The following is a 196,165-nucleotide window of genomic DNA, read 5'->3' on the forward strand; positions in this document are numbered from 1 at the left end:
TCTGGATATTAGTTACAGCATTGCTGGTGGGGAGTTTCTCCTCACCAGCAGTACATGCTATGCCTATGTCAGACGCCGTTAGTACTTCGTCATCTCAGGATATGTCACAGCATGACTGTTGTGATGAGTCCGACATGTCGATGGAACAGTCGAACTGCGATAGCGAAAGCTCATTTTGCCAGCAGTGCGAACAACATTGTGCCGGTCAACTGGCGCTGATAAATCCATTCAAACAACTTTCGCCAGCAGCATCCACGCACGCTGCCGACCCTCTTTACTCAAATCTTCCGGTTATTACTGAAACGCTGATACGTCCACCGAAAAACGCAGTTTAAGCTCAGTTTTTACGTCTTAAACCGTTGTTTTCGAGGAAATACCATGCGTTATTGGATAGCTATATTTGTCCTGATCCCATTTTTAACTTTGGCTCAGGAACAGAATCACAATCATTCAGAAGATCAAAACCCGTTCGAGCAGAGCACCGAATACGTGTGCCCAATGCACAGTCAGGTCGTTCGTGATGAGCCGGGAACCTGCCCAATTTGCGGTATGGATCTGGTTAAGAAAGAGCCTAAACAGGACCACTCTGAGCATGAAGCAGAGAATGAAGACGAGAATGAGGCCAAAAGTGAAAAAAGCTTCACCGTGCCAGAGTCCAGTCAGCAGGCCATTCGGGTAACCACCGCAAAAGCAGTTCGTAAAGACTTACAGCCGCAACTCATGGCGCAGGCTCAGGTGCGCTGGCAGGAATCTGCGCAGCGGCATATTCACAGCCGCGCAGAAGGCTGGGTAGAAGAACTACACGCCGATGTCGAAGGTCAGTGGGTAGAAAAAGGCGACAAACTCTACAGCCTGTACGCACCAGACTTGGTCGTGGCACAGGACGACTATCTGCAACTGCTTGATTCACTCTCGGATATCCGCAACGGTGATAGCCAGCAAAGCTTTAAACGCCGCGGCCAGCAACGTCTGCGTCTGTTAGGTATGAGTGAAGCGCAGATTAAAGCGCTGGAGCAAGGTGGCGAAACCGAATATGTGGTGGACTATTACGCGCCTGAGTCTGGCTATATTACCAGTCTGGATATTCAGGAAGGCATGTATGTGTCTCCCGGGCTTAAATTACTGACTCTGACGCAGGACAATCAGCTGTGGTTTTTTGCCGATGTTCCGGCGCGTTACAGTAAACAGTTAAAAACCGGACAAATGGCACATATATCTTCTGAACATTTTCCCAGCGGCCACTGGATGAACACCATTGACTACATTTATCCACAAGTCGATCCGGAAACCCAGACCATCAAAGTACGCATTCCGGTTAACGACTCCATTGACCGGCTACGCGAAGGTTTATGGGCAACCGCGCATATTGAGCTGGAGCCAGTAAAAGACGCAGTGGTTGTGCCGGTTGCCAGTTTAATTGTTACGGGCATGAATAATCGTGTGGTGGTTAAATCCGGTGAGCGCGAATTTGAAGTGCGTGAAGTAACTACCGGGCTGAGGGTTGGTAATGAAATTGCCATTGAAGAAGGTTTGCAGGAAGGTGAGTCAGTGGTTACTTCGGGTCAATTCCTTCTAGACTCAGAGGCCAGCTTGCAAGGGCTTGGACTGGATAGCAGCGACGAAGCTCCTGCACCACAACATAACCACTAGGAGGTTTTATGTTAGCTCGTATTATTGAAGCCTCCATACGTAATTCGTGGATGGTGTTATTGCTGTTCTTAGGCTTGGCATTCTGGGCTTGGCAGTCGCTGCAGCAAACCAAACTGGACGCAATACCGGATTTATCGGAAGTTCAGGTTATCGTCAAAACCAATTACCCGGGACAAGCGCCGGCGGTAGTGGAAGAGCAGGTGACCTACCCGCTTTCCAGCGTGATGTTGTCGGTGCCCAAAGCCACCTCAGTGCGTGGGTTCTCCTTCTTTGGCGACTCGTACGTTTACGTTATTTTTGAAGACGGCACTGACCCTTACTGGGCCCGCAGCCGGGTGAACGAATACCTTGATCAGGCACAAAACCAGCTTCCGGAGCAAGTTCGGCCGGAGTTAGGGCCCGACGCGTCCGGCATTGGCTGGGTGTATCAATACGCTTTAGTAGACGAAACCAACCAGCGTAACCTGGGTGAGTTAACCCGCCTGCAAAACTGGTTTTTAAAACAGGAACTGCAAAGTGTGCAGGGCGTAGCAGAAATTGCCACCGTCGGCGGTATGGTTGAAACCTACCAGGTGGTGCTGCAGCCGGAAGCCTTGCATCGTTATAACCTTACTCTGAACCAAGTAAAGCAAAGCATTCAGCAGGCCAATAATGAAGTAGGTGGCTCTGTGGTTGAAATGGGCGAAGCCGAATACATGGTACGTGGCTTAGGGTATTTAAAAAGTGTCGAAGACATTCGCAAAATTCCCTTGCCGCTCACATCAGAGCAGCAGGGTACTGTGCTGTTGGAAGAAGTGGCTGATATTCGCATTGGGCCGCAGGTGCGCCGCGGTATTACCGAGCTGAATGGTGACGGCGAAGTCGTGGGTGGTATTGTGGTGATGCGTCATGGCGAAAATGCCCTACAAACCATTGCCGCAGTAAAAGATAAACTGGAGGAGCTAAAACAGGGTCTGCCCGACGGCGTCAAAGTGGTGCCGACCTATGACCGCTCAAACCTGATCCAGGCATCGACAGATAACCTCACCACCAAGCTGATAGAAGAAATGTTCTTTGTTGCTGTGGTGTGCATTTTGTTTCTCTGGCATGCGCGCTCGGCAGTGGTGGCCATTATCAGTTTGCCGCTGTCGGTGTTGTTCGCGGTGTGGATAATGAACATGCTGGGTATCAGTGCCAACATTATGAGCCTGGGGGGAATCGCCATTGCGATTGGTGCGTTGGTGGATGCTGCCATTGTCATGATCGAAAACGCCCACAAGCATCTGCAGAACTATCAGGAACGGCATCAGATAGTAGCTAAAGGCGCCGCGCGGCTGAAAATTGTGAATGAAGCCTGTCGCGAAGTGGGGCCTTCACTGTTCTTCTCGCTACTGGTCATTACCGTCAGCTTTGTTCCGGTATTTGTGCTGCAAGGCCAGCAGGGGCGTCTGTTTGAGCCTTTAGCCTATACCAAAACTCTGGCCATGGCCGCTGCCGCAATTATTGCCGTGACACTTATTCCCGTGCTGATTGCGTTACTGGTTCGTGGGAAAATACCTGCTGAAGAAAAGAACTGGTTGTCGCGTGGGTTAATTGCGCTTTACCGGCCACTGCTGGCTTTCACACTTAAGTTCCCTAAAACCATTATCGTGCTGGCTCTTTTGGTTACGGCTTCTGCCTGGCACCCGTATAAAGAACTCAATTACGAGCTGATGCCGCCGCTACATGAGGGTGACCTCATGTACATGCCCACCACTCTGCCGGGTATCAGTGTTGAAAGTGCCGGTGAGTTGCTACAGCAAACCGATAAGCTCATTGCAGAGCAGCCCGAAGTTGAGCGTGTGTTCGGTAAAGTCGGTCGTGCTGACACCGCCACCGATCCGGCACCAATGACGATGATAGAAACCAGCATTACTCTCAAGCCTGAAAGTGAATGGCGTGAAGGAATCACGGTGGACGACATCATTGCTGAGCTGGATGACCGGGTGCAAATACCTGGCGTGACCAACGCCTGGGTTCAGCCTATTCGTACCCGCATTGAAATGCTGGCCACCGGCGTTAAAACCCCGTTGGCTATTAAAGTCAGCGGTAGTGACTTTCGTGAAATAGAAAAGTTGGCGACCCGTATTGAAAATACTCTTTCTCAAGAGGAGGCGACAGGTTCGGTCATTGCAGAGCGCTCTGGTGGCGGTCGTTATATCGAGATAGAGCCTAAACTGCGTGAAGCTGCCCGTTACGGCATTAGCCAAAGCGACATTCACGATCATATTCAGTACGCGATTGGTGGTGCGAATATTGCGACATCGGTACAGGGAAATGAGCGTTTTCCTATCAACTTGCGCTATCCGCGAGAGCAACGCGACCATATCGAGAAGCTGAAAACTCTGCCGGTTAAATCGGCCTCCGGAAAATGGCTGACGTTATCCGATGTGGCTGACATTAGGGTGACTCAGGGCCCAGCTATGCTGAAAAGTGAGGACGCCCGCTTAAGCAGCTGGATCTTTATTGAACCGGCTAAAGGCATCACGGTTAGCGACTACATTAATCAAGTCGGCGATGCTATGGCTAAAATGGAAATACCGGTAGGTTACAACTGGAGCTGGACCGGGCAATACAAAGCCATGCAACAGGTGGAAAGTGATTTAAAAGAGATCATTCCTCTGACGTTGCTGGTTATTCTGTTGTTGCTTTACATGACCTTCCGTTCGCTACCGCAGGCATTACTGGTGATAGGTACCTTACCTCTGGCATTAACCGGTAGCTTATGGCTGATTTATCTGTTGGATTACAATCTGTCACTGGCCGTTATTGTCGGCATGATAGCTCTTGCCGGTGTCGCCGCGGAATTCGGCGTGGTGATGTTGTTGTATTTAAACAATGCCTGGAAAGCCGTGGCGTACGACAAAAATCAGCTAAAAGCAGCAGTAGAAGAAGGCGCGTTGCTGCGGGTACGACCCAAAGCCATGACCGTGCTGACCATTATTGTCGGCCTACTACCGATAATGCTGGGCGGCGGTGTTGGTAACGAAGTCATGCAGCGCATCGCCGCTCCTATGGTGGGTGGTATGGTACTGGCACCACTAATTTCCATGCTAGTGATCCCCGCCGTGTTTTATCTAGCGCGGAAGTAATTACTTATGGGTCTGAATTTATAGGTCAGGTGGTGTGGTGGATAAAGAGTGCGCCAGACGGCTGTAGTGAACCATTGAGGAGGTGTGCAGCGCCATGGATGGCGCTGCCCAAGCCCTACAGGGATGTATTCACGGGCGTCCTCCACAATGGTTCACTACAGCCTCCAGCGCTCGTCATCCGGCACACCACCTGACGTGAACGTTAGGCAAACCGCTGCCAGATAGCGTTAGCAGCGGGGCCTAACGTCCTGTTTGCAGAGCGCACCAAATGAATTTCGAGGCGCACTTGCTGAACGAATCCGGGAATGCTAATTTCAACCAGCTTGCCCTGCTCAAGGGCGTCCAGGGCAATGTGTTTGGGAATAATGCCCCAGCCAAAACCGGCCATTAGCAATTCAAACTGAGTGTTAACCTCATTTACCCTTATGCGCTGCTGGCTGGGCAGACGCAGTACTGCATCCAGATTAATGCCTATCTCCAGGTTTTGCGGCACCAGCATAGGCAGCTCTAATAAATCCTGGCGGCTTTGCGGCATACGACCAAACTCTTTCATTAGCGCAGTTGAAATCACAACCGTTAATTCAAACGGTGCTACCGGCAGGGTTTCAAAGTCGCCATATTGACGAAATAAAGGCAGCCAGGGGCACAAAGCTAAGTCGGCACTGCCGTTATCTATACGCTTCAGCGCCCGCATTTGTGACTCGCCGTCTACGTGCAGTTCGGTAGTCGGGTATTGTTGTTGAATGTGCTGGATGCTGGGCACCCAAAGCTTACTGTCGCAGGTATGGTCATAGCATAGTGTCAGCAGGGGTTCGGCCCCATGTTTCAACTGTGTTGCCAGCGACTGGAGACGCTGTTGCTGGCGCACCACTTCTTCTGCCTGACGTAAAAAGTGTTGCCCCTGCTCGGTCAGTTCCAGTCGATAGCCATCGCGGTTAAATAGAGCGAAACCCGCGTTCTCTTCCAGTTTTTTTAACGCCATGCTAACCGCGGACTGTGTGCGGTTGAGTTGCTCGGCTGTTTTTTGCAGACTACCGAGGTTAGCTACCGTGATCATCATTTTTAGGTGAGATAAATTCATTAAATTTTTCTGATTATCTTTTTAATTTTAATTCAATATAACTGTAACTATACTTACGGTAAACTTATTCCAATTAAATTTCCCTGAAAATATCGGAACCAAATTCATGCGCTGGCTGAAACCTCTTTCTATCGCTCTGGCCGCTGTTGTTGTAGCGGCGTGCAGTGAACAAGCAGAAGTTAATGATACTCAACAGGCGCGTCCCGCGCGGCTTATGCAGGTGGCTGAAGCCGACGGGCCGCGGCTACGTGAATTTCCTGCTGTGGTAGAGGCGGCCAAAGTGGCTCAACTGACGTTCCGTGTCGCCGGAGAAATTACTGAGTTACCAGCCCGCCCGGGTACCGAAGTCAAGCAGGGCGATCTCATCGCGCAGTTGGATCCAACCGACTACCAACTGGCTGTCGATCAGGCGAAAGCACAATATGAACTGGCATCATCTCAATACGATAGAAACAAAGTTTTGGTTAATGAAGGTGTCATGTCGGAAGGGCAGTTTGACCAAATAGAGTCAGAATTAGCCGTTGCTAAGTCAAACTACGAAACCGCAAAAGCGAACCTACGCTATACCAGGCTCACAGCACCTTTTGACGGCGTTGTAGCTAACCTGGCCGTGGAAGCTTATGAGAATGTGCAGGCTAAACAGCCCATTGTGACGTTACAAATCAGCAACGCTATTGATATCAGTATTAATGTACCGGAAAAACTCTTTGCCAAGGTTAAAAAGCAAATCGATTATCAGCCTGAAGTGCGCTTTGATGCCGCACCGGAATTTACTTATCCGGCTCATTTAAAAGAGTGGGACTCGCAGTCTGATGGCGCGACGAATGCTTATGAAGTCGTATTCACTTTACCTAAACCTCAAGATATCAACGTGCTGCCAGGCATGACCGCAACGGTTATTGTCGATATTAATGAAGTGCTGCGCTCCTCTCAAATTGGCATGGTGGTTCCGGCTAAAGCGGTGTTTAGTGAAACAAACGACGCTTCCTATGTCTGGGTTGTTAACGACGATATGCGCGTGCAAAAACGTAAAGTGAATGTCGGACCAATGACCAACGATGGCCTTACGGTACTCGACGGGCTGCAGGAGGGGGAAACCATAGTCATAGCAGGCGTTCATCAGCTGAAAGATAATCAGCAAGTTCGTGAATGGCAACGTGAACGGGGTCTGTAATGAATATAGCTCAATACAGTATGGAGCGAAAAACCACGAGCTGGATGTTATTCCTCATCCTGTTAATTGGTGGTCTGGTTGCCCTGACTCAGCTTGGTCGTCTGGAAGATCCCAAATTCACAATTAAGCAAGCTATGGTCATTACGCCATACCCGGGGGCATCAGCTCAGCAGGTAGAAGAAGAGGTGACCTACAAGCTGGAAAATGCCATTCAGGAACTAAGTTACGTCGACCACGTAAAGTCAATTTCCAAGCCCGGGTTGTCGCAAATAACGGTTGAGATGAAAAGCATCTACCGCGAAGAGCACTTGCACCAAATATGGGACGAATTGCGGCGTAAAATTAACGACACCAAAGGCCAGCTCCCTCCGGGCACCAGCGAACCCATTATTCGCGATGACTTTGCCGATGTGTATGGCGTTATGATGGCTATTACCGGGCCGGATTATTCCTATAAAGATATTGAGCATTATGCTGACTTTTTGCGTCGTGAACTGGTTTTGGTTGATGGTGTAGGCAAAGTGACTCTTGCAGGAGAGCAGCAAGAGCAGGTTGTGGTGGAAGTATCACGCTCACGTCTGGCCAATTTTGGTATCCCTCCCAGCCGTATTGCCGGGCTGTTGCAAACTCAGAATGCCGTAGCAAACGCCGGACGGGTAACCGTTGATCAGGAAGCATTGCGCATTGCCACCAGCGGTGAATTTGCCGATGTTGAAGATATGGAAAAGCTGGTTATCAGTAACCCCGGAGCCGCTGAAAGAATCTATCTACGCGATGTAGCAACTATTTATCGGGAAACCAAGGACATTCCGGATCACGTGGTGCGTTATAACGGGCAGGCCTCTTTGTGGCTGGCGCTTTCTTTTGCTGACAACGTGAACGTTGTGGAAGTGGGCGAGCGCCTGCAAAAACGAATGAATGAGCTGGAGTACGCTAAGCCTCTGGGAATGTCGGTCGACCGCATTTACGACCAGCCGCATCAGGTCGAGAACTCAGTTAATGATTTTCTGCTGAATCTGGTAGAGGCGGTGGCCATTGTTATTATTGCGTTGCTGCTGACTATGGGCTTCCGCAGTGGCTTGCTTATAGGCACGGTTTTATTACTCACCGTGCTGGGCACCTTTATTTTCATGCGCATTGGCGATATTAACCTACAGCGGGTATCGCTGGGTGCGTTGATTATTGCGCTGGGGATGTTGGTAGATAACGCGATAGTCATTGCCGACGGTATTATGGTCGGTATGCGACGGGGTATGAGTAAAGTGGATGCCGCGGTTAGTGTGGTTAAGCAGAATCAGTGGCCGCTACTGGGTGCTACCGTTATCGGTATTATTGCTTTTGCGCCTATTGGCCTGTCGGCTGACGCCACCGGTGAATTTGCCGGAAGTTTATTCTGGGTGCTACTCATCTCCTTGCTGCTGAGCTGGGTGACTGCGTTGACGCTTATACCGTTTCTGGCCGATCGCCTATATTCCGCGAAGGACATTGGCAGTGGTGATGATCAGGACGATGTCTTCTCTCACCCTGTATACCGGGGTTATAAGAAGACGTTGGCAGTTTGTTTGCGGCACCGAATTATCAGCATGGTAGTGATGCTGGCAATGCTGGTTGCGGCTGTGGTTGGATTCGGCCAGGTGAAACAGGCATTTTTCCCGCCATCAACAACGCCATTATTTTATGTTGACCTCTGGTATCCACAAGGCACCGATATTCGTCATACCGAACAAGATTCTAAGCGGCTGGAAGACTACCTGCTGGAGAAAAGCGAAGTCACGTCGGTAGCTACGACCATAGGCCAGGGAGCACCGCGGTTTACCCTGACCTATCTGGTGGAGAAAAGTTACGAAAGTTATGCGCAGTTACTGGTGCGGGTAGAAGACAAAGACGTTATGGACACTTTAATGAGCGATATTCGCCAGCGAATTCGCGAAGAGCATCCGGACGTTGAGGACAAACTGATACGGGTTGAAATTGGTCCGGCTACTCCGGCCAAAATTGAAGCGCGTTTTTCCGGTCCGGATATTGATACTCTGCGTGAGCTGAGTAAAAAGGCGCAGAACATTCTTGCCGAAGACTCCGGTGCGGTAAACATTCGCTCTGACTGGCGTACGCCGACCAAATTGTTGCGCCCGGAATATGACGAGGCGGCAGGCCGGCGTGCCGGAATTACGAAAGAAGATGTGAATAACCTGCTACTGGCCAACTTTGTGGGTCGACAGATTGGCATTTACCGTGATGGCACTGATTTATTACCGATAGTGCAGCGTGCACCGGCAGCAGAGCGGGTCGATTTGGATAATTGGCAGGAGCTGCAAATTTACAGTCCGGCGTTCGACCGTTTTGTGCCCCTGGCTCAAGTTGCGCGTTCAATTGACGTGGTTTGGGAAGATCCCTTAATACTTCGTCGTGACCGTAAGCGAACACTCACTGTTATGGCCGATCACGATTTACTGGGTGAGGAAACGGCCGCACAAGTATTTGAGCGTGTCCGGCCTAAGCTTGAGGCTATCGACTTGCCGTTAGGCTACGAATTAACCTGGGGCGGCGAGCATGAAGCCGCCGGTAAAGCCGAAAAAGCTTTGTTTGGTGCCTTGCCCTTAGGTTTTCTGGTGATGTTTATTATCACCGTGCTGCTGTTTAACAGTATTCGTCAGGCTGCAGTGCTGTGGACGACAGTGCCACTTTCCATTATTGGAGTCACTGTTGGACTCTTGCTACTGGATAAACCTTTCGGCTTTATGGCCTTGCTCGGCTTCCTCAGCCTCTCCGGCATGCTGATTAAAAACGGTGTGGTGTTGCTGGAACAGGTTAATGCTGAGCTGGACGCTGGTAAAGAGGCGGCTCAGGCGTTAAGCGATGCCGCCGTCAGCCGTGTTCGTCCGGTAGGAATGGCGGCAGCCACTACCATTTTGGGCATGATACCGCTACTGTTTGACGCCTTCTTTGCCAGCATGGCAACGGTCATTATGTTTGGTCTTGGTTTTGCCACCTTGCTGACCTTGTTTGTTGTGCCTGTCATGTACGCCATAGTACAACGAGTACCGCGCCCGTAACCCGGGCGCATTCACCCCGTTTATACCCTGAATTATCTGTTTTATAGCCCCGTGTCATGGGAATTTAACAGTAAAATCCGTATAATGCGCCGCACTAGTGAACCGTCTAGAATTCATGCAAGCAAATGAGAGGTACTATAAGTGCTTAAAGAATATCGTCAGCACGTAGAAGAGCGCGCCGCAGAAGGCATCCCTCCGAAGCCATTAAATGCCGAGCAAGTAGCCGATTTAGTGGAATTACTGAAAAATCCCCCAGCAGGCGAGGAAGGCTTCCTGGTTGAGCTGCTGGCCGAGCGTGTACCGCCGGGTGTGGATGAAGCAGCCTATGTTAAAGCAGGCTTTTTAAGCGCCGTTGTTAAGGGCGAAATTGAAAGTCCGGTTGTGAGTAAAGAATACGCAGTGAAACTGCTGGGCAATATGCACGGCGGTTACAACATCGTCACTTTAGTAGAATTGCTGGACGACTCTCAGCTGGCTGAACTGGCGGCAAAAGAACTGAAAGAAACTATCTTAATGTTCGACGCTTTCCACGACGTGGAAGAGAAAATGAAAGCCGGTAATGCGCTGGCGAAAGAAGTGGTTGAATCCTGGGCCAACGCTGAATGGTTCACCAACAGCGACGAGCTGGCTAAGTCAATTAAAGCAACTGTCTTTAAAGTGACTGGCGAAACCAATACCGATGACCTGTCTCCGGCACCGGATGCCTGGTCTCGTCCGGACATTCCTTTGCATGCTAAAGCCATGTACAAAATGCCACGCGAAGGCATTACTGATGCAGGCAAGCAAATTGAAGAATTGAAAGAAAAAGGTCACCCGGTTGCCTTCGTTGGTGACGTAGTGGGTACCGGTTCTTCGCGTAAATCTGCGACCAACTCAGTACTGTGGAACATTGGCGAAGACATGCCGGGCACACCAAATAAACGTGCTGGCGGTATCTGTATTGGCTCTAAAGTCGCGCCTATTTTCTTCAATACCATGAAAGACGCAGGTGCGTTGGTATTTGAAGTCGACGTAGAAAAAATGAATATGGGCGATGTCATCACTATCTACCCATACGAAGGCAAAATCGAGAACGAAGCCGGCGACGTTATCGCTGAATACGATTATGCGTCTCGCGTAATTTTAGATGAAGTCCGTGCCGGTGGTCGTATTAACCTGATTATTGGCCGTGGCCTGACAGAAAAAGCACGTGAATCTCTGGGCATGGGTCCATCAGAATTGTTCCGTAAGCCAGAGCAACCAGCAGACAGCGGCAAAGGTTTCTCGCTGGCGCAGAAGCTGGTCGGTAAAGCGTGTGGTATGGAAGGTGTTCGTCCGGGCGCATACTGCGAACCGAAGATGACCACCGTGGGTTCTCAGGACACTACCGGTCCTATGACTCGTGACGAGCTAAAAGACCTGGCATGCCTTGGCTTTAACTCAGACTTAGTTATGCAGTCGTTCTGCCATACCGCCGCTTATCCTAAGCCGGTTGACGTTGAAACTCAGCATACATTGCCTGACTTCATCATGAACCGTGGCGGCGTAAGCTTGCGTCCGGGCGACGGTATCATCCACAGCTGGTTGAACCGCATGTTGTTACCAGACACCGTTGGTACTGGTGGTGACTCACATACGCGTTTCCCGCTGGGTATTTCATTCCCGGCAGGCTCTGGTCTGGTTGCTTTTGCTGCAGCTACCGGTGTTATGCCATTGGATATGCCAGAATCTGTACTGGTGCGTTTCAAAGGCGAAATGCAGCCGGGCATCACTCTGCGTGACTTGGTTCATGCCATTCCTGCGTTTGCTATCAAAGAAGGTCATCTGACCGTTGATAAGCGCGGTAAGAAAAACATCTTCTCGGGTCGTATCTTAGAAATCGAAGGTCTTGATCACTTAACCGTAGAGCAGGCATTTGAATTGTCTGACGCTTCTGCCGAGCGTTCAGCGGCCGGTTGTACCATCGACCTGTCAGAAGAGTCAGTTGCCGAGTACCTGCGTTCTAACATCACCATGCTGCGTTGGATGATCAACGAAGGCTATGGCGATACACGTACGCTGGAACGTCGTGCCCGTAAGATGGAAGACTGGTTAGAGAATCCACAGCTGACCCGTGCGGACAAAGACGCTGACTACTCGACGGTTATCGAAATTGATCTGAACGACATTAAAGAGCCAATCGTTTGTTGTCCGAACGACCCGGACGATGCGAAGTTTCTGAGCGAAGTTTCAGGCAACAACGTTGATGAAGTCTTCATTGGTTCGTGCATGACCAACATTGGTCACTTCCGCGCGGCGGGTAAATTGTTAGAGAAAAACTCTGACCCATTAAATACCCGTTTGTGGATTGCACCACCAACCAAAATGGACAAAGCCCAGCTGGAAGTCGAAGGCTACTACGACATTTACGAGCGTAACGGTGTTCGTACTGAAATGCCGGGTTGTTCGCTGTGTATGGGGAACCAGGCACGGGTAGAACCAGGCGCAACGGTATTGTCTACGTCAACGCGTAACTTCCCGAACCGTTTGGGTGATGGCGCTAACGTTTATCTGACCTCTGCAGAGCTTGCAGCTGTCGGTGCTATCGTTGGTCGCCTGCCAACTCCGGAAGAATATCTGGAGTACGCACAGGACATCAACTCAATGGCTGGCGAAGTTTACAAATACCTGAACTTCGATCAGATGGATGCTTTCCGCGACGCAGAAAAAGCGGCCAAGGAAAACATCATCCCAACCATCAACGTGGCTTAATGATGGGGAATGGGAACATAATGACCGGTAACAGGAAGACGCCTGCAAGTACGTCCCTGTAAGGCTTGGCTGGCGCCATCCATGGCGCCAGACACTTCCTGTTACCGGTCATAATGTGTTTTCATTCCCAAATAAGTTTACCTAGAACCGCTTCGGCGGTTTTTTTGTGCCTAATTTTCGGGTCGTTTCTTAATGGGCTATAGTTAGATTGGTTGTTCAGGCAGGAGCTAATTATGCAGATAAAAACTATCAGTCACATTAAGCAAAACACACCATCACTAAATGTCGAAGAAGTTATCGCCACATTTAAGCTAATGAACCTAGCTGAGCGGGATATCCGAAACCAGAACTTGCTGTCTGTTAGTGAAGCAAAAGAAAGATTAGGGCGTGAGGTTGGAACAAAGAAGTTTGAGCCTTAAAAGTAGGCTGGTTTAGGCAGTGAATAATGAGTGCGCCGATGGTTATAAGGGCTTTCAGGAGGTGTGCAGCGCTATGGATGGTTTTGAATACGGTAGAAATAAACAAATAGAACTCCCGCTATCAGGAAGTGTCTGGCGCCATGGATGGCGCCAGCCAAGCCTTACAGGGACGTACTGGCAGGCGTCTTCCTGATAGCGGGGGTTTTGTTCTATTTCTGCTCGGCAATCCAGTCGTTGATGTGCTGCTCGAGTACTTTCAGTGGCACGCTGCCGTTTTCCAGTACTGCATCATGGAATTCACGAATATCGAACTTATTACCCAGCTGTTGCTCGGCTTCTGCACGCAAACGCTTAATGGTCAGTTCGCCCAGCTTGTATGAAAGTGCCTGTGCAGGCCAGGTAATGTAACGGTCAATTTCGGTTTTCACATTGTGCAGCGATAACGCAGTGTTATTCGCCATAAACTCCATTGCCCGTTCACGGCTCCAGCCTTTAGCATGCATGCCGGTATCAACTACCAGACGCGCCGCTCGCCACATTTCGTAGCTTAAACGACCAAAGTTGCTGTAAGGGTCTTCATAAAAACCGGCTTCCAGACCTAAGTATTCAGAATACAAACCCCAGCCTTCACCAAAAGCTGAAATATAAGTCTGCTGGCGGTATTCCGGTAAGTCTTTCAGCTCGTTGGCTATAGCGCTTTGTAAATGGTGTCCTGGTACTGCTTCGTGCAGAGTTAAAGCTTCCATCTGGTAAAGCGGACGGCGATCCAGTGCGTAGGTATTTACCCAGTAGAAACCTGCGCGATCATCCCGGCTTGAACCTGAATAACGGCCTGTTGTGTATTTGGGGGCAATCTCAGCCGGTACCGGGGCAATACCATAAGGCTGACGAGGCAAAGTTTTGAACAGCTTTGGAAGTTCGCCGTCCATTTTCTTTGCTATCCAGGCGGCATATTCCAATAACTCTTCAGCAGTTTCCGGGTAAAACTGGTCATCTGTACGTAAAAAGTCGACAAACTCGTCAAAGTTACCGTCAAAACCGGTTTCCTCAATAACTTCCAGCATCTCGCCGCGAATACGCGCAACTTCCTGCAAACCAATTTCATGGATTTCGTCAGCGCTCATATCAAGCGTGGTGTAATGTTTAATTCTGTTCTGGTAGAAAGCATCGCCGTTTGGTAGCTCGCTGGCACCAACACTCTCACGAGAGTTTGGCAGATACTCAGTGACCATAAAGTTAAAGTAGTCGTCATACGCGGGCATGACTTGCTGATCAATAGCGGTTAACGCATCTTCTTTTAGCTGCTTCCACTGCTGGTCATCAATAAAACCCGGTTGATCAGAAAACGGTGAGAAATACACGCTTTGGTCGGCATCTTGTACAATGTAGGCCAGTATGCTTTCTTCAAAGCCAGCCATAGCAGCGGCCGGTTGCGTATAACCTTCCTCTATCGCTTTACGTAACCAATGCGTTTGTTGTTCCATATAACGTGGAATTGAACGCAGCTTCGCAATGTAATTCTGATAGTCCTCAGCTGAAGAAAACGAGGTATACGATGGCATAAAAGCCAAAGAACTGTGGAAGCTTCCTTCTGCTGTTAATGGCATATAGTGTGCTTTAAAACGATACTCATCCACTTTGTTTTTTAACGTATAATGGATCATCGAGTGATTAATTTGGTCATCTTGGCTAAGCGCGTTAAGGTTAACGGCGTTAAGCTGTTCGAGCCACTTTGAGCGTTGTTGGTAGCGTTTTTCTAACGCTTCCGGTGACATATCGGTCAGCTCAGTATCGCTGGACTTATTCAGTTCTTCCCAGATAGTGTCAGCCAGTTGATGAAACTCAGCAGCAGCACTTTGTTGTTGTGTGCTGCTACGCTGGGTTTGGTTATCAGCTGTGGTGGTGCAGGCAGTAACGCCCAGCAAACCAAAAATAAGTATCAGATTACGCATGATTTTTCCTTGCGGTGTCATAACGAATACAGGCATTCTATAATGCCTCTTGCGCTAATTAATGTAAAAGCGAATAGAACGAACCCACAAAAATAACAGTTAAACGGGAGAATAGGGTGGATAAAGCTCAGTCAGGAGTCTACGCGGAACCTAATCTGCATGGTCTGACGTTGTTTTGTCACGTCATGAGCGACGACGTTGAAAGTTTACGTCGCAAGTTAGCTCGTTTTCCAGCTATTTTACGCGATCTTGACGCCCGTTTCTCTGAAGGCATGTTAACAGGCTTTGTTGGCATAGGGGCAGACTACTGGGATATTCTCTATCCGCATAAGCGACCGCTACACTTGCAGGCTTTTCCAGAGCTTAGCGATGGAGACCGTGAAGCGCCAAGACACCCCTATGATCTTGTTATACAAATTCGCTGTGACCGTTTCGACGCTAACTATCTGGCGGGACGCACACTAATGGAATGGTTCGGTTACGACATTGAAGTGGCTGAGCAAATCCGTTCCTTCCGCTATCTGGACGGCCGCGACTTAACCGGCTTTATTGATGCGCCGGATAACCCGCGGGGTATGCGTAAGCGCACAGTCGCTTTAGTTGATGCACAGGACGACGCCGATTTTGTCGACGGCAGCTACTTATTCGTGCAGAAGTTTCGGCATGATTTGCGCCGTTGGGACTATTTAGGCTCGGAAAAGCAGGAACAGTTAATGGGGCGTGAGAAAGTATCCGGTGAACGTTTATCAGAAGCCAAAATAGAAGGTGTCACTCACGCTGCGAAAAGTCGCTTAATTGATAGTAGCGAACAGCCTATTCCACTATTGCGGCAAAATATGCCCTGGGGCGACTTGCGTGAACAGGGGCTTCTGGCCATGTATTTTAGCCATTCGCCTAAAATGGTTGTTCAGTGGTTAAAGAACCGTTATTACGCCGATGAACAAGGGGCTTACGACCCTTTACTTGATTACTCACAAGCTGTATCAAGCTCCGGTTTTTTTGTTCCTTCAATGCGTTTTATGGAAGCGAACAAAGAAGTTGCCGAAGACATAGCTGACTATGAAGAGGGCAATACCGCCTGATTCGCAAACAGCTCGCGCACTTTTCGCAGAGTGAATTCAATATCAGCAACTTTAAGCGGAGCGATAAAAATGGTGTCGTCGCCGGCAATAGTACCAAGTACGCCCTCTTTTTTTCCGACGGAATCCAGTAACCGGGCAATTAACTGAGCGGCCCCCGGACTTGTGCGAATAATGACCATTACATCATTATGCTGAATATCCAGTACAAGCTGGCTTAATGGTGCCCGGGTGGAAGGCACTGCTAAATCAGGCGGTAAACAGTAGACCATTTCCTGCTTTGCATTGCGGGTACGAACCGCTCCTTGCTTACTCAGCATGCGCGACACTTTCGACTGACTAATGTTATCAAAGCCCTCGGCTTTCAAGGCGTTAACAATTTCTCCCTGAGAGCCGTAACGCTCTTCGCGGAGCAAAGTTTTAAAAGCTTCGAGTAACGTGTCCTGCACCATGTGAGTGTCAAATTCCTATGCTGTTTACGTGCTATAATTATGGACAGTGTACTGCATAAAGATGCGCTATTCGAGTGCTGAATATGTATCGGGCAAAGTTGTATTTTTACTGATATAGGAGTACAGTTTTGCCCCAAATTCTGCATTTTTAAGCAGTTTAAATTGACCAACAAAAACGGAGTCTGAGATGAAAGTAGCCGTATTAGGTGCGGCCGGTGGTATCGGCCAGGCATTGTCATTACTTCTGAAAACCCAATTACCAGCAGGTTCAGAGTTATCGTTGTATGACGTTGCGCCAGTAGTTCCAGGTGTGGCGGTTGACTTAAGTCATATCCCTACCGACGTGAAAGTAACAGGCTTCGGTAAAGACGACCTGGCATCAGCATTAGTTGGCAGCGACATCGTATTAATTCCTGCCGGCGTACCACGCAAGCCGGGCATGGATCGCTCTGACCTGTTCAACATGAACGCAGGCATCGTTAAAAACTTAGTGCAAGGCGTTGCAGACAACTGCCCTAACGCTTGTGTTGGTATCATTACTAACCCAGTAAACACCACCGTTCCAATCGCTGCTGAAGTACTGAAGCAAGCTGGTTGCTACGACAAGCGTAAGCTGTTCGGTGTTACCACACTTGACGTTATTCGTTCAGAAGCCTTTGTAGGTGAGTTGCGTGGTCTGAACCCAGAAAACGTAGAAGTTCCGGTAATTGGCGGGCACAGCGGTACCACTATTCTGCCATTGCTGTCTCAGGTTGAAGGCGTTGAGTTTACAGAGCAAGAAATCAAAGACTTAACTCACCGTATCCAGAATGCCGGTACTGAAGTTGTCGAAGCTAAAGCTGGCGGCGGCTCAGCAACCCTTTCTATGGGACAGGCAGCAGCACGTTTTGCATTGTCACTGCTGAAAGGTTTACAAGGTCAGGACACTATTGAATGCACCTACGTAGAAGGCCCGGGCGACAACGCTAAGTTCTTCGCGCAACCAGTACGCTTAGGCAAAAATGGCGCAGAAGAAATCCTGTCTTACGGCAAACTAAGTGCATTCGAACAAAAATGCATGGACGAAATGCTCGACGGCCTGAAAGGCGACATACAAACTGGCATCGACTTCGCCAGCTAAGCTGAAACATTGGGGGCGGGCCAGCATTGGCTGGCCATTGCAGGTTATCTTCCGAAAGACGCCTGCAAGTACGTCCCTGTAAGGCTTGGGCAGCGCCATCCTTGGCGCTGCACACTTTCTCCAGATAACTCACAATGGCGTATCGCCAATACTGACCTTCCCCAATATTTTTCCAGCTAGACGTACGCTCAAATGTTCCAATTGATACACAGTGTTAGCTTTTTAATTATCAGGCTAGAAGATGGTTAAAAGGGGCAGGCTGTTGGATTGCGAGCGTTACGAGTGTTGAAGGTTTCTATGGCGGAGTGTAGAAGGCCATGGATGGCGATGCTAAATGGAAATGCCTAAAGCGGGAAGGGTTCTGTTTCGGAGGTGTGTAGCGCCATGGATGGCGCTACCCAAGCCCTACAGGAATGTATTCACGGGCGTCCTCCGAAACAGAACCCGATCCCCCCAAGGCATTTCCTTCCTCTAAGCTACCCTGTCGACTGCCAGGTGGGTTAGGGTGAGCAGGGCTTGTTTGTAGTCGGAGTCGGGGAGTTCACTTAGGGATTCACGCGCTTGTTCGGCGGCTTCTAAGGCTTTGTCGCGGGTGTACTGCAAGGCTCCCGTTCGTTCCATAGCGGTTAGCACGGTTTGTAAGTGCTCACGCCCGTCGCCTTGTTCAATGGCTTCACGAATCAGCTTTTGCTCTACTTCGTTGCCGTGCCACATAGCGTATAACAACGGCAGCGTTGGCTTACCTTCCGCTAAGTCATCACCGGCGTTCTTGCCCATAGATTCGCTGTCCGCAGTGTAATCCATTAAATCATCTACCAGCTGAAAAGCAGTGCCCAGGTAACGACCGTAGTCGGCCAGTTGCTGGGTTACTTTTTCGTCTTGTGCGGTTAAGACACCGGCTAACTCTGTAGCTGCTTCAAACAACTTGGCGGTTTTGCCGTAAATAACATTAAAGTAGCTGGCTTCTGAGGTATCCGGGTCGTTACAGTTCATTAACTGTAAGACTTCGCCTTCAGAAATGATGTTGGTGGCGTCCGCTAGAATACGCAGAATCCGCAGGGAGTCTAAATCGACCATTAACTGGAAGGCGCGGGTATAAAGGAAGTCACCAACGAGTACGCTGGCTTCATTACCGAACACTGCGTTGGCGGTTTTGCGTCCGCGGCGCAGTTCCGATTCATCAACGACGTCGTCGTGAAGCAGAGTCGCGGTATGAATAAACTCGATAATCGTAGCAAGTTTGCGGTGATCGTTACCTTCATAACCCAGAGCCCGACAAGCTAATATGGCGAGCAGCGGCCGTAAGCGTTTACCGCCACTGTTGACAATATAAAGGCCTAATTGGTTAATTAAGGCAACATCCGATTGAAGTTGTTCACCTATTAATGCATTAACACCAAGCATGTCGTCTTTGGCTAATGCGTTAATGGACTGCATATCCATCATAGATATCTGTTTATTTACAAAATTTAACGGAAAAGAGATGGTACACTATTTATAGCGGAGCGGAAACTCAATCCGCGGTAAGCGGCGCTGCTTTTAAGTTCAAATTAAGGGTTGCGATCGCCGGCGGGATTACGTACAATTCGCGCCCTGATTTGAATTTGGATGCCCAATAGGGTTGTGGAGAATAATATGTACGCAGTATTCCAAAGTGGCGGTAAGCAGCACCGTGTGTCTGAAGGCCAAATCGTCCGCCTGGAAAAACTGGAAGCAGCTACCGGTGATGTAGTTGAATTCGACCAGGTTTTGATGGTTTCAGACGGCAGCGATGTAAACATCGGTGCTCCGTTCGTATCCGGTGGTAAAGTGAAAGCGGAAGTGATTGATCACGGTCGTGGCGATAAAATTAAAATCGTTAAGTTCCGTCGTCGTAAGCATTCTCGCCGTCAACAAGGCCATCGTCAGTGGTTCACGGAAGTGAAAATCACTGGTATCAACAGCTAATTAAGGGGTAACGACATGGCACATAAAAAGGCTGGTGGTTCTACTAAAAACGGTCGCGACTCAGAGAGTAAACGTCTCGGTGTTAAGCGCTTTGGTGGTGAGTCTGTATTAGCAGGCAACATCCTGGTTCGTCAACGTGGTACTAAGTTCCATGCTGGAAGTAACGTTGGCATTGGTAAAGACCACACATTGTTTGCGACCTCAGAAGGCAAAGTGTCTTTTGAAGTGAAGGGCAGCAAAAACCGTAAATTTGTGAGTGTTATTACTGACTAATAACGCGAACATAAACTGAAAAGTTTCGGTTCTGAAAGCCCTGCCTTACGGCGGGGCTTTTTCATATGTGCTAGAATTTTGCACAGTATTCGACAAGTGATAAGTAGCAGATTGCGATGAAATTCGTTGATGAAGTAGAAATCCGCGTAGACGCGGGTGACGGTGGTAATGGTTGTATCAGTTTCCGTCGCGAGAAATACATTCCCAAAGGCGGCCCTGACGGCGGCGATGGTGGCGACGGCGGTGACGTCTATCTGCAGGCAGATGAAAACCTGAATACCCTTATCGACTATCGTTTTGAACGTTTTCATAAAGCTGAGCGCGGTAAAAACGGTATGGGTAAAAACTGTACGGGTAGACGCGGCAACGATATTGTACTGTCAGTTCCTCCGGGCACCCGGGCTACTGATATCGATACCGGCGAAGTTCTTGGTGATTTGACGAAACACGGTCAGCGTTTAATGGTAGCCAAAGGTGGTTTCCATGGTCTGGGTAATACGCGGTTTAAAAGCAGTATAAACCGTGCGCCACGACAAAAAACCGATGGTACTCCTGGCGAGGTACGTCCGCTAAAGCTTGAACTGATGTTGCTGGCTGATGTTGGTTTGCTGGGTATGCCTAATGCCGGTAAATCGACTTTTATCCGTTCGGTTTCCGCAGCACGACCTAAAGTGGCTGACTATCCGTTTACTACTCTGATACCAAACCTGGGTGTTGTGAGTCCGGCGCCGCATCAAAGTTTTGTTATCGCCGATATTCCGGGTCTTATCGAAGGCGCGGCTGAAGGTGCAGGGCTGGGTATACAATTCCTGAAACATTTAGAGCGTTGCCGTTTATTGCTGCACTTGGTAGATTTAGCTCCGTTTGATGAAACCGACCCTGCCGAGCAGGCACGTATTATTATCAACGAGCTGGAAAAATACAGCCCGAAACTGGCAGAAAAGCCACGCTGGCTGGTCATCAATAAAGTCGACTTGCTGCTGGACGAAGAGGTCCAGGAAAAAGTAGATGAGCTGGTTAAATCTCTTAACTGGGACGGTCCAGTGTTCCAAATTGCAGCTCTGGAAGGGCGTGGCAGTGATGCGCTTTGTCGTGAGGTAATGTCTTATCTTGAAACATTGCCAGCACCTGACACTGAGCAGCATGAAGAAGCCGATCCGGTCGAGTTTATGTGGGACACATACCACGAAGAAGTTCTTGAAGAAGAGATGGATGATGAAGATGACGACGATGATGATGATGATCACGACGTCGAAGTCATTTATCAGAAGTAGGCTGACATTCATGTCAGGTGAGATATTGTTTCCTGGCGTAAACGTCAGGCTACGGATTAAGGGTATCGCCGAATGAAAATATCACTCGTGGTTGCTATGGCCGATAATCGTGTTATCGGAAAAGATAACAAAATGCCATGGCACCTTCCGGACGAGTTGCAATATTTCAAAAAAATTACTTTAGGTAAGCCAATTGTTATGGGACGGCGAACTTTCGAGTCAATAGGTCGTCCTTTGCCTGGGCGTAAGAATATCGTTCTAAGTCGTCGAACGGATCGTTCGGAAAATCAGGACAGTCAGGTGATTTGGGTTTCTGGGGTGCAACAGGCAATAGCCGCTGCTGGTCCAGTTGATGAACTAATGGTGATTGGCGGAGGAAAAATTTATGAGAAATTTTTACCCCTCGCAGACCGACTATATGTTACTAAAATAGAATTAAATGTTGAGGGTGATACTTACTTTCCCGATTACCATCAAGTCGCCGACTGGCAAGAGGTAGAGCGGCAAAACTTTGCCGCTGATGAGCGCAACTCCCATAACTTTAGTACTCTTATTTTCGACAGAGTAAGTTAATAAGAAGTTATAAATTCAGTAACTTACATGTATTTTAAGCCATTGCAGCAAGCTTGAGTTCGTAGTATCATATTGATGAATTTTTGAACAATCTTGTGATGGGGTTTTAGATGAAAGCAATTGTATTAGGCACCATGATGGCTGCCGTTGCGGCAACAGGCGTAACTTTTTCAAAGAGCGCAGAGGCAAATGAATTAGCCTTAAGCTTATGCACATACGTACAAGGTGATGACACCATGCGTATGCGTAAAAAATTACGTGATGCTCGTGTACGCGTACGCGATATTTACAGTGGTATTCAGTGTAATGGTCAGAGCTTATTGCAATTTGCCATGTCGAATGGTTCACAAGACATTGGTGAGTTCATTGTTGGTCGTTTGTCAGTAGACGAACTGAAAGCTTCTGGCGACTACGAGTGGGCACAGTCTAACGGTCATGGCAGTAGTGCAATTGCAGTAGCAATTAAAGATCGCGCTGGCCTGTAATTAGCACCGAGAAAGTTATCTTCTAAAAGCCTGCAATTTTTGCGGGCTTTTTTACATCTTCTAACAAATCAATCAGTGACTTACCTTGTAATTCTCCCCTGTTCTCTACGACAATAGATCCGTTGCATATATAAACGGAATCGCTATGAAACGATGGATGGCATTATCGCTACTGTTACTGGGTCTGGTGCCGCTTAGCGGTCAGGCACAGACAAAATCAAATGAAGCTTCGAGCTGTTATTTACCCGGCGTGCAAGAGAAACTGCACTGTGGCACAGTTTCAGTTCCTGAAAACTACGAACAGCCCGACGGTAAGCATATTGGTATTTACTACGCTATTCTTCCGGCCGTTCAGGAAGGTTCGCAAGCCGATCCTATGCTGATTCTGGCCGGAGGACCGGGTCAGGCCGCGACCGAGTTAACTCCAATGATAGCGCGTATGTTCGAATCGGTGCGTCAAAAACGCGATATCCTTCTAATTGATCAGCGCGGTACGGGAAAAAGTCATCCGCTTGAATGCGACATTGAACGTCCGGATGAATTGATACGTGCTGACGATGAGCAGGATCTTAAAGCCCTGAGTCAAGAATGTCAGGAACAGTATCCCGGTACAGACACAACGCAATATCATACCGTTAACGCCGTAAAAGACTTTGAACGGGTACGTGAGCATTTAGGTATAGAGCAACTGAACCTTTATGGCGGTTCTTACGGAACGCGTGTCGGGCTAACCTATTTGCGTGAAGCGCCTACTTCAGTTCGCACGGCTACCCTCGATGCTGTCGCCCCGCCTCAGGTCATTATTGGGCCGTTCGGTCAGCACGGAGCCAATGCGTTTGATGAAATGCTCAGGGATTGTTCCGAACAAAGCCCATGTCACGAGAAGTTTCCTAACCTCGAGCAAGAATATTATGAGGTTATGAATGAGCTGGAAACCGGGAATATACTGCTGGAAACGCGGGATCCTCTGTCGTTTGAGCCGCTGGAAATAAAACTGACTCCCGGGCGTTTTAGTTCAATTATCCGTGTTGCCTTATATCACCCCAATACTCGTCAGTTATTGCCCTATGCCATTCATTCTGCAGCTGCAGGAAACTACCACGCCATACTGGGTTTGATGGGCGGTACTATGTCGCAGAACAGTATTTACCTCGGACTTATGCTGTCGGTTGTGTGTGGCGAAGATTTACCCCGGGCTACTCCGGAGCTTTTTGCGCAGGACGGTAACAATCAGTTTATTGGTAGCCGAACAGGTGATGCCTTTGTTGATATGTGTGCGGGCTGGCAGTCATCAAGTGTCCCTGCTTACTGGTCCGATCCTGTTGTCAGTGATAAACCGGTACTGCTGTTATCGGGTGAACTGGACCCGGTTACTCCTCCGGAATGGGGCGAAATGGCTCATAGAACCTTACCTAACAGCAAACACCTGGTAGCCCCTAACGCGGGACACACTATTGCCAGCCATACCTGTGCTAATACACTTATTGCAGACTTTATCGAGCAAGGTTCTATCGAGAATATTGAAGGTAGCTGCCTGGAAGAGCAAAGGCTTAAGCCATTTGTGCTGAACCAAAATGCAGCGGGGCTATAAATAATGATAAACGTAGATGCACTGACAAAAACATTCAAAAATGTGCAAGCGCTGGACTCACTCTCTTTTCAGGCAAAAGACGGCCAAATCACTGGTCTTCTTGGACCAAACGGAGCCGGGAAGACCACTTGTCTGCGGATTATTTACGGGCTATTGCAGGCTGATACGGGCAAGGCTGAGATTGAAGGTGTTGATGCCAACCAAAACCCTATTGGTGCACGCCGTAACCTCGGCATATTTCCTGATAAGTTCGGCTTATACGAACGTTTAACCGTGCGCGAGCAAGTGGCTTATTTCGCCGGGTTACACGGGCTAAAAGGCACGGAGCAAAAGCAGGCGGTTGAGAAGGTGATAGAAAAGCTGGATATTAAAGAGCTTGCAGACCGCCGCACGGCAGGGTTCTCACAAGGCCAGCGGATGAAAGTTGCGCTGGCTCAGGCTTTAGTACACAGTCCAAAGCACTTGATTCTTGATGAGCCCAGCCGCGGTCTGGACGTTATGAGTACCCGAATTTTAAGAGATGTGCTGCGCGAACAACGCGCTCAGGGTACCTGTATCTTGTTTTCCAGCCACGTTATGCAGGAAGTTGCTGCGCTATGTGACCGAGTGGTGGTTATGGCAAAGGGCAAAGTTGCAGCTGAAGGAACACCACAGGAACTTTGCGACATGACCGGCGAGCAACAACTGGAAGATGCCTTCGTTAAAATTATCGGTACGGACGAGGGGATAGCAGCTTAATGAGTGCATTAACTTCTGTGTGGAAAAAAGAGTTTCGTGACGCAATTCGCGACAAACGCTCTGTGTTAGCGGCAATGTCCTATGCGTTTTTCGGCCCCATGCTAATGGCCGTCGCCTTCTTTTTTCTGATAACACAACTGACCGATCCAGCGGACGTTGAAATTACCATTGAAGGCAAAGAAAACGCCCCTCAACTCGTTGAATTTCTGAGCGAACGTGGTGTTGTTGCCAAAGAAGGGGACTGGGCGAAAACCGAAACGCCGATAATATTAACCTTACCGGAAAACTGGCAGGAGAACGTGAGTAAAGCCGAACCGGTAGAGGTAACATTGCGTGCCGACTGGTCGGCACAAAAGCAGCAAACCGAGATTAAACGTGTTGAGCAAGCAGTGCAGGCTTACTCAAGTCAAATAGCGGCTTACCGGTTGACATTACGGGGTGTTGATCCTCGTGTCATGCAACCGGTGCAACTGCAAAAACAGGACCTGGCAACCCGGGGTTCAAAAGCGGCCTTGATTATGGGCAGTGTGCTGGTGTTTATTATTTTGTCCGTGTTCTGGTCTGGCATGAATGTCGCTATCGATATTAGTGCTGGTGAACGCGAGCGTAACTCACTGGAATTTTTGTTGAGTCAACCGCTAAGCACCTGGGACATTGTTACCGGTAAAGCACTAACCGCAACAACCTTCTCATTGTTTGGCGCAATACTGTCACTGGTACTCATACCCATTATATTTGCCTACGTTCCGTTACACGAAATTGGCATGAATGTGAACTTCAGTGTAGGTATGATGGTACTGATGTTTGTTTTGCTGGTACCGCTGGCTTTGCTTGCGACCGCGCTGCAATTGTTCGTGTCCTTCCGCGCTAAAAACTTTAAAGAAGCACAAACCTACATCAGCTTCTTGCTGATCATTCCAATGGCAGCGTCTTTTGGTGTGGAATTCGCACGACTTAAAAATCCGATTCTCTACTACTTGCCGTTAACCGGACAGCATCAGGCATTCTTGTCGCTGATACGTGGTGAGAACGTGAATGTCATGGGAACCGTAATAAGCGCAGTAGCCACCCTGGCAGCCGCATTGCTTCTAATGAAATACATAGCCCGAATGCTCAAAAGCGAAAAAATCGTCTTCGGCCTGTAGGGACAGGCCATTCGCTTGTTTCGCTTGAGCATTGAATACTTCTGTGGCGGAGACGCTACGAGCTCATCCATGAGGGCTTGACGAAGGCCATCCATGGCCTTCGACACTCCGCCACAGAAGTACTCAACACTCAGAACGCTTACAAGCGAATAACCTGTCCTCTCCGAGCTTATTCTGCTCGTAGGCCAATATGATGGGGTGAGGTGGCTGATAATAGAGAGCGCGCCCGACGGTTAGAGTGGGCTGCTATGGAGGTGTGCAGCGCCATGGATGGCGCTGCCCAAGCCCTACAGGGATGTATTCATGGGCGTCCTCCATAGTAGCCCCTATAACCTCAGCGCTCTCTATCTGCCACCTCACCTTCAGTCGCGCAGGAGGCCGTAGTGGTAGTAGAGCCATTGGCCCAGACGGCGGAAGCGTGGTAGTGGGAAGGGTTTTAATTGAGACTGGTAGTAAGGCAGCTCGGGCAGGGGCTGTTCCATGGCGACTTCTGCCAGTCGCTGGCCTGCTAAGGCGGTAAAGCTGACACCGGCACCGCAGTAGCCCATGCTGGCGTAAATATTATCTTTCACTTTGCCTATTCGCGGGTAATCGTCCAGTGAAACACTGACCCAGCCGCTCCAGAAGTGCTCCCACTTGTTAATGTCCCGTAGCTGCGGAAAGGATTGATGCAAGGCTCGCAGCAGGCGCTTAGCATAAACCGGGTCAGCGGCATTTTTCCCCTGAATGGCACCACGCCCACCAAACAACAAGCGGTTATCGGGCAGTAAGCGGAAGTAGTACTTCAGAATGCGCGTATCCATGATGGCGTATTGAGGTGACAGCTTAATGCTCGCAATTTGCTCTTTACTCAGAGGTGGGGTGGTAATAATGCTCGAAAGCACAGCTAGAGAGCGACTGGCAAGCTCCGGCAGTAACTGCCCTGAGGTATAGCCATTAGAACAAACCAACAGCTTACGGGCGCGTACAGCGCCTTTGACGGTTTGCAGGTATACGCCTTTGCCGCCAAGCGACGCAGCCTGAGTTACCGGGCAATGTTCAACTAATTGCGCACCAGCAGCCGCGGCCCGTCGAGCCGTGGCGGCAGCTAATAACATAGGGTTTAGAGCAAAGCAGTCGGTGAAGCGTAATGCTGCATGGGCCTGCGGGCTGGAAACAAGATTGCTCAATTGCTGTTGAGTCAGCCACTCCACCGGTTGGTTAAACTGCCTGAGCTGTTCATACTGTTGCTTTAATGGCTCAACAGCGCCGGGTTTGTGCGCTATTTTCAAGTAACCGCCATTTTGGCGCTGGCACTGCTCCGGGCAATAACGCAAAGTTTCTTCAATGAGTTGAAGTGCCTTGTGATGTTCGCCTGCAATGCCTCGTGCAACCTCTGAACCCAGACGCTCAGCCCAGGCTGACAAGCCCAGTCGGCCGGTACTTTTCATCACAAAACCAGCATTACGCGACGAACAACCCCAGGCCAGTTGGTTGGCTTCAAACACCGCAACAGAGTGCCCGTTTTCAGCCAGAACCCGAGCCGCATTTAAGCCCGTGTAACCCGCCCCAATAATCGCAAACTCCACTTCCTCTGGCGCATGAACACACTCCGGAAAATCGGCCTGCGTATGCTGCTGCCAATAACTAGGCTCAGGAGCATCATGAGGCCCCGGAGGCGCATTAACCAAAGGATCATACATAATCACCCACCTATAAAAACGGAGAGGGAAGACAGCGAGCGCTGAGGTTACAAGGACTATTGTGGAGGACGCCCGTGAATACATCCGTGTAGGGCTTGGGCAGCGCCATCCATGGCGCTGCACACCTCCACAATAGCCCTATGTAACCGTTGGCGCGCTCACTATCTCCCGCTTCATATAAAAAACCAACTTAAGCCGCTATGAGGGAAGCAAAAGGGGCAGATTGTTCACTTGTGAGCGTTACGAGTGTTGAAGGCCTCTGTGGTGGAGTGTCGAAGGCCATGGATGGCCTTCGTCAAGCCCTCATGGATGAGCTCGTCGCGTCTCCGCCACAGAGGCCTTCAATGCTCAAGCGAAACAAGTGAGCAGTCTGCCCCCAAGCCCATGCAACCTCAGCGCTCTTTCACCGCCGCCTTACGTATCGAATTTCAGCAGCATTTCGCCGGCGTTGCAGTAGCAGGTGCCGTCGCATACTGGGCAATAGTAGCCGTCTTCTACTGAGGCTTTGTACCAGCGCTTTTCATGTTGCTTAATCATTTCACCGCCGCAGCGGGTGAAATATTCATAGGCGCTGTTATTGGGGCTTTGCATCCAAATATGCGCTAAACCACCACGGCAGCCCAGCTCTTTGGCGGCTTCAATACTACGGAACAACAGTTCTTTGCCTATGCCTAATCCGCGTGCCTTTTCTGATACCGCTGCGCACTTAAAGTAGCACAGCTTCTCGGCAGGAATGGGCCAGGCGTCTGGGGTGCAAAAATCATCAATTGGCCATTGTCCGGGCGCCAGGGTAATGCGCACGCCCAACGGAGTCTCGCCGCGCAGAGCTATCCAGTTCAACTGCACGTTACCCGCGGTTCCACCAGCTAAATATTGTTGAAAGCTCTCTTCGTTCAGGTAGTTGTCACCATGAACTTCGTTGGCCAGATCAATAACGGCCGCCATATCGGCAGCCGTTATTTCACGATAAATGATATCGCTCATTAGTAGCGGTACTCGTCTGTCTTAAACGGACCTTCCACATCAACGTGAATGTAGTTTGCCTGATCCGCTGTCAGTTTAGTGATAACACCGCCAAAGCCCTGCACCATATAACGCGCAACTTCTTCATCTAGTTGCTTAGGCAGAACTTCTACACGCAGGTATTCTTCCTGTTGTTTAATTTCCATGTCGGCAAATTTCTGCTCGAACAAGTGAATTTGAGCAAGTACCTGGTTAGCAAATGAACCATCCATAATACGGCTAGGGTGACCTGTTGCGTTACCTAAGTTCACCAAACGGCCTTCAGCCAGCAGTATCAGGTAGTCGTTGTCGTCGTCTGAACGGTAAATTTTATGAACCTGCGGCTTAATTTCTTCCCAGCGCCAGTTTTTACGCATAAAGGCCGTATCAATTTCGTTGTCAAAGTGGCCAATGTTGCAAACCAGAGCAGTAGGTTTAAGCGCGGCCAGCATGTAGCGATCACACACGTCCATATTACCGGTTGTGGTAACAATCAGATCGGTGTTTTCGAGCAAGCCTTTGTTGATGTTATCGCCAGTACCGTTGTTTTTGCCTTCAAGGTAAGGAGAAACCACTTCAAAGCCGTCCATGCAGGCCTGCATGGCACAAATGGGGTCAATTTCACTGATCTTAACAATCATGCCTTCCTGACGCAGGCTCGCGGCAGAACCTTTACCCACATCACCATAACCAACGACCAGAGCTTTCTTACCTGACAATAAGTGGTCGGTAGAGCGTTTAATTGCGTCGTTTAGTGAATGACGGCAGCCGTACTTGTTGTCATTTTTTGACTTAGTGACGGCATCGTTCACGTTAATAGCAGGAACTTTCAGAGTGCCTTTTTCCAGCATATCCAGCAAACGGTGAACACCGGTGGTGGTTTCTTCAGTAATGCCGTGAACTTTTTCCAGCATCTGCGGGAATTCATCGTGGATCATCAGGGTTAAATCGCCGCCGTCATCCAGAATCATGTTGGCATCCCACAACTCGCCGTCTTTATGGCAAGTCTGCTTCAAGCACCATTCGTATTCTTCTTCGGTTTCACCTTTCCAGGCAAATACCGGTACACCGGCAGCAGCCATAGCCGCAGCAGCATGGTCCTGAGTGGAGAAAATGTTGCATGACGACCAGCGCACTTCGGCACCCAGTTCAAGCAATGTTTCAATCAACACCGCTGTTTGAATGGTCATGTGGATACAACCAATAATACGGGCACCAGCCAACGGCTTGCTGTCAGCGTATTTACGGCGGATAGTCATCAACGCCGGCATTTCAGATTCAGCAATCGCAATTTCCTTGCGGCCCCATTCGGCTAAGCTAATATCTGCTACTTTATAGTCTTGCGAATTTTCTGCACTCATAGCGACTCTCTTTTTCAGTGATTTCTGTCAGTGAATTTTTCAGTAAATTCAAGCCGTTTGAGCGTTCATAACACGCTCAATTAATTGCTGTTGTAGGTCTTTACTCAGTCGGGCGCCAAACTTTGTGACCAGTTCAGCAGACGCATGACTGGCTAAACGACCAGCGTCTTCCAGCGACATATTACGCGTTAAGCCATAAAGCATAGCACCTGCAAACATATCACCAGCGCCATTGGTATCAATGGCTTCAACCGGTACGCCCGGAATATGCACCTGGCGTTCGCGGTTGGCAATTACAGCACCGTCTTTACCTAAGGTAATAGCAACCGTGTCGGCCTGCTCTAGTAATACGGATAAAGCCGCCTGAGGATCGTCCTTACCTGTTAATAATTCTGCTTCTTCACGGTTACAGAACATTAAATCGACACCACCGTCCAGAATTTCATCAATTCCGCTGCGGAAAAACTTCACCATGGCAGGGTCAGAGCAGGTCATAACCAGCTTTGTATTGTTTTCCCGGGCTACCTTTTTCGCATGCTGAATCGCGCCACGCGCAATTTCTGAGGTAATTAAATAACCCTCAATATAAAGGTAGTCTGCTGCAGCAATGGCATGGTCATCAATTTCAACGGTAGATAAATCGGCCGTTATGCCCAAGTGAGTACGCATGGTGCGTTCGGCGTCAGGAGTCACCATAACCAGACAGCGACCAGTCGTGCCCGGGTTCTTCTGTTGGTGAAGGCTGGTTTCTATGCCTATTTGTTCTAAATCCTGACGGTAAAACATGCCGGCTTCGTCGTCAGCAACTTTACAGCAGTAGTAGGCTTTGCCGCCGAATTGAGCGAAAGCCACCAACGAGTTAGCTGCTGATCCACCGCCGCTTTGCTTTTTTAACTCGCCCAGTTGGCTAAGTTCTGCAATCAGAGTGTTTTGAGCATCTTCATCAATCAGCTCCATCATGCCTTTTTTTAAATCGTGCTTCTGCAGGAAGTCCTCAGAGACTTCAAACTCCTGATCCACCAGCGCATTGCCAATGCCGACTACATCAATGGTTTTCATAATATTAAACGGTTGCTTATTAGGGCGCGTAGTATACCCGATGAGTCACTCAGGGTCGATAAATGAACAAGGCAAAAAGTGCAATAACCAGACAAGCAATGAAAAAACCTTGCCACTGCCTTTGCCAGCGCGGGGCTCTCGATATTAACAACTCGGCAGCGCGGCCTTCAAAACGTTGTCTCGCAATACGAATTCCCTGTACTTGTATAGGTCCGCCCAAACTGACCCGGTGGCAATAGCTGAAGCTTTGCAGCCAACTGAGTAAAATAGTGGAGAACAAAGGATTACGTTTTAACGGTTGCAGCTTGAACTTATTACGCTGAAATAGCGCCATAAACCGTGCTGACAAGGCCAGTAAAAATGAGGGTAAGAAATGCGTTATAGTGTGAAGCCAGTGTGTTGCCAGGCCAAAATATCGGTACCGTGCCTGTGCAACCGGCCAAACCTGAGTCAGCTCAGAAAGCGTTCGTACCCCAAGTGCCGCCAGTGGTCCACCAACAAACCAAAAGAGCAAAGGCGTAAAGCGATGTTCCAGAATACTGGTCGCGCGCAGTTCGATGCTGGTTTTGGCAATGCCGTGTTCACTCAGTAAATCGCAGTCGCGCCAGGTTATGCGGCTTAGCCAGGCGCGGGCGGCGTTTTTACGGCCACGTTGCAGATGGCTGTCGGCCAGTTTAACGGCATGACTGACGGGTTGCTGACGCAGGCTAACCAGTAATATTAGCCAGCCAATAGCCAAAGAAACCTCAGCACCGGCAAATACAATGGCCGCTGGCAGTAATACCAGCAGTGACATAGTTAACCAGGCCAAAAACCCGGCAAGGCGTTGCTGACCGACCGGGCGCTTGGGCTTGTTAACCTTGCCGCTCATGTAGGCGGCCATTAGCCGCAAAACGGCAAAGGGGTGCCACTGCTCTGGCCATGGAAACCAGCGCTCTGCCAGCAAAGCCAGCAGAGCCAGAGCAACAGGTGATAATAAAATGTCGGTTAAAATTTCCGTATTCATGCAGCTATACTGCCACGGAGCAAGTTAAGCGGCAATCGGCTGGTTATTCTTATCTTTATTCGTTGGTACCGCGGCGCGAACATGTTCAGACTGGCGAATTTTACCGTGAATGTAGTCGTGCAGTTCGGCAACGCGATAACCGGGCTTCGCTTTAAAGCGCAGGAAAGGTAGTCCGGCAGCGGCCAAGGTGTTTTTCAGGAATAAGTTACGTTTTTGCTGGTTCATTGACGACTGACCTGGCTCCAGCTCTATAGCCGCTTTAACCTGCATGGTGTGAATGTCACACAATACGTAGTCAAGAATGCGTTGGCTGGCTTTGTTGTGGGCATCTTTGCGTGCGGTAGAGGATAAACCTGAGCGCACGGTAACAATGTCGCTTAAACGAACTTTGGTGAATATGCGGAAGCTGTCGCCGACGGACTTTTCCAATAGTGTCAAAAACTGATCTTCCTGCGCGGTGCACAAGGAAACGTCTTTTAGCTTATAAGGGTAGGGTACATAGTTTTCAGACATTCGGCTGGCAATAATAGCCACCGCAATTAACACTACAACAAACAACAACAGGATAATTTCCATTTTTCACACCTCATCAGAAAATTGACGCTCTGTGAGGTGTGAAGCAAAAGCTGTGCCAGCTATGGCTGCTTATGGAATTTATTTAATCAGTTATGCCGAGTAACCGCCGGGAACGCCTTTGGTCGTGACACTCACCGCGTCGTGTGCGTGCAGTGACTCATAGTGATTAACCCGCAACCAGAAATCGCGGAAGTTTGGCATCTGGTTTAACTGGTGTTGTAAGCGACGCGATGCGTCCTCACAGAACATCAGGTTCTGTCCATTTAACCGTGCAAACTCTTGCTCGTCTTCACGTTTAACGGCGGCTTGTACTGGTGTTTTAAGAGCCCCTTCAATGGCATCAATGAGTTCCACAATGGGAAAGTCATTAACACTGTCACTTAAGGCAACTTTAACCTCAGCAACAGAACGCTGGCTGTGTGGTGTCGCAACAATACCTTCGGTGGAACCTAGCCACTCGTGCATGATGCTGGCATCAACCTGTTCCTGACCGGCAAATTTCTCGCTAAAAGCATCCTGAATTAACTGGCGCGCTAAAGCCGCAGAGCAAGGGCAAGTCGATGAGTAAGGGACATCGACAGACAACTCCAGCTTTAACTGACCCGCATCGTAGCGGCCGGTTAAACTGACTGGGTAAGCTTTCCAGCCCTGCTTCTTGCTAATCAGTGATTTGCGGCGCAGGTGATAGTCAAAATCAAATTTAATGAAGGCCTGATCACTGATGTCTTTATGACTTTCAATAAAGTCATTCAGCAGTTGCTTTAAAGTATCGTGACTGAGCTCACCTTCGGTCGACATTTTGTCCAGCAACAAATACAAGCGAGACATGTGGATACCCTTGGTTTTCGGGTTTTTCAGGTTGACAAAAGCTTCCACTTTAGCCGCTACCGGGCGTTCTGGTACGCCGGCTGCTGCTACCATCAATGGAACTTCAATATTGCTCATGCCAACCCAATCGAGAGCTCCCTCTGTCTGGGCCTGCGTTTGGTTGGCTACGTCGGGCATAACTGTTGGCATTCGTTGTGAACTCCAAGTGTCGTGAATATTGTCCGGCCTATTTGATCTTGATCAATGAGGCTCAGTCTAAAAGTGGGCATTATATCGCAGAATTTCACCAGGTGACACCGATTGCCCTAATCGATTCTGTCTGCACAGTGGTTGACTCAAAACAGGAATACGCCGAGGATAGGGTTTTGGATTGATGGAGCATAAAAAGATGGCAGAAAAATCGGCGATAGACACCGAGCTATTACAACAGTACGTCGATACCTTAGGTGTTGAAGGCGTGAATTCAACGCTGACGACTTTTGACGGTATTATTCAAAGCTATGCGCAATTATTGCATCAAGCTGCTAAAGGTCGTAACGAAGACGAGCTGCGCAAACAGGCACATAAAGTGAAAGGAGCTTGCGGTTCAGTCGGTTTAACTGCGTTATCTGAGATAATGGAAAAGGTTGAGAAAGAAGACTGGGAATGGCCGGTAGCTGAACGTTTATTAATTGAATGGGCCGATGCGGTCATTCCGCACCGACGCCAAATTGATGCCTGGTTAGCTGAGCATCACTGAGCTTGCTGATCAACCTCGCCGATAAAGCGATAGCCTTCACCATGGATGGTGGTTATTAAGTTCGGTGTTTCCGGGTGAGACTCGAAATGCCGACGAATGCGGCGAATGGCAACGTCAACAGTACGGTCATTCGGACGGAGCTCGCGATCCAGCATACGTTTAACCAGAGTTTCACGGTCAAGGATGCGACCCGGGTTAGATAAAAATAACTCCAACGCACGATACTCACTTTTCGGCAAACGGAACATTTGGTTTTCCGGTGAGTACAGGCAGCGACTGTCACTGTTCAAGCGCCAGCCGTGGAACTGGAATTCAACACTGTTATTTTCAACCGGACTGCCTGAGCGCGATGCTTCAATACGGCGGCACAGGTTGCGTACGCGAATTGTCAGCTCTTTCGGGTTATAAGGTTTGATAAGATAGTCGTCAGCCCCTAACTCCAGTGCTAAAAGGCGATCATCTTCGCTGTCACGACCGGTTAAGAAAATTAACCCAATGTTGTCGCTTTCGCGTAATGATTCGGCAAGTTCCAGACCATTCTTACCTGGCAGGTTGACGTCCATAATTACGACATCAACACGTTCCTGACGCATGATGTTTTCCATTTGCAGGCCATCAGCAGCATCAAAAACTTCGTAGCCTTCTTGTTGGAATAGACGTGTGAGGGTCTGGCGAGTAACAACTTCGTCTTCAACAATCAGTATTCTGGCATTCATAAGCGTTGATTTTCCCGGAAAGTTCGTCGCTGTGCGTACGGTGTTGAACTTATATTTATAAAAGTTATGACGTTACATTATGACTTTTGTTTGAGATTTTTCAAGCATTGCTGACCAAAGTGACAGGAAAACGGACAATAAACTCTACACCGTTCTTTTCCTCACTAAAGAAGTGAATGTTCCCACCCAGTACCTGAGTCACCAAATTATAGACCAAATGCAGACCCAGCCCACTGCCTCCGGAGCCTCGTTTGGTGGTTACAAAAGGGTCAAATATTTTGCGATTAATATCACTGGGAACACCTTTACCATTATCGGTATAGACCATTTCCAGCTTGTCATCACCTATCATAGTAAAACTGATGTTCACTCGGCCGCTGCTATAACCCTCAAAAGCATGGATCATAGAATTGACAATAAGGTTAATCAGAACCTGATTTAACGGCCCGGCTTTAGCGCGTACAGTCAGCCCCTCAGGGCATGAAATACGGATAGGGAATTTCTCCGGGTCGAGACGTCTGGGTTTCACTGAAATAAGAACATCGTTCATGAACGACGGAATATGAATATCCCGGTCAATTTCTGATGACTGATCAACCGCTACCTGCTTGAAGCTGGTCACCAGATCCGCGGCCCGTCCCAAATTACGGTAAATAATTTGCAGGTTTTCATCGCAATCACTTAAAAAGCGTTCGAACTCTGAGGTTGAAATTCGTTTCTCGTCGAACTTCTCCTGCATTATCGTTAATTTGTCCTGCAGCAAAGTGGAAGCGGTAACTGACAAGCCTATTGGTGTATTAACTTCGTGGGCAATACCGGCAACCATGTCCCCCAGCGACGCCATTTTTTCCGACTCAACCAATTGCCCCTGATACTGGTGTAATTGCTCCAGAGTTTTAAGCAGCTCGCTGTTGGATTCTTTTAGTGCCTGAGTGCGCTGGGTAACCTGACGTTCCAGCTCGGTATTTAACTGACTGGCTTCTTCTTCAGCCCTGCGCTGGCGGCTAATGTGTTGCTGCACGCGATCAAGCATGGTGTTAAATGCGTGCGCCATCATATCAAATTCAACCAGCTTTGACGGCGCCAGGCGCAACGAATAGTTTTTATCCCGGGCAACCTGAGAAATCACATCAACGACGCTGTCTAGTGGTGTGACAATGGTTTTTCGCAAACGCAGGGTTATTAGCCAGCACAGTAACAGTGTTAGTACAAAAACCACGCTGGCAATGGCAATTGAGCGCCACATGAATAAACGGGCCTGTTCCAGTGAACCACGCAAATAAACATAGCCAATGACTTCATCGTCCAGTACCACCGGCTGAGAAACTTCAATGTAATTGTCGTTAGTTTGCGGTGTTGTCAGTTTATCCAGTTTAGCGAACCGCGCCGGAATAGGAGCCAGACCCTTTTTATTATAACTTGAGAAAAAGGTCAGTTCGTTACTGGTTTCATCCATTTTGTAGACATGAACATGCTGAATAAACGAGGTGTTTTCTAATGAACTCAGGCGTTGCTTTTCGTTCGCGTTATCATTAAAAACTAAGCTGCTGGCGGCGTTGCCGGCCACAATGCGGGAATATGATAAGGCTTGGTCATGTAATGACTCCTGATACTGTGCAACCTGGCTCACAATATTAACCGTAAAACCAATAAGAAGCGCGAAGCTGGTGACCAACAACACGATATAAATTAGTATGCGCTTCAGTGAAATGGTATGCATTCAGTCTACGGCTCAGTCTCTGAAAAAATTATATGTTTACTAATGTTAGCAAAGCGTTAACAAAAAAGGCATCAGTTAAACAAAAAAACGGGTTATTTATCGACAAGTTGCATGGTAAACACGATAACGGCCATCATCGGCTATAACACTGCAGTTGCCAAACACCGATTCAATTACCTCTGGCCAGGGCAGAAAACGGTTAGCAACGACTCTAAAAACACCTTGCTTATTAAGGTGTTGCCGGGCATTGCTAATAAACTCACGGGCAATTTCATAGTCAGTTCTCTGTCCAGTGTGGAACGGAGGATTACTGACAATGAAATCAAACTGTCCGGCATTGTCCGGTATGCCATCGGCTAAACGCAACTCGGTTTTTACTGGTTCTTTGGCCAATGTTATCTCACTGGCGGCAATAGCAATGGGACTCACATCACAGGCCATAAGTTCAGTGGCCACCGAAGCTAGCTGTTTAGCGATAACTCCCGCACCGCAGGCAAAATCCAGGCCCCGGCCTTTTGGTAAATCTTTTATATGTTGCAGTAACAGTAAGGTTGCCGGGTCAATATGTTCGCGGCTGAATACGCCCGGCAAGGTAACAAAGGATTCCTGTTGCTGGTTTAATTCAAAAGTAATGGTTTTGGCGTAATCTTCAATCGAGGCGCTTTGATGAACATGCTCATTGCGTTCACTGGCAAAAAGCAGGCAATGGTTTGCCGATGCTAGTTTCTGTGGCGGCTGTAACCAGTCAGGCAAATGTTTCATTAAAGGTTGAATACCAGAACGTTTTTCACCGGCAAACCATACCGGAGTGCCGGTTGGCAACGACGCTAACTGTTCCAGTAAGTACTGATTCAGTTCTTTTTCCTTTGCTACCAGAAATAAAACACCGTCGTAATTGTTAAGGTTCGGTGGCTGAATTTGGCAAAAAACCGGGTTCCCGGCAGTTTCCCAATAGGCAGCGTGACCAGCGTGAAAGCTCCAGGCCGAGGCATTAGGTAAGGCAGCTAACTCGCCACCACCCGGGTGAATAACCAATAATGAGCCATGAGCCCAGGGTTGCGTGGACTGGCGTCCAAGCATGGATAAAATTGCAGCTGACATAGTGATACTTAACGGCTTAGACTAAGCTGTCTACTCGTAGTTGTTTGTCCTGAAGTAAGAACATTGTACCATTTCGGTGTTCTTTTATGCGCAGACTTTTCTCTTTAAAGATAAACAAAATACCGGGGAAGACTTCTCTGCTGACCATAGTGCGCAAAACCGGATGGTTTTCGAAAGCTTCCAATATTGAATCTATGCTGGTTCGGGTATTAATAATTCTTGCTCTGAGCTTGCGTAACTCAATTTTTAGCTTTTTCTGATACTCCAGCTTTTTCACGCCATCTTCCAGTTTGTCACAACGGTTCAACCCTTGCTGCACTACTTTTACCCGAGCCAGGGTTTTTGTCAGTAGCGCCCGCATGCTGTTTAAGTGCTCAAGCGACTGAGGGTCAATGGGCGGAAGCGACCAGTAAATACGGGTTTTAGTGCCGGCTGGGGCACCCAACTGCCCACAATAGACGTGATCACAGGTTTCAATAGTGCCACCAATGAGTTTGCCGCGGGCATTACGGCCTTCACCACCAATAGCCAGCGGACCCTTCGTTATGACATGGCAATGGGTTAACTGTTTGTCCGTATTCACTCCGGTTTGAGCTTCAAAGTAGGAATACTGAGCATAGGCACACCAGATGGAACCACCTGCAACCAGCTTGGTGGAAACATCCGGTATCCATTCATCGGCATCTTCGTCGTGCTCGGCATTGTCACCTGAATGAATCAGGTGGCCGATACAACCTTTACGGACAGTGATATTGCCGTCGGCGTGCAGCTCGGCAGAATCGACATAGCCTCCAACCGTAATGTCGCCGGTGCAAGTTACCTTCATTCCTTCACTGACATTGCCGGTGACAATCACGCTGCCTTTAAACTTAACGTGACCAGTTGATACATCGACGTTGTTTAGCTGCATAACATCATCAACCTGCACGCTATTTTCGTTAAAGCTTGGCATGCCGGTCCGGTCTGAAACAATTAAATTGGCATCGGTATCGCTAACGCGAGTGCCTTCACCGGGTTTAAAGTCGCGGTCCTCACCGTCCCGGGCTTCCAGTTCCTGGCCAAAAACAGTAAAGCCGACACGACCTTTGCTCGGAGGTATTTTCTGCAACAGCGGATGGTCAGGATCAACCGTGACTTCAGCGCCTAAATCGCGCATGTCTGCCGTACCGTCTTCACGCAGCTGAGGGCGTAACACGCGCTTGCGGGCATCGTCTGTCAGCGGTTTAAACTTGGCATTACTGCCATTGATAGGGTATTTGCCTTTTGCCACGGTAACTGACAGCTCAGCACCTGGCGGAGCTTCATTTGTGTGCTCAACTAAGGCGTCAATAGCCTTGCGCTGAATGCCGGAGGTAATTTTCTTTTCCTTCAGCTTGGCAATGATGATTTCCTGCGTCAGGGGTTTGCCGCCATAACCGACAATACCGCTGGCAGTGACTTTCATATCATCGTCGCTTACTTGTAAATTTAAATCGGCGTCAAAAATCTCGGCAATAGCGACTTGAAAGGGAATGCTGCTGTTAGAGTCTTTACTGTAATGCTGGGCGTACTTTGTTGCTGTTTGTAGCAGCATTTGTGGATCAAGTAATTTTGCAGCCGAAAACTTAGAAGCCTGCCACGCTTGCTGGAGTTTATCTGCTTTGACCTCTGAGGGAGGGGTGCCGGCATCAATGCTGATGTACACATCTCTTTCAGAAACCCGGAAACTGACCGGACTGGACATAGGGCGCCTGTACTCTAACTGTTGTTATAATTTTTATCGGGCTATTTTAACGAATGTTTACCCTTTTTTGTATTAATTTTAATCGTCCGGGGCAACTTCATTACAGTAGCTTGCTATTTTTTCGTTCACCGCGGCCAATTCAACGTTAACTTGTGTAATCGCTTCAGTGCGCTGTTCGTCAGTCTTCTGCTGCCAGTCTTTGAAAAGTTGTGCAGCCAGAAGGCTCAATTCAGTCGCGCCAATAGTAGCACTTAAACTTTTTAACGTATGTAATTGTAAGCGTGCTGCCTCAACATCTTCCAACAAGTCCTCTGTATTTAGCAAAGTAGTGAACTGTTCCAAATAACAGTTCAGCACTTCCCGGTACAGGTTGTGCTGATTATCACAATGGCGCAGACCGCGGTTAAAATCAATCTGTGCTGAATTACTGCTCATAAGGTTTGTTCTCGTAAACCTCGGTAAAAGAGTCAACGCTTTCGGTCGCATCTGACATGTCGTCTTTATCAAATTGTGCGACATTGAATAAGGCTTCGCCTTCATTAGCTACCGGAATATTACTGCAGCCTATAATAATGCCGCGTACCGGAGATTCAACCGCATCGCCTTCGCCACCATGCGGGTTAACGCTTAAGGCTAATACTTGTTGTTTCTGAATGGTTTGTCCCAGCTCAACTTTAGGAATAATAAGGCCATCCCGTTCTGCACGAACCCAGGTGGAACGACGGGCAATGACAGGTGTAATGCGGCGACCACGACGGCGGCCTTTCATCATTTTCAAATGCTTCATCACGTTTTCTACACCAATAACGCCGGCACTTATCGAGGCCTCATCAAAGCGCAGTCCTTCACCTGCCTCGTATAAAATGAGAGGAATACCGAGCTCATTGGCTAAAGCCCGTAACGAACCGTCGCGCTCTTTAGAATGCAGAATAACCGGCGTACTGAAAACTTTCGCCATGGCCAGGGCTTTTTCGTTTTCAACGTCTACCCGAATTTGCGGAAGATTACTGCGGTGAATAGCACCTGTGTGTAAGTCCACAATATGGGTCGATTTTTTGACCAACTCTTCACTGAACAAATACGCCATGCGACTTCCCAGAGCCCCACGCTCTGAGCCAGGAAAACAGCGGTTTAAGTCGCGCCGGTCAGGCAAATAACGCGACTGCTGAATAAAGCCAAATAAGTTAACAATAGGCACCACAACTAAAGTGCCGCTGAGCGTGCGGGCGTCGGTGGTGTTAATTAAACGCCGGCAAATTTCAATGCCGTTCAGCTCATCACCATGAATGGCCGCGCAAACCAGCAATACCGGTCCGGGCTTGGTGCCATGAAACACATCTATGCGTAAGTCCAGCGGTGCGTCGTTGTATAAACGCAACGCGGGCAGAGTAATATGCTGATGCGACCCCGGTTCTACCAATTGCCCGGCCAGTTCAAAACCGTTCATTTTATCCTTGTCCTTTGGTGCGGGTTTTATGCGCTTTGGCGTTCTTCTCAAGGAAGGTAATAATTTGTGACGCAACGTCTTTCTCGGTTGCCTGTTCAATACCTTCAAGCCCGGGTGAAGAGTTCACTTCCATAACTAATGGGCCATGATTAGATCGTAAGATATCTACACCCGCTACGTTAAGTCCCATGGTCTTAGCCGCTTTAACTGCCGTGGCACGCTCAGCCGGAGTCAGTTTAACTAAAGACGCGCTGCCACCGCGGTGCAGGTTTGAACGAAATTCGCCGGCTTTGGCCTGGCGCTTCATTGCCGCAATAACTTTATCACCAATAACCAGACAACGAATATCCGCGCCACCGGCTTCTTTAATGTATTCCTGCACCATAAAGTTGGAATGCAGACCCATAAAGGCTTCAATAACACTTTCAGCGGCCTGACGGGTTTCGGCTAACACCACACCAATGCCCTGAGTACCTTCCAGCAACTTAATAACCAGCGGTGCGCCGCCAACCATATCAATCAGGTCAGGAATGTCCTGCGGCTGACTGGCGAAACCGGTCGTAGGCAGGCCGATGCCTTTTCGCGACAGCAATTGCAGTGAGCGCAACTTGTCGCGGCTACGGGAAATGGCAACCGACTCATTTAACGGATAGCTGCCTACCATTTCAAACTGGCGCAAAACAGCGGTGCCATAAAAGGTCACTGACGCACCAATACGCGGAATAACGCAGTCGTAGTGAGGCAGTTCCTTGCCGTGCTTATGAATGGATGACTCCCGCGCATTAATGTTCATGTAACATCTTAGCGGGTTAAGCACGTCAACTTCGTGTCCACGCTCTTCAGCGGCTTCCACTAAACGGCGGGTGGAATAAAGTGAGGCGTTACGCGATAAAATCGCAATTCTCATTGCTCTTCTCCTAATAAGTGAGAGGCTTGTGGATCTACGATAAAGTTTCCGCGCATGGCTTGTCGACCCAATAACATACGGAACTTCATAGTGTCTCTGTTAGTTAATGTCAGTTCGACCGCCTGGTCAAACTTACCCAGTTGTAACCGGGTTCGGATCACATAACGGATTTCGGTATGACCGCCTGAGTCGGTCACTTCGCGTTTATCAAATACCGGTGCTTCGCAAACTTGTTCGCGCAAAGAGTCTTGTTCCGGGTGCATAAAAATACGCAACCACTCCTGACCTTCGCGCTCAAAAGGTTCAAGTTTGAACGCATGCAGACAGGAGGTTTTCGCGCCAGTATCGACTTTAATATGAATTAGATTAATATTGAGTTCAGGAAGTGCTCCCCACTCTTGCCAGCCAATTGTTGTCATTGTGCTACCTTGTGTTAAATCTTGAATGCTTAATACAGTATTTTTGGTAAAACGCAATTTTTATTGATCGATAGCCATAATTTTTACGTTCATTTTGAAAACTGCTAGGTTTAATAAGATACTTAGTAATAAGACTCAACTTAAGGATAGCTCATGTCTGTTTGTCCATCTTGCGATTGTCGAAAACCTTTGGGGTTTGGCATTAAAATGGCCTTTCAGCCAATTGTTGATATCTCTGACAAAAGTGTATTTGCACACGAGGCTCTGGTGCGTGGAGAAAACGGCGAGGGCGCAGGGCGAATACTGGGGCAAGTGACTGAAGACAACAAGTACACTTTTGATCAAACCTGTCGGGTTAAGGCCATAGAGACAGCTTCTCGTATTCAATTACCGGGCAGTTTGAGCATTAATTTTATGCCTAACGCCATATATGAACCGGAAACTTGTCTGGCAACCACCTTATCGACAGCCCGCAAAACCGGGTTTGACCGGGATAAAATTATTTTTGAGGTGACTGAGCAGGAACAGGTTGTGAGTCAGGAATTTCTGGTGGAAGTGTTTGAAGCATATCGTAAAGAGGGCTTTAGAACCGCCATCGATGACTTTGGTGCCGGTTACGCGGGGTTGAATTTATTAGCTGACTTCCAGCCGGATATCCTGAAAATTGATATGAAGCTTATTCGTGATATTAACCAGAATAAGGTGAAGCAAACTCTGGTTCGGTCCATTCAGCAAATTGGGGAAGAGCTGGGTATCCAGCTTATAGCCGAGGGCATTGAAACCGAAGACGAGTACAAATACCTGCGCGACAGTGGTATTACCCTCATGCAAGGCTATTTCTTTCAGAAACCCATGCTGGAAGCCTTCCAGGATATTAATTTCCCGTAATCACGTAACGTCTGCACCGCGGCTGGTCTGTAATTTCTGCAAATGCGCTTTAAAATCGTAAATGTCGCGGTCCAGTGCATTGGCACTTACGTACAGGTCATAACCAAGCAATTCCCGCATTTGTTCCATACGTTTACCAAACACACCAATTAGCCCCTTGTAAACCGTGCCATTGGGGCTGATGTAGCTGTCCGGAATATCAAAGTAAGGCGTATAGTCCTCGCGGTCAGGGGCCTGATGCCTCAACGCCATAGTCAGCAACTGGCGCTGTTCGAACAGCAGAGCAGAAGCAAGCCGGGGGGAAATATCATCCAGCACTTCTTCAACCTGATACAGCCGGAACCCCAGAAAGGGTGCGTCTTCAAGTTCCAGCACCCGGTTCACGCGGGGAACATCGTAACGGATAATATTCTCCCAGCGAATCTGCCATTGTCCACGGCGGTGCAAATAACGAATGCCTTCTTCGGTGATCACCAGTGAAACCGGAGGCTCTATCACTTTACCAACGCCTAACAGCAAGAATATGCCGGACGTTGCGCCAAGCACCACAGTAATACCAACTGGAATATCGTCCCGCACCAGATGAAGGAAAACCAGTAGCGCAAACAGCAATACCGCCAACCCACAAAAGGTTAATGCATTGCGCTTAGCCTGAGGACTGACATTAAATTGCATAGTTTCTCCTGTGTACAGCGGGTGATGCCGCGGGTTACATAAACATCCGTTGCAATATCTGCCGGGTGAAATCCTTCTTAAGATAAAACCCCCGCGGGCGCACTTCAATTATAGTACCTTCCGGTCCAATGGCCTCGGTTAGCGCAGACCCGTCTGCGGCTTTGGGGCGAATTTGCATGGCTTCACCCTGACGCGCGGTAATGCTCTCAACCTGTCCCAAAGCAATACGATCCATGTGTTCTTCCCAGTCATTGCGCAGCAAGGCTTCTTCCTGTTCGCTGGGTATCCACAAAAACGCACTGCCCACCACTCGTTCCGGCAAAGGCACCTCGCGGCGACCATCAATAGGCAGCCACAACACTTGTTGTAATTTATTTCGTACGTTAGATGTGGCCCATTGGACTCCCTGAATATTCACTAAAGGAGCGGTACAGACAAAAGTGGTTTCCAGCGGTTCACCTTCGGGCGTTACCGGCAGCGTTTTCAGTTCAACACCCAGCTCAGGGAAGTCCTGCGTGGGCTTAGAGCCCGCAGTGGCGCCCAGTTGCAGCTCCAGTAGTTGTCCTACCCAACCTTTATCGCGGCGCAAATCTTTGGGTACCTGTAATCCGGTTTCAGCGGCCAGATCAGCAAATGTACGGCCGGCTAAAGCCGCCGCGCGCTGAAACAATTCATCAATGGACTGAGGGCGTTGTGGCTTGTCGGTCATGACTTAAATCTTCGTAAATAGTGAATCAGCATTTGCCCGCAACCGGGCTTTATGGAAGAATCCACTGTAACAGAGAATAATTGAGGATGCTCGCGTGATAGATGCAGAAGGGTTCCGGGCAAACGTAGGAATCGTCATCTGTAACGGGCATGGGCAGGTATTTTGGGCTCGTCGAATTAACCAGCAAAGCTGGCAGTTTCCGCAAGGAGGAATTCACGAAGGCGAGACCCCTGAGCAGGCAATGTACCGCGAACTCTACGAAGAGGTCGGGTTAAAGCCAGAGCAGGTTGAAATTCTGTACACCAGCCGTCAATGGTTGCGTTATCGCTTGCCAAAGCGCTTAATTCGACGTGAACAACGGCCCATGTGTGTTGGACAAAAGCAAAAGTGGTTTTTGTTACGGCTAAAATGTCGTGAAGAAGACGTAGATGTATTACATTCAGGCCACCCTGAATTTGATGGCTGGCGCTGGGTCAGTTATTGGTACCCGGTACGGCAGGTCGTATCCTTCAAGCGCGATGTTTACCGTCGGGTGATGAAAGAGTTTGCCACGCAGGCGATGCCATTTCGAGCTTCGGGAGGGCGTCAGCACAGGCGCAAACGTTAAATATGATGTTGGTTACACTGCAAAGGATAGTCCAGGGCGTCAATAAAGCGCCTGATTTCAACATGGCTTTAAGTACCATGGTGGGTCAGGTGCGCGAAGCCTTAGAAACCGACAGTTGCAGTGTATTTTTGGCCGACAACGACCAGCGTCAATTTGTTATGGCGGCCAGTGACGGCTTGCGTGCCGAAGACGGAAAACCCGTCCGGGTTGACTTTGGCGAAGGTATTATCAGTTTAGCGGCACAACGAGAAGAGCCGCTAAACATTGCCGATGCCAGTATGCATCCCGCCAACAAAAAGCTCAGCGACACCAACGAGAATATTTATAAGGGCTTATTAGCCGCGCCTATTATCCACCGGCGCAAAGTGCTGGGTATAGTGGTGGTGCATCAAAGTGTGGCGCGCAGCTTTAGTCGTGAAGAAGAAGCTTTTATTGTGACTCTGGCAGCGCAGTTGGCGGCAGTTATAGCGCATGCCGATGCCAAAGGTTTGCTGGTTAGTGAACACTCCCCCTGGATACACAGCTTAAGGGGCTTGCCCGGTTCGCCGGGTGTGGCCGTGGGTGAGGCTTATGTGTCGCGACCAGAAGCGCGTATAGATGAAGTTACTCCACGGCGTTCCGACAAACCCATCCATGAAATTCGCAAGTTCCGTCAGGCGGTTGCACGTACCCGAGCCGACTTAAAAGAACTGTCCAGGCGCATGGCGGGTCAGGTTCCTGATGACACCCTGGCAATATTCGATGTGTATCAGGGCATGCTGGATGCGGCCAGTATGGGCGATGCCGTCGAGAATATGATTAAAGAAGGCTGGCGTGCGCAAACCGCATTAAAATATGTGGTCGAGCAGTTCGTTGCTCAGTTTGAGGCGTTAGAAGACTCTTACCTGCAAGAACGCGCCACCGATGTGCGCGACATAGGTCAGCGGGTGCTGTTGCACTTACAAAACCGTCAGCGCAAACGCAAGCCCTTGCCGGACAACTTCATTTTGATAGCGGACGAAGTCACTGCTTCAATGTTGGCCGAGCTGCCGCGTGAGCAAATTGCCGGTATTATTTCGTTAAACGGTTCCAGTAACTCGCATGCGGCCATTATGGCGCGTAGCATGAACATTCCTGCGGTACTGGGTGTCGACGACATTGAACTGCACTTCTTTTCAGACCGGCAGTTGGCTGTGGATGGTTATACCGGTGAAATTTATGTTGACCCGCCAGCGCAAGTATTAACTCAGTTTCATCAGTTAGCTGAAGAAGAACAAGAGCTGCGTGATATTGTTACTGAGCACAGTCATTTGCCGGCAGAAACGCAGGACGGTCAGCGCATCAGTCTGCATCTTAACCTCGGGTTGGACGTCACTCACGACTACCTGAAAACGTTGAACATAGATGGCGTGGGGCTGTATCGCTCAGAAATACCTTTCATGATGCGCGATCAACTGCCCACCGAAGATGAACAGACCGAAATGTATCAGGAGGTGCTGGAACAGTTTCCTGATCAGCCTGTGGTTATGCGTACGCTGGATGTGGGCGGCGATAAGCCGCTACCGTATTTTCCGTTAAAAGAAGACAACCCCTTTCTGGGCTGGCGCGGTATTCGGTTAACTCTGGACCACCCGGAAATCTTCTTAATTCAAATTCGCGCCATGTTGCGGGCCAGTATTGGTAAAAGCAACTTGCGTATTTTACTGCCCATGATAACCAGCACCAGCGAAGTTGACGAAGCGTCGCGGCTTATCAAACAAGCGTATTTTGAGGTAGCCGAAGAGCAGGGTTGTGAAGTGGGCGTTAACCTGTTTCAGCCGCAGCTGGGTGTGATGATAGAAGTACCGGCGGCCATTTATCAGTTGCCGGCTATGGCCAGTAAAGTCGATTTTTTCTCTGTTGGTAGTAACGACCTCACGCAGTATTTGCTGGCGGTGGACAGGAATAACCGCCGCGTTGCCAGCTTGTATGACGCCTATCATCCGGCTGTATTAGCCAGCCTCGATGAAATTGCCCGGCGCTGCGAAGAAATTGGTAAGCCCGTTAGTGTTTGTGGCGAGTTAGCCGGTGACCCGGGCGGTGCTTTATTACTGGTTGCCATGGGGTATCGGCAGCTCAGTATGAACAGTTACAACGTTGACCGGGTGCGCTGGATACTGCGTAATGTGCGCTCCAGTACGCTAAACGTAATGCTGGCAAAAGCATTGCAGGCACGTAACCCCGATCAAATTCGCAAAATGATTGCTGAGAAGATGGAAAGCATCGGACTCGGTGGTTTTGTCAGAGCAGGGAAATAAGCATGTTACTCACCACCTGGATTTGGTGTATTGGCGGCGGAGCAGTGGCGGGGCTATTAGCCGGCTTGCTGGGTATTGGCGGTGGTCTGGTTATTGTGCCGCTGCTCATTTATTTACTGCCTATTATTGGCGTGCCGCCGGAATTGGTTGTCCCCAGCGCTATCGCCACCAGTCTGGCAACCATTTGTATGACAACAGCCAGTGCCTCGCGCGCGCACGCAAAACACGGTTTGATGGAAAAGTTCTGGCTCATTCGGGTGTTGCCGGGCTTATCCGTTGGCGCAATGACGGGCGCGTTTTTGGTGACTGTCGTTGACCCTGACTGGTTAAAAATCATTTTCTCCGTGGTGTTAATAGCGCTCGCTTTTCGCATGGTGTTGCCGCAGAAAACCGGCGAGCCATTAACGTCGGTGTCCAAACGGTTGGTTGCGCTGGGCAGTTATATTATCGGAACCATATCGGGCTTAGTGGGTATTGGCGGCGGGGCGCTGACGGTACCATTTTTAAGTCGCATGCGGTTGCCGGTGCGTCAGGCTATTGCAATTTCCTCGCTCGGCAGCTTTGTTATTGGTTGCAGCTCGGTGGTAATGTTTATTTTGAATGGCTGGTTGTCGGGTATGGAAACCGGTGCTTTAGGTTTAATTCATGTGCCGGCCTGGGTGGGGATTTCCGTTGCGTCGGTGTTATTCGCTCCACTGGGTGCTAAACTGGCGCACAAATTACCAGTCAAACAGTTACAGCGCGTTTTTGCCGCGTTTCTAATTCTGGTCGCCATACAACTTATTTTTAATTAAAGATACAGCAGGAGTACAAGCAGTGCCGTCTAATGACTATTGGCAATTTCCCGCCATCGACCCTGTTATTTTTCATATTTGGGGACCTTTGGACATTCGCTGGTATGGCCTTGCCTATATAGCAGCTTTTGCCTTCGCTTATTTTTGGGGCATGCGTCAGACCAAAACGGACCCCAACTGGAGCAAAGAAGAGTTCAGCGACCTGATGTTCTGGGGTTTTATTGGCGTTATTGTCGGCGGTCGCGTTGGCTACACCTTGTTTTATCATTTTGACCGCTTTTTGGATAACCCGTTGTACCTGTTCTACATTCACGAAGGCGGTATGTCATTCCACGGTGGCTTGCTGGGTGTTATTGCGGCTATGTATCTGTATGCCCGCAAAAAACAGCGTTCTTTTTTGCAGGTAGGCGACTTTGTTGCTCCGTTAGTGCCTATGGGGTTATTTTTCGGACGCATTGGTAACTTCATTAACGGCGAGCTTTGGGGCCGTGCGGCAGAAGTGCCGTGGGCTATGTACTTTCCCAGCGGTGGGCCGGTACCACGGCATCCATCGCAGTTATACGAAGCCTTGCTTGAAGGCTTATTGCTGTTTGCTGTTATTCTCTGGTTCCAGCGCAAACCCCGTGGCGTTGGTGCGGTAAGTGGGCTGTTCCTGTTAGGTTACGGCGTGGCTCGTTTCATAGTAGAGTTCTTCCGCGAACCCGATGCGCACTTAGGCCTGCTGTCTTTAGGCATGTCCATGGGCCAATGGCTGACCCTGCCAATGATCATTCTGGGGATTATTCTGATGGTGCGTGCAAAGCCCCGCACTTAAAACTGGACTTGGGCGAAACGGCTGTTGGGTCGCATGTTTCGCTTGAGCGTTAAGGGGCACTATGCCAGAGACGCTGCAAGTTCATCCATGAACGCTTGACGAAGGCATAGCGCCCCTCAACACTCGTAACGCTTACATGCGCCCCAGCAGCCTTTTATCAGGCCCAGCTCTGTTCTTATTTATACCGCAAATGGGTATTTAATGGGCTCGTGGCATTCGTAGCCGCTGACGGTGAAATCATCTTTGCTGACCCAGGTTTCAATATCTTCAAGAGATTTAATGTCTGGGTTAATGTGCAGCTGAGGCGACGGAAAAGGTTCGCGCTTCAGCTGAACATCGCGCATAAGATCCAACTGATTTTCATAAATGTGAGCGTTCACTATCTTATGGTAGGCCTTGCCGGGCTTGTGCCCAGTAATTTGTGCCACCAAGGCTAAAAGAACAAAACACTGAATCTGGTTGAAGTTGAGCCCCAGCGGTACGTCGCAGCTGCGTTGGTAAGAAGTCAGGTAAAGCGTGTCGCCTAACAGCGAAAAGTTGTGTGTGTGCATGCACGGGCGTAAACAGCCTAGCTCAAATTCACCGGGGTTATAGAAGGTCACTATCTCACCGCGGTCATCAATGCCCTCGGATAGGTTATCAATCACTTTTTTCAACTGATCTAAGTGGCTGCCGTCTGGCTTTTGCCATGAGCGACCCTGCACACCGTACACCCGGCCCATGTCGTCTTCGCCTTTGCGGTTTCGGTTATTCAGCCAGGCCTGGTTTTCATTGGCGTTGGCGTCCCAGGTTTTGCAGCCAATATCGCGGAACTGAGCGGCGCTGTCATAGCCACGCAAATAGCCCAAAAGTTCAGCAATAGCTGACTTGTAATAGCTTTTTCTGGTGGTAATTAGCGGGAATTGGTTGTTAGCAACATCGTACTCTAAGTCGGCGTTTATAACCGTTAGGCAGTTAATGCCTGTACGTTCATTCTTAACCCAAACACCTTCGTCGACAATACGTTGGCACAGTTGTAAATATTGTTTCATTTTTTATGCAGAATCATCTTGTGCGTAATGTTTTATATCGTACCTGATGCAATGGCATCAGGCTACTGCCTGCGCTAGAATAAAAGCATTAAACAATGGCCGGGAGCCTTGAACTATGACCTTAAAAGTCACTCTGTGCGATGATTCCAAAATGGCGCGTAAACAGCTACTACGCACGCTGCCAGATGACTGGGATGCTGAGGTTCACCAGGCGGAGCATGGGGAGCAGGCGCTGACGTGCGTGCGCGAAGGCCGCGCCGAAGTACTGTTTCTGGACTTAAACATGCCGGTAAAAGACGGCTATGAAACCTTGCAGGCTATAAAAGAAGAGCAATTAGAAACCCTGGTTATTGTGGTGTCCGGTGACATTCAGCCGGAGGCGCAAAAGCGCGTGCAGGCTCTGGGGGCTATGGCCTTTGTTAAAAAGCCGATGAAGCCAGAGGACATACAAACCCTGTTGCAGCAGTTTGGCCTGTACCAACCGGCTGCGGGTCAGCTTAAACTGGCCGATGAAACACCGCAAGCTCCGGCGAATCCATTGGATGTTTACCGGGAAGTATCGAACGTTGCCATGGGGCAAGCCGGTGATCACTTAGCCCGGGTGCTGGATACTTTTATTGAACTGCCTGTACCTAATGTGAATTTTATTGCCCCTTCCGAACTGCACATGGCAATAGAGTCTATCGACACAAATAAGCAGGTCGCGGCGGTAAGTCAGGGCTTTTCCGGAAGCGGCATTCTGGGCGAAGCATTAACACTGTTTAATGAGGCATCTATTGACGATATTGGCAAGCTGTTGGGGGCAAAGTTTGGTGAGAGCGGCTCAATAAAACAACAGCGAATTGAGTCATTAATGGACGTCGCTTCCATTTTGTCCTCGGCGTGTTTAAACGGTTTGGGTCAGCAACTGCATGTGGAGTTCGCGGCTTCGCAGCCGGTGCTGTTAGGTGAGCAGCAGTCGATGCGGGAATTGATTAAACACGGCGAACATCGCTGGCAGAAAATTCTGGCAATAGAAATTGGTTATCAGTTACCGGAACACAAACTGGCTTTCGACTTACTGCTGTTATTCCCTGCCGACGCGGTGAAAATTCTTGACCAGCAGTTGGCTCATTGGCTTCAGGGGGACGACGAATGATAGACGATATGGACGAGCTGCACAGCAAGCTGAGCATTCTGGGCGCGATTGATGTCGGTATTGTGGTTATTGATAACGACAACAACATTCAGATGTGGAACGAGTTTATGCAGAACCACAGCGGCCTGCGTCCGAGTGAAGTACGCGATAAAAATTTATTTCGCTGCTGCCCGGGTATCGAAGAAGCCTGGTTTCAGCGTAAAATTGACCGGGTGCGGCAGTTAAATTCGCGGGTGTTTATTACCTGGCAGCAGCGTCCTTATGTGTTTCGTTTTCGTCACAGCAGGCCAATAAGCGGCCAAAGCGAGTGGATGTATCAAAACGTCACCCTAATTCCGCTTAAGAACCCACGCGGCGAAGTGCACCAGGTGGGCATTATTATTTACGATGTGAGTGAACAGCCTAGTCATGAGTGAAGAAGTACCCGATCAACGTTTTGGCGGTGTCAGCCGTGTATACGGACATGCGTCGTTAACGCATTTTCAGCAGTTACATATTGTGGTCGCCGGACTTGGCGGTGTGGGTTCCTGGGCTGTGGAAGCTCTGGCGCGTACAGGTATTGGTAAACTAACGCTCATAGATCTGGACGATGTGTGTGTCACTAACATTAACCGGCAGCTACCAGCTACCGATGACACCATAGGTCAGCTTAAAAGCGAAGTACTGGCGCAGCGGGTGAAAAGCATTAATCCCAACTGCGAAGTGCGGGTAATTGACGACTATTTGCTGCCGGAAAACTTTGAAGAATACTTAACCGGTGCCGATGCCGTGCTCGATGCCATAGACAGCGTTAATACTAAGTCAGCACTGGTGGCCTGGTGCAAGCGTTGCAAGCTGCGCTTAGTGGTGTGCGGCGGAGCGGGTGGGCAGATAGACCCTGGCATGATCCGGGTAGCTGATTTAGCCAAAGCCAAACAAGACCCGCTGTTGGCCAAGGTGCGCTCACAACTGCGCCGCGACTACGGCTTTTCCAAGAACCCCAAACGTAAATGGGGCGTCGACTGTGTCTATTCCGAAGAGCAACTGCGCTATCCAATAATTTCCGGTGAGAAAGAAGGCGAAGTCACGCTGCAAAAACCGGGCTCCGGCACCATGCGCATGGACTGCAGCTCCGGCTTCGGCGCCGCCATGGTAGTCACCTGTAGCTTTGCCATGCAAGCCACTGCTACGTTATTGAAGCGGTTGACATCCCAAAAATAACCTTTTGCGTGATATAGGTTGCAAAAATAGGTTTTTTTGCCTATTTTGAGTGTAATATCACTCAATTTTAAGTGTGTGCCGTACATTATTATAACTATGTCCGAAGGCGGGTTAGCAAGTATTCCACGAAAGTTGAAACTCTGGGAGCTGTTATGAGCAAGAATAATCGGCTTGATGTCGAAGAGCGAGAAGCTCTTATTGAACGTATTGCACTACAGTTATTACAGGGTGAAATAAGCCAGGGACAAGCGTTGCAGGAGTTCAGAAAAAAAATTACTGCAATGAATCAAAGCGACTATGCCGAGCTCACGAAAACTTCCCGAAAGACCGTTTCGGAAGTGGAAAATGACTTGGGTAATTATTCTAGTGATGTCATTAATAGACTGTTTAAGCCTTTTGGACTAAAAGTGGGCCTGGTTCCGGCATCCGCTCGGTTAAAGCGCCGTACATTGAAGGTATCGTGAGCGCGCCCGACGGTTATGGGAGCTACTGCGGAGGTGTGCAGCGCCAAGGATGGCGCTGCCCAAGCCCTACAGGGATGTATTCACGGGCGTCCTTCGCAGTAGTTACTATAACCTCAGCGCTCTCTCACGCCTCAATAACCCGCAGCTTCAAGGTTTTGGCTACCTGATACAGGCCGTTGCTGCGCGAGGGGCTGAGCGCGTTGTCGAGGCCTTCGGCGCGGTAAAAGGCGTCAATATCGAAAGTTGAAATCTCAGTAACAGAACAACCATCCAGCCGTTGTTGCAAAAGCGCCAGTAAGCCGCGCACAATGCGTGACTCAGAATCAAAACGAATCACTACTGCCTCCACATCAGAGGTATCCAGCCACAGCCACACCTTTGCCTCGCAGCCACCCACCAGATGATCGTCATCACGACATTCCGCCGGGTATTCTGGTAGACTTTTAGCTTGTTGAACTAAGTGACGAAAAAGCTGTTCCCAGCTGGCCATGTAAACTCTCCCTTACGGCAATAGAGTTTTATTCTCCCATAACTTGTGAGATCGACGCCAGTCTAGGATAATGGCAACATAATAAATACCAACATTCAGAACATTCCAGAAAAAGGAAGACAACATGAAGATACTTGTCGCGGTTAAGCGCGTCATTGACTACAACGTCAAGGTGCGTGTTAAACCAGATCAGTCCGATGTCGATTTGGCAAACGTCAAAATGGCACTTAACCCATTCTGTGAAATTGCGGTAGAAGAAGCCGTACGCCTTAAAGAAGCGGGCACCGCAGACGAAGTGGTTGTTGTTTCTATTGGCCCTAAAGCCGTGCAGGAACAACTTCGCACCGCCTTAGCATTAGGTGCTGACCGTGCCATTCAGGTTGAAACCGACGACATGCCGGACTCGTTATCTGCTGCCAAAATCTTAAAAGGCGTCGTAGAGAAAGAAGGCCCGGACATGGTTATTCTGGGTAAACAGTCTATCGACTCAGACAACAATCAGACCGGCCAGATGCTGGGGGCCCTAACCGGTATGCCCCAAGGTACTTTCGCGTCTAAAGTGGAAGTGGGCGATGGTTTTGTTAACGTCACTCGTGAAATCGACGGCGGCTTGCAAACTATCAAGTTGAGCCTGCCTGCGGTTGTTACTACCGACTTGCGTCTTAACGAGCCGCGTTACGCGTCGTTGCCAAACATTATGAAAGCCAAGCGTAAGCCGCTGGAAACCACAACGCCGGACGAACTGGGTGTGGAAGTTAAGCGCACTATTAAGCTGCTGAAAGTTGAAACGCCTGCTGAACGTAGTGCCGGTGTGAAAGTAGCTGACGTAGATGAGCTGGTCGACAAACTGAAAAACGAGGCGAAAGTATTATGAGCATCTTAGTGGTAGCAGAACACGACAATAACGCGGTTGACCCTTCAACGCTGAAAACGTTAGCCGCTGCACAGAAAATCGGTGGCGACATCGAGGTACTGGTTGCCGGTAAAGGGTGCTCAACCGTTGCTGAAAACGTAGCAAAAGCCGACGGCGTGAAAAAAGTCATGCTGGCAGACAATGAAGCTTACGAGCATCAGTTAGCTGAAAACATCAGTGAACTGGTTGCCGATTTAGGCAAAAACTACAGCCACATTCTGGCTCCGGCCACAACTACCGGCAAAAACTTTATGCCGCGCGTTGCTGCATTATTAGACGTAGCACAGGTGTCTGACATTATCTCGGTAGAAAGCGACGACACCTTTAAGCGTCCTATCTATGCGGGTAACGCCATTGCCACCGTGCAGTCAGAAGACAAAATCAAAGTTATTACCGTACGTGCAACAGCCTTTGACGCTGTCGCAGAAGAAGGTGGTAGCGGTGAAGTCGAAAACATCGATGCGGTATTTAATAACGACAAATCGGAATTTGTTGAAGAGCAACTGGCAGAATCTGAGCGTCCTGACCTGACCTCAGCAGAAATCGTTATTTCTGGTGGTCGTGGTATGCAAAATGGCGAAAACTTCCACCTGCTGGAAGACGTTGCTGACAAGCTGGGCGCTGCCGTAGGTGCATCACGTGCTGCAGTAGACGCTGGTTTTGTGCCTAACGACATGCAGGTTGGTCAAACCGGTAAAATTGTTGCGCCGCAGCTTTATATTGCGGTAGGTATTAGTGGTGCTATCCAGCACTTAGCCGGTATGAAGGACTCTAAAGTCATTGTTGCTATCAACAAAGACGAAGAAGCACCTATCTTCCAGGTCGCAGACTACGGGTTAGTTGCCGATTTATTCGACGTACTACCGGAATTAAACAGCAAAATTTAACTTCTATTTAGCTGTTAAAAATCGCTGCTGACGCGCAGTTTTAGCCGTCAGTAGCGACATTTCCCCGCACTTTTTCTAACAACTTGTTATATTTTCGTGTTCATATACTTGCATATTTTTAACTCATCGGACATGATTCAGACATAACCGCCAAACAAGTTAAAAAGATTAGGTGGCTCACAATGAAAAGAAGAACAACTATGCTAAAAAAACTTCCTCTGGCTACGGCCATTGCACTGAGCTTTGCAGCATCAGGCCAGGCAGCTGACTTTGAAGTCGGCGATTATGAAATTAAATTCGATTCTATTCTGTCTTACGGCGCTTCGTGGCGTATGGAAGATCAGGCTAATCATCTTATCCATCCTGGCAATATGGCTGGAGGCACAGCAGGTTCGAGTGTCGGAGACGATGGCAACCTGAACTTCGATAAAGGTGACTTAGTGTCATCGGTATTCAAAGGCGTACATGATTTAAGCATTGATGGTGGCAACCATGGTGCCTTTATCCGTTTTAATTATTGGTACGATCACGTTGTTTCAGAAGAGAATATGGCCCATGGTCATGCGGGTAACAACTATTACCCGGACACTAAACTGAACGACGACATTTTTGATGACTACTCTCAGGGCAAAGGCGTCGAGTTACTGGATGCTTTTGTTTATGCTAACTTCGACTTAGGCGGTATGCCAACTAACGTTCGTTTGGGGCGTCAGGTATTGAGCTGGGGCGAAAGTACATTCGTTTTCAATGGTATTAATGACATTAACCCGTTAGACGTGAACGCATCGCGTCGCCCGGGCGCTGAAGTTAAAGAGGCTTTGCTGCCAGTTGGTATGTTCAGCACCAGCATTGGTTTAACCAATACACTGAACTTAGAAGCTTTTTACCAATACGAGTGGGATAACACCAAGCTTGATGGGTGCGGTACCTTTTTCTCAAGCGTTGATATTATCGGTGGCCCAGGCTGCGGTAAGGTTACGCTTAACCCGCAATTAGTTCCGGGTGACCCTGACAGTTACCTAAGTGACTTTGAATCGGTACAAGCAGGCGCTTATATCGGTAGTAACCCAGTTTTAGAAGCCTCTGACAGTGGTCAGTGGGGTGCTAACCTGCGTTATTATTCAATGGATTTAGACACTGAATTTGGTGTTTATTACCTGAACCTGCATAACAACACGCCTATTATTTCGGCTTATAACTGGGCAGTAGATCCTCGTCCAAGTGAAGAAGGCGTATCGCCGTTGGATCTTGGTTTTACCTGGTCCTCGCCTAATGGCTATCCAATTGATGGCCCTCGTTTAGTGTTAGAGTATCCGGAAGACACTGAAGTTTATGGTTTTAGCTTTAGTTCAAATATCGGTTTGTGGACTGTTGCCGGTGAGTACAGCTATCGCGACGGTGTGCCAGTGCAAATTAATACCACCGAGCTATTAACGACTGGTCTTCGACCTAAAGTGCCAAGCACCTTCTCAGATCGTTTTAATGATGTAGCAATCGGTGGTGAAGAAGTTGCGCATGGCTATGACCGCTTAGATGTTAGCCAGGCTCAAATGAGTTTTGTGCGTTTCGTTGACCGTTTATGGGGTTCTGATCGCATGACTTTCGTGGGTGAAATCGCCATGAACAGTGTTCACGACATGCCCGGTATTCAAGAGCAGCGTTACGGTCGTTTGCCATTGTTTGGTAAATGCTTAACTCAAACCGACATGGCTCCGCTTATTGGTGCAGCTGAGCAAGCTGGTGAAAGCGGTGTAGCAGAACAACTCCAGAGCCGGGTCGGTAACTGCGACGGTTTCGTTACCTCTACTTCATGGGGCTACCGTACCCGCTTCCAGTTTGAATATAATAATGTTTGGCAAGGTTGGGGTCTAACGCCAGTGGTTCAGTTTAACCACGACGTTAACGGTTACTCGCCTAACAGCAACTTTATTGAAGATCGCAAATCTCTGGGTCTTAACTTAGTGGCAGATTATCTGTCAACTTACAAAGTTAGCCTGGGTTACACCACCTTTTCAGGTAGTGACTATGACGCCACAACTGATCGCGACTTTGCGTCAGTCAGCTTCTCATACGCGTTCTAGTACATTGAATTAATGTGCGAATCACGATAAAACCGTCTCTACTGAGGCGGTTTTTTTATTTTCGGGGAGAACAACAATGAAAAAATGGATAATAACAGCGGCGGCGCTGATGCTTTCGGGCACAGCGGTAGCCCAGGAAAAACTCCAGTTAGAAGACATCTTTACGCTGGAATACGCATCATCACCGACTATTCACCCCAGCGGCGAATGGACGGTATTTGTCCGCCAGTCTATGGACATAAACAACGACCGCAAAGTGGGGCGCTTATGGGCCAGCCTGCCAGACGGTGATATTCGGCCGTTAACCGGTAGTCAGGGCAGTGAAAGCCAGCCGGTCTGGTCACCAAGTGGCGACCGTTTAGCGTACGTCTCAACCGAAACCGGCTCGCCACAGGTTCATATTTACTGGGTCGATTCCGGTGACAGCGCGGCGGTTACCCAGTTAACGCAAGCACCGTCAGGCTTAAGCTGGTCACCCGATGGCAGCCAGATCGCATTTTCCATGTTTACGCCGAAATCACAGCCTGCACCGGTCAGCTTACCGGGCAAACCTGAAGGTGCGGACTGGACTGCTGCGCCTAAATATATCGACAAAGGCAACTATCGCTATGACGGCGGTGGTTACGCTAAAGACGGACACCAGCAAATTTACGTGATACCGGCAACCGGTGGCTCTCCGCGTCAGTTAACTGACGAAGAGTTTAATCATGGTGGACAACTCTCCTGGTCTCCGGACAGTAAGCATATTTTCTTCTCGGCAAACCGTCGTGATGATGCTTTTCGCCAGCCGGTTAACAGCGAAATTTACCGCTTAACTCTAAGTACCAAAGAAATTACCGCAATGACAGAACGTGACGGGCCCGATGGTTCGCCAAAAGTGTCTCCCGACGGTGAGAGAATTGCTTTTACTGGTTATGACGACACCAAAATGAGCTTTCAGGCGGCTAATTTATACGTAATGGACTTAGACGGTTCCGACGTCGAACTGCTGACGGAAGACTTAGACCGAGGCGTTACAGGCTTTGAGTGGGACAGCGACAGCCAGGGTGTGTACTTTACCTACGACGACAATGGTATTGGCCAACTGGCCCGCACCACATTAAATGGAGAGCATACGAAACTTACCGACCGCGTGGGTGGGTTGTCTTACGCCCGTCCATACGGCGGTGGTGACTTCAGCGTAGCCAAAGGTGACCGTTTAGCGTTCACCATCTCTAACCCAATGCGTCCGGCGGAGCTGGCACTTTGGGACGACGGCGACGTACAGCAGCTAACTCGTTTAAACGAAGACGCACTGGCGCATAAGCAATTAGCCAAAGTAGAAGAGATTCGCTATAAATCCAGCGTTGACGGCATCGACCTGCAGGGCTGGATAGCCTACCCGCCGGGTTTCGATAAAGACAAAGACTACCCGCTAATGCTGGAAATTCACGGCGGCCCGCACACTAACTATGGTCCTCGCTTTGCGGCTGAAATTCAGTTGTTTGCAGCGGCAGGCTATGTGGTGCTTTATACCAACCCGCGCGGTAGTACCAGTTACGGTTCGGACTTTGCCAATGAAATTCACCATAACTACCCAAGCCACGACTACAACGACTTAATGGACGGTGTAGACGCGGTTATAGACAAAGGCTTTATCGATAAAGACGAGCTTTACGTTACTGGTGGTAGTGGCGGTGGCGTGCTAACCGCCTGGATAGTCGGACACACCGACCGTTTTAAAGCCGCGGTTGTGGCTAAGCCGGTTATTAACTGGTACAGCTTTGTGCTCACTGCCGATATGTATAACTTTTTCTATCAGTACTGGTTCCCGGGTCTGCCATGGGAGAATATGGAACATTACATGAAGTATTCGCCTATCAGCTATGTCGGCAATGTGACTACGCCAACCATGCTGTTGACCGGTGAAAATGACTACCGTACGCCAATGTCAGAAACCGAGCAGTATTATCAGGCATTGAAACTGAAAGGTGTGGACACCGCTATGGTTCGCATTCAGGACTCAGGCCATGGTATTTACGCGCGGCCAAGTAACCTGATGAACAAAGTGGCTTACATTCTGCATTGGTTCGAAAAATACCGGGACGAATAACCAGAGTAATCTAACGGCCAGGGATAGCCGTTAGATTCTATTTACCCTGAGGGTTTTGTTAGCTTGTCGCTGGTATTTCAACATAGCAAAAGGCAGCTAAGGTTAATAACCTAACTTAGTTGCCCATTTCTCATAAATTGAATCGCTTTTAAATTTATTGTCTTTATCTATGCCATCTCTTCTTAATACCTCATTCCAGAGATGAATACTCTTAGCTTCGTCTGGAATAACCAATTGTTTTGAACTCTCAAAAATTAAGGAAGCGTTGGCATAGCTAACCGGATAGTAAGTGTAGTAAGGGCTAGTAAGGTGCTGAAGTTTAAGCTCCTTTACCGCACCTGTTAAAGCCTTAGGGCCGGTGAGCCCCCAGGGCATAAACTCGGTGCTGTTCTTGTGAAGTTTAGCCCTAACTTTTTTATATTTAACTTTTACATTATCCCATGGTTGAATCTTGAACGGCGATTCACAGGCGTTACTTAATGTGTTGAATAATTCATGGTTAGGGCTTTTAGTGCCAATAACCGCATTATTGATAAGCTTATTACTTTCCCAGCCGAAATCTAATTCAGCGTTTAGAGAAAAGGGTTTCAGTGCTAAAACATCAGTATCTACCCAGTAACTGTTAGCACTATTCTTTAACAATTCATAGCGAAACCTATTCGCGAAACCTGCAACACTGCCACGCCCTTTTCTAGCAGAGCGGCCATAATAAAATATCTCAGACTCAGGGATTATCTCATTAGCGTCTTTTTGCTTAATTCCTTCTGGAAGCCCCTCTAGATCCTGGTATGAATACACATTGACCTGATGGCCGTGAAAAAGAAAAGAAGAAAGACATACCTTCTCTAACCGTGTCAGTTTCCCTATCCATAAGGTATTTATTGTCGCTAGCATTGCGGCTTCCCTTTGTTTAACTTTATTTAAAGTCATAAAATTTTTAAATTAAAAGTTGAAGTTAACGTTTCAATTTAAAGCGAACGGTTTCTTTTAGCTTATTAAACGGGCGCTGCTTTAATTCTTTACGCTTAGCTATGCGCTGTATTTCGCTAGGCTCGTCTGATACATCAGCAACATACGGAACAAGCCCCTGAATTGTAATACCAACCTCCCAGGACCATTGCAAATCAATATCAATGGGTCGGAAGAATGGCGGCTTTTTAGCCAGCAAACGCTTCGCGCCTTCGCGACTTACGACCTGAGCGACGGTTCCTGTCGGGCTCTTCTTGTAGTTAACTAATGACACATCTAAGTTATCATCGCCCATTACGGTCTCAGTGGCTTTATAGGGCCTCGGTTTAAAAGGGCAAGACAGTTTTAAATAATGCCAGTCGCTTTTAAGTTGAGGGATGGTTGAAATAACTGACGCAAACTGGCGGTCTAATAGCAAGTCGTCTTCCAGAATAACGGCATAGTCCAGATCATCCTCTATAATTTTTTCCCAACACTTTATATGACTCAAGTAACAACCAATCTCGCCGGCAGTCAAGTTGTACTGAAATCGCCTTTTTGCAGTTTTTGCGTCGAATACCTCGGCTATTTTATCGTCGGTTAGTGTTGCGCCATCCACCGCCGCGACACGTTCAAACGTGAACCCAGTCTTTTCAATTTGATCAGAAGCTCGCTGTAACCTTTCAGTTGAGCGGTCAAGGTTAATTAGAAAAATATTAAACTTCATTATGAGTTAAATCTCTGAATAATTGATGGTAATTGTCATGCATGATCTCGGTGCTGAATTTCTCAAAAGCGACATTGCGAGCATTGGTCGACATATCTTTGGCTAAATCCGGCTTGCTTAGTATGAGCTCAATAGCGTTAGCCAGTTCTTCATCATTCTCATGACCGTGGAGCAATCCGGTACGCTCAGGTTCTATCACTTCTTTTACGCCCGGAACTTCGCTGCCAATCACGGCACAACCTGCCGCCATGGCTTCTATTAAAGTTAAAGGCATACCTTCATAATGAGTGCATTGCACGAAGACCTGACTTTGCATTAACAGCGCAGGTACATCGGAGCGGTACCCCATAAATTCAATATTGTCCGATAGTCCACACTGACTAACTAAGCGTTTCAATGGCAAAAGATTTTTGTTTTTTCCTTTACCAATTATCTTCAATGGCACGTCAATGCCACGCTCTTTTAGCTTGGACATTGCTCTAATTAGGGTGGAATGATCTTTCTGTTTTGCAATGCGCGATACCATGACAATTTGACGTTCCCGGACTTCCCACGCCGCGGGAGTCTTTTCAAACGGGGCTAACTGAATACCATTGCTTATTGCATAACATTTTTGAGGCAAATAACCTCGCTCCAGTAAAACTTGTTTAACACCTTCAGAACACCCCACAATGGCATCGGTATAGCGGTTTAAAAATGAGGAAAGAGCCAGACGAAAGCGGTTATAACGCTCCCGTGTATTGTGCTCAACATGAACAATTCTAGGCACACGTGCAAGCACAGCAGCAACTCGCCCCCATAAGTGCTCACTGAATCCATGGGCGACAAAAATATCTGGTTTGTGCTTACGGCATAAATGTATAAGTGCAAAAATTGTTGTGATGTGTGTCCAGCTATTGACGGTTTCAATTTTCAAACCCTCTTGCTTTAACTGTTCAACACGAGCTTTTGGCATATGCGCCTTGCGCCGAAGAACCAATACGCTTTCAATATCATTTTGTTGTTGGCCAGCCTTTACCAAAGATAGAGCGACTTGGGTTGCGCCACCGGAGAAGCCTCCGGTGACAAAATGCATTACTTTCATACAAAGCCTTTAGTGTTTTATCTGCGGTAATTGTATCAGAATTGGGTCGTTATCCTGTAAAGAATTGGCTAAAATGGAAGGCAATGTTTATCAAGTCTGGGCTGTTATGTCACAAATTTTAGTTACCGGAGGTGCGGGCTACATCGGCTCACACACAGTGGTTGAGTTATTAACTGCAGGGCATGAGGTCGTAGTTCTGGATAACTTAGTTAACAGCTCAGATCATAGCCTTAAGAGGGCGGAGCAAATTACCGGTAAAAAACCCGTTTTCGTTAAAGGGGACATTCGCGATACCGCCAAAGTCGAGCAATTGTTGAGTATTCACAATATAGATAGTGTTATTCATTTCGCGGGCTTAAAAGCAGTTGCCGAAAGTGTCTCTCAACCTCTTGAATATTATGATACGAACGTTAGCGGTACAGTCTCTCTATGCACAGCCATGTGTAAGGCTGGGGTGAAAAGCATTATTTTCAGTTCTTCAGCAACGGTTTATGGCGCTGAAGCGCCTGTGCCTTATGTTGAATCTATGCCGCGAGGCAGTACGTCCAACCCTTATGGGGAGAGCAAAGCCATAGTGGAGCGTATACTCACCGACTTAGCTCATGCAGACCCGGACTGGTCGGTCAGCTTACTTCGCTATTTTAATCCTATTGGCGCGCACCCCAGCGGACTCATTGGTGAAGACCCAAAAGGTATTCCTAATAATTTGTTACCCTTTATCACACAGGTAGCCATAGGGCGAAGAGACACCCTGTCTGTTTTCGGAAACGACTATCCGACTCAGGACGGTACCTGCGAGCGTGATTATCTGCATGTGGTCGATTTAGCGAAAGGCCATAGGGTGGCAGCAGAAAAATGCGCACAGCAGCCCGGAGTGCATGTTTATAATCTGGGGACCGGTCAGCCAGTGTCCGTGCTGAACATGGTTAAGGCCTTCGAGAAGGCGAATAATGTGTCAGTACCTTTTACCTTTGAAACGAGAAGACAGGGTGACTTAGCGGCATTCTGGGCAGACACCGCGAAAATCCAGAAAGAACTAAACTGGACGGCACAACACAGTCTGGAAGATATGGTGAGAGACGCCTGGCGGTGGCAACGCCAAAACCCTAACGGTTATGAAACGTAATTAATTGTAGCCTGACACAAAACAAAGGAATAAGACCATGCCCTGGAGCACTCTTTTAGCCGAAGAAAAGCAGAAGCCTTATTTTCAGCAACTGTGGCAGCGCGTAGAGCAGGCGCGGCAGGAAACCGTGGTGTATCCGCCCAAAGAAGACGTCTTCAACGCGCTTAAGCTCACCGACCCGGAAAGCATTAAAGTGGTTATTCTGGGGCAGGACCCATACCACGGCCCCGGTCAGGCGCATGGTTTAAGTTTTTCGGTACCCGAAGGCGTAAAGTTTCCGCCGTCGCTGCGCAATATGTTTAAAGCCATAGCCATAGACTACCCCGACACCGTCTTACCGCAGCATGGCGATTTAACCGGCTGGGCCGAGCAGGGCGTGTTGTTGTTGAATACGGTACTCACGGTAGAGCAGGGTAATGCGCACAGTCATGCTAGCTGGGGCTGGGAAACCTTTACCGATACGGTTATCAGCAAAGTGTCGGACGCAACCGATCATGTGGTGTTTTTGCTCTGGGGCTCGCACGCGCAGAAGAAAATACCGCTTATTGACGGCAACAAACATTGCATACTGACCGCACCGCACCCATCGCCGTTATCAGCGCATCGCGGGTTCTTCGACGCCAACCATTTCCGCAAAACCAACGATTATTTACAGCAACACGGGCGCCAGCCCATTCGGTGGGTGTAGCTCTCGTAACATTAAACAAACCGCTGCAGCAGCTTGGCGACCATGGGGTGTTCGAACGGGCGCTTCAGGGTTATGGCGTAAAAATGCTCGAACACATTGGGCAGGGTTAAATAGCGCTTCAACTGCCCGCTGGTCAGCTCGTCCCGCACCACAACGTCCGGAATAACCGCCAGCGCGCCGGTATCCCTGGCTAACAGTCTCAGCATTGCCATATCGTCGGCTTCGGCCAGCACCCGCGGCTGCCAGTTGTATTCTGCACTGAGCATATCGAACGCGGCCCGCAGCGGCATATTCTCCGGCGGTAACACCCAGTTATTATTACGCAAAGCCACATCGGTTAACTGCTCAATGTCACGCCCCGGCGGCCCAATAACAGACACTGGCTGCCGCGCTAGTAAACGGCTCTGCCACAGCTGTTTGTCGCTGCCGCGCACACTGGTATTGGCCAGCGCAATATCAATTTGATGATCCGCCAGCTCATTAAATAACTGGTCCGGTGTCATCGAATGCAGCCGGTACTGAACATCCTGCTGGTGTATCAACTCATGAATAAAAGCTTCCACAAAGTTACGTGACATAGTCGAGGCATGACCAATACGCACAACCAAATCACTGCCGTCCATGCCTTGCTTTAGCTGGTTAACCAGGTTCTCACCTTCGTGAAAAATGCGATCTGCATACTGGCGCGCAATGTACCCGGCCTGAGTCAGTACTAACTTACGCCCTGTGCGCTCAAACAGCGGCGTACCCAGCCACTCTTCCAGCTGCTTTATCTGCGCCGACAATGCCGACTGCGACACATGAAGCTTCTGTGCGGTTTGGGTTAAATGCCCGTTTTCTGCCACGTGCCAAAAGTAATAAAGGTGCTTATAATTCATCGGGCTCACCAACCGTTCACTTAAAACGAATGAATTTATAGTTTATATCTATTTTACTTAACATCAAGCCAGCACCCATAATTGCTCCAAACAAGACACACGAGGCGCATTCATGGCGGAATGGTTGACACTATCGGGCATACGACCGGTTTTACTGGTGCTGGTTGCAGTATTAGCGTGGGTCGTTACGCGCTACGCCTTCAGAAATTTCCGACTGGATCCGCGCCGCCGCGCATTCGTCACCAAACTGGTTGGCTGCCTTTTAGCGGTCTTCATCCTTATTGTCAGCAATAACCTTATTGTCTTTTTCGCCGCCTGGATGGCAATAAGCCTGCAGTTGCACAGCCTGCTTATGTTCTATCCCGAACGTGACCGCGCCGTACTGGCTGCCCATAAAAAGTTCATTCTGGCACGCTGCTCCGAAACCTTTCTGGGCACGGCTTTTATCATTATGTATTTAACAACCGGCAGTCTGCAGCTGGACACCGTCTTGCAGCAGTTCGGCACTACCCCCACGCACCTCTCTCAGCACATTGCCGCGCTGTGTCTGGTCATGGCGGCGCTCATTAAATGCGCCCAGCTACCTTTGCACGGCTGGCTTATTCAGGTGGTTGAAGCACCAACTCCGGTTTCTGCTTTACTGCATGCCGGCATTATTAACCTGGGCGGTTTTTTGCTGTTGGCAACCGTTCCGCTGTGGAGTAACAGCGCGCCGGCCGTGTGGTTGCTGTGTCTGGTGTCGGCAGCGTCGTGCTGCTTCGCCGCTCTTATTATGGCCACGCGCATTAGCATAAAAGTGCGCTTAGCCTGGTCTACCAGCGCGCAAATGGGGCTTATGCTGCTGGAAATTGGTCTGGGTTATTATGACTTAGCTTTACTGCATTTGGTGGCGCACTCGGTTTATAAAGCCCATGCGTTTTTGTCGGTAAGCGAGGTGGCAATAATAAAGCAGCCCAAGGCACGTTCACTGTGGCGTATTGGCGTTGTCTTTATAGCATTTCAGGGCATTATTGCCACCGCCAGCTGGTGGTTTCTGGGCAACCCCAAATGGCTTCCTTCGGCGTTACTTGCTATGGCACTCACTACCTTATGGATGAACCTGCATCAGAAGTTGCTGCGAATTGCGGTATCGGCGTTAACTGTCGTGGTTTATCTTTTGCTGGGTGCGCTGGCGCACCAGGTTATTGAGCCACAGCCACCGTTCAGCAGTGTCTGGCTGGAACCTGCGGTAACCCTTATGTTCAACGCCTTCGCTTTTACTTACTGGCTGGTGCATCACACGCCGTCGCACCGGCTTAGCCAGCGCTGGTTCATTACCTTAAACGCCGGGCTGTATCTCGACGAATGGTTAACTCGGCTGGTGCTGTGGCTCTGGCCCAGTCACCCCATTCACTACTACCAGCGGCAGGGCCGCATTCAGCGGGAGAGACACTCATGAGCACAGCGAATCGTTTAGCGACTATTGCCGGGCAGGTGAGTAAAGCCGTTGCGCCACAATGGCCGTTGTCTCAGTGGATAGCGGTTAACCCCTTCTGGCATTACCGCCAGCAGCCGCTAGCCGGTGTTGCCGCGCATTGGCGTTACAGCGCCGGTACACGTTTGCTCATGAGCCCGGACTTTTACTGGCAACAATGGCAGCAAAACAGAATAGACGCAGGGCTGGTCACCAACAAAATGGTAAACGAGCTGGAGCAACGCGCCCTGCTAAAAGCGCAGCTTCCGCAGTGGCGTAACCTCAGTCAGTTGGTGGACAAATACACGCGGCGCCGCCGCAAAATGCGCTGGAACGACGAAGTGGTGCTGCAAATTAGCCAAACCTGTGGCTTGTTTATGCAGTTTCCAACCCGCTTTCAGCAGGCAGGCAAAGACAGTTCGTTGTATCAGCATTGGCTGACTATTTCACGTGCCGATCGCGGCATTGAAACCTTAATGGACGAAGCCGAACTCACCGAGTTATTCGCACAATTGCCGGACGATCCGCACACGCTTATTCAGGTGTGCCATGACAACTTTTTAAGTAACGCGTCAGATTACGCTCTGCGTTGTTACAGCCAGGCGCTTATCAGTGACTTATGGGGTTGGGCTGCCGCATTTGCGTATCAGGACGCCCGCCAGGACAGCCAGTGGGTATTCGAGTTGCTGTGCATTCGGCTGGCCTGGGAATATATTCTGTGGCAACTGGCCGAGCGCACCAATACTAAGGTTTACCAGCAGCTACAGCAGGCCTTAAGCGCACAAATTGAAAACTGCGAAGGGCAGGTGGCTCATATAGAGCAGCACAATAGCTTATTGTGGCAGTGGCAGGCGGCTTACGAACGCTCGCAGCTAAATACGTTGCAGTTTAAGCCCGACACAGTAGAAGAGAACAACACGCCGGACGTGCAAGCGGTATTTTGCATCGACGTGCGCTCAGAGCGTTATCGTCGTGCGCTGGAACAGGCGGGAAAAAGCCTGGGTAGCTTAGTACAAAGCAAAGGTTTTGCCGGGTTCTTTGGGGTGCCGTTGGCCATTCAGCGCAAAGGTCGCGATGTTCCTCATGTACCGGGGTTACTGCAACCGGCGTACTACATTAAAGCACCAGCGCGCAAGCAATCGGTTGGTTCCTTATTAAGCAATATGTTCAATGCGCCGGTATCCATGTTCAGCGGCGTTGAGGCGCTGGGCTTAAGTAAACTGAAGTCCTTACTCACCGGTGTGCCCGGACAACTGGCTACGGCTAATAATGCGTACATTGCCGACGGCAGCATTTGTGAGCACAGCGGCGAGGCGTCAATGGAATCGTTGGTGAGCATTTGCCAGCAGGCTCTGGCGGGAATGCAGTTTACCCATTTTGCGAAGCATATTGTGCTGGTCGGGCATGGCTCGCATCACAGTAACAACGCCCAGCGCGCCGGTCTTAATTGCGGCGCCTGCGGCGGTCAAACCGGAGCGTTAAGTGCCCGGGTGTTAGTACGGCTGCTTAACAAACAGGACATTCGTGAACACTTACGTGAGCGGGGCGTCGCTATTCCCGAAGCTACTCAGTTCCATTCCGCTATGCACGAAACCGTAACCGACGAGGTTATCTGGTTATCCAATACGGTGCCGGACAGCGTCAAACAAGTGTTTAGCGCAGCAACGGAACAGCTAACCCAGGCCAGCGGCGAGTCAGTAAAAGACCGTAAAACACGCTCCGGCCACTGGGCTGAATTACGCCCGGAGTGGGGGCTGGCTGACAACAACGTTTTATTTTTCGGACAGTCTGAGCGGTTAACCTCAGCTGAAACTATCGGCAGTAACTTTCTGCACGACTACAACAGTAAAAACGACCCTAATGGCGAACTGCTGGCTCAGCTAATGAGCGCGCCGGGCCTTGTTGCTAACTGGATAAACTGGCAGTACTACTGCTCAGTAACCGAGCCTAAGCAACTGGGCAGCGGCAATAAGCTGCTGCATAACCGGGTAGCCAACGACATTGGTGTTTTTGAAGGCAACGGTGGGGACTTGCGGCAGGGGCTGGCCTGGCAGTCAGTGCATAACGGTAGCGACTTTGTGCACCGGCCTATGCGGCTGCAGGTTATTGTCGAAGCCGACGAAGCCACCATTCAACGGGCGCTGGCCAGGGCTGCCGCTTTTAACGAACTTTTTGAACAACAGTGGATCAATCTGCATCGACTGAACGCGCGAGGTGAACTATGTCCAGTGACAACACCAGTAACAGCAAAATGACAGCGACAACCTGCCATACCCTGAAAGCCTTTTATGACTGCGTGCGCTCGCGGCCGTTTAACCAGCCTTTCGCCCTGCGCTACAACGACGGCAGCATCGACCAGGGGCTAAACTCCGAAGAAGCCGCCAAAGAAAGCCTGCGCGCACACCACAACCCCTACCTCGAACAACCCGTTGTTGTTGAGTGGTAGCCTGACATAAATGTCAGGCTACGCCCAATCCGTAACGAGCTTTAATCTGGGCCGTCAACGCCAACCTCGCGTCGCGCTCGCCATGAATTAACCGTATGCGCTTAACCGGCTCTTCGGTGGCGTCAATAAAGTCCAGCAGTTCCTGCTGGTCGGCGTGGGCGGAGTAGCCGCCTAAGGTATAAATGCCGGCTTTAATCCAGACCCGCTGGTGGTCAAGTTCAACATAACCGCCGCCCGGACCATATTGCTGAATATCCCGCCCCGGTGTACCCGCAGCCTGATACCCGACAAACAGCACATCAGTGCGCGGGTCGGGTAACAAAGCTTTTAAGTAGTTCAGCATGCGCCCGCCGGTACACATACCGCTGGCAGCAATAACAATGCAAGGGTCACCACTACTCTGCAAAAAGTTTACAATACGCTCATGTTCGCTGTGCTCATCCACCGTCAGCAGGCGATCAAAATTAAGCGGGTGGCGATCTTCACTTAAACGCTCGTGGGCTTCTTCGTCCCATAAATTTTTCATAGCCCGGTATTGTTTTGTGAACTGTGCAGCAAGCGGTGAGTCCAGAATAACCGTCATTTTATGCCATACTTTATTCACCTCACCGGTTTCAGCTTCCAGCTCGCGCGCCTGGTGAATAATGTCTTCCAGTTCGTACAGCAGTTCCTGCGTGCGACCAACACTAAAAGCTGGAATTAAAATAACACCTTTGTTTTCTACACAACGCTCAACCACGGCCTTTAACCGCTGAGAGCGGTCAGCGCGGGATTCATGGTTTTTGTCGCCGTAGGTACTTTCCAGCAGCAAGAAGTCAGCGCGTTCTAACGGAGTAGGGTCGGGCAGTAGTGGCGTGTTTTTACAGCCCAGGTCACCTGAGAACACTACGCGGTAGTGGGTACTTACATTCTCAATTTCAACATAGGCCGAGCCCAGAATATGCCCGGCCTGGCGAAAGCGCAGTTTAAAGCGCTCAGCGGCAAAGTCTGCAGGCAGTTCAATCCATTTATCGTAAGCCGTAGGCCGCAGTTGGCGGTGTAAGCGGGCAATAACCGCGTCAATAATCTTGCCGTTACGGGTTAAACCAATTTTCAGGGCGTCTTCAATTACCAGTGGCAGCAACAGCGCGGTGGCTTTGGTGCAGAATATGGGGCCGGTGAAGCCCGCAATAAGCAACCAGGGTATACGGCCTACGTGGTCTATGTGGCAGTGAGTTACCACCAGCGCCTGAACTTTGCTTATATCAAAGTCCATTTCCTGGGCGTTAGAGTCCGCGCCGGAACCGGATGTTTCAGCACCCTGAAACAGCCCGCAATCAATTAAAAGTGAGTGGTCACTGTCTAAAAATAGCTCGTGGCAAGAGCCCGTAACCCCTTCAAACGCGCCGTGGTGTATAACGTCCATGTATTGGTTCCCTGTGTGTCGCTTTGTGCTTCTGACTTGATGCCCGTAGCCTGACATTCATGTCAGGTCAGATAGTGTTCCTGACATAAATGTCAGGCTACAAATTGAGATTACATAAACCAGCGAGAAAGCGCCATAGGACAAAAGGGTGAAAAGTGTAAAGGAACCAACCGCTCAAAATATCGTCAAAAAGTTGCAACAAAGCCTTTGTAGGGCAAGGGCTGCATGCGGTATCATACGCGCTTGATCAAAATTTAAGTAACACTCAAATTACAAAAAAATTACAGCACGAACCGGTCTATGGGAGCCGCAGCCTATGGGCGGTAGCGTGCCCAACCGTTGTAGCCAGGGTTAAAAACGAATGAAAATTGCAGTAGCGGGTACAGGATACGTAGGTTTATCAAATGCGGTTCTCTTTGCGCAACATAATCAGGTTACCGCAGTCGATATAGACCAAGAAAAAGTAGAAAAAATAAATAAAAAACAATCGCCTATAGTCGATAAAGAAATTCAGCATTTTTTACAGGAAAAGCCCCTGAACCTCAGCGCCACCACCGACGCGCACGCCGCATACAAAAACGCCGACTTTGTGGTTATTGCCACCCCCACCGACTACGACCCGCAAACCAATTATTTCAACACCACAACCGTTGAAAGCGTTATAAGCCAGGTAATAGAAGCCAATCCAAATGCGGTTATGGTTATTAAGTCGACCATTCCGGTGGGGTATACGCAGTCGTTAAAAGAAAAGTTCGGCACCAACAACATTCTGTTTTCGCCAGAGTTCCTGCGCGAAGGCAAAGCCTTGTACGACAACCTACATCCGTCGCGCATTATTGTGGGTGAGCGTTCAGAGCGCGCCGAAACCTTCGCAAACCTGCTAAAGCAGGGCGCCGAAAAGCAAAATATAGATACCCTGTTTACCGACAGTACCGAAGCCGAAGCCATTAAACTGTTTGCTAATACCTATTTAGCCATGCGTGTTGCCTACTTTAACGAGCTGGACACCTACGCAGAAGTGCACGGCTTAGACACCAAACAAATTATTGAAGGCGTGTGCCTAGATCCGCGCATAGGCTCACATTACAACAACCCCAGCTTTGGTTACGGCGGCTACTGTCTGCCAAAAGATACCAAGCAGCTTCTCGCCAACTACGACGACGTACCACAAACCCTGATTAAATCCATTGTGGACGCCAACCGTACCCGTAAAGACTTTATTGCCGACCAAATTATTGCAAAGCAACCCAAGGTAGTGGGTGTGTACCGCCTGGTTATGAAGTCGGGCTCAGACAACTTTCGGGCGTCGGCTATTCAGGGCATTATGAAGCGCATTAAAGCCAAAGGCATAGAAGTGGTAGTGTACGAACCAGAGCTAAAAGACGAGCGCTTCTATAACTCGCGGGTTATTAATAACCTGACAGAATTTAAAGCCGTTTCGGAAATTATACTCAGCAACCGGCTGGCCGATGACTTAAAAGACGTGCAAGCTAAGGTGTATACGCGCGACTTGTTTAACAACGACTAACTTATAAGAAAAGCCATGACACAAGAAAACCAGCAAAACCCAAATAACCAGCCGCCGGCGCCATACGGGCCGGGTCAATATCCACCCAACTACTATAATGCTCCATACCAGCAGGATGACGAAATAGACCTGCGCGAGCTGTTTGGCATTATATGGGAGGGTAAATGGTGGATTATTGCCATTACCTTTGTGTTTGCGGTGGCGTCGGTTATTTACTCATTAAGCTTGCCAAATATTTATAAAGCTGAAGCAACCTTAGCACCTACAGAAGAAGCTCAAGGTCAAGGGTTTGGTGAAGAAATGAGTGGCCTGGCTAGTTTAGCTGGTTTAAATATGGGTAAGCAGCAGGTTGATAAAGTGACTATGGCAATGGAAATACTGCAGTCACGTCAATTTATTAAGAACTTTGTAGAAAAGCACAATATTTTGCCAGAAATAATGGCAGTAAAAGAATGGCACCAAGTCAGTGGTGAATTAATTTTTAACGAAGAAATCTATAATTCGGAAACTAACGAATGGGTAAGGGAAGTTAAGCCTCCTAAGAAGCCTGAGCCCAGTAGTTGGGAGTATGTGAAAACTTTCCAGGATAGTATTCTTTTAGTTGAAAAAGACTCCGAAACACCAGGACTTATTAATATTTCAGTTAACCATCAGTCTCCTATTATCGCTCACCAATGGGTGGAAAAGCTAATTGAAGATATTAACAATCATATGCGTCAACGTGACATTAAAGAAGCGCAAAGCAGTATGGAATATCTGCAAAATGAGTTAGGAGAAACTAACTTAAGCAGCCTGCAGCAGGTATTTTATCAACTTATTGAAAAGCAAATACAAACCATAATGTTGGCAAATGTAAGGCCTGAGTACATTTTTCAGGTGCTCGACCCTGCTGTGGTGCCTGAGCAGAAGGATGCTCCAGCTCGTGCATTAATTTGCATTATCGGTACCTTTTTAGGCGGATTTTTATCATTATTTATCGTTTTTATCCGTCACTTAGTCAGAACAAATAAAAAGAAGCAAACCGACGCTTAATGTAGCCTGACGCTATTGCGTCAGGTGTTATCTTTCTTTATGTGCGACAAGGCAATAAGCAACAACCATGTTCAAACGTTTAAAAACACTGTTTAAACTACTAACTCCCGAACAACGAAAGCGCTTAATACGGCTTCAGTTTCTGGTCGTGCTTATGGCCTTTGCTGAGGTTGCGGGGGTTGCTGCAATTGGGCCTTTTATGGCCTTAGTAGGTGACATAAGTTTGCTACAAGGCGACGGCAAGCTAGCACAACTCTATACATTCAGTGGTTTTGAAAACCCAAGGGATTTTCTATTTTGGTTAGGTATTGCTGTACTAATAGCACTGTCTGGCGCGGCCGCGGTTTCAATGTTCACCACTTGGAGGCTGTCCTTATATGCTGCACAGGTAGGGGCTGAAATTTCAACTCGTCTATATAAGCATTATATGCGGCAACCGTGGCTTTTTCATGCTGGTGGCAGCAGTAGTCAGCTGACAAACCGTATTGCACAAGAAGCGGATCGAGTCACGAATATTGTAATTCAGCCGTTAATGCAAATGAACGCAAAAAGTGTATTGGCCTTAGTAATGGCGACCGCTATTTTCATTTTTAATCCTGTAGTTGCTTTGGCAGGGCTCTTAATGTTTGGCCTCGCTTATATTGTTTTGTACAAAACAGTGCGTAAGCAGTTAAGCCAAAATGGACGAGCTATATCAGAAGCCAATCAGCAGCGCTTTAAATTAATGAATGAAGGTTTTGGTGGTATCAAAGACACGTTACTGTTGGGGCGCCAAGCCGAGTTCAATCAACGCTTTGAACAGACTAGTCATAAATTAGGTCGAGCACAAGGTGTTACACGCGGGCTATCGCAAGTACCGCGCTATGCTATGGAGCTCATTGCTTTTGGTGCCGTGATATTTTTAGTCTTATATCTATTATCGGCTTATGACGGCAACCTCGGGAATATTTTACCTGTGCTATCCGTATATGCTTTGGCAGGGTTCAAGTTACTCCCTGCTTTCCAACAAATGTACACCAGTTTAGCGCAGGTTAAAGGCAATATATCTTCTTTCGATAGTATAGAAGAGGATTTAGAAGCGAGCCAAGCTAGCGAAGAAATAAAAGCTGCATCCACGGCCGGCAAACTATCCCCCAAAGCGCTTATAAAGTTGGATAACATTACCTTTAGTTATCCAGGTAAGGAAGAAAAGGCGCTAAGAGAATTTACTCTGGAGATACCGGTGAATAAGGTGATTGGTCTAGTTGGTGCCTCTGGTTCAGGTAAATCAACAGCTATAGATGTTTTATTGGGGTTAATCGAACCTCAGAGCGGTTCTTTATTCGTTGACGGAAAAGAAGTGAAAGGACAGACAAAAAGAGCTTGGCAAAACAATGTAGGTTTCGTACCTCAGGCAATATTCTTAGCCGACGCAAGCATAAGGGAGAATATAGCATTTGGGATTCCCTTTGAAGAAATTGATGAAGATCGGGTTATTCGAGCGAGCAAAATGGCACACTTAGATGAATTGCTTGAGCGCCTGCCTGAAGGTTTAAATACACGAGTCGGTGAGCGAGGGATTCAGTTATCCGGTGGGCAAAGACAAAGAATAGGTATTGCTCGTGCGCTATATGACGATGCTGAGGTTTTAGTTCTGGATGAAGCGACTAGTGCTCTAGATGGTATTACAGAAAAGCTTGTGATGGATGCTATTCACGACTTCTCTGGCAGAAAAACAATCATTATGATTGCACATCGTTTAGCAACAGTTAAAAAATGCGATAGTATTTATTTACTTAGTGATGGAGAAGTTCAAGGTAGTGGAACCTTTAATTCTCTAATAGAGAGTAATCCAGAATTTAAAGAAATGGCTAATCACGCCTAGGGAATTACAGTTAATATGGCGCATATTTTTAAAAAGGCGACAGAAAACCAAAAAGGTATAGTCGTATTCACTCATAAAGAGCTGAGTTATTTTGAAGGTAAGTTACCTTCCTGGAAAGCACTTATAAAAACTCCAAAATCTTACTGTGGTAAATTTTTAAAAAAAATTTTTCAGAGCCGGGAAATAAGAAAGAAGTTACTTAGCATTAAACAAGATTATTATATTGGAGTTCACTGGGGATTTCATTCTGAAAATATCGAAACTCCTCCGTGGGTAGATTTCCACATGTCAGCACCAGGCACCTGCACTTTCAAAGGCTCTCCGTTTGTTATCCCTCTATCTTCGGCGAATTTCACTCCTAAAGTAATGAGAAATGAAAATAAAGAAAAATATTGGGACTTAATCTGCGTTGCAAAAAATGATAATAAAAAGAAATATTACGAGCTTTTGAGAGCAATCAGGAAAATATATGATTTAGGATATAGTTATAAGATTATCTTTGTTGTTGCTTCTAATAAAAATGAACCAAATAATGCTTACTATACAAAGCTTTTAAAAGATTACTATGAAAATTTTTCTGCTCAGGAAAGAGAAAGTTTCACTATTATAAAAACTCATCCAGATACTGGATTCCAGGGTTTCTCATATACATTTTTATCTCACCTCTATAATGAATCGAAAGTGTTTACTATTTTCTCCCAGAAGGAAGGTGAGTGTCGCGTTATAAAGGAAGCTCAACTTTGTGGTTTGCCGATTGTTGTGAAGAGCGACATGGAAGGTGGCGGAAGGGATTATTTAAATGAAAAAAATTCAGTTATGTTTGATGAATATCATGAGGCTCATAACGCTATAATCAAAGCTGTAGAGAGTTATCAGGATTATGTAGTTGATTATGAGAGTATAGAGTGGGACCTAGGAGAGGAATCAAGTACTAAAAAATTAAAATCCTACTTATATGAGCTATATAAGAAAGATGGTAAATGTTTTGATTATGACTTAATTAATACCGATAATTTAAATCGTAGACTGCCAGCTCACTTTTTTGATGAAAGTATATTGTGGGCTAAGAGTCCTAAATTTAGGTTTAGTACAACAGATATAGTAAATAAAGGTATGTTTTATAAGCTTTTAAAAGCTCTTTATTAGGAAGTAATATGAATTTTTCAATATTTGGCATTGAAGTTAATCTGAAAAAAAAGCGTAGCTCAAAGTATCTTAATTTAGAGGGTATTAATTTAATTAACGATGACTCTCTAGCGTATGTTAAAAGATTATCTTCCGAAGAGTTAGCTCGTAGGAACTCCTTAGTTAGCTTTCCTAATCTAAATGATCATGAGATAATTAAAGACAAGCTTGATGATTCTGGAATAGTGATTGTTGAAAATTTTTTATCGGAAAAACAAGTTAATATAATTAGTGATACAATAACTTCACTTCTAGATAGTGTAAAAGAGTTCATAGAGTCTGGCTCTAAATTGTTGGAAAATGATAATGTTTTGTTCCAGTTTAGTAATGAAAAACTGAAAGGATATTCTCAGTTATCAAGTTATGGAAAGACAGTGGTGTCAGTACGACAAGGGCAAGATGAAGGTATGATCGATGTTTTTAATGTGGATTATGCTTTTAGTAATTTGAAAAAAGAACTTCGAAGTCATTATGAGAACTCGAATATACTGAGTCTTATCTCGTCGGGAGCTGAGAGCTTAAGCTTTAAGAATCTTAACTTTTACGTTAATAACGAAGTCACTTCAACACGAGGCTTTCACGCTGATTCCTTCAATAAGCAGCTAAAGGCTTTTATCTATTTGACTGACTGTCTTTCCTTAGACGACGGTCCATACACTTATGTTGAAGGTAGCCATAAAGATTCTCCTTACCGGTCGGCTAACAGGGCTATTTCCGAAAGTTTACCAAATAAGACAGAGTGCCCTCTTATTGATCATCAGAAAATTATTCCTGTTCTTGGTAAAGCTGGATCTTTAGTGATATCTGATCAAAGCGGTTTCCATAGAGGTTTCCCGCAATCCGAAGGTCACAACCGAGTTGTATCGGTTATGAACGTTACATCGCAATAACTTAAAAGAAAGATTAAACATGTTTAATGATAAAACAATTTTAGTAACAGGCGGTACAGGCTCATTTGGTCATAAATTCATTCCTATGACTCTGGAAAAATACAACCCGAAGAAGATTATCATCTTCTCTCGAGACGAAATGAAACAGTGGGAAATGGCGAAGCTTTTCCCAAATGATGATCGCCTTCGATTCTTTATTGGCGACGTTCGAGATAAAGATCGTTTGTATCGTGCTTTAGACGGCGTCGATTATGTTGTCCATGCAGCGGCTACTAAAATTGTCCCTACAGCTGAATATAATCCATTTGAGTGCGTAAAAACGAACATTCATGGCGCTATGAATGTTATTGATGCCGCAATAGACAAAGGTGTTAAGGGTGTCGTCGCACTGTCTACAGATAAAGCCAGCAGCCCCATAAACTTGTATGGTGCAACAAAACTGGCTTCAGATAAATTATTTGTTGCGGGTAATTCTTATGCAGGCGGACATCAAACGAAATTTTCTGTTGTGCGCTATGGCAACGTTATGGGTTCCCGGGGCTCTGTTATTCCATTTTTTATGTCTATTCGTGACAAAGGTGTTTTGCCTATTACAGATGATCGTATGACGCGTTTTATGATATCTCTTGAAGAGGGCGTAGAACTGGTTTGGCATGCGTTTGAAGATATGGTCGGTGGTGAAATCTATGTTAAGAAAATTCCTTCAATGAAGGTTACTGACGTTGCCAGCGTGGTTGCTCCAGAAGCGAAGCAAGAAGTTGTTGGTATTCGGCCCGGTGAGAAGCTTCATGAGCAAATGATTGGTTTTGAAGACGCACCTTATACTTATGAGTACCCTGAACATTTTAAAATTTTGCCAGCTATAAATAACTGGGATAAAGACTCTGACCGTATTAAAGATGGAAAAAGAGTTCCTGAAGGTTTCGTTTATTCAAGCGATAATAACGAAGAGTGGATGACTGACGAGCAGCTAAAAAGCTGGCTTGACGGTAATTACGAACAAATCGGTAAAATCTAATGATACCGTACGGAAAGCAAGATATTCGACAAGAAGATATTGATGCAGTTGTTGAGGTTTTAACATCAGATTTCCTAACACAGGGCCCCAAGGTTCCTGCGTTTGAATCGGCTGTTGCTGAAAAAGTCGGTGCTAGACATGCTTTAGCTGTTAACAGCGCCACTTCAGCATTGCACATTGCTTGTTTAGCACTGGGTTTAGGGAAAGGTGACTGGCTTTGGACTACACCGGTAACCTTTGTTGCCTCGGCGAACTGCGGTTTGTACTGCGGGGCGCAAGTGGACTTTATCGATATCGACCCGAAAACCTATAACATTAGCGTCAGCGCACTGGAGCATAAGCTCGAACAGGCTGCCATTGAGAAGCGACTGCCTAAAGTGTTGGTGGTCGTACATTTATGCGGACAGCCCTGTGAAATGCAGGCTATTAAAACTCTGGCGGATCAATACGGCGTTAAAGTCATAGAAGATGCTTCTCACGGCATTGGTGGTAAATATCAACACGATTATATTGGTAACTGTAAATACAGTGATATTACTATTTTTAGCTTTCATCCGGTAAAAATTATTACCACTGCCGAGGGTGGTATGGCGCTGACCAATAGTAATGAGTTGGCCAGAAAAATGAATTTATTTAGAAGCCACGGCATTACGCGCGATCCGGATTTAATGACACAAGAGCCAGACGGTTCCTGGTACTACCAGCAAGTAGAGCTGGGTTTTAACTACCGTATGACCGAGCTTCAAGCTGCTCTAGGGTTGAGCCAGCTAGAACGTTTGGATGAGTACGTTGCGCGAAGGCATGAACTGGCAAAACGCTATGACTCGCTTCTAAGTACATTACCTTTGACTCTGCCTTGGCAGCATCCGGATAGTTACTCAGGTTTACACCTTTATGTTATTCGTTTAAATCTGAGTCAAGTTTCGGCTACACATCGCGAAGTTTTTGAATCTCTCCGGGAACAGGGTATTGGAGTGAATCTGCATTACATACCGGTACATACACAACCTTATTACCAACAGTTTGGTTTTAAGGCAGAAGATTTCCCAGAAGCTATGTCATATTACAGCGAAGCGATTAGCTTACCGCTATTTCCTACAATGAGCGAATCTGAGCAAGATAAAGTCGTCAAAGTTTTAAGTGAGGTTGTTTCTTGAGTTACGTCGCTGTTCTGCAAGCCAGGACAAACTCATCAAGGCTTCCTGGAAAAGTTCTGCTACCTATAAAAGGAATCCCTTTAGTTGTTCTTGCTGCAAGAAGGGCGGCAAATAAAGGTATTGATGTAGTTGTTGCTACCTCGAAAGAAGAGAGTGATGACGCGTTAGTTCGAGTATTGCAAGAATACGGTATACCTTTTTATAGAGGCAGCCTCAATAACACTCTTGAAAGGATTGTCGGAGCTCTCTCGGGTTTCGATGATGAAACTAGAGTCTTTCGCTTGACAGCAGATAATGTGGTTCCTGATGGGCAGTTACTTGAAGAGATAGCAAAAGACTTTGAAGATAGAAAGCTAGACTATATTTGCTGTAATGGAGTGGAGTCTGGTTTGCCTTACGGGGTAAGTGCGGAACTGACTTACCTTAAGCACTTGAGAGAAGCAGCCATATCGACACACGATAAAGATGATCAAGAACATGTAACGCCATTTATAAGAAGACGTTATGGAATAAGTAGCTTTAATAAATATAAGCAAAAGAGTCTAGGTCATTATAGATGTACTGTCGATTGTTTGGATGACTATCTCACACTAGAAAACTTATTTTTAGAAGTAAAAAAACCTATTGAAGTAACTTTTAATGAGTTGTTGTCGGCGATAGAAAAAAAACGTTTTCAACCAATAAATTGTAACCCAGCATCTAAGCTTATTATAGGCACGGCGCAGTTTGGTTTGAATTATGGAATAACTAACGCAGCAGGCCAACTTACCCCGGATCTTGTCGAAGCTATTCTAAAGACAGCAATTACTAATGGGATAGAGGGAATAGATACAGCAAGAGCCTATGGTAATAGTGAGAAAGTTATTGGATACGCTTTAAAATCTGGCTGGATGGGACGTGTCCCTATTATTACTAAGCTGTCTCCTTTAGATGATTGCCCTAAAGATGCTTGCAAAACAGTAATTAATGCTTTTGTCGACTGCAGTATCTATCAGTCAATGAATTATTTAGGTAGCAGCAAGTTAGATGTGGTGATGCTGCATAGAACTCAACAACTGAATTCTATGAAAGGAAAAGTGCTGGAGCGGCTTCTTCAGCATAAAGATGCGGGCCGAGTAAATAGCATTGGAGCGTCAGTTCAAACTCCAGAAGAACTTGAAATTGCGCTTAATAATAAGCACGTTAGCTACATTCAAATGCCATATAATTTATTGGATTGGCGATGGGATGAAATGATTCCCTTAATCCATACAAAACAAAAAGAAAGAGGGTTAAAGGTTCATGTAAGGAGTGCACTTCTCCAAGGTTTGCTTACTAGCTACAACACCGAGCATTGGGCTAAAGCTCATGTTGATGAGCCTCAATACATAATTGAATGGCTTCAACAGTTACTTGCTCAAACTCAGACTCATGACCTCTCTAATTTATGTTTGAATTTTGTGAGATCACAAAATTGGGTTAATGGGGTTGTCGTGGGGATGGAGTCGCTTGAACAGCTTAATCAAAATATAAAGACATTTTGTGAAGATGAAATGCCAGTTGAAATGTTAGAATTTATACAAAGAACAAGGCCTGTACTGAAAGAAGAAACATTAAATCCTGCACTCTGGGGAAACGCATAATGAGTATAGGTGTTAATATTTTTTCGCTCAAGAATAAAACGGCTTTAATTACAGGAGCAACTGGCTATTTAGGGCGTGAGATGGCTTTTGGTTTAGCTGAAGCAGGTGCTCACGTGTTAGTTAATTCGCGCTCAAAAAAGCGATGCGATGTATTAGTTAAAGAGCTTAGAGATAAGGGCTATTCGGCCGAGCCCGTGATATTTGATGTAACGTCCGACCAGCAAGTTACGCTGTTTGCAGATGCCTTCAAAAATAGAGCTTTGCACGTAATGATTAATAATGCCTATGTGGGTGGGGCAGGTAGCGTAAAATGTGCATCTACAACTGACTACAGGGATAGTTATGATGTAGCTGTAGTGGCAGCTCATCGTTTGCTTCAAACCTTACTACCTAATTTGAGGTTAGGTGTAAAAGACAGTGGAGAAGCTTCAATAATTAATATTGCATCCATGTATGCTTTGGTAAGCCCTGACCAACGAATCTATGATTCTGAGCAGGCGGTGAACCCGCCTTTCTATGGAGCGGCGAAAGCAGCGCTGTTGCAATGGACAAAATATTCGGCTTGTGAGTTTGGTAAAGAGGGTATTCGCGTAAACTCTATTGCACCTGGTCCTTTTCCTGCGGAAATTGTTCAGAGTAAAAGTCCTTCGTTTATTAAAAAGTTAGAACACAAAGTACCAATGGGGCGTATCGGCCAAGCTAAAGAGTTAAAGGGGCCGTTATTGTTCCTTGCGTCCTCGGCATCGTCATACGTAAACGGGAGCAATTTGACCGTTGATGGAGGATGGACTTGCTGGTAAAAACAATTGTGTTCCGTGTCGATGCTTCAATAGAAATGGGGGCTGGACATGTAATGCGCTGTTTAACCCTAGCTGATGAGCTTAGCCAAAATGGACATAAATGTACTTTCATATCTCGCCGACAGCCTGGAAGTTTAATTAACTTAGTTAAAGAACGTGGTTATTCCATACATGAACTTCCAGAGTGTGAGGAATCCGAAGGTAATCATCTGACTCATGGTCATTGGTTAAAAGGTGGTCAAGAGAGAGATGTGGAAGAAAGCCAGAATGTTTTAGAAAAGCTAGTCCCTGAGTGGTTGGTAATTGATCACTATGGTATTGATAAAGTTTGGGAGCAAAGAGCTAGAAACCACGTAAAGAATATTTTGGTTATTGATGATTTAGCAGATAGACCACACGACTGCGATATTTTGGTTGATCAGAATTTAGGCCAGTCAGACAGGATGTATAGCCCGCTGGTGCCGAAAAGCTGCCGGATTTTAACGGGTTGTCAATACGCTTTGTTGCGCCCAGAGTTTGCAGCGTTTCGAGAACGCAGTCTTGAGTACCGCAAAGGTAAGACTCAAATCGACAGTGTGCTGATTAGCATGGGTGGAGTTGATAAAGATAATTATACTGAAAAAGCATTAAACGCCCTCGCGTCAAGCGGGTTGAACGATAGAACGGAAGTGACGGTTGTATTAGGAAAGCAGGCGCCTTGGCTTACCGAAGTGAAAGCGCAGGAGACAAACAGTCGCCTAAATGTCCGGGTTCTGAGTAATGTGTCCAACATGGCAGAGCTCATGAGTCAGTCAGACCTGGCCATTGGTGCTGCCGGGGGAACGTCCTGGGAGCGTTGCTGTCTGGGCCTGCCGACATTGATGTGTGTGCTGGCGGACAACCAACAGGGAATAGCGAAGGTGCTGGAAAGTCACGGGGCTGCAATGGTGCTATCTCAGTCTGATATTGAAACGTGTCTTGGCGAGAAAGTAGCGATATTGTATGAACAGCCGGAGCGTTTATCGCTCATGTCAGGCCGTGCCAGTCATCTGGTTGACGGTCGGGGAGCTCAGCGAGTGGCTCAGAGCATGTTAAAAGGAATGGAGTAACCGAGCATGGAAAACCGTATTCGCCCTATGGAAGAATCGGACTTAGCGCAGGTTCTCAACTGGAGAAATCACCCGGACATCCGGCGCTTTATGTATTCAACACATGAAATCAGCCTCGAGGAGCACGCTCAGTGGTATCAGTTGGTCAAACAATCCTCAAAACACACAGTACTGATTTACGAAAAAAATCAAACGCCCACCGGATTTGTCAGTCTGACCCGAAAAACCTGTGATGAAGTGGCACACTGGGGATTCTATCTGGCTCCTCATGCAGAAAAGGGCACTGGATACCAGCTGGGTAAAACCGCACTGACCTACTCCTTTAATGAACTGAATTTACACAAAGTATGCGGTGAAGCCTTAGGTTTTAACAACCAGTCCATACGCTTTCATCAAAAGCTAGGGTTTAAAGAGGAAGGGCTTCATAAAGAGCAGCATTTTGACGGTAAAACTTATCACGATGTGGTCAGTTTTGGGCTGCTCCGGGCGCAATGGAATAATCGAAAGGATTAATATATGAGTCACAAGATGGTTATCAACGGGCGCGAGATATCGCCTGAGCAAACGCCTTATATTATCGCGGAGCTCTCTGCCAATCATAACGGCGATATTGAAACGGCATTTAAAATTATATCGGCAGCGAAAAAGGCAGGCGCGGATGCGCTCAAACTGCAGACTTACCGACCGGATACCATTACGTTAGATTCCGATTCTGATGACTTTAAGATTAAAGGTGGACTCTGGGACGGGCGAACTCTTTTTGAGCTTTACGAAGAAGCGCATACCCCGTGGGAGTGGCATAAACCACTGTTTGAACATGCTCGTAAAGAAGGGATAACTATGTTCAGCTCGCCGTTTGATAACACCGCGGTCGATCTTCTCGAGGATTTAAATGCTCCTGCGTATAAAATTGCGTCCTTTGAAGCGATAGATTTAGCGTTAATCGAGTATGTGGCCAGTACAGGCAAGCCGATGATCATTTCCACCGGCATGGCAGACGCTGAAGAGATACAAGAAGCGATAGATGCGGCACGCGGCGCGGGCTGCAAAGAATTGGCAATTTTGCATTGCGTTAGTGGTTATCCTGCACCGGCAGAAGATTACAACTTGAGAACTCTGGCGGATATGAGCGAGCGCTTTGATGTATTGACTGGATTATCCGATCACACTTTGGACAATACTACTGCAATAGTGAGTGCGGCTATGGGAGCCTCTATTATTGAAAAGCATTTTACTTTAGACCGAAGCGGTGGTGGTCCGGACGATAGTTTCTCACTAGAGCCTGGAGAGCTCGCTGCGTTGTGTCGTGATACGAAAACAGCTAAAAAAGCATTAGGGAAAGTAGATTATGGACGCAAATCGAGTGAGTTAGGCAACGTAACGTTCCGTCGTTCTTTATATTTTGTGAAAGATTTAAGAGCTGGAGATACAATTACGGAAGACAGCATTCGTAGTGTCAGGCCGGGTTATGGAATAGCTCCTAAGTACTTAAAGCGCATAATTGGAAAAAAAGTTAATGCTACTGTCAAAGCTAATACAGCGGTTCAGGAAAGACTTATAGAATTCTAATGAAATGGTTTAAGCACATAAAAACTGTTCTAGATAAAGAGCCTGAGTTGTGGTTAGCTTATCTTCATGGTCAAAAATACGATCAGCTAAAACACTTTTCTGAAAATAAAAAAAAGTACAGCGGATTTTTTACTCGATTTGCTATTTGGGTTTTTCTACTGTTTTCACAAACTAGACTCAGGTTTAAACCGTCAAATAAAAAATGTAAGTTCTTAGTTTATGCTGGAACTGTTAATCAGAAAAACTCTCTTCAACAGAGCATTCTAGCTCTAAGAAAAAATAATCAAGTTGTTTGTGCATTAGCTCCTAAAAAAATCCTAAGTAGGACTGATATAGAAGATGATACTTTCAACATAAAGACGTATGGCTTTATGGAAGTGGTTAAAACTTTTTTGGTTTTAATTTTAAGGTTTAACTTACTGCGAAAGCAGTTGAAAGATAAAAATAGAAACTTAATTAAGAATGACTTAAATGTTTTTCTTAATATATATGATGAACTGGTTTATTTTGAGAGGTTACTAAGAGAGGTCAAACCGGATTATGTAATTGTTTCCAACGATCATAATGCTTCCAACCGTTCTCTATTAGCCTTGGCAAGAGAAATGGGGATAAAAACTGCATACATGCAACATGCCTCAGTTAGCAATTTATTTCCAGCCATAAATGTTGATTATGCTTTTCTTGACGGTGAATTTTCGTTGAACGTATATCGTAATTGCGAAAAAAATATTGTTAGCGATATGGTTCGATTAAAAGAGCGTAAAGTATTTCTTTCAGGTCAAAAAAAACTACTTCAGAAAGTTATAGTAAGAAAGAGAGAGAAGTTAGGTGTCGCAATCAACACTCTCGATTCGAATAAAAATATCGCCGACATGATTAGTTATTTGTACTTTTCAGGTTTCTCCTTAAAAATTAGGTGGCATCCTGGCCTGTCAAAGCGAAAGGTTAAAGAGCTCTTATTTGTTTTAAAAAAATTCAAGGTCGAAGTCAGCAATCCTTTTCAGGAGTCATTAGTTGAATTCTTTTCAGACATAAAGTGTCTAATCTCAGGAAATAGCAGTATTCATCTGGAAGCTGCTCTCAGTGACGTAGTGCCAATATACTATGAAATCACTGAATCAGATATTTCTGACTACTATGGCTATGTAGAGAGTGGGCTTGCGAAGGAGTGTTTGTCGTTAACAGATATAGGTGAAACGGTTAAAAGTATTATGGGGGGAGGGGAAACAGTTGATCGGAATGCGGTTCAGCGCTATAGCTCTACTTATTCTACTGAGTGGGAAGGAAATGAAGGTGAACTCGTTGCACAAACAATGATAAAGTTGTCGGAAAACAAAAAATTACCTTTAGAGCCGATTAGTTTAGATTCATGATCCGAGCTTTTATTAATAAGAAATAAAAAGATTCAATTAATCGGAAATTTTATGAATTTAAATCAAGGAAAGTGTTCTAGAAAGATGAAAGTTATATTTACAACTATAGGTTACTATCCTGAGTTCGGAGGTGTTGAAAATTCCTTAAAGTATTTGTCTAAAGAAACAAATAATTTGGGTTTTCGACCTATAGTTGTTGCTGCCCAGTCAGAAAAGATAGAGTATAAGCGCGTAACGAGAATTGATGGAATACCTGTTGTTAGGTTTCGGTTTAGACCTTTTAAAAGTAAGGTTTTAAATTTCTTTTTCTTACCGTTTTCATTTTTAGATATACTTTTTATTTTTAGAAAAATAAATCAGAAGAAGTCAGTCCGTTTATCAATTAATCGGAATCAGTTTACTAGCTTTTTTGCGACATTAGTTTTTAAACGAAATGTTTATTTAGCACCTGGTTTCGCAAGGTTTCAAGCTACCCCCTCAATGTTAAATGAAAAGGCTTCTGGTGTTAAAAAAACATTATTTCATATTAAAGCTATCATACATAACTGGTTTGATAAATTAGCACTTCTCCGTTCTGATAAAGTTTTTCTATTTTCTGAAAACATGAAAAGGCAAGCTCGTTCAGTCCTATTACCACACGAATATAGAAGTTCCAACTTTCAAATAACGAAGCCAGGAGTTGATTTAGATAATTTTTTTCCTGTCAATGAAAGTGTTAAGAAAACTTTGAGAAAGTCGCTCAATTTACCCGAAGATCGAATACTTATCCTATCTGTCGGAAGATTTGTTAGCGCTAAAGGGTTTAGTTATCTGGCCGCCTCTGCTGAATACCTTCCTGATAATGCATCTATCGTTATAGTTGGCGATGGACCGCAAAGAGGCGACTTATTGGAAGTTCATAAGGGATTAATCGAGAAGAAGATACTCATTCTGCCAGGTAAGTCTGTAGATACGTCAAAATATTACCAAGCTTCTGATGTTTTTGTCTTAAGTTCAGTTTATGAACCCTTGGGTCAAACATTATTAGAGGCCGCGGCTTGTGGTCTTCCGATAATTTCCTTTCGAAACTCTAGTGAATCTGGTGTTGTGAATGCGACTTATGAGATTTTTGAAAGTAATGCCTTCTATTCAATAGAAAAATCATCAAGTGGCCTGGCAATGGCCATAAATAACTATTTAGATTTAGAGAAAGAGGCCAAGATTAGCATATCTGAATCTACTCGCAGTATTGTTGAAAAAAAATGTAGTTGGCGGACATTGGCAAAAGAGTTGCTTGATGTTTAATGTGCAATTTATGAAGTTAAAAAAAGACAGAGCTGTTAGGTTTGTGTTTAGCTTTGTGCTTGCTTCGCTTTTCTTTTTTGGGTGTATTGCGCTGGAGGTTGACGGCGTTGACTGGCAGCGATATGCAACTATTCGGCCTAACTTTGAGGTCTTCTATTATTATAGAGAATTTTTTTCTTGGTGGGTTATAACAACCATTAGTCATGAGTCTAATTCTTTTTATAACGCATTGATAGGAGGGGGGATTTACTTTCTTCTAGTTCACTCGTCCTTATCAGTTGCAAGCTCCCTTTTAAACCGAATAGGGAAGTCAGAAAAAGGATACATTCCTTATATGATTCTTCCTTTTTTAACAACAAATTTCTATGTTTTACAGAGTATAAATGGATTAAGGCAGGGGATTTCTAGTGCTTTTCTTTTGTATGCTTTTTCGTTATTAATTTCTGGGAATCGCTTTTCATCTTTTTGCTTCTTCTTAATTGCTGTTTTTTCTCACAATGCCGCATTGTTTTACTTTCCCATTTTTATGGTTTTTCTTTTACCTATCAAAAGGCTATATAAATTAGGTCCTTTAGTTTCATTTTCCATTTTGTTTTTAGGCTCCTTAATATTGCAGATTGCAAGTAAGTCGAGTGGGGAATCTTCAAGTAATAACACTTTGGCTTTTGCTTTTTGTATGTTGATTATGTATGTTTTTTGTTACTTTGTATTTAAAGGTAGTTATAATTCAGGCTGTAGAGATGAAAGGTTGTCAAAAGGTCTTGTTACCAGTTTCGCATTTTATACATCATTTGCGGTCTTCTCTGTTATTACCGATGAAATGAGTTTTGAGCGACTAGTTTATTATTCATTTTTAATTATCATTCCTTTTCTAGTGGTCTCTTTTAGTAGGTTTAAGGGATCATCATATGTTTTTGTTCTTTTTGTTCTAATATCGCCTATAGTTCTATTGTTGTTTTTCAACACTAATGCGTATCAGGCTCAGTTCATTTTGTTGAGGCCGTGACCGTTTACTTATGAAGTTAATTAAAAATTCAATATCAGTAGTGATTCCTATTTATATAGGTATCGATACTTTGGCTTTTAAAAACTCAATAGCTAGCCTGCTAAGTCAAACTAGACAACCAGATGAATTGATTTTAGTTATAGATGGCCCTATAAAGGAATCTTTATGGTCCTATATTAGAAGTACCTTTTCATCACATAATTTCTTTTTCTCAGTTAAATTGGTTTGTTGTTTAAAAAACGAAGGGCCTGGTTATGCTCGTAACTTGGCTGCATCGATTTCGTCTTGCGAGTGGCTGGCGATACATGATGCCGATGATGTTTATGTTTCTTCAAGGTTGGAAGTTCAGGAGTTTTACTTATCAGATGACGTCGACGTCGTCGGTGCTTTTATTGAAGAGCTTCATGATTATGATATTAGTTCTAGAATTAATATACGATCGGTACCGTTAAATGATAAGGAAGTAAAACGATCGATGAATCGTTACTCTCCCGTCAACAATGCAACAGCCCTAATTCGTAGAGAAATATTTATAAGGGTTGGAGGTTATCCAAACCTTAGGTTCGGCGAGGACTACGTTTTATGGCAGAGGATTAAGAAAGCCGGAGGCCGGTTTTTGAATATTCCTAAGGTGATAACCCGTATTCTAGTTGATAAAAACTTTTTTCAGAGAAGGAGAGGGTTTTCTTTATTGAAAAGGGAGTTTAAGTACTTAAATCTTATGTTGTATGAAGGGCATATAAGTATATTTTCTTATTTTTATAAAGCTATACGCTCAGTTGTTTTAAGGCTACTTCCCCTGTCGGTTTCTAGAGTGTTGTATAGAATTGGAAGGAAATAACCTGTAGCTAAAACTGTGAAGCTCTACTTGTTTAAAATAATTTATAAGTGATAGTTTATGAACGTGATGTTAACCGGGAGCACTGGGTTCCTTGGAGGCCATTTGGCCAAGTATTTATTAAAAAATGATATTTCACTTTTTTGCCCTGTAAGGGGGCAAGAAAAAACGGTGGATGCTAGAGATAATATAGTACTAAATGACTTGAGGGGGTTAACATACGGGCAGATTAGAGATAGAGAGATTGATATCTTCATTCATTGTGCTGCGGTTGCGCATAAGTCTAATGTCGACGACAAGTTGTATCGGGACGTAAATACCGAGCTTACAGTTTTTTTAGCTGAACTAGCTGTCAAAGCAGGTGTTAAACGCTTTATTTTTTATAGCTCTATAGGCGTGAATGGTTCGTCGAGTCAGTTTCCTTTTAAAGCGGATGACGAAGTAACTCCCCACGATGACTATACAGAGTCTAAATTTCAAGCTGAGCTGAGGCTAAAGGCCATAGCGGAAAGGTCTGATATGGAGGTTGTCATAATAAGGCCCCCTTTAATTTATGGTTCAGGTGCGCCGGGAAATTTTGCTCGGCTCGTAAAGTTGGCAAAGTTACCGCTACCAAAACCTTTAGGGGCTATCCATAATAAGCGAAGTTTCGTCTCCATTGATAACCTTGCTGAATTCACACACCTATGCTTGACGCATCCGAATGCGGCAAACGAAACTTTTTTGGTGAGTGATGGGGAAGACCTCTCTACCTCTGACTTTTTGAGAAAAATATCGAAAGCTTTAGGTAAACCAGCGTTGCTTTTGCCCGTCCCTGTCTCTTTTTTAAGGAAAGTAGGAAGAACTGTTGGAAAAGAAGAGATGATTGATAAATTAGCTGTAGATTTGCAGGTCGATATAAAAAAGAATGAAGAGCTGTTGGGTTGGAAGCCTTCTTTATCAGTTGACTCTGCGCTCCAAAAGGCTTTTTCATCGCTTTAAGTATTTATTCAAATTTTGGTGTAGGGATTGGTATACATGCTGCTTCGTTTTTTTGATTTTCTATTCTCAGTTTTAGGCTTGGTAATTGGCTTTCCTATTCTGGTCCTGCTAACTCTTATCGGGCTGTTCGATACAGGTTCCCCCATATTTACCCAGGAGCGGGTAGGCAAAAACAAAAAGCCTTTTGTTTTGGTTAAGTTCAGAACCATGAAAAAAGACACCGCCTCAGTAGCCAGCCATTTAGCCAGTAGCGCCTCTATTACAAAATTTGGGCATTTTTTACGTCGCACCAAGCTGGATGAACTTCCGCAGCTTTGGAATGTTCTAAAAGGCGAGATGAGTTTAGTGGGCCCACGGCCAGGGCTGTTTAATCAGGAAGAGCTAACCCAGGCGCGCGAAGCAAAAGGCGTGTTTAACGTTCGCCCCGGCATAACCGGGTTAGCGCAGGTGAATGAAATAGACATGTCCACACCGCAGCTGTTGGCAGAAACTGACGCAAAAATGATTAGTACACTCAATATTAAAAGCTACTTTCAGTATATTTTAATGACGGTTACCGGCAAAGGTTCCGGGGACAGAGTAAAATGAAGGTCTTGGTAACGGGAGATGCCGGGGTTATTGGTTTTTATACGGCGTTAAAAACTTAAGTTATGCGTCCAGCTCGTCGGTTTATGGCTTGAACAAACAAATGCCGTTTTCAACCTCGCACAGTGTGAATAACCCGGTAAGCTAAGGTATGAAACGCACAGTTGACTGGTACCACAGCTTGTATGGTATGGCTTAAGCGGTCGCTTTTCTCTGTTAACGAATTACTGTATCTTACTTGTCACTTTTACCTGTTAATGCACTCAAGTGTTAATTCTGGGTTTTAATACAAAAATAATTGAGGGTTATACCTTGCTGACTATGAATAAAAACGCATTAAACGCCACACAACTTTCTGTTTCTACGGTTCTTTTTGCTGTTGTTTTTGCTTTGGTAACAAGCTTGTTTTCAGTTAATGCGGCGGCGCAGGCTATGCCCAGCCAGCAACAGTTAGAGCAACTGCAAAGCTTGCCGCGTGCTCAGCAAGAGGCGCTGGCGCGGCAGTTTGGCATCGATCCTTCAATGATTGATGAGTTTAATGCCGCCCAGCGCGATGGCGATGCCAGCGCAAAGCAGGAAGTGGATGTTGTTAGTGAACGTTCCAGTAACGGTACTCAGAGTAGGCAAACGAGCTCGTCCTTTATGCCCGCCGACTTAGAAAAAGAGTTTAGCCGAGGCCGTTCAGAGTTAAAGCCTTTTGGTTACGACATCTTTTCTGGTGAACCTGATACCTTTGCCCCAGTGGCGCACGCACCTATTCCGGCTAACTACTTAATTAGCGTGGGCGATGTTATTCACGTTGAAATGTTTGGCAAGCAGGACGAGAGCTTTAAGTTAACCGTAAACCGCGACGGAGGAATTGTACTGCCCGATGTAGGCGAAATGAAAGTTGCGGGCATGACCTACTCCTTAATGCAGGAGATGATCCACCACGAAGTTCAGGAACGCTTAATTGGTTATAAAGCGGCAGTGACTATGGGTGAGCTGCGTTCTATTCAGGTGTTTATTGTGGGCGAAGCCTACAAACCGGGAGCCTATACCGTAAGCTCGCTGGCGACTATAAGTCAGGCTTTGTATGTAGCGGGTGGCGTTTCAGATATTGCCTCGTTACGTTCGGTGCGCTTAATGCGCGGCGGTAAAGTCGCGTCCGAATTCGACTTATACGACTTACTGCTACAAGGCGACGCTTCTGCCGACAAAATTTTAAAAAGTGGCGACGTTATTTTTATTCCGGCACGCGGCGACATGGTAGCGGTAAAAGGTGAAGTAAAACGCCCGGCGCTTTACGAATTAAAAGGGGATGAGACATTAGAAGACGCCCTGGAATTTGCCGGTGGCGCTAAGGACTCAGCCTATTTAAGCTCCGCAGAACTGCGTAGAATTATAAAAGGCAAACGCCTGGTTAGCACCGTAGACCTAACGACAGAACAGGACTTAAACCGTGAGCTTAATGGCGGTGACGCTTTAACCATTCGTCAGGTGTCGCAGGAGCTGGATAACAGCTTAATGATTGTTGGTGCGGTTACACGACCAGGGTATTACGAATGGCAAAATGGTATGCGCATTAACGATATATTGCGCGATGTTCGCCACGACCTGCTGGAGCAAGCCGATTTAGGTTACGGTTTGGTGGTGCGAGAAGAAGGCCCGCGTCGCGACGTGAAAATTCTGCAGTTTGATGTGGCCGACGCTATTAATGGTGTGGAAGGTGAAAACCTGCGCTTAAAAGAGCGTGATCAGCTGGTAGTTTTCAGCCGTTTTGAAACCAAAGCCGAAGAGCGCGATAACTTGTCGCGTTATACCTTGTCGGAGCAAGAGCGCGAATACCAGGAGCGTCAGCGTCAGCTTGACGCCTATCGCGACGCTTACTTAAACGATGTAGTGAACACTAAGCTGGCTGGCTCTTCAGAAAGCCCGGACGCCGAGAACGAAGACAAAATTGTGCCTTTGCGCGAACTGTTTACTGAAAAACAGGAAGAAGAGCCTACGGTGAAGAAAGATCTGGCTATGTATTCCCGTCAGAACTTACTTGAACCTATTATGCAACGTATACAGCGTCAGCGCACGGCAACCGGGACGGCGCCTTTTGTGTCCGTAGCGGGTGAAGTTATGCACCCAGGCATTTACCCCTTAGTTGAAAACGCCACGGCGGAGAAATTGCTGGCCGCAGCCGGTGGCTTGAAAAATGGTGCTTATACAGAACAAGCAGAAATTACCCGTTGGGCTATTGGTAAAGACACCGCCAACACCGATTATTTGAAAATAGACTTAGCCGAGGTTATTAATGGTGAAGTAGACGTACCTTTACAGGGGCGTGATCGTTTAAATGTATTAAGCATTCCTGAATGGCAAAATACCTATGAAGTGACCTTGCGTGGCGAAGTTCGCTTTCCGGGGACTTATTCAATTAAACGCGGCGAAACGCTTACCGACGTTATAACACGCGCCGGCGGTTTTACCGACCATGCCTTTTTAGAAGGTGCAGTATTTACCCGCGAAGAGTTGCAGGAACAGGAGCAAAAACGTAAGGAGATGCTGGCACAGGAGCTGCAACGCGAAATTGCCAGTAATATGATTACCGGCACTGGCGACGCTAATCAGCCTTACGACCAAATGCGCACCTTGCTGGCTGACTTAATGTCGACACCGGCGGTTGGCCGGTTAATTATGGATTTACCCAAAGTGCTGTCAATGAACGGAAGCCGCGACGTACAGCTCAAAGACGGCGACACACTGCATGTTCCTTCACGTAGCGACTCCATTAGCATTATGGGCGAAGTGCAAATGGCTACCTCGTACCGGTTTGACCCTGAGTTAACCGTAGAAGACTACATTAGCCGCAGTGGCGGTGCGAAAGAGAAAGCTGATACCGACCGTATATATATAGTAAAAGCAAACGGCGCCATTGAACCTTATAAAGGAGGCAGCAGTTGGTTTGGCTTTGGCGGTGGCACCGACTTAGGCCCGGGTGACGCTATTGTGGTACCGCTGGACACCACCTATAGTGAGAACTTAGAACTTTGGTCACAAATTACTAACATTATTTATAATTCGGCAGTAGCGGTGGCGGCTATTAGTGGTATTTGATACTACGTTGTAAAAAAGTGTTAAATGCACAATTACTTGAAAAAAATAGAAAAATCTAATTTGCAATTTGTTGCATAGCAACATACTATGGAAGTTGCTGTTAGTTAAAATAGTTTTAGCAACGGCGATACATGTATCTATATCTCTGGAGTGAGGTGAATATTATGAAAACATTAGCATTATCAGTAGTTGCTGCGTTAGGCTTAGCTGCCGCACCAGCAATGGCACAAGACGGCGCTGCAGGCGCAAACGCTTCTGAAAGCGGCTACGGCGGTTTATCAACTGAAGCTTGGGTATTTGCAGGTGTTGCAGCAGCAGCAACTGTAGCAGTCGTTTCTGACAGCTCTTCAAACTCAGCTATCGACGACGGCGAAACAGAAGAACCTGAAGGCCCAACAAATACAGTAACTGTAACAGGTACTGGCACAAATACTTCTACTACTACTGTACCTGTACAGTAATAGGTTGAGATGACTATTGCGAAGCGCTTCGCGATAGCTTCTTTATAATGATGTGATAAAATACCGCCATTTGGCGGTATTTTTTTATCTATTACCAGCGCATTTTTTAAGAGATGTTTTCATGTATCGTAACTGGCTTATTACACTATTCACTGTGACTCTTTCGGCAATGATGCTTTCCGGGTGCACCGCGGTAACCGACGAGGTGAAGGCAACTGTTGAGTACGCGTTTAAAAACGCGGAAGACGCTGAAATGTCTCCGGAAAAAATAAAACAATTTCCTTATACCTCTTTATATGCGCAATGGGAAGGCGACGCCCGGGCATTGATAGTGCTGGGTTTTGTGAATAAGCCTGATGACTGGCATTTTATTACTGCCGAGAAAGAAACGCTGGTACTGCAAAACGGCCGGGTTGTTCGCACGCAAGGGCTAAAAGACAACCTGTTGGCTACCTCAAACCTGAAAGACGACCCCCTTAACTGTATTGTGGCTAAACCGAACAACTGTAAAACCTTTTGGCAGCGTAATTATGATTACAATATAAACGGCAAAACCTTTAGCCGAAGTGTTCGATCTGAGTTTAGGGTACGTAGGCAGAGTGAAATAGAAATGCCATTCGGTGAAGTGTCAGCCGCTCTAGTTGAAGAGAAAGGAACGTTTCTTTTGACTGGTGAGACCTTTACCAACAAATTTTGGATTGAAGGTGACGGGCACGTTGTAAAAAGTGAGCAGTACGTTTTTCCTACCAGCTCCAAACTCACACTGACGCAAGTGACCTGGATAGGTCGCGATTACACCAACACCACCGACAAAAATGCTGAATGAGCCTGTTTATGAAAAATACTTTGTTACTCTCGGTTCTGTTGACCGCCGCGACTCTTACCGCGTTACCAGTTGAAGCAGAAATAAAAAGAATTGAATTTGAAGGCCCGGTTCGTTTGCAACAAGCTTTGTCGTCTATGGATGAGCAAGGTCTGTTGCAGAAAGCTTATTGGCCAACCGCCCGGTTGGTTAAAAAAGATGAACAGGAAGAATTAAATAGAGCAAAGCGACAAATACTATCGGAATTGCAAGAGCTGGCTAATTATTGGCGTGGCCGCAGAGAAACGGAAAAAGCAGAAGCCGCTGAATTGCTCCGTGCTCAAATTTCAACCTGGCAGCTAGGTAAACAATACTGGAGCTCCATAAGCTTTGAACAGGCAAGGCTTGAATTGGCAAATAACCCGTTGTTACCTAAAGGGGAGTACGAGCTGGTTGTATCTGAGCGCCCTGACTTTGTGTACGCCTATGGGCTTATTAGCGAGCCGGGTCAGTACGAGTTTTACTCTGGCAAGACGCTGGCTAATTGGTTACAGAGCATTGACGACAAAGAGGGATTGTTAGCGGGCTACAATAAGTCGCAAGCGACAAAAGTGTCTGCTGCAGATGAAGTAGAAGGTGACTGGAGCTATTTTAAACAAGATGATACTGAGCTGATGCCCGGTGACATTCTCTGGTTAGGCTTTGAACCGAACCAGCTGCCTGCGAAGTTTAAGAATTTAAACAATGATATCAAAGCATTATTGCGTCACTTTGTAAGTGATGATTCGGTTCGTGCCGCGACCAATGCGCCGCTGCATAAAGTCAGTTCAGAACCGACTTCAAGCTGGCATTGGTCTCGTCAGGATCTCTCTCCCAGTTACAATGATTATGGCTCTGTGGGGTTGATGCAAAACCCCACCGCGCGCATGGCAAAAGAAGGTGAGGTGGCTATATCGTATTCAGATATGGATGAATATCGCCGTTATACCGTGAATATGCAGGTGCTACCCTGGCTTGAAGCTACAGCTTTTTATACCCGCATGCCAAATCGGTTATACAGTGATGTGCCTGACTTTAGCGGCGATACCATCTACACCGATAAAGGCTTTGATGCCAAGCTCCGATTATGGCAGGAAAGCTACTGGCTACCGGAAGTGAGCCTGGGTTTTCGTGATTTTGCCGGAACCGGCTTTTTTGATGCCGAATACTTTGTTGCGAATAAGCGTTTTGGCCCGTTAGATTTTAGTTTAGGGTTGGGCTTCGGGCGCATTGGTACGCGAGATGATTTATCTAACCCTTTCTGTGAAGTGTCTGATGAATACTGTGATCGTAAAGGTGGTTATGGAGGCAGTGGTGGAACGGTGGATTATGACCGCTGGTTTACTGGCCCTGCCGCCGTGTTCGGTGGAGTGGAATACCAGACGCCATGGGAGCCTTTAAGTCTAAAAGCAGAATATGAAGGAAATGACTACAGCCGCGACAGTGCAGGTGTGCCTATTGTGGCCGACAGTCGCTGGAACTTTGGTGCAAACTACCATGTTACCGACTGGTTTGATGTGCAGTTAAGCTACGAACGCGGTAATACCTTCATGTTTAACTTTAGTTTAAGAACCAACTTTAATACGTTAAATCAGGTTAAAGTGAAAAAAGAAAAAACGTCACCACAGCAGCAGGCCTCCGCTCGCTCTATGAATGATGTTGACTGGCAAAAAATGAGTACTGAAATGCGCAGTCAGGGAGCCTTTAGTGGCGCACGCTTTTACACAAACAGTGATAAAGAAGTGACAGTATTTGCGCATCACAGACGCTACCGCGATAGTGATGAAGCATACGACAGAGCCGCGCGGATTATGGCGGCAGAGTTACCAGAGTCTGTAGAGACATACAACTTGGTTGATATGACGTTGTTTGACCCTAACGTTTCGTCCAGGGTGGATGTCGATTCGTTTAAGCGTCGGATAAATAACGAAGTTCCGGGGAAATCGGTAGATGAAACGGCTGAATTGTTTTCCCGATTAGATTCACCGGAAATGCCTGCGGACGAAGACTCTAACTGGCAGTTAAATCCAGACTATAATTTTAAAAGTAGTTATGGACTTAAGCCCTTCTTTCAGCAAGATTTCGGTAGCCCTGAAAACTTCCATACCTATCAGCTAGGCGTTTATGGTTTTGGTCGCCGCTGGTTGACGGAAAATCTTGAGTTGTTTGGGGAAGTGGGTTTTAACCTGGCTAATAACTATGATGAATTTAACTTCTTAGGTGGTGGGCCTTCGCAGCTACCAGAAGTAAGAACTAATGTGCGTCAATACGTAAGCAACGATGTCTGGCTTGAGACTGCGCAGATGACTTACTTTAAGCGACTGGGGCAAGATTGGTTTGCTATGGCCTATGCCGGTTACCTGGAACGTATGTTTGGTGGTGTGGGAGGCGAAGTACTCTACAGAACGGTAGATAGCCCCTGGGCTTTTGGTCTTCGGGCTAACCGGGTAAGGCAGCGTGACTTTACTGGGGGCAGTGGTTTCTTAGACTATGAAGTGACTACCGGCTTTGCCAGTGTTTACTACCAAATGCCGTGGTTGTCCGATACCATGCTACAGCTTGATTTTGGTCAGTTTTTGGCGGGAGACAAAGGTGTTAACGTGATGGCTCAAAAGCGCTTTGACAGTGGTGTGATTGTTGGTGCTTTTGCTGCATTTACTGATGTTTCGTCGGAAGAATACGGAGAAGGTAGCTTTACCAAAGGTTTCTTCATTAATATTCCGTTTGACTTAATGAGCGTAAGGCCAACCCGCGAGAGAGTGGGTATTTCCTGGGCTCCGTTAATGCGAAATGGTGGCCAGCAACTGCACAGACAGATTGGTCTATATGGTATAACGGACGACAGAACACCTTTTTATAATCGTTAATGCACCGGAACGAGGACAATAAACTTTGAATCTCTTTAAGGTACTAATGCAGTTACCGCGTAATGTTAAGCGCGGTATTGGCCTGGGCGTCGATATTTTGTCGATTGCTATTGCCATGGTGTTTTCGTACTTATTGAGTTTTGAAGCGGTAATGCCGTTACAGGTGTCGCAGTGGTTATTGCTGGGAGCCTTTGTGCTGTGCGTGACCCTTCTGGCCTTTATTCGTATGGGGTTGTACCGGGCGGTGGTGCGTTACGTTGGTTTTAAGGTGCTGAGCCTGGTATTTTTTACCGTTTTATTAAGCGGTGCGTTACTGGTACTGGGGGCATTATGGATGGGTATTGCCCTGCCGGTAACCGCCGTTGTTAACTATGTGCTGGTAGCCTTTTTATTAACCGGGGGCAGCCGATTAATTGTGCGCGAGGGTTACCAGCGAGCCATGAGCCGCCAGAAAGACCGTGTGGCAATTTACGGGGCAGGCTCGGCCGGGCGGCAATTGGCGCAGGCGCTGACTAATGGCGACGAGTTTCACCCGGTTATGTTTATTGACGACGACACGGGTTTGCAGAATACCTCGGTACTGGGGCTAAAAGTAACAGGCCCTGAAGGTATTGCCTGTGCGGTACGTGAACTGGATGTTCAGCGCATTTTACTGGCCTTGCCCAGTACGCTGCGCTCGCGCCGCCGCCAAATTCTGGATAGTCTGGAGCAGTTGCCGGTAAAAGTGCAAACCGTGCCGGGTATGTCTGACATGGTTAATGGCGATATGTCGATTGACCAGCTGCAGGATGTGCGTGTAGAAGATTTGCTGGGACGCGACCCGGTTACTCCGGCACCGCAGTTAATGGAAAAACACATTACCGGACAAACCGTACTGGTAACCGGGGCCGGTGGCTCTATTGGCTCTGAATTGTGCCGCCAAATACTGCAACAACGGCCTAAAGTACTGGTGCTGTATGAGTTGTCGGAGTTTGCTTTATACGCAATAGAGCGCGAGTTAACGCAAATTTGTCAGCAGCAGGGCATTGGTGCAGAAATTATTCCGGTAATAGGTACGGTACAGCGGCGCAACCGCATTGAAACCGTGCTGAAGACCTTTGCGGTTGATACGGTATACCATGCAGCTGCCTATAAGCATGTGCCTTTAGTTGAATACAATATGGTTGAGGGCGTGCGCAACAATGTGTTTGGCACCTGGCATACAGCGGAAGCGGCCATTTCGGCGGGTGTTAAGCAGTTCGTGTTAATTTCCACCGACAAAGCCGTGCGACCCACCAATGTAATGGGCACCACCAAGCGCTTGTCGGAGCTGGTGCTGCAGGGGCTGGCGCAACGGCAGCGCGGAACGCGTTTTTCAATGGTGCGTTTTGGTAATGTACTGGGGTCTTCCGGTTCGGTTGTGCCTTTGTTTAAAGAGCAGATTGAACACGGCGGGCCGGTAACGGTAACGCACCCCGATATTACCCGCTTTTTTATGACCATACCCGAGGCTGCCCAGTTAGTGATTCAGGCCGGCACCATGGGGCATTCCGGCTCAGTGTTTGTGCTGGACATGGGCGACTCGGTTAAAATTGTCGATTTAGCCCGCAAGATGATCCGCTTATCGGGGCTGGAAGAGAAAACCGAGAAGAACCCGCACGGTGACATTGCTATAGAATTTAGTGGCTTGCGGCCGGGCGAGAAGTTATACGAAGAACTATTAATTGGTGACAACGTAGAAGCCAGTGACCACCCGCGTATATTGCGTGCCAATGAGCAGTCGCTAAGCTGGGACGAAATGGAGAAATTGCTGGGGCTGTTAGACGACGCCTGCCAGCGGTTTGCTATTGACGAGCTGCGTCAGTTATTGCTGGATGCCCCAACCGGCTACGCCCCGCTGGACGACCATATTTGTGATGTTATTTGGAATAAACACCGCACCTGTAGTGATGATGAAACCGACGTTGCGTGATGTATAAATGGACGAAACAATGATAAAAAACGGACCTTACTTAGCTTTAGATACCAGCTACCAAAAACTTTCAGTGGACGAACTACTCGAAACTGCGGGCAAACGCTTGCCTGAACACTTCGATGATTATCGCCAGCAATTGTGTCGCGGTGAGTACTGCAACATAAGCGAAGACCGCCCAGTAACTCATGTACTTAGCCGTTCTGTGCATGCGGTAGCAAAACAAAGCAACCGTAAAACGCGCTTTGTGGACACTGTACAAAAGCTACGCTCTGGTCGCTGGTTGGGCAGTACCGGCAAACCTATTACTGACGTGGTGAACATTGGTGTGGGCGGATCTGACCTGGGGCCGCAGATGGGCGCGTTTGCTTTGCGTGAATTTGCGGATGACGCAGCTTTACATAATTTGCAGGTACATTTTGTGTCCTCTATGGACGGTGGTCAGCTGTATGCGGTGTTGCCTATTGTTGACCCCGAAACCACCTTATTCATTATTTCGTCTAAGTCATTCGGCACGGTAGACACTTTTGCTAATGTGGACACCGTGCTCAAATGGATTGCGCCTGAGTTGACTCAGGAGCAGTGGCTGGAAAACCATGTGATAGGTGTGTCGGCTAATGCACAAGGTATGACGGATTACGGTATACCGCCGGCGCAGCAGTTTACCTTTGGTGACGGCGTTGGTGGGCGTTTTTCGTTGTGGTCGGCGTTAGGTTTGAGCATAGCGTTAACCACCGGGGTTCGACCTTTTGAGCGCATGCTGGAAGGTGCTAAAGCCATGGACGAGCACTTTTTAGAAGCGCCGTTGGACGAGAACTTACCGGTTTTGTTGGCGCTTTATGGTGTGTATAACCGCGAGCAGCTGGGCATTAATAATTTAGCTATTTTGCCTTACGACGGTCGCTTGCGTATGTTACCTAACTACCTGCAACAGCTGGATATGGAAAGTAACGGTAAGCAGTACACTGCCGACAATAAAGCCATTGATTACCCCACGGGCCCTATTATTTGGGGCGGTTTTGGACCTAACGGACAACACGCGTTTTTCCAGCATTTGCATCAGGGTTATGACCAGTTTACTGCAGACTTTGTGACTGTGCTTAAACGCGAAGCCCCGGGCTTTTCGGAAGCTACCCGCAGTGGTCTTGCAGAGCAGCAGCGTTTGGCTGTAGCTAATTGCCTGGCGCACCGCCGCCTAATGTGGGATGGCAGCGAGAATGCCGATTCACCCAGTGACCATTATCCGGGCGGGCACCCGTCCAACCTGCTGATAATGGATGAGCTGACCCCCGAGAGCTTTGGCGCCTTAATAGCTGCTTATGAGCACAAAGTGTTTACCCAGGGCGTTATTTGGGATCTGAACAGCTTCGACCAGCCCGGCGTAGAAAAGGGCAAGAAAATTGCCATGGACGTACTGCGCGTACTGGACGGCGAAAGCGACGAGTCCTTTGATGAGAGCACCGATGCTATAATTAAGCGTATGCGGTGATAACCTTATGATTGACGAAATAAAAGACATAGCCCGTGACGCTGGTGCTGCCATTATGGACATTTACCGCAGCAATGACTTTGATGTGCAGAAGAAGGCCGACGACAGCCCGGTTACAAAAGCGGATTTAGCGGCGCACAACATTATTTGTGAGGGTTTGCGTGCGCTGGATATTCAGTACCCGGTTATTTCAGAAGAGTCGTCGGCTATTAGCTGGGCGCAGCGCAAGCACTGGTGTCGCTATTGGCTGGTTGACCCGCTGGATGGCACCAAAGAGTTCATTAAGCGCAATGACGAGTTTACTGTGAACATTGCCCTGATAGAAAAGGGCGTGCCCATTTTAGGTGTGGTGTATGCTCCGGCGTTAGACGCTATGTATACCGGCGAGCGTGACCGCTGCGCCTTCTTAAACGACAAAGCGATTTCGGTTGCCATGCAGGAACCTGAAACCTTGCGCGTGGTAGGTTCGCGCTCACACCCTTCGCAGGAAACGACCGCCTGGTTAGATGCTCTAGGCAAACCCTACGAGATGCTGGCAGTAGGCAGTTCGCTGAAATTTTGTCTGTTAGCCGAAGGCAAAGCTGACATTTATCCGCGCTTAGGTGCCACAAGCGAGTGGGACACCGCCGCCGCCCATGCCGTATTAAGCGCCGCCGGTGGGGACGTACTGACTTTTAGCGGCGAACCGTTGCTGTACAACCAAAAAGAAGACTACCTCAACCCCCACTTCATAGCCCGGTGATGTTACGGTGATTGGTGTCGTTGCCTGACGTTTACTTCAGGAACGATATCAGGAAAATAAAAAAGGCCCCGTGGGGCCTTTTTTGTTTCAGTCAGAAAGCAGTATTAATGCTTACTTGTTGATGTTGGTGCCGTTTGAGGGTTAACAATAGTGTAGCCTAAATTGTTCGATTCAAGCGACTTCGCTGCACTGGCTTTTTCTACCTGTGAAGCTTGCCCCTGAACTACTTCACTTTTCGGACGCTCGGCTAACTGGTAGTGATTAAAGCGTGGCATTATGCGCTGGATGCCCTCGACTTCACCTGTCTCAGTAAAGTAGGTTGTTATATCCCACTCAAATACCGATAGTATCTTCTTGTCACTGAACTCCAGCGGCAACCAATGGCGAACGCGATCGAGACTGTCGTCAGTAGCACGGCGGTTGAAAATAAACACATTCTCAAATTCAGGCGTTTGACCGTATTCCCAGCTCATTGTGGGTGTTTGCTCTGGTACGGTCATTGGCTCGGGACAGATGGTTCCGAATTCAAGGAACATATCACCTTGGCATAGCCCGGAAAGCTGATCGCCAGTACCGTCTTCTGCGAAGTCAAACATAAAGGACTGAATACGAAGTAAATCGTTTTTGTCCCAATAAACAGCTGCACGATAATTTACAATAGAGTTAAACAACATGTCGGAACTTGTAACAGTCTCAAATGGAGAGAAGTCGACTTGCTCAGGCACGGGCATGCCATACAATAATTGTGTTAACCGCGATTCACCGTTTTTCTGATATTCGGCTAACACGCTTTTGTAGTCCGGATCGTTACGGTGGCGGGTGAAACGAACACTGTAGTCGCCTGAACCGGAAGTCAGTGTCAGCTGTTTTGCATCTTCAGAAAGTTTCCAGGTACCGGAGGTGTCAGCCTGGTTATACGCTTCAGAAGAGTCATAGTAGTTGAGAGGATCTTCAAGATACATATCAGCTTGCATCATGGTGTACGTGTTATCTGCGGAGAACTCGTATGCAGCCATGCTTAATGACATTGTTCTTGGTATTACGTGAGGCAGTATCCACTGCGGTTGCTCGTTAAAGTCAAAGGTCAGATTACTTTTCTTGAAAGTATCAACTGTGACCAAGCGCGCATCATGTTGGGTTTTAGCAGTTTCATTAGGAAAAAGATTGTATTTCTTACCCTCGTGTTCGAAAGTCATAGGGTGGCTTCTGACAAGCTGGGTGTATCGTAAAACCAGTTCAGAGTCGCCTTGGCTAACAACTTTTGCATCAACGATTTGGGTCGAGTGTTTCCGTTCAGCCTGTGAGCTCTGAAGGCCACTCCAGCCGTTATATGCTATCCATGCATCTTTTACATCCTGGCGATCAGTAAAGTCGACAGGGGAATAGTAAACTGATTCGCTAAGTGAGGTGTCGGTGTTATCAGGTATCAGTTTATTACCGTTAACGCTAAATGTGACTCTTTGAATATTCTCGTCTGTTTGATTGACCCAGGCTAAACCGTCTTCATTGATATTCCAGGTTTCATAAGCGTCAGGCTTTAAAAAGGCAGGAGCACGATTAACTTCAATATAGCGGCCGTATAAGTCTTCAATACTTAATGCGGGCATAATCTCGGGGTCGTTCAACGTTTCTTCAATAGCCTGATTAAGTGGGCTGCTGTCACCGCCCTGGCTCGCTGTTTCAACAAAGCTATTATAGCTTTCGTCGTCGTTTAAGAAGTCTTCGATCGTTTCGTAGCCTTCAGGTAAATCGAAATCACTGTTATCAACGATAAGTTTCGTCACAGCTGCCATTTGAATGAGTAGTTGAGGATCAATGCTGTTGCCGAACTCAGCCATGTTATCCGCTGTAACTTCTTCATCTCCAGCTGCTTTTCGAGTCAGTATATCTCTGGCTGTGGTTACGTGCGTCACGTTGACATCGTTCATTTCAGAGCGATTCAGGGTAAAGTCGTCACCAGCTCGTTCCATTAAACGCTCAACCGATGTTAGCATTGAACTTAAGGTTACATTGCCTTGTCCATTTGCCTCACTGCCCCGAGCTGTAATTCTGATAACCTGGTCTCCCTTTAAAGAACCAAAGGTTGCCGGAAGTTCATAGAAACCATCATCATCTGCTTGAACGGTATATTCTATGCCATCCACAACAATATAAACCGTTGCGTTAGCGATGGGGGAATCAATAACTCGGCCCTGTACTGAAAGAGTACCAACCACGTCCACTTTTACTAAACCTTCGCTAGTCAGTTCGCCGTCGCTTACGGTAAAAGTGAAGCTGTCTTCGCCTAGGTAGCCGCTGTTGGGTTCATAGACGGCGGTATTGCCCTCTAGTGTGATGGTTCCGTGCTCGGCTTCTCCAATAGAAGATACATTGAGTGTATCGCCGTCGGGATCGCTGGCGCTCGCTAACAGGTCAATGGCCTCTGGTTCCTGAGCGATATCCCACTGAACTGCTACTTCGCCGGCGACGGGAGCGTCATTGACCCCGTCGCTGTCGCTTCCGCAGGCGGTTAAGCTGGCCGCGACGCCTAAAGCAAGAAACGAGCGGGCAAAGAGAGTTGGTTTAAACTGCATACTTAATATCCTTATAGTTTACTTCGTTTTTTTATGTGTCTTAAAACTTAATGAGCATAATTATACTTGATTGTAATATTAAATAACATTCATTCAACTAACAAAATTATAAACTTAGTTAATTTTGTGGTTACAAGTAAGGGGAGAAGCAAGTAATTAAAGCTAGGGTAAGAGAGCCTGACGCGGAAGCGTCAGGCTAGGTGTGGGAGTCGGGCTATTCGTCGTCGTTGGTTTCAATTTCAACTTCAGTAACCTGGATATAGCTTTGGTCGACCCATACGCCTTCTATTTCAATAACGGTGCCCACTTCAATTGCATTGAAGAAGCTTTGTGAGTTCACTTTTTCTTCATTAAGCTCGAAGTCGGTATTTTCTGTAAAGCGCAGTTCACTTCCGTTAACAACCAGGGTGTCACCGTCAATTGACTCGATTGCACCTTCAAGCTCGGCTCTACCGACTTCGTCAGCTTTGTCTGAGGTTTCGACTTCAACTTCGCTGGCAACCAATACATCGCCGTCGTATTGTCCCTCTACTTCAACTATCAGTGCTTCCTGACTGTCGGCCAGAGAAACGAAGCCTTCGGGTGTTATTTCGCCGTCGTCAGAATCAAACTCGGTACTGTCTGTGAATGAAATAGTGATATTGGCGATGGTCATTCCGTCGAGAGTAACGTTGCTTGCGCGGCCTTTGACTTCGCCTTCGCGGTCTTCTTGGTTAATACGTTTCACTTTTAGCGCAAGAGTATTGCCCTGGTTATCCTGACGTGAAATAACTTTAAGCCAGTCGTTCGCTGCAATATCATCGAAGGTGAACCGACGTTCGTCTAAATCGGACTCGTCTTCATATTGCGTTTCAGGTGTCACGCTAAAGGTAGTGTCATTAATTGCGAAGGTTTCGCTTTCAGCATTAACATTGGTTACCTGCCCCTCGAGCTTACTGCGTGCGTCTTTTGCTTTAAACTCTATCTCTTCCGCAATAACTTGATCGTTATCGAAGCGTCCTTCAACCTTAACGACAACTCCATTTGTTAAGGTGTCTAAGCTGCCATCTTCAAACTCTGTCTCATCGTTCAGAACAAACTCGTAGCGGTTAACGGTAAAGCTGCCCGCGTCACTGTCGTAATCTTTCACGATACCGGCAATAGTAATTTCGTTAACATCGTCGTCAATGTCGTTGCTTTCTTTGTTCTCAATTTCGGTGGCCGTTAACGTTCTGGTTTCGCTGTCGTACTGCTCACCTTCTACTTTTATAAACAGGCCGTCGGCAAGGTCACTGGCTGCCATGTCATCAAATTCTGCTGATGAGTAATTGACGGTAAGTTCCGATAAGGTGAAGGTTTGGGCATTGGTATCCAGATTGGCTACTTCGCCTTTTAGCTTAATTTCAGTTTCTTCGGTTTCTAACTCAACTAAGGTTGCGTAGAAATTGCCTTCGTCGTTGATGTAACCACTGATTTCGATAAAGTTACCTACCGCTAACGTGTTAATGTCGGTGTCTTCAAATTCGGTGAGTTCATCAAAAACGACGGTTTGACCCAGCACTTCAATTTGCTCTTGGCTTCGGTTAATGAAAGATATTGGTCCCTGAAGGTGCTCTTCGTAACGAATCTGTTGTGCTTCCGGGTCTTCGCCATTGTCTGATGCAGAGGCAGCAACGGTAATAACCATACCCACTTTCAATTGGGCTTCATCTGCTGCGGGTGAGTCGCCTACGGCAATTTCGGCATTTTCAGTACGGTAGCGCTGGCCATTTACATACACACTGCCAAAGCCCGTGATAACACCTTCGCTGACAACTGTTGTAGTGGTATTGTCATTATTATTTCCACTACTGGTATTGTTGTTGTCTGAGTCGCTTGAGCTTCCGCCGCACGCCGTTAGTGCGCCGGATATAGCTAAGACTAAAAGAGACTGTTTAAAACGCATGGCACTACCTCACTTTATTAAAATCGAACGAACTTGAGCGTATTTTCGACAATAGCCGAAAGCTTTGAGCAATGCTATTAACCATTTTGAATGCTTGTTCTGTTAGGTTCTTGTTATAAGGGGGGCAGTGCGGTCGCCTGGCGTTTACGTCAGGGTACGTGCAGTTATATGCGAATGAATGTGGATTTTCCTGAATGGATGCTAGACTCTTTAGATGAAGAGGCTGCCCGCATTGGAGTAACAAGACAATCTATTATTAAAGTCTGGTTAGCTGAGAGGCTTGAGCAAATTAAAAGAACCTATAGGTGAAACACATGAAACTACTTTTAGCTTTTGCAACAACGGCGCTATTGGCGGGTTGCAGCACAGCTCAGTCCGCAACAGAGACTCCGGTCACTATGGACGATATTAAAGAACTTATTGGTAAGCCGGAAGCTCAAAGCATAGATAGCTGTAAGGTACTGCCGGTGGGTAAAAGAGCCTGCGGTGGTCCAGCGAGTTATGTGGTGTACAGTAGCGAGACCATCACTGACGAGAGTCAGTTGCTGAATGCTGTGCATCGTTATAACGAGAAAGCCGAGAAAGATGCTCAAACAGGCTATTCTACCTGCCAGTTTATTCCCGAGCCTGAACCTCAGTTAAAAGCCGGCGTGTGCTGGATACCCTAGCGCATTCATTAATTTTCCTTGCGCTCTTTAGTAAAAACGGGTAAAATCCACCCGCAACATGAATCCAGTCACGGAGTGTTGCACATGCTGCGAATTGCCCAAGAAGCCTTGACCTTTGACGACGTTTTGCTCGTTCCCGGTCATTCCGAAGTTCTCCCCCATACCGCTGATTTACGCACGCAATTAACGCGTGGAATCTCTTTAAATATTCCTTTGGTTTCAGCTGCGATGGACACCGTTACTGAATCGGCACTGGCAATTGCGCTGGCGCAGGAAGGCGGGCTCGGATTTATCCACAAAAATATGACCGCAGAGCAACAAGCCGCGCACGTTCGTAAAGTTAAAAAATACGAAAGTGGCATGGTCTCTGACCCGGTTACTGTACAACCTACTACCACCATTGGCGAAATTAAAAAGCTGACTGCCGAGCATGGCTTTCAGGGTTTTCCTGTGGTTGAAGGTAATGGCGATTTAGTTGGTATTGTTACCGGTCGCGATACGCGTTTTGAAGACGACGATAGCAAAGAAATTCGCCACGTAATGACTGGCAATGATCGCTTGGTAACTGTGCACGAAACGGCAGAAAGCGAAGAAATTCTTCAGCTTATGCACAAACACCGCATTGAAAAAATTCTGGTTGTGGATGATGCGCACAAGTTGAAGGGTATGATCACCCTGAAAGACTTTGAAAAAGCGGAAAACAAACCGAACGCTTGTAAAGATGAATTAGGCTCATTGCGTGTTGGCGCTGCTGTAGGTGTCGGCGCAGGCACAGAAGAGCGTATTCAGCTGCTGGTTGAAGCGGGCGTTGATGTACTGCTTATCGATACTTCGCACGGGCACTCTCAGGGCGTTTTAGACCGCGTTAAGCAAACTCGTAAAGACTACCCTGAATTACAAATTATTGCTGGTAACGTAGCAACTGCCGCTGGCGCTAAGGCGCTAGTTGAAGCTGGCGTTGACGCGGTTAAAGTTGGTATTGGTCCGGGCTCAATTTGTACTACGCGTATTGTTACGGGTTGTGGTGTACCGCAAATTAGCGCTATTAGCGATGCAGTAGATGCTATTAAAGGCTCAGGCGTTCCGATTATTGCTGACGGCGGTATCCGCTTCTCTGGTGATATTGCTAAAGCACTAGCTGCTGGCGCGCATAGCGTGATGGTGGGTAGCATGCTGGCTGGCACCGAAGAGTCACCGGGTGAAGTTGAGTTGTATCAGGGCCGTTACTATAAATCATACCGTGGTATGGGCAGTTTGGGCGCAATGGATCAGCGTAATGGTTCATCTGACCGTTACTTCCAGAAGAGCGATGAGGCCGACAAGTTAGTGCCAGAAGGTATTGAAGGGCGTATAGCTTACAAAGGGCCAATTTCTGCGATTATTCATCAGCAAATGGGCGGCCTGCGTTCAGCTATGGGCTTAACCGGTTGTCCGACAATTGATGACATGCGCACCAAGCCGCAGTTTGTAAAAGTGACTGCAGCCGGCATGGGCGAATCACACGTACACGATGTGCACATTACCAAAGAAGCACCGAATTACCGTAGTTCATAACAGGATGACTAATGACTAGAGATATCCACGACCACCGTATATTGATTCTGGATTTCGGCTCTCAGTACACTCAGCTGATTGCCCGCCGTATTCGCGAAATTGGCGTTTACTGTGAGCTTTGGGCCTGGGATGTTGATGAAGCCGACATCCGCGAGTTTGCGCCTAAAGGCATTATTTTATCCGGTGGCCCGGAAAGCGTAGCTGAAGAAGGTTCACCGCGTGCGCCGGAATATGTTTTTAACGCAGGCGTTCCGGTGTTTGGTATTTGCTACGGTATGCAGACCATGGCGCACCAGCTGGGTGGTTCTGTGCAGTGTTCGCTGGAGCGCGAATTTGGTTACGCGCAAATTGAGCTGGTAGAGCAAAGTCCGCTGTTTAAAGCCATTGAAGACGCTGTGTCTGAGTCTGGCGCGCCATTACTGGATGTATGGATGAGCCACGGTGACAAAGTGGAAATGATTCCGGAAGGCTTCCACACCGTAGCGAAAACCTCTTATTGCCCATATGCTGCGATGGCTGATGAAGAACGCCAGTTTTATGGTGTACAGTTTCATCCGGAAGTGACTCATACACGCCAGGGACAGCGCATGCTGGAGCATTTTGTCAGCGATATCTGTGGCTGTGAGAAGCAATGGACGCCGGCAAAAATCATCGATGACGCCATTGAGCGCATCCGTGAACAGGTAGGTAGTGACAAGGTTATTCTTGGTTTGTCTGGCGGTGTTGATTCGTCGGTAACGGCTATGTTGCTGCACCGCGCTATTGGCGAGCAGCTGACGTGCGTGTTTGTGGATAACGGCTTGCTGCGTCTGAACGAAGCAGAGCAGGTAATGGAAATGTTCGGTGACCACTATGGTCTGAACATTTTGCCAATACGTGCAGAAGACCGCTTTTTAGATGCGTTGAAAGGTGAGAACGACCCGGAGAAAAAGCGCAAAATTATTGGTAATACCTTCATTGAAATTTTTGATGAAGAAGCCGGTAAGCTGACCGAAGTAGACTGGCTGGCGCAGGGCACCATTTATCCTGACGTAATTGAGTCTGCGGGTTCTAAAACTGGTAAAGCGCACGTGATTAAATCACACCACAACGTGGGCGGTTTGCCGGAAGATATGAAATTAGGTTTGGTTGAGCCACTGCGAGAGTTGTTTAAAGACGAAGTGCGTAAAATAGGCCTTGAGTTAGGCCTGCCTTATAATATGCTTTACCGTCATCCGTTCCCGGGGCCTGGTCTTGGTGTGCGTGTGCTGGGTGAAATTAAGAAAGAATACTGCGACTTACTGCGCCGTGCCGATGCGATTTTCATTGAAGAGTTGCATAATGCGGACTGGTACAACAAAGTAAGCCAGGCCTTTGCGGTATTTCTGCCGGTACGTTCGGTGGGTGTTATGGGTGACCAGCGTAAATACGACTGGGTTATTGCCATACGCGCCGTAGAGACTATCGACTTTATGACCGCGCGCTGGGCACACCTGCCGTACGAGTTGTTAGAGAAGGTATCGAACCGGATTATCAATGAAGTGAACGGGATTTCCCGTGTAACCTACGATATTTCAGGTAAACCACCTGCCACCATCGAGTGGGAATAAGCAGGTAAACATTGGCTGGCCGTTGCAGGAAATCTTCCGAAAGACGCCAGCAAGTACATCCCTGTAAGGCTTGTGCAGCGCCGTCCATGGCGCTGCACACTTTCTCCAGATTTTCCTGCAACGGCGTATCGTCAATACCTACGTGTTTATTGAACCACCACACCAACAGCGTCTAAGTAGTAGTCTGTATAGGTGTTGTATTGGCCTTGCAGCCACATGATGACTTGATGTTTTTCCGAGTTAACTATCATTGGACGCAAGTTTTCGTTGTGCTTGTCATTTGTTAGCTGTTGCCATTTGATACTGTTTGTATCATCGCTTAAATCAATTTCTGCGTGGAATATTTGATGCGGCATATCTAAAGGTTCCCCGGTTGCAGGGTTTACGTTGGTTGAAATTACCGCATGAGCCGGGTTTCCCGGGTCAAGCGAGATTAAACCTGTGTAACTGGCTTCGCGCTCATATAAGCGGCTACCGGCAAAAGCAACTTCTCGGTCATGCCATTGTTCACCGTCCCAGGACGCCAGCCGATAGCGCTGATCCTGATTGCTTAAGTAGTAGGTATAGGCAATATGCGGATAGCCTTTATCGTCAAATGCTACAGAGCTGGTCCAGGCGCTTTTCTCTGCACTTAATTCATGACTACGAAAATCTCCACCACCGCCTTCAAACAGTTTTTCTGCTTCGGATGGTTTTAACGGGCCGTCTTCTTTCAGGTTTTTGATGAGGGTGCCGTCAACAGTGTAAAAGTTACCCTTACGGAATTCTGCGTAATAAATGCTATTACCAAAATCCCGTGGGTGGGCGTCGGTGAACGACAAGCCAATGGTGTCTTTACCATTACCTGCGTAGCGAGCATAAGGTCTTTGTACGCCCGGCACTTCGTTTTGAATTAAATGAACATGTTCGTCACTCCAGCTGGTACCATCATCTTGAGAGGTGACATAAGTGGGGTTCCAGTCGACGCCCCGATAAAGATTGTATAAAGTGTCCTCGTCAGCTAAATCGTATAAGTTCATATAAGTCACTCTGACAGGGCTTTCTATGGTTTTTTCTTCGCCCCACTCTAAGAAATTATCCGATTCAGAAATACGGTAATAATGTACTTTCTCTGTATTATGACGAGCGTATACCGTTAATAGGCTGCCATCAGGGCGAGCGTAAAAAACCGGTGAGTTATGATCGTCGTGATCAAACTCCGGCTTTAATGTTGTCCGCCCCAATAATTGCTGATTCTCTAAGTCATAGACTCCAACGGCCGCATCGCCAATGCCGTTACCGGCCACGCTACCTATGACCAACTTACCATCCTGAATGATGGCTCGCGGGTCCTGAAACCAACACCAGCCGGCGTTATGCATGAAGGTTTTTATTGGGCTATAAACGACTTTCTCTTCGGTTTCTTCAGCTTTTAGCAGTTTGAACATTTCTGTGCCTGCCGCAAGGAATGCGCCCACGCCATAAACCTCAGTGAAGTCAGGGAATGAGTCACCCGGTGCGGCACCAACGGGTTGTACAAACGCCAGCATGCCCTCGTCAGTCACTGATTTTGAGATAGCGCGCCAGGCTTTCATAAGAGCCGGGCGATAGGTGTCTTTATCAAGGTAGCCCTGGTTGATACCCCAGGCGAGACCGTACACGTAAAATGACGTACCGCTGGTTTCTTTAATTGGGTAGCCTTCTTTGCCACCTAATAAGCCCATTGACCAGGTGCCGTCGTCGCGTTGAATTTCAATTAAACGGGCAGCCATTTTTTTATATAAGTTAATATAAAAGTCACGCTTTTCCCAAGTGACAGGTAAGTCAGGAATCATTAGCGCAAGGCCACCAAATACCCAGCCATTACCGCGGGCCCAAAAAATGTCCTCGCCATTCTTTTCACTTTGATCAAAGTAGCTTGAATCACGCCAGAACAGGTGATCGTCTTCGCTCCAAAGCAAATCGTAGGCGGCTTTATATTCCTGATGCATGAAGTCTAAATACTTTTTCTCGCCGGTAATTTTTGCTAAACGAGCCCACACAGGAGGCGCCATAAATAGAGCGTCACACCAACCCCAACGGTCATGGGCATGAGTGTGCTCGGCGTGCCAGTTGAGTGTGCCTGTTTTTGGATTAGCTAAAATCCAGTCAAACTGCTTACGCGTTGGCTCAAGCATTTCGGGCTGGTGAAAGTCTTCATAAAAAGACAAATAGAATTGGCCAACGGCGTGGTCGTCAGCGTGATAGGGGCGTTGGTGCAACGTCCAGTTATTGCGCTCTCCAATGTCTTTTAACCATTCCGTGTATTTTGGGTCATCAGCAATTTTGCGCCATTCATTCATACCCGCGTACAATGCGCCATGGTGCCATTCCAGGTCATGATAGCGCTTGCGATTCATCCATTCGGGCGGCTTACGGGGAAGTGCCCGATACTTTCCTTGTTCCTCATGATGCTCAATTTGCCAGTCAGCAACCTTTTTAGTTAATGCTTTAACTGAGTTCGCAGTCACTTCGCTCACATTAGCTTTTGCTAAGTAGCTGTCAGCATAATCTTGCCACGCTTCAAAGCTGGTTATGTCACCTGCTTTTGACCAGACAGAGCCAACATAATAGGTAATCTGGCCTTGTTTATCTGTTTGCGTCACAAGCACTGCGTGAGAGCGATCTTTTTGCTCACTTTGCTGCAATACATACTGGGTGTGAGTGAATTTAGGTAAGGCTACTGAAGTACCTACCTGGCTGCCGTCAATGGTTTCCCAGGTGGTTATTGTGTCGCCTTCTGAATTAACGTTTGCCGCGGCTTTACCGTCATGCGTGGTTACCCCAACCGCGACTTGTAGCTGAACAGGGTGCCCATCTTGAGTAAATTGACTTTGTGCCTGATAAAACTGGCTACCTTTTTCTAAGGTAATGCGTTTTGTTTCGACAATGTCTTGTGCGTTGTAGTGATAGGTGAGTGCAAAAACGACTTTATTTGGTGTTTTTTCTATTACCGAGTAGTCGGTATAGACATTAGGCTGTACGAGTTTGTCATCGCCACTTGCCTGCTGATCCCATAAGGCAATTGAGCCGCACCCAAGTGAACTACCAACATGGTAGGGGTCGTAACCTTCGCCATGGTCTTCATGATAGGAAACGCCATTTGCGTTTTCTTTATACCATTTATCGATAATGGGGTAGTCGACTCGCTTGAGCCAGCAGTCAGTACCGTTGTTTTCGGTAGAGTCCTTTAATGCCGGGCCATAAAGACGAAATGCGACCTTGTCATTTTCAAACGCAAAGTCGTCCATACGCTCTGGCACATGGCGCGCCTGAACAACAGTTTCTGGCGCTTGTGTGGTGCAACTACCGAGCAGTAACAGCGAGCTAATAGAAGCAAGCCTGAGCAGTTTATTCATGTGCCATATCTCCCGTGGATTTATTCATTATTATCATACTGTAATACAATTTGGTTTAATTCAATATTAGACTTTCGGAGTTTTGGGAATGGAGGCAACTTTCGTTAAGGGGGGGGCCTAAAGGGAGCTAATTATTCGGGGCTCATAAAACAAAAAACCTGACATAAATGCCAGGTTACTCTTTGCAGCCTGATGTTCACATCAGGTGAGATATCTTATTTTTAGAAGTGGTAAGTCACGCCTATATGCACTTCGTTGTCGATGCTGTTGAAGTTTCCGCGGAAACCGGCGTCAGCAGAGAATTGCTCAGTGAAGGCGTAGCGTAAGCGCGCACCAACTGATGCAAAGCCGTCTAAGCCCCAATCATAACCGGCGTCCACAATAGCGGTGGCTTGCTGGCTTAATTTGGTCATAGTACCGATACCGGCATAAGCGCTGGTGTCGTCGTAGTTGCCAAAGTCATAGTGGCTAACACCGGCTTTCAGGAAAGTATCGAATTGCTTGCCTGCGCCCATGTCCATGAAGTATTTAGCGCCAGCACGGAGTGAGTAGTCACCCATGTCTGTTAACTGTACTTCACCCACCCAGTTTGGGGCGATAGTTTTGGAGCCTTCTACGTAGAAATCGGAGTCGTAGAAATCAGAGAAACCGCCGCTAACATAGTTTAGATCATCAGCTTTGCTGGCTGCTGAAAACATAAGCGAGCCGCTTGCGAGTAGAGCTGTTGTTAGTATAAGTTTTTTCATAGTTTGCCTCCTTGGATATGACATTTGTATTATGGCATCTAAGAGGCGAAATAGCAGCCCTTCAACTGTAAAGGTTCAGTAAAATAAAGGGCTGTAGCGGTTTTTTGTTACTTCACGATATCCAGCCAGACCATGCGATGGTCGGAAGAGGCGCTGCGCTTTTGCATTAACTTGCTACCGGCTTCATCACCTACAGGCCAGAACACGCCTGCGTCTTTAACGACTAAATTGTTAGAGGGCAGCACGTAGTCGACGCGCTTGCGCCAGGCGGCGGTATGATACTGTGAACCTTGCTTGTCTGGTGAGTGCTGTTCACCGCCTAGGCTTTGCGGTTTAACGTCGTTTACCCGCGGGTGGTTCAATAATTGCTCAATAGCGCCATCAACACCGCCAGAGCCAGCCTCCGCGTTCATGTCACCTAAAACAATGAAGCTTTCATTTTCGCCAAGCCCGCCGCGTGCGCCTTTATCATCATAAATATAATTGTCTCTACCCGGCGTTAGGTAGTCAGCAAATAAGCGAATTTCATCATAGTTACGCATACCGTTGCTGTTTTCCGGGCCGTCGAATGCTGGCGGTACCGGGTGAGCGGCCAATAAATGGATGACTTTGTCGCCCACTTGCACTGGAATGTCCCAATGCGACTTCGAACTTAAAGGGTACTGCGCCATAACTTCCTCGGGGTACCATTGTTCGTCAGTTGGCTTTTCCTGTTCATTCATAACGTAGGGGATATGACGGCCAGGCATGTCTTTCCACAAGAAGTGCTGAAAGGTTCGGGCCTTATCGGCTTGCAGTGGGTATTTAGACAAAATGACCATGCCGTACTGACCCGGATACCAGCCAAAACCCCAGGCGTCGATGCCGGTGCCTTGTGCCTTGCCGTCGCGGTTTAAGTCAAAAGGCGAGGGCACACCGGTATTTACCGGAGCAATATAAGCATAAGGATACTCAATTGCTTTTTGTCCGTTCTGTGAAACCGACAGGTACTTTTCCTGAAAGACATTTATGCCAACTTGTTTATCAACGTAGTCGAATTCGTTCAGTAAAACGATATCAGGCCGTACACGTTGCAGTATTTCGGCAATACCACGAATTTGTTCATGATTCTGCTGTAACACCTCGGGTACAGGCGATTTTTCTAATTGCGGGAGCTCGCTGTCGCTCAGGTAATTAGATGCGTCCATACTGACATTAAAAGTCGCAACCCGTATGGTTTCTGGTTCGCCTTTGCCGGAACCGGCGGTTGCATTAAAAGAGGTAGGAATCATAAGAACAACGAATGTTAAAATTAATAAAAACCGTATAAAGCCCATGGGATAACCGTTTGAGAGCAGCCTAAGACAGTGGGTGAGAATAAAGGTTCCCGGATGACTAGGCAAGAGCTAATAATTTGATTAAAATATGTCACATATCTGACACGAAAATGTCTTAGAAGTGTAATGAAATCAGCCCGATCCCATACAGCTCCGACCTCTTGCCGTACTTTATCTCTGGATGCGTACCAGGTTATGAGCTTTCCGGTAATGAACCAGCTGTTGTGCCGCGGCTCTTCATCGAATAGTAAGCGAACGATCCAACTTCCCCTTCTGCGTTCGCAAAAAAGTTCCATTGCTTCTTCCATTTTCATTAAGTTGTCATATTTCTTCTTTATAACCTTTCGTCCTTTTAAAAGTTTTCTTTTTATCGTTGCTAAAAAACTAGGAAATAACTCATGAGATTGAACTCCAAGGTGAGTCGCATTTCTGCAGCTATTGCTTTAGCTGTAGGTCTTTCGACAAGCGCTTTTGCTCAAGAAACATCATCGTCTATGCGCGGTGTTATCACTGGTCCACAGGGTAACCCAGCGGCAAATACTAAAATTATTATCATTCACCAGCCGACTGGTACAGTGAGTGAATTTAAAACAAACGAAGACGGTGCTTTTTCTGCAAAAGGTTTGCGTGTAGGCGGACCTTATCAGGTAATTCTGGATTCTGAGCAATATCGTGATGCGGTACTTGAAGATGTTTACTTAAACCTTGGTGATACTTATCGCCTGACACGTCAGCTTGAGTCTGCTGACATGGAACGTTTGGTTGTTACTGGTTCGGCCATTTTGATGGAAAGCGGCGGAGCCAGCAGTAGCTTTGGCGAAGACACTATCAACAACATGCCAAGTCTTAACCGTGACTTAAAAGACGTAGCTCGCATTAATCCGCTGGTAACCATTAATGGTGCTGGGGAAATGACTATTGCCGGCGGTGATCCCCGTATGAACAGCATCACTGTTGACGGTATTGGTCAGAATGACGATTTTGGTCTAAATTACGGTGGCTATCCTACAGAGCAACCTCCTGTTTCTTTGGGTGCTATAGAACAAATATCTGTAGATGCTGCCCCTTTCTCTGTTAAAAAAGGCGACTTTTCTGGCGGCACAATTAATGCTGTAACTAAGTCGGGCACTAACGAGTTTAAAGGCGAAGTTTTCTACGAATATGCTAGTCCAGACCTGAAAGGGGATGTGGACGCAATTAGAGAAATTCGCGATGCAGACGATAAACCTGTGCTTGACGAAAATGGCTACCGCACTTATCGCGAAGAAAGTGTTGAACCGAACCAAACTGTAGCGACGTTTGGGCTCTCTCTGTCTGGCCCCATTATCGAAGATAAACTCTTTTTCTTCACTAATTATGAAGAATGGACAAATGAGCTAGACCTGGATTATGGTTTTCAGGGGAGTGGAGCTACCAATGAGTTTTCAATCTCAGAAGGTACGTTTAATGAGTTCATGGATATTCTAAGTGGCCCTCGTTACAACTTAACGGACTCCTTGGGCGGAAATCCTGAAGATAAAGATCGTAAGTGGTTGACAAAGTTAAGCTGGAACATTAATCAAGAGCACCGTTTTGATCTTACGTATCAGTGGCAAGATAACTCAGACGAACGTAATTTCTCCACTGGCGATGACTACATTGCGTTAGCTTCTAATCGTTACACTTTTCACACCCGCATGAACAACATCAGTGCGCGCCTGTATAGTGACTGGTCTGCGAATTTCATTACCGAAATGGGTTTAACCTACAAAGATGTAGAAGCAAATTCACTTACTAACTCAGATATTGGTTCTGTAACCGTAGAGCAGTATTACCAAGGCCCGGAGTTCGTATTTGGTACTGATAAATATCGTCATGCGAACGTTGCTAAGAATGATAATTTAACCTTTAATTTCGATGCTACCTACTTAATGGGTGAGCATGAGATTGTGTTTGGTACAGAAATTGAGCAGTTAAGTCTATACAACAAATTTGTTCCCGATTCGTTAGGTTCTTGGGAATTTGATAATTTTGATGGCTTTGCGAATGGTGAGGTTGGTAACTTTAACGGAAGCTGGGACTTTGATTATCAGAACGCTTATAACAACGTACCAGAAAAAGCTGCTTACGAGGTTGAGCGTACAACTTACGCGTTATACGTAGGTGATACTTTTTATATAAATCCGGACTTAGAAATTAATGGTGGTATTCGTTACGAGCGCTTGAATTCAAGTGATAAGCCAACGCTGAATGAAAACTTCCAGCAAGCCTATAGCGAACAGGGGATAACTAATCAGGAAAACCTTGATGGTTTGGATATTATCTTACCTCGCGTCGGATTTAAGTATTATACCGATAGCAGTTTAGTGATTCGTGGTGGTGTTGGTCGCTTCTACGGTGGTGTGCCGAATGTTTGGTACACGAACCCCTTCACTAAGGATGGGGTGACTCTGGTTGCAGCACCTAACAGTGTGATAGCGGATTATTACTCTAATAATCAGGTTGATGATTTCTCAAGCGTTCCTCAAGAAATTAAGGACTCACTTGCAAAGGGTGATGGTAGCACGAACTATACTGATCCAAATTTTGAGTTACCTAGTGATTGGCGTGCCCAATTAGCCTTCGACTATGAACTGGACATCCCGTACTTAGGTGACATGTTTAATGCCACAACATCATTTATGTACAAGCGCATGGAAGATCAGCCGGTTTGGTATAATACCGCAATAGAAGAGTCCGGCTTTGCTGCTGATGGTGAGCGTATTATTTATGAGTCTCGCTATGAAGGTGACCGAGCGCAAAACTACGACATCATGCTAACCAATGCTCCTGATGATGGCCGTGCTTTTATCTTCTCCCAGTCTTTAGCTAAACAGTGGAATAACGGTTTAAGTTTTACTGCCAGCTATACATACCAGGACGTAGAGGATAATGGTGCAGGGTCATCGTCACAAGCGGCAAGTAACTATAAGCACTATGTAGCTAAAAGCCGCAATCAGGCGTTCTCGGCAACAGGAAATTTTGAAACAGAACACAGTCTGAAAATTACCTTGGGGTATGAAGCTGAGTTCTTTGCAGATCATGCAACACGATTCAATTTATTCTTTGAACGCCGCTCAGGTCGTCCTTTCAGTTACATCATGGGAATGTACCAAGATGGGGACTTTGGTGACTCATCTTATGAAGGATTTTATACGCAATCTGCCTATTTGCCATATATCCCGGCTAATGGCGAAGATCCAAACGTTGATTGGGATAACTCAATCAGCTGGGATGAAATGAAAATGTTGCTGGATAACGCGGGTATTTCATATGGCGGCGAGGGCTATATCCTAGACCGCAATACTCACAACCAGCCTTGGGTTACTGATATTGACCTAAGTATTCAACAGGAAATTCCTGGATTTATGGATGGGCATAAAGGGATTCTTTATCTGACTATCGATAATTTCGCTAATTTATTGAATAGTGACTGGGGTGTTGAACGTACATTAACTTACCCACAAGTAGCGTTGTATGATCTGGGCGGTCTGTCAGAAGACGGGAAATATCAGATTGACTCCGTTTTTGAGGGCTATTACCCCAACAACTTTAGTAGTGTCGATTTAAATACCTCCTCCTGGAGCGCTAAATTAGGTGTTCGTTACACCTTCTAAAAAATTAAAGCCTCACAATTTTGTGAGGCTTTTTTTTGGCTAAGATTCACAAAAATGTCACAAATAAGCTATACCCTTATTTGCAGTTAAAACCAAAAAACAAACCGGGAAGAACATATTATGTTTAATGCCACTTTCAAGCGTACAGCTGTCGCAGCTGCTATTGCTATGGGTCTTAGCGGTGCTGCTATGGCTCAGGAAACTTCATCCAGCCTGCGTGGTGTTGTTACCACTGAGTCCGGACAGGTTGTATCAAACGCGATTATCCAGTTACGTGATGACCGTACTGGAACAACCAAAACGTTACGCTCAAACGAGCAAGGTACATTCTCTTCACGCGGCCTGCCGGTTGGTGGTCCATACACCTTAGTAGTGGAAGGTCCAAACGGCCGCACCCAGGTTGTAGAAGACGTTTACCTAACCTTAGGTGACTCACAAAATGTAAATGTCACGCTTCAGTCTCAGGAAGAGATGGAACGCTTAAGTGTTACTGGCTCTATGACCAGCAACGCGCTGTATGGCAGCAACAGTCCGGCTGCAAACTTTAATCTTCAGGATTTAGAAAACGCTCCGGCGAGTGATCGCGATTTACGCGATGTTGTGTCGATTGACCCGCGTATCTATATCAATGAAACAAATTCTGGTGCTATTCAGTGTGGTGGCGCTAACCCACGTTTTAACAGCCTGACTGTTGATGGCGTTCGTATGAACGATAACTTCGGTTTGAACAGCAGCGGTTATCCAACTGAGCGCATGCCATTTTCTTATGACGCGATTGAGCAGGTCGCGGTAGAGTTTGCCCCGTTTGACGTTCAGTACGGTGGTTTCACTGCTTGTAATATCAACGCGGTTACTAAAACCGGTGACAACGAAATGTTCGGCGGTGTGTTCTATGATTACACCAACGACTCGTTGCAAGGCGACGAGCTGGAAGGCGACAGCATTAATGTTGGTGACTTCAGTGAAAAACGTTACGGCTTTAACCTTGGTGGCGCATTTATTGAAGACAAATTATTCTTCTTCACTGCGTACGAAAAACTGGAAGGTTCTGACACCTTTGACCGTGGCGCTGAAGGCTCAGGCGCGGCGACAGAAGTTGTTGGCGTAAGCCAGGCGGACGTTGAGCGTATCGCTCAAATTGCTCAGGATAAGTATGGCTATAACCCTGGTGGCTTCCCGGCAAGCCTGCCTGTTGAGGACGAAAAATTTCTTGCCAAGTTAGATTGGTATATTAATGATGCGCATCGTGCGTCATTAACTTACAACTATAACGACGGTTACTCTATTGCCGAGTCTGATGGTGATTCAGACGAGTTAGAGTTTTCTAATCACTTCTACGAGCGTGGCGCTAAGTTCACTTCTTATGTTGGTGAGTTATACTCTGACTGGAGTGACAATTTCTCGACAGAAGCGCGTATTGGTTACTCTGAGTTAGATGCTCGTGTTAACCCATTGGGCGGCACCGATTTCGGTGAAGTGCAAATTGGCGTTAATGACGCAACGGTGTACTTAGGTGCGGATGACTCTCGTCACGCGAACAAGCTGAAGTACGACACGACCTTCTTCAAATTAAAAGGTACCTACTTAGCTGGTGATCACGTGATTTCAGCCGGTATTGAGCGCGAAGAATATGACGTGTTTAACCTGTTTGTTCAGGAAGCACAGGGTGAGTATCGATTCAGTTCGATAGATGAATTTGATGCTGGCACGCCAATTGGAAGCCAAAATGACGATGGTAGTTATGACGATACTGTTATCTATGAAAGTGCAGCTGGGACTAACAATCCGCAAGACGCTGCCGCTGAATTTGCTTATGCGGTAAATACTGCTTATGTTCAGGATGAATACTACTACGCTCCAATGGACATTACGTTCACTTACGGCTTACGTTATGACTGGTACACCAGCGATGACATGCCGGTGAACAACCCGTTGACCGAGGAGCTGTATGGTTTCTCTAACCAGCAAAACATGGATGGTCAGGATTTACTGCAACCCCGTTTTGGTTTCAACTGGTTTGTTAACCCGGACTTAGAAGTTCGTGGTGGTGTTGGCTTGTATTCTGGCGGCAACCCGAACGTATGGATTTCAAACAACTATTCAAACAACGGTGTGACTCAGTACGAAGCCGCATTTACAGGCGACTACTTTTTAGGCGGTAACACATTGTTTAATATTCCGCACACTGGCGAAGGTCGTCCAATTTATGATATCCCTCAAGAGCTGTATGACGAGGTGGCTAACGCAAGTGGCCAGGGCCCTATCAATACTATGGACCCTAACTTCGAATTACCAAAAGAGTGGAAATATGCTTTAGGTGCAACTTACACCTTGCCGGATAACTACATTCTGATGGCTGACTTCTTATACACTGATAAGAAAGACGCTGCTGTTATCTACAACTTGGGTCTGGAGCAGGTTGGTACAGCACCAGACGGACGTCCAATTTTTGAAGAGTTATCGACTGACGGACGTGACCAGGGGGATGACTTCCTGCTGACGAATGTGGATGGTGATTCTGGCTCACAGACGACTGTTTCACTGGCGTTGAGTAAGACTCATGACTTTGGTCTGGACTGGACCTTTGGTTATGCTTACAACAAAGCGGAAGACGTTAACCCAATGACCAGCTCAGTGTCGTTCTCTAACTACACGAATCTGGCAACAGCTAACGCTCAGAACCCTGGTGTTGCAACCTCTAACTATGAGATACCACATCGCTTTACCTTTAAAGCGAACTACACTAAAGAGTTCTTTGATGGTTACGACACAACTGTGACCTTGTTTGCGACTCGTAATAAAGGTCGTCCGTTCTCTTATACAATGAGTGATAGTCCTTTTGAAAGCGTAGCGTATCAGGGGCGTAGTTTGCTATACGTACCAACAGGCCTGGATGATCCAAACTTTGCCGTCGGTACGGACCGTGACGGTAACCCATTTGAAACAGGCGCTTTCTTCGATTTCCTTGAAGAGTCTGGCTTGAGCAAGTACGCGGGCGGCATAGCACCACGTAACGAGTTCAACAGCAAATGGTGGACTAAAGTGGACTTGCGTGTTGAGCAGGAATTACCAGGCTTTATGGACGGACACAAAGCGTCTGCGTTCTTCGTTATTGAAAACTTAGGCAATATGCTGAATGACGACTGGGGCGTGCTTTATGAAGCTCGATTCCCACGCGCCATCAATATTGCTGACGTTGAAATCAATGACGCGGGTCAGTACCAGTTCAATAATTTCCGCGATGTATCAAACGTTCAGTCACGCCAGGGTGAACCTTCACTATGGTCTGTGCGCATAGGCGTAGAATACAAGTTCTAATTGTTTGACACCGAATGAATAAACCGCCGCTGGTATTGCCCGCGGCGGTTTATTGTTTTAATCTCCCAGTATCAGACATTTACAAACGCACCCTAATGGAACTGAGCTGGACCAGTCTTTTACCTTCCTTACTGGCAATTGTATTTGCCATAGTTACCCGAAAAGTTCTGCTGGCGCTTATTGGCGGTATTATTCTGGCCAATATACTGCTGTTCTGGCCTGCTCCTGACAATATTGCCTACGGCACTTTAAACAGCACATGGGACACCCTTATTGACCCCAGTAATATGCTGGTCTGGTTTTTTACTCTGGGTATTGGTGCACTGTTTGGCGTGCTGGAAAACGGTGGTACGTTTAAAGAGTTTGTGCTGAAGCTTGAAAAAAAGCAGTGGATAGAGAACAAGCGCCGTGCCCGGTTAATGACCTGGATACTGGGCGTTGTGGTCTTTATTGAATCCAATGTGACTATTATGATTTCCGGCACCACCTCGCGGCCTATTTATGACCGCCTGGGCATTGCCCGCGAAAAGCTCGCTTACATTGTAGACTCTACCTGCGCTGCCATTTGTATCTTAATTCCGCTGAATGCCTGGGGGGCGTTTAATTTAACGCTCATTACGAACCAGGGCGTTGAGCAACCTCTGCTGGTGTTTATTCAGTCTATTGCCTTTAATTTTTATGCCATTTTTGCGGTATTGCTGGCGTTGTTTGTGGCACTATTCGACTGGAACATTGGACCCATGAAAGCCTTTGAAAAGAATGCTGTGCCCGACCAGGTTTCCAGAAACACCTGGGGCGATGGGCCTGATGAAGAAGCTCGTTTTGGCAAAGGTACTGCGGTGGTCATGACCAGCCTGATTTCACTGGTGGTGATGGTTCCGGTTATGTTGCTGGTGACCGGGAACGGCGTATTGGTTGATGGTAACGGCACCTTAAGTGTGTTTGTCGCTATTTATGTGGCGTTGGGTATTGCCGTAGCTGGAACCTTGATGACACAGCCGGTTGGTCTAGTCGATGTTGGCAAGTACCTGCTCAAGGGCGCCTGGAACATCCTGCCACTAGCGGTCATTTTGTGGTTGTCTATTGCGTTGGGGGGCTTAACCCGCGACTTAGGTACAGGCGAGTTTTTGGCGGCGGCTCTGGATGGTTCGGTGGCACTGTGGATGCTGCTACCGCTGATATTTGTGCTGTCGGCTATTACCGGTTTTTCTATTGGCTCCAGTTGGGGAACCTTTGCTATTATGCTGCCACTGGCGATACCGCTGGCAATGACCTTAGGACTACCACCTGCTCCATTTATTGCTGCGGCTATTTCCGGTGGCATATTCGGAGACCACGCATCGCCCATTTCCGATACCACCATTATTGCTTCTATGGCCTCGGGGGTGGAGCATATTGACCATGTGCGTACGCAGTTGCCTTATGCCTTATTAGCAGGGCTTGCAGCGACTGTGGCATACGCCATAACGGGTATGCTTATTTAGCGTTAGCTTTGGCGGATTTGCGGCGGGCGCGAAAGAAACGGCGTAAAATGTCGCCGCATTCTTCTGCCAAAACACCGCTTTCTACATCGACTTTATGATTCATAGAGGCGTGGTTAATAACGTCAATGGCAGTGCCGGTGGCTCCGGTCCGCGGGTCAGTTGCACCGAACACCAGGCGTTTGATTCGTGCATGAGTGATTAAACCGGCACACATGGCGCAGGGTTCGAGAGTGACGTAAAGGGTGGCGTTGACCAACCGATAATTATCGATAGCCTGACCTGCAGAACGAATGGCTTGTGCTTCGGCATGAGCGGACGGGTCGGACAAAGAAATAACCTGATTGTAACCTTCGCCAACAATTTTATCGTCCATGACCAATACCGCGCCAACGGGCACTTCGTCTGCGTTTTGCGCTTGTTCAGCAAGTTCTAAGGCTCGCTGCATGTAGATTTCATCGGTTGTCATGAGAGCGATTTTAGCGCAGGATATTACCCAGTACCAGAATAACAATCCGCACTTATGCAGGAGAGAACAATGAAAAAGCTCATTATTAGCTTAATGCTGGCCAGTAGCTTTGGCTATAGCGCTCAGGCTGCTGCTCAGCAGTCGCCGGTAAAAGTCAGCAGCGACTTAGAAGCTCAGGTCATTGAATGGCGTCGTCATATTCATGCCAACCCTGAATTGAGTAACCGCGAGTTTGAAACCGCAAAAATGGTGGCTGAGCATTTGCGCTCTCTGGGCATGGAAGTGGAAACCGGTGTCGCGCATACCGGTGTTGTGGGTATGCTAAAAGGCGGTAAGCCGGGCCCTACCATAGCGTTGCGTGCGGATATGGACGCGTTACCGGTTACGGAGCAGACCGATGTGCCTTTTAAGTCGACGGTAAAATCAGAATATCGAGGTAAAGAAGTGGGGGTAATGCACGCCTGCGGACACGATACTCACGTTGCTATGTTAATGGGTGCGGCAGAAAAGTTAGCTGAAATGAAAGATGAACTGGCTGGTAACGTTATGTTTATCTTCCAGCCAGCTGAAGAAGGTGCGCCTGAAGGTGAAGAGGGCGGCGCTGAGCTAATGCTCGAAGAAGGCTTATTTGCTGATAATAAACCCGAGAAAGTCTTTGGTATTCATGTCTGGGCCGGTTTCCCAACAGGCCATGTTGGCTATCGTAAAGGCCCGCTGATGGCGTCCTCGGATCAGTTCGAAATTAAAGTAAAGGGTAAGCAAGCGCACGGCTCTACGCCATGGGCTGGTGTCGACCCTATTGTGACCTCAGCACAAATTATTAATAACGCACAGACCATTATCAGCCGTCAGACGAATATCACCAAAGCTCCCGCGGTTTTGTCCTTCGGTATTGTGGAAGGTGGTGTGCGTAATAACATTATTCCGGACGAAGTGACCTTAATTGGTACCATCCGCAATTTTGACATGGACATTCGCTCGGATATTCATGAGAAATTAAAGCTTACGGCAGAAAAAACGGCTGAAGCAAACGGAGCCGAAGCCCACGTGCATGTCGATTTAGGCTATCCGGTAACCAGTAATGATGCTGACTTGATTGAGCAGATGCTGCCGGTAACAAGAGCGGTAGCTGGCGCTGATAAAGTACAGGAAGTGCCTTTAGTGACTGGAGCTGAAGACTTCTCTTACTATGCGCTGGAAGTACCGGGAATGTTTGTCTTTTTAGGGGTTACCCCACCGGAGCGCGATATGTCAGAAGAACCGAGTAACCACTCGCCGCATTTCTATGCCGACGAAGACGCACTGAAAACCGGTACTGAACTTTATGTGAATTGGGCTCTGGAATCTCTCTAATATGCCGAAGTCTGCAGTATCGCTGTTTGCTATTTTACTGCTGGCCGCTAGTGTAATAACGGCCTGCAGTCCTCAAACCCGCCCCGATGCCATGTCCGTAGTTCAGGAACGTCAGGTATTGAGGGTGGGAACCTTGATAAACCCAACCAGTTATTATTTTGATCACGACCGTGAGCAGGGCTTCGAGTACGACCTGGCGAAACGCTTTGCTGATCGCTTAGGGGTGGAGCTGGAGATGGTGCCGCGCTTTGACGTGAACGACTTGTTCACCATGTTGCGTCGCGGCGAGGTTGATATTGTTGCCGCGGGTCTGGACCGGACCTCGACGCGCGCTCAGCTATTCCGCTTTAGTCCGCCTTACGACATTATTAGCCAGAAGGTGGTTTTCAAACAGGGCTCGCGTCAACGTCCGCGCGACTTGCAGCAGATTACCGACGGTGAAATTGTGGTAGTGGAGGGCAGCTCTCACCATGAGTTTTTGAAAAGCCTGGGTGACAGTATTCCGACACTAAAGTGGCGCGCGACCCGCGATCACGATGCGGTCGAGTTATTGCAAATGGTTATTAACGATGAAGTGGATTACACCATTACCGACAGTACCGCATTAGATATTCAACGCCGGTTTCATCCCGACTTAAGTGTGGCTTTTACGGTAAAGCATGATCAGGATATTGCCTGGGCTTTACCGCAGGGCACGGATGACTCGTTAGTTTCCGCGGTTATTGAGTATTTTGGTGAAATTCGCTCCAGCGGGCGTTTAGCCCATATTAAAGAGCAGCATTTTGGTCACGTAAAACAATTTAATTATGTAACGACCAGTTTGTTTATAGAAGCGGTAGAGCGTGTCCTGCCTGTTTATATAGAAACCTTTAAGGAGCACTCAGGGTCGCTTGACTGGCGTTTACTGGCCGCTATTTCTTATCAGGAGTCGTTGTGGAACCCGCGGGCGGTTTCTCCTACCGGGGTGCGCGGCATGATGATGCTGACGTTGCCTACAGCGAAAGCAATGGGGGTTAAAAGTCGCCTGAATGCGGAACAAAGTATTCGTGGCGGTGCGCGTTATCTGGAGCGCATGCTGAATAGGGTGCCGGCAAGAATTCCGCAACCTGACAGAACCTGGTTTGCCTTAGCTGCGTATAATATAGGATTCGGGCATTTAGAAGACGCGCGAATCATAACAGAGCGTCAGGGCGGCAACCCCGATCGTTGGGTGGACGTGAAAAAGCGTTTGCCACTGCTGAGACAAAAGCAGTTTTACCGTCATACTCGCTATGGTTTCGCGCGAGGCGATGAACCCGTGACCTATGTTGGTAACATCCGCCGCTTTTACGACACATTGAAATATTTAGATGAACAAGGGCGGCTGTAGCCGTCCCGCGACGTAGCCTGACATTTATGTCAGGTGGGATATCGTTCCTGACGTGAACGTCAGGCTACGAAAACGATAAAATTAGGTGTTTAAAATGAAAAAAATAGTCGTCGCAGTGCTAATAGCTTTAGCGCCGGTATTTGCCTTAGCACAAAGCCTGGGCGACAAAATTGAGTTATCTGTAAACAACCAACTTATTGAAGCAACTCTGGCTGAGCTTTTGTCGTCGGAAAACAGTTATCGACTCACTTTTGAAGACCGCTATGGTGACACTCAGCATTTAGGTTTTTTGCATAAGCGTGGTAATAACCAACTTATTTCAATTACGCACCCCGATGTTGGTGAAGTGGAAATTCGTCGTGTAGACGGTAAAACCTATATTAACCAAAGAAACCGCACACCATCAGAGCCGTTAAAACCTAAGAGCGGCACAGAACCACTAAAGCTGGAAAAGCAGTTTCAGGTAGCTCCGGCTCCACGTAAAGCGGCACTGACAAAAGCCGGCAACGCTCAAATAACCTCCCTGGTGACTCAGTTCGATAACAGCATTGACGTGCTTTTTCTGTATGATGAGCGCTTACTGGGCTATGCCGATGACGAAGGCTACGATTTAGCTTTACGCATTGATGCGGCGGTGAGCAGAAGTAATTCAATTTTTGAGCGTTCACAATTACCTGTTGAAATGTCTGTTGCCGGTATTAGTTTTTTCAATCCGGATTCTACTACCAGCTTCCCCACAGAAGACCCTGATGCGATTATTGATGAACTGGTTGATGATCAACGAGTACGTCGGTTGATGGATCGCTATCAGGCCGATGTGGTCCACTTTATTGGCGCTGAAAACTCCAGTGTTTGCGGCTTGGCTTTTGTTGCCACCGACTTTGATGTCAGTGACAACTTAGTGAATAGGGTTAGCGGCGCCGCGGGTGCAGGGTACACCGCGTTGTCCTGTACGGGCACGGGAACTGTTGCGCACGAGGTTGGGCATAACTTCGGACTCAATCATGACCGCTATACCTTGGCCGACAATGCAAGCGGCGGTGGTGGTGATCAGAAGGATTACCATATTCCTTACGGCTTTATTGAAGGTAACGGACGTTTTTATACGACGATGTCGTACGGTAGCGTCTGCCGGAACGAATTTGGCAGCGGAGCCGACTGTAATGAGGAACCCGCCTACTCCAGTCCTGACCTGGTCGACAGCAATTTTGGACTGCCAATGGGTAAAGCCGATTCTGAAATAGATGCGGCAGATGCCAGCACTGCGGCGCAACGCAGTAGCGTGGTGTGGGCTAATAACGCGTCACGCACTAATGTTAATGCTATGGCGGCCAGCCGTACCGGGAATTCGGAGCTAACCTTAAGCTGGCCGTCGGTAGCCAATGCCGACCGCTACGCTTTGGGCGGTGGTCGCTGCGAAGAATATAGATTTGCCCGACGTGAAGCACTTTTGAATTTGCAAAGCTTTAGTGTGAACTCGGTTGCTTTAAGCGGAATACCTAACGGCTCAACCGATATCTGCATTATCGCGATAGAGGAATTGACCAACGGAGCTGCACGCTGGCGTTTTGTGAGTAATAGTAGCTTTAACGGTAATTTCTCAAGTACCGGGACAAATTATTTGCTACTGGATAGCAATGTGATAGGTCTGGTGGAGGCCGGAGACAAGGCCAGTTTTACCATTGAGCTATCGGATGCCGATACCAGTAATCAGTCATTACAGATGGCAATTCCGACAACCGCTAGTGGCACTTCGGTGAGTCAGGGAGTGGGCATAGTAACTGCCGAACAATGGTTTGACTGGGTTGTCAGCGGTAGTGGCAACACACGTATGATGACGGTAACTTTAAAGACCGATATTGAAGAGATTGCGGCAAGCCTGGGTAAAGACACTATTTTTAATCCGTTCCACTTGCGTTTAAAAGTGGTGAATACCGATTTTAACGATTTTAATATTTCCAGCGGACTGTGGAATGACCCTTCTAGTATGGTTGGCTCGCGTCCGCAGGCTTTTTTAAGTTCTGGTGATACGGTTGGCGAACTGGAGGTGCTGGATACTCAGCTGAGCCTGTTTAACGTCAGTAACGATGTGGCTGTTTCAGTAGTTAATTTAGACGATGACCTTGTCCGTGACTTTAGCTTTAACGAGGTGAGCGGTGCTGTTGATGGTGAGCGACGCTTCGTTATAGAAGGAATTGCCGGTATTGTGGATTCGGAGCAGACTGCCATACTGAGAATAGACTTCAGCGACGGCAGTGACAGCCTGAGAGTTGCGCTAACGGTTGAACCCCGGGCTATTGCGCCGACCATAGTTGGTTTTACAGCAACTGGCACCACGGTAGGGGAGACTATTCGTCTGACAGCAACAGTGACTGATGCTGACTTGAATCTTGACCCGGGTAGCTTGCGGTTGTTCAGGGTAATGGAGAGTAGCGAAGAGGAAGTAACGGGGTTTAGTTTTAATGATGGCGCATTCAGTGCCTCGTTGGGGCAACTTGCGGCGGGAACTTACCAGTACCGGTTAAATGTAAATGATACCGAGGGTAATACGGAATCGGCAACGGCCCGCTTTACTGTTACCGCAGCTGACTCTGGCAGCAGCGGCGGCCATGCAGGCTGGCTGGTGGTGCTTGGCTTAGTCGCTCTTGGCTTGCGCCGCCGCACCGCTCATTGAAACTGCAGTTCTTTGTAGCTGAAGTTAGCTTTGACTTCTTTTTGCATCCATTCCAGCATAACGAAGCAGCGCGATTCACCGTCCAGCTTAACAATTTTAGCAAGGAACCCACGGAATGGGCCTTGCTGAATTTCCACCGTGTCGCCTATTTGAGGCGCCTGTTCATCGGTCAGTTGATCAACCCCTCGCATTTGGTCAACCCAGCTTTGTGGAACCTTCGGAATGTTGTCGCCAAAACGTAAAACACCAGCGACACCATAAGTGCTGCGCAGTTTGTAGAACTGCTCAATAATGTCATCGGGTTTAACGAACACGTAGCCTGGGAACATACGCTCAACCACCGAGGTACGCACACCCCGACGAACCTTTTTCACGGTTAACTCGGGCGCGAAAACACCGAACCCCTGATTCTCCAGATTCAGTATGGCGCGTTCTTCCTGCTTAGGCTTGGTTCGTACTATGTACCAAACGTCAGATTCGAGTTCATTCATAACAGGTCCTTTTGTGCGTCGGCGGGCGATCTTTCCACATTAGCCTAAGTTACGCAAATTAGGCTGGTAGAGCAGCATAAAGTCGTTGCAAAAAAGCAGTATGACAAGGTAAGCTGATTGGGCATTCCAACGCAATAAAGGGCTAAATCTATGCAAGCCAACCGCCTCAGACGTGAAAACAACTCCCGGCGTCGCGCCGTTATTCGTAAGCGCAAACAACGTATTATTGAGCGCCGCGAAAAGTGGTTTCGCATAGTGAACCGCGAAGGTACCCCGAAAATCGAGTAGCCTGAGGTTTACGCCAGGTTCGATATTGTACCTGACATGAATGTCAGGCTACTGTATAATCTGCCAGCAAAAATCGCCCAGCTTTGGAGACCTTGCTTGTGGAAATCTACCGCGGTGCACCTGCCTTATCAGCCTTCAAAACAACGAAGCAACTTGAACAACTGAAACAGGCAGGAATTCCTGTCACAGAGCTTTATGCCGAGTATCAGCATTTTGTTGATTTGCATAATGAACTTAGCGACGAACACCGTTCAGTATTGGTGCAACTACTGAAGTACGGGCCTGAAATGCCGACACATGAGCCGCAAGGTGCTCTGGTATTGGTAACCCCTCGCATTGGTACTATTTCACCCTGGGCTTCAAAGGCCACCGATATTGCGCACAACTGTGGCTTGAAAAGCATTCACCGGGTTGAGCGTGGTGTGGCTTTTTATCTGCAGGGTGACTTGTCGGCAGAAGAGCTGAAGCGGGCGGCAGTACTGTTGCATGATCGTATGACTGAAAGCGTGTTGTACGATATGGACGATGCGCGTCAGCTATTTCGCACGCAGGAACCGCAGCCGTTGTCGTCGGTCGACATTTTAGCCGGTGGCCGCGAAGCTTTGGCACAGGCGAATATCAGTTTAGGTCTGGCGCTAGCCGATGACGAAATTGATTACCTGGTAGAAAACTTCCGCAAGCTGGATCGTAATCCTAACGACATTGAACTTTATATGTTTGCCCAAGCAAACTCGGAACATTGTCGTCACAAGATTTTTAACGCCGACTGGACCATAGACGGCGTGGAACAGCCCAAGTCGCTGTTCAAAATGATTAAGAACACCTTTGAAACCACACCGGAATATGTGTTGTCGGCTTATAAAGACAACGCCGCTGTTATGGAAGGCCATGAAGCGGGGCGTTTCTACCCACAGCCGGACAGCATGAGCTATGGCTACAGCCACGAGCCAGTGCATATTTTGATGAAAGTGGAAACTCATAACCATCCAACGGCTATTTCTCCTTATCCGGGTGCTGCAACCGGTTCGGGCGGTGAAATTCGCGATGAGGGCGCTACCGGTGTCGGTTCTAAACCCAAAGCCGGTTTGGTGGGTTTCAGTGTTTCTAATCTGAATATTCCTGGCTTTAAGCAACCGTGGGAAGAAAACTACGGCAAACCAGCGCGTATTGTTTCTGCGCTGGAGATTATGCTGGAAGGTCCGTTAGGTGGCGCGGCGTTTAACAATGAGTTTGGTCGTCCGGCGCTGACCGGTTACTTCCGCACCTACGAGCAAACAGTAGACAGCCACAACGGGCGCGAAACCCGCGGTTACCATAAGCCGATTATGATTGCCGGTGGTTTGGGTAATATTCGTGAAGCTCATGTACAAAAGGGCGATGTACCGGTTGGTGCTAAGCTGGTGGTACTCGGCGGCCCGGCAATGAACATTGGTTTAGGTGGCAGCGCCGCCTCTTCAATGGCTTCGGGTGAGTCGACTGAAGATTTAGATTTTGCTTCGGTTCAGCGTGAAAACCCGGAAATGGAACGCCGCTGTCAGGAAGTGATTGACCGCTGCTGGCAGTTGGGTGCTGAAAACCCCATTGCCTTTATTCATGACGTGGGCGCTGGTGGCTTGTCGAATGCGATGCCTGAGCTGGTTAGTGACGGTGGTCGTGGTGGCCGCTTTGAACTGCGCGAGATACCGAACGATGAACCGGGCATGACCCCGCTGGAAATTTGGTGTAACGAGTCGCAGGAACGTTACGTTATTGCTATTGCTCCGGAGAACCTGGCGCGTTTTGAAGCCTTGTGTGAGCGCGAGCGTGCAGAATACGCGGTTATTGGTGAAGCCACCGAAGAGCTCACCATTTTACTGAACGATTCCAAGTTCTCGAATCAACCCATTGATTTGTCGCTGGACGTGCTGTTAGGCAAGCCGCCGAAGATGCATCGCGACGTGGCCCGCTTGCAGGCCGAAGGTACAGCATTGCATCTGGAAGCCGCCGATTTGAATGACGCCGCTGATCGCTTATTGCGCTTACCGGCCATTGCTGAGAAAACCTTCTTAATTACCATTGGTGATCGCAGTGTTACTGGCTTGGTTGCCCGTGACCAGATGGTTGGTCCGTGGCAGATACCCGTTGCCGACGTGGCAGTTACCGCAGCCAGTTATGACAGCTACCACGGTGAAGCTATGGCCATGGGCGAGCGCACACCGTTGGCTTTATTGAACTTTGGTGCTTCTGCACGTATGGCGGTGGCGGAGTCTCTGACCAATATTGCCGCTGCGGACATTGGCGATTTAAAACGCATTAAATTATCAGCTAACTGGATGTGCGCAGCTGGTCACCCGGGTGAAGACGCCGGTTTGTACGAGGCTGTTAAAGCTGTCGGTGAAGAGCTGTGTCCGGAACTGGGTATTACCATTCCGGTGGGTAAAGATTCGATGTCGATGAAGACTCAGTGGCAGGAAGACGGTGAAGACAAAGCCGTGACCGCGCCAATGAGTCTGGTGATCACCGCGTTTGGCCGGGTGAACGACATTCGTGCAACTTTAACGCCGCAGTTGCGCACTGACAAAGGTCAGTCGCACCTGGTACTGATTGATTTAGGTAAAGGCCAGAACCGTTTAGGCGGTTCAGCACTGGCTCAGGTATACCAGCAGTTGGGGCAACACACGCCTGATTTAGACGACACTGAAGCCTTTAAAGCCTTCTTTAATACTACGCAGCAGCTAGTAACAGAGGGGCGTTTATTGGCGTACCACGACCGTTCTGACGGCGGGTTATTCACTACCGTAGCGGAAATGGCGTTTGCCGGAAACTGTGGTGCGAAAGTAGCGCTGGACGAATTAGGCGAAGACAATTTAGCGGCTCTGTTTAATGAAGAGCTGGGTGCGGTGATTCAGGTCAGCGATGAGCAGTACCAGAAAGTGATGGACGCTTATGAAGCCGCTGGTTTGGGCGACTGCGTTAAACGTATTGGTGAGCCGACGCATGAAGATGCGATTGTCTTTACCCGCGACGGGCACGATGTATTAGCGCAGAGCCGTACGCACTGGCGTACGGTATGGGCGGAGACGACACACCACATGCAACGCCTTCGTGACAACCCGGTATGTGCCGACGAAGAGTTTCGTTTGAAACAGCGTGCGGACAACCCGGGCTTGCAGGCAGATTTAACCTTTGATCCTTCTGAAGACGTTGCGGCGCCTTATATTGCCAAAGGCATTGCACCTAAAGTCGCTATTTTGCGTGAGCAGGGCGTGAATTCGCACTACGAAATGGCCGCAGCTTTTGACCGTGCCGGTTTTGAAGCGGTGGATGTTCACATGAGCGACATTTTGGCTGGTCGTGTGTCGTTAGAAGACATGCAGGCACTGGCTGCTTGTGGCGGCTTCTCATACGGTGACGTTCTAGGCGCCGGTGAAGGCTGGGCTAAGTCGATTTTATTTAACGACCGCGCGCGCGAGCAGTTTGAAGCTTTCTTTAAGCGTAACGATACGCTGGCACTGGGTGTGTGTAACGGTTGCCAGATGTTATCGACACTGAAGCAACTGATTCCGGGAACCGAGCACTGGCCCCGTTTGGTGACTAACCGCAGTGAGCGCTTTGAAGCACGCTTTAGCCTGGTGGAAGTGCAGGAATCTAAGTCGATTTTCTTAGGTGACATGGCGGGTTCGCGTATGCCAATTGCGGTGTCTCACGGTGAAGGCCGCGCTGAGTTTGCTAACCCTCAGCAGCAATCGCAGTTAGAACAAAGTGGTCAGGTCGCGTTGCGTTACATTGATAACTGGGGCGAAGTAGCTGAGCAGTATCCGGCGAATCCGAATGGTTCACCTAAGGGTATTACTGCGGTAACCAGTGACGATGGTCGTGTGACTGCTATGATGCCGCACCCTGAGCGTGTTTTCCGTACCGTAGCCAACAGCTGGCACCCGGATGAATGGGGCGAAGACAGCCCATGGATGCGCATGTTCCGCAACGCCCGTAAGCACCTCGGCTAGCGAGCGCCGGAGGTTGCAGGGACTATTGCGGAGGACGCCCGTAAATACATCCCTGTAGGGCTTGTGCAGCGCCATCCATGGCGCTGCACACCTCCTCAATAGTCCCTGCAACCGTTGGGGCGCTCGCTATCCTGCTATCCATGGTATCTCACCTGATGCGAACATCTGGTTCGCGACGTGTAGCCAGGCGTTTACGTCAGGTGCTGGCTGTTATTTTTATGCCTAGAGCTTTAGTAACAGCCAGTACACTTTTAAGGGTTGGGTTGCCTTTTTCACTGAATGAACGGTATAGCTGCTCTCTGGACAGCCCTGTTTTTTGTGCTAATTCTGTCATACCTTTTGTTCTTGCCGCTATGCCAATAGCATTGGCAATGTAGCCTGCGTCTTCTGTTTCCAAAGCATCGGCAACGAAAGCTGCGACAGATTCTGCATCCTCTAAATAGGAAGCTGCGTCAAATTTTCTGAAAGTCGTTGCCATTGTTACTGCTCCAATATTCGTAAAGTAAGTGTGCTTTTTTAATGTCCCTGCTTTGGCTTTTTTTATCGCCTCCGGCGAGTAACAAAATGAGCACACCCAGATCTTCATAAAAATAAACTCATTGTAGTTTTTAAAGTACACTTTAGCAAATAAGATGAATAAACTAGCAGAGCGGCGGAAGCTGGTATGTAAGCGGATGATTTGAAGTAATGTAGATGTTTAGTGTTTATGTTGACTGACGGTGGCGTCAGGGTCACAGGTTTCACCTGATATGAAAATCAGACAAGGAATAGCGCTAGTTTACAAGTGTTGCTATAATAGTAACAGTTACCCCTTAATAATCGCTTAAATTGTCACTATTATGACGCTTAATCTAAATACTGCATACGATACGCAGCTTGATCTTAAAGAGCATATTAAGCAACTGCGAAAAGCACAAAAGCTGTCGGTTGAAGCTTTGTCTGAAAAATCAGGTGTGCCTTATGGCACGGTGCGTAAGTTTGAACGCACGGGGAACATCTCTTTGCGTCAGTTTTTAATGCTGATCGAAGCTTTGGATGAACTCAATCAGTTCAGACAATTCCTGCAGCAGGAAAAAGCGCCTAAAACGATAGATGAGGTTTTGAAAAATGCTTGATACGCCCCTTCAGGTAATACGAACCTTGTCAGACGGTGAACGGATAGCTGTTGGCACTTTAGCGGAAAATAAATCGGGCGTTTATTTTCAGTATCACAAAGACTATTTAGAACGCCACAAAACATCCTTGTCACCGTTCAACCTAAAAGCGACAACTGAGCTTCAAAAGGCTCCAAGACAACCTCATTATGGCTTACACGGTGTGTTTGCGGATAGCCTGCCTGACGGCTGGGGACTTTACCTCATGGACAGAGTGTTTCGGAAAAATGGTTATAATCCACAGAAGATATCTGCATTGGAGCGCTTGGCTTTTATTGGGTCGGATTGTTTGGGGGCTCTTTCTTATGAGCCGAAAGCTCCGTTAAGAGAAGATGACGCTGACGATATTACGTTACGAAAGTTGGGCCAGGAAGCAGTCAAGGAGTTTGAAGGTACTGAAACGGATCTTATTGAACACCTTCAGGCTGCCGGGGGCTCGGGTGGTGCACGGCCGAAACTAAACGCAACATTGCTAGCCGATGGGCAATACTCAACTGCCCCAAAGGCGAAAGGACAGAAGCTGATTGTGAAGCTCACGTCGGAACGTTTTTTACTAAAGCACGAAGAAAGCCTAGTTGAGTACCTCTACTTAAGCATGGCTAAGGCTCTGGGGATTGAGGTGCCTGAGTTTGAGCTTATCGATGCGGGCAATGGTCAGTTTTGGTTGCAGCAGGCGCGGTTTGATTGCTCCGAAAACGGTCGTTACCACATGCTGTCAGCTGCAGGTTTACTAGATGCTTCTTTCCGCGAGCCTTCATTGGATTACGTGGATTTAATTAAGGCTACGCGACTTATGTGCGGTGTTGATGAAGCAAAAAAACTGGTTAGGCGGGCATTATTTAATTATGTAACTGTGAATCAGGATGATCATTCGAAAAACTTTAGCTTCCTCGCCAATGACAAGGATGAGTGGCAACTCTCACCGTGTTACGACATTGTCTATAGCCCGTCTTCTTATGGTGAGCATATGACAGCATTCAACGGTAACGGAGCTTATCCGGATAAAAGAGCGTTAGAGCAAATGGCCGGGCAGGCCGGCTTTGCAAGCAGCAAACCGCTTTACCATATGCTGGATGAAATTTACCAACAAACCCAAAGTTTCAAAGCAGAAGCTAAGGGGCTGGGACTTTCTGCAGGGCTCATCAAAACTATCGAAAATGATATTGCTGAGCGGGCGCGTAATGTACGCCCAAATGCGTAGCTCAGGTTACAACACCACCGTATTTTTATGCGGTGGGTTGGCTTGTAAGGTTTTGCGCAGGGCAATTTCGTAGCTGGGTTTCAGGTGGGTTATCCAAAGCTCGGTGGGTTGCTGTTCCAGGCTATTCAGGGCGCTTTCAAGCAAGCCTGGCGTCATGTGCCTGGTTTTTTCTGCAACCTGTAGTAACTCGTCGGGAAAGGCGCATTCCAGCATTAAGGTGTCGATATGGGCTAGGCGGTTAAGCTGTTCGGTCAGTTGCTTACCGGCAATGGTATCGGCGCCAAAAACAAAGTGTTTGCCCTGACTTTTTACGCTGTAACCCACTGTCGGTACGCTGTGCTCTACAGCAAAAGCTTTAATTTCCATACATTCAAGCTCTATACACTCACCCGGGTGGATTTCTCTAAATTTTAGTATCGGCTCAGGGCCTTCGGTCATGCTGCTGAACTCAGGCCAAATATCGCCGTTAAAAATATTATTTTGCAGCTTTTCCAGAGTGTGAGCCTGTGCGTAAACCGTAACGGGTAAGTGCTCACTTCCGTATTGGTTGCTTAAAAATGTGGGCAAGGCGGCAATGTGGTCCATATGCGAGTGGGTCAGAAATACATGCCTAACCTGGTGCATTTGCGCGAGACTGAGTTGATTCAGACCGGTGCCGGCGTCAATCAGAATGTTATGATTGAGCTGGATGCAGGTAGAGCCGCCTTTATTGTCGCCACTGAGTCCGCCGCTGCAGCCAAGCACTTGAATATTCACAATCTGTTCCCATCTTGGTTTACACTGTAGTGAAAGATTATCACATTAATACAGCCGAGGAGGCTACATGGAAAACACACCGACGAAAAGCTCTCCTGTTATGCCGCAGTTAATTATTCTGACCTTATTTTGGGTTGGTCTGCAATTGGTTGCCACCTGGGTAAAAGACGACTTTTCTCATGTAAGCCAGTATATAAGTGAAATTAACGCGACCGGCAGCACTGCCGCTGGCGCTTTTGGCTGGGTCGGTTTTATTCCGCTGGCGATGGTTTCTTTCGGTGTGCTACTAACTGCGCGTCCGCATTTACGCGTTAAAGGCATTAGCCATATTGGCTGGAGCCTTCTATTTTTCTACCCTGTGGCTTACCTCGGTGCGGCACTGGCACCTTGTGATTTAGGCTGCCCGACAGATGGTTCCAGTTCTCAGGCATTACACAATATTATTAGCATGGTCAGTTACTTCGGTTTTGCGTTAGGTACGCTTTTACTGACTTTTACGCCGAAAACCACCTGGCCGGTGCGTTGTGCTTTTGTTCTTCTGTCGGTGATTATCGCCTTAGGTTTTGTGCTAATGATTAACCCCGAATTGACTGAAGTACGCGGCGCGATACAACGTTATATTGGCGTGGCACAACTGGTGGTGTTCTGGCTGCTGTTGTGGCTTAAACCGGCAGAAGCCGACGGAGGCAGTAATGAGTAAATCTGTTCGTTTAAGTGTGGAAGGCATGAGCTGTGGTTCGTGCGCCAGTCGTGTCGACAAGGCCTTAAATGGCTTAGACGGCGTTGAAGATGCTTCGGTTAACCTGGCGTCGGACAGTGCGGAAGTGACTTATTCTGAAAAGCTTTCGGTGGATGACTTAGTTCAGGCGGTGAAAACTGCGGGCTACGATGCCCATGAAGTGATCGACCGCGACAAGCAAATGCGTGAGCAGCGTGAGCAACAGGCAAAGGAAATGCGTACGTTAAAAGGCCAGTTATGGCTTTCGACTTTGCTGACGTTGCCGGTGTTTATACTGGCCATGGGCAACCATATGGTGCCGGTGTTTTCCGAGTGGGTACATAACTCACTCGGCTTACAAACCAGCTGGTGGATACAGTTAGTGCTTACTACCCTGGTATTGGCGGTTCCCGGCGCACGCTTTTATAAATTGGGTGTTCCTGCGCTATTCCGGGGCGCACCGGATATGAACTCTTTGGTGGCACTGGGCGCCATGGCTGCCTGGGGTTATTCGGTAGTGGCAACTCTTTTCCCGTCCTGGCTACCGAGCGAGTCAGTGAACGTTTACTTCGAAGCCTCGGCGGTTATTGTCACCTTGATTCTGGCCGGACGCTTTATGGAAGCACGGGCAAAAAGTCACACTTCCGATGCTATTCAGCGTTTAATGAGTCTGCAAAGCAAAACAGCGCGAGTGGTGCGCGACGGCGAAGTGACGGAAGTCGATATTGCCGAGCTGGGCAAGGGCGATGAAATTGAAGTACGTCCGGGTGAACGTATTGCCCTGGATGGCGAAGTGTCTTCCGGTGACAGTTATGTCAACGAGGCCATGATAACTGGTGAAGCTGAACCGGTGCATAAGCAGAAAGGAGACAAAGTTGTTGGTGGAACGCTTAATGAAAAAGGCACTTTGCGTTTTAAAGTAACGGCTACCGGCGAAGGAACCGTGCTGGCGCAGATCATCCGTATGGTCGAGCAGGCGCAGGGCAGTAAATTACCGATTCAGGACACAGTGAACCGTATTACCTTGTGGTTTGTTCCTGCAGTTATGCTGGTGGCCTTGCTGACTTTTGTGGTGTGGTATTTTGCTGCTAGTGAGTCAGCACTCACTTTTGCGTTGGTTAATGCAGTCGCCGTTCTGATTATTGCCTGCCCTTGTGCCATGGGTCTGGCGACGCCTACGTCTATTATGGTGGGCACCGGTCGTGGTGCGGAAATGGGTGTGTTGTTCCGTCAGGGTAGTGCTCTGCAGGCGTTACAACAATCCAAAGGCGTTATCTTTGATAAAACGGGTACGCTGACCGAAGGTAAACCGACTATTACAGAGTGGATTACCCTAAGCGAGTTTAACGAAAAAGAGGTGCTGACATTAGCGGCTTCGGTTGAAGCTAAATCCGAGCATCCTACGGCAGAAGCTTTGGTGAATTATGCCAAAGACCAAGACATTAAAGTCAGCGAGCCGGATACCTTTGAGGCCATTTCAGGTTTGGGTGTCACGGGAAAAGTAGATGGTAAAACGCTTTACATTGGCACCAGCGAGCTGATGCAGGACAACGACATTGCGCTGGATGCTGAGCCTGCGGATGCTAAAACATGGTCAGAGAGTGGACGCACCCCGATTTATGTCGCAATAGACGGTAAGCTGGCGGCCGCATTTACTCAGGATGATCCGATAAAAGCCAGTGCCAGAGAATTGATTAAACGCTTACACGCCGATGGTCTGAAAACCGCTATGGTAACCGGTGACGCTGAGTCTACCGCAAAACGTATTGCTAAAGAGCTGGGAATTGACGAAGTGGTTGCCAATGTAAAACCTGATGGTAAAGTCGATGCGGTTAAGCGCCTGAAAAAAGAATGGGGCCAGGTCATATTTGTGGGAGACGGTATAAACGACGCGCCGGCACTGGCCTCTGCAGACGTGGGCTTTGCTATTGGCACCGGTACGGATGTGGCTATTGAATCCGCCGATGTGGTGCTAATGTCTGATAACCTGACCGTGGTACAACAGGCCTTTGCTTTGTCTGAAGCCACCATGCGCAACATTCGTCAGAATTTATTCTGGGCTTTTGCTTATAATACCGCGCTAATTCCAGTTGCTGCGGGCGTACTGTATCCGTTTTTCGGTATTTTGTTGTCACCCATGCTGGCAGCGGGTGCCATGGCATTGTCCAGCGTGTTTGTTATTACCAACGCACTGCGCCTTAAAACCGTGAACCTGGAGAAGTAAATAGACATGAAAGTCGGAGTTTTTGATAGCGGTGTCGGTGGTTTAACTGTGGCTCGGTCGCTGCAACAAAGTGGTTGTTTCAGCGAGCTGCTGTATTACGGAGACACTGCCCGGGTGCCTTACGGTAGCAAGGACAGCAATACCGTTACGCGCTATGCGCTGGAGGCGGTAGAGTTTTTTAACGGAGCCGATGTGGATTGTCTGGTGGTGGCCTGCAATACCGTCAGTGTAACCGCTCTGGAGCAAATGCAGAAGTTTTCCAATAAGCCGGTGTACGGCGTATTTGAGCCTGGTGTAATGGCTTTGGAGCAAATGCAGGGTATTGATACCAGCTCCAGGGTGTTGGTTATTGCTACGCGCTCGACTATAAACTCCGGTGCTTTCCAGCAAAAGATACAGGCTTTGGGTTACAACCAGGTGGATGCCATGCCCACGCCGTTGTTTGTGCCTATTGTCGAAGAAGAGTTGTACGACGGCCCGATACTGCAGGAAACCTTTAAGCACTATTTTGGCAAACTTGAAAAGCCCGACGTGGTGCTGCTGGGCTGTACGCATTATCCGCTAATTGCCGAGAGCATTTCAGCTTACTTCAATGGCGCCAAAACTATCCATTCCGGCGAAGCTATGCTGGCCTGGCTGAAGCAGCAGCTGGACTTAAGCGCCCAGTTTGATGCCACGCCATTGCACATTATCGCCACCGAAAATGTCGAAGCCGTCAAACGCACCGCCACCCGCTGGGGCCTGAAGCTCTAGCCCCGGGGACAGGCTTTGCCGGCAATTCGGCTGAGAAAAGAACTCGTGGCTTGAGGAGACGCTACAAGTTCATCCATGAACGCTTGACGAAGGCCATCCATGGCCTTCGACACTCCTCAAGCCACGAGTTCTTTCCTTTATCGCCTTTTGCCACCAAAGCCTGTCCCCCTGATAACCTCAGCACTCGCGGTTTCCTCGATACTCCACCTGACATAAATGTCAGGCTACCCCAATAGCAACCGGTGTGGCGTTGATGTTATGATATTCGTATTACTTTTGCTTACAGGAGTTTGTAGTTATGCCGCAGACGCAGCGTCCGCTTTATATTCCGTATTCTGGCCCTAATTTGTTGGAAACCCCTTTATTGAATAAGGGCAGTGCCTTCAGTAAGGAAGAGCGCGCCGCGTTTAACCTGACGGGTTTGTTACCGCCACGCTATGAGAGTATTGAAGAGCAGGCCGAACGGGCTTACATGCAGTACCGGAGCTTTGAAACGCCCATTAACAAGCACATTTATCTGCGCGCTATTCAGGACAACAACGAAACCCTGTTTTATCGCTTATTAACGGATCATCTGGAAGAGATGATGCCGATTATCTACACCCCAACCGTGGGTGATGCCTGCGAGAAATTCTCAGATATTTACCGCAGCTCACGCGGTTTGTTTATTTCCTATTCTGAACGTGATCAGATAGACGATATTCTTCGCAATGCTACGAAGCAGAAAGTGAAAGTGATTGTCGTGACCGACGGCGAACGCATTCTGGGCTTAGGTGATCAGGGTATTGGTGGCATGGGTATTCCTATTGGAAAGCTCTCGCTGTACACCGCTTGCGGCGGAATTAGCCCTGCGTATACGCTGCCGGTGATGCTGGATGTTGGTACCAATAATGAAAAACTGCTGGAAGACCCCATGTATATGGGAGCCCGCCATAAGCGTATTGAGCAGGACGAGTACGACGAATTCCTCGACAAGTTTATAAAGGCGGTGACCAGACGCTGGCCGGGCGTGATGCTGCAGTTTGAGGACTTTGCTCAACCTAACGCCATGCCTTTATTGCGTCGTTATCGCGACGAAGTTTGCTGTTTTAATGATGATATTCAGGGCACCGCGTCTGTGACGGTGGGCACCTTGCTGGCAGCCTGCCGTCAGAAAGGTAAAAAGCTTAGCGAACAGAAGGTGGTGTTTGTTGGTGCTGGGTCTGCGGGCTGCGGTATTGCAGAACAGATTATGATTCAGATGACCGCTGAAGGCTTAACGGAAGAGCAGGCGAAGAGACAAATCTTTATGGTGGATCGCTTTGGCCTGGTTATGGATACCATGGGCGGTTTGCGTGACTTCCAACAGGCTCTGGCACAGAAAACCAGCGATTTAAACGCCTGGGAATACAGTGGTGATTATCCGTCGCTGCTGGACGTTATGCATTGTGCAGAGCCTGACATTTTAATTGGTGTGTCTGGCCAGGCCGGGCTATTTACCGAACAAGTTATTTCGACCATGGCAAAAAATGTCGAGCGACCTATTATTTTTCCACTGAGCAACCCCTCCAAACATGTGGAAGCGCACCCTACGGATGTCCTGAAATGGAGTGAAGGTCGGGCTATTGTGGCAACCGGAAGCCCTTTTGGTGAAGTAGAATATGATGGCCGTATATATCCGATAGCGCAGTGCAACAACAGCTATATCTTCCCGGGCATTGGTCTTGGGGTGTTAGCGGTTAAATCCGAACGTGTTAGTGATGAAATGTTGCGTGTAGCGAGTAAGACACTGGCTAATGCGTCGCCCAGCGCTAATGGTAAAGGTGAAGCCTTGTTGCCAGCCTTTAATGACTTAACTCAGTTAAGCAAAGATATTGCTTTTGCTGTGGGTAAAGTGGCTCAACAGGAAGGTTTAGCGCTGGAAATTGATGACGACACGCTGCGTGAGCGCATCGACAACAATTTCTGGAAACCGGAATATCGCTTCTACAAGCGCGTAAGTATTTAAGAATGCGCTAAGTCGATGGCCTGCTGTAAATCGCTCAGCAGGTCCTCGGCGTTTTCAATGCCTACCGATAAACGCAATAAATCCAGCGGTACCGGTGTGTCTGGTCCTTCAATGCTGGCGCGATGCTCAATCAGACTTTCCACGCCACCTAATGACGTAGCGCGGTGCCATAGCTGAGTTTTGGCTGCAACCGCAATCGCGGCTTTTTCGCCACCGGCTAAACGAATAGACAGCATACCGCCGAAACCGCCTTGCATTTGCTTAACTGCTATTTCATGACCGACAAAGCTTTTCAGGCCGGGATACAATACTTCAATAACCTGTGGGTGCTGCTCCAGTTGCTCGGCAATATATAACGCACTTTGGCAACTTTCCCTGACCCGTAAAAACAGCGTGCGCATGCCACGCAAGAGTTGTGCTGCGTCCTGTGGCCCCGGCACGGCTCCGGACTGGGCACGAATAGCCACTAAGCGTTGCCAGAACTCATTATCTTCACGAGCCGCCAGTGCGCCGGAAATCACATCGGAGTGGCCGTTTAGGTATTTGGTGGCGGAGTGCATAACAATATCGGCGCCAAGATCTAATGGCTTGGTCAGCAGTGGTGTTGCTACTGTGGAATCGACAGCAAGCAGAGCACTGCAATTGCGAGCCATATCAGCTACGGCGGCAATATCAGTCACTGTCCACAAAGGGTTACCCGGCGTTTCCAGCCAAATAAGCGTAGGCTTTCTTTCAGCAATAGCGTCGCGTATTTCATTTAAATTCGTGGTATCCACAAACCGAACATCCAGTCCGCTATCGACGCCAAAAGTTTGTAGCCATTTGCGCAAAGCCCAGTACATAACCTTGGGAGCTATGACCGAGTCGCCTGGTTTTAAGGCCTGAAAAACAGCGGTAGCGGCGGCCATGCCCGAGGCGAAAAGGCGAGCATCTGCCGCATTTTCTAACTCTGCCAACAGCTTTTCTGCGGGGCGATAAGTGGGATTGTCAGCCCTTGAGTACACCCGCCCGCTACGATATTGATTGTCGTCATCACGCAGATAAGTCGTTGATGTGTATACTGGAGGGATAATTACTCCATTTTCGTTGTCAGAGTGACTACCACCCTGAGCAAGGAGTGATTGCGGCGAAAAAGGACGTTTCGTCATATAAATTCTCGTTAAAGTAATCTCAATGCGAGATATCACGTATATAAGAAAGGAATCATTTCATACTAACCGAAGAGGTATTGCAATGCGTTACATAATTTCCGCACTACTAGGCTCTATGTTGTTTGTCGCAAACGCCGCGCAGGCGAACGAATGTGAGCTCAAGATAGATAGCAATGACAACATGAGATTTGATACAAAAGAGATGTCCGTATCGGCTAGCTGTGACGAAGTAACTGTAACCTTACATCATTCAGGTAAACTGGATAAAAAGGTCATGGGTCATAACTGGGTACTGAGTGAAGCTGGTGACATGCAGTCTGTTGTACAAGAAGGAATGTCAGCGGGTATAGATAACAACTATGTACCAGATTCTGATGCTGTAATTGCTGCAACCGACGTTATTGGTGGTGGTGAAGAAACGTCGGTGACGTTTTCTACAGAAGGCATGAGTGCAGATACCGATTATAAATTCTTTTGCACCTTTCCTGGCCACTCAGCAATTATGCAAGGCAGCTTTGCGATTAAAGAGTAATTTTCGCAACATTGCTTAACCGCAAATTGACTAGTAATAACTGCAGCCTACGTGGCTGCAGTTTTTTTGGAGCTCCATTTGACCGTTATGAAGTTTTTACTCATTACCTTAGTGTTTTTGTTCTCGCTACAAAGTGAAACGAGCCAGGCACAACAATTTGGATCGCGCGAAGCGCTGGTTTTAGCGCAACAAGTTACTTTTGAGCGTGAGCGTAACCGGGTAGAAGCAGTTGGTACGGCTGAAGCTGTGCGCTCCATTACCATTTATCCTGCTGTTGGCGACAGAGTCGTTGCGGTAAATTTTAAGCCTGGCGACAAAGTTGAGAAAGACGAGTTATTGGTCGAGCTGGATGCCCGTCGTCAGCAAGTGGCTGTAGAACAAGCACAAATTAACCTGCGCGATGCAGAGCGTACGGTAGAACGTTTACGAACCAGCCGTGAACAGGGGGCTGTGCCCCAGTCGGAGCTAGACAACGCTATTTTATTAAGAGATTTAGCCCGGGTAGAACTGGATAACGCTAAAATTGAACTGGAAGACCGTTTTATTCGCGCACCGTTCTCCGGAATTATTGGTATTACTGACGTTGAAGTTGGTGACCGCATTGATCAACAAACGGCTATCGCAACCTTAGATGACCGTTCAACCTTATTAATTGATTTTCGTATTCCTGAAGCAGCGGTTTCCCTGTTGCAGGACGGAGCAGAACTTAAAGTAGAGCCTTGGCGCTATTCGGGCACGCCGGTAACCGCCGAGATTATTGAACTGGATTCTCGTATTAACGCCACCACCCGTATGTACAGAGCCCGTGCTGAAATTAATAATGACAGCGACGATTTCCTTCCGGGAACCAGTTTCAGAACGGCTATAGAACTTGCCGGTGAAGAGTTTGCTTCAATACCCGAAGCAGCTTTATCCTGGGGAGTTAACAATCCTTTCGTCTGGGTTATTGAAGATGACAAAGCGCATCGGATTGATGTGCAAATAGAGCAACGTCTGGCAGGCCGTGTGTTAGTTTCAGGCGATATTCAACGTGATGATATATTGATAGTTGAAGGTGTTCAAAGCTTGCGAGAAGGCCAACCAGTAACCTTTGACAGAGCCACCCTCGATACGCAAGAGGCGGTTGAATAATGTCAGATCAGCAACTGAATAACCAGCAGGATGCGAACGACTTACCTTCGATCTCCATTCGCCGTCCGGTACTGATTGTTGTTCTCAATGTTCTTATTGCCATAGCCGGCCTGGCCGCGCTCATGGGGGTTGAAGTACGTGAACTGCCGGATGTCGACAGGCCTGTTGTTGGTGTGAGTGCGACACTTCCGGGGGGCGCTCCAGAAACGGTGGACGCCGAGGTCACCAGCATTTTGGAAGGCGCGGCGGCTCGTGTTTCGGGTGTGGAGTCCATACAGTCTTCGAGTGAAGAAAACAGCGCACGTATTTCTATCGAATTCCGCCCCGGAATTGATTTAGACGTGGTTGCGGCAGAAGTCCGTGAAGCGGTCAACCAGGTGCGTCGCGAACTACCCGACGATGTCGAACAAATTAATGTCCAAAAAGCAGACAGTGACGCGCGCTCGGTTCTGGATATTGCGGTTAGCAGCGATACTCTGACGCAGGAGGAGCTCACGCGTCGCCTGGAAACCGACTTGTCGCCGGCATTTTTGGCTATAAATGGTGTTGCCGATGTGCGCCTGAATGGCGACCGGGAACGCGTACTGCGGGTGGATCTTGACCCCCTTAAGCTTGTGAGCTTTGGTTTATCGGTAACAGATGTAGCCGATGCGTTGCGGTTGGCACCTTTTGACGTGCCGGCCGGTAGTTTACGTTCGACCGACCAGCGATTAATTATACGAGCTGATGCGACAGCTATTACCGAAGATCAAGTTGAGAACATAATTGTCCGTGACGACACGCGTATTGGTGATGTCGCTCAGGCTTATTTTGCACCGGCTGATGCCGGTAGTTTTGTTCGCCTTGACGGTAAACCCGTTGTCGGTTTGGGGGTAATACGTCAGGCGGGCTCTAATACCATCGAAATTTCTGATCAGGCGTTAGCGGTACTCGAACGCCTGCGCGAGCGTTTTCCTGATATGGAAATGCGCATCACGAATGATGATGCTCAGTTTATTCGTACCTCGGTAGCTGAAGTGGTGACGACCCTTGCCATTACTATTGTTCTGGTTGTGGCTACCCTATGGGTCTTCATTGGTTCATTCCGCGCGACTATTATTCCTGCGTTCTCCATTCCGGTTGCGTTGTTCGGCGCTATCGCGGCTATTTGGCTGATGGGCTTTTCCATTAACATTCTGACCTTGCTGGCGCTGGTATTGGCAACCGGTCTGATAGTGGATGATGCCATTGTTGTTACTGAGAATATTCAACGACGCCGCAGCATGGGGCTTGGCAGCCGTGCAGCAGCGGTATTAGCGACACGCGAGGTGTTTTTTGCGGTAGTGGCAACGACGGCGGTGTTGGTTGCGGTTTTCGTTCCTATTGCGTTTTTACCTTCAACAGCCGGGCGTTTATTCCGCGAGTTTGGCGGTGTGCTTGCGGCGGCAGTGGTCATTTCTTCTTTTGTTGCCTTGTCTCTGGTTCCGGCCTTTACCGCTCGTTTGCCTAAATCGGCCGGGCAAAATAACCGGTTTGCAGGCATTGGTAATAGCTTTAAACGGTTTTATAAACGAACGCTGCATAAAGCACTGGATTTCAGCTGGGTTGTGGTGGTGCTGTCTTTGCTGTCTGCTGGCGGTGGTGCGCTGCTTTATAATGAAATTGACAGCGAACTTATGCCCAATGAAGACCGCGGGGCGGTTCGGGTATTCTCGCGCGGACCTGACGGTGTTGGCCTTAAGTTTATGGACCGTCAGGCTCGTAAGCTGGAAGAAGTGCTGCTGGAATATAAAGAAAGCGGTGATATAGAGTCGATTTATACTGTTGTTGGTCAGTGGGACCCTAACCTAGTTTTCATTACAGCTAATTTGAAACCCTGGGAAGAGCGGGATATTAGTCAGCAGGAAATTATTAATAATATTCGGGAGCCGTTAAGCAGAGTGCCGGGCGCACCGGGGCGTGCTTTTGGTGATAACAGCCTGAATTTAAGAGGTCAGGGCGGTGGCCTGGAAATGGCTATTACCGGCGAAAACTATGACGATATTTATAAAGTGGCGCGAGAATTTACTGCCATAGTAAAAGAGCGCATGCCTGATTTAGGCGACCCTAATGTGTCTTACCAGCCCACTCAGCCGCAATTGCGGGTGAAGATAGATCGTCGCCGGGCTTCGGAGCTTGGGGTTTCCTTAAATGATATATCCTCTACGTTACGTGCTGCTATTAATGGTGATGATGTCGCTGACTTAAACGTGGGAGATCAGCAAATTCCGGTTATGCTGCGCACCCGTAATAATTTAATTCAGTCGCCACAGGACATGCAGAACCTTTACGTGTCATCCAGTAGCGGCGACTTAGTCCCCATTTCCAGCGTTTCAGAAATTATTGAAGAGGGTGTGTCTGCGGAACTGGAACGTCAGGCTCAGCGGCGGGCGATAGAAATTGACGCGCAGTTACCTGAAGGCTTGCCGATGTCGGAAGCTGTAGAGCAGTTGCGTGCTATTGCCGAAGAAGTCTTGCCGGGCAGCATGGGGCTGGTCTTTTTAGGCGAAGCTGCAACATTTGAGGACACCTCACAGGAAATTGCCATGACTTATATTCTGGCCTTCCTGATTGTTCTGCTGGTACTGGCGGCTCAGTTTGAGTCATTAAACAGTGCGGTGGTTGTTATGCTGACCGTGCCTTTTGGTATTGCGGCAGCTATTTACGCCTTATTCCTGACCGGCACCTCCATGAACATTTATTCGCAAATTGGATTGGTGATGCTGATTGGTCTGCTCGCGAAAAACTCTGTATTGCTGGTTGAGTTTGCTGACCAGCTGCGTGACCGGGGACTTGCGGTTCGTGAAGCAATAGAAGAAGCTTCATTGATACGTTTACGGCCTATTATGATGACACTGGTATCCACGGTTCTGGGTGGCCTGCCGCTTATTCTGTCTTCTGGTGCGGGTGCTGAAGCGCGTAACTCAATTGGTTGGGTTGTGTTCGGTGGTCTAGGGTTGGCAACACTGTTTACGCTTTACCTGACACCTGTGCTTTATTTATGGCTGGCACGCTTTACCAAACCGCGTGCGGATGAAGCTGCTCGTCTGGAAACAGAAATGGAAGCTGCGAGAGAAAGCGGCCATTAATCTTGAGTTATAATCCAGTGCTGGACATTCCAGCGCTGGCGTATTTCATCAAGTTTTCCACTTTTTTCAAGGTGAGTTAATGCTTTATTGAGTTGTGTCAGACGCTCGGAGTCGCCTTTTTTCACTGCGAAACTAACAGGGACTCTAATTTCCGGTTGCCAGAGAATTCGTATATTTAAATCCATTGTTTCAGCCAGGTATAAGCCCACCCGTTCCGGCATAATAACGGCTTCTACTTCGCCCACGCCCAACTGTTCCATGGCTTCTTTTTTTGAGTCGGCCTGCTGAATTCTAATGGCGTTATTTAGCCCTAGTTTTTCCAGGTGCTCTTCAAGTACCGAATGGCGATCACCGCTAATGCGTTTACCGACAAGCCCTCGAATGGATTCAGGGCTACTGTCCTGATCTAATACAAACAAAGTGGCCAGGCGGTGATAATAAGGTTGGCTAAAATCGAAAAACGACTGCCGCGCAGCCGTTTGTTCCATGCCTATAGCAACATCGAGTTCACCATAACGAAGTAAACTGACGACATTATCCCAGTCGTACTGATAAAGATTGAAGTCTTGTCCCAGATAGTCATACACAGCACGAGTAACATCAACGTCAAAGCCAACACTATCGCTGTCTTGAGTAAATTGAAAGGGTGGGTAGCCGGTGGCCATCCCCACTTCTTCGGCAGGACTTACCGCAGCAAAGGTAAAGCTTAGTAGAGCAGAAGCCACTAACGTTGATGAAAGATGCATTCACGAGTCCATGACATTTAATTTGGTTCGAATATAGTCTGCGTGACCAATGTAGAGCAGGTCTGCCAGCTTGCGCAGCATGCTTTCTTCATAAGGATCAAGCTCACCATCAGCGTAGGCAACAACCCATAAACTTTCCAGTAATTCAACGCGCTTTTCGTAGGCTAGTGCTTTTAGCTGAGCGGTAAATTCGTACAGTGATGCGGCTTCTTTTACTGTTTTTACGGCCTTTTTAATAGCGTTTTCTGCTTGTTCACCCTTAATGTCATATTCGTGCTCAAGCTCATGTAAAAGATGCTGGCGTTCTTCGTCTGACAACGTACCGTCGGCAAGACTAATTTCTGTCATTAATACCAGTGAAAGGAATGCATTGTCTGTCATACCATCCGCCTTATCCAGGCTGGCCTGTTCAGCGGCAGTATTGTTTTGAAAAAAGTTTTGCAGAGCTTTAAGCATACAACATCCTATTTAGGTAAATTAGGTAAGAAAAAAGAAAATTCGGTGCCTTCGCCAGGCGTTGATTGGACAGAAATCTGACCTTTGAGTTTCCGTGTTACTAAATTATAAACAATAGATAAGCCCAATCCGGAGCCGCCAGTCTGACGAGACGTGGTGAAAAAGGGTTCAAAAATATTTTTCATGGTTTCGCTGTCCATGCCTTTGCCGTTGTCACGAAAAGAAAAGCGTACGCCGTTATCTTCCTCTGTAGTCAGAATTTCAATTTGATGGTTTTCGTCAGGCTCGGCAAAGGCGTGGTCGTTGGTATTACTGACCAGGTTAGTCACAATTTGTGCCAACGCCCCCTGATAGGTATTCAGGACAATATCTTCATTGCAGTGAATACTGATGGTGACTTTTTTCTTTTTCACCATAGGGTTCAGGCTCAAGACTAAGGCGTGTAAATAATCTGTGAGCTGGCATTTCACCAGCTCAAAACTGGACTGGTCCACAGCCGTTTTCTTAAAGTTCTGAATTAGGGTAGCGGCGCGTTCAAGGTTGCTGCTTAGTAGCTGATAAGCTTCAAAAGTATTGTCGATGAAGGTATGCAGATGTTTTCGTGAAATGGAACCATCAGTAAAACTCTGATCCAGTTTTTTCAACCTGTGTTCACAATGGGTTACAGCGGTTACGGAAACGCCCAGCGGAGTATTTACCTCATGAGCAACACCAGCAACTAATTTACCCAATGCTGCCATTTTTTCCGTTTCAATTAACCTTTCCTGAGCCTGTTTAAAATTATCCAGTGCTTTGGTCAGAGATTGAGTACGTTCTTCTACCATGCTTTCCAACTGTTCATTTTGTTGAATGAGCAGGGCTTCAAACCTCTCTCGTTCAGCGGCACTAACAGCACGACCGTAAATGTCTGCCAGCATACCGACAAAAGCAACTTCAGCCGATGTCCAGATGCGATTTTCTTTGCGGCTTTCACAGCACATCACGCCTATCATTTCGCCTTTATGACGCAAAGGAACATCAAGCAGGCCGTAAACACCGGTTTCTTGTAGATAACCGTCATTTAATTCGATAGTTGCAGGGTGACAGCGGGCATCGTTAGCAATAATGGTGCGTTCGGATTCTAATGCCTGAAAGTAGGAAGGTAACTGGTTTTTATACAATGTCGGAACTTCGGCATTTGGCGACTTTTCGTCAATGAGCTTGGCGGCGGTCATGGCTTGCTTATCTGGCTGCAATAACCAAATACTAACCCGGGTAATATCCAACCCCTTCAGTGCTGAAGCTAATATAAGCTCAGACGCTTTCTCTAAGTCGCCACCGTCAATATCGGGCGATTTAGAGACGTCGAGGAGGATGTTTTCTAAGGCATCGTTCATATTCAATCCGGTTGTCTGAATATTTTCTCACTATAACCCACTGACTTTTAATGTCCATTAATCGACCTTTCCTCACCATTTAACGTTAGCGACTGGACATTTGGATCTTAACTCCTTACAAAGGTAAGACATTTTTAATGAGGCTATACCATGAAAAGAACAACACTAACCTTAGCGGTTGCATCTCTTTTGAGCTTTGCACCGGTGAGCATGGCAGAAGAACAAACTCAGGGCTGGGATGTCAGTAGCCCGCAGGGAGAATTTAAAGACATTAATATATCGGTTAACTCCGGTACCTGGATGAATGTGGATGTCAGCCCGGACGGTGAGTACATCGTATTTGATTTACTGGGTGATATTTATCGCATGCCGTTTGGCGGCGGAGACGCTGAAAAACTTGTGGGCGGTATAGCCTGGCATATGCAGCCGGTTTACTCGCCAAATGGACGCTACATTGCCTTTACCTCAGATCAGGGCGGTGGCGATAATATATGGGTGATGGATGCAGATGGCAGCAACGTGCGTGCAGTTACCGAAGAAACTTTCCGTTTATTAAACAGCCCGGCCTGGAGTCCTGACAGCGAATTTCTGGTTGCGCGTAAGCATTATACCGCCAGCCGTTCTTTAGGTGCAGGTGAAGTCTGGATGTACCACCGCAGTGGTGGTTCGGGCGTGCAGTTAACGGAACGTCCTAACGACCAGAAAGACCTGGGCGAACCGGCGTTTTCACCGGACGGCAAATACATCTATTTTTCCCAGGACGATACTCCGGGAAAAACCTTCCACTACAGCAAAGACTCGCTGGAAGGCATTTACACCATTAAGCGCTTTGAGCGCGAGAGCGGTGAAATTGAAACTCTGATAAGTGGTGCCGGTGGGGCAATTCGTCCGACACCGTCACCCGACGGGCGTTATCTGGCCTACATTAAGCGTGAAGACTTTGACAGCGTGCTGTATGTGCTGGACCTGAAGACCGGCGAACACAAGCGGGTTTACGGGAAGATGGAACGCGACATGCAGGAAACCTGGGCCATTCACGGTGTTTACCCGACCATGGACTGGACACCGGATTCGAAGCAATTAGTTTTCTGGGCTGGCGGTCACATTCAGAAGCTGAACATTGATGACGGCAACGCGCGCATTATTCCGTTTAAAGTTGAAACTGAGAAGAAAGTACAGCACGCCTTGCGCTTTAAGCAAAACGTTGAAGCGGACGAATTTGACGTAAAAATGTTGCGTATGGCGCAAGTGTCGCCGCAGGGTGACGCGGTTATTTATGAAGCTTTGGGTAGCTTGTATCAGCGTTCTTTGCCCAATGGAGAACCGCAGCGTTTAACCAGCAGTGAAGACTTTGAGCTGTACCCGCAATACTCGCGCGACGGAGAAAGCGTAGTATTTGTCCGCTGGAACGACGAAGCGCAGGCAAAGGTTATTGTTCGGGATATTAGCTCTGGTAATGAGCAGGTGCTGAATACCGGACAGGGTAACTTTGTAGAACCCACGTTCTCCCCGGACGGCAAGCACGTGGTCTACCGCAAAATACGTGGGGGTTACTTAATTTCCGATAAGTTTGGTCTGGAAAACGGAATTTATCGCGTTGCGGTGTCCGCCAATGCAGAGCCAGAGCAAATTGCCGAAAGCGGGAATTTACCGCAATACGGCGCACGGAATGACCGGGTTTACCTGATGACACCGGGCGCTAAGCCAACCTTGAGTGTTATCGATTTGCGTACGCTGGAGCAACGCGAGTTGTATCAGTCGGAATTAGCCACTGAATTTCGTGTGTCTCCGGATGGTAAGCAACTGGCTTTTGCGGAACGTTTTAAAGTGTTTGTTACGCCTTTAGTTGAGCGCGGCAGCGTTATCAACGTGGGACCGGGTGATAAACAAATGCCGGTGCATCAACTTTCCGTTCGTGCCGGTGAAAACTTATCCTGGACCGCAAACAGTGATCAGATTTACTGGACACTGGGACCGGAGCTTTACCATACATCGGTAGCTGAAGCTTTTAATGCTGAAACCGACAGCGAAACCCTGAAAGTAGAAAATGGCCAGAACATTGGTTTTGAACAGGACGCTATGGTACCGGATACAACCGTTGCCTTTGTCGGTGGGCAGGTCATTACCATGAATGGCGATACCGTTTATGAGCAGGGTACTGTGGTAGTGCGCAATAATAAGATTGTTGCGGTTGGTCCTGAAGCTGACATTGATGTGCCAGCTGGTGCTGAAGTGATTGATACCAGCGGTAAGACCGTCATGCCGGGGTTATTCGATGCTCACGCGCACGGTGGTCAGGGCCAGGCGGAAATTATCCCACAGCAGAACTGGGGGCAGTACGCGAATCTGGCATTTGGTGTGACTTCAATTCACGATCCGTCTAACGATACGACCGAGTTCTTTGCGGCTTCAGAGCTGCAGAAAGCGGGCAGAATTGCAGCACCACGACTGTTTTCAACAGGTACTATTTTATACGGTGCCAATGGTCCGGGTTACACCTCGCATGTGGATAGCTTAGAAGATGCTAAGTTTCATTTAGAGCGCCTGAAGAAAGTGGGTGCGTTTTCTGTGAAAAGTTATAACCAGCCACGTCGTAACCAGCGTCAACAAGTGGTTGAAGCAGGACGTGAACTGGAAATGATGGTGGTGCCGGAAGGTGGCTCTTTGTTGCAGCACAATTTAACCATGATCATGGACGGGCACACCACGGTTGAGCACTCGCTACCAGTTGCCAATATCTATGATGATATTCGTCAGTTATGGCAGCAAAGTGACGTAGCTTATACGCCAACCCTGGGTGTGGCTTATGGTGGTATTTGGGGTGAGAACTATTGGTATGCGGAAACCGATGTATGGAAGCATCCCAAGCTGACTCAGTATGTCCCTATGGACTTTTTAGTGGGTAAGTCCATGCGTCGTGAAAAAGCGCCGCATAACCATTACAACCACTTTAATAATGCGGAAGTGGCAACTGAGTTGCAGGACCTGGGGGTTGAAGTTCTCGCCGGTGCTCATGGTCAGCGTGAAGGTTTAGCGCAGCACTGGGAAATCTGGATGATGGCTCAGGGCGGCATGGAACCTTTGGAAGCCTTACGTACGGCGACCATTGATCCGGCGCGGGTTTTCGGTATGGACCACGCGTTAGGCTCTCTGGAAGAAGGTAAACTGGCGGATATTATCGTTATTGATGGCAACCCGCTGGAGAACATCCGTGATACCGATAAAGTGACTCACACCATGGTTAATGGCGTACTCTATGACGCCACCACCATGGATCGCTTGTTGCCGGAGCCACTTAAGCGGAAAGACTTTTTCTGGGAAGAATAAGCCTTTATAGAAACTAAGATGCTGCCGCGGTTTCGGCGACTACTTGTCGGAACCAGCGGTGGCCTGCATCGTGCTGCAGTAGCGGTGACCAGATCATGGTCAGAGTTAACCCCGGTATTTCGAACGGCGGAGCTTTCATAACTAACTGACTGTCTTGTGAATACAGTTCCGCTGCCCGTGTTGGCAAGGTAGCAACCAGCCCCTGACGTGCCAGATACATAGCCACATGATAATTACGGGTAAACACTTTAATTTTCCTGCGTTTGCCCAGTTTATCTAAAGCGTCATCTACCCAGCCGAGTTTTTGTACGTCGTGCGGGTCCATCCCCACGCCCACACCAAAGCCAGTTTTACTCACCCAGACGTGCTGAGCCTTTAAGTAATTTTCCAGCGTGTAGTCTTCCAGCAATGGGTGATCTTTGCGAATAAGGCAGGAAAACTCGTCGCTCCATAAATTCTTTTGATGAAACGACTGTGGTAACTGTTCAAAGCGGTTAATGGCTAAATCCACCTTGCCGTTCTCAACGTCGTGAAAGCTGATATCGCTGGGGGTCATAATGTCCAGTGATACGTGAGGTGCCTGTTCATCGAGCTTTTCCAGCAGTTTCGGCATGAGTGTCGAGGCGGCATAGTCGGACGCCATAATACGAAATACCTGGTCACTGGTGGGCGCATCAAACTCACGCACCGGCTGAATCATCTCCTCAACCGAATATAATACGCCGCGTAACGCTTCCTGCATGTCCAGCGCACGCTGAGTAGGCACCATGCCTTCGCTGGTGCGCACTAAAATAGGGTCGTTCAGCAGGTTGCGTAAACGCTTCAGGCCGTTACTCATGGCTGGCTGAGTGATATTTAACTGTGCTGCTGCCCGGGTAACGTTTTTTTCCCGCAGCAGGACATCTAAGTAAACCAGCAGGTTCAGATCAATGTCTTTGATGGTGTTCATAACTATCCAGAATAAGTGGAATATAAAAAATCTATCGGGATTATAAATAGGGTGAATGTATAACGCCAGTCTTGTTTCTGTCATTATTGATGATTAACTTGATTCAAGTAGAGAGTCGTTGTGACCGGTTTAGCGGATGAAAGACCATGACAATTAGCCCCGAGACCTTGGCAAAAAGTATTCTGGATGGCTTTCATAGCCACTACCGGCGTTTTCAATCGCTGACTCAGGGCGCACGTGAACGCTTCTTGCAGCGTGACTGGACCGCAGTTGTGTCGGCAGCCTCAGAGCGTATTCATTATTACGACCATCAGGTGGGTACAACGGCGAAAAAAGTCGAGCGGCGTGTGGGGAATGAGCTTGATGAAAACCTGTGGCGGGCAACCCGGCAGCGTTACCAACAACTGCTGAAGTTTCACCCTCAGGCGGAGCTTGCAGAGACCTTTTACAACTCGGTGTTTTGTCGGGTTTTCGACCGGGCCTACTTTAATAATGACTATATTTTTGTCGAAACCGTGCTGGCGCACCACATTCCGGTGCCGGTGGAAAACGAATGCCACTCTTACTTTCCGGTGGTTGACGGACTGGAGGGAACACTGACTCGGGTGTTTGAGGATATTGGCCTGGGGGGGGAATTTGAAAGCTTTGAAAATGATATTGAACAGCTGCGCGATAAGTTCTTTGAGCGTGCAACAGAAACGGATATTGAAGCCCACAACCTGCGCATAGATGTTTTGAAATCCCCGTTTTACCGCAATAAAGCCGCGTATATTGTCGGCCGGGTGGTAACTGAGAATAACCATTACCCTTTTATTGTACCGGTGCTGATTAATTCCCAGGGCAAGCTCTATGTAGATGCCTTTATCACCCGGTCGGATCGCATGGCGACCATTTTTGGCTTTGCCCGTTCGTATTTTATGGTTGAAACAGAGGCGCCTTCTGCTTTGGTGCGGTTTTTAAAGGACTTGATGCCACACAAAACTCTGGCTGAGCTTTACTCGTCGGTGGGTTTTCATAAGCAGGGCAAAACCGAATTCTACCGAGAGTTCTTGCATCACTTGCGCCGCACAGACGATCAGCTGTCTGCTGCCCCCGGTGTTAAAGGCATGGTCATGACGGTGTTTACGCTGCCGTCTTTTCCTTATGTGTTTAAAGTCATCAAAGACCGGTTGGGCGGCACCAAGGAGTTTGGCCGGCAGACAGTTATTGACCGTTACCGCATGGTTAAGCGGCACGATCGGGTGGGGCGTATGGCCGATACTCTGGAGTTTGTCGATGTGGCATTGCCGCTTAAACGTATATCCGCCGACTTGCTGGAAGAATTTAAGCAAACCATTGCTAATTCTATTTCGATAGAGGGTGAGACTCTGGTGATTCACCAGTTGTTTGTTGAGCGCCGAATGACGCCGCTGAATTTGTACTTAGAATACGCCAATGACGAAGAAGTAGATGCGGCGATGGACGACTACGGCCGGGCCTTAAAAGAAATGATGGCGGCGAATATTTTCCCCGGTGACATGTTGCTGAAAAACTTTGGTGTCACACGCCATAAACGCGTGGTGTTCTATGACTACGACGAAGTGCGGTACTTAACCGACATGAGCTTCCGACGCTTACCGGATAACGACTGGGAAGTTTCTATTGCTCCGGACGATGTGTTCCCGCAGCAGCTGGCGCAATTTGCGGTGCCGCAGGCGAAATACCGCGACAAACTATTGAAGCGTCATCCTGAATTGATTGACCCGGCGTACTGGTGTCGCGTACAAAAAAACATCCGCAAGGGTGAGCTTACGGATGTCTTTCCTTATGATGCCGATTTGCGCTTTACGCGGAGGTTTTAAACTGGTCTTCCTCGGTTGAGCCTTTCAGTGCGGTGACTGAGGATAGCCCACCCTGAATAACGTTGGTCAGCTCGTCAAAGTAGCCTGTACCTACTTCCTGCTGGTGCGCCACAAAGGTATAGCCTTTGTCGGCCGCTTCAAACTCCTGCTGTTGCAGTTTAACGTAAGCTGACATGTCGTTGCGCGCATAGTCGTGGGCCAGTTCAAACATGTGGTACCACATATTGTGCACACCGGCCAAGGTAATAAACTGGAATTTGTAACCCATTGCGGCCAGCTCGCGCTGGAACTTAGCAATGGTTTCGTCGTCCAGGTTACGTTTCCAGTTAAACGACGGTGAACAGTTATAGGCCAGCAGTTTGCCGGGGTATCTGGCATGAACGGCTTCTGCAAACTGACGAGCTTCGTCTAAATCGGGCTTAGCGGTTTCACACCAAATGAGGTCGGCAAACGGAGCGTAAGCTAAACCGCGTGAAATAGCTTGTTCAATGCCTGGCTTCACGCGATAGAAGCCTTCGGCAGTGCGTTCACCAGTAATGAACGGCTTATCGTTCGGGTCAAAGTCAGAAGTTAGTAGATCGGCGGCGTTAGCGTCAGTACGGGCCACAATCAGTGTTGGTGTACCGGCTACGTCGGCAGCTAAACGTGCGGCTGAAAGCTTCTGTACCGCTTCCTGTGTTGGTACCAGTACTTTGCCACCCATGTGGCCGCATTTTTTCACTGAAGCCAGCTGGTCTTCAAAATGCACACCGGCAGCCCCGGACTGGATCATGCGCTTCATCAGCTCGTAAGCGTTGAGTACGCCACCAAAACCGGCTTCCGCGTCGGCAACAATAGGTGCGAAGTAGTCTACGTAATTGTCGTCTTCCGGCGTAACGCCTTTTGACCACTGTATCTGATCAGCACGGGCAAAGGAGTTGTTAATGCGCTCAACCACCGTCGGTACTGAGTCGACCGGATATAACGACTGATCCGGGTACATGCTGCAGGCCGAGTTGTTGTCAGCCGCCACCTGCCAGCCGGAAAGGTAAATGGCCTGCAGACCCGCTTTAACTTGCTGCACGGCCTGACCACCGGTTAAAGCACCCAGCGCGTTCACATAGTCTTTGCCAAATTTTTCCTGTGCTTTGCCATGAATGAGCTGCCACAGTTTATCAGCGCCGTTGCGGGCGTAGGTATATTCTGGCTGCACGCTACCACGCAGGCGTACCACGTCTTCGGCACTGTAGGGGCGCTCAACGCCTTTCCAGCGTGGGTCGGTGTCCCATTGCTTTTGTAATTCTTTAACTTGTTGTGCGAATGAAAGATTTTGGGTTGTCATAAATAATTCCTTGTTGTTCTTTAATTGTTGCGAATTTTATTGTTATTTCAGTTGTTGGTAGCCGGGCAGAGTCAGAAAGTCGACCAGCTCGTCGGCTGTGGTAATTTCTTCCAGTAAGCTCAGTGCCTGGGAAAAAGGTTCGTTGTTCCAGCGCTGTTCACCGACTTCGTTCTTCACCACTTCTGCTTCTTCTTGCAGGTACTGTCGGAACAGCTCTTTGGTGACCGGGGTGTTATCGGAAAGTGTTTTGCCGTGGCGGATCCATTGCCAGATAGAGGTACGCGAAATTTCAGCGGTGGCGGCGTCTTCCATTAGGCCGTAGATAGGAACGCAGCCTTTGCCGTTCAGCCAGGACGAAATGTATTGCAGCGACACCCGAATGTTGGTTCGCATGCCCGCTTCGGTGCGCTCGCCTTCACAGGGTTGCAGCAGTAAGGCCTGATCAATCGAGGTGTCGTTTTCACGCAGTACATGAAGCTGGTTGTCGCCTTCAATACCGTCGACAAAAATTGCGCTTACGGTGTCAGCTAAGCCCGGGTGGGCAATCCAGGTGCCGTCGTGGCCGTTGTCGCGCTCCATGGTTTTGTCGGCGTGAACTTTAGCGAGGATCTTCTCATTCTCGGCTGGATCTTTGCTGGGAATAAAGGCTGCCATGCCGCCCATAGCTAAAGCCCCGCGCTGATGACAGGTTTTCACTAATAAGCGCGAATAGGCGTTAAGAAAGGGCTTGTCCATGCTAACCACCTGGCGGTCGGGCAGAACCCGTTCAGGATGTTCTTTCAGGGTTTTTATGTAACTGAAAATGTAATCCCAGCGGCCGCAGTTAAGTGCAGCAATGTGGTCTTTCATGGCGTGTAGTATTTCATGCATCTGAAACACTGCCGGCAGGGTTTCTATGAGTATGGTGGCGCGAATGGTGCTGGTTTTTAAGCTGAATTTTTTCTCGGTAAAGTCAAAAACATCGGCCCACCATTTGGCTTCGTCGCTGTGTTCCAGCTTGGGCAGGTAGTAATACACACCCGAACCTTGTTGTAGTCGCTGCTGGTAATTCAGTAAAAAGTACAAAGCAAAGTCCATTAGCGCGCCGGGAATAGCCTGGCCGTTACGCTGTACGTGTTTCTCCGGTAAGTGCAGGCCACGTACCCGGGCAATCAGTAATGCCGGATCAGGGTCGACTTTATAGTATTTGCCACTGTCGGGGTCGGTGTAGGTCATGCCGCCTATGTTGGCATCGCGCAGGTTAATTTGACCATTGACCATGCCGTCCCAGGTAGGCGACTGTGAGTCTTCAAAGTCGGCCATGTAACAATCGACATTGGCATTCAGCGCGTTGATGACCATTTTGCGGTCCACCGGTCCGGTAATCTCTAAGCGGCGTTTTTTTAAATCTTCCGGCAGTTCGGCAATGCGCCAGTTTCCCTCGCGGATGTCTTGAGATGTAGTGTCAAAATCAGGTAACTGACCCTGGTCAAATTGAGCCTGACGTTGCTGGCGCTTCTTTAACAGCGACTCTAACCGTGGTTGAAAGGTATCGACTAACTCAGCAAGAAAAGACTGATTCTCGTCGTTGAACAGCGCTTTTGCATCGTCATCAAGGGGTTGACTGAAGTTAAATAGATTGTTCATTTTTGAATCCGTTGTTACTAGTTTGTTAACACGGATTAAGAGTAGATGCTGGTCGCACCATTAGTCTAATTTATGCTGTTAATTAGCAGTATTCAGGAAGGTTATTGTGATGGCCTGATGTTCACGCCAGGTGAGGTATCTCACCTGGCGTAAGTATCAGTCTACATAAGCGTCAGGTATTTAAATTCTAAAACGCTTAACCAGTTCATTAAGGTCAACTGCCAGGCGCGACAGTTCACGGCTTGAGGCATTGGTTTGCTCTGAGCCGGAAGCTGTTGAATTAGACAGGTCACGAATGCTGACGAGGTTTTTATCAACATCGCGTGATACGTTTGCCTGTTCTTCTGCGGCACTGGCTATGGACGTATTGTGATTGTTTATTTCACTTACGGCCGTGGCAATTAACTGCAGTGCTTCACCGGCTTCTCGTGCCACGTCCAGAGTCTTAGTAGCACGCTCTAAGCTCTTGTCCATAGTGGCTACAGAACGGTCGCTGGACTCATTAATAGCTTTAACCATGTCTTCAATTTCAACAGTGGACTGCTGCGTCTTGTGAGCTAACGAACGAACTTCATCAGCAACAACAGCAAACCCTCGACCTGATTCGCCGGCACGAGCCGCTTCTATTGCCGCATTCAGTGCCAGCAGGTTCGTTTGCTCGGCAATACCGCTAATAACCTCAAGCACTTTAGTAATGCTTTTAACTTTTTCTGCAAGCTCAGTCACGTTACCTGAAGAGTCTCCAATTTCCTGAGACAACTCTTCAATAGCACGGACGGTTTGACGTACGCGGTCATTACCTTGTTGCGCTTGTTGATTTGCTTCATCAGAAGCTTCAGAAGCATTCTGGGCGTCCTGCGCAACGGTTTCAACGGCAGTGGTCAGCTCGTTCACGGCTGTTGCAGCCTGCTCTAATTCTTCAGACTGCTGCTGAATAGTCCGGGTTGACTCTTCAGTCACTGAACTCAGTTCTTCAGAGGTTGATGCCAACTGCTCCGACGATTCCGATATGGTGGTAATGGAATTGCGCAGTTCTGTTTGCGTTCGCTCTAGTTGACGGAGCAAGCGTGCCGGCTCGTCGTTGCCGACAATTTCAATTCGCTGTGTCAGGTCTCGTTTAGCAATAGTCTCGGCAAAATCAACAGCGGCGCCAATCGGTCTGACAATACTGCGGGTCAGCACAATAGCGAACAGGGCCAGCAATGCGATAGCAACTATAAGTACGATAATAACTGCAAGATTAGCGTTTGCCGCTACGCCTTGCGCGTCACTTGCCGCTTCATCAATAAGAACAGTTTCTCTACTGTGAAGCTCTGCCAGCTTCTCGGTAATTTTGTTGGTCAGCGGAAGTATGCTGTTTTCTCTTATAGAGGCAATGGCATCTGTAAGACCTGCGTCAACTAACTGGTCAAATTGATCGTTCAGCTGCCAATATTCTTTATCAAGTGCTTTGTATTCATTAAATAGCTTTTGAGCCTGAGAATCTTCTATAACACTCTCGTATTCGCTCTGATTCCGCTTAAGAGAGTCAATAGCGTCGGAGAGTCTGGTTTTATAGGTTGCTAAACGGTCAGCGTCATTTACATAGCTGGAAACGTTGGCTGAATGAATTCTCACCAAAAGAAAATCACGGTTTATATCATTTACATTGTCCAGCGCCGGCATCTGCTTGTCGGTAATAATCGTTATTTCGTTACCAATGACTCCAATCCTATTTATCGCAAAAATGCCGAGAATAAGGATGAGTATTCCGATCAGTCCGAAAGCGATGCTCGCGCGGACACCTATGGAAATCTGTCGTATCATGGCGTGTTCCTTTTTAGTTAACCCAGTCCTTTTAACTGTAGCAAATTGGCCAGTGCTTAAGCCTGGTTGATTCTTTTGCTATCGGCAGCTAACCCGAAAAACAATAACTTTTTAGTAAACTTTTTAGTTTTTCCTGAGTGGGTTTTATGGTTTCAACTAATAGATACTCGTCGGGCTGATGTGCCTGACGTATTGAGCCAGGCCCCATTACTAGTGTTTCACAGCCCAGTTCCTGAAGAAAGGGCGCTTCAGTGCAGTAGTTAACCGCCTGCGCTTGAGTTTTCGAAATTTTCTCGGCTAATTGCACCAATGCGGAGTCGGTACTTTGCTGAAAAGCCGGTATGGGGTGGTGCAGTGAAATGAGCTCAATTGACCCTGGGTAACGGGCCTGAATATTTTCCGTTGCCTGGTGCAGGTGAACGTAAAGCTCATCGACAGACAAGCCCGGCAGAGGACGAATGTCCAGATGCAACTCACAACAGCCGCAAATCCGGTTGGCGTTGTCGCCGCCATGAATGTGACCAAAGTTCATGGTGGGGTGTGGTACCGAAAAGCTTGAATCTGAATATTTATGCTTAAATTCTTCTTTTAATTTCATGAGTGCTGAAATGACTTCATGCATCAGTTCTATGGCGTTAATGCCCAGTGCCGGGTCTGAGCTGTGGCCGGAGCGTCCTGTAATGCGTATTACTTCGCTCATGTGGCCTTTGTGCGCGTATACCGGGCGCATATCTGTGGGTTCGCCTATGACGCAGTAGTCGGGTTTTAAGTTCGCAAAGCGACTGACTTCACGAGCGCCGTCCATTGTGGTTTCTTCGTCAGCGGTGGCCAGTATCATCACGGGCTTAGTTTGCTCAGTTGCGTCCAGCTCACTCAGAGCCTGAATAACAAAAGCAAAAAAGCCTTTCATATCAATGCTACCAAGACCGTACCAGCGGTTATCCTGCTCGGTGAGTTTAAAGGGGTCAAAGCTCCAGCGGCGGGCATCGTAAGGCACGGTGTCAGTATGTCCTGACAGCAGTAAACCGCCGCTTCCTGCTCCCCGGCGAGCCAGTAAATTGAACTTTCCCGGCTGGCTTTGCAGCTCATTGATTTCGCACTCAAACCCTAGTAATTCCAGCCATTCAGCCAGTAAGTTCACAACTTTCTGATTGCTGTGATCCCACTTAGGGTCAATAGAGCTGATGGAAGGCTGTGCAATGAGTTGCTGATACATTGAGAAGAATGATGGTAAGGCTGGAGTGCTCATGATAGTTAATCCTTAATATAATTATTCACTATTATTGCATAAGTATATTTATTCGGTTATTCTGCATTTTTACTCAGAAACAGCAACAGGTTTTTGTCGCATGCAGTATACAGCAGCGCAGTCTCAGTCAGTCGCAATAATCGGAGCCAGCGGTTACGTCGGCGTCGAACTAACCCGCTTGGTGCAACAACATCCGGCACTTAGTCTTTTGGGTTGTTATGTCTCTGAGCATAGCAGTGATGCAGGCTCGTTGTTGAGTGATTTACACCCACAATATTCGCATTTAGTGAAACTTTCGTTACAGGGCTTATCCAGTCATGAAAAAGACTTCATTAAAGACTCGGCTGACACAGTGTTCCTCTGCACTGATCATGGCGTGAGTGTGGAGTTGGCTCCTGAGTTTCTGGCTGCTGGTTTGAAAGTCATAGACCTGTCCGGTGGCTTTCGGTTAAACGCAACTGAAGATTATCCCTCTTTTTACGGCTTTGAGCATCAGCAGGACTTGTGGCTACAACAAGCGGTTTATGGGCTGGCGGAATGGTACCCGCAAGAAATAGCTGCCGCGCAGTTAGTTGCCGTGCCCGGTTGTTACCCTACAGCGGCGCTAATGGCATTGCTTCCGGTAAAACAGGCAGGCTTACTCAGCGACAGCAAAATTATTATTAATGCGGTATCCGGTGTGACCGGTGCCGGACGAAAGGCCGCGCTGGTAAGTCATGGTGCGGAACTTTCTTTGCAAGCGTATGGGCTGTTTGAGCATCGGCATACTCCGGAAATTGCTCAACAGTTACAGCATGAGGTTTTGTTCACTCCGCATTTAGCGCAGTTTCCGCGCGGCATTCTGGCGACTTTATACGCAGAACTTAACGATGATGTTAGCGCCGGCGATTTAGATAAAGCTTATCAATGCTATGCAGATCAGCCTTTGGTTCGTTTTGAAAAACAAGCACGACCAGCCATTAAAAATGTGGTGCAGCAACCCTTTGTGGATATTGGCTGGCATCGGCAGGGCACCCAGCTTATTGCCTTTTCGGCCATTGATAACTTGCTAAAAGGTGCCGCCAGCCAGGCTATTCAATGTGTAAACCTGCAGCTTGGTTTAGCACCTGAAGAGGGGCTGTTATGAACGTCATAAAGCTGGGTGGCAGCCTGCTCGAGCAACCCGAAGAGATGAAAGCTCTGTTTGCGTCCCTGTCAGACACTGAAAACCATACCGTTATTGTGCACGGCGGCGGCGCTCTGGCTCAGCAATGGTTGTCTAATGCTGGTCTAAAAAGTGAAAAGCATGAAGGGTTGCGAGTCAGCCCCGAGCAACATATGCCCTATATAGTTGGTGCTTTGGCGGGTTGTGCGAATAAGCAACTGATGTCCTGGGCCATTGCTGGTGGGTTACGGCCTATTGGATTAACTCTGCATGAGGCTGGTGTTTCATGCCAGCAGAAATCGGCAGCTCTGGGTCAGGTGGGTACGTGCGAACTCTTTGAGTCCGGGTTAATTACTAATTTGCTCAAATGCGGTTACCTGCCATTAATAAGCTCTATTGGCTTCGGTAAACAGGGCGAATGGTTCAATGTTAACGCCGATGACGCCGCGGTTGCGGTTGCCGCAAACCTAGACGCCGATTTACTGTTTCTAACCGATGTCGATGGCGTGCTCGACAGCGAAGGCCAATTGATAGAGCAGCTGGACAGCCGGAGCATCGATGAACTGACAAAAAGCGGTGTGATTAGAGATGGCATGCTGGTTAAAGTTCGCGGCGCACTTAACGCAGCAAAACGCTTACGACGATGTGTGCGAATAGGCAGTTGGAATTTGATAAGTAAAACCCATTCAGGCACACAGATTAGTGAGTAAGTATGATGAAACATTGTATATCCGGGCTGGAGTTAACTCCGGCTAACACATTGCAATTATTGGCTTTAGCGCAAGAGCAAAAAGCACACCCCGAAAAATACCGCCAGACTCTGGCAGGCCGTAGCGTTGTGACTCTGTTTGAAAAGCCGAGTCTGCGTACGCGTTTGTCTTTTGATATTGGCCTGCAAAAACTGGGCGGTCATGCGGTTTATTTGAATGAGCAAGGAAAGGGCATGGGCGTGCGTGAAAGCGTTGCTGATTATGCCCGCAATTTATCCTGCTGGGCCGATGCCATTGTTGCACGGGTTATGTCGCACCATACATTACAAGAACTGGCTCAGCACGCCTCAGTGCCGGTAGTTAACAGCTTGTGTGACCGGTTCCATCCCTGTCAGGCGTTGGCCGATTTTTTAACGCTGCAGGAGCACTACGGCAAGGTGAAAGGTCTGAAGCTGGTGTATCTGGGCGACGGTAATAATGTTTCGCATTCTTTGATGTTGACTGCGGCCGCACTGGGCACAGATTGCACCATTATTTGCCCCCGGGGATATGAACCTGATGCAGAACTTGTCAAAAAAGCGAAAAAACAAGCTGAAGAAAGTGGTGCTGACATTGTGGTTACCCACGATATTGCCGCTGTGGCAGGTGCTGATGCGCTCTATACCGACACCTGGGTGTCGATGGGCGATGATAAACCGCTGAGTGAAGTACGCGACACCTTCCAGCCCTACCAAATCAATTCGCAGCTGGTCGAGCACAGCGGTGCCACTTCGGTGTTGCACTGTCAGCCGGCGCATCGGGGCTACGAAATTACCTCCGATGTAATGGACGGCCCGCTGTCGCGCTGTTTTCAGCAGGCTGAGAACCGTCTGTATGCGCAAAATGCTTTATTAACTTTATTATTAAACCCCACGGCAGCCGTACTGCCAGAATCTATGGAGAAAGCCTCATGAGCAATGTAAAAAAAGTGGTATTGGCCTATTCTGGTGGCCTGGATACCTCGGCGATTGTGCCCTGGTTAAAAGAAAACTATGACTGTGAAGTGGTGGCCTTTGTGGCTGACGTTGGGCAGGGAGCAGAAGAGCTGGAAGGTGTGGAAGAAAAAGCCAAAGCCTCGGGGGCGTCTGAATGCCATGTGGTGGACTTAAAGGACGAATTCGTTAAAAACTATGTGTATCCGACATTGAAAACCGGGGCGATTTACGAAGGCACTTACTTGCTGGGCACCGCCATGGCGCGGCCGATAATTGCCAAAGCTCAGGTTGAAGTGGCGCGTAAAGTCGGTGCTGACGCACTGTCTCACGGTTGTACTGGTAAAGGTAACGATCAGGTGCGGTTTGAATCTTGCTATGCAGCCTTAGCACCTGACTTACAAGTGATTGCGCCCTGGCGGGAATGGGAGCTAAGCAGCCGCGAGTCGTTACTGGACTATTTGGCAGAGCGTAATATCCCGTGTTCAGCGTCAGCCACCAAAATTTACAGTCGCGACGCTAACGCCTGGCATATTTCGCACGAAGGTGGCGAACTTGAAGACCCCTGGTGCGAGCCAACCGAAAAGGTCTGGACTATGACAGTGTCGCCAGAGCAGGCACCGGACAAATCCGAGTACCTTTCTGTGACGGTGGAAAACGGTGAAATTGTGGCGGTGAATAACCAGGCGCTGTCGGCTTTTGAATGTCTGAGTGTTTTAAATGACGTTGCTGCTAAGCACGGTGTTGGCCGTGTGGATATTGTGGAGAACCGTCTGGTGGGAATGAAAAGCCGCGGTTGTTATGAAACGCCGGGCGGTACTGTAATGATGGCGGCGTTGCAGGCCATTGATGAACTGGTGCTGGACAAAGTCAGCCGTAGCTGGAAAACTCAGTTGAGCGAGCAGTTTGCACAATTATTATACGACGGGCGCTGGTTTACTCCTTTGCAACAATCGGTTATGGCTGCGGCGCAGTCGTTATGCGCAACAGCCAGTGGTGAGGTGGTTCTGAAGCTTTATAAAGGCTCGGTAACTGCAGTGCAGAAACGCTCGCCACACAGCTTGTACAGTGAAGATTTTGCCACTTTTGGTGCTGACGAAGTGTATAACCAGGCGCACGCCGAAGGCTTTATCCGGCTGTTCTCTCTTCCGAGCCGGATTGCGGCGCTACAAAAACAGCAAAAGGGATAGGTTATGGCGTTATGGGGCGGACGTTTTGCGGCAGGACCCGATGCCGCGTTTCAGCAGTTTAATGACTCGTTACCCTTTGACTATGTGCTGGCAGAGCAGGATATTACCGGCTCTAAAGCCTGGGCCAACGCCCTACAAAAGGTTGGGGTACTCAGCGCTGAAGAATGCGAACAGTTACAACAGGCTCTGGACGAACTGTTAGGTGAAGTGCGTTCTGATCCTGCGGCTGTTGCTGTCGGCGGTGATGAAGACATTCACTCGTTTGTTGAGGCGGCACTGATAGCCAAGGTCGGTGACTTAGCCAAAAAACTGCATACCGGGCGTAGTCGTAACGATCAGGTTGCTACCGACTTGCGGTTATGGTGTCGTCAGCAGTCAGAAGTTTTGCAGCAGGCGTTAAAGCAAACCCAGCAGGCGTTGTTGAAGCTGGCTGAGCGCGAGCAGGGTACGGTGATTCCCGGCTATACCCACTTGCAACGAGCGCAGCCGGTGTTGCTGGCACATTGGTGTTTAGCTTATGTAGAAATGCTGCAGCGCGACAGCGAGCGTTTAGAGGATGCGGTAACGCGCCTGAATAAAAGTCCGTTGGGTTGCGGGGCTTTGGCGGGAACGGCATATCCGGTGGATCGTGAAGCCATTGCCAGCGAACTGGGTTTTAGTCAGGCTACCCGTAACAGTTTAGATTCCGTTTCTGACCGTGATTTTGTGGTGGAACTTTTGAGCACGGCGTCGCTGTCGATGCTACATTTGTCGCGCTTAGCGGAAGATCTCATCTTTTATAATTCCGGCGAGGCGGGCTTTATTGAACTGGCAGACAATGTGACCTCGGGCTCTTCGTTGATGCCGCAGAAGAAAAACCCCGATGCGCTGGAACTGGTGCGCGGCAAGAGCGGCCGCGTGGTGGGCTCGTTGACTGGGTTGATGATGACCTTAAAGTCTCTGCCGCTGGCTTATAATAAAGACATGCAGGAAGACAAAGAAGGTTTATTTGACGCCTTTACCACCTGGCAGGCCTCGCTGGCTATGGTGACTTCCAGTCTGCAGGGGTTAACCGTGAACCATGACGTTTGCCGTAAGGCCGCACAGGGTGGTTATGCGAATGCTACCGAGCTTGCGGACTATCTGGTGTCCAAAGGCGTTCCTTTCCGTCAGGCACACCATAATGTGGGCGAGTTAGTGCAGCAGGCTATTCAGGCTCAAAAACCGCTGGAAGATATGCCGCTGGGGGCGTTTCAGGCGGTTGTTCCGGTTATTGAGCAGGATGTTTATGAGTGGCTGACGCTGGATGCCTTACTGGAAAAGCGCTGTGTACTGGGCGGTACCTCACCGCAGCGCGTAAACGAAGCATTAAAGAGCGCTCAACAGCAGCAGAAAATTCGCATTAGGGATGCTAACCTCGGTGACATTGGAGCAATTCTGGATTTAGTTCAGCACTGGGCCGGAGCAGGGGAAAACTTACCGCGGGCCAAGGACGACATCGTACATTCAATTAATGAGTTTGCGGTGACCGAAGTGGACGGCAAAGTGATGGGTTGTGCGTCGCTTTACATCTATACCACTGGCCTTGCTGAAATTCGCTCGCTGGGTGTTCATCCGCATACGGAAGTTCGCGGGCAGGGTCGCATGCTGGTGTCTTATTTATTGAAAAAGGCGCGGTTACTGCAATTGAACCGGGTCATTGTGCTGACCCGGGTACCGGACTTTTTTGAGCAGCAAGGTTTTAGTCATTGTTCTAAAGACAGCTTGCCGGAAAAAGTCATGAAGGACTGCGAATTATGCCCAAGGCTGGCCAACTGCGATGAGCTGGCCATGGACTTTCACCTTCAACCACCGGACGAACGGCTAATCTTTAGTACAGCGTTGTGATCCAGCGTTCTTCGTTAATAAAGGACCAGCTCCAGCCGTCCCATTTATCGCTAAGACCCTTGGTTTTTGCTTCATCAAGGGTCATTCCCTGTTGTTTCATGGTATCAACTTCGGCTTTGGTCTCTTTAAGCATGGTTAGAAAGCCTTGGTAATCTTGTTTGTTAGCTAACGGACCGTGGCCCGGAATGATCACCGTGTCGTCATTAATGCGATTTAATAATTCTTCAACGTTGGCAATGTAGCCGTCAACGTCACCACCGCTCTTCAGGTCAATAAAAGGGAAGCGTTCATTAAAAAATAAGTCACCGGGGTGCAGCACATTAGCGTCTTCAAACCATACTGCGCTGTCACCGTCGGTGTGGCCTGCAGGCAAATAAAACACACGAACGGTGTCATTGTTTAAGTGGAAGGTAAGGGTTGAATCAAAGGTAATGGCTGGAAGGCCGGCTGCGTTGAAATCGCTATCCTGACTCAAGCGTTCTCGCACATGGTCATGAGCATAAATAGTTGAGTTCTGATTATTGGCAAACCAACTATTAGAACCTACATGGTCGCCGTGGAAGTGAGTGTTCAGAATATAACGAACCTCTTCACCACTCAGCTCCTTAATTTTGGCGGCAATTTTTTCTGCTACCTGAGTGTATTGATCATCAACCAGGAATACGCCGTCATCGCCGGATGACATCAGCATGTTGCCGCCAGCTCCGGTCAGCATATAAATATTATCGGCGACTTCGTTGTGCTCGACGATAACCTCTTCGGATTGATAGGCCGCTGCTGGTAAAGCAAGTACAGACAGAGTCGTCAGTACACAACTGAGTAATAATTTACGCATGGGGTTTCCTTTTTGGTTTTTCATTATTGATATAGGTTACTTATTCAACAAGCGCAAAGATCAACAGCATGACCTCAAGTGACTTAAATGTGAATATATTGTTACATTCTTATGTTGTCACAATATTGTCATGCAAGCGTTTTACTCTTCACCCCGACTTAAATCATAACTGGATAAAATCCAAGTCGGGAGAACCCAATGAAATTTAATACCTTATTCAAAATCTCTGCAGTAACTACCGCTTTATTCTTAGCCGGCTGCGGCGGCGACATTAATGTTACACCAACGGTTAATAATGGCGGCGGCGCTGACGGTGGTAATGGTGGCGATGGCGGTACCAGCGTAGAGTGCGCTAGTTACGGCGATGTGGAAGGTACCTACGACGGTCAAGACTGTACCTATGATGAAAATTTCGCCAGTGCGACCATCGAAATTGATGAAGATATTACTTTTGAAGAGTTGCCTGACGGTGGTGTGCACGTATTTGAAGGCGCGCTGCAAGTTGGTGTCGATTGCGACACGACGACAAGCTGTGAAATTAACCAGAATGGCCCGGTTATGACCGTTGAACCAGGTGCTACACTGGCCTTTACTTCTGGTGAAGCCATTATTCAGATTGCTCGTGGCGCGCAGTTAAATGCTGTTGGTACTTTCGACAAGCCAATTACATTTACCTCAGCTAACGCATTTGACCGTCTGAATGTTTCTGGCGACGCGCCACGTTATGCAGACTGGGGCGGCATCATTATTAACGGTAACGGTATTACCAACCAGTGTACTGATGCACAGCGCGATGGCGGTACTTGTAACGTAGAGTCTGAAGGTATTGTGAGCTATTACGGTGGTAATGATAACACTGATAGCAGCGGCTCAATGAAATATGCAAAAATTTGGTACGCCGGTTCAGGCCCTCGCGATGGTGGTGATGGCGATGACCTTAACTCATTAACTTTAAACGCTGTTGGTTCTGGATCATCTTATGAATTTATCCATATTCATCAAGGCTATGATGACGGTATTGAGTTCTTCGGGGGGAAAGCGGATGTTAAAAACGTGGTTTTCACCGATACTCAGGATGACTCAATGGACATCGATGCTGGTTGGCAAGGCCGTGCACAGTTCCTGTTTATTAAACACGGTACAGTGACGGTAGATGGCAATACTAACTACATGGGTAACGGCGGATTTGAAGCCGACGGTGAGAAAAATAACGGTCCAGACTACAGCCAGGCACCAACGTCAGCACCGACCATTGCTAACGTAACTATTATCACCACTGATGGTAAATCTGTACGTGATAACGATCCATCTATTGCCACTAAGTTTGATGATAACTTCCAGGGTCAAATGTATAACGTCCTGAAAGTTAAAGAGAATGGTACTGCTGACGACGGTTGTATCTTCTTTACTTCAGACGGTGAAGCAGGCGTAGATAACGGCGAGCTGGACTTCTACAGCTCAGTTTTAGCCTGTACTAACAACTTCGTAAATACCGGTGATAACACCTTTGCAGATGGCGAAACTTACTCAGCCTGGTATCCGAACGGCGGCGTAAACGAAATTCTTGATGGCTCCGCTACTGTTCTGAATGACGACGGTATCTCTACAGATATGACTTCTTCTATCACTATCTCGGCGAATGACTTAACGTCACTAAACGATGACTTCTTTACTCCGGTTGATTTCATCGGCGCATTGTCTGACGACGATACAAGCTCTGAGTGGTACCAGTGGGTTGAAACTGCTGTAGCTGCTGCTGACGCAGACTAATTTGAGTTGGAATGCGAATGAATAGGCGCAACGGTGTTGCGCCTATTTTCCGATTTTATTGCAGGAGTTGGTTATGAAAAATCAATACAAACTCAAGCCTGTTGCTTTAGCGGTTGGATTAGGGTTGTTTGTCTCTGCGCCAGCAGCTTTGGCTCAGCAAGCCGATGAAGCAGACGTTGAACGCGAATCGACCATTGAAGAAGTGGTTACCACCGGCAGTCGTTTGCAGGGTAGTGCCGCGGCTGTTGTTCAGGAACGTAAAAATCAGGCTTTTGTGGCTGATATTCTGGGTGCCGAGCAGTTGTCCCGCTCTGGCGACAGTGATGCGGCCTCGGCTTTACGTCGGGTGACCGGTTTAACACTGGTTGACGGTAAATTTATTTATGTACGTGGCCTCGGTGAGCGTTATTCAAGTGCCCGTATTAATGGTGCCAGCATTCCCAGCCCGGATTTAACCCGTAACGTCATTCCTTTGGATATTATCCCATCAACTATTATTGAAAGCATGGCAGTGCAAAAGGTGTTTTCACCTTCTATGCCGGCGGCTTTTGGTGGCGGCAATATTGATATTCGTACGCGTTCTTTGCCCGACGACTTTGTCTTTAGTCTTGAAGCGGGTGTTGGCATGAATAGCAACGCAGACGAAGGTTATACCTATAACCGGGACGACAGCGGTATTCCGGCAGGCATAAAAGACGCAATTGGCCGCTACCAGGGTGACTTTAGTCTACGTAATATTGTTAATACCGACGGTCTGACCGGTTCTGGAAATAGTGCGGGTAATCAGGCTCGGGCAATAAATGCGTCGCTGGCTAAACAGTTACCACGAGACATGGTGCTGAAGAAAGAATCTTTAGACCCTAACATGGACTTTAAAGCCACCTTAGGTAATAGCTTTGACGAGTCATTTTTCGGTGGAACTATAGGCGTGTTAGCCGCGGCTTCCTACGATAATGACTGGGATGTTTCTGAACGCAAAAATGCGGTTATCAGTAACAACGCAACAGCTGATTGCTCAACTTCTCTGGCGACGGTCGAAGACATCTCTAAGTCTTGTTACAACACCTTTGAAGAAACCACAGTAACGACAGAAACTGAGCGTTTGAACGGCTTTTTCACTGCGGGTTATGAATTAGATACACACAGTGTCAGTTATACCAAAATTTATCTAGAAGACTCGGAAGATGAATCGGAGTTTGGTATCAAGCAAAGCCCGAACGGCAGTAACCTGAAAACTATAGTTGGAACCGGTATTGCTAACCGCGAGCACGAATTCAAATACGAAGAGCGTGTCTTAAACGTCGATCAGTTCCGCGGCCAACACACCTTTATGGATTACTGGGGCATTGGTTTCGACTGGCAGTATACGGAATCAAAAGCGGAAACGGATATCCCTACCGAAGTTTCGTATCGTTTTGACGATATTTATGACACCGAGGGTAACTTCTCTGAAACTCGCGTAACGGGCGATGACAACCGTGCTATTTTCCAGTTTGTTGATATGGAAGATAACGTTAAGTCTTACGGCGGTAACCTGTCATTACCACTTGCGTTTTCTGGAATAGAGCTTGAGCTAAAAGCAGGCTATGACTTTGTTGATAAAGCGCGTTATTACAGTACCAGTCGCTTTAGTCTGGACAATGCATCGGGTTCGCGTTTGTCAGTGCTGGACGACTTAGATGACGTGTTAGGTGTCACGGGTTATTTGACGGATGATGTTATTGATGACAACGATTTCCGTATTTCTTTCCGCGAACCCAGTGCGCCAAATGCGGATGACTATCTGGCAGCCCAGAAAATTGATGCCTATTACGGTGAATTCGACGCAATATTCGATAACACCTGGCGTGTAAGTGGTGGTGTTCGTTATGAAGACTTTAAACAGGTTTCTCTGGCAACATCGAGCTTAATTTTTAGTGAGCAGGATTTAAATAATTATTTCAATCCTGAGCGTGTGCTTGAAAGTACCATTGCTGAAGACGACCTCTACACGGCTTTATCGCTGACTTATATGGCCAGTGATAATTACCAGTTGCGTTTTGGTTACGGCGAAACCGTTGTGCGTCCGGATTTACGTGAAACAGTGCCGGTGGCTTACTACGATCCAATTACGGACATTCGTACGTTCGGAAGAGCTGGCTTAGAGAGCAGTGATTTACGTAACTACGATGCACGCTTTGAGTACTATGCCGATAATGGTGACAATTACACCATTGCGGCTTTCTATAAGGACATAGAGAACCCCATTGAGTCAGTGCTTCAGGTGGGCGATGAAGATTACACCTTAAGTTACGTTAATGGTGAATCAGCTGAAGTCTATGGTGTTGAGTTTGAGTGGCTGCACGATTTAGGTTACCTGGCGAACGGGTTCTTTACCTCTGGTAACTTAACCTTGAGTGACTCTGAAGCGTCGATTGATCCGGCATTGGCGGGTAACTTAACCAACCGGACTAAGCGTATGACGGGACACTCTGAGTACGTTGCCAACTTCCAGTTGAACTACGACTCAGCTAACGGTGAACATGCTACTTCACTGGTGTATAACGTGTTTGGTGAGCGTATCTTAGCGGCTGGTATCGGTGGACGTGAGGACGCTTACGAGCAACCCTTCCATTCACTGGATTTGGTTTATAACTATTATCCGAGCTTTAATTCTAAAATCGGCTTAAAAGTTAAGAACCTGCTGGGCGAAGATCAGGAAGTGACTCAGTCGGATATTCTGGTTCGTAGTAAAGAAGTTGGAACCGTCGTTAGCTTGAGTTACAGCTACGAGTTCTAAGTAGCCCGATGTTTACATCAGGTGAGGTGGATGTAGCGGGCGCTGAAGCAGCAGGAACTATTGAGGAGGACGCCCGTAAATACATCCATGTAGGGCTTGGGCAGCGCCATCCATGGCGCTGCACACCTCCTCAATAGTCCACTGCAACTGTCGGGCGCGCCCGCTATTACCATCCTTCCTGATGCAATAACGTCATCACGTCATTTTTATCTCTAACGGCTTCAGGGTATCCAAATGCACATCACGTTGAGGGAAGGCGATAACAATATCGTTCTCGGCGAAAAGCTTATCCAGCTTAAAGCGAATGTCTGACTGCACCCGGCGAATATCCATAGGGGCTTCTACTTCCGTCCAGAACAGCAAATTAAACGTCAGGCTGTTGTCACCAAAGTCATCGAAAAACACTTCAAAAGGTAAGCGCTGAACGATTTTCTCGTGTTGGCTGGCCGCTTCCATCATCAATTCGCGGACTCTGTCTATCGGCGAGCCATAAGCAACGCCCACGGTGACTGTGCTGCGTATTTCAGTGGATACCAGCGTCCAGTTCACTACGCGCTGTTCCAGAAAGTAGCTGTTAGGCACCAGCACATGCACGCCGTCAAAGCGTTTGATGCGAACGCAGCGGTTACCAATTTCTTCAATACGACCGCGTTCGTTCTCCAGCTCTACAATATCGCCAATGCGGATAGGGCGCTCGGCAATTAATATCATGCCGGAAATAAGGTTGTTTAGCAGGTTCTGGGCACCAAAACCGACACCAATAGCTAATGCGCCACCCAGGACCGCGAATATGGTTATAGGGATGCCAGCGACCGGTAGGGCAATGAGCACAATAAGTACATAAGCCAGAAAAGAGAATAACTTACGAAAAGCATAAATGGTGTTCTGCGAGGCGTGGCCGGATTTTAAGGCACGCTTAACCAGACTAGAGCCTATCCAGCGTATGACGATTACGCCAACAATAATCAGCGTAATAGCAATAATGACCTGGCTGAGGTATATTTGCGCGTCTCCGGTTTTCCATAACTCGACATTCCAGATTCTATTTAAACCCGAAGAGATGTCTGTCCAGGACATTTGCATAATCTATTTACCTATTATAATGAATCTTTCTTTGTAATTTACGCGAAAAACACGTACATTGCGCGCTCAATTTTTACCCTATGATCCTGGATGTTGACTACGTGATTTCTGCTGCAAATATCACCATGCAATTTGGTGCAAAGCCTCTTTTTGAAAATATTTCTGTTAAATTCGGCAATGGTAACCGTTATGGCCTGATAGGCGCTAATGGCTGCGGTAAGTCGACCTTTATGCGTATATTAAGTGGTGAGCAGGAGCCTTCGGCTGGCAATGTGTCGCTGGAACCTAATATTCGCATCGGTAAGTTGCGTCAGGATCAATTTGCTTACGAAGACTACAGTGTGGTTGATGCCGTTATTATGGGTCACGAAGAGCTGTGGGCGGTAAAAGAAGAACGGGACCGCATTTACAGCAGCGGCGAAATGAGCGAAGAAGACGGCATGCGTGTGGCTGACCTGGAGACCGAGTTTGCTGAAATGGATGGTTATACCGCCGAATCCCGCGCTGGTGAATTGCTGTTGGGTCTGGGTATACCGGTAGAGCAGCACTTTGGACTGATGTCGGCGCTGGCGCCGGGTGTAAAAATCCGAGTGTTACTGGCGCAGGTACTGTTTTCCGAGCCGGATATTATGTTGCTGGACGAGCCGACCAACAACCTCGATATTAACACCATTCGCTGGCTGGAAGGCGTGTTGGCCGAAAAGCAAAGCACCATGATTATTATTTCGCACGACCGTCACTTTCTGAACACGGTTTGTACGCATATGGCCGATATTGACTATGGTGAACTGCGTGTGTACCCGGGCAACTACGACGAATACATGTTTGCCGCCACTCAGGCGCGCGAGCAGTTGATGAGCGATAACGCCAAGAAAAAAGAGAAAATTGCCGAGCTGCAGAGCTTTGTCAGCCGCTTCTCAGCGAACGCGTCAAAAGCTAAACAGGCAACGTCGCGTCAGAAACAAATGGAGAAAATTCAGCTGGACGAGGTTAAAGCCTCCAGTCGTGTTAATCCGTACATTCGTTTTACTCAGGAAAAGAAACTCTACCGGTTAGCGCTTGAAACCGAGAACGTGCGTAAGAGCTTCGAAGACGAAGCGGTCTTAAAAGGCTTGAGTACCTCGATAGAAGTGGGTGAAAAAGTCGCCATTATTGGTGCCAACGGTATCGGTAAAACCACGTTGTTGAAATGCTTAATGGGTGAATACACGCCAGACTCAGGCAGCATTAAGTGGTCTGAAAATGCGGCGATAGGTTACTACGCGCAGGATCACGCCCACTGGTTTAAACAGGATATGACCGTTTACGAGTGGATGTATCAGTGGAAAAAACCGGGTGACGACGAGCAGGCTATTCGGGGTGTGTTGGGCCGTATGCTGTTCTCTTCTGATGACATTCAAAAGCCGGTATCGATTTTGTCTGGTGGTGAAAAAGGCCGGATGATTTTCGGTAAACTGATTTTGCAGCGCCCGAATATTCTGGTGATGGACGAACCGACTAACCATTTGGATATGGAATCGATAGAGTCGCTGAACCTGGCACTGGAGCAGTTTGAAGGCACTTTGTTGTTTGTCAGCCATGACCGCGAGTTCGTCTCGACTCTGGCTACTCGTATTATCGAAATTACCGACAAAGGCTTGCGTGACTTTGCCGGCAGTTACGATGAATATCTGGCGCAGTTGGCTGCGGCTTAACGCTGCACCATTTTCTGGGCGCTCTTGACTAGTTCGTCAGGGTCGCCCATGCGCTCCGGCTTTGTCACACCGCGTTGGCAGGCGGGGCGCTCGCTTATGGTGTTCATCCAGCGCTTTAAGTGTTCGAGGCCATCCAGGCCCACACCGGACCAGTCGTGGGTACGCACCCAACACCAGTTGGCAATGTCTGCTAACGAGAAATTATCGCCCGCTAAGTATTCAGACTCGCCCAAGCGCGTGTTCAGCACTTCAAACAGCCGACGGCTTTCATTCTGATAGCGCTCAATGGCTGAGGGCAGCTTCTCCGGGAAATACCGATAGAAGACATTAGCTTGTCCCATCATAGGACCAATGCCACCCATCTGAAACATCAGCCACTGGATCATACGTGAACGTTCTTTCGGGTCTTTAGGATTAAGCTTGTCGTAGGTTTCAGCCAGATACAGCATAATGGCACCGGACTCAAACACCGCGAAATCATCGTTATTTTTATCGACAATCACCGGAATACGGCCGTTAGGGTTCATTTTCAGAAACTCGGGGCGTTTTTGCTCATTTTCCTGCAACTGCACGTGGTGCAGTTTATAGTCCAGCCCCATTTCTTCTAGTGTGACCGTGGCTTTATAACCATTGGGGGTTGCTGATGTGTAGAGTTCAATCATGTTTATTCCTTAAACCTTTGATGAGTCGCGCTGTTTCATACGCTCGTACCAGGCTTTTAGATTAGGCCAGCGGTCATCGACACGCAGCTGAATCACCTTGGCAAAATCGACCGTACAGAAAGCATTAATATCGGCGGCCGTGAAACGTTCAAGTGCAACAAACTGGTGGTCGGCTAAGTGTTTTTCCAGAAAGTCGAAAAAGGTCAGGGTTGCTGCGTGATTCGCCTCACCCCACTCTTTAATCGGTGTCATCCGGTGTTTGAAGTAGTCGGTAGTGTGCTGAAAACACATACCAATTGGAGTAAATAAATAGAAGTCTATCCAGCGTGTCCATTGTTCGATAATGGCCTGCTCTTCAGCGGTAGTACCAAGCAACGTTTCAGAGTCCGGGTAGGCGGCTTCAAAGTATCGACAAATAGCCATGGTTTCGCCAATACAGGTACCGTTATCCAGTTCCAGCACCGGCACTTTCTTCATCGGGTTTTTGCGTTCAAATTCTGGTGTTAAGTTTTCACCTTTTGCCAGGTCAATTTCAATGCATTCGACCTTATTCAGTAATCCTTTTTCCGCAAGGAACATCCGCACCCGCCGAGGGTTGGGTGCTTTTGCCATTTCATAGAGCTTCATAAAGCTAACTCCCTGTTACATTAAGTGTTAGCTTCAATTTACTCTGACTTCACCGAGATTGAAAGGTGCCCTTTAAGCTATTAGCAAAGGCTACAAACTTCTCTTTTATGGTTCGTTTGACTTTCACTTCAACTGAGCCAAGCAACTGGAAGCCTTCAATTCGTATATGCGGAGCTTGTTTCAGGTTGCCCATTGAGGGCGCTTTATTTTCGGTGGAGCCAAGAACACTAAAGACGTTGGTGCTAATGGTAATTTCTTCAGGGACAAAAACTTCAAGACTTGAAAGCCCGCCAATAATTTTGATAGTGACGTCCGGGTGTTGAAAAACGGCATCGGTAAAGTCCAGTTCTACAGAGCCTAGCAGAGAGTAGATGGTGATTTCACGCGGCACTGTCCACACGCCACAGCGCTCATTAGAAGACAGTATGGATATCACCTTTTCGGTTGGTTGAATGCGTCCTTCGCCATAATGTGGTGAGAATTTCTGCTCTTTCATGCTGTCGTATGAGGTGTCGGGCTTCAGCTCCAGGTCTTCTACCAAATCGGAAAGCTGGCTATGTTCAGTTGCATCCATGGCTTGATCAAGCCGGCGTTCAAAAGCTTCTTCAGATAATTCACCGTGGCCGTAGTTCATTACCAACTGATCAATCGTCTCTTCGCGGACTTTTTCCAGTGGACGGTCTTCAAATTTTACACTCATGATGTTTCCTTGTTGTTCTTATCTTTTTATTATGGACAACAAAGCAATTCTTAGGCCAGAAATAAATCATTTTGAAATCAATGGCTTAATATTTTTGTTTTTATTTGGTTTTGTGTGTCTGACCAAAAATTAGGAAAAGTTACCAATTATCGGGAGTCCGGTTGATCTTCTACGAGTTATTAACTTAACTAAAACCTAGAAAAATCAGGTTACTTCAAACGGATACGGCCATGAGTAAACTACCTTTCGTTGTTGATGCCCATACCCACCTTTTTAACGCTCGTTATGTGCCTTTGCAGGGGATTCTCGAAAGTTGGGGAGTTTGGAAAATACCGGCAAAGCTGATTAGCAAACTGGCCTATTCCTTAACCGCCAGTTCCACACTAAAAGAGCGGCTAGAATCGTTTTCAGTGGTAACGAAAAAAGGTGCCACTGAAAAAATCTGCAACGAGTTTGCCCATCTGGTTTGTATTGAGATAGAGCACTACTTGGTAGAAGAGTTATTGGCAGACGGTGGTAGAAAGCCAGAGTTAGTCGAAGCCTATCAGGAGCAATTCATTAACAGCGAGCTGTACTCGGTTTTGAAGGAAATACACCAGTATTATGGTGACAGTGAATCGGCTCAGGAACTTGAGTTAGACTACATAAAAACAAAATGGACTTTCAAAGCAGAAGGTCACGCTCAAGATAAAATATCGGGCTGGTTCTCTGGCATTCACAAAATGATAGAGCGAATGCTACGTAAGTCACTGGAGTTTCTGGAAGATGCTGCGGACAAAATAGATTTTGTCTTGAATATGCTACGCAGTGAAGTAGGGATACTTAAGCGGTTAAAAGGCTATTACGACAACTTCTCAGAACGTTATGTGCTTTTTCATTACATGATGGATATGGCTTATCCGTTCGATGATAACCCCAAGTATGATTTTTATGATCAGCAGTTAGAACGCATGACAGCGTTGGAGAATTTTTCGGATGGAATAGTCCTTGGCTTCTCCGCTTTTGACCCTTTACGTTTTGTTTCTCAATCTTCCTCTGACCGCGTGCTTCGCGATGCTATAGAAAAATCACTAGAACATGGCAAGGCGGGATTCAAATTTTATCCTCCTATGGGTTACAAGCCCGCAGGCAACGAACCTAACGTGGAACGAGTTGTTGATTACTTTCTGGATTTTTGTGTGGAGTATTCAATTCCGGTTTTCACTCACTGCACCCCGGAAGGCTTTCAAGCTTATAAAGGCTCGGGCCTGAATTCAGATCCGGATTATTGGGAACAGGCGCTGACAAAGAGCGAGCAGAGGGAAACGATGAGATTATGCTTTGGCCATGCTGGTGGCGGAAAGCGGAAAATGAACGGACGCTGGGTTAAAGGGTGGCTGTCGGATACGGAAGATGAATGGAATGACCCGAATAACTACGCTCGTAAAGTTGTTGAGCTGTGTCGGCGCTACCAGCATGTCTATTGTGATTTGTCCTACCTGCACGAAATTGTCGGAAGCAAGAAAGCGCAGGCAAGCCTGGCTAAACGACTTGAGATAGAGCTAACGCGCGAAGCCACTACCGACAAACCTTTTAAACTTGCCGATAAAATGATGTACGGTAGCGACTGGCATATGGTGTCTATGGTTAATGATATTGAAAGGTACTTCGGGCAGATAAAGGCTATTTTTGAAACGGAAAAAATGCAGCCCTTTGCCGATAGATTCTATTTTAAAAATGCGCTGAAGTACGTTGACTTAGAGGCTTATATTGAACGTGCGGAGAATGTATTTAGTCAGGATTACATTGCACGACTGAAAGAAATCAGAACGTATTTGATGTAGCCTGACGCTAATGCGTCAGGTGAGATAGTTAATTAGCTATAGAAAGTCTATGAGAAATGGCGTGATTACTAGGCGAACTGAGCTAACAGGTAACCGGTAATGAACAGACTCAAAAAAAGCAGGGCGGCGAGTGCAAATGCTTTTGCGCCGCCTTGTTTGATGACGCTGATGTGTGTGAGCATGCCTAAAGCGGTCATTGCAATACACAGTAAATAAGTGGCAGCTGCCGTGAATGCTGTCGTCACGTCGTCTGGTATCCAGTTCAATGAGTTGATGATAATAGCGCCAATGAATAGAAAGGCAAACCAGGGAACGGAGACTTTATGATCACCACTTTCTTTGTCTGAACCTTTTGACTTTTGTCTCATCCATACCGCAAATGCTAATAACACAGGCACTAATAAAACCACTCTAAGCATTTTTTCTAATACCGCCATGTGTGCCGCGTTTGAGCTAACTGAGTCGCCCGCGACAACTACTTGTGCAACTTCATGGACGGAAACGCCCACCCATAAGCCATACTGGGCCTCGGTGATATCGAAAGATTGAAACACTAATGGCATAAGCAGCATAGAAAGCGTGCCAAATACAACTACGGTGCTGATAGCGGTTATTACTTTGTGAGGTTTGGCTTTAATGATTGGTTCCATCGCAGCAACGGCTGCTGCACCGCAAATAGCGCTGCCCACGGCAACTAAAATCGCTTGCTCTTTATCAAGCTTAAACAGCTTGGTTCCGGCCCAAATACCGACAAACAGAATAACTGATACCATGGTAACCGCGCTGAATAGACCGTAAATACCAACCTGAGATAAGGCTTGTAAAGTAATATTGAAACCGTATAAGACAATAGCAACTCGTAATATTGATCCTTTAGCGATATTTAATCCAGGAACGAGCGGTTCTTTGCAACGTACCGGTAATATATGACTGACCAGAATCCCAACGCCAATGCTGATTAATAGCGGAGAAACAGACTGAATAGCTGGAAGCCATAGATGGAGCTCCACAACACCTATTGCTAAGACAACCGCTGCAATGAGCCCTACGATAGGATGGTTCATGGTTATGCCTTGTATTGATTCTTGTATTTAGGCTGGAGTATAGTGTAATCAATATTAATTAAAATTTAATAAAACTTTATAAAGTTAAAATATATTTATGATTAATTTGCGCCAACTTCAAGTGTTTAAAACCATTGCGGAAACCAGCGGTTTCACTGCGGCCAGTGCGCAGCTCAATATGACCACATCTGCGGTATCTATTAACTTAAAGGATATTGAACAGCAGTTGGGCACTCGGTTGGTGATGCGGGGAAGAGGGCGAAAGCATCGTTCACACAAGGTTGAACTCACTGTTGCTGGTATGTGGCTGTACGAGCGAGCCCAAAAAATGCTATCGCTTAGTGACAGCACCGAACGATACTTTGAACAGTTACAAAGTAATCGACGGGAAACGTTAAACATAGGTGCCAGTCAGACTGTCGGTAATTATTGGCTGCCGGCTTATATCAATGTGCTAAAACAACAACGTTCCGCGCTCAAAATTAATGTTTATATTGGTAATACCGATGAAATACTCAGCCGAGTTGAGTCGTTTCAGGACGAGATAGGGCTGGTTGAAGGTCCAAGCTCACGCGGCGAATTACTCACTAAGCCGTTCAAGGAAGACAGCATGACGCTAGTTGCGCCGCCGGATGACAATGGCAAAGCGTTGGAAGTACAGCCTTGGCTTATTCGAGAAAAAGGCTCTGCCACACGCCGACTTACTGAAAAACTTTGGGCTAAGCTAGGCATTAAGCCAGCGAACGTTATTGAATTGAATACCAATGAAAGCATTATTCACTCGGTGGCATCAGGTATTGGAGTTGCCTACGTTCCTAGTATCACAACACCACTTATGTTGGAAGCTGGGTTAGTTAGAGCTTTGCCGACAGAAGGCACGCATCATCGCACCTTATATTATGTGACTCATCGAGACTTGTCCTTTTCAATGGCGTGGATAGAGCGGGTCATAGCTGAGAAAGCCTTATAAATCACTTATTCCTAGACGAATATTCCGGGAGCTTGCTTTAAATTTTTAACGGGCTATGATGGATTCAGTTGTTAAGAGGACATCATGTTTAAGTCTAACTATTCAATACAGAGCACCGCTCTCACCTTTCCAAATTAAGCCGGACGCGCCTTAAGCGTCCGGCAAGTCTGTCTGTTATTCCCTTTAAATAATTTATGTTCAGTTCGGTTGGAGATAAAGCCGTGCTTAAGCGTGCATTCAGGTTCTGTAAAACCTCGGTTTGTCCGTCAAACCCAATTTTTCAGGAAGCGGGGCAGCAAATGCTGATAGATCCCGTAGAGCTCAGTATTTTATTGAATAGACTTGAGTTCAGTGAGTCAAAAGAAGCCTTAATTGAAAAACGCATTCGAGTCGGAGCTTCAGTTGTCCTGCGTAATGTAAAAACAATGGAACAGGTAAGGGTTAGGTTGGTTCCGCCAGAGTTGGCGGATACTGATAACTACCTGGTGTCTTTTATTTCCCCCTTAGGCTCGACGTTGCTTGGTCTTCGCGTAGGCGATATAGCAACAGTTACTGTGAAAGGTATATCAATAAAATGGGAGGTTCTGACGGTAAATCAGAATCGACTCGCATCTGTTGATGCTTAGCCGGAATTCAAAGGAGGGTAGTGCCTTGGAGTAACTTAGTTGTGCAATGTGTCGATTAATTTAAACATTTGAACAGATAAGGTGAATCCAATGAGTAAAGAAAAACAAAAGAAAAAACCGCAGTTAACGTTGAAAGAAAAACGAAAAGAAAAGAAGAAAAAGAAACTTGAAGAGTAAACTTAAAGGGCTCTCCGGAGCCTTTTTTTATGAGAGAGAATTATGAATACTAGACCTAACATTGTTATTTCGTGTGTCGATATGGCCGTAATTGAACATCATTTAGATGAGACCAGTTTACCTCGAGAGTTTTTGGATGAGTTAGAGGTTGAGCTGGCCCGTGCTAAAATTGTTGAGCCAAATGTCATTCCAGCCGACGTAGCTTGTCTGAATCGGCAAGTGACCTTTAAGGTTTTAGAAACGGGGAAAGTGTTTACAAAAACCCTGACTGCGCCCGATCAGGTGGATAAATATGAAGACAGCTTATCGGTTTTTGCTCCTTTGGGGGCAGCGCTTATTGGTCTTTCCGTAGGGCAGTCTATTCAATGGAAAACCAACCGCGGTCTACAGTCAGTTGAGATTATTCATGTAGCCAAGTAGGCAATCGACGAATCGATACAGAGTTTGTCTTGGTGGCACAATTAATAAGAGGAGTGTTTTATGACCCATGGTGTGGGAATTGCGCGAGCTGAGGAAGCCCTCAGCGCGTTGGAAGATATGACCGAAGGTGTTCAACCTATTACACTGGAAGAGTACCAGCAGCGTGTGGCTAAGGCGCAGCAACTGATGCAGGAACAAGGCATCAGCGCTATGTATTTAAACGCAGGTACTAACCTGGAATATTTTACCGGCTTAAAGTGGTACCCCAGTGAGCGTTTGGTCGGGGCCGTTCTTCCGGTTGAAGGGGATGTCACCTTAATAGCGCCCGCGTTTGAAGTCGGTTCATTAACCCAGGCAATGGTACTGCCTATGGACACGCTTTTGTGGGACGAGCATGAATCACCTTATGAACGGTTGTTGGCTTTTCTAACCGAGCATTTTTCTGACGGCTATAAACTGGCGTTGGATGAGTCCACACCATACAGCGTTGTGGCAAAGCTGGAAGAGCGTAAACCAGCCGAAACAATGTGCGACGCAAAAGTCATTACCGCTGCCTGCCGTATGCATAAGTCGCCCGCAGAACTGGCGTTGATTCAGGCGGCAATGGATATGACCATGGCCGTGCACAGAGCCACCGGTGCCATGCTGCACGAGGGGGTAACGGCTTCTGAAGTCAGAGCGTTTATTAATGAAGCACACCGTAAGGTGGGAGCATCCGGGTCGTTTTTCTGTATTGTGTTATTTGGTAAGGGCACCAGTTATCCGCATGGCGTTAATTACGAGCAGCGCTTAGAAAAAGACGACTGGGTGCTTATTGATACCGGTTGCAAGCTGCATGGCTATCACTCCGATATTACCCGTACATACCCCTTTGGCAACGCGACTGAAGAGCAACAAGTGTTCTGGCAGTACGAACGTGATTTACAGCAGGCTGCTTTTGATGCAGCTCGTATCGGTAAAAGCTGCGAATCCGTTGATGACGCGGTTCGGGTTAAGTTGAACGAACTGGGTTTAAAGGCGGACTATCAATTACCCGGCGTACCGCACAGAACAGGCCATGGTATAGGTATGGACTTGCATGAATGGCCGTATTTAGTCGGTGGGGACAAGACCCCGCTGGCACCGGGAATGTGTTTCAGTAATGAACCTATGGTGATTAACCCGGAAAAATTCGGCGTGCGCCTGGAAGACCACTTTTATATGAGCGAAGAGGGGGCTTTTTGGTTTACCGAACCATCGCGCTCTGTGGATGACCCTTTTAACCTGTTGTAACTTAAGCGCGCGTAGCCTGGCGTTTCATGTCAGGTGAGATGCCTAAATATCTCACTTGATATAAACCTCAGGCTAAGAACTCCCCGCATTTGCAACGCTTTATTGCTTCCTGCTAACTCGATTTCGTCCACCATTTTTACTGATGTAAAGTGCCTTGTCTGCTTCTTCTATTAAATCTGAAGCGTCAGTGTTCTGCGCAAAATCATCCGAGCAAACACAGCCCGCAGAAAGAGTGCAGAAAAAAGTTTGATTGTTAGAAGTGAATTCCATTTTGCTGAAGGCTACTCGAATGCCTTCCATAATATCGAATGCTTGGCTCGCGCCGGTGTTTGGCAAAATAATCATAAACTCCTCGCCGCCATAGCGCCCAAGAATATCGGTTTTTCGGAACCTGTTGCGTAGCAGCGCCGCAAGTGATGCTATGACGTCGTCTCCTGTGGCATGGCCATGAGTATCATTTACACGTTTAAAATGATCAATATCTAGCATGATAATTGATACGGGACTTCCTTCTCGACGAGATCTTTCGAATTCTCGTGTGGCGTGTTCTTTGATAGTGGAGTGTTTTAGTAGTCCAGTTAAGCCATCTTTACTAATTAATTGCTCGAGAGTTCTTGCCCGTTGAACTCGAGAACGGATGGAGGAGACAAGTCGTTTATGCGATATAGGTTTGACTAAAAAATCATCGGCATCAAGTAATAAAGCTTCGGTCTGTTTATCGATATCTTGCTCTGCTGATAGGTAAACAATAGGAAGACTTTCAAACTGCGCGTGTTGTCGAACTAATAAGGCGATATCGATGCCTGAATAACTAGGCATTTCCATGTCAAGCATAAGAAGTTCAGGCTTAAATTCAACTAGCTCTGATAGAATACTTTTAATGTTATTCAGAATGTTGACTTGCATACCTTCAGACTCTAGCTCGACTTTTAACAATGCACAGAGCTCTTTATCATCATCGACCAACATAACACGAGGCGGAGAAACCCGTTCTTCGTTCAATATAGCTTCTAAATGACTAATTAACTCGGATAAGTCGACTGGCTTCTTAAGAAAGCTCGTTGCTCTCGCTTTAGCGGCTTTTATTCGTTGTTCAAAGCTGTCGTTTTCAGACAACATAATTAGGCCCTCTGTTGCCTCCTTTAAGTAGCTGAAAACGTTATTAGTACTGGGGGGGTCTTTAAAATCATCGCAATCGATATCAATAATTGTCGCGTTTGGCCATCCTAGTTTGCTAGCTAGGTCTAGAGCCTGCTTTAAGTTCATTGTATTAATTTTAAAATTAAAGTTTACAAGCTGTCGTGAGAATTGATCTGCTAGTTTTTCATTCTCTTCAATTAGCCATACTTCTCTTTCCCCCTCAGGCCTTGAGGTTATAATTCTTTGTGAGGTTTTTTCAGTGTTTTCTAATTGTTCAATTTTGAGCTCATCATCGCTATTTACTTTGTCTAATAAATGACAAAAATGGGTCAGCTCATCGTTAATAAAGTTAGTTAAGGAATTGCTATTTTGAGTATTTGGCTGATTAACCGATTGTTTTAATGATCTGTCAATTCGACGTGCCTCAGAACTTATTTGGCTAAAGCCAAAGGTACCAGCTGAGCCACTAATTGAATGCAGAATAAGATGTATTTCATGGGCAGCTTGATGTGCGCTGTTAACATTTAGTTCATCTAGAAACGATAGTAGTTTTGACTTATCGGCGGCTAAGCGTTCTTTATATTGATTACGGATAGCCTGAATTTCTGCCTGTATCTCCTGCGCGGTACTATGATTGCTCATTGGTGCGCCTCCAAATACTCTTCAGTTGATCTGGCAAAGTCATCGGGTCAAAGGGTTTCGCTATGACATCTGCTGCTCCCATTTTTTTTAATTCTTCAACTTCTGAATTTAGCACTTTTGCAGTGAAAAAGACCACTGGAACATTATTTATTAACTCTTTTTCTTGAAGTTTTTTTAATGTTTGAGGGCCATCCATAACGGGCATCATGACATCGAGTAAAATCAGATCAGGCTTAAAGCCATAAACTTGATCAATGGCTTCGTAGCCGGATGAACATATCATTGAAGTGAAGCCTCCGACTTTTTCGAGTGCTAATTTTGCGATGGCTCGAATATCTGGTTCATCATCGACCAATAAAATACGTTTCAAGTCAGACATCGGGACTCCTGTTTTTTATTTTTCAGAGAGCTTGTCAATTAACTCAACAAACTTGGATCGCGTAAAGGTAGCTTTGCTCATAACTGCATCGACAGTTGAGGCTTTCGCAGCGGAAGCTTCGTAATCAGAAGTTATGACAATTTTAATACCACTATTAACACGCTTTGCTATTTCAACAAGCTCCCATCCGGAGCCGTCTGGCAATGCAATATCTAAAACGAGAATGTCATACTTTTGCGATGAAAGTTTTTGTGTAGCCTGCTGTAAGGTGCGAGCTGTATCGACCTCAAATTTGCCTTTGAGTATCGCTGTAATGACAGTAGAAAAGTCGTCGTAATCCTCTACGTGCAATATTTTGCTTTTGTTTAAATGGTTCTTTCTACTTTTTATTTTATCAAACTTCTGATCGACGTTAACCCGTACATCGAGTTCGGTGATGCTCTGGGTATACGTTGGGATAGTAAACCAAAACCGAGTTCCTTTATTAAGTTCTGACTCAAATCCGATATCTCCTCCCATCTGTTTGATAATGTTTTTTGTAATAGCGAGACCTAATCCGGTACCACCTTTACTTCTCGAGTCTGAAGACTCAGCTTGCGCAAAAGGCTCGAATATTTTGCTCTTGAAAGCTTCCGGAATTCCGGAGCCGCTATCGATGACTTGAACTATAACCTTATCTCTTGATATTGAGGCACTTACTTTAATTACTCCTTCATTCGGAGAAAACTTCGCAGCATTAGACAGTAGATTAGTCATTACCTGCATAAACCGTAATTCATCAACTTCGATGTAAATGTCCTCTGATAGGTTACTGTCGAATTCGATAAGCGCACCATGTTGTTGGGCATAACCTTGGTTCTCAGTAATTGCTCTTAGAATAAGATATTTAAGAGAATAGTTGTCAAATTTTAGCGACAGGTTATTGAAAGCCAACTTCTCAATATCGAGTAAATCATTAATTAATAGAGTAAGTCGTTTGCTGTTACGCATCGCTAATTCTAATACACTTTCAGTTTCCTCTGACAATCGATCTGTTTCCAGCGATATAAGTGAGAGCGCCCCTGAGATTACTGAGAGTGGAGTTCTCAATTCGTGACTAACAGTAGAAAGAAATTGTGATTTCAACTTTTCAGCTTGTTCAGCAGCTTCCTTTGCGAAAACCAAGGAAGAAATGTCATGCATCGCACCTAATATCGACGTCGGAATGCCTGAGCCGTCACATTGAATGACTGCGTGGCCTTTCATCCACCGGAGCTCGCTGTTGTCTGATCTTACAATGCGAAATGTTGTTTCAATTGAGTTAGGAACTTTAACAAAAGGTTCTTTGTTGGCTGCCTGATATTTTAATTTTTTTAATAGCCCATTAAACTCTAATTTTTCTTTTTCACAAAATAGGGACTCAATCTCAGAGTAATTACCCTTAAACTCCTTAGGTGCTAAACCAGTAAGTGAATGCATTTGCTCGTTCCAAAGCATTTTTTGACTTTTTATGTTGAGTTCCCAAACGCCTATATTGGCGACCTGAGTTGCCGACTCCAGACGTTCTTTTAATTCTTGCAAGGATTGCTGATCATTTATTTGTTGACTAATATCGCTCGCTAACCCTAAATAGCCAACAGCGTTGCCATTTTTGTCAAACTCTTTAGTAACGATAAGCTCGACGGGCGTTCGTTTCCCTGATTTTGATATGTAAGTCCAACGATCTTTTTCCGACCCCTTTTTGTCAGGAATTGCTGTAAAGACGGAAAAGCCAGAAATTTCTCTGTCCAACTTTCTGCTGAGCTTTAATGCTTTAGCTTTTACTTCTTCTTGGTCGTGAAATATAGCCGGCGTTGCTTTATTGATAACCTCGTCGGATGAGTACCCAAGCATTCGTTCTGCACCGTGATTAAAAACATTTATGAGACCGTTTTTATCGGTTGCTATTATAGCCGTTTCGCTTGCCGCATTAAGCACATGGCTCAGTTTACTATTGACCTTACTCAGCTCTCGAGTTCGAGCTTTGACTTCTTTTGTTAAGGAATTAAGCAGCTTTTGCTGATAGAAATGCCTAATTAAATAGAAAAAACCAACAACCCCAAGAAAGGAGATGGTCCAAATAAAAAGGCGCGCTGGCCACAAATTCATTAACTCTTCTTCAGTCACGATGGCAAGCTGCCAATGCCCGCCGGGTATATTAACTTTAAAGGTTTCTGATGCATCACTAAAGACAGATGGATCTCCCCAAAAAACATCTTCACCAAGGTTACTGTTACTTGTTCCCTGTCTCAAGCCGAGCTTTACATTTGTGCCCGCTTCATGAGTCTCTTCTATAAGCGACTGAAACAAGCTCTCGGCGTCGATGACAGAGCTGACGAGTCCCCAGTAAGCCCCATCAATATACAACGGAGAGCGATAAACAATCCCTAAGTCTCCTTGAACCAACTCTAAAGGACCATGAAGCTTTGCCTTTTTTGATTCGATAGTTTGTTTAATTTCAGGCCATTGCGCGGTTAAACTTTCGTATTCTAAGCCCAATGCTGCCTCATTGCCTTCAATCGGCATAATCCAACGAAGTTTATTATCAGGTGCAATTCCTATATTTCTGAAGAAAGGACTGAACTGATAAACTTGCTCAAGCATTGAGTTAATCTCTTCCGGGATAACTTTTCCATCTCTGGCAACTACATAGGCTTCTATACCGTGCGTTAAAAAAGTCACGCCATGAAGTTCTGTTTCAAGTTGTGATTTCAGCCGTATAGCAAGCTCTGCTGAATTGCGTCTGAGCTCTTCTTGTTGTTTATTGTGATGGGTCTTAATAAGGTACTCGGTTAGGCCGATAACACAGAGAAATAAAATGGCAGCAATGAGTTTCAGCCAGTTTGGCCCTTCATGAGAAAGTTTAGAGTTGCTCATTTATTACCTCAGAGTCGCAGAAAGTCTTAGGCAACAGTATAAAAAACTCTGTACCACCTTTACCTGTGTTGAAGGCGATACTTCCTTCTAGACGCTCCATAATCTCTTTCGAGATAGATAATCCAAGGCCTGTTCCTCCGGTAGCTCTAGTGTTACTAGAGTTAGCTTGAGCGAACTTTTCAAATACCCGAGGTTTAAACTCTTCAGGAATACCTTCGCCTTTATCTTGTATTGCAATACGAACAAACTCATGATGTTCTTCAGCAGTAATTTGTACGGTCTCACCCTTTGGCGAGAATTTAACTGCATTTGAAATTAGGTTAGTAATAACTTGCTCGAGCCGCTGAGTGTCAACATAAACAGAAAGAGAAGAATCTATGGGAAGCAGTTTTAAAGTAACTTGAAAGCGCTCAGCATAAGTTTCATTTCGTCTAGTAATCTCAGCCAGAAGACAACCAATGGAAACTTTTTCAAAGCGCATTTCCATTCTTCCTGCGAGTAGCTTTTCGAGATCCAGAATGTCATTAATGAGCAAGTTCATACGTACGCTATTATTTCTTGCAACCTCTATCATCTCGAGCGCTGCCTTGGGTAAATCACCACAAGCATTGCCAAGCAACAAATCTAGAGCGCCAGTAATAGATGTAATGGGAGTTCTAAGCTCGTGGCTCACTGTTGAGACAAATGCATTTTTAATTTCTTCATTACGCTTTCTTTCCGAAATATCTTCAATAATGGACCAAATTAATTTTCGACCATTGTCATCGTATACGACCATCCCATTTAGTAAAACTGGATAGCGACTGCCATCCTTGCGTATATACTCTTTTTCAAAGGGGCCATAACGGCCCGTATTGGCCAAATTCTCTAACTGTTCAGCCTCAGCTTTTTCATATTCACGAGGCGTAATATCCCAGTAACTTAAAGAGGTGAACTCTTCACGCGTATACCCTGAGGGGGTAAGAAGAGCCTCGTTTAAGTCAATAAATTTTCCTGTTTCATAGTCGTTTAGGGCTATACCGATTGGAGATAATTTAAATAGACCCCGTAAGCGACTCTCGCTATTTTCTATTGCTTCATTTTTTTGCTTAAATTCTAATGTCGAGGAAACCCAGCGTGCTAGAAGACTCAAAAATTGTTTTTCTGTTTCTTTGAAGGGCATTTCCCGGGCTTTAGCAGAAGAGAAGTTGAGTGTTCCAAAGTGCTGACCATTTACCTCAATGGGTAAACCAATATAGGATTCAAGACCGAAAGTTTCGTAGCAAGGGTGTTGGTGATATTTCGATGCTGCCATATTATCAATAGCGACTGTTCTACCCTCGGATAAAACGATTTCGCAGTAAGTTTCTTTAAGAAGAAAAATTTGGCCTGTAGCTAACTCGGCTTTTTCTGGGGCACTAAAAGCAACAATTTCATACTCTTCTTCATCTATTTTACTTACTATTCCTAACTCCAAATTTAAATAGGAGCAGGCGAGTTCCAGGCCTCGGTTAATGCGTTTCAATGGATATTCAGGAGAAAGAGAGGCTATTTGATTAAGTGCTTTGAATGCCTCAAGCTGCTTTTCAAGCTCTTGTTGGCTTCTTTTTTCGTGAGTTATATCCAAGATAAATCCATCGAAGTACTCCACCTGACCGATTTCATTTTTAACAGCTCGTCCCTTCTCCTGAGCCCATCGAATACTGCCATCACGGTGTAATATTCTGTATTCTAGTAACCATTCTCGGCTCTTTTCTATGGCGTCTGAAATCTCTGATTCTAAATGCTTTTTGTCTGCAGAGTGAATGACACTGTCATAGGTTCGAACTTTGTTTTGAATAAAGTCGCTTGCGGGGTAGCCCGATAGTGGATCAACCTTGTCGCTCATGTAAAGCATGGTCCAATGCTTATCATACAAACAGCGGTATGTTACACCGGGGATATTATTAACCAACGAGCGGAATTGAGCTTCACTGGCTTTTAATGCTTGCTTACTTTTAACTTCTGGCGTTATGTCCCGAACAGCAAACACATATTGAGTTTCATCATCTCTAACAAGAGGGGCTCCATTGACTGATACGGCTTTCCATTTACCGCTAGGCCAGTGGATGGCATGTTGCACATTAGCTAGGGGTCGGCCTGTTCGCCGAACGACGGCAAATGGAAGATCTTCCGGAGGGAAAAATGAACCATCGAGCCGAGTGATTTGCCAACGGGGGTCATCAAAGGTCGCGTTGGTTTTATCTGGTGCATCCTGAGCTTTTAACCCTAAGACATTTATTGCTTCGGTATTTGCATAAGTGAATTTGCCTTCGGCATCAAGAACAAAAAAGGCAACCACATTACTATTAATAACTTTTTCGAGAAATTCTCTCTGTGACTCTACTTGTATTTCAGCTTGCTTTTGTTTGGTGATATCTTCGTGTGTGCCTGAAATGAGAAGAGGCTCACCACTTTGGGTTCTGGAGACCAAACGGCCTCTGTCATGAACCCATATCCAATGACCATCTTTATGACGCATTCTTGCTTCAAAGTCGTAAAATTCCGTGTCGCCGCGGAAATGTTTTTCTAATAGTTCACCGGATTTACCTAGATCATCAGGATGTGCCAGCGACATCCATGTGTCGATTGATATAGGTTCAAGCTCAGCAAGTGTATAACCGACAATATTCGCCCAGCGTTCATTAAAAACCGTTTCTCCGGTTTTAACATTCCATTCCCATGTACCAACATTGGTTCCTTTTAAAATAGATTGGAGTCGCTGTTCATTTTTGGAGGTATTAAAAAGTCTTTTCGTTAGTTGTATTTCGTTTTGTACAGCGGATGCTACGTCTTCTAAGATGGCCTTCTCTTTGTTAGAAAGCTGCCGGGGGCGGCTGTCGATTACACATAAGGTACCTATCCTGTGCCCGTCTGATGTTTGAATAGGGTAACCGGCGTAAAAACGAATTTTGGGCTCATTAATTACTAGTGGATTATCTGCAAATCGTTCATCTTCTAATGCGTTGCTGACTTCAAATACCTGATCCTCAAGAATAGAATAAGCACAGAAAGCAACTTTTCTGGATGTCTCGGACGCATCAATACCTTGCTTTGATTTAAACCACTGGCGGTGCTCATCAACCAAAGAAACTAATGCGATTGGTACATTTAGTGAGTTTTTTGCAATACGGGTAAGTCTATCAAAGCGCTCTTCCGGAGGTGAGTCGAGTAAGCCTGTTTCGCGAAGCGCTTGTAAACGTTCATATTCGTTACCCGGAATATCCGCTGCTTTCATTTATTCGCCTCGCTTTGAGTTCGGTACAACTTCATACTAGAAACTTTAATTGGAATCTGCAATTAACTTCTGATTGAAAGGTTAGTTTTTGTAACATTGAAGCTATTTGACTGCTGTTTTTTGCCGTAGCCCCATGAAATTATTGTTTTTATGATGGTATAGCCCGACGCTGCATATCGTCGCTAACTTCGGTTTTTGATATAAGATGTAAATAACTTGCTATATTTTAAATAGTCACAGGATTAAATAGCGTTAAAAAAGAAATTAAAAAACTTTCTACTTTAATTAAAGGGAGGCTAAAGTGAGCCCCGAAGATACAAACGCTGAAGCCAAGCTAGAGTTACTGCGAATAAAACAAAAAATCATAAAGAAAATCCCTGAACGTCTGGCCATTATATTCACTCTTGCGAAACGTCTGGAAGATATGAGTGGCGAAGAGTACTCCGAAGACTATGAAGATAAGCTATCTCAAGCGATTGAAGAGTTGGAGCTTGCTGTACACAGTATGATAGGAAGTTTAGGCAGCCTCGACCTAGAGTGGGAAATGGAGCAAACTCGCTTGTTGAATGAGCAAATTAATAAATTCAAGGGAAGTGGAAAGCCACCCTCTAAATATGAGTGGGAACGGTTTTATATGACGTTAACGTCATTGAAGTTGAGTGTGCATCGAATCAGTCTGGGGAGCTTTACTATCAACTCAGCCCGAAAAGAACTGAGGCCAGGCAAGGGGGTTTGGGTTGTAGATGATGACCCTGACCAATCTGAAGTTCTTTGTAATTGGTTTCAACATGAGGGATACCAAACCCGCAGCTTTTTAAGTCTGGATGACTTTATTGATAATTTTGATATTGAAAGTAAGCCTGACATTATTTTTATGGATATGAGATTTAGAGAAGGAGAGTTTGCTGGAGCAGAAAAAATTTCAAGTTTACAAGTTAAGCATGGGAGCCTTCCTCCGTTGATATTTATGTCTGTTCAGAACAGCCTTGAGGCAAGGCTTATGGCTTTTCGCGCGGGTGCAACTCGATACTTAATGAAACCACTTGAACGTGAGTATTTAATCAGTCTCGTCGATGAGTTAAGCAGTGAAGTTCCTCCGTCTCCATACAAGGTTCACCTTGTGGATGACGATGAAGCTCAATTAAAACTCAACCAGTTTTATTTAGAATTAGCGGGGTTTCATGTTTCTACCTCATACAAGCCTTTACGTCTAATAGACGATTTGAAGCGTTTTCAACCGGACGTTGTGGTGCTCGATGTTTATATGCCTGAAGCATCAGGCCCTGAACTTGCTGCTGTGTTGAAAGAGATGCCCGAATATAGACATCTGCCCGTTTTGTTTCTTTCGTCAGCCCCAGATCCGTCAACGCAATTGTTGGCTTTGGGGATGGGGGGAGATGAGTACCTGATAAAACCAGTACAACCTAACCGGCTTGTTGCATGCTTACGAAAGCATGCTCGTAAAAGACGGTTGCGGGAGATAAATGGCCAAGAAAAAAACAATAATAGATGAATTAAAGATGTCGCGTGTCACGTTGATGGCACAATTTTGACACAAAATCAGAAACAAAAAAGCCCCGCTGTTTCCAGCGAGGCCTTGCAATATGTGGTGCCGGAGGCGGAATCGATAAGATCTAATAACTTATTGTTTTATAGTGGATAAAAAATATTAAGATTCAAGCGTGTTACTTACCTTGTTACTAAAACTTCAGCTTTAGTTTTTTGATTGAAAGCTTTTTCACAAATGAATCTTTTAACTTTTTGGCTATGCCCAATACTCGCTTAACACGTTGAACATAGCTATAGTGGTCTGCAACTTGTGAACGTGTAGTGGCAAATAAATTCGGGTAAGCGGATTAAATGGTTGATCTTACCTTTGCATGAGAGTGAGACAGACCGGCATCTCATTGGATTATCTGGTTGATGCTTCACCTACTGCTGGTGCATGTTTCCTTCGCTAATTCCAGCAAGAACCCCACACGCCTCAACTTCCCGGTCATCGTTGCAACTCGCTCTCAGTGAAACGAGTTGTTTCTCAAGCGCT

General features: G+C 47.3%; 153 protein-coding genes and 2 pseudogenes (1 of these 155 running past the window's edge). 98 read left to right on the forward strand and 57 right to left on the reverse strand.

The genetic code is table 11. From position 1 onward, the window contains the following. The 3 genes in view from ACN0TF_RS09695 to ACN0TF_RS09705 are tightly spaced (at most 43 nt apart) and all read left to right on the forward strand, a layout consistent with a single transcriptional unit that may run on beyond the window. Positions 1-335: the 3' portion of a hypothetical protein gene (locus ACN0TF_RS09695; protein WP_133493658.1), read on the forward strand. It extends 19 nt beyond the left edge of the window; 335 of the gene's 354 nt are visible here — the last part of the coding sequence; its start codon lies beyond the left edge, outside the window; it ends in the stop codon at positions 333-335. 43 nt (positions 336-378) lie between these two features. Beyond that, positions 379-1,650: an efflux RND transporter periplasmic adaptor subunit gene (locus tag ACN0TF_RS09700; protein WP_417441752.1), complete on the forward strand. Its 1,272-nt coding sequence runs from the start codon at positions 379-381 to the stop codon at positions 1,648-1,650. A gap of 8 nt (positions 1,651-1,658) precedes the next feature. Next, a complete protein-coding gene (locus tag ACN0TF_RS09705; RefSeq protein ID WP_417441753.1) occupies positions 1,659-4,760 on the forward strand; it encodes an efflux RND transporter permease subunit in 3,102 nt (1,033 codons plus the stop codon). A 202-nt stretch (positions 4,761-4,962) separates the two neighbouring features. On the opposite strand, the gene ACN0TF_RS09710 is transcribed toward ACN0TF_RS09705, so the two are convergent. Beyond that, positions 4,963-5,841, reverse strand: a complete 879-nt coding sequence (locus ACN0TF_RS09710; RefSeq protein ID WP_417441754.1) for a LysR family transcriptional regulator — start codon at positions 5,839-5,841, stop codon at positions 4,963-4,965. Positions 5,842-5,947: 106 nt separating this feature from the next. Here ACN0TF_RS09710 and ACN0TF_RS09715 point away from each other — a divergent pair, with 106 nt between their 5' ends. The 4 genes from ACN0TF_RS09715 (at position 5,948) to ACN0TF_RS09730 (ending at position 13,217) form a co-directional block, all read left to right on the forward strand. Further along, positions 5,948-7,015 (forward strand): efflux RND transporter periplasmic adaptor subunit, encoded by a 1,068-nt coding sequence (locus ACN0TF_RS09715; RefSeq protein ID WP_417441755.1) that lies wholly within the window; start codon positions 5,948-5,950, stop codon positions 7,013-7,015. Continuing rightward, positions 7,015-10,068: an efflux RND transporter permease subunit gene (locus ACN0TF_RS09720; protein ID WP_417441756.1), complete on the forward strand. Its 3,054-nt coding sequence runs from the start codon at positions 7,015-7,017 to the stop codon at positions 10,066-10,068. Before ACN0TF_RS09715 ends, ACN0TF_RS09720 begins: the two co-directional genes overlap by 1 nt. 141 nt (positions 10,069-10,209) lie before the next feature. Further along, complete coding sequence (gene acnB / locus ACN0TF_RS09725) at positions 10,210-12,798, forward strand: bifunctional aconitate hydratase 2/2-methylisocitrate dehydratase (RefSeq protein WP_417441757.1); 2,589 nt, start codon at positions 10,210-10,212, stop codon at positions 12,796-12,798. 233 nt (positions 12,799-13,031) lie between these two features. Further along, entirely contained in the window at positions 13,032-13,217 is a 186-nt protein-coding gene (locus ACN0TF_RS09730) for a hypothetical protein (protein WP_417441758.1), read from the forward strand. 209 nt (positions 13,218-13,426) lie between these two features. On the opposite strand, the gene ACN0TF_RS09735 is transcribed toward ACN0TF_RS09730, so the two are convergent. Then, positions 13,427-15,169 (reverse strand): DUF885 domain-containing protein, encoded by a 1,743-nt coding sequence (locus ACN0TF_RS09735; RefSeq protein WP_417441759.1) that lies wholly within the window; start codon positions 15,167-15,169, stop codon positions 13,427-13,429. 116 nt (positions 15,170-15,285) lie between these two features. Here ACN0TF_RS09735 and ACN0TF_RS09740 point away from each other — a divergent pair, with 116 nt between their 5' ends. Beyond that, positions 15,286-16,251, forward strand: a complete 966-nt coding sequence (locus tag ACN0TF_RS09740; protein ID WP_417441760.1) for a Dyp-type peroxidase — start codon at positions 15,286-15,288, stop codon at positions 16,249-16,251. Here ACN0TF_RS09740 and argR read toward each other — a convergent pair. Continuing rightward, complete coding sequence (argR, locus tag ACN0TF_RS09745; protein ID WP_011233732.1) at positions 16,227-16,700, reverse strand: transcriptional regulator ArgR; 474 nt, start codon at positions 16,698-16,700, stop codon at positions 16,227-16,229. The two genes, ACN0TF_RS09740 and argR, sit on opposite strands and share 25 nt — an antisense overlap. Positions 16,701-16,887: 187 nt before the next feature. On the opposite strand from argR, the gene mdh reads away from it, so the two are divergent. Beyond that, the gene (mdh, locus tag ACN0TF_RS09750) at positions 16,888-17,820 is read left to right on the forward strand and encodes a malate dehydrogenase (protein ID WP_417441761.1); all 933 of its coding nucleotides are present in this window, start codon (positions 16,888-16,890) and stop codon (positions 17,818-17,820) included. Positions 17,821-18,291: 471 nt separating this feature from the next. Here the strand turns inward: mdh and ispB are convergent, their stop codons facing one another. After that, a complete protein-coding gene (gene ispB, locus ACN0TF_RS09755) occupies positions 18,292-19,263 on the reverse strand; it encodes an octaprenyl diphosphate synthase (protein ID WP_110013656.1) in 972 nt (323 codons plus the stop codon). Positions 19,264-19,455: 192 nt separating this feature from the next. Between ispB and rplU the strand changes: the two genes are divergently transcribed. From rplU to ACN0TF_RS09795, 8 genes are all read left to right on the forward strand, one after another. Next, positions 19,456-19,767, forward strand: a complete 312-nt coding sequence (rplU, locus tag ACN0TF_RS09760) for a 50S ribosomal protein L21 (RefSeq protein ID WP_253617821.1) — start codon at positions 19,456-19,458, stop codon at positions 19,765-19,767. A 15-nt stretch (positions 19,768-19,782) separates the two neighbouring features. Next, positions 19,783-20,040: a 50S ribosomal protein L27 gene (gene rpmA, locus ACN0TF_RS09765; RefSeq protein ID WP_417441762.1), complete on the forward strand. Its 258-nt coding sequence runs from the start codon at positions 19,783-19,785 to the stop codon at positions 20,038-20,040. Positions 20,041-20,156: 116 nt separating this feature from the next. Then, complete coding sequence (gene cgtA, locus ACN0TF_RS09770; protein WP_417441763.1) at positions 20,157-21,314, forward strand: Obg family GTPase CgtA; 1,158 nt, start codon at positions 20,157-20,159, stop codon at positions 21,312-21,314. Positions 21,315-21,386: 72 nt separating this feature from the next. Then, on the forward strand, positions 21,387-21,887 hold the full coding sequence (gene folA, locus ACN0TF_RS09775; RefSeq protein WP_417441764.1) for a type 3 dihydrofolate reductase: 501 nt from the start codon (positions 21,387-21,389) through the stop codon (positions 21,885-21,887). 110 nt (positions 21,888-21,997) lie between these two features. Further along, on the forward strand, positions 21,998-22,372 hold the full coding sequence (locus ACN0TF_RS09780; protein ID WP_011233740.1) for a DUF3718 domain-containing protein: 375 nt from the start codon (positions 21,998-22,000) through the stop codon (positions 22,370-22,372). Positions 22,373-22,517: 145 nt separating this feature from the next. Further along, entirely contained in the window at positions 22,518-23,963 is a 1,446-nt protein-coding gene (locus ACN0TF_RS09785; RefSeq protein ID WP_417441765.1) for an alpha/beta hydrolase, read from the forward strand. A gap of 3 nt (positions 23,964-23,966) precedes the next feature. Continuing rightward, positions 23,967-24,701: an ATP-binding cassette domain-containing protein gene (locus ACN0TF_RS09790; RefSeq protein ID WP_110013603.1), complete on the forward strand. Its 735-nt coding sequence runs from the start codon at positions 23,967-23,969 to the stop codon at positions 24,699-24,701. Then, positions 24,701-25,846 carry an ABC transporter permease gene (locus ACN0TF_RS09795; RefSeq protein WP_417441766.1) on the forward strand — a complete coding sequence of 382 codons (1,146 nt, stop codon included), beginning with the start codon at positions 24,701-24,703 and terminating at the stop codon, positions 25,844-25,846. Before ACN0TF_RS09790 ends, ACN0TF_RS09795 begins: the two co-directional genes overlap by 1 nt. A gap of 362 nt (positions 25,847-26,208) precedes the next feature. On the opposite strand, the gene ACN0TF_RS09800 is transcribed toward ACN0TF_RS09795, so the two are convergent. From ACN0TF_RS09800 to folE2, 7 genes are all read right to left on the reverse strand, one after another. Next, entirely contained in the window at positions 26,209-27,528 is a 1,320-nt protein-coding gene (locus tag ACN0TF_RS09800) for an NAD(P)/FAD-dependent oxidoreductase (protein WP_417441767.1), read from the reverse strand. Between the two features lie 414 nt (positions 27,529-27,942). Then, entirely contained in the window at positions 27,943-28,512 is a 570-nt protein-coding gene (locus tag ACN0TF_RS09805) for a GNAT family N-acetyltransferase (RefSeq protein ID WP_417441768.1), read from the reverse strand. Further along, positions 28,512-29,891 carry an adenosylhomocysteinase gene (ahcY, locus tag ACN0TF_RS09810; protein ID WP_417441769.1) on the reverse strand — a complete coding sequence of 460 codons (1,380 nt, stop codon included), beginning with the start codon at positions 29,889-29,891 and terminating at the stop codon, positions 28,512-28,514. Before ahcY ends, ACN0TF_RS09805 begins: the two co-directional genes overlap by 1 nt. A gap of 48 nt (positions 29,892-29,939) precedes the next feature. Continuing rightward, positions 29,940-30,950, reverse strand: a complete 1,011-nt coding sequence (locus ACN0TF_RS09815; RefSeq protein WP_417441770.1) for an adenosine kinase — start codon at positions 30,948-30,950, stop codon at positions 29,940-29,942. A gap of 49 nt (positions 30,951-30,999) precedes the next feature. Then, complete coding sequence (locus ACN0TF_RS09820) at positions 31,000-31,956, reverse strand: cobalamin biosynthesis protein CobD/CbiB (protein WP_417441771.1); 957 nt, start codon at positions 31,954-31,956, stop codon at positions 31,000-31,002. Positions 31,957-31,980: 24 nt separating this feature from the next. Continuing rightward, a complete protein-coding gene (locus ACN0TF_RS09825) occupies positions 31,981-32,532 on the reverse strand; it encodes a DUF2726 domain-containing protein (protein ID WP_417441772.1) in 552 nt (183 codons plus the stop codon). Positions 32,533-32,622: 90 nt separating this feature from the next. Next, positions 32,623-33,549 (reverse strand): GTP cyclohydrolase FolE2, encoded by a 927-nt coding sequence (gene folE2, locus ACN0TF_RS09830; protein ID WP_417441773.1) that lies wholly within the window; start codon positions 33,547-33,549, stop codon positions 32,623-32,625. Positions 33,550-33,748: 199 nt separating this feature from the next. Here folE2 and ACN0TF_RS09835 point away from each other — a divergent pair, with 199 nt between their 5' ends. Continuing rightward, a complete protein-coding gene (locus ACN0TF_RS09835; protein ID WP_417441774.1) occupies positions 33,749-34,099 on the forward strand; it encodes an Hpt domain-containing protein in 351 nt (116 codons plus the stop codon). Here ACN0TF_RS09835 and arcA read toward each other — a convergent pair. The 8 genes from arcA to ACN0TF_RS09875 form a co-directional block, all read right to left on the reverse strand. Continuing rightward, positions 34,093-34,815 (reverse strand): two-component system response regulator ArcA, encoded by a 723-nt coding sequence (gene arcA / locus ACN0TF_RS09840; protein WP_034818483.1) that lies wholly within the window; start codon positions 34,813-34,815, stop codon positions 34,093-34,095. The two genes, ACN0TF_RS09835 and arcA, sit on opposite strands and share 7 nt — an antisense overlap. A 100-nt stretch (positions 34,816-34,915) precedes the next feature. Further along, positions 34,916-36,535, reverse strand: coding sequence for an ATP-binding protein (locus ACN0TF_RS09845; RefSeq protein ID WP_417441775.1), 1,620 nt, complete (start codon positions 36,533-36,535; stop codon positions 34,916-34,918). A gap of 96 nt (positions 36,536-36,631) precedes the next feature. Further along, positions 36,632-37,636, reverse strand: coding sequence for a methyltransferase (locus tag ACN0TF_RS09850; protein WP_417441776.1), 1,005 nt, complete (start codon positions 37,634-37,636; stop codon positions 36,632-36,634). A 16-nt stretch (positions 37,637-37,652) separates the two neighbouring features. After that, positions 37,653-39,359 (reverse strand): DUF342 domain-containing protein, encoded by a 1,707-nt coding sequence (locus tag ACN0TF_RS09855; RefSeq protein ID WP_417441777.1) that lies wholly within the window; start codon positions 39,357-39,359, stop codon positions 37,653-37,655. 78 nt (positions 39,360-39,437) lie between these two features. Then, a complete protein-coding gene (locus tag ACN0TF_RS09860; RefSeq protein ID WP_417441778.1) occupies positions 39,438-39,794 on the reverse strand; it encodes an Hpt domain-containing protein in 357 nt (118 codons plus the stop codon). Further along, positions 39,784-40,806 carry a succinylglutamate desuccinylase/aspartoacylase family protein gene (locus tag ACN0TF_RS09865; RefSeq protein WP_417441779.1) on the reverse strand — a complete coding sequence of 341 codons (1,023 nt, stop codon included), beginning with the start codon at positions 40,804-40,806 and terminating at the stop codon, positions 39,784-39,786. Before ACN0TF_RS09865 ends, ACN0TF_RS09860 begins: the two co-directional genes overlap by 11 nt. A gap of 1 nt (position 40,807) precedes the next feature. Then, positions 40,808-41,713, reverse strand: coding sequence for a 30S ribosomal protein S6--L-glutamate ligase (gene rimK, locus ACN0TF_RS09870; RefSeq protein ID WP_404398397.1), 906 nt, complete (start codon positions 41,711-41,713; stop codon positions 40,808-40,810). After that, a complete protein-coding gene (locus ACN0TF_RS09875) occupies positions 41,710-42,132 on the reverse strand; it encodes an ATP-dependent zinc protease (RefSeq protein ID WP_417441780.1) in 423 nt (140 codons plus the stop codon). Before ACN0TF_RS09875 ends, rimK begins: the two co-directional genes overlap by 4 nt. A 153-nt stretch (positions 42,133-42,285) precedes the next feature. On the opposite strand from ACN0TF_RS09875, the gene ACN0TF_RS09880 reads away from it, so the two are divergent. Next, positions 42,286-43,020 (forward strand): EAL domain-containing protein, encoded by a 735-nt coding sequence (locus ACN0TF_RS09880; protein WP_417441781.1) that lies wholly within the window; start codon positions 42,286-42,288, stop codon positions 43,018-43,020. Here the strand turns inward: ACN0TF_RS09880 and ACN0TF_RS09885 are convergent, their stop codons facing one another. Next, positions 43,021-43,695: a DUF2982 domain-containing protein gene (locus ACN0TF_RS09885; RefSeq protein ID WP_417441782.1), complete on the reverse strand. Its 675-nt coding sequence runs from the start codon at positions 43,693-43,695 to the stop codon at positions 43,021-43,023. Positions 43,696-43,729: 34 nt separating this feature from the next. Beyond that, a complete protein-coding gene (gene mutH / locus ACN0TF_RS09890; RefSeq protein ID WP_417441783.1) occupies positions 43,730-44,404 on the reverse strand; it encodes a DNA mismatch repair endonuclease MutH in 675 nt (224 codons plus the stop codon). Positions 44,405-44,498: 94 nt separating this feature from the next. Here mutH and rppH point away from each other — a divergent pair, with 94 nt between their 5' ends. From rppH to lgt, 4 genes are read left to right on the forward strand one after another with little or no spacing between them, the layout of a single operon-like run. Next, complete coding sequence (gene rppH / locus ACN0TF_RS09895) at positions 44,499-45,011, forward strand: RNA pyrophosphohydrolase (RefSeq protein ID WP_011233763.1); 513 nt, start codon at positions 44,499-44,501, stop codon at positions 45,009-45,011. 5 nt (positions 45,012-45,016) lie between these two features. Beyond that, positions 45,017-47,287, forward strand: coding sequence for a phosphoenolpyruvate--protein phosphotransferase (gene ptsP / locus ACN0TF_RS09900; protein ID WP_417441886.1), 2,271 nt, complete (start codon positions 45,017-45,019; stop codon positions 47,285-47,287). 2 nt (positions 47,288-47,289) lie between these two features. Beyond that, a complete protein-coding gene (locus ACN0TF_RS09905) occupies positions 47,290-48,081 on the forward strand; it encodes a sulfite exporter TauE/SafE family protein (RefSeq protein ID WP_417441784.1) in 792 nt (263 codons plus the stop codon). 22 nt (positions 48,082-48,103) lie between these two features. Next, the gene (lgt, locus tag ACN0TF_RS09910) at positions 48,104-48,895 is read left to right on the forward strand and encodes a prolipoprotein diacylglyceryl transferase (protein WP_417441785.1); all 792 of its coding nucleotides are present in this window, start codon (positions 48,104-48,106) and stop codon (positions 48,893-48,895) included. 179 nt (positions 48,896-49,074) lie between these two features. Here the strand turns inward: lgt and ACN0TF_RS09915 are convergent, their stop codons facing one another. Next, the gene (locus tag ACN0TF_RS09915; protein ID WP_417441786.1) at positions 49,075-49,926 is read right to left on the reverse strand and encodes a thymidylate synthase; all 852 of its coding nucleotides are present in this window, start codon (positions 49,924-49,926) and stop codon (positions 49,075-49,077) included. Between the two features lie 115 nt (positions 49,927-50,041). Between ACN0TF_RS09915 and ACN0TF_RS09920 the strand changes: the two genes are divergently transcribed. The 4 genes from ACN0TF_RS09920 to ACN0TF_RS09935 all read left to right on the forward strand — a co-directional run bounded on the left by ACN0TF_RS09920 (position 50,042) and on the right by ACN0TF_RS09935 (position 52,728). Beyond that, a complete protein-coding gene (locus tag ACN0TF_RS09920) occupies positions 50,042-51,064 on the forward strand; it encodes a response regulator (protein WP_417441787.1) in 1,023 nt (340 codons plus the stop codon). After that, positions 51,061-51,480 (forward strand): PAS domain-containing protein, encoded by a 420-nt coding sequence (locus ACN0TF_RS09925; protein WP_011233771.1) that lies wholly within the window; start codon positions 51,061-51,063, stop codon positions 51,478-51,480. Before ACN0TF_RS09920 ends, ACN0TF_RS09925 begins: the two co-directional genes overlap by 4 nt. Continuing rightward, positions 51,473-52,264, forward strand: a complete 792-nt coding sequence (tcdA, locus tag ACN0TF_RS09930; RefSeq protein WP_417441788.1) for a tRNA cyclic N6-threonylcarbamoyladenosine(37) synthase TcdA — start codon at positions 51,473-51,475, stop codon at positions 52,262-52,264. The genes ACN0TF_RS09925 and tcdA overlap by 8 nt, the downstream gene beginning before the upstream one ends. A 152-nt stretch (positions 52,265-52,416) precedes the next feature. Continuing rightward, positions 52,417-52,728, forward strand: coding sequence for a hypothetical protein (locus tag ACN0TF_RS09935; protein WP_417441789.1), 312 nt, complete (start codon positions 52,417-52,419; stop codon positions 52,726-52,728). Between the two features lie 124 nt (positions 52,729-52,852). On the opposite strand, the gene ACN0TF_RS09940 is transcribed toward ACN0TF_RS09935, so the two are convergent. Then, on the reverse strand, positions 52,853-53,218 hold the full coding sequence (locus tag ACN0TF_RS09940) for a SufE family protein (RefSeq protein ID WP_417441790.1): 366 nt from the start codon (positions 53,216-53,218) through the stop codon (positions 52,853-52,855). Between the two features lie 124 nt (positions 53,219-53,342). On the opposite strand from ACN0TF_RS09940, the gene ACN0TF_RS09945 reads away from it, so the two are divergent. From ACN0TF_RS09945 to ACN0TF_RS09960, 4 genes are all read left to right on the forward strand, one after another. Further along, a complete protein-coding gene (locus ACN0TF_RS09945; protein ID WP_414018875.1) occupies positions 53,343-54,092 on the forward strand; it encodes an electron transfer flavoprotein subunit beta/FixA family protein in 750 nt (249 codons plus the stop codon). Further along, positions 54,089-55,018 carry an electron transfer flavoprotein subunit alpha/FixB family protein gene (locus ACN0TF_RS09950; RefSeq protein WP_414018874.1) on the forward strand — a complete coding sequence of 310 codons (930 nt, stop codon included), beginning with the start codon at positions 54,089-54,091 and terminating at the stop codon, positions 55,016-55,018. The genes ACN0TF_RS09945 and ACN0TF_RS09950 overlap by 4 nt, the downstream gene beginning before the upstream one ends. Before the next feature lie 182 nt (positions 55,019-55,200). Continuing rightward, entirely contained in the window at positions 55,201-57,099 is a 1,899-nt protein-coding gene (locus ACN0TF_RS09955) for a DUF1302 domain-containing protein (RefSeq protein ID WP_417441791.1), read from the forward strand. Positions 57,100-57,175: 76 nt separating this feature from the next. Beyond that, positions 57,176-59,191: a prolyl oligopeptidase family serine peptidase gene (locus ACN0TF_RS09960; protein WP_417441792.1), complete on the forward strand. Its 2,016-nt coding sequence runs from the start codon at positions 57,176-57,178 to the stop codon at positions 59,189-59,191. A gap of 102 nt (positions 59,192-59,293) precedes the next feature. On the opposite strand, the gene ACN0TF_RS09965 is transcribed toward ACN0TF_RS09960, so the two are convergent. The 3 genes from ACN0TF_RS09965 to ACN0TF_RS09975 form a co-directional block, all read right to left on the reverse strand. Beyond that, positions 59,294-60,085 (reverse strand): hypothetical protein, encoded by a 792-nt coding sequence (locus ACN0TF_RS09965; RefSeq protein WP_414018871.1) that lies wholly within the window; start codon positions 60,083-60,085, stop codon positions 59,294-59,296. Between the two features lie 61 nt (positions 60,086-60,146). Continuing rightward, positions 60,147-60,866, reverse strand: coding sequence for a glycosyltransferase family 25 protein (locus ACN0TF_RS09970; protein WP_417441793.1), 720 nt, complete (start codon positions 60,864-60,866; stop codon positions 60,147-60,149). Further along, positions 60,856-61,950 (reverse strand): glycosyltransferase, encoded by a 1,095-nt coding sequence (locus tag ACN0TF_RS09975; RefSeq protein WP_417441794.1) that lies wholly within the window; start codon positions 61,948-61,950, stop codon positions 60,856-60,858. Before ACN0TF_RS09975 ends, ACN0TF_RS09970 begins: the two co-directional genes overlap by 11 nt. Before the next feature lie 73 nt (positions 61,951-62,023). Between ACN0TF_RS09975 and galE the strand changes: the two genes are divergently transcribed. Both galE and ung read left to right on the forward strand, forming a co-directional pair. After that, a complete protein-coding gene (gene galE, locus ACN0TF_RS09980; protein ID WP_417441795.1) occupies positions 62,024-63,076 on the forward strand; it encodes a UDP-glucose 4-epimerase GalE in 1,053 nt (350 codons plus the stop codon). Positions 63,077-63,113: 37 nt separating this feature from the next. Beyond that, complete coding sequence (gene ung, locus ACN0TF_RS09985; protein ID WP_417441796.1) at positions 63,114-63,764, forward strand: uracil-DNA glycosylase; 651 nt, start codon at positions 63,114-63,116, stop codon at positions 63,762-63,764. An 11-nt stretch (positions 63,765-63,775) separates the two neighbouring features. Here ung and ACN0TF_RS09990 read toward each other — a convergent pair whose 3' ends face one another. Continuing rightward, positions 63,776-64,642 carry a LysR family transcriptional regulator gene (locus ACN0TF_RS09990; protein ID WP_153849870.1) on the reverse strand — a complete coding sequence of 289 codons (867 nt, stop codon included), beginning with the start codon at positions 64,640-64,642 and terminating at the stop codon, positions 63,776-63,778. A 112-nt stretch (positions 64,643-64,754) separates the two neighbouring features. On the opposite strand from ACN0TF_RS09990, the gene ACN0TF_RS09995 reads away from it, so the two are divergent. The 3 genes from ACN0TF_RS09995 to ACN0TF_RS10005 are packed head-to-tail and all read left to right on the forward strand — an operon-like array spanning position 64,755 to position 68,541. Then, positions 64,755-66,080, forward strand: a complete 1,326-nt coding sequence (locus ACN0TF_RS09995) for an NADH-quinone oxidoreductase subunit L (protein WP_417441797.1) — start codon at positions 64,755-64,757, stop codon at positions 66,078-66,080. Further along, positions 66,077-68,350 (forward strand): putative inorganic carbon transporter subunit DabA, encoded by a 2,274-nt coding sequence (locus tag ACN0TF_RS10000; protein ID WP_417441798.1) that lies wholly within the window; start codon positions 66,077-66,079, stop codon positions 68,348-68,350. Before ACN0TF_RS09995 ends, ACN0TF_RS10000 begins: the two co-directional genes overlap by 4 nt. Further along, on the forward strand, positions 68,317-68,541 hold the full coding sequence (locus ACN0TF_RS10005) for a hypothetical protein (RefSeq protein ID WP_417441799.1): 225 nt from the start codon (positions 68,317-68,319) through the stop codon (positions 68,539-68,541). The genes ACN0TF_RS10000 and ACN0TF_RS10005 overlap by 34 nt, the downstream gene beginning before the upstream one ends. Positions 68,542-68,554: 13 nt before the next feature. On the opposite strand, the gene ACN0TF_RS10010 is transcribed toward ACN0TF_RS10005, so the two are convergent. Beyond that, complete coding sequence (locus ACN0TF_RS10010) at positions 68,555-69,946, reverse strand: MBL fold metallo-hydrolase RNA specificity domain-containing protein (RefSeq protein WP_417441800.1); 1,392 nt, start codon at positions 69,944-69,946, stop codon at positions 68,555-68,557. Positions 69,947-70,307: 361 nt separating this feature from the next. Between ACN0TF_RS10010 and ACN0TF_RS10015 the strand changes: the two genes are divergently transcribed. The 25 genes from ACN0TF_RS10015 to cysQ all read left to right on the forward strand — a co-directional run bounded on the left by ACN0TF_RS10015 (position 70,308) and on the right by cysQ (position 101,204). Then, positions 70,308-71,474, forward strand: coding sequence for a nucleotide sugar dehydrogenase (locus tag ACN0TF_RS10015; RefSeq protein ID WP_417441801.1), 1,167 nt, complete (start codon positions 70,308-70,310; stop codon positions 71,472-71,474). Between the two features lie 15 nt (positions 71,475-71,489). Then, positions 71,490-72,506 carry a Wzz/FepE/Etk N-terminal domain-containing protein gene (locus tag ACN0TF_RS10020; protein WP_417441802.1) on the forward strand — a complete coding sequence of 339 codons (1,017 nt, stop codon included), beginning with the start codon at positions 71,490-71,492 and terminating at the stop codon, positions 72,504-72,506. Positions 72,507-72,573: 67 nt separating this feature from the next. Continuing rightward, complete coding sequence (locus ACN0TF_RS10025) at positions 72,574-74,370, forward strand: ABC transporter ATP-binding protein (RefSeq protein WP_417441803.1); 1,797 nt, start codon at positions 72,574-72,576, stop codon at positions 74,368-74,370. Between the two features lie 15 nt (positions 74,371-74,385). Further along, complete coding sequence (locus tag ACN0TF_RS10030) at positions 74,386-75,516, forward strand: glycosyltransferase (protein ID WP_417441804.1); 1,131 nt, start codon at positions 74,386-74,388, stop codon at positions 75,514-75,516. 8 nt (positions 75,517-75,524) lie between these two features. Continuing rightward, the gene (locus tag ACN0TF_RS10035) at positions 75,525-76,445 is read left to right on the forward strand and encodes a phytanoyl-CoA dioxygenase family protein (protein WP_417441805.1); all 921 of its coding nucleotides are present in this window, start codon (positions 75,525-75,527) and stop codon (positions 76,443-76,445) included. Positions 76,446-76,464: 19 nt separating this feature from the next. Further along, positions 76,465-77,463: a UDP-N-acetylglucosamine 4,6-dehydratase (inverting) gene (gene pseB / locus ACN0TF_RS10040; protein ID WP_417441806.1), complete on the forward strand. Its 999-nt coding sequence runs from the start codon at positions 76,465-76,467 to the stop codon at positions 77,461-77,463. Next, a complete protein-coding gene (pseC, locus tag ACN0TF_RS10045; RefSeq protein WP_417441807.1) occupies positions 77,463-78,620 on the forward strand; it encodes a UDP-4-amino-4,6-dideoxy-N-acetyl-beta-L-altrosamine transaminase in 1,158 nt (385 codons plus the stop codon). Before pseB ends, pseC begins: the two co-directional genes overlap by 1 nt. Beyond that, positions 78,617-80,242 carry an aldo/keto reductase gene (locus ACN0TF_RS10050; RefSeq protein ID WP_417441808.1) on the forward strand — a complete coding sequence of 542 codons (1,626 nt, stop codon included), beginning with the start codon at positions 78,617-78,619 and terminating at the stop codon, positions 80,240-80,242. The genes pseC and ACN0TF_RS10050 overlap by 4 nt, the downstream gene beginning before the upstream one ends. Then, on the forward strand, positions 80,242-81,042 hold the full coding sequence (locus ACN0TF_RS10055) for an SDR family NAD(P)-dependent oxidoreductase (RefSeq protein WP_417441809.1): 801 nt from the start codon (positions 80,242-80,244) through the stop codon (positions 81,040-81,042). The genes ACN0TF_RS10050 and ACN0TF_RS10055 overlap by 1 nt, the downstream gene beginning before the upstream one ends. Continuing rightward, positions 81,033-82,130, forward strand: a complete 1,098-nt coding sequence (gene pseG, locus ACN0TF_RS10060; RefSeq protein ID WP_417441810.1) for a UDP-2,4-diacetamido-2,4,6-trideoxy-beta-L-altropyranose hydrolase — start codon at positions 81,033-81,035, stop codon at positions 82,128-82,130. The genes ACN0TF_RS10055 and pseG overlap by 10 nt, the downstream gene beginning before the upstream one ends. 6 nt (positions 82,131-82,136) lie before the next feature. Then, complete coding sequence (gene pseH / locus ACN0TF_RS10065) at positions 82,137-82,643, forward strand: UDP-4-amino-4,6-dideoxy-N-acetyl-beta-L-altrosamine N-acetyltransferase (RefSeq protein WP_417441811.1); 507 nt, start codon at positions 82,137-82,139, stop codon at positions 82,641-82,643. A gap of 3 nt (positions 82,644-82,646) precedes the next feature. Further along, positions 82,647-83,699 carry a pseudaminic acid synthase gene (gene pseI, locus ACN0TF_RS10070; protein WP_417441812.1) on the forward strand — a complete coding sequence of 351 codons (1,053 nt, stop codon included), beginning with the start codon at positions 82,647-82,649 and terminating at the stop codon, positions 83,697-83,699. Beyond that, positions 83,699-85,072, forward strand: a complete 1,374-nt coding sequence (locus ACN0TF_RS10075) for a hypothetical protein (RefSeq protein ID WP_417441813.1) — start codon at positions 83,699-83,701, stop codon at positions 85,070-85,072. Before pseI ends, ACN0TF_RS10075 begins: the two co-directional genes overlap by 1 nt. A 51-nt stretch (positions 85,073-85,123) precedes the next feature. Then, on the forward strand, positions 85,124-86,356 hold the full coding sequence (locus tag ACN0TF_RS10080) for a glycosyltransferase family 4 protein (protein WP_417441814.1): 1,233 nt from the start codon (positions 85,124-85,126) through the stop codon (positions 86,354-86,356). 10 nt (positions 86,357-86,366) lie between these two features. After that, positions 86,367-87,362: an EpsG family protein gene (locus ACN0TF_RS10085; protein ID WP_417441815.1), complete on the forward strand. Its 996-nt coding sequence runs from the start codon at positions 86,367-86,369 to the stop codon at positions 87,360-87,362. Between the two features lie 10 nt (positions 87,363-87,372). Further along, a complete protein-coding gene (locus ACN0TF_RS10090; RefSeq protein ID WP_417441816.1) occupies positions 87,373-88,203 on the forward strand; it encodes a glycosyltransferase in 831 nt (276 codons plus the stop codon). A 66-nt stretch (positions 88,204-88,269) separates the two neighbouring features. Then, positions 88,270-89,181: an NAD-dependent epimerase/dehydratase family protein gene (locus tag ACN0TF_RS10095; RefSeq protein WP_417441887.1), complete on the forward strand. Its 912-nt coding sequence runs from the start codon at positions 88,270-88,272 to the stop codon at positions 89,179-89,181. A 36-nt stretch (positions 89,182-89,217) separates the two neighbouring features. Next, positions 89,218-89,769, forward strand: coding sequence for a sugar transferase (locus ACN0TF_RS10100; protein ID WP_417441817.1), 552 nt, complete (start codon positions 89,218-89,220; stop codon positions 89,767-89,769). Positions 89,770-90,087: 318 nt separating this feature from the next. Further along, a complete protein-coding gene (locus ACN0TF_RS10105; protein ID WP_417441818.1) occupies positions 90,088-92,853 on the forward strand; it encodes an SLBB domain-containing protein in 2,766 nt (921 codons plus the stop codon). A gap of 164 nt (positions 92,854-93,017) precedes the next feature. Continuing rightward, positions 93,018-93,314 (forward strand): hypothetical protein, encoded by a 297-nt coding sequence (locus ACN0TF_RS10110; RefSeq protein ID WP_417441819.1) that lies wholly within the window; start codon positions 93,018-93,020, stop codon positions 93,312-93,314. Positions 93,315-93,435: 121 nt separating this feature from the next. Continuing rightward, positions 93,436-94,140 (forward strand): YjbF family lipoprotein, encoded by a 705-nt coding sequence (locus ACN0TF_RS10115; RefSeq protein WP_417441820.1) that lies wholly within the window; start codon positions 93,436-93,438, stop codon positions 94,138-94,140. Between the two features lie 8 nt (positions 94,141-94,148). Next, positions 94,149-97,022: a YjbH domain-containing protein gene (locus ACN0TF_RS10120; RefSeq protein WP_417441821.1), complete on the forward strand. Its 2,874-nt coding sequence runs from the start codon at positions 94,149-94,151 to the stop codon at positions 97,020-97,022. Between the two features lie 46 nt (positions 97,023-97,068). Continuing rightward, complete coding sequence (locus ACN0TF_RS10125; RefSeq protein WP_417441888.1) at positions 97,069-98,973, forward strand: polysaccharide biosynthesis protein; 1,905 nt, start codon at positions 97,069-97,071, stop codon at positions 98,971-98,973. Between the two features lie 19 nt (positions 98,974-98,992). Further along, positions 98,993-100,462, forward strand: a complete 1,470-nt coding sequence (gene pgi / locus ACN0TF_RS10130; protein ID WP_417441822.1) for a glucose-6-phosphate isomerase — start codon at positions 98,993-98,995, stop codon at positions 100,460-100,462. A gap of 7 nt (positions 100,463-100,469) precedes the next feature. Continuing rightward, complete coding sequence (cysQ, locus tag ACN0TF_RS10135) at positions 100,470-101,204, forward strand: 3'(2'),5'-bisphosphate nucleotidase CysQ (protein WP_417441823.1); 735 nt, start codon at positions 100,470-100,472, stop codon at positions 101,202-101,204. A 104-nt stretch (positions 101,205-101,308) separates the two neighbouring features. Here cysQ and ACN0TF_RS10140 read toward each other — a convergent pair whose 3' ends face one another. Both ACN0TF_RS10140 and ACN0TF_RS10145 read right to left on the reverse strand, forming a co-directional pair. Next, positions 101,309-103,777 carry an Ig-like domain-containing protein gene (locus tag ACN0TF_RS10140; RefSeq protein WP_417441824.1) on the reverse strand — a complete coding sequence of 823 codons (2,469 nt, stop codon included), beginning with the start codon at positions 103,775-103,777 and terminating at the stop codon, positions 101,309-101,311. Between the two features lie 214 nt (positions 103,778-103,991). Then, positions 103,992-105,701, reverse strand: a complete 1,710-nt coding sequence (locus ACN0TF_RS10145) for a DUF5666 domain-containing protein (protein ID WP_417441825.1) — start codon at positions 105,699-105,701, stop codon at positions 103,992-103,994. A 171-nt stretch (positions 105,702-105,872) separates the two neighbouring features. On the opposite strand from ACN0TF_RS10145, the pseudogene brnA reads away from it, so the two are divergent. From brnA to guaA, 4 genes and pseudogenes are all read left to right on the forward strand, one after another. After that, positions 105,873-106,010, forward strand: a pseudogene (brnA, locus tag ACN0TF_RS10150) (type II toxin-antitoxin system BrnA family antitoxin); the annotation flags it as partial. Between the two features lie 5 nt (positions 106,011-106,015). Then, on the forward strand, positions 106,016-106,369 hold the full coding sequence (locus tag ACN0TF_RS10155) for a hypothetical protein (RefSeq protein WP_417441826.1): 354 nt from the start codon (positions 106,016-106,018) through the stop codon (positions 106,367-106,369). Between the two features lie 84 nt (positions 106,370-106,453). After that, entirely contained in the window at positions 106,454-107,923 is a 1,470-nt protein-coding gene (gene guaB, locus ACN0TF_RS10160) for an IMP dehydrogenase (RefSeq protein WP_417441827.1), read from the forward strand. Between the two features lie 11 nt (positions 107,924-107,934). Then, complete coding sequence (guaA, locus tag ACN0TF_RS10165) at positions 107,935-109,512, forward strand: glutamine-hydrolyzing GMP synthase (RefSeq protein ID WP_417441828.1); 1,578 nt, start codon at positions 107,935-107,937, stop codon at positions 109,510-109,512. A gap of 146 nt (positions 109,513-109,658) precedes the next feature. Here guaA and ACN0TF_RS10170 read toward each other — a convergent pair whose 3' ends face one another. The 3 genes from ACN0TF_RS10170 to ACN0TF_RS10180 form a co-directional block, all read right to left on the reverse strand. Next, positions 109,659-112,889: a glycoside hydrolase family 88 protein gene (locus ACN0TF_RS10170; protein ID WP_417441829.1), complete on the reverse strand. Its 3,231-nt coding sequence runs from the start codon at positions 112,887-112,889 to the stop codon at positions 109,659-109,661. A gap of 221 nt (positions 112,890-113,110) precedes the next feature. Continuing rightward, on the reverse strand, positions 113,111-113,635 hold the full coding sequence (locus tag ACN0TF_RS10175) for a hypothetical protein (RefSeq protein ID WP_417441830.1): 525 nt from the start codon (positions 113,633-113,635) through the stop codon (positions 113,111-113,113). A 107-nt stretch (positions 113,636-113,742) separates the two neighbouring features. After that, positions 113,743-114,951, reverse strand: coding sequence for an endonuclease/exonuclease/phosphatase family protein (locus ACN0TF_RS10180; RefSeq protein WP_417441831.1), 1,209 nt, complete (start codon positions 114,949-114,951; stop codon positions 113,743-113,745). Positions 114,952-115,349: 398 nt separating this feature from the next. Between ACN0TF_RS10180 and ACN0TF_RS10185 the strand changes: the two genes are divergently transcribed. From ACN0TF_RS10185 to ACN0TF_RS10195, 3 genes are all read left to right on the forward strand, one after another. Next, positions 115,350-118,586, forward strand: a complete 3,237-nt coding sequence (locus ACN0TF_RS10185) for a TonB-dependent receptor (RefSeq protein WP_417441832.1) — start codon at positions 115,350-115,352, stop codon at positions 118,584-118,586. 120 nt (positions 118,587-118,706) lie between these two features. Further along, the gene (locus ACN0TF_RS10190) at positions 118,707-121,904 is read left to right on the forward strand and encodes a TonB-dependent receptor (RefSeq protein WP_417441833.1); all 3,198 of its coding nucleotides are present in this window, start codon (positions 118,707-118,709) and stop codon (positions 121,902-121,904) included. 14 nt (positions 121,905-121,918) lie between these two features. Beyond that, complete coding sequence (locus ACN0TF_RS10195; RefSeq protein WP_417441834.1) at positions 121,919-123,388, forward strand: Na+/H+ antiporter NhaC family protein; 1,470 nt, start codon at positions 121,919-121,921, stop codon at positions 123,386-123,388. Here ACN0TF_RS10195 and tadA read toward each other — a convergent pair. Next, positions 123,381-123,854, reverse strand: a complete 474-nt coding sequence (gene tadA / locus ACN0TF_RS10200; RefSeq protein WP_417441835.1) for a tRNA adenosine(34) deaminase TadA — start codon at positions 123,852-123,854, stop codon at positions 123,381-123,383. The genes ACN0TF_RS10195 and tadA overlap by 8 nt on opposite strands. Before the next feature lie 69 nt (positions 123,855-123,923). Between tadA and ACN0TF_RS10205 the strand changes: the two genes are divergently transcribed. The 3 genes from ACN0TF_RS10205 to ACN0TF_RS10215 all read left to right on the forward strand — a co-directional run bounded on the left by ACN0TF_RS10205 (position 123,924) and on the right by ACN0TF_RS10215 (position 129,250). After that, complete coding sequence (locus tag ACN0TF_RS10205; RefSeq protein WP_417441836.1) at positions 123,924-125,207, forward strand: amidohydrolase; 1,284 nt, start codon at positions 123,924-123,926, stop codon at positions 125,205-125,207. Between the two features lies 1 nt (position 125,208). Continuing rightward, positions 125,209-126,576, forward strand: coding sequence for a membrane-bound lytic murein transglycosylase MltF (gene mltF / locus ACN0TF_RS10210; protein WP_417441837.1), 1,368 nt, complete (start codon positions 125,209-125,211; stop codon positions 126,574-126,576). A gap of 94 nt (positions 126,577-126,670) precedes the next feature. Beyond that, entirely contained in the window at positions 126,671-129,250 is a 2,580-nt protein-coding gene (locus tag ACN0TF_RS10215) for a zinc-dependent metalloprotease family protein (RefSeq protein ID WP_417441838.1), read from the forward strand. Here the strand turns inward: ACN0TF_RS10215 and ACN0TF_RS10220 are convergent. Then, a complete protein-coding gene (locus ACN0TF_RS10220; protein ID WP_417441839.1) occupies positions 129,244-129,741 on the reverse strand; it encodes a transcriptional activator RfaH in 498 nt (165 codons plus the stop codon). The genes ACN0TF_RS10215 and ACN0TF_RS10220 overlap by 7 nt on opposite strands. Positions 129,742-129,891: 150 nt before the next feature. Here ACN0TF_RS10220 and ACN0TF_RS10225 point away from each other — a divergent pair, with 150 nt between their 5' ends. Then, positions 129,892-130,029 carry a hypothetical protein gene (locus ACN0TF_RS10225; protein WP_158511967.1) on the forward strand — a complete coding sequence of 46 codons (138 nt, stop codon included), beginning with the start codon at positions 129,892-129,894 and terminating at the stop codon, positions 130,027-130,029. Positions 130,030-130,127: 98 nt separating this feature from the next. Further along, a complete protein-coding gene (gene purL / locus ACN0TF_RS10230) occupies positions 130,128-134,015 on the forward strand; it encodes a phosphoribosylformylglycinamidine synthase (RefSeq protein WP_417441840.1) in 3,888 nt (1,295 codons plus the stop codon). A 196-nt stretch (positions 134,016-134,211) separates the two neighbouring features. Here purL and ACN0TF_RS10235 read toward each other — a convergent pair whose 3' ends face one another. Beyond that, positions 134,212-134,493 (reverse strand): addiction module antidote protein, encoded by a 282-nt coding sequence (locus tag ACN0TF_RS10235; protein ID WP_417441841.1) that lies wholly within the window; start codon positions 134,491-134,493, stop codon positions 134,212-134,214. Between the two features lie 361 nt (positions 134,494-134,854). On the opposite strand from ACN0TF_RS10235, the gene ACN0TF_RS10240 reads away from it, so the two are divergent. Together ACN0TF_RS10240 and ACN0TF_RS10245 are read left to right on the forward strand one after the other, a co-directional pair. Next, positions 134,855-135,130: a helix-turn-helix domain-containing protein gene (locus tag ACN0TF_RS10240; RefSeq protein WP_417441842.1), complete on the forward strand. Its 276-nt coding sequence runs from the start codon at positions 134,855-134,857 to the stop codon at positions 135,128-135,130. Further along, positions 135,123-136,370, forward strand: a complete 1,248-nt coding sequence (locus ACN0TF_RS10245) for a type II toxin-antitoxin system HipA family toxin (protein WP_417441843.1) — start codon at positions 135,123-135,125, stop codon at positions 136,368-136,370. Before ACN0TF_RS10240 ends, ACN0TF_RS10245 begins: the two co-directional genes overlap by 8 nt. A 6-nt stretch (positions 136,371-136,376) precedes the next feature. Here ACN0TF_RS10245 and ACN0TF_RS10250 read toward each other — a convergent pair whose 3' ends face one another. Then, positions 136,377-137,126, reverse strand: coding sequence for a 3',5'-cyclic-nucleotide phosphodiesterase (locus ACN0TF_RS10250; RefSeq protein ID WP_417441844.1), 750 nt, complete (start codon positions 137,124-137,126; stop codon positions 136,377-136,379). A 67-nt stretch (positions 137,127-137,193) separates the two neighbouring features. Here ACN0TF_RS10250 and ACN0TF_RS10255 point away from each other — a divergent pair, with 67 nt between their 5' ends. The 4 genes from ACN0TF_RS10255 to ACN0TF_RS10270 all read left to right on the forward strand — a co-directional run bounded on the left by ACN0TF_RS10255 (position 137,194) and on the right by ACN0TF_RS10270 (position 142,808). Further along, positions 137,194-137,826, forward strand: coding sequence for a DUF998 domain-containing protein (locus ACN0TF_RS10255; protein WP_034818348.1), 633 nt, complete (start codon positions 137,194-137,196; stop codon positions 137,824-137,826). After that, on the forward strand, positions 137,819-140,068 hold the full coding sequence (locus ACN0TF_RS10260; RefSeq protein ID WP_417441845.1) for a heavy metal translocating P-type ATPase: 2,250 nt from the start codon (positions 137,819-137,821) through the stop codon (positions 140,066-140,068). Before ACN0TF_RS10255 ends, ACN0TF_RS10260 begins: the two co-directional genes overlap by 8 nt. A 6-nt stretch (positions 140,069-140,074) precedes the next feature. Then, complete coding sequence (murI, locus tag ACN0TF_RS10265; RefSeq protein ID WP_417441846.1) at positions 140,075-140,821, forward strand: glutamate racemase; 747 nt, start codon at positions 140,075-140,077, stop codon at positions 140,819-140,821. Between the two features lie 298 nt (positions 140,822-141,119). After that, positions 141,120-142,808, forward strand: coding sequence for an NAD-dependent malic enzyme (locus tag ACN0TF_RS10270; RefSeq protein ID WP_417441847.1), 1,689 nt, complete (start codon positions 141,120-141,122; stop codon positions 142,806-142,808). Here ACN0TF_RS10270 and ACN0TF_RS10275 read toward each other — a convergent pair. Beyond that, positions 142,805-143,956 carry a trans-sulfuration enzyme family protein gene (locus ACN0TF_RS10275; protein WP_417441848.1) on the reverse strand — a complete coding sequence of 384 codons (1,152 nt, stop codon included), beginning with the start codon at positions 143,954-143,956 and terminating at the stop codon, positions 142,805-142,807. The two genes, ACN0TF_RS10270 and ACN0TF_RS10275, sit on opposite strands and share 4 nt — an antisense overlap. A gap of 85 nt (positions 143,957-144,041) precedes the next feature. Between ACN0TF_RS10275 and azu the strand changes: the two genes are divergently transcribed. The 3 genes from azu to ACN0TF_RS10290 all read left to right on the forward strand — a co-directional run bounded on the left by azu (position 144,042) and on the right by ACN0TF_RS10290 (position 148,729). Next, entirely contained in the window at positions 144,042-144,491 is a 450-nt protein-coding gene (azu, locus tag ACN0TF_RS10280; RefSeq protein WP_417441849.1) for an azurin, read from the forward strand. A gap of 87 nt (positions 144,492-144,578) precedes the next feature. Continuing rightward, positions 144,579-145,622, forward strand: coding sequence for an efflux RND transporter periplasmic adaptor subunit (locus tag ACN0TF_RS10285; protein ID WP_417441850.1), 1,044 nt, complete (start codon positions 144,579-144,581; stop codon positions 145,620-145,622). Further along, positions 145,622-148,729, forward strand: a complete 3,108-nt coding sequence (locus ACN0TF_RS10290; protein ID WP_417441851.1) for an efflux RND transporter permease subunit — start codon at positions 145,622-145,624, stop codon at positions 148,727-148,729. The genes ACN0TF_RS10285 and ACN0TF_RS10290 overlap by 1 nt, the downstream gene beginning before the upstream one ends. Here ACN0TF_RS10290 and ACN0TF_RS10295 read toward each other — a convergent pair. Genes ACN0TF_RS10295 through ACN0TF_RS10305 form a run of 3 tightly spaced genes read right to left on the reverse strand, consistent with a single transcriptional unit; the run spans position 148,726 to position 151,307 of the window. Then, the gene (locus ACN0TF_RS10295; protein WP_417441852.1) at positions 148,726-149,475 is read right to left on the reverse strand and encodes a transporter substrate-binding domain-containing protein; all 750 of its coding nucleotides are present in this window, start codon (positions 149,473-149,475) and stop codon (positions 148,726-148,728) included. The genes ACN0TF_RS10290 and ACN0TF_RS10295 overlap by 4 nt on opposite strands. Then, positions 149,476-149,931: a TerB family tellurite resistance protein gene (locus ACN0TF_RS10300; protein WP_417441853.1), complete on the reverse strand. Its 456-nt coding sequence runs from the start codon at positions 149,929-149,931 to the stop codon at positions 149,476-149,478. A gap of 8 nt (positions 149,932-149,939) precedes the next feature. Continuing rightward, positions 149,940-151,307 (reverse strand): sensor histidine kinase, encoded by a 1,368-nt coding sequence (locus ACN0TF_RS10305; RefSeq protein WP_417441854.1) that lies wholly within the window; start codon positions 151,305-151,307, stop codon positions 149,940-149,942. Positions 151,308-151,457: 150 nt separating this feature from the next. Between ACN0TF_RS10305 and ACN0TF_RS10310 the strand changes: the two genes are divergently transcribed. After that, entirely contained in the window at positions 151,458-154,634 is a 3,177-nt protein-coding gene (locus ACN0TF_RS10310; protein WP_417441855.1) for an amidohydrolase family protein, read from the forward strand. 13 nt (positions 154,635-154,647) lie between these two features. On the opposite strand, the gene ACN0TF_RS10315 is transcribed toward ACN0TF_RS10310, so the two are convergent. Beyond that, complete coding sequence (locus ACN0TF_RS10315) at positions 154,648-155,583, reverse strand: LysR family transcriptional regulator (RefSeq protein ID WP_417441856.1); 936 nt, start codon at positions 155,581-155,583, stop codon at positions 154,648-154,650. 146 nt (positions 155,584-155,729) lie between these two features. Here ACN0TF_RS10315 and aceK point away from each other — a divergent pair, with 146 nt between their 5' ends. Further along, positions 155,730-157,424: a bifunctional isocitrate dehydrogenase kinase/phosphatase gene (gene aceK, locus ACN0TF_RS10320; protein WP_417441857.1), complete on the forward strand. Its 1,695-nt coding sequence runs from the start codon at positions 155,730-155,732 to the stop codon at positions 157,422-157,424. Here the strand turns inward: aceK and aceA are convergent. The 4 genes from aceA to argE form a co-directional block, all read right to left on the reverse strand. Further along, positions 157,408-158,745, reverse strand: a complete 1,338-nt coding sequence (aceA, locus tag ACN0TF_RS10325) for an isocitrate lyase (RefSeq protein WP_417441858.1) — start codon at positions 158,743-158,745, stop codon at positions 157,408-157,410. The two genes, aceK and aceA, sit on opposite strands and share 17 nt — an antisense overlap. Before the next feature lie 42 nt (positions 158,746-158,787). Then, a complete protein-coding gene (gene aceB / locus ACN0TF_RS10330) occupies positions 158,788-160,371 on the reverse strand; it encodes a malate synthase A (RefSeq protein WP_417441859.1) in 1,584 nt (527 codons plus the stop codon). A gap of 180 nt (positions 160,372-160,551) precedes the next feature. Further along, entirely contained in the window at positions 160,552-162,177 is a 1,626-nt protein-coding gene (locus ACN0TF_RS10335) for a methyl-accepting chemotaxis protein (protein WP_417441860.1), read from the reverse strand. An 88-nt stretch (positions 162,178-162,265) separates the two neighbouring features. Further along, positions 162,266-163,426 (reverse strand): acetylornithine deacetylase, encoded by a 1,161-nt coding sequence (gene argE, locus ACN0TF_RS10340; RefSeq protein WP_417441861.1) that lies wholly within the window; start codon positions 163,424-163,426, stop codon positions 162,266-162,268. A 100-nt stretch (positions 163,427-163,526) separates the two neighbouring features. Between argE and argC the strand changes: the two genes are divergently transcribed. The 5 genes from argC to argH are packed head-to-tail and all read left to right on the forward strand — an operon-like array spanning position 163,527 to position 169,307. Further along, complete coding sequence (argC, locus tag ACN0TF_RS10345; RefSeq protein ID WP_417441862.1) at positions 163,527-164,552, forward strand: N-acetyl-gamma-glutamyl-phosphate reductase; 1,026 nt, start codon at positions 163,527-163,529, stop codon at positions 164,550-164,552. After that, positions 164,549-165,280 (forward strand): acetylglutamate kinase, encoded by a 732-nt coding sequence (gene argB, locus ACN0TF_RS10350; RefSeq protein WP_417441863.1) that lies wholly within the window; start codon positions 164,549-164,551, stop codon positions 165,278-165,280. The genes argC and argB overlap by 4 nt, the downstream gene beginning before the upstream one ends. A gap of 2 nt (positions 165,281-165,282) precedes the next feature. Continuing rightward, positions 165,283-166,233 carry an ornithine carbamoyltransferase gene (locus ACN0TF_RS10355; RefSeq protein ID WP_417441864.1) on the forward strand — a complete coding sequence of 317 codons (951 nt, stop codon included), beginning with the start codon at positions 165,283-165,285 and terminating at the stop codon, positions 166,231-166,233. Continuing rightward, positions 166,230-167,441, forward strand: a complete 1,212-nt coding sequence (locus ACN0TF_RS10360; RefSeq protein ID WP_417441865.1) for an argininosuccinate synthase — start codon at positions 166,230-166,232, stop codon at positions 167,439-167,441. Before ACN0TF_RS10355 ends, ACN0TF_RS10360 begins: the two co-directional genes overlap by 4 nt. Positions 167,442-167,444: 3 nt before the next feature. Then, complete coding sequence (gene argH / locus ACN0TF_RS10365) at positions 167,445-169,307, forward strand: argininosuccinate lyase (protein WP_417441866.1); 1,863 nt, start codon at positions 167,445-167,447, stop codon at positions 169,305-169,307. Here argH and ACN0TF_RS10370 read toward each other — a convergent pair. Then, a complete protein-coding gene (locus tag ACN0TF_RS10370; RefSeq protein ID WP_011233873.1) occupies positions 169,291-170,142 on the reverse strand; it encodes an MBL fold metallo-hydrolase in 852 nt (283 codons plus the stop codon). The genes argH and ACN0TF_RS10370 overlap by 17 nt on opposite strands. A 198-nt stretch (positions 170,143-170,340) precedes the next feature. Here ACN0TF_RS10370 and ACN0TF_RS10375 point away from each other — a divergent pair, with 198 nt between their 5' ends. Both ACN0TF_RS10375 and ACN0TF_RS10380 read left to right on the forward strand, forming a co-directional pair. Continuing rightward, on the forward strand, positions 170,341-171,912 hold the full coding sequence (locus ACN0TF_RS10375) for a hypothetical protein (protein ID WP_034818319.1): 1,572 nt from the start codon (positions 170,341-170,343) through the stop codon (positions 171,910-171,912). Positions 171,913-171,985: 73 nt separating this feature from the next. Then, entirely contained in the window at positions 171,986-174,691 is a 2,706-nt protein-coding gene (locus ACN0TF_RS10380) for a TonB-dependent receptor domain-containing protein (RefSeq protein WP_417441867.1), read from the forward strand. Between the two features lie 195 nt (positions 174,692-174,886). On the opposite strand, the gene ACN0TF_RS10385 is transcribed toward ACN0TF_RS10380, so the two are convergent. Further along, the gene (locus ACN0TF_RS10385) at positions 174,887-175,774 is read right to left on the reverse strand and encodes a mechanosensitive ion channel family protein (protein WP_114981944.1); all 888 of its coding nucleotides are present in this window, start codon (positions 175,772-175,774) and stop codon (positions 174,887-174,889) included. Between the two features lie 101 nt (positions 175,775-175,875). On the opposite strand from ACN0TF_RS10385, the gene ACN0TF_RS10390 reads away from it, so the two are divergent. Next, positions 175,876-177,468: an ABC-F family ATPase gene (locus ACN0TF_RS10390; protein WP_016341283.1), complete on the forward strand. Its 1,593-nt coding sequence runs from the start codon at positions 175,876-175,878 to the stop codon at positions 177,466-177,468. Here the strand turns inward: ACN0TF_RS10390 and ACN0TF_RS10395 are convergent. Genes ACN0TF_RS10395 through ACN0TF_RS10405 form a run of 3 tightly spaced genes read right to left on the reverse strand, consistent with a single transcriptional unit; the run spans position 177,465 to position 179,457 of the window. Then, positions 177,465-178,130: a glutathione S-transferase family protein gene (locus ACN0TF_RS10395; RefSeq protein ID WP_417441868.1), complete on the reverse strand. Its 666-nt coding sequence runs from the start codon at positions 178,128-178,130 to the stop codon at positions 177,465-177,467. The genes ACN0TF_RS10390 and ACN0TF_RS10395 overlap by 4 nt on opposite strands. 9 nt (positions 178,131-178,139) lie before the next feature. Then, the gene (locus tag ACN0TF_RS10400; protein ID WP_417441869.1) at positions 178,140-178,757 is read right to left on the reverse strand and encodes a glutathione S-transferase family protein; all 618 of its coding nucleotides are present in this window, start codon (positions 178,755-178,757) and stop codon (positions 178,140-178,142) included. A gap of 49 nt (positions 178,758-178,806) precedes the next feature. Beyond that, positions 178,807-179,457 carry a DUF1707 SHOCT-like domain-containing protein gene (locus tag ACN0TF_RS10405; protein ID WP_011233879.1) on the reverse strand — a complete coding sequence of 217 codons (651 nt, stop codon included), beginning with the start codon at positions 179,455-179,457 and terminating at the stop codon, positions 178,807-178,809. A 230-nt stretch (positions 179,458-179,687) separates the two neighbouring features. On the opposite strand from ACN0TF_RS10405, the gene ACN0TF_RS10410 reads away from it, so the two are divergent. After that, positions 179,688-181,280, forward strand: coding sequence for an amidohydrolase family protein (locus ACN0TF_RS10410; RefSeq protein WP_417441870.1), 1,593 nt, complete (start codon positions 179,688-179,690; stop codon positions 181,278-181,280). 68 nt (positions 181,281-181,348) lie between these two features. Here ACN0TF_RS10410 and ACN0TF_RS10415 read toward each other — a convergent pair whose 3' ends face one another. Then, a complete protein-coding gene (locus ACN0TF_RS10415) occupies positions 181,349-182,344 on the reverse strand; it encodes a YeiH family protein (RefSeq protein ID WP_417441871.1) in 996 nt (331 codons plus the stop codon). A gap of 97 nt (positions 182,345-182,441) precedes the next feature. Here ACN0TF_RS10415 and ACN0TF_RS10420 point away from each other — a divergent pair, with 97 nt between their 5' ends. The 4 genes from ACN0TF_RS10420 (at position 182,442) to ACN0TF_RS10435 (ending at position 185,809) form a co-directional block, all read left to right on the forward strand. Beyond that, the gene (locus tag ACN0TF_RS10420; protein ID WP_417441872.1) at positions 182,442-183,314 is read left to right on the forward strand and encodes a LysR family transcriptional regulator; all 873 of its coding nucleotides are present in this window, start codon (positions 182,442-182,444) and stop codon (positions 183,312-183,314) included. Between the two features lie 221 nt (positions 183,315-183,535). Then, the gene (locus ACN0TF_RS10425; protein WP_227016348.1) at positions 183,536-183,940 is read left to right on the forward strand and encodes a GreA/GreB family elongation factor; all 405 of its coding nucleotides are present in this window, start codon (positions 183,536-183,538) and stop codon (positions 183,938-183,940) included. A gap of 219 nt (positions 183,941-184,159) precedes the next feature. Then, a complete protein-coding gene (locus tag ACN0TF_RS10430) occupies positions 184,160-184,537 on the forward strand; it encodes a GreA/GreB family elongation factor (RefSeq protein WP_417441873.1) in 378 nt (125 codons plus the stop codon). Between the two features lie 60 nt (positions 184,538-184,597). Next, on the forward strand, positions 184,598-185,809 hold the full coding sequence (locus tag ACN0TF_RS10435; protein ID WP_417441874.1) for a M24 family metallopeptidase: 1,212 nt from the start codon (positions 184,598-184,600) through the stop codon (positions 185,807-185,809). Between the two features lie 99 nt (positions 185,810-185,908). Here the strand turns inward: ACN0TF_RS10435 and ACN0TF_RS10440 are convergent, their stop codons facing one another. Genes ACN0TF_RS10440 through ACN0TF_RS10455 form a run of 4 tightly spaced genes read right to left on the reverse strand, consistent with a single transcriptional unit; the run spans position 185,909 to position 194,121 of the window. After that, positions 185,909-187,591 (reverse strand): diguanylate cyclase, encoded by a 1,683-nt coding sequence (locus ACN0TF_RS10440; RefSeq protein ID WP_417441875.1) that lies wholly within the window; start codon positions 187,589-187,591, stop codon positions 185,909-185,911. Next, positions 187,578-187,970: a response regulator gene (locus tag ACN0TF_RS10445; RefSeq protein WP_417441876.1), complete on the reverse strand. Its 393-nt coding sequence runs from the start codon at positions 187,968-187,970 to the stop codon at positions 187,578-187,580. Before ACN0TF_RS10445 ends, ACN0TF_RS10440 begins: the two co-directional genes overlap by 14 nt. A gap of 15 nt (positions 187,971-187,985) precedes the next feature. After that, positions 187,986-190,865, reverse strand: coding sequence for an ATP-binding protein (locus ACN0TF_RS10450; RefSeq protein ID WP_417441877.1), 2,880 nt, complete (start codon positions 190,863-190,865; stop codon positions 187,986-187,988). After that, positions 190,852-194,121 carry a PAS domain S-box protein gene (locus tag ACN0TF_RS10455; RefSeq protein ID WP_417441878.1) on the reverse strand — a complete coding sequence of 1,090 codons (3,270 nt, stop codon included), beginning with the start codon at positions 194,119-194,121 and terminating at the stop codon, positions 190,852-190,854. Before ACN0TF_RS10455 ends, ACN0TF_RS10450 begins: the two co-directional genes overlap by 14 nt. Before the next feature lie 301 nt (positions 194,122-194,422). On the opposite strand from ACN0TF_RS10455, the gene ACN0TF_RS10460 reads away from it, so the two are divergent. Beyond that, on the forward strand, positions 194,423-195,634 hold the full coding sequence (locus tag ACN0TF_RS10460; protein WP_417441879.1) for a response regulator: 1,212 nt from the start codon (positions 194,423-194,425) through the stop codon (positions 195,632-195,634). Positions 195,635-196,053: 419 nt separating this feature from the next. Here ACN0TF_RS10460 and ACN0TF_RS10465 read toward each other — a convergent pair. Beyond that, positions 196,054-196,165: pseudogene (locus tag ACN0TF_RS10465) on the reverse strand (Cd(II)/Pb(II)-responsive transcriptional regulator); the annotation flags it as partial.

This window comes from Idiomarina sp. (assembly GCF_048265525.1).
Lineage (GTDB): Bacteria > Pseudomonadota > Gammaproteobacteria > Enterobacterales > Alteromonadaceae > Idiomarina.

Bases quoted from the DNA above. Each gene is read 5' to 3' on its own strand.
- ACN0TF_RS09700 (WP_417441752.1), top strand. From the start codon at position 379: ATGCGTTATTGGATAGCTATATTTGTCCTGATCCCATTTTTAACTTTG.
- ACN0TF_RS09705 (WP_417441753.1), top strand. From the start codon at position 1,659: ATGTTAGCTCGTATTATTGAAGCCTCCATACGTAATTCGTGGATGGTG.
- ACN0TF_RS09710 (WP_417441754.1), bottom strand. From the start codon at position 5,841: ATGAATTTATCTCACCTAAAAATGATGATCACGGTAGCTAACCTCGGT.
- ACN0TF_RS09715 (WP_417441755.1), top strand. From the start codon at position 5,948: ATGCGCTGGCTGAAACCTCTTTCTATCGCTCTGGCCGCTGTTGTTGTA.
- ACN0TF_RS09720 (WP_417441756.1), top strand. From the start codon at position 7,015: ATGAATATAGCTCAATACAGTATGGAGCGAAAAACCACGAGCTGGATG.
- ACN0TF_RS09730 (WP_417441758.1), top strand. From the start codon at position 13,032: ATGCAGATAAAAACTATCAGTCACATTAAGCAAAACACACCATCACTA.
- ACN0TF_RS09735 (WP_417441759.1), bottom strand. From the start codon at position 15,169: ATGCGTAATCTGATACTTATTTTTGGTTTGCTGGGCGTTACTGCCTGC.
- argR (WP_011233732.1), bottom strand. From the start codon at position 16,700: ATGGTGCAGGACACGTTACTCGAAGCTTTTAAAACTTTGCTCCGCGAA.
- mdh (WP_417441761.1), top strand. From the start codon at position 16,888: ATGAAAGTAGCCGTATTAGGTGCGGCCGGTGGTATCGGCCAGGCATTG.
- ispB (WP_110013656.1), bottom strand. From the start codon at position 19,263: ATGGATATGCAGTCCATTAACGCATTAGCCAAAGACGACATGCTTGGT.
- rplU (WP_253617821.1), top strand. From the start codon at position 19,456: ATGTACGCAGTATTCCAAAGTGGCGGTAAGCAGCACCGTGTGTCTGAA.
- rpmA (WP_417441762.1), top strand. From the start codon at position 19,783: ATGGCACATAAAAAGGCTGGTGGTTCTACTAAAAACGGTCGCGACTCA.
- cgtA (WP_417441763.1), top strand. From the start codon at position 20,157: ATGAAATTCGTTGATGAAGTAGAAATCCGCGTAGACGCGGGTGACGGT.
- folA (WP_417441764.1), top strand. From the start codon at position 21,387: ATGAAAATATCACTCGTGGTTGCTATGGCCGATAATCGTGTTATCGGA.
- ACN0TF_RS09780 (WP_011233740.1), top strand. From the start codon at position 21,998: ATGAAAGCAATTGTATTAGGCACCATGATGGCTGCCGTTGCGGCAACA.
- ACN0TF_RS09785 (WP_417441765.1), top strand. From the start codon at position 22,518: ATGAAACGATGGATGGCATTATCGCTACTGTTACTGGGTCTGGTGCCG.
- ACN0TF_RS09790 (WP_110013603.1), top strand. From the start codon at position 23,967: ATGATAAACGTAGATGCACTGACAAAAACATTCAAAAATGTGCAAGCG.
- ACN0TF_RS09795 (WP_417441766.1), top strand. From the start codon at position 24,701: ATGAGTGCATTAACTTCTGTGTGGAAAAAAGAGTTTCGTGACGCAATT.
- ACN0TF_RS09800 (WP_417441767.1), bottom strand. From the start codon at position 27,528: ATGTATGATCCTTTGGTTAATGCGCCTCCGGGGCCTCATGATGCTCCT.
- ACN0TF_RS09805 (WP_417441768.1), bottom strand. From the start codon at position 28,512: ATGAGCGATATCATTTATCGTGAAATAACGGCTGCCGATATGGCGGCC.
- ahcY (WP_417441769.1), bottom strand. From the start codon at position 29,891: ATGAGTGCAGAAAATTCGCAAGACTATAAAGTAGCAGATATTAGCTTA.
- ACN0TF_RS09815 (WP_417441770.1), bottom strand. From the start codon at position 30,950: ATGAAAACCATTGATGTAGTCGGCATTGGCAATGCGCTGGTGGATCAG.
- ACN0TF_RS09820 (WP_417441771.1), bottom strand. From the start codon at position 31,956: ATGAATACGGAAATTTTAACCGACATTTTATTATCACCTGTTGCTCTG.
- ACN0TF_RS09825 (WP_417441772.1), bottom strand. From the start codon at position 32,532: ATGGAAATTATCCTGTTGTTGTTTGTTGTAGTGTTAATTGCGGTGGCT.
- folE2 (WP_417441773.1), bottom strand. From the start codon at position 33,549: ATGCCAACAGTTATGCCCGACGTAGCCAACCAAACGCAGGCCCAGACA.
- ACN0TF_RS09835 (WP_417441774.1), top strand. From the start codon at position 33,749: ATGGCAGAAAAATCGGCGATAGACACCGAGCTATTACAACAGTACGTC.
- arcA (WP_034818483.1), bottom strand. From the start codon at position 34,815: ATGAATGCCAGAATACTGATTGTTGAAGACGAAGTTGTTACTCGCCAG.
- ACN0TF_RS09845 (WP_417441775.1), bottom strand. From the start codon at position 36,535: ATGCATACCATTTCACTGAAGCGCATACTAATTTATATCGTGTTGTTG.
- ACN0TF_RS09850 (WP_417441776.1), bottom strand. From the start codon at position 37,636: ATGTCAGCTGCAATTTTATCCATGCTTGGACGCCAGTCCACGCAACCC.
- ACN0TF_RS09855 (WP_417441777.1), bottom strand. From the start codon at position 39,359: ATGTCCAGTCCGGTCAGTTTCCGGGTTTCTGAAAGAGATGTGTACATC.
- ACN0TF_RS09860 (WP_417441778.1), bottom strand. From the start codon at position 39,794: ATGAGCAGTAATTCAGCACAGATTGATTTTAACCGCGGTCTGCGCCAT.
- ACN0TF_RS09865 (WP_417441779.1), bottom strand. From the start codon at position 40,806: ATGAACGGTTTTGAACTGGCCGGGCAATTGGTAGAACCGGGGTCGCAT.
- rimK (WP_404398397.1), bottom strand. From the start codon at position 41,713: ATGAGAATTGCGATTTTATCGCGTAACGCCTCACTTTATTCCACCCGC.
- ACN0TF_RS09875 (WP_417441780.1), bottom strand. From the start codon at position 42,132: ATGACAACAATTGGCTGGCAAGAGTGGGGAGCACTTCCTGAACTCAAT.
- ACN0TF_RS09880 (WP_417441781.1), top strand. From the start codon at position 42,286: ATGTCTGTTTGTCCATCTTGCGATTGTCGAAAACCTTTGGGGTTTGGC.
- ACN0TF_RS09885 (WP_417441782.1), bottom strand. From the start codon at position 43,695: ATGCAATTTAATGTCAGTCCTCAGGCTAAGCGCAATGCATTAACCTTT.
- mutH (WP_417441783.1), bottom strand. From the start codon at position 44,404: ATGACCGACAAGCCACAACGCCCTCAGTCCATTGATGAATTGTTTCAG.
- ptsP (WP_417441886.1), top strand. From the start codon at position 45,017: ATGTTGGTTACACTGCAAAGGATAGTCCAGGGCGTCAATAAAGCGCCT.
- ACN0TF_RS09905 (WP_417441784.1), top strand. From the start codon at position 47,290: ATGTTACTCACCACCTGGATTTGGTGTATTGGCGGCGGAGCAGTGGCG.
- ACN0TF_RS09915 (WP_417441786.1), bottom strand. From the start codon at position 49,926: ATGAAACAATATTTACAACTGTGCCAACGTATTGTCGACGAAGGTGTT.
- ACN0TF_RS09920 (WP_417441787.1), top strand. From the start codon at position 50,042: ATGACCTTAAAAGTCACTCTGTGCGATGATTCCAAAATGGCGCGTAAA.
- ACN0TF_RS09925 (WP_011233771.1), top strand. From the start codon at position 51,061: ATGATAGACGATATGGACGAGCTGCACAGCAAGCTGAGCATTCTGGGC.
- tcdA (WP_417441788.1), top strand. From the start codon at position 51,473: ATGAGTGAAGAAGTACCCGATCAACGTTTTGGCGGTGTCAGCCGTGTA.
- ACN0TF_RS09935 (WP_417441789.1), top strand. From the start codon at position 52,417: ATGAGCAAGAATAATCGGCTTGATGTCGAAGAGCGAGAAGCTCTTATT.
- ACN0TF_RS09940 (WP_417441790.1), bottom strand. From the start codon at position 53,218: ATGGCCAGCTGGGAACAGCTTTTTCGTCACTTAGTTCAACAAGCTAAA.
- ACN0TF_RS09945 (WP_414018875.1), top strand. From the start codon at position 53,343: ATGAAGATACTTGTCGCGGTTAAGCGCGTCATTGACTACAACGTCAAG.
- ACN0TF_RS09950 (WP_414018874.1), top strand. From the start codon at position 54,089: ATGAGCATCTTAGTGGTAGCAGAACACGACAATAACGCGGTTGACCCT.
- ACN0TF_RS09955 (WP_417441791.1), top strand. From the start codon at position 55,201: ATGAAAAGAAGAACAACTATGCTAAAAAAACTTCCTCTGGCTACGGCC.
- ACN0TF_RS09960 (WP_417441792.1), top strand. From the start codon at position 57,176: ATGAAAAAATGGATAATAACAGCGGCGGCGCTGATGCTTTCGGGCACA.
- ACN0TF_RS09965 (WP_414018871.1), bottom strand. From the start codon at position 60,085: ATGCTAGCGACAATAAATACCTTATGGATAGGGAAACTGACACGGTTA.
- ACN0TF_RS09970 (WP_417441793.1), bottom strand. From the start codon at position 60,866: ATGAAGTTTAATATTTTTCTAATTAACCTTGACCGCTCAACTGAAAGG.
- ACN0TF_RS09975 (WP_417441794.1), bottom strand. From the start codon at position 61,950: ATGAAAGTAATGCATTTTGTCACCGGAGGCTTCTCCGGTGGCGCAACC.
- galE (WP_417441795.1), top strand. From the start codon at position 62,024: ATGGAAGGCAATGTTTATCAAGTCTGGGCTGTTATGTCACAAATTTTA.
- ung (WP_417441796.1), top strand. From the start codon at position 63,114: ATGCCCTGGAGCACTCTTTTAGCCGAAGAAAAGCAGAAGCCTTATTTT.
- ACN0TF_RS09990 (WP_153849870.1), bottom strand. From the start codon at position 64,642: ATGAATTATAAGCACCTTTATTACTTTTGGCACGTGGCAGAAAACGGG.
- ACN0TF_RS09995 (WP_417441797.1), top strand. From the start codon at position 64,755: ATGGCGGAATGGTTGACACTATCGGGCATACGACCGGTTTTACTGGTG.
- ACN0TF_RS10000 (WP_417441798.1), top strand. From the start codon at position 66,077: ATGAGCACAGCGAATCGTTTAGCGACTATTGCCGGGCAGGTGAGTAAA.
- ACN0TF_RS10005 (WP_417441799.1), top strand. From the start codon at position 68,317: ATGTCCAGTGACAACACCAGTAACAGCAAAATGACAGCGACAACCTGC.
- ACN0TF_RS10010 (WP_417441800.1), bottom strand. From the start codon at position 69,946: ATGGACGTTATACACCACGGCGCGTTTGAAGGGGTTACGGGCTCTTGC.
- ACN0TF_RS10015 (WP_417441801.1), top strand. From the start codon at position 70,308: ATGAAAATTGCAGTAGCGGGTACAGGATACGTAGGTTTATCAAATGCG.
- ACN0TF_RS10020 (WP_417441802.1), top strand. From the start codon at position 71,490: ATGACACAAGAAAACCAGCAAAACCCAAATAACCAGCCGCCGGCGCCA.
- ACN0TF_RS10025 (WP_417441803.1), top strand. From the start codon at position 72,574: ATGTTCAAACGTTTAAAAACACTGTTTAAACTACTAACTCCCGAACAA.
- ACN0TF_RS10030 (WP_417441804.1), top strand. From the start codon at position 74,386: ATGGCGCATATTTTTAAAAAGGCGACAGAAAACCAAAAAGGTATAGTC.
- ACN0TF_RS10035 (WP_417441805.1), top strand. From the start codon at position 75,525: ATGAATTTTTCAATATTTGGCATTGAAGTTAATCTGAAAAAAAAGCGT.
- pseB (WP_417441806.1), top strand. From the start codon at position 76,465: ATGTTTAATGATAAAACAATTTTAGTAACAGGCGGTACAGGCTCATTT.
- pseC (WP_417441807.1), top strand. From the start codon at position 77,463: ATGATACCGTACGGAAAGCAAGATATTCGACAAGAAGATATTGATGCA.
- ACN0TF_RS10055 (WP_417441809.1), top strand. From the start codon at position 80,242: ATGAGTATAGGTGTTAATATTTTTTCGCTCAAGAATAAAACGGCTTTA.
- pseH (WP_417441811.1), top strand. From the start codon at position 82,137: ATGGAAAACCGTATTCGCCCTATGGAAGAATCGGACTTAGCGCAGGTT.
- pseI (WP_417441812.1), top strand. From the start codon at position 82,647: ATGAGTCACAAGATGGTTATCAACGGGCGCGAGATATCGCCTGAGCAA.
- ACN0TF_RS10075 (WP_417441813.1), top strand. From the start codon at position 83,699: ATGAAATGGTTTAAGCACATAAAAACTGTTCTAGATAAAGAGCCTGAG.
- ACN0TF_RS10080 (WP_417441814.1), top strand. From the start codon at position 85,124: ATGAATTTAAATCAAGGAAAGTGTTCTAGAAAGATGAAAGTTATATTT.
- ACN0TF_RS10085 (WP_417441815.1), top strand. From the start codon at position 86,367: ATGAAGTTAAAAAAAGACAGAGCTGTTAGGTTTGTGTTTAGCTTTGTG.
- ACN0TF_RS10090 (WP_417441816.1), top strand. From the start codon at position 87,373: ATGAAGTTAATTAAAAATTCAATATCAGTAGTGATTCCTATTTATATA.
- ACN0TF_RS10095 (WP_417441887.1), top strand. From the start codon at position 88,270: ATGTTAACCGGGAGCACTGGGTTCCTTGGAGGCCATTTGGCCAAGTAT.
- ACN0TF_RS10100 (WP_417441817.1), top strand. From the start codon at position 89,218: ATGCTGCTTCGTTTTTTTGATTTTCTATTCTCAGTTTTAGGCTTGGTA.
- ACN0TF_RS10105 (WP_417441818.1), top strand. From the start codon at position 90,088: ATGAATAAAAACGCATTAAACGCCACACAACTTTCTGTTTCTACGGTT.
- ACN0TF_RS10110 (WP_417441819.1), top strand. From the start codon at position 93,018: ATGAAAACATTAGCATTATCAGTAGTTGCTGCGTTAGGCTTAGCTGCC.
- ACN0TF_RS10115 (WP_417441820.1), top strand. From the start codon at position 93,436: ATGTATCGTAACTGGCTTATTACACTATTCACTGTGACTCTTTCGGCA.
- ACN0TF_RS10120 (WP_417441821.1), top strand. From the start codon at position 94,149: ATGAAAAATACTTTGTTACTCTCGGTTCTGTTGACCGCCGCGACTCTT.
- ACN0TF_RS10125 (WP_417441888.1), top strand. From the start codon at position 97,069: ATGCAGTTACCGCGTAATGTTAAGCGCGGTATTGGCCTGGGCGTCGAT.
- pgi (WP_417441822.1), top strand. From the start codon at position 98,993: ATGATAAAAAACGGACCTTACTTAGCTTTAGATACCAGCTACCAAAAA.
- cysQ (WP_417441823.1), top strand. From the start codon at position 100,470: ATGATTGACGAAATAAAAGACATAGCCCGTGACGCTGGTGCTGCCATT.
- ACN0TF_RS10140 (WP_417441824.1), bottom strand. From the start codon at position 103,777: ATGCAGTTTAAACCAACTCTCTTTGCCCGCTCGTTTCTTGCTTTAGGC.
- ACN0TF_RS10145 (WP_417441825.1), bottom strand. From the start codon at position 105,701: ATGCGTTTTAAACAGTCTCTTTTAGTCTTAGCTATATCCGGCGCACTA.
- ACN0TF_RS10155 (WP_417441826.1), top strand. From the start codon at position 106,016: ATGAAACTACTTTTAGCTTTTGCAACAACGGCGCTATTGGCGGGTTGC.
- guaB (WP_417441827.1), top strand. From the start codon at position 106,454: ATGCTGCGAATTGCCCAAGAAGCCTTGACCTTTGACGACGTTTTGCTC.
- guaA (WP_417441828.1), top strand. From the start codon at position 107,935: ATGACTAGAGATATCCACGACCACCGTATATTGATTCTGGATTTCGGC.
- ACN0TF_RS10170 (WP_417441829.1), bottom strand. From the start codon at position 112,889: ATGAATAAACTGCTCAGGCTTGCTTCTATTAGCTCGCTGTTACTGCTC.
- ACN0TF_RS10175 (WP_417441830.1), bottom strand. From the start codon at position 113,635: ATGAAAAAACTTATACTAACAACAGCTCTACTCGCAAGCGGCTCGCTT.
- ACN0TF_RS10180 (WP_417441831.1), bottom strand. From the start codon at position 114,951: ATGGGCTTTATACGGTTTTTATTAATTTTAACATTCGTTGTTCTTATG.
- ACN0TF_RS10185 (WP_417441832.1), top strand. From the start codon at position 115,350: ATGAGATTGAACTCCAAGGTGAGTCGCATTTCTGCAGCTATTGCTTTA.
- ACN0TF_RS10190 (WP_417441833.1), top strand. From the start codon at position 118,707: ATGTTTAATGCCACTTTCAAGCGTACAGCTGTCGCAGCTGCTATTGCT.
- ACN0TF_RS10195 (WP_417441834.1), top strand. From the start codon at position 121,919: ATGAATAAACCGCCGCTGGTATTGCCCGCGGCGGTTTATTGTTTTAAT.
- tadA (WP_417441835.1), bottom strand. From the start codon at position 123,854: ATGACAACCGATGAAATCTACATGCAGCGAGCCTTAGAACTTGCTGAA.
- ACN0TF_RS10205 (WP_417441836.1), top strand. From the start codon at position 123,924: ATGAAAAAGCTCATTATTAGCTTAATGCTGGCCAGTAGCTTTGGCTAT.
- mltF (WP_417441837.1), top strand. From the start codon at position 125,209: ATGCCGAAGTCTGCAGTATCGCTGTTTGCTATTTTACTGCTGGCCGCT.
- ACN0TF_RS10215 (WP_417441838.1), top strand. From the start codon at position 126,671: ATGAAAAAAATAGTCGTCGCAGTGCTAATAGCTTTAGCGCCGGTATTT.
- ACN0TF_RS10220 (WP_417441839.1), bottom strand. From the start codon at position 129,741: ATGAATGAACTCGAATCTGACGTTTGGTACATAGTACGAACCAAGCCT.
- ACN0TF_RS10225 (WP_158511967.1), top strand. From the start codon at position 129,892: ATGCAAGCCAACCGCCTCAGACGTGAAAACAACTCCCGGCGTCGCGCC.
- ACN0TF_RS10235 (WP_417441841.1), bottom strand. From the start codon at position 134,493: ATGGCAACGACTTTCAGAAAATTTGACGCAGCTTCCTATTTAGAGGAT.
- ACN0TF_RS10240 (WP_417441842.1), top strand. From the start codon at position 134,855: ATGACGCTTAATCTAAATACTGCATACGATACGCAGCTTGATCTTAAA.
- ACN0TF_RS10245 (WP_417441843.1), top strand. From the start codon at position 135,123: ATGCTTGATACGCCCCTTCAGGTAATACGAACCTTGTCAGACGGTGAA.
- ACN0TF_RS10255 (WP_034818348.1), top strand. From the start codon at position 137,194: ATGGAAAACACACCGACGAAAAGCTCTCCTGTTATGCCGCAGTTAATT.
- ACN0TF_RS10260 (WP_417441845.1), top strand. From the start codon at position 137,819: ATGAGTAAATCTGTTCGTTTAAGTGTGGAAGGCATGAGCTGTGGTTCG.
- murI (WP_417441846.1), top strand. From the start codon at position 140,075: ATGAAAGTCGGAGTTTTTGATAGCGGTGTCGGTGGTTTAACTGTGGCT.
- ACN0TF_RS10270 (WP_417441847.1), top strand. From the start codon at position 141,120: ATGCCGCAGACGCAGCGTCCGCTTTATATTCCGTATTCTGGCCCTAAT.
- ACN0TF_RS10275 (WP_417441848.1), bottom strand. From the start codon at position 143,956: ATGACGAAACGTCCTTTTTCGCCGCAATCACTCCTTGCTCAGGGTGGT.
- azu (WP_417441849.1), top strand. From the start codon at position 144,042: ATGCGTTACATAATTTCCGCACTACTAGGCTCTATGTTGTTTGTCGCA.
- ACN0TF_RS10285 (WP_417441850.1), top strand. From the start codon at position 144,579: ATGAAGTTTTTACTCATTACCTTAGTGTTTTTGTTCTCGCTACAAAGT.
- ACN0TF_RS10290 (WP_417441851.1), top strand. From the start codon at position 145,622: ATGTCAGATCAGCAACTGAATAACCAGCAGGATGCGAACGACTTACCT.
- ACN0TF_RS10295 (WP_417441852.1), bottom strand. From the start codon at position 149,475: ATGCATCTTTCATCAACGTTAGTGGCTTCTGCTCTACTAAGCTTTACC.
- ACN0TF_RS10300 (WP_417441853.1), bottom strand. From the start codon at position 149,931: ATGCTTAAAGCTCTGCAAAACTTTTTTCAAAACAATACTGCCGCTGAA.
- ACN0TF_RS10305 (WP_417441854.1), bottom strand. From the start codon at position 151,307: ATGAACGATGCCTTAGAAAACATCCTCCTCGACGTCTCTAAATCGCCC.
- ACN0TF_RS10310 (WP_417441855.1), top strand. From the start codon at position 151,458: ATGAAAAGAACAACACTAACCTTAGCGGTTGCATCTCTTTTGAGCTTT.
- ACN0TF_RS10315 (WP_417441856.1), bottom strand. From the start codon at position 155,583: ATGAACACCATCAAAGACATTGATCTGAACCTGCTGGTTTACTTAGAT.
- aceK (WP_417441857.1), top strand. From the start codon at position 155,730: ATGACAATTAGCCCCGAGACCTTGGCAAAAAGTATTCTGGATGGCTTT.
- aceA (WP_417441858.1), bottom strand. From the start codon at position 158,745: ATGACAACCCAAAATCTTTCATTCGCACAACAAGTTAAAGAATTACAA.
- aceB (WP_417441859.1), bottom strand. From the start codon at position 160,371: ATGAACAATCTATTTAACTTCAGTCAACCCCTTGATGACGATGCAAAA.
- ACN0TF_RS10335 (WP_417441860.1), bottom strand. From the start codon at position 162,177: ATGATACGACAGATTTCCATAGGTGTCCGCGCGAGCATCGCTTTCGGA.
- argE (WP_417441861.1), bottom strand. From the start codon at position 163,426: ATGAGCACTCCAGCCTTACCATCATTCTTCTCAATGTATCAGCAACTC.
- argC (WP_417441862.1), top strand. From the start codon at position 163,527: ATGCAGTATACAGCAGCGCAGTCTCAGTCAGTCGCAATAATCGGAGCC.
- argB (WP_417441863.1), top strand. From the start codon at position 164,549: ATGAACGTCATAAAGCTGGGTGGCAGCCTGCTCGAGCAACCCGAAGAG.
- ACN0TF_RS10355 (WP_417441864.1), top strand. From the start codon at position 165,283: ATGATGAAACATTGTATATCCGGGCTGGAGTTAACTCCGGCTAACACA.
- ACN0TF_RS10360 (WP_417441865.1), top strand. From the start codon at position 166,230: ATGAGCAATGTAAAAAAAGTGGTATTGGCCTATTCTGGTGGCCTGGAT.
- argH (WP_417441866.1), top strand. From the start codon at position 167,445: ATGGCGTTATGGGGCGGACGTTTTGCGGCAGGACCCGATGCCGCGTTT.
- ACN0TF_RS10370 (WP_011233873.1), bottom strand. From the start codon at position 170,142: ATGCGTAAATTATTACTCAGTTGTGTACTGACGACTCTGTCTGTACTT.
- ACN0TF_RS10375 (WP_034818319.1), top strand. From the start codon at position 170,341: ATGAAATTTAATACCTTATTCAAAATCTCTGCAGTAACTACCGCTTTA.
- ACN0TF_RS10380 (WP_417441867.1), top strand. From the start codon at position 171,986: ATGAAAAATCAATACAAACTCAAGCCTGTTGCTTTAGCGGTTGGATTA.
- ACN0TF_RS10385 (WP_114981944.1), bottom strand. From the start codon at position 175,774: ATGCAAATGTCCTGGACAGACATCTCTTCGGGTTTAAATAGAATCTGG.
- ACN0TF_RS10395 (WP_417441868.1), bottom strand. From the start codon at position 178,130: ATGATTGAACTCTACACATCAGCAACCCCCAATGGTTATAAAGCCACG.
- ACN0TF_RS10400 (WP_417441869.1), bottom strand. From the start codon at position 178,757: ATGAAGCTCTATGAAATGGCAAAAGCACCCAACCCTCGGCGGGTGCGG.
- ACN0TF_RS10405 (WP_011233879.1), bottom strand. From the start codon at position 179,457: ATGAGTGTAAAATTTGAAGACCGTCCACTGGAAAAAGTCCGCGAAGAG.
- ACN0TF_RS10410 (WP_417441870.1), top strand. From the start codon at position 179,688: ATGAGTAAACTACCTTTCGTTGTTGATGCCCATACCCACCTTTTTAAC.
- ACN0TF_RS10415 (WP_417441871.1), bottom strand. From the start codon at position 182,344: ATGAACCATCCTATCGTAGGGCTCATTGCAGCGGTTGTCTTAGCAATA.
- ACN0TF_RS10420 (WP_417441872.1), top strand. From the start codon at position 182,442: ATGATTAATTTGCGCCAACTTCAAGTGTTTAAAACCATTGCGGAAACC.
- ACN0TF_RS10430 (WP_417441873.1), top strand. From the start codon at position 184,160: ATGAATACTAGACCTAACATTGTTATTTCGTGTGTCGATATGGCCGTA.
- ACN0TF_RS10435 (WP_417441874.1), top strand. From the start codon at position 184,598: ATGACCCATGGTGTGGGAATTGCGCGAGCTGAGGAAGCCCTCAGCGCG.
- ACN0TF_RS10440 (WP_417441875.1), bottom strand. From the start codon at position 187,591: ATGAGCAATCATAGTACCGCGCAGGAGATACAGGCAGAAATTCAGGCT.
- ACN0TF_RS10445 (WP_417441876.1), bottom strand. From the start codon at position 187,970: ATGTCTGACTTGAAACGTATTTTATTGGTCGATGATGAACCAGATATT.
- ACN0TF_RS10450 (WP_417441877.1), bottom strand. From the start codon at position 190,865: ATGAGCAACTCTAAACTTTCTCATGAAGGGCCAAACTGGCTGAAACTC.
- ACN0TF_RS10455 (WP_417441878.1), bottom strand. From the start codon at position 194,121: ATGAAAGCAGCGGATATTCCGGGTAACGAATATGAACGTTTACAAGCG.